The 198,339-nt window shown below is 71.6% G+C and carries 179 protein-coding genes, 4 tRNA genes, 1 rRNA gene, 2 pseudogenes and 1 riboswitch (1 of these 187 only partly in view); of the genes and pseudogenes, 72 read left to right on the top strand and 114 right to left on the bottom strand.

What is annotated here, in order from left to right:
- Positions 1–75 (bottom strand): 16S ribosomal RNA (locus tag ACGFIS_RS20635); the annotation flags it as partial.
- A gap of 674 nt (positions 76–749) precedes the next feature.
- On the opposite strand from ACGFIS_RS20635, the gene ACGFIS_RS20630 reads away from it, so the two are divergent.
- The 3 genes from ACGFIS_RS20630 to ACGFIS_RS20620 all read left to right on the top strand — a co-directional run bounded on the left by ACGFIS_RS20630 (position 750) and on the right by ACGFIS_RS20620 (position 2,528).
- The gene (locus ACGFIS_RS20630; RefSeq protein WP_392907630.1) at positions 750–1,034 is read left to right on the top strand and encodes a CD225/dispanin family protein; all 285 of its coding nucleotides are present in this window, start codon (positions 750–752) and stop codon (positions 1,032–1,034) included.
- 13 nt (positions 1,035–1,047) lie between these two features.
- Positions 1,048–1,533, top strand: coding sequence for a DUF2752 domain-containing protein (locus ACGFIS_RS20625; RefSeq protein WP_392907632.1), 486 nt, complete (start codon positions 1,048–1,050; stop codon positions 1,531–1,533).
- A 137-nt stretch (positions 1,534–1,670) separates the two neighbouring features.
- Positions 1,671–2,528 carry a patatin-like phospholipase family protein gene (locus ACGFIS_RS20620; protein WP_392907634.1) on the top strand — a complete coding sequence of 286 codons (858 nt, stop codon included), beginning with the start codon at positions 1,671–1,673 and terminating at the stop codon, positions 2,526–2,528.
- 24 nt (positions 2,529–2,552) lie between these two features.
- Here ACGFIS_RS20620 and ACGFIS_RS20615 read toward each other — a convergent pair whose 3' ends face one another.
- From ACGFIS_RS20615 to ACGFIS_RS20575, 9 genes are all read right to left on the bottom strand, one after another.
- Positions 2,553–3,386: a crotonase/enoyl-CoA hydratase family protein gene (locus tag ACGFIS_RS20615; protein ID WP_392907636.1), complete on the bottom strand. Its 834-nt coding sequence runs from the start codon at positions 3,384–3,386 to the stop codon at positions 2,553–2,555.
- Between the two features lie 214 nt (positions 3,387–3,600).
- The gene (locus ACGFIS_RS20610) at positions 3,601–4,083 is read right to left on the bottom strand and encodes a metallophosphoesterase family protein (RefSeq protein ID WP_392972139.1); all 483 of its coding nucleotides are present in this window, start codon (positions 4,081–4,083) and stop codon (positions 3,601–3,603) included.
- Between the two features lie 5 nt (positions 4,084–4,088).
- Entirely contained in the window at positions 4,089–5,069 is a 981-nt protein-coding gene (locus ACGFIS_RS20605; RefSeq protein ID WP_392972137.1) for an NAD-dependent epimerase/dehydratase family protein, read from the bottom strand.
- A gap of 393 nt (positions 5,070–5,462) precedes the next feature.
- Positions 5,463–6,170 (bottom strand): hypothetical protein, encoded by a 708-nt coding sequence (locus ACGFIS_RS20600; protein ID WP_392972135.1) that lies wholly within the window; start codon positions 6,168–6,170, stop codon positions 5,463–5,465.
- A 284-nt stretch (positions 6,171–6,454) separates the two neighbouring features.
- The gene (locus ACGFIS_RS20595; RefSeq protein ID WP_392907647.1) at positions 6,455–6,979 is read right to left on the bottom strand and encodes an NADPH-dependent FMN reductase; all 525 of its coding nucleotides are present in this window, start codon (positions 6,977–6,979) and stop codon (positions 6,455–6,457) included.
- Positions 6,976–7,368, bottom strand: coding sequence for a rhodanese-like domain-containing protein (locus ACGFIS_RS20590; protein ID WP_392907649.1), 393 nt, complete (start codon positions 7,366–7,368; stop codon positions 6,976–6,978). The genes ACGFIS_RS20595 and ACGFIS_RS20590 overlap by 4 nt, the downstream gene beginning before the upstream one ends.
- A 20-nt stretch (positions 7,369–7,388) precedes the next feature.
- Positions 7,389–8,276 (bottom strand): Gfo/Idh/MocA family protein, encoded by an 888-nt coding sequence (locus ACGFIS_RS20585; protein ID WP_392972133.1) that lies wholly within the window; start codon positions 8,274–8,276, stop codon positions 7,389–7,391.
- A gap of 150 nt (positions 8,277–8,426) precedes the next feature.
- Positions 8,427–8,867 carry a DUF732 domain-containing protein gene (locus ACGFIS_RS20580; protein WP_392907653.1) on the bottom strand — a complete coding sequence of 147 codons (441 nt, stop codon included), beginning with the start codon at positions 8,865–8,867 and terminating at the stop codon, positions 8,427–8,429.
- Between the two features lie 164 nt (positions 8,868–9,031).
- Positions 9,032–9,421, bottom strand: a complete 390-nt coding sequence (locus ACGFIS_RS20575; RefSeq protein WP_392907655.1) for a hypothetical protein — start codon at positions 9,419–9,421, stop codon at positions 9,032–9,034.
- Positions 9,422–9,575: 154 nt separating this feature from the next.
- Between ACGFIS_RS20575 and ACGFIS_RS20570 the strand changes: the two genes are divergently transcribed.
- The gene (locus ACGFIS_RS20570; RefSeq protein WP_392907657.1) at positions 9,576–10,013 is read left to right on the top strand and encodes a pyridoxamine 5'-phosphate oxidase family protein; all 438 of its coding nucleotides are present in this window, start codon (positions 9,576–9,578) and stop codon (positions 10,011–10,013) included.
- On the opposite strand, the gene ACGFIS_RS20565 is transcribed toward ACGFIS_RS20570, so the two are convergent.
- The 6 genes from ACGFIS_RS20565 to ACGFIS_RS20540 form a co-directional block, all read right to left on the bottom strand.
- Entirely contained in the window at positions 10,010–11,026 is a 1,017-nt protein-coding gene (locus ACGFIS_RS20565; protein WP_392972131.1) for an Acg family FMN-binding oxidoreductase, read from the bottom strand. The genes ACGFIS_RS20570 and ACGFIS_RS20565 overlap by 4 nt on opposite strands.
- 100 nt (positions 11,027–11,126) lie before the next feature.
- Positions 11,127–11,900, bottom strand: a complete 774-nt coding sequence (narI, locus tag ACGFIS_RS20560) for a respiratory nitrate reductase subunit gamma (protein WP_392907662.1) — start codon at positions 11,898–11,900, stop codon at positions 11,127–11,129.
- On the bottom strand, positions 11,897–12,613 hold the full coding sequence (narJ, locus tag ACGFIS_RS20555) for a nitrate reductase molybdenum cofactor assembly chaperone (protein ID WP_392907664.1): 717 nt from the start codon (positions 12,611–12,613) through the stop codon (positions 11,897–11,899). The genes narI (ACGFIS_RS20560) and narJ (ACGFIS_RS20555) overlap by 4 nt, the downstream gene beginning before the upstream one ends.
- Positions 12,610–14,346, bottom strand: coding sequence for a nitrate reductase subunit beta (gene narH, locus ACGFIS_RS20550; RefSeq protein ID WP_392908262.1), 1,737 nt, complete (start codon positions 14,344–14,346; stop codon positions 12,610–12,612). The genes narJ (ACGFIS_RS20555) and narH (ACGFIS_RS20550) overlap by 4 nt, the downstream gene beginning before the upstream one ends.
- A gap of 9 nt (positions 14,347–14,355) precedes the next feature.
- Positions 14,356–18,057 (bottom strand): nitrate reductase subunit alpha, encoded by a 3,702-nt coding sequence (locus ACGFIS_RS20545; RefSeq protein ID WP_392907667.1) that lies wholly within the window; start codon positions 18,055–18,057, stop codon positions 14,356–14,358.
- 84 nt (positions 18,058–18,141) lie between these two features.
- Entirely contained in the window at positions 18,142–19,383 is a 1,242-nt protein-coding gene (locus ACGFIS_RS20540; RefSeq protein ID WP_392972129.1) for an MFS transporter, read from the bottom strand.
- Positions 19,384–19,693: 310 nt separating this feature from the next.
- Here ACGFIS_RS20540 and ACGFIS_RS20535 point away from each other — a divergent pair, with 310 nt between their 5' ends.
- Positions 19,694–22,549: an FAD-binding and (Fe-S)-binding domain-containing protein gene (locus tag ACGFIS_RS20535; protein WP_392972127.1), complete on the top strand. Its 2,856-nt coding sequence runs from the start codon at positions 19,694–19,696 to the stop codon at positions 22,547–22,549.
- Here ACGFIS_RS20535 and ACGFIS_RS20530 read toward each other — a convergent pair.
- Positions 22,546–23,298, bottom strand: coding sequence for an IclR family transcriptional regulator (locus ACGFIS_RS20530; protein ID WP_392907675.1), 753 nt, complete (start codon positions 23,296–23,298; stop codon positions 22,546–22,548). The two genes, ACGFIS_RS20535 and ACGFIS_RS20530, sit on opposite strands and share 4 nt — an antisense overlap.
- Before the next feature lie 120 nt (positions 23,299–23,418).
- Between ACGFIS_RS20530 and ACGFIS_RS20525 the strand changes: the two genes are divergently transcribed.
- From ACGFIS_RS20525 to dmpG, 3 genes are read left to right on the top strand one after another with little or no spacing between them, the layout of a single operon-like run.
- Positions 23,419–24,216 carry a 2-keto-4-pentenoate hydratase gene (locus ACGFIS_RS20525; RefSeq protein ID WP_392907678.1) on the top strand — a complete coding sequence of 266 codons (798 nt, stop codon included), beginning with the start codon at positions 23,419–23,421 and terminating at the stop codon, positions 24,214–24,216.
- A gap of 50 nt (positions 24,217–24,266) precedes the next feature.
- A complete protein-coding gene (locus ACGFIS_RS20520) occupies positions 24,267–25,163 on the top strand; it encodes an acetaldehyde dehydrogenase (acetylating) (protein ID WP_392907681.1) in 897 nt (298 codons plus the stop codon).
- On the top strand, positions 25,160–26,188 hold the full coding sequence (gene dmpG, locus ACGFIS_RS20515) for a 4-hydroxy-2-oxovalerate aldolase (RefSeq protein WP_392907683.1): 1,029 nt from the start codon (positions 25,160–25,162) through the stop codon (positions 26,186–26,188). The genes ACGFIS_RS20520 and dmpG overlap by 4 nt, the downstream gene beginning before the upstream one ends.
- Before the next feature lie 49 nt (positions 26,189–26,237).
- Here dmpG and ACGFIS_RS20510 read toward each other — a convergent pair whose 3' ends face one another.
- Positions 26,238–26,366 carry a hypothetical protein gene (locus ACGFIS_RS20510; protein WP_392907686.1) on the bottom strand — a complete coding sequence of 43 codons (129 nt, stop codon included), beginning with the start codon at positions 26,364–26,366 and terminating at the stop codon, positions 26,238–26,240.
- Positions 26,367–26,387: 21 nt separating this feature from the next.
- On the opposite strand from ACGFIS_RS20510, the gene ACGFIS_RS20505 reads away from it, so the two are divergent.
- Positions 26,388–26,978, top strand: a complete 591-nt coding sequence (locus tag ACGFIS_RS20505) for a TetR/AcrR family transcriptional regulator (RefSeq protein ID WP_392907688.1) — start codon at positions 26,388–26,390, stop codon at positions 26,976–26,978.
- 33 nt (positions 26,979–27,011) lie between these two features.
- Here the strand turns inward: ACGFIS_RS20505 and ACGFIS_RS20500 are convergent, their stop codons facing one another.
- Complete coding sequence (locus ACGFIS_RS20500; protein ID WP_392907691.1) at positions 27,012–27,923, bottom strand: universal stress protein; 912 nt, start codon at positions 27,921–27,923, stop codon at positions 27,012–27,014.
- A gap of 184 nt (positions 27,924–28,107) precedes the next feature.
- On the opposite strand from ACGFIS_RS20500, the gene ACGFIS_RS20495 reads away from it, so the two are divergent.
- Positions 28,108–28,851 (top strand): MIP/aquaporin family protein, encoded by a 744-nt coding sequence (locus tag ACGFIS_RS20495; RefSeq protein ID WP_392907694.1) that lies wholly within the window; start codon positions 28,108–28,110, stop codon positions 28,849–28,851.
- 21 nt (positions 28,852–28,872) lie between these two features.
- Here the strand turns inward: ACGFIS_RS20495 and ACGFIS_RS20490 are convergent, their stop codons facing one another.
- Entirely contained in the window at positions 28,873–29,787 is a 915-nt protein-coding gene (locus ACGFIS_RS20490; protein ID WP_392907697.1) for a PaaX family transcriptional regulator C-terminal domain-containing protein, read from the bottom strand.
- A gap of 45 nt (positions 29,788–29,832) precedes the next feature.
- Positions 29,833–30,801 carry a PaaX family transcriptional regulator C-terminal domain-containing protein gene (locus ACGFIS_RS20485; RefSeq protein WP_392907699.1) on the bottom strand — a complete coding sequence of 323 codons (969 nt, stop codon included), beginning with the start codon at positions 30,799–30,801 and terminating at the stop codon, positions 29,833–29,835.
- A gap of 226 nt (positions 30,802–31,027) precedes the next feature.
- Here ACGFIS_RS20485 and ACGFIS_RS20480 point away from each other — a divergent pair, with 226 nt between their 5' ends.
- Both ACGFIS_RS20480 and ACGFIS_RS20475 read left to right on the top strand, forming a co-directional pair.
- Complete coding sequence (locus ACGFIS_RS20480) at positions 31,028–31,384, top strand: hypothetical protein (protein WP_392907701.1); 357 nt, start codon at positions 31,028–31,030, stop codon at positions 31,382–31,384.
- A gap of 45 nt (positions 31,385–31,429) precedes the next feature.
- On the top strand, positions 31,430–31,987 hold the full coding sequence (locus tag ACGFIS_RS20475; protein WP_392907703.1) for a hypothetical protein: 558 nt from the start codon (positions 31,430–31,432) through the stop codon (positions 31,985–31,987).
- A 4-nt stretch (positions 31,988–31,991) separates the two neighbouring features.
- On the opposite strand, the gene ACGFIS_RS20470 is transcribed toward ACGFIS_RS20475, so the two are convergent.
- From ACGFIS_RS20470 to ACGFIS_RS20450, 5 genes are read right to left on the bottom strand one after another with little or no spacing between them, the layout of a single operon-like run.
- Entirely contained in the window at positions 31,992–33,599 is a 1,608-nt protein-coding gene (locus ACGFIS_RS20470) for an AMP-binding protein (RefSeq protein WP_392972124.1), read from the bottom strand.
- A 13-nt stretch (positions 33,600–33,612) separates the two neighbouring features.
- Positions 33,613–34,860, bottom strand: a complete 1,248-nt coding sequence (locus ACGFIS_RS20465) for an ABC transporter substrate-binding protein (protein WP_392907708.1) — start codon at positions 34,858–34,860, stop codon at positions 33,613–33,615.
- Entirely contained in the window at positions 34,857–36,011 is a 1,155-nt protein-coding gene (locus ACGFIS_RS20460) for a branched-chain amino acid ABC transporter permease (protein WP_392907710.1), read from the bottom strand. The genes ACGFIS_RS20465 and ACGFIS_RS20460 overlap by 4 nt, the downstream gene beginning before the upstream one ends.
- A complete protein-coding gene (locus ACGFIS_RS20455) occupies positions 36,004–36,894 on the bottom strand; it encodes a branched-chain amino acid ABC transporter permease (protein ID WP_392907712.1) in 891 nt (296 codons plus the stop codon). Before ACGFIS_RS20455 ends, ACGFIS_RS20460 begins: the two co-directional genes overlap by 8 nt.
- A complete protein-coding gene (locus ACGFIS_RS20450; RefSeq protein ID WP_392907714.1) occupies positions 36,891–38,573 on the bottom strand; it encodes an ATP-binding cassette domain-containing protein in 1,683 nt (560 codons plus the stop codon). The genes ACGFIS_RS20455 and ACGFIS_RS20450 overlap by 4 nt, the downstream gene beginning before the upstream one ends.
- 193 nt (positions 38,574–38,766) lie before the next feature.
- Here ACGFIS_RS20450 and dacB point away from each other — a divergent pair, with 193 nt between their 5' ends.
- Positions 38,767–40,290, top strand: a complete 1,524-nt coding sequence (gene dacB, locus ACGFIS_RS20445) for a D-alanyl-D-alanine carboxypeptidase/D-alanyl-D-alanine-endopeptidase (protein WP_392907717.1) — start codon at positions 38,767–38,769, stop codon at positions 40,288–40,290.
- Between the two features lies 1 nt (position 40,291).
- On the opposite strand, the gene ACGFIS_RS20440 is transcribed toward dacB, so the two are convergent.
- The 11 genes and pseudogenes from ACGFIS_RS20440 to ACGFIS_RS20390 all read right to left on the bottom strand — a co-directional run bounded on the left by ACGFIS_RS20440 (position 40,292) and on the right by ACGFIS_RS20390 (position 52,676).
- The gene (locus ACGFIS_RS20440) at positions 40,292–41,278 is read right to left on the bottom strand and encodes a hypothetical protein (RefSeq protein WP_392907720.1); all 987 of its coding nucleotides are present in this window, start codon (positions 41,276–41,278) and stop codon (positions 40,292–40,294) included.
- Positions 41,275–43,722: an AAA family ATPase gene (locus ACGFIS_RS20435; protein ID WP_392907722.1), complete on the bottom strand. Its 2,448-nt coding sequence runs from the start codon at positions 43,720–43,722 to the stop codon at positions 41,275–41,277. The genes ACGFIS_RS20440 and ACGFIS_RS20435 overlap by 4 nt, the downstream gene beginning before the upstream one ends.
- Entirely contained in the window at positions 43,722–44,897 is a 1,176-nt protein-coding gene (locus ACGFIS_RS20430; RefSeq protein WP_392907724.1) for an exonuclease SbcCD subunit D, read from the bottom strand. The genes ACGFIS_RS20435 and ACGFIS_RS20430 overlap by 1 nt, the downstream gene beginning before the upstream one ends.
- 16 nt (positions 44,898–44,913) lie before the next feature.
- Positions 44,914–46,650, bottom strand: coding sequence for an ATP-binding protein (locus ACGFIS_RS20425; protein ID WP_392907727.1), 1,737 nt, complete (start codon positions 46,648–46,650; stop codon positions 44,914–44,916).
- Between the two features lie 105 nt (positions 46,651–46,755).
- Positions 46,756–47,769, bottom strand: a complete 1,014-nt coding sequence (locus tag ACGFIS_RS20420; RefSeq protein WP_392907729.1) for an oxidoreductase family protein — start codon at positions 47,767–47,769, stop codon at positions 46,756–46,758.
- Positions 47,766–48,842, bottom strand: coding sequence for a TIGR03857 family LLM class F420-dependent oxidoreductase (locus tag ACGFIS_RS20415; protein ID WP_392907733.1), 1,077 nt, complete (start codon positions 48,840–48,842; stop codon positions 47,766–47,768). The genes ACGFIS_RS20420 and ACGFIS_RS20415 overlap by 4 nt, the downstream gene beginning before the upstream one ends.
- A 78-nt stretch (positions 48,843–48,920) precedes the next feature.
- Positions 48,921–49,046 carry a hypothetical protein gene (locus tag ACGFIS_RS20410; RefSeq protein ID WP_392907735.1) on the bottom strand — a complete coding sequence of 42 codons (126 nt, stop codon included), beginning with the start codon at positions 49,044–49,046 and terminating at the stop codon, positions 48,921–48,923.
- 39 nt (positions 49,047–49,085) lie between these two features.
- Positions 49,086–51,236: a hypothetical protein gene (locus tag ACGFIS_RS20405; RefSeq protein WP_392907738.1), complete on the bottom strand. Its 2,151-nt coding sequence runs from the start codon at positions 51,234–51,236 to the stop codon at positions 49,086–49,088.
- Between the two features lie 55 nt (positions 51,237–51,291).
- Positions 51,292–51,852 (bottom strand): annotated as a pseudogene (locus tag ACGFIS_RS20400) (GNAT family N-acetyltransferase).
- Positions 51,853–51,939: 87 nt separating this feature from the next.
- A complete protein-coding gene (locus ACGFIS_RS20395; protein ID WP_392972122.1) occupies positions 51,940–52,212 on the bottom strand; it encodes a VOC family protein in 273 nt (90 codons plus the stop codon).
- A gap of 5 nt (positions 52,213–52,217) precedes the next feature.
- On the bottom strand, positions 52,218–52,676 hold the full coding sequence (locus tag ACGFIS_RS20390) for a helix-turn-helix transcriptional regulator (protein ID WP_392907746.1): 459 nt from the start codon (positions 52,674–52,676) through the stop codon (positions 52,218–52,220).
- A 99-nt stretch (positions 52,677–52,775) separates the two neighbouring features.
- Between ACGFIS_RS20390 and ACGFIS_RS20385 the strand changes: the two genes are divergently transcribed.
- Together ACGFIS_RS20385 and ACGFIS_RS20380 are read left to right on the top strand one after the other, a co-directional pair.
- On the top strand, positions 52,776–52,928 hold the full coding sequence (locus ACGFIS_RS20385; protein ID WP_392972120.1) for a VOC family protein: 153 nt from the start codon (positions 52,776–52,778) through the stop codon (positions 52,926–52,928).
- 78 nt (positions 52,929–53,006) lie between these two features.
- Positions 53,007–53,456, top strand: coding sequence for an SRPBCC domain-containing protein (locus ACGFIS_RS20380; protein ID WP_392972118.1), 450 nt, complete (start codon positions 53,007–53,009; stop codon positions 53,454–53,456).
- A 446-nt stretch (positions 53,457–53,902) separates the two neighbouring features.
- On the opposite strand, the gene ACGFIS_RS20375 is transcribed toward ACGFIS_RS20380, so the two are convergent.
- Positions 53,903–54,517: a dihydrofolate reductase family protein gene (locus tag ACGFIS_RS20375; RefSeq protein ID WP_392907753.1), complete on the bottom strand. Its 615-nt coding sequence runs from the start codon at positions 54,515–54,517 to the stop codon at positions 53,903–53,905.
- A 101-nt stretch (positions 54,518–54,618) separates the two neighbouring features.
- Between ACGFIS_RS20375 and ACGFIS_RS20370 the strand changes: the two genes are divergently transcribed.
- Positions 54,619–55,188, top strand: coding sequence for a TetR/AcrR family transcriptional regulator (locus tag ACGFIS_RS20370; protein WP_392907756.1), 570 nt, complete (start codon positions 54,619–54,621; stop codon positions 55,186–55,188).
- Positions 55,189–55,287: 99 nt separating this feature from the next.
- Here the strand turns inward: ACGFIS_RS20370 and ACGFIS_RS20365 are convergent, their stop codons facing one another.
- Positions 55,288–55,497: a DUF397 domain-containing protein gene (locus ACGFIS_RS20365; protein ID WP_392907758.1), complete on the bottom strand. Its 210-nt coding sequence runs from the start codon at positions 55,495–55,497 to the stop codon at positions 55,288–55,290.
- Between the two features lie 2 nt (positions 55,498–55,499).
- Entirely contained in the window at positions 55,500–56,267 is a 768-nt protein-coding gene (locus tag ACGFIS_RS20360) for a helix-turn-helix transcriptional regulator (protein ID WP_392972116.1), read from the bottom strand.
- 626 nt (positions 56,268–56,893) lie between these two features.
- Between ACGFIS_RS20360 and ACGFIS_RS20355 the strand changes: the two genes are divergently transcribed.
- On the top strand, positions 56,894–57,304 hold the full coding sequence (locus ACGFIS_RS20355) for a hypothetical protein (protein ID WP_392972114.1): 411 nt from the start codon (positions 56,894–56,896) through the stop codon (positions 57,302–57,304).
- 171 nt (positions 57,305–57,475) lie between these two features.
- On the opposite strand, the gene ACGFIS_RS20350 is transcribed toward ACGFIS_RS20355, so the two are convergent.
- From ACGFIS_RS20350 to ACGFIS_RS20315, 8 genes and pseudogenes are all read right to left on the bottom strand, one after another.
- Entirely contained in the window at positions 57,476–58,213 is a 738-nt protein-coding gene (locus tag ACGFIS_RS20350) for an alpha/beta hydrolase (protein ID WP_392972112.1), read from the bottom strand.
- A gap of 213 nt (positions 58,214–58,426) precedes the next feature.
- Positions 58,427–58,660: pseudogene (locus tag ACGFIS_RS20345) on the bottom strand (dihydrofolate reductase family protein); the annotation flags it as partial.
- A gap of 115 nt (positions 58,661–58,775) precedes the next feature.
- Complete coding sequence (locus tag ACGFIS_RS20340) at positions 58,776–59,843, bottom strand: tellurite resistance/C4-dicarboxylate transporter family protein (protein WP_392907766.1); 1,068 nt, start codon at positions 59,841–59,843, stop codon at positions 58,776–58,778.
- Position 59,844: 1 nt separating this feature from the next.
- On the bottom strand, positions 59,845–60,585 hold the full coding sequence (narI, locus tag ACGFIS_RS20335) for a respiratory nitrate reductase subunit gamma (RefSeq protein ID WP_392907768.1): 741 nt from the start codon (positions 60,583–60,585) through the stop codon (positions 59,845–59,847).
- Entirely contained in the window at positions 60,582–61,208 is a 627-nt protein-coding gene (gene narJ, locus ACGFIS_RS20330) for a nitrate reductase molybdenum cofactor assembly chaperone (protein ID WP_392907770.1), read from the bottom strand. Before narJ (ACGFIS_RS20330) ends, narI (ACGFIS_RS20335) begins: the two co-directional genes overlap by 4 nt.
- Positions 61,205–62,839, bottom strand: coding sequence for a nitrate reductase subunit beta (narH, locus tag ACGFIS_RS20325; RefSeq protein ID WP_392972110.1), 1,635 nt, complete (start codon positions 62,837–62,839; stop codon positions 61,205–61,207). The genes narJ (ACGFIS_RS20330) and narH (ACGFIS_RS20325) overlap by 4 nt, the downstream gene beginning before the upstream one ends.
- Positions 62,839–66,519 carry a nitrate reductase subunit alpha gene (locus tag ACGFIS_RS20320; RefSeq protein WP_392972149.1) on the bottom strand — a complete coding sequence of 1,227 codons (3,681 nt, stop codon included), beginning with the start codon at positions 66,517–66,519 and terminating at the stop codon, positions 62,839–62,841. The genes narH (ACGFIS_RS20325) and ACGFIS_RS20320 overlap by 1 nt, the downstream gene beginning before the upstream one ends.
- Positions 66,520–66,714: 195 nt before the next feature.
- On the bottom strand, positions 66,715–67,566 hold the full coding sequence (locus ACGFIS_RS20315; RefSeq protein ID WP_392907776.1) for a universal stress protein: 852 nt from the start codon (positions 67,564–67,566) through the stop codon (positions 66,715–66,717).
- A 178-nt stretch (positions 67,567–67,744) separates the two neighbouring features.
- On the opposite strand from ACGFIS_RS20315, the gene ACGFIS_RS20310 reads away from it, so the two are divergent.
- Genes ACGFIS_RS20310 through ACGFIS_RS20300 form a run of 3 tightly spaced genes read left to right on the top strand, consistent with a single transcriptional unit; the run spans position 67,745 to position 68,975 of the window.
- The gene (locus tag ACGFIS_RS20310) at positions 67,745–68,161 is read left to right on the top strand and encodes a hypothetical protein (protein WP_392972108.1); all 417 of its coding nucleotides are present in this window, start codon (positions 67,745–67,747) and stop codon (positions 68,159–68,161) included.
- The gene (locus tag ACGFIS_RS20305; protein ID WP_392907780.1) at positions 68,154–68,366 is read left to right on the top strand and encodes a hypothetical protein; all 213 of its coding nucleotides are present in this window, start codon (positions 68,154–68,156) and stop codon (positions 68,364–68,366) included. Before ACGFIS_RS20310 ends, ACGFIS_RS20305 begins: the two co-directional genes overlap by 8 nt.
- 39 nt (positions 68,367–68,405) lie before the next feature.
- The gene (locus ACGFIS_RS20300; protein ID WP_392907783.1) at positions 68,406–68,975 is read left to right on the top strand and encodes a hypothetical protein; all 570 of its coding nucleotides are present in this window, start codon (positions 68,406–68,408) and stop codon (positions 68,973–68,975) included.
- 290 nt (positions 68,976–69,265) lie between these two features.
- Here the strand turns inward: ACGFIS_RS20300 and fdxA are convergent, their stop codons facing one another.
- Positions 69,266–69,622: a ferredoxin gene (fdxA, locus tag ACGFIS_RS20295; RefSeq protein ID WP_392907785.1), complete on the bottom strand. Its 357-nt coding sequence runs from the start codon at positions 69,620–69,622 to the stop codon at positions 69,266–69,268.
- A gap of 98 nt (positions 69,623–69,720) precedes the next feature.
- Between fdxA and ACGFIS_RS20290 the strand changes: the two genes are divergently transcribed.
- Positions 69,721–70,236 (top strand): DUF2249 domain-containing protein, encoded by a 516-nt coding sequence (locus ACGFIS_RS20290; protein WP_392907788.1) that lies wholly within the window; start codon positions 69,721–69,723, stop codon positions 70,234–70,236.
- A 79-nt stretch (positions 70,237–70,315) separates the two neighbouring features.
- On the opposite strand, the gene ACGFIS_RS20285 is transcribed toward ACGFIS_RS20290, so the two are convergent.
- On the bottom strand, positions 70,316–70,786 hold the full coding sequence (locus tag ACGFIS_RS20285) for a hypothetical protein (protein ID WP_392907790.1): 471 nt from the start codon (positions 70,784–70,786) through the stop codon (positions 70,316–70,318).
- A 106-nt stretch (positions 70,787–70,892) separates the two neighbouring features.
- Positions 70,893–71,363, bottom strand: coding sequence for a hemerythrin domain-containing protein (locus ACGFIS_RS20280; protein ID WP_392907792.1), 471 nt, complete (start codon positions 71,361–71,363; stop codon positions 70,893–70,895).
- An 87-nt stretch (positions 71,364–71,450) separates the two neighbouring features.
- Between ACGFIS_RS20280 and ACGFIS_RS20275 the strand changes: the two genes are divergently transcribed.
- From ACGFIS_RS20275 to mftR, 3 genes are all read left to right on the top strand, one after another.
- Entirely contained in the window at positions 71,451–72,194 is a 744-nt protein-coding gene (locus ACGFIS_RS20275; RefSeq protein ID WP_392907794.1) for a helix-turn-helix transcriptional regulator, read from the top strand.
- Positions 72,187–72,552 carry a metal-sulfur cluster assembly factor gene (locus ACGFIS_RS20270; RefSeq protein ID WP_392907797.1) on the top strand — a complete coding sequence of 122 codons (366 nt, stop codon included), beginning with the start codon at positions 72,187–72,189 and terminating at the stop codon, positions 72,550–72,552. Before ACGFIS_RS20275 ends, ACGFIS_RS20270 begins: the two co-directional genes overlap by 8 nt.
- Positions 72,553–72,660: 108 nt before the next feature.
- Positions 72,661–73,296: a mycofactocin system transcriptional regulator gene (gene mftR, locus ACGFIS_RS20265; protein WP_392972105.1), complete on the top strand. Its 636-nt coding sequence runs from the start codon at positions 72,661–72,663 to the stop codon at positions 73,294–73,296.
- Positions 73,297–73,332: 36 nt separating this feature from the next.
- On the opposite strand, the gene mftG is transcribed toward mftR, so the two are convergent.
- Entirely contained in the window at positions 73,333–74,871 is a 1,539-nt protein-coding gene (gene mftG / locus ACGFIS_RS20260) for a mycofactocin system GMC family oxidoreductase MftG (protein WP_392972103.1), read from the bottom strand.
- 67 nt (positions 74,872–74,938) lie between these two features.
- Between mftG and mftA the strand changes: the two genes are divergently transcribed.
- From mftA to ACGFIS_RS20225, 7 genes are all read left to right on the top strand, one after another.
- Complete coding sequence (mftA, locus tag ACGFIS_RS20255; RefSeq protein ID WP_392907804.1) at positions 74,939–75,061, top strand: mycofactocin precursor MftA; 123 nt, start codon at positions 74,939–74,941, stop codon at positions 75,059–75,061.
- A 6-nt stretch (positions 75,062–75,067) separates the two neighbouring features.
- Positions 75,068–75,346 (top strand): mycofactocin biosynthesis chaperone MftB, encoded by a 279-nt coding sequence (gene mftB, locus ACGFIS_RS20250; protein WP_392907807.1) that lies wholly within the window; start codon positions 75,068–75,070, stop codon positions 75,344–75,346.
- Entirely contained in the window at positions 75,343–76,629 is a 1,287-nt protein-coding gene (gene mftC, locus ACGFIS_RS20245) for a mycofactocin radical SAM maturase (RefSeq protein ID WP_392972101.1), read from the top strand. Before mftB ends, mftC begins: the two co-directional genes overlap by 4 nt.
- 103 nt (positions 76,630–76,732) lie before the next feature.
- On the top strand, positions 76,733–77,920 hold the full coding sequence (gene mftD, locus ACGFIS_RS20240; protein ID WP_392907814.1) for a pre-mycofactocin synthase MftD: 1,188 nt from the start codon (positions 76,733–76,735) through the stop codon (positions 77,918–77,920).
- A 1-nt stretch (position 77,921) separates the two neighbouring features.
- Complete coding sequence (gene mftE, locus ACGFIS_RS20235; RefSeq protein WP_392972099.1) at positions 77,922–78,743, top strand: mycofactocin biosynthesis peptidyl-dipeptidase MftE; 822 nt, start codon at positions 77,922–77,924, stop codon at positions 78,741–78,743.
- Positions 78,740–80,197, top strand: a complete 1,458-nt coding sequence (mftF, locus tag ACGFIS_RS20230; protein ID WP_392972097.1) for a mycofactocin biosynthesis glycosyltransferase MftF — start codon at positions 78,740–78,742, stop codon at positions 80,195–80,197. Before mftE ends, mftF begins: the two co-directional genes overlap by 4 nt.
- A gap of 45 nt (positions 80,198–80,242) precedes the next feature.
- A complete protein-coding gene (locus tag ACGFIS_RS20225) occupies positions 80,243–81,007 on the top strand; it encodes a crotonase/enoyl-CoA hydratase family protein (protein ID WP_392907823.1) in 765 nt (254 codons plus the stop codon).
- Between the two features lie 39 nt (positions 81,008–81,046).
- On the opposite strand, the gene ACGFIS_RS20220 is transcribed toward ACGFIS_RS20225, so the two are convergent.
- From ACGFIS_RS20220 to ACGFIS_RS20205, 4 genes are all read right to left on the bottom strand, one after another.
- Positions 81,047–81,592, bottom strand: coding sequence for a DUF488 family protein (locus ACGFIS_RS20220; RefSeq protein WP_392907825.1), 546 nt, complete (start codon positions 81,590–81,592; stop codon positions 81,047–81,049).
- Between the two features lie 57 nt (positions 81,593–81,649).
- A complete protein-coding gene (locus ACGFIS_RS20215) occupies positions 81,650–83,296 on the bottom strand; it encodes an ABC transporter permease (RefSeq protein WP_392972095.1) in 1,647 nt (548 codons plus the stop codon).
- The gene (locus ACGFIS_RS20210; RefSeq protein WP_392972093.1) at positions 83,296–84,261 is read right to left on the bottom strand and encodes an ATP-binding cassette domain-containing protein; all 966 of its coding nucleotides are present in this window, start codon (positions 84,259–84,261) and stop codon (positions 83,296–83,298) included. The genes ACGFIS_RS20215 and ACGFIS_RS20210 overlap by 1 nt, the downstream gene beginning before the upstream one ends.
- Positions 84,262–84,416: 155 nt before the next feature.
- Positions 84,417–85,145 (bottom strand): TetR/AcrR family transcriptional regulator, encoded by a 729-nt coding sequence (locus ACGFIS_RS20205; RefSeq protein ID WP_392907832.1) that lies wholly within the window; start codon positions 85,143–85,145, stop codon positions 84,417–84,419.
- 215 nt (positions 85,146–85,360) lie between these two features.
- Here ACGFIS_RS20205 and ACGFIS_RS20200 point away from each other — a divergent pair, with 215 nt between their 5' ends.
- Genes ACGFIS_RS20200 through ACGFIS_RS20160 form a run of 9 tightly spaced genes read left to right on the top strand, consistent with a single transcriptional unit; the run spans position 85,361 to position 92,734 of the window.
- Entirely contained in the window at positions 85,361–85,879 is a 519-nt protein-coding gene (locus ACGFIS_RS20200) for a Na+/H+ antiporter subunit E (RefSeq protein WP_392907835.1), read from the top strand.
- Positions 85,879–86,160, top strand: coding sequence for a monovalent cation/H+ antiporter complex subunit F (locus ACGFIS_RS20195; RefSeq protein WP_392907837.1), 282 nt, complete (start codon positions 85,879–85,881; stop codon positions 86,158–86,160). The genes ACGFIS_RS20200 and ACGFIS_RS20195 overlap by 1 nt, the downstream gene beginning before the upstream one ends.
- Complete coding sequence (gene mnhG, locus ACGFIS_RS20190) at positions 86,157–86,480, top strand: monovalent cation/H(+) antiporter subunit G (protein ID WP_392907839.1); 324 nt, start codon at positions 86,157–86,159, stop codon at positions 86,478–86,480. Before ACGFIS_RS20195 ends, mnhG begins: the two co-directional genes overlap by 4 nt.
- Positions 86,480–87,481 (top strand): DUF4040 domain-containing protein, encoded by a 1,002-nt coding sequence (locus ACGFIS_RS20185; RefSeq protein WP_392907842.1) that lies wholly within the window; start codon positions 86,480–86,482, stop codon positions 87,479–87,481. The genes mnhG and ACGFIS_RS20185 overlap by 1 nt, the downstream gene beginning before the upstream one ends.
- Positions 87,478–87,843, top strand: coding sequence for a cation:proton antiporter subunit C (locus ACGFIS_RS20180; RefSeq protein ID WP_392972091.1), 366 nt, complete (start codon positions 87,478–87,480; stop codon positions 87,841–87,843). The genes ACGFIS_RS20185 and ACGFIS_RS20180 overlap by 4 nt, the downstream gene beginning before the upstream one ends.
- Entirely contained in the window at positions 87,840–89,315 is a 1,476-nt protein-coding gene (locus tag ACGFIS_RS20175) for a monovalent cation/H+ antiporter subunit D family protein (RefSeq protein WP_392972089.1), read from the top strand. The genes ACGFIS_RS20180 and ACGFIS_RS20175 overlap by 4 nt, the downstream gene beginning before the upstream one ends.
- Entirely contained in the window at positions 89,312–90,793 is a 1,482-nt protein-coding gene (locus ACGFIS_RS20170) for a proton-conducting transporter membrane subunit (RefSeq protein WP_392972087.1), read from the top strand. The genes ACGFIS_RS20175 and ACGFIS_RS20170 overlap by 4 nt, the downstream gene beginning before the upstream one ends.
- Positions 90,790–91,059, top strand: coding sequence for a hypothetical protein (locus ACGFIS_RS20165; RefSeq protein ID WP_392972085.1), 270 nt, complete (start codon positions 90,790–90,792; stop codon positions 91,057–91,059). The genes ACGFIS_RS20170 and ACGFIS_RS20165 overlap by 4 nt, the downstream gene beginning before the upstream one ends.
- The gene (locus tag ACGFIS_RS20160; RefSeq protein WP_392972083.1) at positions 91,049–92,734 is read left to right on the top strand and encodes a Na(+)/H(+) antiporter subunit D; all 1,686 of its coding nucleotides are present in this window, start codon (positions 91,049–91,051) and stop codon (positions 92,732–92,734) included. Before ACGFIS_RS20165 ends, ACGFIS_RS20160 begins: the two co-directional genes overlap by 11 nt.
- A gap of 16 nt (positions 92,735–92,750) precedes the next feature.
- Here the strand turns inward: ACGFIS_RS20160 and ACGFIS_RS20155 are convergent, their stop codons facing one another.
- The 4 genes from ACGFIS_RS20155 to ACGFIS_RS20140 form a co-directional block, all read right to left on the bottom strand.
- Complete coding sequence (locus ACGFIS_RS20155; protein WP_392972081.1) at positions 92,751–93,602, bottom strand: hypothetical protein; 852 nt, start codon at positions 93,600–93,602, stop codon at positions 92,751–92,753.
- 14 nt (positions 93,603–93,616) lie between these two features.
- Positions 93,617–94,864 (bottom strand): AAA family ATPase, encoded by a 1,248-nt coding sequence (locus tag ACGFIS_RS20150; RefSeq protein ID WP_392972079.1) that lies wholly within the window; start codon positions 94,862–94,864, stop codon positions 93,617–93,619.
- 89 nt (positions 94,865–94,953) lie between these two features.
- A complete protein-coding gene (locus ACGFIS_RS20145) occupies positions 94,954–96,357 on the bottom strand; it encodes a serine/threonine-protein kinase (protein ID WP_392972077.1) in 1,404 nt (467 codons plus the stop codon).
- A 14-nt stretch (positions 96,358–96,371) separates the two neighbouring features.
- Positions 96,372–98,501 (bottom strand): PQQ-binding-like beta-propeller repeat protein, encoded by a 2,130-nt coding sequence (locus tag ACGFIS_RS20140; protein ID WP_392972075.1) that lies wholly within the window; start codon positions 98,499–98,501, stop codon positions 96,372–96,374.
- A 283-nt stretch (positions 98,502–98,784) separates the two neighbouring features.
- Positions 98,785–98,970: riboswitch (cyclic di-AMP (ydaO/yuaA leader) on the top strand.
- A 6-nt stretch (positions 98,971–98,976) separates the two neighbouring features.
- On the opposite strand from ACGFIS_RS20140, the gene ACGFIS_RS20135 reads away from it, so the two are divergent.
- The gene (locus ACGFIS_RS20135; RefSeq protein WP_392907867.1) at positions 98,977–99,630 is read left to right on the top strand and encodes a D-alanyl-D-alanine carboxypeptidase family protein; all 654 of its coding nucleotides are present in this window, start codon (positions 98,977–98,979) and stop codon (positions 99,628–99,630) included.
- On the opposite strand, the gene ACGFIS_RS20130 is transcribed toward ACGFIS_RS20135, so the two are convergent.
- From ACGFIS_RS20130 to ACGFIS_RS20110, 5 genes are all read right to left on the bottom strand, one after another.
- Positions 99,573–100,121, bottom strand: a complete 549-nt coding sequence (locus tag ACGFIS_RS20130) for a MerR family transcriptional regulator (protein WP_392907870.1) — start codon at positions 100,119–100,121, stop codon at positions 99,573–99,575. The genes ACGFIS_RS20135 and ACGFIS_RS20130 overlap by 58 nt on opposite strands.
- Complete coding sequence (locus tag ACGFIS_RS20125; protein ID WP_392972073.1) at positions 100,118–100,489, bottom strand: hypothetical protein; 372 nt, start codon at positions 100,487–100,489, stop codon at positions 100,118–100,120. The genes ACGFIS_RS20130 and ACGFIS_RS20125 overlap by 4 nt, the downstream gene beginning before the upstream one ends.
- A gap of 46 nt (positions 100,490–100,535) precedes the next feature.
- Complete coding sequence (locus ACGFIS_RS20120; protein WP_392907874.1) at positions 100,536–100,952, bottom strand: VOC family protein; 417 nt, start codon at positions 100,950–100,952, stop codon at positions 100,536–100,538.
- Between the two features lie 307 nt (positions 100,953–101,259).
- Positions 101,260–102,459, bottom strand: coding sequence for a cytochrome P450 (locus tag ACGFIS_RS20115; protein ID WP_392907877.1), 1,200 nt, complete (start codon positions 102,457–102,459; stop codon positions 101,260–101,262).
- Positions 102,459–103,241, bottom strand: coding sequence for an SAM-dependent methyltransferase (locus ACGFIS_RS20110; RefSeq protein WP_392972147.1), 783 nt, complete (start codon positions 103,239–103,241; stop codon positions 102,459–102,461). The genes ACGFIS_RS20115 and ACGFIS_RS20110 overlap by 1 nt, the downstream gene beginning before the upstream one ends.
- Positions 103,242–103,404: 163 nt before the next feature.
- Here ACGFIS_RS20110 and ACGFIS_RS20105 point away from each other — a divergent pair, with 163 nt between their 5' ends.
- Complete coding sequence (locus ACGFIS_RS20105; protein WP_392907882.1) at positions 103,405–103,845, top strand: SRPBCC family protein; 441 nt, start codon at positions 103,405–103,407, stop codon at positions 103,843–103,845.
- 54 nt (positions 103,846–103,899) lie between these two features.
- Here the strand turns inward: ACGFIS_RS20105 and ACGFIS_RS20100 are convergent, their stop codons facing one another.
- On the bottom strand, positions 103,900–104,196 hold the full coding sequence (locus tag ACGFIS_RS20100; protein ID WP_392907885.1) for a hypothetical protein: 297 nt from the start codon (positions 104,194–104,196) through the stop codon (positions 103,900–103,902).
- Positions 104,197–104,285: 89 nt separating this feature from the next.
- On the opposite strand from ACGFIS_RS20100, the gene ACGFIS_RS20095 reads away from it, so the two are divergent.
- Positions 104,286–104,681, top strand: a complete 396-nt coding sequence (locus ACGFIS_RS20095; protein WP_392907887.1) for a VOC family protein — start codon at positions 104,286–104,288, stop codon at positions 104,679–104,681.
- 58 nt (positions 104,682–104,739) lie between these two features.
- Here ACGFIS_RS20095 and ACGFIS_RS20090 read toward each other — a convergent pair whose 3' ends face one another.
- A complete protein-coding gene (locus ACGFIS_RS20090; RefSeq protein WP_392908266.1) occupies positions 104,740–105,321 on the bottom strand; it encodes a TetR/AcrR family transcriptional regulator in 582 nt (193 codons plus the stop codon).
- Between the two features lie 116 nt (positions 105,322–105,437).
- On the opposite strand from ACGFIS_RS20090, the gene ACGFIS_RS20085 reads away from it, so the two are divergent.
- The gene (locus tag ACGFIS_RS20085; RefSeq protein WP_392907890.1) at positions 105,438–106,337 is read left to right on the top strand and encodes an alpha/beta hydrolase family protein; all 900 of its coding nucleotides are present in this window, start codon (positions 105,438–105,440) and stop codon (positions 106,335–106,337) included.
- A 397-nt stretch (positions 106,338–106,734) separates the two neighbouring features.
- On the opposite strand, the gene ACGFIS_RS20080 is transcribed toward ACGFIS_RS20085, so the two are convergent.
- Both ACGFIS_RS20080 and ACGFIS_RS20075 read right to left on the bottom strand, forming a co-directional pair.
- Positions 106,735–108,384 (bottom strand): hypothetical protein, encoded by a 1,650-nt coding sequence (locus tag ACGFIS_RS20080; protein ID WP_392972071.1) that lies wholly within the window; start codon positions 108,382–108,384, stop codon positions 106,735–106,737.
- A complete protein-coding gene (locus tag ACGFIS_RS20075; RefSeq protein WP_392972069.1) occupies positions 108,381–109,265 on the bottom strand; it encodes an ATP-binding cassette domain-containing protein in 885 nt (294 codons plus the stop codon). The genes ACGFIS_RS20080 and ACGFIS_RS20075 overlap by 4 nt, the downstream gene beginning before the upstream one ends.
- A 179-nt stretch (positions 109,266–109,444) precedes the next feature.
- On the opposite strand from ACGFIS_RS20075, the gene ACGFIS_RS20070 reads away from it, so the two are divergent.
- Positions 109,445–109,984 carry a flavodoxin domain-containing protein gene (locus ACGFIS_RS20070; protein ID WP_392972067.1) on the top strand — a complete coding sequence of 180 codons (540 nt, stop codon included), beginning with the start codon at positions 109,445–109,447 and terminating at the stop codon, positions 109,982–109,984.
- 87 nt (positions 109,985–110,071) lie between these two features.
- Here ACGFIS_RS20070 and ACGFIS_RS20065 read toward each other — a convergent pair whose 3' ends face one another.
- Both ACGFIS_RS20065 and ACGFIS_RS20060 read right to left on the bottom strand, forming a co-directional pair.
- On the bottom strand, positions 110,072–110,926 hold the full coding sequence (locus tag ACGFIS_RS20065; protein WP_392972065.1) for a universal stress protein: 855 nt from the start codon (positions 110,924–110,926) through the stop codon (positions 110,072–110,074).
- A gap of 82 nt (positions 110,927–111,008) precedes the next feature.
- Positions 111,009–111,572 (bottom strand): hypothetical protein, encoded by a 564-nt coding sequence (locus ACGFIS_RS20060; RefSeq protein ID WP_392907901.1) that lies wholly within the window; start codon positions 111,570–111,572, stop codon positions 111,009–111,011.
- 286 nt (positions 111,573–111,858) lie between these two features.
- On the opposite strand from ACGFIS_RS20060, the gene ACGFIS_RS20055 reads away from it, so the two are divergent.
- Together ACGFIS_RS20055 and ACGFIS_RS20050 are read left to right on the top strand one after the other, a co-directional pair.
- Positions 111,859–112,155, top strand: a complete 297-nt coding sequence (locus ACGFIS_RS20055) for an SHOCT domain-containing protein (protein WP_392907903.1) — start codon at positions 111,859–111,861, stop codon at positions 112,153–112,155.
- Between the two features lie 165 nt (positions 112,156–112,320).
- A complete protein-coding gene (locus tag ACGFIS_RS20050; protein ID WP_392907905.1) occupies positions 112,321–112,713 on the top strand; it encodes an STAS domain-containing protein in 393 nt (130 codons plus the stop codon).
- Positions 112,714–112,764: 51 nt separating this feature from the next.
- On the opposite strand, the gene ACGFIS_RS20045 is transcribed toward ACGFIS_RS20050, so the two are convergent.
- The 4 genes from ACGFIS_RS20045 to ACGFIS_RS20030 form a co-directional block, all read right to left on the bottom strand.
- On the bottom strand, positions 112,765–115,455 hold the full coding sequence (locus tag ACGFIS_RS20045) for a cation-translocating P-type ATPase (protein WP_392972063.1): 2,691 nt from the start codon (positions 115,453–115,455) through the stop codon (positions 112,765–112,767).
- Between the two features lie 11 nt (positions 115,456–115,466).
- Positions 115,467–118,178, bottom strand: a complete 2,712-nt coding sequence (gene ppdK, locus ACGFIS_RS20040) for a pyruvate, phosphate dikinase (RefSeq protein ID WP_392972061.1) — start codon at positions 118,176–118,178, stop codon at positions 115,467–115,469.
- A 194-nt stretch (positions 118,179–118,372) separates the two neighbouring features.
- Positions 118,373–119,422, bottom strand: a complete 1,050-nt coding sequence (locus tag ACGFIS_RS20035; protein ID WP_392972059.1) for a class I fructose-bisphosphate aldolase — start codon at positions 119,420–119,422, stop codon at positions 118,373–118,375.
- Between the two features lie 78 nt (positions 119,423–119,500).
- The gene (locus tag ACGFIS_RS20030; RefSeq protein ID WP_392972057.1) at positions 119,501–120,382 is read right to left on the bottom strand and encodes a universal stress protein; all 882 of its coding nucleotides are present in this window, start codon (positions 120,380–120,382) and stop codon (positions 119,501–119,503) included.
- A gap of 295 nt (positions 120,383–120,677) precedes the next feature.
- Between ACGFIS_RS20030 and ACGFIS_RS20025 the strand changes: the two genes are divergently transcribed.
- Entirely contained in the window at positions 120,678–121,094 is a 417-nt protein-coding gene (locus ACGFIS_RS20025; protein WP_392907912.1) for an Hsp20/alpha crystallin family protein, read from the top strand.
- 144 nt (positions 121,095–121,238) lie between these two features.
- Here ACGFIS_RS20025 and ACGFIS_RS20020 read toward each other — a convergent pair whose 3' ends face one another.
- The 3 genes from ACGFIS_RS20020 to ACGFIS_RS20010 form a co-directional block, all read right to left on the bottom strand.
- On the bottom strand, positions 121,239–122,105 hold the full coding sequence (locus ACGFIS_RS20020; RefSeq protein WP_392907915.1) for a universal stress protein: 867 nt from the start codon (positions 122,103–122,105) through the stop codon (positions 121,239–121,241).
- A 20-nt stretch (positions 122,106–122,125) separates the two neighbouring features.
- Positions 122,126–122,956 (bottom strand): universal stress protein, encoded by an 831-nt coding sequence (locus ACGFIS_RS20015; RefSeq protein ID WP_392972055.1) that lies wholly within the window; start codon positions 122,954–122,956, stop codon positions 122,126–122,128.
- A 211-nt stretch (positions 122,957–123,167) separates the two neighbouring features.
- Positions 123,168–123,878 (bottom strand): DUF4389 domain-containing protein, encoded by a 711-nt coding sequence (locus tag ACGFIS_RS20010; RefSeq protein WP_392907920.1) that lies wholly within the window; start codon positions 123,876–123,878, stop codon positions 123,168–123,170.
- Between the two features lie 257 nt (positions 123,879–124,135).
- Between ACGFIS_RS20010 and ACGFIS_RS20005 the strand changes: the two genes are divergently transcribed.
- The 4 genes from ACGFIS_RS20005 to ACGFIS_RS19990 all read left to right on the top strand — a co-directional run bounded on the left by ACGFIS_RS20005 (position 124,136) and on the right by ACGFIS_RS19990 (position 127,277).
- Positions 124,136–124,984, top strand: a complete 849-nt coding sequence (locus ACGFIS_RS20005) for a universal stress protein (RefSeq protein ID WP_392907922.1) — start codon at positions 124,136–124,138, stop codon at positions 124,982–124,984.
- Between the two features lie 268 nt (positions 124,985–125,252).
- Positions 125,253–125,783 (top strand): PH domain-containing protein, encoded by a 531-nt coding sequence (locus ACGFIS_RS20000; RefSeq protein ID WP_392907925.1) that lies wholly within the window; start codon positions 125,253–125,255, stop codon positions 125,781–125,783.
- A 227-nt stretch (positions 125,784–126,010) separates the two neighbouring features.
- Positions 126,011–126,502: a DUF3592 domain-containing protein gene (locus ACGFIS_RS19995; protein WP_392972053.1), complete on the top strand. Its 492-nt coding sequence runs from the start codon at positions 126,011–126,013 to the stop codon at positions 126,500–126,502.
- A gap of 409 nt (positions 126,503–126,911) precedes the next feature.
- Positions 126,912–127,277, top strand: a complete 366-nt coding sequence (locus ACGFIS_RS19990; RefSeq protein WP_392972051.1) for a trehalase-like domain-containing protein — start codon at positions 126,912–126,914, stop codon at positions 127,275–127,277.
- Here ACGFIS_RS19990 and ACGFIS_RS19985 read toward each other — a convergent pair.
- Positions 127,160–127,489, bottom strand: coding sequence for a hypothetical protein (locus ACGFIS_RS19985; RefSeq protein WP_392972151.1), 330 nt, complete (start codon positions 127,487–127,489; stop codon positions 127,160–127,162). The two genes, ACGFIS_RS19990 and ACGFIS_RS19985, sit on opposite strands and share 118 nt — an antisense overlap.
- A 198-nt stretch (positions 127,490–127,687) precedes the next feature.
- Here ACGFIS_RS19985 and ACGFIS_RS19980 point away from each other — a divergent pair, with 198 nt between their 5' ends.
- Genes ACGFIS_RS19980 through ACGFIS_RS19970 form a run of 3 tightly spaced genes read left to right on the top strand, consistent with a single transcriptional unit; the run spans position 127,688 to position 131,576 of the window.
- Positions 127,688–128,422: an NUDIX domain-containing protein gene (locus ACGFIS_RS19980; RefSeq protein ID WP_392972049.1), complete on the top strand. Its 735-nt coding sequence runs from the start codon at positions 127,688–127,690 to the stop codon at positions 128,420–128,422.
- Positions 128,419–129,567 (top strand): 5'-methylthioadenosine/S-adenosylhomocysteine nucleosidase, encoded by a 1,149-nt coding sequence (locus ACGFIS_RS19975; RefSeq protein WP_392972047.1) that lies wholly within the window; start codon positions 128,419–128,421, stop codon positions 129,565–129,567. Before ACGFIS_RS19980 ends, ACGFIS_RS19975 begins: the two co-directional genes overlap by 4 nt.
- The gene (locus tag ACGFIS_RS19970; RefSeq protein ID WP_392907937.1) at positions 129,564–131,576 is read left to right on the top strand and encodes a hypothetical protein; all 2,013 of its coding nucleotides are present in this window, start codon (positions 129,564–129,566) and stop codon (positions 131,574–131,576) included. Before ACGFIS_RS19975 ends, ACGFIS_RS19970 begins: the two co-directional genes overlap by 4 nt.
- Positions 131,577–131,856: 280 nt before the next feature.
- On the opposite strand, the gene ACGFIS_RS19965 is transcribed toward ACGFIS_RS19970, so the two are convergent.
- The 7 genes from ACGFIS_RS19965 to ACGFIS_RS19935 all read right to left on the bottom strand — a co-directional run bounded on the left by ACGFIS_RS19965 (position 131,857) and on the right by ACGFIS_RS19935 (position 147,067).
- The gene (locus ACGFIS_RS19965; protein WP_392907939.1) at positions 131,857–135,552 is read right to left on the bottom strand and encodes an AAA domain-containing protein; all 3,696 of its coding nucleotides are present in this window, start codon (positions 135,550–135,552) and stop codon (positions 131,857–131,859) included.
- A complete protein-coding gene (locus tag ACGFIS_RS19960) occupies positions 135,549–135,938 on the bottom strand; it encodes a hypothetical protein (RefSeq protein WP_392907941.1) in 390 nt (129 codons plus the stop codon). The genes ACGFIS_RS19965 and ACGFIS_RS19960 overlap by 4 nt, the downstream gene beginning before the upstream one ends.
- 253 nt (positions 135,939–136,191) lie before the next feature.
- Positions 136,192–138,285, bottom strand: coding sequence for a DEAD/DEAH box helicase (locus ACGFIS_RS19955; RefSeq protein WP_392907944.1), 2,094 nt, complete (start codon positions 138,283–138,285; stop codon positions 136,192–136,194).
- On the bottom strand, positions 138,282–139,628 hold the full coding sequence (brxD, locus tag ACGFIS_RS19950; RefSeq protein WP_392907946.1) for a BREX system ATP-binding protein BrxD: 1,347 nt from the start codon (positions 139,626–139,628) through the stop codon (positions 138,282–138,284). The genes ACGFIS_RS19955 and brxD overlap by 4 nt, the downstream gene beginning before the upstream one ends.
- Positions 139,625–142,435: a BREX-2 system phosphatase PglZ gene (gene pglZ, locus ACGFIS_RS19945; protein WP_392972045.1), complete on the bottom strand. Its 2,811-nt coding sequence runs from the start codon at positions 142,433–142,435 to the stop codon at positions 139,625–139,627. The genes brxD and pglZ overlap by 4 nt, the downstream gene beginning before the upstream one ends.
- Positions 142,432–146,280: a PglY protein gene (locus ACGFIS_RS19940; RefSeq protein WP_392972043.1), complete on the bottom strand. Its 3,849-nt coding sequence runs from the start codon at positions 146,278–146,280 to the stop codon at positions 142,432–142,434. The genes pglZ and ACGFIS_RS19940 overlap by 4 nt, the downstream gene beginning before the upstream one ends.
- 211 nt (positions 146,281–146,491) lie before the next feature.
- Positions 146,492–147,067, bottom strand: a complete 576-nt coding sequence (locus ACGFIS_RS19935) for a recombinase family protein (RefSeq protein ID WP_392972041.1) — start codon at positions 147,065–147,067, stop codon at positions 146,492–146,494.
- Between the two features lie 444 nt (positions 147,068–147,511).
- Here ACGFIS_RS19935 and ACGFIS_RS19930 point away from each other — a divergent pair, with 444 nt between their 5' ends.
- Positions 147,512–148,213, top strand: a complete 702-nt coding sequence (locus ACGFIS_RS19930) for an Imm1 family immunity protein (RefSeq protein WP_392972039.1) — start codon at positions 147,512–147,514, stop codon at positions 148,211–148,213.
- A gap of 55 nt (positions 148,214–148,268) precedes the next feature.
- Here the strand turns inward: ACGFIS_RS19930 and ACGFIS_RS19925 are convergent, their stop codons facing one another.
- Together ACGFIS_RS19925 and ACGFIS_RS19920 are read right to left on the bottom strand one after the other, a co-directional pair.
- Positions 148,269–149,234, bottom strand: coding sequence for a tyrosine-type recombinase/integrase (locus ACGFIS_RS19925; protein WP_392972037.1), 966 nt, complete (start codon positions 149,232–149,234; stop codon positions 148,269–148,271).
- Complete coding sequence (locus ACGFIS_RS19920) at positions 149,231–150,157, bottom strand: hypothetical protein (protein WP_392972035.1); 927 nt, start codon at positions 150,155–150,157, stop codon at positions 149,231–149,233. The genes ACGFIS_RS19925 and ACGFIS_RS19920 overlap by 4 nt, the downstream gene beginning before the upstream one ends.
- Before the next feature lie 295 nt (positions 150,158–150,452).
- On the opposite strand from ACGFIS_RS19920, the gene ACGFIS_RS19915 reads away from it, so the two are divergent.
- Positions 150,453–151,895 carry a hypothetical protein gene (locus ACGFIS_RS19915; protein ID WP_392972033.1) on the top strand — a complete coding sequence of 481 codons (1,443 nt, stop codon included), beginning with the start codon at positions 150,453–150,455 and terminating at the stop codon, positions 151,893–151,895.
- A 191-nt stretch (positions 151,896–152,086) separates the two neighbouring features.
- On the opposite strand, the gene ACGFIS_RS19910 is transcribed toward ACGFIS_RS19915, so the two are convergent.
- Genes ACGFIS_RS19910 through ACGFIS_RS19900 form a run of 3 tightly spaced genes read right to left on the bottom strand, consistent with a single transcriptional unit; the run spans position 152,087 to position 155,924 of the window.
- The gene (locus tag ACGFIS_RS19910; protein WP_392972031.1) at positions 152,087–153,340 is read right to left on the bottom strand and encodes a TniQ family protein; all 1,254 of its coding nucleotides are present in this window, start codon (positions 153,338–153,340) and stop codon (positions 152,087–152,089) included.
- Positions 153,337–154,248, bottom strand: a complete 912-nt coding sequence (locus tag ACGFIS_RS19905; protein WP_392972145.1) for a TniB family NTP-binding protein — start codon at positions 154,246–154,248, stop codon at positions 153,337–153,339. The genes ACGFIS_RS19910 and ACGFIS_RS19905 overlap by 4 nt, the downstream gene beginning before the upstream one ends.
- 2 nt (positions 154,249–154,250) lie before the next feature.
- The gene (locus ACGFIS_RS19900) at positions 154,251–155,924 is read right to left on the bottom strand and encodes a Mu transposase C-terminal domain-containing protein (protein ID WP_392972029.1); all 1,674 of its coding nucleotides are present in this window, start codon (positions 155,922–155,924) and stop codon (positions 154,251–154,253) included.
- Positions 155,925–156,318: 394 nt separating this feature from the next.
- Between ACGFIS_RS19900 and ACGFIS_RS19895 the strand changes: the two genes are divergently transcribed.
- The 5 genes from ACGFIS_RS19895 to ACGFIS_RS19875 all read left to right on the top strand — a co-directional run bounded on the left by ACGFIS_RS19895 (position 156,319) and on the right by ACGFIS_RS19875 (position 161,907).
- On the top strand, positions 156,319–156,771 hold the full coding sequence (locus ACGFIS_RS19895) for a hypothetical protein (RefSeq protein WP_392972027.1): 453 nt from the start codon (positions 156,319–156,321) through the stop codon (positions 156,769–156,771).
- 49 nt (positions 156,772–156,820) lie between these two features.
- Complete coding sequence (locus tag ACGFIS_RS19890; protein WP_392972025.1) at positions 156,821–157,846, top strand: hypothetical protein; 1,026 nt, start codon at positions 156,821–156,823, stop codon at positions 157,844–157,846.
- Between the two features lie 616 nt (positions 157,847–158,462).
- A complete protein-coding gene (locus ACGFIS_RS19885; protein ID WP_392972023.1) occupies positions 158,463–159,902 on the top strand; it encodes a hypothetical protein in 1,440 nt (479 codons plus the stop codon).
- Positions 159,899–160,927 (top strand): hypothetical protein, encoded by a 1,029-nt coding sequence (locus ACGFIS_RS19880; RefSeq protein WP_392972021.1) that lies wholly within the window; start codon positions 159,899–159,901, stop codon positions 160,925–160,927. The genes ACGFIS_RS19885 and ACGFIS_RS19880 overlap by 4 nt, the downstream gene beginning before the upstream one ends.
- Entirely contained in the window at positions 160,924–161,907 is a 984-nt protein-coding gene (locus ACGFIS_RS19875; protein ID WP_392972019.1) for a phosphotransferase family protein, read from the top strand. The genes ACGFIS_RS19880 and ACGFIS_RS19875 overlap by 4 nt, the downstream gene beginning before the upstream one ends.
- Before the next feature lie 289 nt (positions 161,908–162,196).
- Here the strand turns inward: ACGFIS_RS19875 and ACGFIS_RS19870 are convergent, their stop codons facing one another.
- Both ACGFIS_RS19870 and ACGFIS_RS19865 read right to left on the bottom strand, forming a co-directional pair.
- On the bottom strand, positions 162,197–162,391 hold the full coding sequence (locus tag ACGFIS_RS19870; protein ID WP_392972017.1) for a DUF397 domain-containing protein: 195 nt from the start codon (positions 162,389–162,391) through the stop codon (positions 162,197–162,199).
- Positions 162,392–162,552: 161 nt separating this feature from the next.
- A complete protein-coding gene (locus tag ACGFIS_RS19865) occupies positions 162,553–163,380 on the bottom strand; it encodes a Scr1 family TA system antitoxin-like transcriptional regulator (protein ID WP_392972143.1) in 828 nt (275 codons plus the stop codon).
- 151 nt (positions 163,381–163,531) lie between these two features.
- Between ACGFIS_RS19865 and ACGFIS_RS19860 the strand changes: the two genes are divergently transcribed.
- Positions 163,532–163,789: a hypothetical protein gene (locus ACGFIS_RS19860; RefSeq protein WP_392972015.1), complete on the top strand. Its 258-nt coding sequence runs from the start codon at positions 163,532–163,534 to the stop codon at positions 163,787–163,789.
- Positions 163,783–164,358 (top strand): hypothetical protein, encoded by a 576-nt coding sequence (locus ACGFIS_RS19855; protein ID WP_392972013.1) that lies wholly within the window; start codon positions 163,783–163,785, stop codon positions 164,356–164,358. Before ACGFIS_RS19860 ends, ACGFIS_RS19855 begins: the two co-directional genes overlap by 7 nt.
- A gap of 71 nt (positions 164,359–164,429) precedes the next feature.
- Here the strand turns inward: ACGFIS_RS19855 and pglX are convergent, their stop codons facing one another.
- The gene (gene pglX, locus ACGFIS_RS19850; RefSeq protein WP_392972011.1) at positions 164,430–168,086 is read right to left on the bottom strand and encodes a BREX-2 system adenine-specific DNA-methyltransferase PglX; all 3,657 of its coding nucleotides are present in this window, start codon (positions 168,084–168,086) and stop codon (positions 164,430–164,432) included.
- Between the two features lie 60 nt (positions 168,087–168,146).
- Complete coding sequence (gene pglW / locus ACGFIS_RS19845; protein ID WP_392972009.1) at positions 168,147–172,574, bottom strand: BREX system serine/threonine kinase PglW; 4,428 nt, start codon at positions 172,572–172,574, stop codon at positions 168,147–168,149.
- A gap of 1,124 nt (positions 172,575–173,698) precedes the next feature.
- Here pglW and ACGFIS_RS19840 point away from each other — a divergent pair.
- Positions 173,699–174,556 (top strand): hypothetical protein, encoded by an 858-nt coding sequence (locus tag ACGFIS_RS19840; protein WP_392972007.1) that lies wholly within the window; start codon positions 173,699–173,701, stop codon positions 174,554–174,556.
- A gap of 185 nt (positions 174,557–174,741) precedes the next feature.
- Here the strand turns inward: ACGFIS_RS19840 and ACGFIS_RS19835 are convergent.
- Both ACGFIS_RS19835 and ACGFIS_RS19830 read right to left on the bottom strand, forming a co-directional pair.
- A tRNA-Val gene (locus tag ACGFIS_RS19835) sits at positions 174,742–174,813 on the bottom strand.
- 61 nt (positions 174,814–174,874) lie between these two features.
- Positions 174,875–175,300 carry a TIGR02611 family protein gene (locus ACGFIS_RS19830; RefSeq protein ID WP_392972005.1) on the bottom strand — a complete coding sequence of 142 codons (426 nt, stop codon included), beginning with the start codon at positions 175,298–175,300 and terminating at the stop codon, positions 174,875–174,877.
- A gap of 273 nt (positions 175,301–175,573) precedes the next feature.
- On the opposite strand from ACGFIS_RS19830, the gene ACGFIS_RS19825 reads away from it, so the two are divergent.
- Entirely contained in the window at positions 175,574–175,987 is a 414-nt protein-coding gene (locus ACGFIS_RS19825) for an SsgA family sporulation/cell division regulator (protein WP_392907983.1), read from the top strand.
- 1 nt (position 175,988) lies between these two features.
- Here the strand turns inward: ACGFIS_RS19825 and sthA are convergent, their stop codons facing one another.
- Complete coding sequence (gene sthA / locus ACGFIS_RS19820; protein WP_392907986.1) at positions 175,989–177,392, bottom strand: Si-specific NAD(P)(+) transhydrogenase; 1,404 nt, start codon at positions 177,390–177,392, stop codon at positions 175,989–175,991.
- A gap of 185 nt (positions 177,393–177,577) precedes the next feature.
- On the opposite strand from sthA, the gene ACGFIS_RS19815 reads away from it, so the two are divergent.
- Positions 177,578–177,787, top strand: a complete 210-nt coding sequence (locus ACGFIS_RS19815) for a DMT family transporter (protein WP_392907988.1) — start codon at positions 177,578–177,580, stop codon at positions 177,785–177,787.
- Positions 177,788–177,863: 76 nt separating this feature from the next.
- Positions 177,864–178,637, top strand: coding sequence for a polyphosphate--glucose phosphotransferase (gene ppgK / locus ACGFIS_RS19810; protein WP_392972003.1), 774 nt, complete (start codon positions 177,864–177,866; stop codon positions 178,635–178,637).
- 5 nt (positions 178,638–178,642) lie between these two features.
- Here ppgK and ACGFIS_RS19805 read toward each other — a convergent pair whose 3' ends face one another.
- The 9 genes from ACGFIS_RS19805 to ACGFIS_RS19765 all read right to left on the bottom strand — a co-directional run bounded on the left by ACGFIS_RS19805 (position 178,643) and on the right by ACGFIS_RS19765 (position 189,490).
- Positions 178,643–181,423: an alpha-mannosidase gene (locus tag ACGFIS_RS19805; protein WP_392972001.1), complete on the bottom strand. Its 2,781-nt coding sequence runs from the start codon at positions 181,421–181,423 to the stop codon at positions 178,643–178,645.
- On the bottom strand, positions 181,414–182,610 hold the full coding sequence (locus ACGFIS_RS19800) for a CehA/McbA family metallohydrolase (protein WP_392907995.1): 1,197 nt from the start codon (positions 182,608–182,610) through the stop codon (positions 181,414–181,416). Before ACGFIS_RS19800 ends, ACGFIS_RS19805 begins: the two co-directional genes overlap by 10 nt.
- Positions 182,607–183,722: an ABC transporter ATP-binding protein gene (locus ACGFIS_RS19795; RefSeq protein ID WP_392907998.1), complete on the bottom strand. Its 1,116-nt coding sequence runs from the start codon at positions 183,720–183,722 to the stop codon at positions 182,607–182,609. The genes ACGFIS_RS19800 and ACGFIS_RS19795 overlap by 4 nt, the downstream gene beginning before the upstream one ends.
- Positions 183,722–184,549 carry a carbohydrate ABC transporter permease gene (locus ACGFIS_RS19790; protein ID WP_392908001.1) on the bottom strand — a complete coding sequence of 276 codons (828 nt, stop codon included), beginning with the start codon at positions 184,547–184,549 and terminating at the stop codon, positions 183,722–183,724. Before ACGFIS_RS19790 ends, ACGFIS_RS19795 begins: the two co-directional genes overlap by 1 nt.
- Positions 184,546–185,508: a carbohydrate ABC transporter permease gene (locus tag ACGFIS_RS19785; RefSeq protein WP_392908003.1), complete on the bottom strand. Its 963-nt coding sequence runs from the start codon at positions 185,506–185,508 to the stop codon at positions 184,546–184,548. Before ACGFIS_RS19785 ends, ACGFIS_RS19790 begins: the two co-directional genes overlap by 4 nt.
- A complete protein-coding gene (locus ACGFIS_RS19780; RefSeq protein WP_392908006.1) occupies positions 185,480–186,907 on the bottom strand; it encodes an extracellular solute-binding protein in 1,428 nt (475 codons plus the stop codon). Before ACGFIS_RS19780 ends, ACGFIS_RS19785 begins: the two co-directional genes overlap by 29 nt.
- Positions 186,908–186,985: 78 nt before the next feature.
- Positions 186,986–187,765 (bottom strand): aminotransferase class IV, encoded by a 780-nt coding sequence (locus ACGFIS_RS19775; protein ID WP_392908271.1) that lies wholly within the window; start codon positions 187,763–187,765, stop codon positions 186,986–186,988.
- 7 nt (positions 187,766–187,772) lie between these two features.
- Entirely contained in the window at positions 187,773–188,789 is a 1,017-nt protein-coding gene (locus ACGFIS_RS19770) for a chorismate-binding protein (RefSeq protein WP_392908008.1), read from the bottom strand.
- Positions 188,786–189,490: an ArsR/SmtB family transcription factor gene (locus ACGFIS_RS19765; protein WP_392908011.1), complete on the bottom strand. Its 705-nt coding sequence runs from the start codon at positions 189,488–189,490 to the stop codon at positions 188,786–188,788. The genes ACGFIS_RS19770 and ACGFIS_RS19765 overlap by 4 nt, the downstream gene beginning before the upstream one ends.
- 124 nt (positions 189,491–189,614) lie before the next feature.
- Here ACGFIS_RS19765 and ACGFIS_RS19760 point away from each other — a divergent pair.
- The 3 genes from ACGFIS_RS19760 (at position 189,615) to ACGFIS_RS19750 (ending at position 189,903) form a co-directional block, all read left to right on the top strand.
- A tRNA-Gly gene (locus ACGFIS_RS19760) sits at positions 189,615–189,686 on the top strand.
- Between the two features lie 40 nt (positions 189,687–189,726).
- Positions 189,727–189,797: transfer RNA gene (locus ACGFIS_RS19755), tRNA-Cys, on the top strand.
- Positions 189,798–189,828: 31 nt separating this feature from the next.
- Positions 189,829–189,903, top strand: a tRNA-Val gene (locus ACGFIS_RS19750).
- A 21-nt stretch (positions 189,904–189,924) separates the two neighbouring features.
- Here the strand turns inward: ACGFIS_RS19750 and ACGFIS_RS19745 are convergent.
- The 6 genes from ACGFIS_RS19745 to ACGFIS_RS19720 all read right to left on the bottom strand — a co-directional run bounded on the left by ACGFIS_RS19745 (position 189,925) and on the right by ACGFIS_RS19720 (position 197,220).
- Entirely contained in the window at positions 189,925–190,485 is a 561-nt protein-coding gene (locus ACGFIS_RS19745) for a hypothetical protein (RefSeq protein ID WP_392908013.1), read from the bottom strand.
- Positions 190,482–191,909, bottom strand: coding sequence for a glycosyltransferase (locus ACGFIS_RS19740; protein ID WP_392908016.1), 1,428 nt, complete (start codon positions 191,907–191,909; stop codon positions 190,482–190,484). Before ACGFIS_RS19740 ends, ACGFIS_RS19745 begins: the two co-directional genes overlap by 4 nt.
- A 5-nt stretch (positions 191,910–191,914) precedes the next feature.
- Entirely contained in the window at positions 191,915–193,645 is a 1,731-nt protein-coding gene (locus ACGFIS_RS19735; RefSeq protein WP_392971999.1) for a glycosyltransferase, read from the bottom strand.
- The gene (locus ACGFIS_RS19730) at positions 193,645–194,943 is read right to left on the bottom strand and encodes a nucleotide sugar dehydrogenase (RefSeq protein ID WP_392971997.1); all 1,299 of its coding nucleotides are present in this window, start codon (positions 194,941–194,943) and stop codon (positions 193,645–193,647) included. Before ACGFIS_RS19730 ends, ACGFIS_RS19735 begins: the two co-directional genes overlap by 1 nt.
- Positions 194,944–195,070: 127 nt before the next feature.
- The gene (locus ACGFIS_RS19725) at positions 195,071–196,117 is read right to left on the bottom strand and encodes a Gfo/Idh/MocA family protein (RefSeq protein WP_392908022.1); all 1,047 of its coding nucleotides are present in this window, start codon (positions 196,115–196,117) and stop codon (positions 195,071–195,073) included.
- A complete protein-coding gene (locus ACGFIS_RS19720) occupies positions 196,114–197,220 on the bottom strand; it encodes a DegT/DnrJ/EryC1/StrS family aminotransferase (protein ID WP_392971995.1) in 1,107 nt (368 codons plus the stop codon). The genes ACGFIS_RS19725 and ACGFIS_RS19720 overlap by 4 nt, the downstream gene beginning before the upstream one ends.
- Positions 197,221–197,479: 259 nt before the next feature.
- On the opposite strand from ACGFIS_RS19720, the gene ACGFIS_RS19715 reads away from it, so the two are divergent.
- Positions 197,480–198,061 carry a DUF4303 domain-containing protein gene (locus ACGFIS_RS19715; protein WP_392908026.1) on the top strand — a complete coding sequence of 194 codons (582 nt, stop codon included), beginning with the start codon at positions 197,480–197,482 and terminating at the stop codon, positions 198,059–198,061.
- Between the two features lie 52 nt (positions 198,062–198,113).
- On the opposite strand, the gene ACGFIS_RS19710 is transcribed toward ACGFIS_RS19715, so the two are convergent.
- Positions 198,114–198,339, bottom strand: the 3' portion of a protein-coding gene (locus ACGFIS_RS19710; RefSeq protein WP_392908028.1) for an AraC family transcriptional regulator. The gene runs 482 nt beyond the window's last position; only the last 226 of its 708 coding nucleotides appear in the window; its start codon lies off the right edge, out of view — the gene reads right to left on this strand; its stop codon occupies positions 198,114–198,116.

Raw genomic sequence — 198,339 nt, 5'->3', positions numbered from 1 at the left:
GCCTTTCCGCTCGACTTGCATGTGTTAAGCACGCCGCCAGCGTTCGTCCTGAGCCAGGATCAAACTCTCCATTAAGGCCACACGACCAACCAGAACAGAGGACGAACCCCCAACCCGGCCGGCCAAACCCTGGAAAACAATCCCAGCAATAAACCCCTCCAAAAGAAGGGTTCCTTGCCTCAAAGAAATCCCCACCACCCCCAACACGAGGGCGGCCACGGGGCGGCCCAGCCAAATAATGACCGAACCGATAAAGGCACTGGCTTTTAACACGCTGTTGAGTTCTCAAGAAACGGACACCCACCGCGCCGGACCCGCTTCCGCGGGCCCCAGCCTCGGGGCGACTCGTCTTACTTTACCGGATCCGGGCGGACTGTCAATTTCAGCCCTTTTCCGATAACGCCCTTCCACTGCCGCTTGCGCGGCACCTTCCAGGCGGTGAAGCTATTTCATCAGATCCGGCCCGATTGTCAAAACCGACCTTTTCCGACCCATCACAGCTCGCCGGGCACGGCGAAGCCGTGTCGGCTGGTTCGTGATGGTTTCCCCGGTGTCGGCCGGCCGCCGTGCGGGCGTCCTGCATTCGTGTGGGGACGAGGGGTTAACCTACGGGTTCAGGGCGGCCACGTCAACTCGGAGGGCCGTGGGCTCCACATCGAGACGAACGGTCGGTCTAGGCGGGAACCCACCGGGCCTGGTAACCATCTATCTTCTTGGATTACCCAGCCCATATGCACGGAGGTACGACCATGGCTTACCCGCCCGCTCCCCCGCCGCCGAACGCCTACGGCGCCGGCGGCCCGCCCCCCAACCACCTGGTGTGGGCGATCCTCTCGACGATCTTCTGCTGCCTGCCCGCGGGGGTCGTGTCCATCGTCTTCGCCGCGCAGGTCAACTCCAAGTGGCAGTCCGGTGACCAGGCCGGCGCCATGAAGGCGTCCGGCAACGCGAAGACCTGGGCCATCGTGGCCGCGGTCGTCGGTGTCATCGGCGGCATCATCTCCTTCGTCATCCAGTTGTCCCTCGCGAGTTGACGGCTCCCGAGTCATGACGAGTGAGCGCCGGTCCGCCCTGGTTCTGCCGGGCGGGCCACCCACCGGGCGGCGGAGCGGCCACCGCGGCCGTTCCGCGGCCGCGGTGGCGGTCCGGCTGCTCCGGCCGGGCGGTGTCCTGGTCCTCACCGCCGTGGTCGTCTCCTACATCGGCGCGGTCGATCCGAATGAGGAAGGTCACTATCCGACCTGCCCGTTCCTGTCGCTGACCGGCTTGCAGTGCCCGGGCTGCGGCGCGATGCGGACCATCCACGCCCTCGCGCACGGTCGCGTCGATGACGCGCTGGGGCTGAACGTCTTCGCTGTGACGATGGTCCCGGTACTGGCGTTCTTCTGGTTCCGGTGGGCGAGGGCCCTGGTCCAGGACCGCCCCACCCGCACGAAGGCGGCTCACCCGGCGTTCATCTGGGCGTTCTTCGGAGCGGTCCTCCTCTTCTGGCTGGTGCGGAACCTGCCGTTCGGTTCCTTCCTCGCAGCCTGACCCCGGCCGACGGGGACCGAACCAGGCCCCTTTACGCTCTCCCGGGTGAAACGCGGAATCTTCCTGGTGACACTCCCGCACCTTGTGCGCATCCACGTCGTCCCGCCTGTGGGCGGGTACTCGCCCGGAGGTCGCCGGTGAACGGACGTGCCCTGGTTCTCGGCGGTGGCGGTGTCGCGGGCATCGCGTGGCTGACCGGCGTCATCGCCGGGCTCGCCCAGGAGGGGACGGACGTGACCGAGGCCGATCTGCTGGTCGGCACATCGGCCGGCGCAGCGGTGGGCGCGCAGCTCGGGAGCGGCCTGCCGATCGGGGAGCTGCTCGCGCGGCAGGCGGACCCGGCGTTGCAGAACCGCGAGCTGGTTCCGTCCGGCGGCGTGTCCGTCGCCGAGGTCGCGGAGATCTGGATGCGGCTCGCCGAGGAGAACGACGATCCCGCCTTGGTCAGGCGGGCGCTCGGTGCGCGGGCGCTGGCCGCCGGCACCGTCGCGGAGGCCGAGCGGCGGGCGGTGATCGAGGGGCGGCTGCCCAGTCACGAGTGGCCGTCCCGGGCCCTGAAGGTGACGGCGGTGAACGCCCTGACGGGTGATCTGCGGGTCTTCGACCGCGACTCGGGCGTCGGGCTCGTGGACGCGGTCGCGGCGAGCTGCGCCGTCCCGATGATCTGGCCGCCGGTGACGATCGACGCCGTCCGGTACGTGGACGGCGGCGTGCGGTCGGTGAACAACGCCGACCTCGCCGCCGGCCACGAACGTGTGCTGGTCATCGCTCCGATGGGCGACCCGGGGCTGGACGCGGACATCGCCGTGGTGAACGACCGGGGCGGGCGCGTCGAGGTGATCAATCCGGACGGCGCGTCGCTGGAGGCGTTCGGCACCGACCCGCTGTCCCCGTCCACCCGTACACCGGCGGCGGACGCCGGGGTCAAGCAGGGCCTGGCGCTGGCCGCGGGCATCGCCCGGTTCTGGGGCCCGGACGTACCGGACGGCTCGTAGCCGTCACATCGCCGGCAGGCGGAGTCAGGCCGGGTCGGTGTAGGCCGGCGGGCGCTTCTCGAAGTAGGCGCGGACGGCCTCGACCTGGTTGGGGGTGCCGCGCAGTTCGCCGAGCGTCCGTGACTCTTCGAGGTACTGGCCGGCCAGGTCGTCGTCCGACGCGCGGTTGAGCAGGCGTTTCGCGCCGCGGACGGCGTCGGGGCTGTGGCCGGCGATCTCCCGGGCGAGCTCGGTGGCGGCGGCGTGCGGGTCGGCGGCGGTGCGAGTGGCGAGGCCGATGCGGGCGGCCTCCTCGCCGCTGATCATGCGGCCGGTGAAGGTGAGTTCCTTCGCGACGTCCTCACCGATGAGACGGATCAGGGCGGCGGTTCCCGTCATGTCGGGCACCAGGCCCCAGCGGATCTCCAGGACCGACAGTTTCGCGTCGGGGGCGACGATGCGGATGTCGGCGCCGAGCGCGATCTGCAGGCCGCCGCCGAGGGCGTGGCCGTGGACGGCGGCGATGACGGGCTGCGGCATCTCCCGCCAGGTGTGCACGGCCTGCTGGCCGAGGTTGGTGATGCGTCCCGGTTCGCGGGCGGTGATGTCGCGCGCCAGCCGCCGGAACCGGGCGCTGCCCTCGCCGGCGGCGGAGTCACCGGCCATGGCGGCGAAGTTGGCGAAGTCGAGCCCGGCGCAGAACGCGCGGCCCTCGCCGGACAGGACCACGGCCCGGACGGCCGGGTCCGCGCCGACCGTCTCCCCGGCCTCGGCGAGCGCCTCGAACGTGGCGATGTCGAGGGCGTTCAGCTTGTCGGGGCGGTTGAGCCGCACGTCGGCGACTCCGTCGTGGACGTGCACGGTCACGCGGTCGGTCATGCCGGGGTCCTCATCTGTCGGCGATCTTCTCAGGGTGACGATTCCATGCGCCGCCGCAGCCAGTCGAGGGCCGCGTCACCTCGGGTTCTCTGGAAGGCGCGCAGGGCGGGCCCGGGAGCGGCGGTGGGCGCGTCGATGGGCGCCGGAGTGATGGCGGACGCGAGTTCGGCGCATTCGGTGCAGCGTCCATTCACGCATTCTCGCGGGACTGCGGTCAGGTGACGGGAACGATTCTCGCGTCGGCGAGCCGGCCGGCCTGGATGTCGAGGAGGCCGAGGGTGCCGTGGGGCTGGCGGCGCCGGTCGGTGGGCGATCCCGGGTTGAAGATGCGGACTCCGTCGCCGGTCTCGTCCAGCGGGATGTGCGAATGCCCGAAGACGACGAGTTCGGCGCCGGGGAACCAGCGGCGCATCCGTGCGGTCCGGCCGCGGGCCTGGCCGCTGTCGTGGACCATGGCGACCGCGAGGCCGCCGAGGTCGAGTTCGAGGCGTTCGGGGGCGCCCCACGCGGCGACGTCCGGTCCGTCGTTGTTGCCGAGGACGGCGTGGACGGGCGCGTATTCGGCCAGCTCGTCGAGGACGGAGGCGACGCACACGTCGCCGGCGTGCAGGATCACGTCGGCGTCCCGCAGGTGCGCGGCCACCTGCGGCGGGCACGCCTTCCAGCGCCGGGGCGCGTGGGTGTCGGAGATGGCCACCGCTTTCACACCTCCCATCGTCCCGTACACGTCGGTCGGGCCGGAGACGGGCGGGCGGGGTCGGCGCCCGTCCGTTCGCGGCCCGGCTGGAAGCCGTCCGCCCAGGACGCGTGCCGGGGGCGCCAGTCGAGGCGGAGCCGGGCTCGGGAGTTGCGGGCTCCGCGCAGCTCGTTCATGTACGCGACGCCCCAGCCGCCGACGGCGAGCCGGGCGCGGGCGGCGGGGACGCGTCCGGGCGCGGGGGCGTCGAGTGTGCGGGCGAATGCGGGCAGGAACTCGGCCATGGTGACGGGTGTGTCGTCCACGACGTTCAGGACGCCGGTCAGGTCCTTGTCGAGCGCGGCGACGAGGGCTGTCGCGGCGTCGTCGGCGTGGGTGAACGACAGGGTGGAGGTCCCGCCGCCGACCACGGGCAGCTTGCCGGCGCGGACCCGGGCCGTGAACGCCCCGTCCCCGGCGAAGGCGGAGCCCGGCCCGTACAGGTGGCCGAACCGCAGGACCAGTCCCCCGGCCTCGGCGGTCAGCCGTTCGAGTTCGATGAGGGCGGCGAGGACGGGGGTGAACTGCCGGGGCGTCCGGCCGGTCCAGAGGGGGGCGTCCTCGTCGGCCAGGCCGTCCCCCGGCTGGTAGGCGTAGGCGAGGCCCTCCGCGAGGACGCGGGTGACGCCGGCCTGCGCGGCCGCGGCGTACAGGTTGCGGGCGCCTTCGGTGCGGAGCCGGTTGGTGGCCGCGAAGTCGCGGGCCAGGCGCCTCGGGTCGGGCGCGGCGGGGATCGCGGTGAGCAGGTTGACGACCGCGTCCGGCGCGGCGTCCGCGACGGCGCCGGTCAGCGCGTCCCGGTCGAGCGCGTCGGCGGTCACGGTGCGTCCGGCGGTGGCCGGGCGGCGGGTGCGGGACAGGCCGGTCACCTCGTGCCCGACGGCCTCCAGCAGCGGGACGAGCCGGCGCCCGATGACCCCGGTGGACCCGGCGACGAGAACTCGCATGACGACCTCCCCTGATCCGTCCCGGCGGCGTCGCCGGGAAACGACGGTTCGGCATCAGGACGGGTCAGGGGCGCCGGTCGTGACGTACCGGGACGTGATTCAGGCCACATCAACGTCGCGAGGCGAGTGATTTTGCCACGCGGGGATTCGGACACCGGTGGGAAACAACTGTAAGCATGCTGTCATTACCGTGCGCTGAGCTGCGGAGTTACGCACGATTCCCTCGCGTTCGTCCAGAAGGATTCCGGCCGTACGCCCCCGGTCGTTCCGACACGGCGACCCAGCATCGCGGGGGAAGAGGGGGCGGCCGGGCCCCGAGGAGGATGATCACTCCCTTGCACCGGCCCCGGGGCCCGGCCGCCTTTCCCTTTTCTCCGCGGGGTGGCCGGGGCGTTACGGGGTCAGGTAGAGCTTGCGGTCGAAGACGCCGGAGCCGGGGGTGCTCTCACCGCGGGCGATGGCGGCGCCGCTGCCGGTGCCGTTGGACGGGCAGAGGAAACTGCTGCCCGACTGCCGGACGAGCGTGATGTCGTCCGCCGCACCCTGCGCGTCGTCGAGACCGGGAAGTGGCCGGTTCGGGTTGTCGCGGTTGTAGACGTCGAAGGCGAGCCCGGGGGCGTCGCCGGTCTGGAAGCCGTAGTAGCAGGTGACGGTGAAGCCGAGGATCTTGCCTTCGATCTTGAAGTTGAGGCCGGCGTTGATGGTCAGCGTGCCGTCGCGTCCGCCGTCGACCGGGTCGTGGGCGACCTGGCCGCTCTTGTCGGGCACTTCGCTCAGGTCGAGGTCGGTCGCGGGCGAGCTGAGCCCGTTGGAGGTCTCGCAGGCGCCGATCGACGCCGCGGTCAGCTCGCCGGCGCCGGTGGGCACGACGGTGCCCTGCAGCGTCGCACTCTCACACGACCCGGTCACCTCCGAACCCATGAAGTCGACGGAGAAGTTGAGCGGTCCGACCGTGGAGACCTGCCAGTTTCCGGAGTAGGGCGCTCCGGCGGCGGTCTCCTCGCGGACGGTGGTGGTGGCGGCGGACGCGGTGCCCGCCGCCAGGGCCAGCGCGGCGGACGCGGCCACCACCGGAGCGGCGAGTCTGATGGGAGCTTTCACGGGGTCTCCTCCTCGGGAGAGGCCTTTGTGCTTCCGTGTGCGGCAGGCCCGCACACGGCCCCCTTTTTCGCGCGGTGAGCGGGGAGACATGACCGCGCGGAATACAACCTGTTTGTACCCGAGTGATCCGGAGAAACAAAGACCCGATCAGAAATTGATTCACGTCTTATAATATTTCGCCAAAGTGGCGGAGGAAATCACTAAACCGAACGTGAACTCACTCTGTGAAATCGACCGAACGCACTAGGAGAAAAGCCCAGGAAATGGCGGGCCCTCGCGGCCGGTCAGGTGATGGCGGACCTGTTCGCGAGGAAGCCGGCCACCTGCGGGGCGACGCGGTCGGCCCAGGCCCCGATGATGTCCTCGGCGTCGGCGAGCTGCGATTCGAGCAGCGCCAGGCCGGGGGTCGGGACGTTCGCGCCCAGTTCGACGAGGAGCGGCCGCAGATGCGTCTCCACGGCGAGGTGGTGCCTGGGGTCGCCCATCACCATGAGGGGGAGGGCGGCCGCGGACGCCAGCGAGCCTGCGCCGAAACGGTCGAGGAACACCTTCAGCAGGCCGGTGTAGGTGGCCTTGTAGGTCGGGCTCGCGACGATGAGGACGTCCGCGCCGCCGACGGTGTCCAGGGCGTGCTGCACGCCGGGCGGCGGGACGGCGCTCAGCAGGTCGGGCGCCAGCACCGACAGGTCGACGGTCGCGGCGTCGGTGGTGACCCCGATCCGCTCGTCGACCGCCTCGGCGGCCTGGAGCGCCGCCCCGAGGGTGCGCGACTTCGGCCGCGGGTTGCCCGCCAGCACGACGGTGCTCATGCGCCCGATCCCCCGGTCGTCGGCAGGCCCGCGGCCCGCCACGCCCGGAACCCGCCGACGACGTCGGTGGCGCGGGTGAGGCCGAGGTCGTGCAGGGACGCGGCGGCGAGGCTGGAGGTGTAGCCCTCCGAGCAGAGCACGATGACGCGCAGGTCGTGGCCGGTCGCCACGGGGAGGCGGGCGGCGGACACCGGGTCGAGGCGCCATTCGAGGACGTTGCGTTCCACGATCAGCGCGCCGGGCACCTCGCCCTCGTCCGCGCGCTGGGCCGCGGGCCGGATGTCGACCAGCAGCGCGCCGTCCCGCGTCTCGGCGTGGGCCTGACCGGGGTCAAGGCGTTCCAGCCGGACGCGCGCGTCGGCGAGGATCTCATCGATCGTACGAGCCATGGCATCCAGCATGGCAGACGTCATCGCGCCGCGAGCTGCGCCTCGGCGGAGGCGAGGATCTCCTGGATCCGCAGGCCGTGCGCGGCGTCGAGGGTGCCGCCGGGCTCGCCGGGCTCGCCACGCACCGCACCGGCGAACTCCGTGACCATGGTCGCGAACGCGTCGTCGCCGAGTTCGGACCAGTCGAGCCGGGCGTGTCCCTCCCGCCCGTACACCTCGACGTGGGCGGGCGGCAGCTCCCCCGTCCCCGCCATCGAGACCGAGGCCTGGCTGACCGCGCCGCCCTCGTGCTCCAGCGTCAGGCCCAGCCAGCCGAGGGGGTCGCCGTGCGCGCGGACGCCGGCGACCCGGCCGAGCGAGGCGTCCAGCAGGTCGACGATGTGGGGGCCGAGGTCGAGCAGCGCGCCCTTCTCCAGCCGCCACGGAGTGGCGAACGGCCCGCCGCTCAGCACCGAGGAGACGAACGAGCCGTAGCCGCCGAACGGGTCGAGGTCGCGGACCCGGCCGAGGAAGGCTCGGGCGGCGCGCGAGTAGCGCAGGGTGAAGACCATCTGGGAGACGACGCCCGCCTCGGCGATGGCGCCGGCCACCCGGCGGGCGCCGTCGAGGTCCATGGCGAGGGGCTTTTCCAGCAGGACGGCCTTGCCCGCGCGGGCGGCCCGCGCGGCGAGGTCGGCCTGGACGTCCGGCGGGACGGAGAACGCCACGGCCTCGCAGGCGTCGAACAGGTCCTCGATCCGCTCGAACGAGGGCGCGCCGTGCCTGCCGGCCAGTTCGGCGGACGCCTCCGGCCGCCGGGCCCACACCCCGGCGAGCCGGGTGGACGGCCCCGCCGCCAGCGTCGGTGCGTGCACCATCCCGGCCCAGGGGCCCGCCCCGACCAGCCCCACCGCAACAGAATCGCTCATGGGGCAAACCTAGACGATCTACCCGTCGGTCAGTTCACGGAAGAAGTCCCTGATGTCGGCAGGCCGGGCTGCTCCAGGGCGGCGAAGTGGCCGCCGCGCGGTCGAACTCCGTCCACCGGACGATCTCGTCGGGCCGGGCCGCGGCCGGCGTCAGCAGCCGCCGTGCGTGATCATCCAGTCGTCGAGGAACACCTGGACGTGGTGGTCGTAGAGACCGCCGTCGGTCAGGTAGCCGCGCGCGGACGCGTAGTCCAGGCCGCAGGTCGCCCGCCCCGCCTCGATCGCCCAGCCGTCCGGGGCCGTGATGCCGTCGGCGGCGATCAGCGCCAGGAAGTTCGCGTCGGCGGAGCCGTGGTCGGGCTGCGCCGGGGCCGGGTTCCGGGGTTCGGTGACGGTGACGGTGGGCCGCGTCTCGGGCGGCGCCCGCCTCTGCTCCGGTTCCTGAGCGGGCGGCGCCGACGTCCGGGTCTCGCCGACCCGTCCGGCGTCGCGCGTCTCCCCCGGGTTCAGCTCCATGAACGCGACCGCGCCGGCGATCGCCAGGACCGCGGCGATCAGCGCGGCGGCCGCGACGATGATGATCTGCCTCATGTCGTCCCCCCGATGGGCGGCTGCGAGGGAGAGCCGGGCAAGGTCTCGCCCATCCCTCGCCGCTGGGCGGGGCCAACGACACCAGTATGCGCGTGGCCGCGCCATCACCGGCAGGGACGAAAGTCCCGGACATTACGGGATACTTTGGGGCAAACCGGGTGCACTCAGCCGAGTTGGACGCCGAAGAACAGGGCGGCCAGGGCACCCACCGCGCCGAGTGCCCCCCAGACGGCCAGGCCCGCCTTGGAACCGGCGCGGGTGTGCAGGAACGCCGCCACTCCCGACAGGAGGACGAAGACGAGCTTCACCTCCAGCGTGCGCTGCGCCGCGTCGCCCATGTCGCCCGCGGTGATGTTCCAGACACCGGTGAGGACCAGGACGGCGAACGCGGGCCAGGCGACCATGTTGTACCGGCGGGCGGCGACCTTGGTGACGCCCTCGAAGCCGCGCAGCGCCGGGACGAGCGCGCCGAGCGTGATCTGCCCGCCGACCCAGATCGTCGCGGCGAGCACGTGAAGGAAGAGCCGCACATCGGCGGTGGTGACCTCGAGCACGGAGTGCCTCCCTGGACGGACCGGACGTTGATCGGGATCGGTTCACCGGGACGCTACCGCCTGCCCCGGCCGGATCGCGCACCACCCCGCGGGTTGCCCGGAAAGGGACCTTGGTCCCTAACGCTTCCGCCCGCCGGTGCCCCAGGCTGGACGAATGAAGCTCGACCAGAGCGGCCTCGAGATCCTCGACGAGGACGAGTGCCGTGACCTACTAGCCCGGGCCGCGATCGGGCGGATCGTCTTCACCCATCAGGCGCTTCCGGCCATCCAGCCGGTCAACTTCGCGTTCAGCGACGGCGACATCGTGATCAGGACGTCGCGCAAGTCGAGGCTGGCCACCGCCGCCACCGACACCGTCGTCGCGTTCGAGATCGACGAGTTCGACACCGGTGCGAGGACGGGCTGGTCGGTGGTCGCCGTCGGGCGCGCCCGGCACGTCGCCGATCCCGCCGCCGTCGCCGGGCTGGAGGCCCTGCCGCTGCACACGTGGGCACCGGGCGAACGCGACCACTTCATCCGCATCCGCCCCGAGCTCATCACCGGCCGCCGGGTCGGCGGCGCCGCCGGTAGTGACGCCGCCGGTGCCGGCTAGCCCGGTTCGCCGGTCAGGACCTCCTCGACGGGACGGCGGACGCTGGACCGCCCCTCGCCTTCCACGGCCCCGAGCCGCAGCAGCAGTTGCGGGTCGGCGTCGGCGTCGGCGCAGAACTGGGTGCGGATGAACGCCCGCAGGTCCGGAATCTGGAGCGCCTGGGTGTGATAGGCGGCCGACAGGCCGTGCTCGGCGGCGCGCAGCAGGACGCGCTGGAGCGCCTGGCCGGACTTCAGCCAGTGGGCGGGCGTGTCGCCGCCGGAGACCAGCAGCACGACGAGCCCGCTCCGCGCCGTCCCGTCGTCGGGGTCGGGCTCGGTGCCCCAGCCCTGGCCGCGCGCGAAGTCGCGGGCGGGGAAGTACGGCGCGGTCTGCGGGGTCCGCTGCGGGTAGGCGCCCTCCTGGACGCCGTCCCTGCGGGACGTCCCGGGCGCGGGCGCCCACCGGGCGATCTCGGTGGCGTAGGCGGGCGAACGGCGCTGGATGTGCTCGGCGGCGTCGGTCAGGGCGGCCAGCGCGCCCTTGACGTTGGCGTCGACCGCCTGGACGAGCCTGGCCCCCTCCCGCTCGGCGGCGTGCCGCAGCAGGCTCTGCACCCCGGCGGGGACGGGATCGGGCAGGAACCCGCCCCGGTGGCTGTGCCGCCGCCGGATCTGCGCGTGCTCCAGCTCGACGGCGGCGTCCGCGGGCTCCCCGGGCCGCAGGTCGACGTCGGCGAGCAGGTGCGGCCGGTCCGGGTCGGGCAGCAGGTGGACCACCGGGTCGTACCCCAGCATGCGCAGCGACAGCCGCAGCGTGTAGAGCGCGGCGCCGCAGCTGATCAGCATCTCCCGGCCCATCGGATCGGCGACGCCCAGCCGGCGGTCGGGGTCGGCGCGCAAGGTGATCCGGGCGCCGCGCACCCCGAACCGCCACGGCTGGGTGTTGTGCACGGAGGGCGCCCAGATCGCGTCCTCGACGGCGCGCCGGACGTCGGCCGCGACACGCTCGGATTCCATCGGTGTGGTTCGCATGATCACTCCTTCCCGGTCTGCGCTTCCAGCCTTCCCCGGGCGAACCGCCCGGAACAGGGCCGAAAGTCCGCTTCCGGGCAGGACCATTCGGCTACAGGGTTCAGCCGATCCGCTCCCAGCCGCGGCGCGGCCGGTGCATGCCCAGCTGCTCGTCGCGGCTGCGGTACACGATGTAGGGGCGGGTCAGGTAACCGAGCGGTGCGGTGAGCATGTGCACGAGCCGCGTGAACGGCCAGATGCCGAACAGCACCAGCGCACTCAGCGCGTGCAGCTGGAACAGGATCGGCACGCCGGTCATCAGGTCCGGGTCCGGCCGCAGGTAGAAGACCGACCGGAACCACGGCGACACCGTCTCCCGGTAGTTGTAGCCGCCGCCGACGATGTTGGCGGCCACGGTCGCGGCCAGCCCGAGCAGGATGGTCAGCGCCAGCACCGCGTACATCATCTTGTCGTTGCGGGTCGTCGCGGCGAACACGGGGCCGACGGTCCGGCGCCGGTAGATGAGGATCGCAAGGCCCGCCAGGGTGCAGAACCCGGCGATGGTTCCGAGGACGACGGCGACGATGTGGTACATGTGCTCGGTGACGCCGACGGCCTCCGTCCAGCCGTCGGGAATCACCAGCCCGCCGACGTGGCCGAGCGCCACGACGAGGATCCCGAAATGGAACAGCGGGCTCCCGATGCGCAGCAGCCGCCGCTCGTACAGCTGCGACGAACGGGTCGTCCAGCCGAACTTGTCGTAGCGGTACCGCCAGATGTGCCCCAGGACGAACACCGCGATGGTGACGTACGGCAGGGCCACCCACAGCAGGATGCCGGCGACGCCCGGTTCGCCGCCGTTCTCCGCGGCGAGGACGGGCAGCTGACTGGTCATGAACGGGCCTCCAGGACCGGATCGGGCAGGAAGACGGGACCGGAGGCTGTCGCGTCGCTTCCGTAGGGCGCGAGGCCGACCTCCTCCTCGGGCGGCCCCTCGGCGACGAGGCGGGCGACGGCGTCCTCGGTGCGGCCGGTCAGCGGCGGCAGCGTCGCCGAGACCGCGTCCAGGATCGCCAGCCACGGCGACCCGGCCTCGGTGAGCGCGAGACGCAGCAGCTCCAGGCCGGCGCGGTGCTCCAGCAGCAGCCGCCGCCCCTCCCGGAAGTCTCCCGTCGCGGCGAACTCCAGCACCACGGCCAGATGGTCGGGCAGTTCCCCGTCCTCCAGGACGAGCCCGGCCGCCTCGTACGCCTGCTTGAACCGCAGCAGGGCCATGCCCCGCTTGCGGGTGTCGCCGTAGGCGTAGTAGCTCAGGTAGAGGCAGCAGCGCCTGCGGTGGTCGAACGTGGCGACGTAGTCGGCCTCCAGGTCCGGCAGCGGTGTCGCGTCCAGATGGTCGAGGAAGCCGGCGAGCGGCGCCCCGGCGGACTCGGGCAGCCCCTCGGCGGCCCGGCGCAGCAGCGGGCGCCGCTCCAGCAGCTCGGCGTCGGGGTAGCCGAGCAGCAGCGACGCGACCTGCCAGGCCGTGGCCGCCTCGGTCTCGCTGAGCCCCGGCCTGCGCCCCGGTTTGAGACCGGCCGGTTTGAGCTTGGCTGAGTTGAGTCTCACGGCTTGGGCTCCGTTTCGGCGTCGCCGGAGTCGGCGGGCGGGTTGGTGCCGTCCGGCCCCGGTCCCTCCGCCCCGTCCTTGGACTTGGGGAACAGCCCTGCCGGGGCGCCCTTGCCGTCCCAGTTGAGCAGGTTGACGCGCTGGCTCTTGTTCTCCGGGTCGACGGGGTTGTCGGCGGTCTGGCGCTGCTGGAGCATCTGGAAGTTCTCCACGGCGACCGGGTTGGGGCCGCCGGACCCCTCACCGAACGGGCCCGAGCCGCCGCCCATGCCGGAGCCGCCCATGCCGGGTCCGCCCTCGTAGTTCAGGCTGCAGTCGGTGGCGAGCTCCTCCAGGCCGTGCGCCTGCTCGGCGTGCGCCGTCGGGATCACGTACCGCTCGTCGTACTTGGCGAGCGCCAGCAGCCGGTACATGTCGTACATGTCCTCGCCGGTCATCCCGACGCTCTCGGGGATGGAGTCGTCGGCGTCGCGGCCCAGATTGAGGTCGCGCATGTAGGACCGCATCGCGGCCAGCCGGCGCAGGACGGCGTCGACCGGGGCGGTGTCCCCGGCGGTGAACAGCTCCGCCAGGTACTCGACGGGGATGCGCAGCGCGTCGATCGCCGCGAACAGGTTCCCGGGGTCCTCGGCGTCGTGGCCGGTGTCGCGGACGACGTCCACGACCGGCGACAGCGGCGGGATGTACCAGACCATCGGCATCGTCCGGTACTCCGGGTGCAGCGGCAGCGCCACCTTGTAGGTGTTGATCAGCGCGTGGATCGGGGACCGCTGCGCGGCCTCGATCCAGTCGGTGGGGATGCCGTCCCGCTCGGCCGCCGCGATGACCTGCGGGTCGTTCGGGTCGAGGAACACGCTGCGCTGCGCCTCGTACAGGTCGGTGTCCTCGGGCGTCGACGCGGCCTCCAGCACCTTGTCGGCGTCGTAGAGGACCAGGCCGATGTAGCGGAGCCGCCCCACGCACGTCTCCGCGCACACGGTGGGGAGGCCGACCTCGATGCGCGGGAAGCAGAACGTGCACTTCTCGGCCTTGCCGGTCCGGTGGTTGAAGTACATCTTCTTGTACGGGCAGCCCGACACGCACATCCGCCAGCCGCGGCATTTGTCCTGGTCGACGAGGACGATGCCGTCCTCGGTCCGCTTGTAGATCGCGCCGGACGGGCAGGACGCGGCGCAGCTCGGGTTGAGGCAGTGCTCGCAGATCCGCGGCAGGTAGAACATGAAGGTCTGGTCGAACTCCATCTTCACCTTGTCGGAGATGTCCTTGAGCAGGACGTCCTTGTCTCCGTGCTCGATCGACCCGCCGAGGTCGTCGTCCCAGTTCGCCGACCACGTGATCTGCATGTCCTTGCCGGACAGCAGCGACTTCGGCCGCGCCACCGGGGTGTGCTCCTGGAGCGGGGCGTTGGTCAGGTTCTCGTAGTCGTAGGTCCAGGGCTCGTAGTAGTCGCTGATGCCGGGCAGCTTCGGGTTCGCGAAGATCGTCAGCAGCTTGCGGAACCGGCCGCCGCCCTTGAGCGTGAGGCGGCCGGCCCGGTTGAGCGTCCAGCCGCCCTTCCAGCGCTCCTGGTCCTCGTACTGGCGGGGGTAGCCCTGCCCGGGACGGGTCTCGACGTTGTTGAACCACACGTACTCGACACCGCTGCGGTTGGTCCACGCCTGCTTGCAGGTGACCGAGCAGGTGTGGCAGCCGATGCACTTGTCGAGGTTCATCACCATCGACATCTGGGCCATGACGCGCACCTAGTAGGTCACCTCCTGGGAACGGCGGCGGATCACGGTGACCTCGTCGCGCTGGTTGCCGGTCGGGCCGAGATAGTTGAACGCGAACGACAGTTGCGCGTACCCGCCGATGAGATGGCTCGGCTTGATCAGCAGCCGGGTCAGGGAGTTGTGGATGCCGCCGCGGCGGCCGGACGTCTCCGAGCGCGGGACGTCGATCAGCCGGTCCTGCGCGTGGTACATGTACACCGTGCCCTCCGGCATCCGGTGGGACACGATCGCGCGGGCGACGACGACGCCGTTGCGGTTGACGGCCTCGATCCAGTCGTTGTCGCGGACGCCGATCTTCTCCGCGTCCACGCCGCTCATCCAGATCACCGGGCCGCCGCGCGACAGCGACAGCATGAACAGGTTGTCCTGGTACTCGGAGTGGATCGACCACTTGTTGTGCGGAGTGAGGTACCGGACGGCCAGCCCCAGCTCGCCCGTCTCCCCCACCTGCGGCTCGCCGAACAGCGCGGTCATGTTGAGCGGCGGCCGGAACGTCGGCATCTGCTCGCCGATCTCCTCCATCCAGTCGTGGTCGAGGTAGAAGTGCTGCCGGCCGGTGAGCGTGTGCCACGGCTTGAGGCGCTCGACGTTGATGGTGAACGGGGAGTAGCGGCGCCCGCCGCTCTCCGACCCCGACCACTCCGGTGAGGTGATGACCGGGACGGGACGGGCCTGGGTGTCGGCGAACGTGATCTGCTTGCCCTCGTGCTCGGCGGCGAGGTCGGCGAGCCGGGTGCCGGTGCGTTTCTCCACGGCCCGGAAACCCTGCGTGGCCAGATGCCCGTTCGTCGTGCCGGACAGCGCGAGGATCGTCTCGCAGGCCTCCACGTCGCGTTTCAGCGAAGGCCGGCCGTCCGCCGGGCCGCCCCGCACGACGCCGTTCTTCTGCCGCAGGTACTCGACCTCGCGTCCGAAGTCGAACGTGACGCCCTTGGTGGTCCCGCCGAGCCGCTCTGCGAGCGGGCCGAGCGCCATCATCTTCGCGGCGACCGCGGCGTAGTCGCGCTCCACCGTCACGAGCTTCGGCAGCGTCACGCCGGGCACCGGCTCGCACTCGCCCTTCGCCCAGTCGGCGACGCGCCCGTGCGGCGTGGCCATCTCGTCCGGGGTGTCGTGCAGCAGCGGCACCGCGACGAGGTCCTTGCGGACGCCCAGGTGCCGCCCGGCGAGCCGGCTGAACGCGACCGCGATGTCCTGGAACGCCCGCCAGTCGCTGCGGGTCTGCCACGGCGGCGAGATCGCCGGGTTGAACGAGTGCACGAACGGGTGCATGTCGGTGGTGTTGAGGTCGTGCTTCTCGTACCAGGTCGCCGCCGGCAGGACGACGTCGGAATAGATCGTGGTGCTGGTCATCCGGAAGTCCAGCGACAGCAGCATGTCGAGCTTGCCGGCCGGGGCCTCGTCGTGCCAGACGACCTCCTTGGGACGGTCCTCCGGTGCGGTCTCGGCCGCGCGGACGGCGTTGTCGGTGCCGAGCAGGTGCTTGAGGAAGTACTCGTTGCCCTTGGCGGACGAGCCGAGCAGGTTGGCCCGCCAGACCGTCAGGACGCGGGGGAAGTTCTCCGGGGCGTCGGGGTCCTGGCAGGCGAACTTCAGCCGTCCCGCCTTCAGCTCGTCGACGACGTGGTCGCCGGCCTGCTTGCCGGCCGCCTCCGCCTCGTCGGCCAGGTCCAGGGGGTTGCGGTCGAACGTGGGGTAGGACGGCATCCAGCCCAGCCGCGCCGCCTGCGCGATGGTGTCGGCGGTGGTCCGCCCGGCCAGCTGCCCGCCGCCCGTCGCCGCGGACAGGGTGTCGGCGCCGAACTGGTCGTAGCGGAACTGGTCGGTGTGCAGGTACCAGTACGCGGTGCCGATCATCTGGCGCGGCGGCCGCCCCCAGTCGAGCGCGCCCGCGAGCTGCGCCCACCCGGTGATCGGGCGGACCTTCTCCTGCCCGACGTAGTGCGCCCAGCCGCCGCCGTTCACGCCCTGGCAGCCGGTCAGCGTCGTCAGCGCGAGGAAGGCCCGGTAGATCGTGTCGGAGTGGAACCAGTGGTTGGTGCCCGCCCCCATGATGATCATCGAGCGGCCGCGGGACTCCTCGGCGTTCGCGGCGAACTCGCGTCCGATGCGCTCGGCGGCCTGCGCCGGAACGCCCGTGATGCCCTCCTGCCACGCCGGGGTGCACGGCTCCGACGCGTCGTCGTACCCGGACGGCCACGAGCCGGGCAGCCCGTCGCGTCCCACCCCGTACTGGGCGAGCAGCAGGTCGAAGACGGTCGTGACCAGGTGGCCGCCCACGTTCCGGACGGGTACGCCCCGCCGCAGCGTCCCCGGCGAGCCGTCGGGGGCGTCGAAGCGGGCCAGCTCGACCTCCACGGCCTCGCCGCCCTCGCCGCCGTCGAGGGACAGCATCGGGTCGGCGTCGCCGAGGTCGAGGTTCCACTTGCCCTCGCCCGACTCGCCGTACCGGAAGCCGAGCGACCCGTTCGGGACGAGCGGATGCCCGGTGTTCGCGTCCAGGATCACGGTCTTGAACGCGGCGTTCTCGGAGCCGGCCTCGGCGCCCGGCAGGTCGGCCGCGGTGAGGAACTTGGACGGCACGTACCCGTCGCCGCGCTTCTCCACGCGCACCAGGAACGGCAGGTCGCTGTAGCGCTTGACGTAGTCGGTGAAGTACGGGACCTGCCGGTCGACGAAGAACTCCTTGAGGACGACGTGCCCCATCGCCATCGCGAGGGCGCCGTCCGTGCCGGGCTGAGCGGCGAGCCACTCGTCGGCGAACTTGACGTTGTCGGCGTAGTCCGGGGAGACCGCCACGACCTTCTGGCCCCGGTAGCGGGCCTCGGTCATCCAGTGCGCGTCGGGGGTGCGCGTCACCGGCACGTTGGATCCCCACATGATCAGGTATCCGGCGTCCCACCAGTCCCCCGACTCGGGGACGTCGGTCTGGTCGCCGAACACCTGCGGGGACGCGACGGGCAGGTCGGCGTACCAGTCGTAGAACGACAGCATCGTCCCGCCGATCAGCGACATGAACCGCGAACCGGACGCGTGCGACACCATCGACATCGCGGGGATCGGGGAGAACCCGGCGATGCGGTCCGGCCCGTGCTCGGCGATCGTGTGCACGTGGGCGGCGGCGACCATCTCCGTCGCCTCGTCCCACGTCGCCCGCACCAGCCCGCCGCGGCCGCGCGCCGCCTTGTACGTGCGGGCCTTCTCCGGGTCGGAGACGATCTCCCGCCACGCCTCCACGGGGTCGCCCGTCCGGGCCTTGGCCTCCCGGTACATCTCCAGCAGGACGCCGCGGACGTACGGGTACCGAACCCGGGTGGGCGAGTAGGTGTACCAGGAGAACGAGGCGCCGCGCGGGCAGCCGCGCGGCTCGTACTCCGGCCGGTCCGGGCCCACCGACGGGTAGTCGGTCTGCTGCGCCTCCCAGGTGATGATGCCGTCCTTGACATACACCTTCCACGAGCAGGACCCGGTGCAGTTCACCCCGTGCGTGGAACGCACCACCTTGTCGTGCGACCAGCGGTCCCGGTAGAAGGCGTCGGCCTCCCGCCCGCCCGCCTTGGTCATCGTGCGCAGGTCGGGCGATACGCGGGCGCGGGTGAAGAACCTGCGGGTCCCCACCAGCGCCTCTTCCAGCGGCCCGTCCAAGCCTGGCCGCCCCTTGGTCGAACTCACGCTCGAATCCCTTTCTTCCACATCATTGGGGACAAACCACTGCGAGGCGCATCATTCCGTCCACCTCCGACGGAAGGTGCCATTTCAGGTGTCCTGGCGCGTCGCCACCTCGCGCCGGACGACCGTCGCGGTGAACAGCCCGGCCGACGCCGCCACGATCGCGAGCAGCAGCAGGCCGATCCGGTAGGACCCGAGGCTGCCCCAGAGGGCCCCCATCACCAGCGGCGGAACGAATCCTCCCAGACCGCCCGCGGCGCCGACCACCCCGGTGACCGCACCGACCTTGTTCGCCGGGGCGAGCTGCCCGACCAGCGCGAACGTCGCACCGGTACCGGCGCCGAGAGCGGCGGCCATGGACAGGAAGGCGATCGTGCCGAGCGGCATCAGCGCCGGAGCGAACGACTGGAGCACCGCGCCCGCCGCGGTCAGGCCCAGGGAGCCGATCATCACCGTGACCGCGCCGACCCGGTCCGACAGCCAGCCGCCGAGGGGGCGCATCAGCACCGCCAGCACCACGAACCCGCCCATCCGGGCCGCCGCGTCCGCCTGTGATAGCCCGTACTCCGCCTTCAGGTACGTGGGCAGGTACACCGAGAACGCCACGTATCCGCCGAACACCACCGCGTACAGCGCCGCCATCTGCCATGTGACGCCGAGCCGTGCCGTCGCCGCCAGCCGCTTGGCCAGCGACCCCGCCGGCGCCGTGCGCCCCGGCGCCTCCCGCAGGACGAACCACGCCACCACCGCGTACACCGCGAGCAGCGCGGCCGTCAGCAGGAACGGGGTCGCGGCGCCGCCCGCGTCCGCGAGTTGCACGGTGGTCAGCGCGCTGATGGCGGTGCCGCCCATCCCGGCGCCGAAGATCCCGAGCGCCAGCCCGCGCCGCTCGGGGGGGAACCACCCGTTGACGTACGGGATCCCGACGGCGAACACGGTGCCGCCGATGCCGAGGAAGAACCCGCCCACGAGGAGCGACGACAGTGCCGACTGCCCGGCCAGCCCCAGATACAGGACGGGGACGATCGTGATGAGGGACAGCACCGGGAACATCACCCGGCCGCCGAACCTGTCGGTCAGCGCCCCCACCGGGATCCGCCCCAGCGATCCCACCACCACGGGCACGGCCACGAGCAGCGACTGCTGGAACGACGTCAGCGCCAGCTCTTCGAGGAAACGGGGGGCGAGGGGGCTGAGCAGCGCCCACGCCCAGAAGTTCACCGCGAACCCGAGGGTGGCCACCGCCAGCATGACCATCGGCCGGCCGCCGTCTCCGCCGCGTCCCGGCCCGGCCGGACCTCGCCCGGCGTCCCGGCGCGTCTCCGTCACGTCACGCACCACTTCCGTCATAGCAGCCCAATTTCCGTTGCATCTTCCCCGAGGCCGACCACGTAACCATGATCGGCTTCCGTCGGTTATCACCCTGGCCGACGCTCACATCCCCAGATAGGGACCTTCGTCCCGGAAAACGGAAGGAGGTTTCGATGCCCGGCCCCCACCCGCCGGATGAGCTCCGCGGAACGACATGCGGGCACGGCCGCCGCATGGCTCGCGCGGCCATGACCTACCGTTATCACCGTCCATCATGAGGCGATCGCGGGGTCCCGGCGGCACGGCCCCAGGAGACGGAGGCGGCGGCTTGAGCGGTCATCGCGAACTGGTGGGGGCGCTGCGGCGGGCCGGGGTGAGCGGGGTCGACGATTCGGCGCTCGCGCGGTCGATGTACTCGTCGGACGCCTCGCTGTACCGGGTGCCGCCGCAGGTCGTGGTGACGCCGCGGGAGGCGGGCGAGCTGCCGGCGGTGCTCGGGGTGTGCCGGGAGTTCGGGGTGCCGCTGACGATGCGCGGCGGCGGGACGTCCATCGCGGGCAACGCGGTCGGGGCCGGTGTGGTGGCGGACGTGAGCCGGCACCTGAACCGGGTGCTGGAGATCGACCCGGACGCGGGGACGGCGCTGGTCGAGCCGGGGATCGTGCAGGCGCGGCTGCATCAGGTGGCGGCGCGGCACGGGCTGCGGTTCGGGCCCGATCCGTCCACGCGGACGCGGGCCACGCTCGGCGGCATGATCGGCAACAACGCCTGCGGGTCGCGGGCGCTCGGATACGGGCGGACGAGCGACAACGTGCTCGGCCTGGACGTCGTCACCGGTTCCGGCGAGCGGCTGAGGCTCGGGGACGTGCCCGGCGGCGGTGGAGGGTCCGCGCTGCTCGAGCGGCTGCGGGGGCTGGTCGGCGACGACCTCGCCCTGGTCCGGACGGAGTTCGGGCGGTTCGGCCGGCAGGTCTCCGGCTACTCCCTTGAGCATCTGCTTCCGGAGAAGGGCTTCGACGTCGCGCGGGCCCTGGTCGGCAGCGAGGGGACGCTCGCGCTGACGCTGGCGGCGCGGGTCCGGATGGTGCGCGAGCCCGAACGCCGGCTGCTGGCCGTCCTCGGGTTCGGGTCGATGGCGGAGGCCGCCGACGCCGTCCCGGCGATCCTGCCGCACGGGCCGGTGGCGTGCGAGGGGCTCGATTCGCGGATCACCGGCGTCGTGCGGGAGCGGCGGGGAGCCGACGCCGTGCCGCCGCTGCCGCGCGGGTCGGGGTGGCTGCTCGTGGAACTCGCCGGGGCCGAGGCGAGGGCGTTGCGGAGTGCGGCTCAGAAGGTCGCCGGCGAGTCCGGGTGCGTCGATTCGATGCTGGTCGAGGACATGGCGCTCGCCGACGCGCTGTGGCGGATCCGCGAGGACGGGTCGGGACTCGTGGCGCGGACGCCCGAGGGCGAGCAGGCCCATGCCGGGTGGGAGGACGCCGCGGTGCCGCCGGAGCGGCTGGGCGTGTACCTGCGCGAGTTCGAGGCGCTGCTGGGCGAGTACGGGCTCTTCGGCGTCCCGTACGGGCATTTCGGGGACGGCTGCATCCACGTCCGCATCGACTTCCCGTTCGGGCGCACCGATGGGCGGGCGGTCTTCCGCGATTTCCTGGGCGAGGCGGCGGCGCTGGCGGCCCGGCACGGCGGCACCATGTCCGGGGAGCACGGCGACGGGCGGGCCCGCAGTGAGCTGCTGCCGCACATGTACTCGGCCGAGGCGCTGGCGCTGTGCTCGGCCGTCAAGGACGTCTTCGATCCCGATGACGTGCTCAATCCGGGCATCATCGTCCGTCCGGCGCCCGTGGACGCCGATCTGCGCGCGGTGCAGGCCGTCCCGCTGACGCGCGGCCTGGGGCTCGCCCACCGCGACGACCGCGGCGACCTGTCGCGGGCCGTCCACCGGTGCACGGGGGTGGGCAAGTGCCGCGCCGACAACACCGCGTCGGGCGGCGTCATGTGCCCGTCGTATCTGGCGACCAGGGAGGAGAAGGACTCCACGCGCGGGCGGTCCCGGGTGCTGCAGGAGGTCGTCAGCGGGAAGCTCGGCCCGGACGGCTGGAAGTCCGACGCCCTGCACGATGTGCTCGACCTGTGTCTTTCCTGCAAGGGGTGCGCGTCCGACTGCCCGACCGGCATCGACATGGCGTCCTACAAGGCGGAGGCGCTGCACCGCAGGTACCGGCGGAGGGTCCGGCCGCGCGCCCACTATGCGCTGGGGTGGCTGCCCCGCTGGACGCGGCTGCTCGGCCGCGCCCCCGCGATGATCAAGGTCGCGAGCGCCGGGATGCGGGCGCCGCTGCTCAGGCCGCTGGTCGCCTGGAGCGCGGGCATCGACCGGCGGCGCACGCTGCCCGCCTTCGCCCCCGTGACGTTCCGGCGCTGGTTCGCGTCGCGTCCGAGCGCCGTGCCCCATCGCGAAGAGCAGGGACGCCACGGTGACGTCGTCCTGTTCGTGGACAGCTTCACCGACGCGTTCTCACCGGACGTCGGCAAGGCCACGGTGAAGGTGCTGGAGCACGCCGGATACCGGGTCACCGTCACCGAACGTCCCGTGTGCTGCGGGATCACGTGGATCTCGACCGGGCAGCTGGACGGCGCCCGCGCGCAGGTCCGCCGCACCGTGCACGCGCTGCTCCCCCACGTCCGGCGCGGCGCGAAGGTCGTCGGGATGGAGCCGTCCTGCACGGGTGTGCTCAGGTCCGACGCGGAGGAGCTGCTGAGGGGCGTGGACGCCGCCGCGGCGCGCGAGGTGGCGGCCGCGACGCGCACCCTCGCCGAGCTGCTCGCCGAGACCGGCGACTGGACGCCGCCCGACTTGTCGGAAGTCACCGGGATCGCGCAGCCGCACTGCCACCACCACGCCGTCATGGGCTGGACGAAGGACGCCGCGCTGCTCGAGCGGGCGGGCGCCGACGTCGGCAGGCTCGGGAACTGCTGCGGGCTCGCGGGCAACTTCGGCGTCGAGAAGGGCCATCACGACGTGTCCGTCGCCGTCGCCGAGTACCAGCTGCTCCCGGCGGTGCGGAGGACCGGGGAGGACGAGGTCGTCCTCGCCGACGGCTTCAGCTGCCGCACCCAGCTCCGCGAGCTGGCCGGACGCGACGGCGAGCACCTCGCGCAACTGCTGGCCCGCCACCTGCCCTAGCCGCCGCGCTGCCGCTGGCCGAGGGTGCGGGACAGGGTGAGGGCGGCGGTGTGGACGGCGGGGGCGACCGCGGCCAGGCGCATCCGGCTCGACCACCCCGACACCGACAGGGCGCCGAGGACCAGGCCGTCGGGGCCGAGGACGGGGCTGGCCGCGCAGACGATGCCGTGGCCGGACTCCTCCCGGTCGTAGGCGACGCCCTCGCGGTGGATCGTCTCCAGTTCCCTCACCAGCAGCCCCGGCGCGACGACGCTGCGTTCGCTGGTCTTGACCAGACCCGCGTCCAGGACGGCCTTCACCACCTCCGGCGGCGAGAACGCCAGGATCGCCTTGCCGACGCCGGTGACGTGCGCGGGCAGGCGGCCGCCCACCTGGGACGGCAGCCGGGGCCCGCCGGACGAGCCGAGGATCTCCACGTAGACGACCTCTCCGCCCTCCAGTACCGCGAGGTGGACGGTCTGCCGGGTCGCCTCCCGCAGGTCCGACATGTAGGGGACGGCCGCGTCCCGCAGGACCCGCTGGCGCGGCACCCGCTGCCCGATCTCGAACAGCTTCAGGCCGAGCCGGACCCGCGTGCCCTGCCGTTCCAGCAGGCCGGCCTCGACGAGGTCGGCGGCGATGCGGTGCGCCGTCGACCGGGGCAGGCCGCTGCGGCGGGCGAGCTCGGCTGCGCCGAGGCCGTCGTCGTCCGCACGGAAGGCGGTCAGCACCGCGACGGCGCGGCGCAGGAAGGTGTCGTCGGACGACATGGCCCCAATGTAGAAGAGCCGTCCCACCACGCGGGACGGCGGCGTTGCCCGCAGGGCCCCCGGCGGGGGAGGCTCGGGCCTGCGCAGGCGACGACCTGCGCGGACGGTGAAAGGACAGCCATGGACCCGGGCTCGGTGGAGAAGGGCGCGGCGGCGCTGCTCGACGCGTACGCGACCGGCACCCCCATCCCGCCGCTGACGGCGAACCATCCGGACATGTCGGTCTCCGACGCGTACGCGGTCCAGCTCGCGCAGGTGCAGGCGTGGACGGGTGCGGGCGCTCGGATCAAGGGCCACAAGGTCGGGCTGACCTCGGCGGCGATGCAGCGGCAGATGGGGGTGAACCAGCCGGACTTCGGCGTGCTGCTGGACTCGATGTTCTTCCAGGACAGCGCACCCATCGACACCGGCCGGTTCCTGCAGCCCCGGATCGAGCCGGAGATCGCGTTCGTGCTGGGCCGTCCGCTGGCCGGTCCCGGCGCGACGGCGGCCGACGCGGTCGGCGCCGTCGAGTACGTGCTGCCGGCGCTGGAGGTCATCGACTCCCGGATCGCCGACTGGAAGATCACGCTCCCGGACACCATCGCCGACAACGCCTCCAGCGGCGGTGTCGTGCTCGGCACCCGCCCCGTCCGGCTGGACGGCCTGGACCTGTCGCTGATGGGCTGCCTGCTGCGCCGCGACGGCGATCTGATCGACACCGGCGCGGGCGGCGCGGTGCTGGGCTCGCCGATCAACGCGCTGGTCTGGCTGGCCAACGTCCTCGGCGAACGCGGCGTGACGCTGGAGGCGGGCCATGTGGTGCTGCCCGGCTCCATCACCGCCGCGGTGCCGGTCGCATCCGGTGAGACCCTCACCGCCACGTTCGCCGGGATCGGTTCCGTTACTGCCCGGTTCGGAAAGGAGGCATCGCAATGAGCGAAGCGACCCGGGGGGCGCGGGGGGTCGTCCCCCCGCAAGGAGCAGGCATGGGCAAGCTGAGCGCCGCGATCGTCGGTCCCGGCAACATCGGCACCGACCTGCTGGTCAAGCTGATGCGCAGTGAGCTGATCGACGTCCACTCGGTGGTGGGGGTGATCCCGGGGTCGGACGGCCTGGAGCGCGCCCGCAAGCTGGGCGTCCCGGCGTCGGCGGAGGGCGTGGACTGGCTGCTGTCGCAGCCGACCCTCCCGGACATCGTGTTCGAGGCGACGTCCGCGAAGGCGCATCTGGCCAACGCCCCGCGCTACGAGGAGGCGGGGATCACCGCGGTCGACCTGACGCCCGCGGCGACGGGGCCGCTGGTGTGCCCGCCGGTGAACCTGGAGACGCTGTCGGACGCCCCGAACCTCAACATGATCACATGCGGCGGGCAGGCGACGATCCCGATCGTGCACGCCGTCTCGTCGGTGGTGCCGGTGCCGTACGCGGAGATCGTCGCGTCGATCGCGTCGCGCTCGGCGGGGCCCGGCACCCGCGCCAACATCGATGAGTTCACCGTGACCACGGCCGACGCGATCGAGCGGGTCGGCGGCGCCGGCCGCGGCAAGGCGATCATCATCCTGAACCCGGTGGACCCGCCGATGATCATGCGGGACACGGTGTTCTGCGCGATCCCGGCGGACGCCGACACCAAGGCGATCACCGCGTCGGTCGAGAAGATGGTCTCCGAGGTCGCCGCCTACGTGCCCGGCTACACGCTGCGCGCCGAGCCGCAGTTCGACGAGCCCCGCGAGATCTGGAACGGGATGGCCCGCGTCGCGGTCTTCCTGGAGGTCCGCGGCAACGGCGACCATCTGCCGCCCTGGGCCGGCAACCTCGACATCATGACCGCGGCCGCCGCCCGCGTCGGTGAGCAGCTCGCGCGCAGGAAGGCCACCTCATGAGCGACAAGCAGAAGATCAGGATCACCGACTCGACGCTTCGGGACGGCAGCCACGCGATGGCGCACCGCTTCACCGAGGAGCAGGTCCGCGGGGTCGTGCACGCCCTCGACGGCGCCGGGGTGGAGGTCATCGAGGTCACGCACGGCGACGGCCTCGGCGGCTCGTCGTTCAACTACGGCTTCTCGCTGGAGGACGACGTCAAGCTCGTCGCCGCCGCCGTGGACGAGGCGACCCGCGCCAGGATCGCCGTGCTGATGCTGCCGGGCGTCGGCACGGTCGAGGACCTGAAGCTGGCGCACGACGCCGGGGCGGCCGTCGCCCGGATCGCGACGCACTGCACCGAGGCGGACGTGTCGCTCCAGCACTTCGCCGCCGCCCGCGACCTCGGCATGGAGACCGTCGGGTTCCTGATGATGGCGCACCGGGTCGAGCCGGAGGAACTGGCGAAGCAGGCCCGGATCATGGTGGACGGCGGCGCGCAGTGCGTCTACGTCGTCGACTCCGCGGGCGCCCTCGTCCTCGGCGAGGCGCAGGAGCGGATCAGCGCGCTCGTCAAGGAGATCGGGGAAGAGGCGCAGGTCGGGTTCCACGGCCACCAGAACCTGTCGCTGGGCGTCGCGAACTCGGTGCTGGCGCAGCAGAACGGCGCCCTCCAGATCGACGGGGCGCTGTGCGCGCTGGGCGCGGGGGCGGGCAACTCCCCCACCGAGGTGCTCGTCCCGACGTTCGAGCGGCTCGGCGTCCCGACCGGCGTGGACGTGCAGGGCGTGATGGCCGCCGCCGACGACGTGGTGAAGCCGTTCCTGCACCGGCTGCCGTTCGCGGACCGGGGCGCGATCACGCAGGGGTACGCGGGCGTGTACTCCAGCTTCCTGCTGCACGCCGAGCGCGCCGCCGAACGCTACGGCGTCCCGGCGCACGAGATCCTGCAGAAGGTCGGCGAGGCCGGCTACGTCGGCGGCCAGGAAGACATGATCATCGACGTGGCGTTGCAGCTCGCCGCCGAACGCGAGCGCGCCTCGTAGCCGGCGCCGGACGGGAGCCAGCTCGGGTGCGGGGGCTCCCGTCCGGCCCTCACAGGCGCCGGTCGTGGAGTTCGCGGATGGCGTCCTGGACGGTGGGGCGGGTCTCCAGGACGGCACGCCCCGGGAATCCCGCGCAGGCGCCGGGGTAGTGCGCGCTGATGATCTTTGCACGATGCAACCGTTGGGATAGCTTGGCGGGATGACCCACGAGGACCATCGCGCGTCGACTCCTCGCGGGCGGGCGCGCCGGGAACAGCTCGTGCGGATCGGCCTCGATCTGCTCGCCGAGGGCGGCTGGGCGGCGATCACGGCCCGGGCCGTCGCGGACCGCGCCCGCACCCGTCCGGGCCTGCTCCACCACTACTTCAACGGGCTTCCGGGGCTGCACGTCGCCGTCGCGCAGCGGGCCAGCGAAATGATCATCGATCCGGTGGTGGACGCGCTGCTGGCGGCACCGGACACCCCGGCCGCGGTGCGGGCGCTGCGTGACCTCGTCCCGGACATGGTGGCGGGCGAACGCAACCTCAGGCTGGCCGCCGAACTGCTCGTCAGGGCCCTGCGCGACCCGCGGATGGGGGCCGAGCGCCGGGACTGGTCGCGCGCCCTGCGCGGCCGGATCGCCGAGCGGCTCGCGCAGCTGTGCCCGGACTGGCCGGCGGAACGCCGCGAGGGCACCGCCATGCTGCTCACCGCCGTCCTGGACGGACTGCTGCTCCAGCTGATCCTCGATCCCGACCTGCCGACCGACCCGGCGCTGGACGCGACCGCCGCGCTGGTCGCGAAACCATGATCGTTCTTCGCCGGGCCGGAGGCCGACGTGCCCTCAGCCGCCGGCCGCGGCGGGTGCCGCGTCCGGGTCGGAGCCGTGGGCCCGGTCGTCCCGGGAGCTTCGGCCGGGGACGACCGCGACGGGGCACCGCGCCTCGCGGAGCATCCCGGAACTGGTCGCGCCCAGCGGCCCGGGGCCGGTTCCACGGTCGCCCAGGACGAGGAGCCCGGCGTCGTCCGCCGCGTCCCGCAGCGCCTCGGACGGACGTTCCAGCAGCAGCGAGACCCTCACGTCGGTAGCGGGGTGGCGCCTCCGCCACGGCGCGACGGCGTCCTCCAGTTCGGCGGCGCGCGTCTTCTCCAGGAGGTCCCGGTCGTTGAACAGCGCCAGTTCCTGTTCGCTCACCGCCGCCGGCTCCCAGCATCCGTAGACGACGTGCAGGGCCCAGCCGCGCAGGGCCGCCTCCCCGAAGGCGAAGCCGAGCGCCGGGTCGCAGCCCGCCGTCCGGTCCGTGCCCACCACGACCAGCCGGGGCCGGGGCCGGCCGCCGGACACGACGATCACCGGCCGTTCCGACCGCGCGGGCAGCTCCAGTGCCGCCGCCCCGTCGTCCAGCCGATCGTGGGAGCCGATCACGAGAAGTTCCGCCGCGCCGGACGCGCGCAGCAGCGCCTCGATCGCCGGCCCGCGCATCAGGCGCCGGCGCACCGTGTCCGGCGCGCCGAGCCTCCGCGCGCGGCGGACGCCCCGCTCCAGCAGGTTCTCCCCCGCCCGCTTCATGATCGCCTCAACGCCCGGGTCCTGGTGGCCGCTCGCATAGGGCCAGTGCCAGCAGTGGCACATCACCAGGTCGAGTCCGCGCAGCCGGGCCTCCTCGACGGCCCAGCGCAACGCGTCGTCGTTCTCCGCCGACCCGTCGTAGCCGAACAGGACGTGCGGTCTTCGCATCCCCTCTGAGCCGTCCATGTACCTGCCCTCCTCCGTCCAGTCTGCGCGCATCCGGCGCGCTCCAGAAGAGGCGGAGGTCCCGGCACCGGCGCGGAGGGTCAACCGGAGGCAAAATCTCCGGCAGAAATGATCATTCGGGGCTGATCCTCCGCGCCGCCCGGGGATAGGGCGGAGGGAACCGGCACATCGAAAAGGGGGACGCGTGGTCAGAAGAGTCGCGGCGGAACTCGTGGGCACCCTGCTCCTCGTCTACTTCGCGGTGGGGGTGGCGACCCTGTCGTTCGGGTTCGGCGTGGCCGGCGGCAGCCCCTCCGCGGGCGTGGTGGCGACGGCGCTGGCGTTCGGGCTGGTGCTGCTCGTGCTGGTCTATGCGATCGGCCCGATCTCGGGCTGCCACATCAATCCCGCCGTCACGCTGGGCGTGCTGCTCGCCCGCCGGATCACGCCCGGGGACGCGGGCCGCTACTGGATCGCCCAGTTCGTCGGCGGGATCCTGGGCGCCCTCCTGCTCTGGCTCACCTTCTCCGGCTCGGCGATCTACAGCCGGTCCACGACCGGCCTGGGCGCCAACGGATGGGGTGAGGACAGCCTCATCCAGATCAACGCGGGCGGCGCGTTCCTCGCCGAAGCGATCCTGACCGCGCTGTTCGTGTTCATCGTCCTGTCCATGACGAGCACGGCCGCGATCCCCGCCGTCAGCGGCGTCTCCATCGGGCTGGCGCTCACCACCGTCCACCTGATCGGGATCCCGATGACGGGGACCTCGGTCAACCCGGCGCGCAGCCTCGGCCCGGCGCTGGTCAGCGGCGGCTCGGCCCTGGAGGGGGTGTGGCTGTTCATCGTGGCCCCGGCGGCGGGGGCCGTCCTCGCCGCGGCGGCCCACAACTACCTGCAGCCGCCGACCAAGGAGACCCCGCTGCCGCCGACGGAACCCGGCGCACGCTAGCGTCCGGGACCGCCCGGCACGTCAGGCGGGCGGGTAGTCCGCCGAGACGTAGGCGCGGACGTCGGCCACCCGCTCGCCGATGTACTCCTTCAGCAGGCTCCGCAGGCGCAGCTCCGCCAGCGGCCCGAGCGCGTCGTAGGTCTCCAGGAACAGGCCGCGGGCGGCGCCGAGCGGCCAGTCGTCCGGGAGCAGCGCCGTCGGCAGGCAAGGGTCGGCGTCCGGGAACACGCGCCAGGCGTCCATGATCTCGGTGCGCACCACCAGGGCCTCGGCAAGCCCGACGGCCCCCTCGCGCACGCGCTCCAGGAGCGGCGAATAGCGCTCGACGAACCCCTCGTAGCCTGCCCGGAGGCCGTCGACGTCGAACGCGGAGACCGGGTCGCGGCCCCCCGCCGGCGCCGACGCGAACCCCGCCACCATGAGTGACGCGGCCGGGCCGATGGACAGCTCGTCCAGAACGCGCGCGGCGTCCTCACGGCGGTCGCCCGGCATCACCCAGACCCCGTCGAACAGGGACGCCATGCCGATCTCCTGGAGCCGCGTGCGCAGGACGCGGCGCAGGTCGCGCTGGGACTCCGGCAGCGAGAACACCACGACCGTCCACTCGCCGGTGTCGGGGACCGGCGCTGCACCGAACGTCAGGAAATGCCGGAGCCGCCGGCCGTGGGTCTCCTTCGCCGCGTCGGCCATCCGGTAGGAGGTGCGGCGGCCGTCGCGCACCGGCAGGATCAGCCCGCGCTTGGCGAGCCTGCTCAGCGTGTTGCGCGCGCTCACGGCGGAGATGCCGAACTCGGCGAGCAGGCGCACGATCGCCGCGGACGGGACGGGGTTGCGCTCGGCGAAGTCGTAGTCGCCGAACAGCGTCGCCAGCAGATGCTGCGGATGGGCGCCCGCCTGCAGGCGGGGCATGTTCACCGCCCGGGTCCTCTCGCTCACCGGCGGAGTATACGGGCTCCGGCGCACCACCTCGCGCCCGACACGTTAGACACTATCCGTTGCGATCGGCAGGCGAGCACGATCGAGCACTGAACCGGTGGTGTGATGCCGGACCAGCGCCCCCAGTTCGTCCGAGAAACGCGTCACGATCTGCCGTACGCGGATCTCGGCGAGTGGCCCGAGGTTGTCGTACAACCGGGCGAACATGTCGTGGGCGCGCTGCAGCGGCCAATCCTCGGGCAGCAGTTCCGCGGGCAGTTCGGGATCGAGATTGGGGAACTGCCGCCAGGTGTCCATGACGTCGGTGCGCGCCAGCAGCGCCTCGGACGTGCTGACCGCCCCGTCCCTGGCGCGGCGGAGCAGGTCCTCGCGCTCGCTCACGAACCGCTCGTATCCGTCCCGGAGTTCGGCCAGGTCCCAGGCGTCGAGAGGGTCCTGGCCCTGCGGGACGCCCACCGGGGCCTGCGCGGCCATCACGCTGTAGCTGCGCACGCCGAGACCCGCCAAGGCGGCGGCCGCGTCCGCGGCGACGTCGTTGGGGGAGATCCAGACCCCGTCGTACAGCGGCGCGAAGCCCAGCCAGCGCAGCCGGGCGCGGGCTGAGTGGCGCAGGTCCCGCTGCTCCTCGGGCACCGAGAAGATCGCGATCCGCCACGACCCGTCCCAGGGCCGGGCGGTCATCCCGAACGACATGATCCGCTGGACGCCGCCGCTCAGCACCCGCGTCGCGCGCCCGGTCAGCGCGTAGTAGGTGCGGCGCCCCTGCTTGGAGACCTCCAGCAGGCCCCGCCGCGCCAGCCGGCTCAGCGCCGCGCGGGCGGCGACCTGGGAGATGCCGAACTCGCCGAGCAGCGCCACGAGCGCCGCCGACGGCAGATGCTCGGTCCGCGCGTACCAGTAGTCGCCGAGCAGCGTGATCAGCAGATGCTGCGGTTGCGGCCCCTGCTGCATCCGGGGGAGCCGGATCTCCCGATCCAGATCCGCACCGGCTTCAAGGACCTTGTCGACGGTCATGACGTCCATTCTAGATTCGACACCGGCTGGAACGGCCGGAACGGCGTGTGCACAACGTTATCCGCCCCGGCCCGTGCCGGTTACCCGGGGGTTCCGCGACGTCCGGACGGAAAGCCGGCGAACGCCGGCCGGGGCGGCGGGCGGGCCGGCCACCCGGCCGCCGTCACCCGTTCCCCGTCCCGGCGTCCGGCGGGGCCGCCAGGTCGGCCGGCAGGGTCGCCGGCCCGTGGACCGGCCAGCGGAGCGGCTCGGGCTCGGCCGCCAGGCGGAACGAGGACGTGGCGGCGAGCAGCGCGGCGAGCCCGGTGCGCAGTTCCAGGCGCCCGGCCTGCTGGCGGGCTGGGCACTGCTGTTCGTCACCATCGCCGGGGACATCAGCGCCTGCGCCATCCTCGCGGGCACCGGCAACGAGGTCGTCGGCTTCCGCATCCTGGAGGTCTTCGCCAACGGCGACTACGCGATGCTCGGCTCGCTGTCGATCCTGCTGACGGTGGTCTCGATCACCGTCGTCCTCCCCGTGACCTGGTACGCGCGGCGCCGCCACCGATCCGGGCCGCCGGTCCCGCACGCCGGGCGGAGCTGACCCGTGCCCGCCCCCCACGACGCAAGGAAGGCCGACATGCGGTTGATGAGCAGGAGCACGACTGCCGGAGATGCGGCGGCCGCCGGGGGCGAGCCGGAGGCCGGCGCCGGCGTGGTCCGCCTGCGCGACCTGACCAAGCGGTACCGGCGGGCGGACGGGCGGATCGAGCAGCTCGGCACGCCGCGTGACGTCTACGTGCGCCCGGCGTCCCGCTACGTCGCGAACTTCGTCGGCCTCGCCAACGAGGTGCCCGGGACCGTCTCGAGCGTCGGCGGGGAGTACGCCGTACTGGACGGCCCGCTGGGCCGCGCCACCGGCGTCCCCGCCCAGGGGCTCGCGGCCGGGCAGGAGGCCGTGGCCGTCTGGCGGCCGGAGGACGCCCTGCTGAGCCCGGACGAGCCGCGCGCGGACAACCGCTGGCGGGCCGAGCCGGGGATCACCATGTTCGCCGGGCCGCACCGCGAGCACCGGCTCTCCGCCGGGGATCTGACCTGGCGGGTCTGGTCGTCCGGCGAGGCGGACTCCGGCGGCGTGCGGGACGGCGGGCGCGAGCCGGTCTGGGTCACCGCCCCGCCCGCCCGGACCCGCATCCTCCCGGCCTGACGTGTCAGCCCGCGTCCCCGCCCTCGTGCGCCGCCGCGGCCCGGCTGCGCAGCTCCGCGCGCCTGACCTTGGCCGAGGCGGTCAGCGGCAGCTCGTCGACGACGGTCCAGCGGCGGGGCACCTTGAACGGGCTGAGCCGCTCGCGGCAGTACGCGGTGACCGCGTCCGCGTCGAAGTCCGCCCCGGGCTCGGGGACGACGAACGCGACCACCAGCTCGCCCCAGCGGGTGTCCGGGGCGCCCACGACCGCCGCGCGCGCCACGCCGGGATGGCCGGTGACGACCTCCTCGACCTCCTCCGGCGCGACGTTCTCGCCACCGGTCTTGATCATGTCCTTGAGCCGCCCGGCGATGCGCAGGCGTCCGCGGGCGTCCATCACGGCGAGGTCGCCGGTGTGCAGCCAGCCGTCCGCGTCGATGGCGCGGGCGGTGGCCTCCGGGTCGTCGTGGTAACCCCGCGCCAGCCGTGCCCCGCGCAGGAAGAGTTCCCCCTCCCCCTCGATCGGGACGACCTCGCCGGAGGGGTCCACCACGCGGACGTCGGTGCCCTCGATGGGCGTGCCGACCGTGGTGCGCCGGACCTCGGCGTCGTCGGCCAGCGGTGCGGTCTGCAGGGCGCAGCCGCACGTCTCCGTCATGCCGAACGTGACCGACAGCGGCGCGCCGAAGCGCGCCTCGATCGTGTCGACCATCGCGGGCGTCAGGGTCATCCCGCCGGTGAACACGACCCGCAGGTCGCTCAGATCGGTGCCGGGGAAGTCCGGATGGTCCATCAGCAGGTGCAGCAGCGTCGGCGCGGCGGACAGCAGCGTCGCCCGCCGCGCGGCCATGGCCTCCAGCACGGCGGCGGGCTCGAATCGCAGTACGACGTGCTCGGCGCGCTGCCACAGTGCGCCCATCGTCCCGAGGACGTTGCCCGCGGTGTGGAACAGCGGCATCGGGTTCACCCACACACCCCCCGGTGGCAGGCCGATCCGCTGGGCGAACGCGTGGGAGGTGAGCACCATGCCCTGGTGGTGGATCCGTACGCCCTTGGGCCGTCCGCTGGTCCCTGAGGTGAACTGGATCTGCGCCGGCGAGTCCGGGGCGACCGGCGGGAGGACCGCGGCCGGTCCTCCCGCCCGAAGCTCCCGCCAGTCCCCGCCGAGGCGCACCACCGTGCCGGGCCGCGGCAGCCTCGCCACGGCCCGGCCGGCCACGTCCGAGTCCCCGTCGCGGACGTACAGGCGCGCGGCCTCCGACAGGCCGAGCGCGTGCGCCAGCTCGTCGGGCCGGGCCTTCGGGTTGACCGGAACCAGCACCATGCCGGCCAGCGCCACGCCGAACTGCAGCAGGACCGCCTCGGGCCCGTTGGCCAGGTACGTGGCGATCCGCGTGCCGGGCGGATGGCGGAGCAGCAGGGACCCCGCCACGGCGGTGGCGTCGGCCAGCAGCTCCGCCGCCGTCCAGCTCTCCGCCGCCCTGCCCTCGGGGCCCCGCCCGGCCGGGACGGTCAGGACGACGTCGTCCGGTCCCAGCCGGGCGGCCCGGCGCAGCACGTCGCCGACCACCGCCTCCTCAAGCCGCGGGCTCGGCGCGCCGTGCAGTTCCGACCGCCGGGGCACGTCCGTCATGGTGGCGGTCCGCTCAGTCGAACTTGTAGCTGACGGCGCTCGGGCCCTCGATGGTGTCCAGCACCTTCAGCCCGCCCGGCGCCTCCGGGTCGACCTTGGAGACGAACACCGTGCGAGACGGGGGCTTGCCCACCTCGGTGAAGTTCAGCTTCCCGGCGAACAGGCCCTGGGTGTCCAGGTCGGACGTCTTGCGCATCGCCTCGACGACGCCCTTGGGCGTGAGGTCACCGCTCTCGCACGCCGCCTCCAGCGCCTTGGCGAGCAGTTCCGCCTGCCCGTAGGCGAGCGGGACCTCCCAGCCCTTGGCGCCGTCCGGCGCGGCCTTCTCGAACATCGCGGTGGCCTTCTTCACCCCGGCGCCCTCACCGCTGTACGGCGCGACGCTGGTCACCGTGTAGAAGTTCTTGACCAGCCCTTCCCTGGCCGGGGTGTCCAGCAGCGCCGGGTTGAACGTGGGCGTGTTCCCGATGAGGGGGACGTTCACCCCGTTGGAGGCGAGCACGCTGGCCAGCGAGGACAGCTGCGACGGGGCGGCGCCGAGGATGACGCCCTTGACGTTCGCCCGCTCCAGCGCCGTCGCCTGGGCGGACATGTCCGAGTCCTGCGGGGTGATCTTGATCGGGTGGATCTTCAGCCCGCGCTCCTTGGCCGCGTGCTGGGCGCCGGCGAGGGAGTCGCCGCCGAAGTCCCCCTCGAAGTAGACGTGCCCGATCGTGCTGCCCTCGGGGACCTTCAGGGTGTCGACGAGGTAGTCGATGGCGTTGGCGCCCTCGATGCTGTAGGTGGTGCCGGGGATCTGCGCCACCTTGTGGTCGAGGGCGACGCTGGCCCAGCCCATGCCGCCGACGTAGAGGTCGTCCTTCTCCGCGAGCGGGAGGATGGCCGCGACGACGGGCGAGCCGAGCACCTGCTGGAGCGCCACGACGTCCGGCGACATGCTCCGGTAGAGCGACACGGCGCGCTGCGGGTTGTAGCCGTGGTCGCGCACGTCGACCGTGATCTTGCGGCCGCAGATGCCGCCCTCGGCGCTCTTGGCCGCCCAGTAGGCCTTCTTCTCCGCGACCTGGACGGCGGCGCCGGCCTTGAACGGCCCGGACAGGTCGGTGAGCACACCGATCTTGATCTCGGAGTCGGTGACGCCGTTGCCCGTGCGGACGCCCTTGCCGTCTTCGCCTCCGGATCCGGCGTTGGGGTCGGTGGTACTGCATGCCGTGATCGCCGCCAGGCACAGCGCCGCCGCGGCGAGAGGACGGAAGTTCATGGGGTGGTCTCCTTCAGGCTGGAACGATCGGCAGGACGTGTGGACCGGGCCGGCTCTCCGGTCCGTCCGGTGCGGGCCCCCACGCGGTGCAAGGCCCCGGAGAGCCCCCCGCGCAGGAAGATCAGGACGGCGATGATCGCGACGCCGTAGACGAACCGGCTGAGCGCGGCCGCGTCGAGGCCGCCGGAGCCGGGCGCGGACAGGAAGGGCAACTGCGAGCTGTACTGCACGAGCAGCAGCGGCAGCACCGAGACGAACACCGCCCCGGCGGAGGCGCCCGCGATCGAGCCCGCGCCGCCGAGCACGATCATCACCAGGTAGTCGATGGACACCATCAGCGCGAACGAGTCCGGCGCGATCCGGCCGAACGCCAGGGCCGTCAGCGCACCGGCGATCCCGGCGTAGACCGAGGAGACGGTGAACGCGGTGGCCTTCACCCTGGCGACCTGGATCCCGACGGACGCGGCGGCGGTCTCGCCGTCGCGGACGCCGGCCATCGCCCGGCCCGCCCGGCCGGCCTTGATGCCCCGGCCGAGGAACGCGGCCAGCAGCGCGATGACCAGGAACAGGTACCAGAGGCGGTGCAGCTCCCCGAACGGCGTCCCGAGCACCGCGAGGTACTCGGGGTTCTCGTCGCTGAAGCTGAAGCCGGGCACCGCGAACGCCTCGACGGTGCGGCCGTTGTACCCGCCGGTGACGTCGTCGGCGTTGAGCCAGACGTGCCGGCCGAGGAACACCAGCCCGAGGGAGGCGAGGCCGAGGTAGATGCCGCGCAGCCGTCCCGCGATGGGGCTGAACACGGCGCCCGCCGCGCCCGACACCACCGCGGCGGCGATGAGGGCCAGCACCGGCGGCAGCCCGAAGCCGGACATGTCGTCCTCCCGCCCGCCGGCGAGCAGGGTGTAGGTGTAGGCGCCGACGCCGAGGAAGAACGCGTGCCCGAGCGAGAGCTGGCCCGCGACACCGACCAGGAGGGTGAGGCCGATCGCCCCGACCACGGCGGCCATCGCGAACAGCCCGGCCTGGAGCCAGAAGTCGGTGAGCCAGAGCGGCCCGACGACGGCGGCGAGCAGCAGTGCGCCGCCGGCGGCCCGGGACGGCGCCACCCGGCGGAACCGGGCGAGCCCGAGTGCGTGCGGCCGATCAGACACGAATGGCCTCCTTCTGGCCGAACAGCCCGTGCGGGCGCAGCAGCAGGACGAGGACCATCACCGCGTAGGGGACGACCTCGCCGAAGCCGCTGCCGAGGAAGTGCAGGTCGGACTCGTAACCCACCGCGAGCGCCTGCGCGACCCCGATGACGAGGCCGCCGACGACGGCGCCGGGGACGGAGTCGAAACCGCCCAGCACCCAGGCGGGAATGGCGGCGAAGGCGATGACGGAGATGCCCGGCTCGACGCCGGGCGTCGGGTAGGAGGTGAGGAACACCCCGGCGACGGCCGCCAGCGCACCGGCGAGCCCCCACCCGATCGCGCTGGTACGGCTGAGCCGGATGCCCATCAGCGACGCGGTGTCGGGGTCGGCGGCGGCGGCGCGCATCGCGACACCCCAGTCGGTGCGGGCCGCCAGCACTCCGAGGGTCCCGAACAGCACCAGCGCCGCCCCGGCCGCGATCGCCCGGGACGCCGGCAGGCTGATCCCCGCCACGGTGACCACCGACGCGCCCCACGGCGCCCCGATGTTGAGGACGTCGTTGCCGATCTGCCTGGTCAGCTCGGTGAGCAGCAGGATGTCCACGCCGATCGTCAGGATCGCGAACACGCCGGGGTCGCGTTCGGCGACGTGCCGGACGAGCAGCGCGTTGATCAGCGCCGCGACCAGTGCCGCGCCCAGCACCCCGGCCGCGAGCGCGAGCCAGAACCCGAGCGGCCCATGCAGGCGGGCCACCAGGTAGGCGCCGAGCAGCAGCACCGAGCCGTGCGCGAAGTTCAGCACCCCGGTGGACTTGAACACCACGACGAAGCCGACGGCGATCAGCCCGAGGACCAGCCCGAGCGACACGCCGTTCACCAGCTGTGTGAGCAGATAACTCATGCGGCCTCCGATCCGAGGTAGGCCCGGAGCACTTCGGGGTCGCGCTGGACCTCGGCGGGCGTGCCGTCGGCGATGAGCCGGCCGAAGTCCAGGACGGTGACGCGCTCGGCCAGGCCCATCACGAACGGCATGTCGTGCTCGACGAGCAGGATGGAGATCCCGAGCTCGCGCTGGACCGCCATGATCGTCGCCGCCATCTCGACGGACTCGCCGTGGTTCATTCCGGCGACCGGCTCGTCCAGGAGGAGCAGGGTCGGTTCGGCGCACAGCGCGCGCCCCAGCTCGACCCGCTTGCGGTCGCCGTAGGAGAGGGTGTGGACGGCTCGGCCGAGCAGCCCGTCGATGCCGAGCAGTTCGGCGACGCGGCCGGCCTGGGCGCGGTGCTCGCGGTCCTCCCGGCGGGTGCGCGGCAGGCCGAGCGCGCCGCCGAGGACGCCGGACCGCATCAGGCGGTGCCGACCGGTGAGCAGGTTGTCGGCGACCGTGGCGTCCAGCGACAGCGAGATGTTCTGGAAGGTCCGCGCGACGCCGAGCCCGGCGATCTGGTCGGCCCGCAGCCCGGTGAGGACCCGGTCGCCGTAGCGGACGGTGCCCTCGGCGACCTTGTACGCGCCGCCGAGGACGTTGATGCAGGTCGACTTTCCGGCCCCGTTCGGGCCGATGAGGGCGTGCACCGTGCCGGGCGCGATCTCGAAGGACACGTCCATGAGGGCGGTGACGCCGCCGAACCGGACCGTCACCCCGTCCACGCGCAGCGCCTCCGCGCGCACGGCGCGGTCGCCCGCGCCGGCGTGCATGGCCTTGGCGAGGCCGGTCAGCCCGCCGTCCCGCGTGCCGGCGTCCGTTCCGGCGTCCGTTCCGGCGCCGGGCTCGGTCTCCGTTTCGGCGGCGGCGGCTTCGGTCGTGCCGCCGCCCAGGTAGCGGCTGCGGATCTCGTCGGTGCCGGCGAGCACCTCGGCGGGGCCGGACGCGGCGACCGCCCCCACCTCCAGCACGTAGGCGCTGCCCGCGACCCGCAGTCCCATGACGGCGTTCTGCTCGATCAGCAGCACCGCCGTGCCCTGCCGGTTGATCTCCGTGATGATCTCCCCGATCTGGGTGACCAGCTGCGGCGCGAGGCCGAGCGACGGCTCGTCCAGCAGGAGCAGCCGGGGCCGGCTCATCAGCCCGCGTCCGATGGCGAGCATCTGCTGCTGGCCCCCGGACAGCAGCCCCGCCCGCTGCCGGCGCCGGCCGGCCAGATCGGGGAACAGCTCGAAGACCCGGTCGAGGGCCTCGCGCTTGACGCGTTCCGCCGCGGTGAAACCGCCGGCGCGGAGGTTCTCCTCCACCGTGAGGTCGCGGAACACCCGCCGGCCCTCGGGGACCTGCGCCACGCCCGCCCGCACGATCTCCGCGGTCGGCAGGCCGCCGATGTCCCGTCCGTCGAGGCGGACGGTCCCCGCGGTGATGCCGCCGCCGACGGAGCCGAGCGATCCGGAGACGGCGCGCAGCAGGGTGGTCTTCCCGGCGCCGTTGCCGCCGAGCACGGCGACGACGCCGCCCCTCGGGACCTGCAGGGACACTCCGCGCAGGGCGCGCACCGCACCGTCGTAACTCACGTCGAGACCCTCGACCGTGAGCAGCGGATCGTCGGGGACGGTGACGGTGTCCCGAGCAGGTTCGGATCTGGTGGGCATGAGGCCTTCCCTCCACGCGGGGAAATCGGGACGCTTACCTCGACCGCGAGGAACGCTAGACAAAGTAGTGTCGCGCGTCAAGGGTTGTTTGTATATTAATGTGATTAAGATCACTCTGCCCCCACCTGTGCCGACGTCAGGAGGTCGCGGAGGTGCTTGGGGACCCGGCACCGCCTTCCTAGACTCGGATGTCATGATCAAGATCTTCGGGGCCGCCCTGCTGCTGGGCGGAAGCATGGTCCTGGGGGGCGCCGCCGCCGTCCCCGCCCACGCCGCCACCGCCGGAGGGCTGCCGGAGGATCTGGACGCCGTACTCCGCGACGGCCGCCTCCAGGGCGCGGCCGTCGACGTCGTCGTCCGTGACGCCGAGACGGGCGAGGTTCTCTACGACCGTAACGGGAACGGCCAGGTCACGCCCGCTTCGAACAACAAACTGCAGACCTCGGCGGCGGCGTTCGGCATCCTCGGCCCCGGATACCGGTTCCGCACGACGGTGAGCGTCAAGGGCGGAAACCTCTACCTCAGGGGCACCGGCGACACCACCATGCGGGCCGCCGAGTACGACCGCCTCGCCGCCGCCGTCGCGGCCCGGGGCATCACCGGGATCAAGGGCGACCTCGTCGCCGACGACACCTGGTTCGGCGCCAAGCGGACCCCGGACGACTGGGACCCCGCGGACCTCCAGTACGCCTATGCCGGGCAGACGTCCGCGCTCACCGTCTCGCCCAACGACGACTTCGACGCGGGCTCGATCAAGGTCTCCCTCACTCCCGCCGCCCGCGAAGGGCGGCCGGTCCGGGTCGGGCTGACCCCGGACACCGACGTCGTGAAGATCGACAACAGGGCCGTCACCGGGCCGCCCGGGTCGTCGTCCACCCTCGCGGTGAACCGGGGCAACGGCACCAACACCATCGTCGTCACCGGCTCCCACCCGGCGGGCGCGGCACCCGCCGGCGTCCTGCGGACCGTCGAGGGACCCACGCTGTACGCCGCGGACGTTTTCCGCAAGGCGCTCAAGGCGCACGGCGTCCAGGTGTCCGGCGCGACCGAGCGGGGCAGGACGCCGCCGGGCGCCAAGACGATCGCCACCCGCACCTCGATGCCGCTGTCGCGGCTCGCCACGCCGTTCCTGAAGCTCAGCAACAACGTCATGGCGGAGACCCTCGTCAAGGCGATCGGACGCGAGGTGCGGGGCGAAGGCACCTGGGCGGCGGGGCTGCCCGCCATCACCGCCCACCTCCGGCGCCTCGGCGTCGACACCTCCCAGGTGACCATGACGGACGGCTCGGGCCTGTCCCGCGGGAACCGCACGACGGCCGTGCAGCTCAGCACCCTGCTCAGGAACGTCCGGAAGCGGCCGTGGTTCCCTGCCTGGTACGCCGCTCTGCCCATCGCCGGGCGACCGGACCCGCTGGCCGGCGGGACGCTCGCGAACCGCATGAGGGGCACCGCGGCCGACGGCAACGTACACGCCAAGACCGGGACGCTGACCGGCGTCACCGCCCTGTCCGGCTATGTGAAGGACCCTGGCGGCCGGACGCTGATCTTCTCCAGCGTCTTCAACGGCTACTCCGGAGGGGCACCGAAGGACATCGAGGACAAGATCGCCGTGCGCCTCGCCACCGGCGGCGGCGACGCCCGCACCGCCCTGCGCCGCATGGCCCCGGCCGACGGCGGCGACCTCGAAAGCACCTGGACCGGCGGCATCCGGCCCTAGATCAGCCGCCCTGGGGCCGGGTGGCCGTCCGGAGCGCCCGGTAGAGCAGGCGGGGGTCGCCCAGCCGGTGCCGGAGGACCTTCTCCAGGCCGCCGATCGGGACGAGGTTCTGCGGGGCGCGCGGATCCTTGTAGCCGATCCCGGCCAGCCCCGGGATGATCGCCGCGCTGTGGTCGGCGAGTTCGACGACCGCGTCGCGGGTCAGGTCCGCGGCGGCCTCGCAGCGGGCGATGCCCGCCCAGGGCGCGGTGGACGGGGTCGGCAGCCGCAGGTACCACGAATGCCGCGCCCAGCTCGTCGTCATGAGGAAGACGGGCGTGCGCTGGCCCGGCCCCAGCGCCGTGAGGACGGCCGTCTGCGGGTCGGCCAGGTAGGCGGCATGGTGCGTCTTGACGTAGCCGATGGTGCGCGGCAGGTGGGCGCGGCCGCGCAGGGGGCCGTCCACGATGAGCAGGTCGTCGGGGCCGGACGCGGTCCGGTACCGGGTGGCGAGGGTCACCTCCAGGTCGCTGAGCTGCCCCTGGAGCGCGAGGGACAGCTGCTCGGCGGCGCCGCCGCGGGCCCGCGCCGCGACGTAGGTGCCCGCCCAGGTGGCCAGGTCGGCGGCGTGCGGGGACGGGGTGAACAGCGAGCGGCGCACCTCCACCTCGGCGAGTTCGGCGAGCCCGCCGGGCGCGCAGCGCACCAGGCCGGCGGCGCAGGACGCGGCGATGCCGGGGGCGGGCATCCCCCCGGACGGGTCGCCGACCCACACCCGGGCCTCGATGCGGCGGACGCCGTCCGCCACGATCAGCCCGCCGGGCGGCGGCCCCGCCGCGGGCGGCGAGACCGGGCGCCAGCGGTCCGGCGGCAGCTCCACGCCGAGGTCGAGCTTGACGGACGAGGGGTCCAGCTCGCCGATCGCCTCCGCGGTCAGCGACGTGGCGTACCCCGGGTCCCAGGGGTCGACGGTGATGGCGGCGGTCGCGGCCGCCGGTGCCGTGGTCACGTGCTCTTCTTCTCCAGATGCGAGCCGGTGTTGTCGCGGAACACGTCGAAGCGGACGGGGACGCGCTCGGCGAGCGCCGGAACGTGGGTCACGATGCCGACCATACGATCACCCCCTGACGTCAGCCGCTCGAGCGTCGTCGCGACCGTGTCGAGGGTGGAGGGGTCGAGCGTGCCGAAGCCCTCGTCCAGGAAGATCGAGTCCAGGCTCCGGGCCGCGCCGCCGCCGAACCGGGCGACCTGGTCCGACAGCGCCAGCGCGAGCGCGAGCGACGCCTGGAACGTCTCGCCGCCCGACAGCGTCCGGACGCTGCGCCGCAGCCCCGCCTCCGCGTAGTCGATCACCTCGATGGCGTTCCTGCCGTCGAGGACGAGTTCGAACTGGCCGTCCGACAGCTCCCGCAGCGTCCCGGACGCGGTGTCGACGAGCAGCGCCAGCGCCTCGCCGCACAGCCAGTTCTCGAAGTTGTTGGCCCGCAGGTGCCGCGCCAGCTCGCCCGCGACCCGGGCGTCCTGCCGGTGGCGGCTGATCTCCCCGGCCAGTTCGGCGGCCGTCCGGCGGTCCCGGCGGATGCGCTCCAGCCGGTTCTCCGCCTGGTTGCGGGCGGTCAGGACGGCTTCGCGGACCGTCTCGGGCTCGATGGACGCGGGCACGGCGATCTCGTGGGCGCCCAGTTCGGCGGCGAGCGCCTCGTGCCGTTCGTCCCGCCGGTGGCGCAGGTCGCGCAGGGCGTTCTCCAGCGCGCCGGCCGCCTGTTCGCGACGTCCTGACTCCCGGTCGCGCCAGTCGAGGAGGGTCGTCCAGGCGGCGTGCAGGTCGGCGCGGCCGACCGGTGGGGCACCGAGCGCGACCACGGTGTCGCGGGCGCCGTCCAGCTCGGCGAGCGCCCTCCCGGCCTCCTGGTTCAGTTCGGTGCGCTCTTCCTCGGCCTTGGCCAGTTCGGCTCGGGCGGTGAGCAGGGCCTGCCGTGCGCCGGCCGCTTCCCGGTCGGCCAGGTCGATGGCGTCGCGGCGCCGCCGCGCGTCGTCGAGGTCCGGGTGGGCGCGGATGCGCTCCGCCTCGGTGCCGAGCTGCCGCCCGAGAGCGGCGAGGCCCGCTTCGCGCCTGGACAGTTCGCGCTCGAGTTCCTGGAGTCTCGCCTGTGCGGCGTCGAGTTCCCGTTTGCGGGCCTGGACGTTCCGGTCCGCCGCGCCGAGGGCGGGCGGGGCATGGTGCTCGGGCAGGTCGGTGACGTCCCGCAGGCAGACCGGGCAGGGTTCGCCGGCGGACAGCCGCCGTGCGAGGTCGGCGGCCGTGTCGGCGTCGCGGACGCGCTGCCGTTCGGCCTCGGCCCGTTCGAGGTTCGTGCGGGCGGCGGCGAGGTCGGCGGCGGCGGCGTCCGCCTCCCGGCGGGCCTCGTCCGCCCCGGTCCGGGCGTCCTCGATCTCGCCGGTGAGGCGGGCGTGGTCGCGGTGCGCCGTGATCGCCTGGTCGAGGACGGTCCTGTCGCCGAGGTCCGCGCCCCGGTCACGGGCCGCCGACTCCGCCTCCTCGTGCCGGGCGACCTCCCGGGTGAGGCGCTCGGCCTCGTCGGCGGCGGCCTTGAGGTCGTCCGCGAGGGTCGGCACGTCGCCGGGCATGGCGAGCGCGGACAGCGCGGCGAGGGCACGCTCCGCCTCGGTGGCCTCCGTCGTCCTGTCCCGGATTTCGCCGTCGGTCCGCTGAAGCTCGTCGAGCGCCTCGCGGACGCTCTCGCCGAGGGCCCGCATGCCCTCCAGCCGCCGCGCGGCCTCGTTCTCGGCGGCCTCGCCGGCGTCGGTGAGCTTGGCCCGCTGCGCCTCGGCGGCCTGCGCGCGGACCTCGGCGGCCTTCGCCTCCTCCCCCGCCCGCTGCTTGATCAGCTCGAAGGTCTTCGCGTCGAGGAGCTGGACGAGAAGGTCCTGCCGCTTGCTCGGTTCGGCTTGCAGGAAGTCCGCGAACCGTCCCTGCGGGAGGACGACGCACTGCATGAAGAACCTGTACTCGAGCCCGGTGATGCGCTGGACGGCGGCCGTCACCCCGTCGCCGTCGGCGATCGTCCGGACCTGCGCCGCCAGCAGTTCCTCGATGCCCCCGGCGGGGTCGACGGACGGGTCCAGCTCGTCCAGCCGCGCCTCCTTCGTGGTCACCGCGCCCCGGGGGCTGCGGGCCAGCGCCCGGACGACGCCGTAGCGGCGGCCCGCCGACTCGAAGACGAGCGCGACCTTCCCGGAGTTGGCGGACGGCGCCAGCGCCAGCCGGATCACGTTCTCCTTCCCCCAGCGGGGAACCGACCCGTACAGCGCGAAGCAGATCGCGTCGATGACGGTGCTCTTGCCCGATCCGGTGGGTCCGACGAGGACGAAATAGTCCACGTCGTGCAGGCCGACCGAGGTCGGTGTGCGGTAGCTGCAGAAACCGTCCATGTGGACGCACAGCGGACGCATCAGTCCTCCTCTCCCCCGTGCCCGTCGAGTTCGTCGTAGAGCCGGTCGAACAGCGCCTCGACCCGCTCGTCCTCGTGGCCGAGCTGTTCGAGGTAGGTGCGGAACAACCCGCGCGGCGTGGGGGCGTTTCGCCCGGTGACGGCCGCTGGCCGCGGCGCGGAGGTGGGCCGGAACGCCTCGTCGATGTCGACGGTCAGCGCGTTCGGCAGGATCTCCCGCACGTCGTCGGCGAGCCCGGCGCGCGGCTTCTCCGCGACGACGACGCGCAGCCACGCGTCCCCGAGGTCGTCCGCCATCGCCTCCAGCGCGCCGAGCGGGCCGGTGACCGTGCGCAGGACGCGGGCGCCCGTCAGCGTCACCTCCCGCACGTCGGCGGGACGCCCCGGCGCGACGTCGACGACCAGCGCGCCGGGCGTGTTCTGCTCCTCCCCGAAGTCGACGGCGATCGGGGAGCCGCTGTACCAGATGGGGCAGGGGCCGGGCATCCGCTGCCGCCGGTGCAGGTGGCCGAGCGCGGCGTAGTGGGCGGCCGGCGGGAACGCCGACGACTCGAAGTAGTAGGAGAAGATCGTCTGCGCTTCGCGTTCGCCGCCGCCGAGCCTGCCGCCCGGCAGCGTGCCGTGCGCCGCGACCAGGTTGACGGTGTCGGCGGTGAACCCTGCCGTGAGCGCCTCGGCGAGCCGCCCGAAGCGGTGGGCGTAGTCGCGGTTGTGCTGGTCGGGCGTGTCGGTCAGCGCCTCCAGGGCCCGGACGACGTACCGCTGCGACAGGAACGGCATGGCGGCGAGCCTGACCGGCTCCCCGGTCCGGGCCGTCCACGACAGCAGCCCGCCCGCGTCCGGGCGCCGGAACCTCCCGACGACCCGGATGCCGAGCTGCCGCAGCACCGGCCGGTACACGTCGTCCAGCAGGCGCGGATCGTCGTGGTTGCCGGCGAGGACGACGACCTCCCGGCCGCCCTCCTGGAGCGCCAGCAGCGTCTTCATCACCAGAGCCTGCGACGGCGGCGTCGGGACCGCGCCGTCGAAGACGTCCCCCGCGACGATGACCGCGTCGACGTCCTCCTTCCGCGCGACGGCGACCAGCTCGCCCAGCACCTTCGCGTGCTCGTCGAACCGCGACCGGCCCCGGAGCACCTTGCCGACGTGCCAGTCGGCGGTGTGCAGGAACTTCATGTTCGCTCCCGGTGGATCAGAAGGGGGGTACCTCGTCGTCGGCCTCGCCGAGACCGTCGAACGGGTCGCGGGCCGGCCCGGAACGCGCCGCCGCGCGCGGGGATGCCTCGGCGGGACGCGTGGCCCAGGCGGGGAACGGGAACTCCACGGCCAGCGGCACCGGCAGCTCCGGCTGCCCGACGAACATCGTCCCGGGCTTGGCGATCGTGGCCCGCGCCCGCGCCGCCGGCGGCAGCCAGCCGTACTCGCCCCGGGACGCCTCCGCCGCGTCCAGCCGCCCCGCCACCCGCACCGCGCAGTTCGCGACGATGCGGCGCTCGACCTCCGACGCCGTCTGCTGCGCCCCGATGAGGATCACCCCGAGCGACCGGCCCCGTTCCGCGACGTCCAGCAGGATCTCCTTGATCGGTGAGTCGCCCTCGCGCGGCGCGTACTTGTTCAGCTCGTCCAGCACCACGAACAGCAGCGGCCGCGCGCTGCCCGTGCTCTCCTTGCGCGCGAACTCGCCGCGCAGCACCACCCCGACGACGAACCGCTGCGCCCGCTCGGGCAGGTTGTGCAGATCCACCACGGTGACCTGCGCGTCGGTGTCGATCGACCTGCCGCTCCTCGCGGGCAGGTCGCCCCGCACGATCGGCGACAGCGGACGCACCGACGAACGGAGCCGCCGCAGGAACGCGTTGACGGTGCCGAGCCCCATCAGCTGCGCGCCCCAGGCGCGGCGGGTGTCCTCGTCCGTCAGGGTCTCCTCGATGAACCTCACCAGGTCCTCGTAGGTGCGGCAGACCTGCCCGCCGTCCCCCAGGCGTACCGCCCCGCCGCCTCCGACGGGCTCGGCGTCACGGGCGAGCCTCGCCGCGACCTGCCCGACCAGAATCGTGTACTGCGCCCGCTCGTCCTCGGTGTCGGCGAACACGTAGCGCAGCAGTTCCTCTCGGCAGAACTCGGCGAGCGTCCAGTAGAACGGGCTGACGTCCTGGGTGCGGGCCGTCACGTGCGGCGTCCCGTTCGGGTCACCGGGCCGGGGCGGCGCGAACACGTGGACGCTCTCGAACGGCCCCGGCCGCAGACCGAGCCGCCGGTACGCCGCCCGCGCGTTCTCGTCCAGCCGGTTGTTGGCGTGGTCGAGGAAGAGCAGATCCTCGCCCTTCACCGAGAAGATCAGCGCCTTCGTGTTGTGCGCCTCCGCGCCCAGCGCCCCCGAGTTGAAGATCGAGTACAGCAGGAACGTGGCGAACGACGTCTTGGTCGCCACCCCGGAGATCCCGGAGATGGAGACGTGTGCGCCGCGCGTCCCGTCCAGGAACTCCAGGTTGACGTGGATGGGCTCCCCGTCGCGTCCGAGCCCGACCGGTACCCGCCGCTCCATCACGTCGAAGTACAGCGCCCGCTCCCGGTCCAGCGCGCCCGCCCGGCGCGCCTGCGTGCCGGGCAGCGGCGGCACGTACACCTCGGGCTCGACCCGCGTCACCGTGACCTCGGCCGACTCGACCACCGCCGCGGGCAGCACCCCCTGCGCGATGAGGAACACGTCCGAGTCGTAGGCGGCGCCCTCATGCCGGGCCTCCACGTTCGTGACGACCCCGGCGATCAGCACCTCGCCCCGGCCGGGCACCTCCCGCCGCGCGGCGATCACCTCGTCCAGCTGGACGACCGTCCCGGGCTCCAGCCCCACCCAGAACGACAGCGGCGTCGCCGACTGCGTCCCCAGCACCCGCCCGACGACCGGCCCGCGCTCAGCGGTCTCACCCATACACCCCACCCAGGCCACACGAATCCCACCAGCTCACCGCAGGCTATACACACCCTCCGACCACCGGAGGACCTTCTCCGAAGACCACAATCCGCCAGGCTGGTTCTAGGGGGTGAGGTCGCGGATCGTGGTGCAGGCCCGGGTGGCCATGGTGAGGAACATGGCGTCGCCGCGTTCGGTCTGGGTGCCGTAGGCGCAGCCCAGGACGGTGATGAGGGGGGCCTGCAGGAGGGCGAAGCGGTAGTCGTCCCAGCAGAGGTCCAGGGGGTAGTCGGTGACGCCGTGGGCCAGGAGGGCGTCGTGGTAGCGGGCGACGAGGTCGCGTTCGTGGGCGCGGCGGTCTTCGGTGGTGAGGCTGGTGGCCAGGAAGTAGGACAGGTCGCGGGCGGGGAGGCCGATGGTGAGGGTCTGCCAGTCGACGGTGGTCGCGGTGGTGCCGTCCGGGGGGAAGAGCAGGTTGTCCAGGCGGTAGTCGCCGTGGACGAGGCCGAAGCGTTCGGGGCGGGCCAGCAGCCAGGGGCCGATGGTCTCGGTGGTCCGGCGGAGGGTGTCCTGGTCGGCGGGGTGGAGGCGGTCGGCGAAGCGGCCGATGAACGTTTCGACGGCGGGGGCGTAGACCTCGGCGAGGGTGGAGGCGTCGGTCTCGGTGTTGTGGTGCAGGCCGTCGACGGCCAGGAGTGTTTCGTCGCACCAGCGGGGGCCGTGGAGGCCGGCCAGGGCGCGCATGCAGTCGTGGGCCCGGCCGGGTGAGCAGCCGGCCAGCTGGTCGCCCTGGGCCGCCGGGGAGAGGTCCTCCAGGAGGAGGACGAAGTCGAACGTTTCCGGGTCGATCGCGGCGTGGTGGCAGTGCGGGGTGCGGATCGTGACGGTTTCGGCGATCTCGCGGTAGAAGAGCAGTTCGGTGCGGTAGGCGCCGCCGAGGAGGGCGCGGGCGGCGGGGTCGGCGGCGGGGAGTTTCGCGATCAGGCGGGTGGGGGCCTCGCCGGTCAGGGTCAGTCGGAAGCAGGAGCCGATCTGGCCGGTGCCTATGGGCTCCACATCGACCTCGTCGATCCTGGTGTTCAGGACTTCGGTGAGCCGGGCGGGGGTCAGGTCCTCCCGCGCGGCGATGATCTTCATGAGCGGCCCGGGTTGCGGGGGTGGGCGGCGCGGCCGGGTGGGCGGACGCGGCGGTAGGCGTCGAGGATCGGGGCGAGTTCGGCGGGGGTCGCGCCGTGCAGGATGACGCCGTCGGCGCCCGCGGTGAACTGGTCGAGGACGCGGGCCGCGCACTGGCCGGGGGTTCCGGTGGCGGAGGCGGCGAGCCATTCGTCCGGGATCAGGCCGGCCACGTGGTGCAGGTCGCCGGCCGTTCCGATCGCGTCGAACGCACCGGGGTAGCCGGTGACGAGGTCGTCGGCGCGGAAGCGGGCCAGGACGGCGGGGTCCCAGCCGTTGACGCGTACCAGGAGGTCGCCGTACCCCTGCAGGTAGGTGGCGAGGCGGCCGACGAGTTTGCGCAGCCGCAGTTCCTCGTCGAGGTGGTCGCCGACCGTGGCCAGGACGGACCAGACGCGGACGGACGCGGGGTCGCGGCCCGCTTCGAGCGCCCCGCGGCGGATGGTCGCGACGGCCTTGGCGAGGGTCTCGTCGGTGAAGAAGGTGTGCAGGACGACGCCGTCGGCGACGCGGCCGGCGAACTCCAGGGTCCGCTCGCCCATCGCGGTCAGGATGATCGGGATGTCCTCGTCGAACGACGGGTCCTGGACGAGGTAGGGGAAGTTCCCGGCGGGGCCGTCGTGGCCGGCCACCGCCTCGCCGCGCCAGAGGCGCCGCAGGACGCCGGTGACGTCGTCGAGCTGCGCGGTGGTGACGCGGGGCAGGCCCATGACGTCGAAGAGCATGTCGAAGCCGCGGCCGAGGCCGAGCGCGAAGCGGCCGCCGGAGAGGCGGTGCATGGTCGTCGCGAAGGTGGCGGTCAGCAGGGGGTGCCGGGTGTTGTGGTTGGTGGCGGCGGTCGCGATGCCGATCCGTTCGCTGACGGCGGCGGCGGCGCCGGAGAGGGTGGCCGCCTCCTTGGTCGCGAACCGTTCGGACAGGAAGACCGAGCCGAGGCCCAGGCGTTCGCCCTCGGCGACCTCGGCGAGCAGGTCGCGGGGTGTGGCCGAATGGCCGGCCAGACCATAGAAGCCCAGTTCCGGAAGGTCGTCCATGGGCTGTTCCTCGGTTCAGGGGGCGTCGGCCCGGCCGCTTCGCGAATAAGCGGACTTTAGTCTGGACAGTTGTCCAGATCAAGGTGGGGGCGGGAGCGTGCCGTAGACCGTCAGCCAGATCGAGCGGGCCAGGGTGCGGGCGATCCGGTCGTCGCCGGGGCCCTCGTCGTGGTGGCAGTGCGCCTGGATGGTCCGTTCCACCATCCAGATCAGGCCGGGCGGGCCGGCCCAACCTGTTCGACATCATCTGAGCCGGGACGGTTCGTCCGGCCCAGGCCGCGGTGAAGCGGGTGCCGCCGGGGCGTTCGCGGCGACGGCGATGCTCAAGGCGAGCAGGGGCAGCAGCGTGATCAGGCCGAAGGTGATCAGGCGGATGCCGTAGTCGTTCACCACCGCGCCGACCCCGCAAGTGGTCAGGGCCGCTATCAGAATGGGACGCAGCGTCGGCCATTCTCGTTGGGCCGCGTCGAGGTAGGGCGGCGAGAAGCGGTGCGGCCATGCCAAGGCCAGGATCAGGAGGATCAGGACGGCCGCCGTTCCCCAGGCCAGGGGGCCGCCCGACAGGGAACTCAGGGCGTAGCCGGCTTTGCGTTCGATGAGCTGCCACGCCTGCCCTTCGAGGATTTCCTGGATGAAGCGTCCGGCGTGGGTGCGGGAGTCGGGAGGGCGCGTCCAGTCGGCGACTCCCACGGCGGCGACCACCGCCACGGCCGCGGCGGCGACGGCGAGGAGGCGCAGCGGGGTCAGCCGTATCCCGGCGACGGCGAAGGCCAGGACGGCGACTCCGGGGATCAGGGCGAGGCCGCCGCCGACGTCGGCTCCCCAGGCGGGCCAGGTGTCGACGGCCACCGCCACGGCGCCGACGGCGACCACGGAGGCGGTGGCGGCGCGGTGGCGTCCGCGGGAGGTCAACTCGGCCGCCGTCGTCCCGGCCAGCACGAGGGCGGCGACGGCGAAGACGGCGAAGGTCGAGTTGCCGAAACCGTAGTAGCGCCCGCCGTACAGGGCGGACGGGCCGAACGGGCTGGCGCGGTGCAGGAGCGTGCCGCTCGCGGCGTCCACCACGAGGACGGTGAAGGTCAGGAGACTGACGGCCAGAGGCACCCGCCAGAGCGGACGTGCGGGCAGCAGCCGGATCGGGACCGTCGCCACGGCTGCGGTGGCCGCCAGGGCGAGCAGGAGGGTCGCGTCGGGGAACGGGCCGTGCCACCACCGCGTCAGCGACACCAGGTACATCGACACCGGCAGCACCGAGAACACGAGCGCCGCGCGGAGGAATCGGCGCCTCCACGCACTCGGGCGGCGCCACGCGTCCGGGCGGCGCCACGCGATCCCGGCCGCGATGTAGAGGGCGAGTTGTGCGCCTGCGACGACGAGCAGGAGTGTCCCGGCCCAGCGCCGCAGCGTCTGGTCGGTGGTGGTGACGGCGCCCAGTTCGTGGACGGTCCTGTTCGAGTCGGTGGGGCGTGTCCGGCCGAGGGAGATCGGGGCGCCGCTGAACTCGGCGGGTTCGGGCGCGCCGACCGCGTCCAGGAGGGTGCTGGGGACGTCGAGGAGGCGCACCACCCCGCCCCAGCGGGTCGAGGCGACGGTGAGCAGAGCCGGGCGGGGCGCCGTCGCGGGGCCGCTGACCATGCTGACCGCGAGATGCGGGGTGCCGCCCGGTGGTTCGGTGACGCCCTGCACCACGACGGTGCCGCCGGCGGGGACGCGTTCCAGGACGCGGCCCGCGTACGCGTCGACCTTCGCCAGGGAGTCGAGCCGGCCGGAGCCGGATTCGACGACCTGCCCGGCGTCGACGACGGTGACGGGGCAGTCGAGTGCGGCGGAGCCGACGGCGGGGCTGTAGCGTTCGACGGTTCCGTCCGGGCGGGCCAGCGCGATGGCGGCGCCGGGGCCGACGGCGGTTTCGCATCCGTCGTGTTCCGACAGTGCCCTGCCGAGTTCTCCCGGGCGCGGTGAGAACTCGGAGCGGCGCTGGGCGTCGACGAGCCGGTCCCACCGGTCGACGCGTGCTCCGCCGCCGGTGTCCCGCACGGGTGGGAGCGGGACGCATTCGTGGTCGTCGGTGCGGGGTCCCGCGGCGGCCTGTCCCGCCGACAGCGACAGCCAGCCGTCGGACGCGCAGGCGGGGCCGCCGGTGGTGCGGACCGTCGCGGCGCCGGCGGCGGCGCCGCCGGTGAGGAGGTGCCACAGGTGCGGGGTCTGGTCCGCGCGGATGTCGCCCCACGCCAGCCCGGCGACGCCGATGACGACGACCGGCGCGCGGACGGGACGGACGCCGGTGTCCGGGCGTTCCGCGATCTGCAGGGCGGCCGAGCCGATGACGAGGCTGAGGAGCACGGCACACCATGCCACCGCGATGCCGCTGCGCCCTCGAAAGCTGTCGGTCATGTCGGCCCGGGATCGGTCACCGGCGTCCGGACCGGCGGCCCGGGGAAGATCTGCCTCAAGCCGACCCCTCGCTGTCGGGCGCGGCGGTCGTGCGCCAGAGGACGTGGCGTTTCAGCCGGTGGCCGTCGCCGACGCGAGGATGGTCGAAGTCACCGGCGGGATCGTGAGTCATGCCGATGCGTTTCATGACGGCCTGTGATCTGAGATTGGTGGTGCTGGTGAAGGAGACCACCTCGTCCAGGTGGAAGTCGTCGAACGCGGCGCGAAGGGCGCGGCGGGCGGCCTCGGCGGCGTAGCCGCGGCCCCAGGCGGAGCGGGCGAGCCGCCAGCCGATCTCCACGGCGGGGACGAAGGGCGCCCGGAAACGCACGACGGCCAGGCCCGTCATCCCGATGAACCGGCCCGTGCCGGCGACTTCCAGAGCTCAGAAGCCGAAGCCCTCTTCGTCGAATCGGGTCTCGATCCGGTCGATGAGGGCGTCGCTTTCACGGCGGGTCAAAGGGGCCGGGAAATGCTCCATGACCTCGGGGTCGGCATTGAGCGCGGCGAAAGGCTCCCGGTCGCCGTCCTCCCAGCGACGCAGAACCAGCCGGCCCGTCCTTAGAGTTCGAGGCACCCGCCGATCTTACGTCCCGTGTCCATTGCGCCTCCATCCATTCCAGGCAGCCGCTTGCAACGGTTATGGCAGCCGTCACCGGACGGATCAGCGCTGCTGTTCCTGGATGCGGATCAGGTTGCCGGCCGGGTCGCGGACGGCGCAGTCGCGGACGCCGTACGGCTGATCGGTCGGCTCCTGGACGATCTCCGCCCCGCCGGCCCGCAGCCGCTCGAAGGCGCCGTCCAGGTCGGCGGTGGCCAGATTCCCGCCATGACCGACGTCGCCGCGGACCTCGAAGCCGAGGACGTCGCGGTAGAAGGCCAGGGAGGCGTCCGGGTCGTCGAGCGGGAGAAAGCTCGAATGAATGGTGAGTTCCATGGCCGTCACGCTAGGCGGGGGCCACCGGCCGGCGCTTCTCGATTCCTGATCGGCCGGGTCACCTGTTTCGCGACGCACGGCGGCATCCCCGCCGTCGCTTGAGCGCCCTCGGCCCGGAAGACGCTCGGCGGCACACCGACCAGTTCGGTGAAGCGCGTGCTGAACGTGCCCAGCGACTGGCAGCCGACCTCGAAGCAGACGTCGGTGACGCTGAGGTCGCCGCGGCGCAGCAGCGCCATCGCCCGCTCGATGCGCCGCGTCATCAGGTAGGAGTACGGCGACTCGCCGTAGGCCTGGCGGAACCGGCGGCTGAGGTGCCCGGACGACATGTTCACGCCGCGGGCGAGGGCCTCCACGTCCAGCGGCCGCGCGTACTCGCGGTCGATCCGGTCGCGGACGCGGCGCAGCCGCGCGAGGTCGCTCAACTGCGGCGCCGAGGCGGATCTGCTGGTCACATCCCACATCGTACGTCGCACCGGCGCCGCCCCCGCGCCCGTCGCGGATCACCCACTGCGCGCTGTGCTGGTGAGGAGGTGGCGGAGGGCGGTGGGGGTTCGCCCCAGGTGGGCGCGGACGGTACGGGTCAGGTGGGCCTGGTCGGCGAAGCCGAGGTCGGGGCGCTGGGGGCGTCCAGACCCGAGTTCCAGCCCGGCGGGGGCGAGTGGACGGTCCTCACCGACCCCGAGGGGCATCCCCTCTGCATCGCCGAAGGCTGACGGTCCACGCCGGGCACCGATGAGTTCGCGCGTCCGGCCGGGTCGTATTCGGCGGACACCCAGCGGCAGGAGGATGCCATGAGCGATCACCGGCGGCCCACGGAGGGCGGGCGTGCCGGGCACGCACTCGACGTCGCCCGCGTCATCGACGCCCCACCGGACGCGATCTTCTACGCGTTCATCGCGCTGTACGACAGCAGGCGGCCGGAGTGGGTGACCGACTCCCGGCTCGATCTGCGGTGCGGCGGACGCTGGTCGGTGGCGTTCCAGGTGCCGGACGGCCCGGCGTTCAGCGAGGAGCGCGTGATCACGGCGCTGGAGTGCCCCCACCGGCTCGCCTACGACATGGCGGCGGTGTTCGACGACGAGCCCGGCTTCGACACCACGGTCGAGGTCACGATCGAGGCCGCGGAGGACGGCCATCGGATCCGCCTGATGCAGCGCGGGTTTCCCACGGCGGCCACCCGCGACGAGTTCGCGGCGGCCTGGCCGGACGTGCTCGGCGAACTGGCCCGCCGGCTTTCGTGACCGGCCGCGGCGTACTCGACCCTCGGCGTTAGTCGAGCGCCTCGGCCGGTGCGTGTGTCGAGTCTGTTCCGGTGTCGCAGGACGTCTACGACGCTGACCGCCACCACACACTGCGGAGGACGCCATGGCGAACGCTCCCCACGACCCGGCCACCGCGCCGGTCGCCCGCCCGCCCGTCGTCGACCCGGCCACCTGGCAGCCCGGAACGAGCTCCTGGTCCGCGAAAAGGCCCACACCCGCGAGGGCGACGCTCTCGCCGCCGCCCGTGCCGGTTGCCGATGGTGGTGTTCGACGGGACGGCCGAGGTCGTCGGACCCGTCTCGTTCGCCGTCCTGACCACGGGCCCGTGGGACGAGGTGGCCCCCTTCGTCGAGTTCATGGGCTGCACCCAGCCCGGTACTCGGTGCGCGACGTGGACGCGCCGGTCGGCGGGGACATGGGGTACCTCACCTGCCGGTGTCGCCGGGGTTGGCGGGCCGGTCGTAGGTGAGGAACGCGGCGCCGCTGCCGAGCACGGTGTGGTCGGTCAGCTCCCAGGTGCGCGGGTCGAACGCGGCCGTGCGGGAGAACAGCGGGATCCCGGTGCCGATGGTCAGCGGGCCCACCTTGAGGATGAGCCGGTCGATCTCGCCGTACAGGGCGCCGGCGAGTTCTCCGCCGCCGACCAGCCAGACGTCCTTGCCGTGCTCCCGCTTGAGTTCCCGCACCTTCTCGGCCGGATCGGTGGAGACGACCTCAACGGCGGGGTCGGGGCTCTCGGCGAGGGTCCGGGAGAAGACCAGGTGCCGCAGGTGGGGGTATGCGTCGGTGAGCCCGGCCTTCAGGCCGATCTCGTAGCAGCGGCGCCCTTCCACGACGGTGTCGAAGCACGTGCCCTCGGCGGTGACCGACAGGGCCGCGCGGGCCGGGCCGGGGAGGGTCTCGGGGTAGTTGGCCACGAGGTGCTCGATGTAGTCGGCGGGGATGGGCCAGAAGCCGTCCGGGCCGGTGGGGTCGGCGCCGTCCGGGCCGGCGATGAAGCCGTCGAGGGTGGTGGCGATGTAGTACACGAGCTTTCGCATGAAGACGTCTCCTAATGACTGCAACCGTAGTACTCTGCTCGAAGTGTTTTGAACATAGTACTGCACTTGCAGTGGTGTCAACGTTCCTCGTGGAGGCTCCCATGCGGCAGAACCCGGCCCGGCGCACCGCCCTCCTCGACGCCGCCATCGACGTCCTGGCCGGCGAGGGCTCACGCGGCCTGACGCTGCGCGCCATCGACAAGCGGGCGGGCGTGCCGACCGGCACCGCCTCCAACTACTTCGCCAACCGCGACGATCTGCTCACCCAGGTGATGCGCCGCACCCGCGAGCGCCTCACCCCCGACCCCGAGGCGCTCGCCGAGACCATGAAGCAGGCGCCGTCCCACGAGCTGGTCGCGGAACTCATGCGCCAGCTGCTGACCCGGATGCGCGGCGACCGCGCCGGCAACCTCGCCATGCTGGAACTGCGCCTGGAGGCCACCCGCCGCGCCGACCTGGACGCCGAGCTCAGCGGCTTCCTCACCGAGGAGAACCGGGAGATCGTCGACTACCACGTGAACGCCGGACTGCCCGGCGACCGCACCGGCGTCGCCCTGCTCTACTTCGCCATGTCCGGACTGATCCTGGACGACCTCACCGCTCCCGCCCTCCTGGAGTCCTCCTCGACCGACGACCTCATCGAGCAGATGGTGAACCGCCTCCTCCGCTGAACCCTTGCGGAAGAAGTGTCCGACGTGGCGCCGGGGGGCGCGGGACGCGAAAGCCCCCGGCCCGTGCGGTTCACGGTTCGGGGGCTCTGCTCGGTCCGTTCAGGCCAGGTCCAGGGCGCCGTCCTTCACGCGGCCCGTGAACGCCTCCCAAGCACCGGCTCCGAACATCAACTTCGGCCCGTCCGGGTCCTTCGAGTCCCGCACCGCCACCGAGGCCGCCGCCCTCAAGTCCGCCACCTCGACGCAGGCGCCACCGGACGAGTCACTGCGACTGCTCTTGCGCCATCGGATGACGTTGGTGTTCCCCATGGTCACAACTCCTCTATCACCGATCTGATGATGCGCACGGACTCTTCGGCCGAGTACGCCGTCGCCCTCACTTGATCAAAGAGTACGACAAGCTCATCAAGATCACGTGGGGCCTCGATCAGCCTGCCATGACCTCCCGCCGCGTCAACGAAGCCGACGTCGGGTCGATCGTCCAAGCTCATGAGGACAATCCCTCCGGCCTGAAAAACCGGCGCGTCAGCAGGGAAGATCTGCAGCGTGACGTGTTGCAGATCTGCAAGATCAAGCAGGTACTGGAGTTGTCCGCGCATCACCTCGGCACCCGCAGCCACGCTTCTGACTGCGGTCTCACCCAGGACGATCAGCAACCACGGAGGATGCTCCTTCTCAAAGATCACCTTCCGCGCCATCCTCGCCGCGAGGAGCTCGTCGATCTTCTCCTGACGATGGCCGACATTGAGTACCTTCCGGGCATACTCCTCCGTCTGGAGCAGGCCAGGGATGAGGAGAGGTTCGAAGAGCCTCATGTAGGTCGCGTCTGGCTCGACCTCGATGAACGGGCGGAACCCAGGCGGCAGGACGTGTATGTGATCAAGCTGCTGGTTCCAGGTCCAAAGGCGATGGAACGTCCCATTCGTCTCGAAGAAGGAGTCGCAATCCTTGGCGAAGTCCTCGGATGGCGCGCTCTTACCTGACTCGATCTGCCCGATCCACTGTGGCGTGTACCCGAGCCTCTCGGCCGCCTGTGGCCGAGACAAACCGGACGCTTCACGATAACGACGCAATTCCACACCGAAGTACTCGGCGGGCGAGGACGGAACGCCTGGATCGCGGGGGCGACGAGGCACAGGGACCTCCAAGGAATCGAAAGCGGGGGTGACTTTCTGACGACGCAAGAGCCCTTTCCTATGCGTGGGCTTCTCGCTCTTCCCGAAGATATCCGATCACAGCAAGATGGGAAGCGATAACGGAGAGAAATCGACCTGAAGGCTCGGACTCATCATGGACACGCCCGTCAACCCCGCTGACCAGGCGTTGGATCAGCTCCGCCAGGACTTCAAAGGACATCGGATCTGGCGCGCGACACGCTACGACGGCAAGCTCGGCGACTGGGTCGCCACTCTGCACGATCCAAAGGCCGGCGTAGAACCAACCGTTGTACGCAACAGCGCAGAAGAACTTCGCAGGGCGCTAACCCTCGAACTCGATCGCGTAACCAATCGACCCACGAGCCAGCCCAGTAGGTGGGACCGATGGTAATGCGATGGAACCAGCCCCAAGGCCGCTCTACCTCGGAACCCACTTCCTCTGTGACAACCCATCTCGACAGGCTCTCAACCGAAGTCACCCGGGAAGGTTGGCAGGCACTCCCCCGCTACGACAGGCCGCGTCCACTTCTCCGCGTGTTCGATCCGACGTGCCCCATTTCAGCGAAAGCATCGACCTCGTCCGGGAATCGACGTCCCGCACATGGTGGTACCAGTCGAGCACGGGCGAGAACCTGGCCCCGCACCACCGGCCAGAACTCGCCGCCGCACGGATCACCCGCATCCTCACCCCGTTCGTCACCGCCGCCCTCGCCGCACGGACCCACCAGGAAACGGCGATCGACGCGACCTGCCCCGACATCCCCTCCATGGCGGACCCCTCTCACGCAGTGACCATCGCCGAACTGCAACAGCGGTTCCACGGCGTCGTCTGCTGGTGGGGCATCTCCACCAAGGAGTGGTGGGCACTCATCCCCGGCGGGACGCAATGGAAGATCGTCAACGCACCCGACCCTGACGACCTCATCCAGGCCGTCCTCAAGGCGCGGCGGAACGGGTGACGCACAAGCCGCCGCGCGGCCGGGAGGTGCCCCTCGACTCCCCGCCGCGCGGCTCCCACTCGCCCAGGTGACATCATCCGATAGATCGAGGAGGGCCGGGGCCTGCCCTTGATGAGCGGCGTCCAGGCCGGCACCGCCTACCGCCCGCCGGACGGCGGCGGTGGTCGGTGGCTACCTCAGATGCCGGGTGAGGAACCGGGCCGCGGCGTCCCCCGCGAACTGCGGGACGCCGGTGTGCCCGCCCATGTTGGCGTTCAGCGTCTTCTCCTTGGCGCCGAAGGCGTCGAACAGGTCCAGAGCGGCCTGCCGGTCGTTTCCTTCGTCGTCCCACTGCAGCAGGACGTGCAGCGGAATGGTGACCTGCCGGGCCTCCTCGAACATGATGCGGGGCACGAAGCTCCCGGCGTACAGAACGGCGGCCGAGATGCGCGGCTCGACCACCGCCAGCCGGACGCCAATGGAGATCACTCCCCCCGAGTACCCGACCGGGCCGCCGATCTCGGGCAGCGACAGGAGGGCGTCCAGGGCGGCCCGCCATTCCGGGACCGCCTTCTCGACCAGCGGCAGGACGAGCCGGTCGACGATCTCCTCGCCGACCGGCTCGCCGGTCTCCATCGCCCGGCGCAGGTCGGCGCGGGCTTGTTCGGCGGCGGCCCATCGGGGCCGGTCACCGCCTCCGGGGAGTTCGATCGTGGCCGCGGCGAAGCCGTGCTCCGCCGTGTCCCGGGCCCGCGCCACCAGCCGGGGGCGCATCTTGTTCAGTCCGCCGGGGTGGCCGACCAGGATCAGCGGCGCCGGTGCGGATGCGGAGGCGGATGCGGGCGTCCACAGGATGCCGGGGATCTCGCCGAGGGTGAAGTCGCGTTCGAGGACACCGTCGTCGAGGCGCTGCTCGGAGGTGAACTGCATGGTCGTGCCTTTCGGGAGTGCACTTGAACGGCGCTCCCGGACGACGACCTATCGCCCGACCGTGACCCCGGAGGGGAGCACCCATGTCGAAACGTTCACGGGTACCACCTCCTCGGTTGCCGGCACGGCCTCCGGCAAGGTAGCAGTGGCCGCCATGGTCCGCCAACGGTTTTTTGCGCATCACGTCCGCCGTCTGCGGTCGCCGTCGTGCGCCTACCGCTCCCGGACGGTGTAGGTCAGGTGCGTCACCCTCGGGGAGGGCTCCGCGCGGACCTGCTCCAGGGCCACGCGGCCCGCGTCCACGCCCTCGAACAGGCGGATTCCGGAGCCGAACAGCACCGGTGAGAGCGCGATCGAGAACTCGTCGATCAGGCCGGCGTTCACATACTGCAGGATCGTCGCGCCGCCGCCCGCGATGCGGACGTCGCGGTCACCGGCGGCCTCGCGTGCCTGGTCGAGCGCGAACTGGTCAGTTGAGGATCGCGCCCCTGGTCAGGGGCCGGTTGCAGAACTTCGCGCAGAGTCCTGGACGCAGCGCGAAGAACGCGAACGTGACGCGCGGTCAGCCGGAGGCGGGGCGTGGGCGTCCCAGGGTGTCGGCCAGGTGGACGAGCATCGCGGCGAACGTCACCGTCCAGACGGTGAGGGCCACCCAGATCTCCGTCTCGCCGATGACGCGGACGATGGGAAGGTTGTCGGCGGTGCCGAGGTAGTGGCCGGCGAGGCCGTACATGCCGAGGGGGAACACCACGCTCCACAGCGTCGCGTCGTAGCGCAGCGGGACCCGGTGGGTGATGTGGCGCCACCAGCCGGCGGCGACCAGCGGCGGGATCAGCCAGGTGCCGAACGCCCACACCACGACGGACGTGCCGGCGATCAGGCCGCGGGTGGCGGTGACCATCGGAGTGTCGGCCATCTGCACGATCCGGGCGCCGGCGAGGACGGTGATCGCGGTGGCGCCCATCGCCACCCAGTACGGCGGGGTGAGGTCGGCCGGGCGCAGCGGGTACAGGAGCATGCGGGCGGCGACGAACACGCCGACCCCCGCGTAGAGGAACATCCCGACCGACCAGGACCCCACCGCCAGCACGGACAGCTCGTGGCGGCCGAAACCGACCACCGGTTCCAGGACGGACGCGAGCACCGCGACGGACTGGCTGGCCACCACCCAGATGAACCAGGTTCCGTTCGCCCCCGCCACGACCGGGCGTTCGGCGTGCCCGAGCACCGCCGTCCACGGGACCACGTAGCCGAGGACGACCCAGGCCAGGAAGCCGACGACGAGCAGCGCGAACGCGGTCGTCTCGTGGTCGGCGGCGACGAGGCGGGTGCCGAGGACGTTCGTGGCGGCGACGAACGTGAAGAACCCGAAACCGCGTCTCGGGTCGGTGAACTCCGTCTTCAGCTCGGCGCGGAAGGCGACGGCCCGCCAGGCGGTCAGGACGACCAGGACGGCGTAGCCCGCCGCGGCGAGCCACAGCAGCACGGTGGAGAGAGTGGTGAGGCCGTGGGTGGAGACCCCGATCGACAGGATCCCGGTGCCCATGACGAACGCGAAATAGCCCGGGTTGAGCGTGGCCACCGCCTGTTTCGCCGCGTCGAAATGGGCACCGGCGCGGCTGAGAATCACCTCAGTACCGTACTCCGATCTTCCGCCACTTCCGTCCCCCGGTTCCTGGTTCCGGGGGCGGCGTCGCCCGCTTGGAGCGGTAGACGACGAACGGCCGCCACAGGTACCACACCGGGTAGCTCCACGCATGCACGAGCCGCGTGAACGGCCACACCAGGAACAACGCCCAGGCCGCGACGGCGTGGACCTGGAAGATGAGTGGCGCCTGCAGCGCGACGGCGACATCGGGGTCGCCGGTGAACAGGTCCCGGAACCAGATCGAGATCGTCTCGCGGTACTCGTGGTCGAGCGGCACGTTGAACGCCGTCGTGGCGATGCCGAGCGCGACCATGATGCCGAGGAGGACGAGCGCCACCCAGTCGACGGGGCTCGTCGTGGCGCGGACGCGCGGGGCGAACAGGCGGCGGGACGCGAGGATTCCCATGCCGATGAGCACCAGGACCGCGGCGATCAGACCCGCGACGGCGGAGAACAGGTGGTAGGTGTGCGAGGAGACGCCGACGGCCGCCGTCCACTCCCGGGGGACCAGGATGCCGAGGACATGGCCGCCGATCGCCGCGAACGTCCCGTAGTGGAACAGCGGCGCGCCCCATTTCAGCCAGCCGCGTTCCTGGAGTTCGGTCGAGTAGCTCGTCCATCCGTACTGGTCGTAGCGCCAGCGCCAGATGTGGCCGACGATGAACACCACCATCGCGATGTAGGGCAGGATGACCCACCAGAAGTACGACCAGGCGGTGATCACGGGCGTGTCCTTTGTCCGGTGAGGTACTCGGGTGGGGCGAACGGCTCCAGGCCGACGTCCTCGGCGGGCGGTCCCTTCTCCCATGCCTGGCGGATGAGGGTGAGGTCCCGGCGGCCCGGCTTGGGGAGGCGTGCGCGTACCGCGTCCACGACGTGGGCGTAGGGGGTGCCCGCCTCGTCCAGTGCGCGGTGCAGGAGTTCGACGTCGGCTCGGTGGCCGCGCAGGAGCTTCTCGCCGCGGGGGGTGAGCGCGGCGAAGTCGAGGACGAGCGGCAGGTAGTCGGGTAGCTCTTCCTCGGATGGGGCGAATCCGGCGGACCGGTAGGCCGTTTTGAACGTGAGCATCGCCATGCCGCGCTTGCGGGTGTCGCCGTAGCGGTAGTAGGTGAGGTAGAGCGCGCAGCGGCGGCGCAGGTCGAACGTTTCCACGTAGTGCTGCGCGACCTCGGTGGGCGGGGTCGCGCGCAGCCAGGCCAGGAAGCTCGCGAACGCCTCGGCCGACGGTTTGGGAGATGTCGCGGCCGCGGCCGCGTCCAGGTGGCCGAGGCCCTGGAAGAGGGACGTCGTCGGGTACTGGAGCAGGAGCGAGGCCAGCTTGTACGGGTTGACGGCGTCCCGGGTCATGACTCGTCCGCTTCCGGGAACAGGCCCGGGGCGCTGCCCCGTCCGTCCCAGCCGAGCAGGTTGAAGCGTGTGCTGCCGTCGCCGGCGCGGAACCGGTGGCTGCCGCCGGGCTCGCCCGCGGGATGGAACGACTCGACCGAACCGGGCGGCGGGCCCGTGCCGCCCATGCCGGGGCCGCCCTCGCCGTCGAGGCTGCAGAAGAGCTGCTCGTGCTGGGCCTGGAGGCGTCCGGCGTCCTCGGCGTGCGCCATCGGGATGACGTAGCGGTCGTCGTACTTGGCGATGGCGAGGAGGCGGTAGAGGTCGTCCAGCTCGTCCAGGTCGGAGCCGACCGACGCCGGCAGGTCGTCGGCCACGTCGAGGCCGAGCTGACCCGCGCGCATGACGGCCCGGACGGCGGCGAGCTTGCGCAGGACCGTCCGGACGGTCTCCGCCTTGCCCGCGGTGAACAGGTTCGCGAGGTACTCGACGGGGATGCGGAGAGCGTCGATGGTGGCGAAGACCCGGTCGGGGTCGGTCTCGTCGTAGCCGGCGGCGTGGACGACGTCCGCGACCGGTGACAGCGGCGGGATGTACCAGACCATCGGCAGCGTCCGGTACTCCGGATGCAGCGGCAGCGCCACCCGGTGCCGCACCGCGAGGGAGTAGACCGGGGACCGCTTGGCGGCGTCGATCCAGTCGGCGGGGATGCCCGCGCGGGCCGCTTCTACCTGGACGTCCGGGTCGTGCGGGTCGAGGAAGACGCCGAGCTGTGCCTCGTAGAGGTCTTGTTCGTCGGGGGTCGCGGCAGCTTCCGTGACCTTGTCGGCGTCGTAGAGGACCAGGCCGAGGTAGCGGAGGCGGCCCACGCACGTCTCCGAGCAGATCGTCGGCTGGCCCGCCTCGATGCGCGGATAGCAGTGGGTGCACTTCTCGGCCTTGCCGGTGCGGTGATTGAAGTACACCTTCTTGTAGGGGCAGCCCGACACGCAGTACCGCCAGCCCCGGCAGCGGTCCTGGTCGACCAGGACGATGCCGTCCTCCTCCCGCTTGTACATCGCGCCCGACGGGCAGGACGCCACACACGACGGGTTGAGGCAGTGCTCGCAGATGCGCGGCAGGTAGAACATGAACACCTGCTCGAACTCCATCTTGACGCGGTCTTCGAGTCCCGCGAGGTCCGGGTCGGTGGCGGCGTGCTCACCGGAGCCGGCGAGGTCGTCGTCCCAGTTGCTGCCCCAGCTCATGTCCATCTTGCGGCCGGTGAGGGCGGAGATCGAGTGCGCGCTGGGGTTCTCCGTGCCGAGCGGGGCGTTGATCACCGTCTGGTAGTCGTAGGTCCACGGGTCGCCGTAGTCGTCGATCGGCGGGAGATCCGGGTTGTAGAAGATGGACAGGAGCTTGCGGAGGCGTCCGCCGGCCCTGAGCTGGAGGCGGCCCTTGCCGTCGAGTTTCCAGCCGCCCTTCCACTGTTCCTGGTCCTCGTAGCGTCTCGGGTAGCCGAGGCCCGGTTTCGTTTCGACGTTGTTGAAATAGATGTATTCGGTGCCCGGCCGGTTGGTCCACGTCTGCTTGCAGGTGACCGAGCAGGTGTGGCAGCCGATGCACTTGTCGAGGTTCATCACCATCGCCGTCTGGGCCATCACCCGCATCAGAACCGCACCTCCTGGGGCCGCTTGCGGATCACGGTGATCTCGTCCCGCTGGTTGCCGGTCGGCCCGTGATAGTTGAACGCGAACGTCAGCTGGCCGTATCCGCCGATCATGTGGGTCGGCTTGATCACCAGCCGGGTGAGGGAGTTGTCCGAGCCGCCGTGCCAGCCGGAGATCTCCGAACGCGGCGTCATCAGGTGCCGGTCCTTGGCGTGGTACATGAACACCGTGCCCTGTGGCATCCGGTGCGTGACGACCGCCCGGCAGACGACCACGCCGTTGCGGTTGTACGCCTCGATCCACTCGTTGTCGCGGACGCCGATCCGCTCGGCGTCCAGGGGGCTCATCCAGATCACCGGGCCGCCGCGGAACAGCCGCAGCATGTGCAGGTTGTCCTGGTACTCCGAATGGATCGACCATTTCGAGTGGGGCGTGAGGTAGCGGACGGTGATCTCCGGGCGGCCGTCCTCGCGGAGGCCCTGCTCACCGAAATGGCGGACGTAGTCGAGCGGCGGGCGGTAGGTGGGGAGCGCCTCTCCGTATTCGTGTATCCAGTCGTGGTCGAGGAAGAAATGCATCCGGCCTGTGAGGGTGTGCCACGGCTTCTTGCGTTCGACGTTCACGACGAACGGGGAGTAGCGGCGCCCGCCCGTTTCGCTGCCCGACCATTCCGGGCTCGTGATGACCGACCGCGGCTGTATCTGGGTGTCGCGGAAGGAGATGCGCTCGCCGGCGCGTTCTTCGGCGAGGTCGGCCAGGGTGGTGCCCGTTCGCCGTTCCAGGGCCTTCCAGCCTTGGAGGGCGACCTGCCCGTTCGTGCTGCCCGACAGCGCCAGGATCGCCTCGGCCAGGTGCACGTCGCGTTCCAGGGACGGGCGGCCGTCGGCGACGCCGCCGCGTACCGCGCCGTTCGCCCGGCGCAGGTGGTCGACGGCGCCGGAGGGGACCACGGTGACGCCCTTGGTGGTGGTGCCCAGGGTGTCGACCAGCGGGCCCAGCGCGGCCATCTTCGCCGCCACCGCCGTGAAGTCGCGTTCGATGGTGACGAGCTTCGGCATGTTCTGGCCCGGCACCGGCTCGCCGTCGCCCGCGGCCCAGTCGCGTACCCGGCCGCCCGGCTGCGCCGTCTCGTCCGGGGTGTCGTGCGTCAGCGGGGCGGCGAGCACGTCGGTGCGGGTGCCGAGATGGGTTCCGGCCAGCCTGGAGAACTCCTCGGCGATGAGGCGGAACGCGTCGAAGTCGGTGCGGGCCTCCCACGGCGGCGCGATGGCCGGGTTGAACGAGTGCACGAACGGGTGCATGTCCGTGGTGGAGATGTCGTGCTTCTCGTACCAGGTCGCCGCCGGCAGGACTATGTCGGCGTACGTGCATGAGCTGGTCATGCGGAAGTCGATGGTGGTGAGCAGGTCGAGCTTGCCCCGCGGCGCCTCGTCCCGCCACGTCACCTCCGCCGGGCGGAGTCCGGGCGGCGACTCGTCCGCGCGGACGGCGTCGTCGGTTCCCAGAAGGTGGCGCATGAAGTACTCCATGCCCTTGCCCGAGGAGCCGAGGACGTTCGCGCGCCAGATCGTCATCACCCGCGGCCAGTTCTCCGGGGCGTCGGGGTCCTCGCCGGCGAAGCGCAGACGGCCCTGTTTCAGTTCGTCGACCACGTGGTCGGCGACCGTCCGTCCCGCGCGGGCGGCATCATCGGCGAGGTCGAGGGGGTTGCGGTCGAACGCCGGATGCGACGGCGTCCAGCCGAGGCGGGACGCCTGCGCCATGCAGTCGGCGAAACCGCGGCCCTCGAACAGGCCCCGGCCGAGCGGGCTCGACAGCTCCCCCGCGCCGAAGCTCTCATACCGCCACTGGTCGGTGTGCAGGTAGAAGAACGAGGTGCCGGTCATGTGCCGGGTGGGACGCTGCCAGTCCAGCGCGAACGCCGTCGTCTGCCAGCCCGTCAGCGGGCGGACCTTCTCCTGCCCGACGTAGTGCGCCCAGCCGCCTCCGTTCACGCCCTGGCAGCCGCACAGCATCGTGAGCGTGAAGAACGTCCGGTAGATCTGGTCGGAGTGGTACCAGTGGTTCGTCCCGGCGCCCATGCAGATCATCGACCGGCCCCGGGACAGCTCGGCGTTGCGGGCGAACTCGCGGGCGACGCGGGTCGCGGCGGCGGCCGGGACCGAGGTGATCCTCTCCTGCCAGGCGGGCGTGTAGGGCCGGCCGGCATCGTCGTAGCCCGTGGGCCACTCGCCGGGCAGGCCGTCGCGGTGGACGGCGTACTGGGCCATGAGGAGGTCGAAGACGGTCGTCACGAGGCGTCCGGCCATCCGGGTCGCGGGGACGCCGCGCCGGACCGCGCCGCCGCCTTCCGTGTCGCCGATGTCGAAGCGCGGCAGGTCCACCGGGACGGCGTCGTCGTGGCGGCCGTAGAGGGAGAGGGCGGGGTCGGTCTCGCCGAGGTCGAGGTTCCAGCGGCCTTCGCCGGAAGGGGTGAAGCGGTGGCCCAGCGTCCCGTTCGGGGCGACGGGTTCGCCGGTCCGGGCGTCGAGGAGGACGGGTTTGTGAGGGGCGCCTTCGTTCTCGTCGCCCAGGTCGGCGGCGGTCAGGAAACCGTCCGGTACGTAGGCGTCGCCGTGTCGCTTGAGCGTTACCAGGAACGGCAGGTCCGTGTAGGTCTTGACGTACTCGGTGAAGTACGGCACCTGGCGGTCGCGGAAGAACTCCGTCAGGACGACGTGGCCCATCGCCATGGCGAGAGCCCCGTCCGTGCCGGGCCGCGCGGCCAGCCAGTCGTCGGCGAACTTGGTGTGGTCGGAGAAGTCCGGGGAGACGACCACGACCTTCTGGCCCTTGTAGCGCGCCTCCACCATGAAATGCGCGTCCGGCGTGCGGGTGATCGGCAGGTTCGTGCCCCAGATCATCAGGTAGGACGAGTTCCACCAGTCGCCGGATTCGGGGACGTCGGTCTGGTCACCGAACACCTGCGGTGACGCGATCGGCATATCCGCGTACCAGTCGTAGAACGACAGGATCGTCCCGCCGATCATCGACAGGAACCGGGTGCCCGCCGAGTACGACACCTGCGACATCGCCGGAATCGGGGAGAACCCGACCACCCGGTCGGGGCCGTACGTTTTGACCGTGTGCACGTGCGCGGCGGCGATCAGCTCGGAGACCTCCGGCCACGTCGAGCGGACGAAGCCGCCCTTGCCCCGCGCCTTCTTGTAGCGGCCGGCGCGCTCCGGATCGGCGGTGAGCTCCGCCCACGCGTCCACCGGGTCCCGGAGCCGGTCCCGTGCCTCCCGCCACATCTCCAGCAGCGGGCCCCGCACATACGGGTAGCGGACCCGGGACGGCGAGTAGGTGTACCAGGAGAAGGACGCGCCGCGCGGGCAGCCCCGCGGCTCGTACTCGGGCGAGTCCGGGCCGACCGACGGATAGTCCGTCTGCTGGGTCTCCCACGTGATGATCCCGTCCTTGACGAAGACCTTCCACGAACACGACCCGGTGCAGTTCACCCCGTGGGTGGACCGCACCTCCTTGTCATGGCGCCAGCGCTCCCGGTAGAACTCCTCCGCACCTCGCCCGTCGCTCCGGTGCACCTCGCGGTGATCCTCCGAGGGCGTGCCCGGAACGAAGAACTGCGCCCGGCGCAGCAGCTTCTCCACCGGCTCACCGCCGGGCAGCAGCGGCGCCAGCAACTCTCGCCCGCCCGCCTTCCGGTCACCGCCGTCCGTCTCCTGCACTCTCGACTCGGCCACGGGTGCCCTATGCCCGGCCGTCCCCGTTGAACTCGGCGGCGCAGGACGGCATGGGAAGGACGTTACGAATGCCCGGCCGGCATTACCCGGCCTCTGCGCCGCGGTTACCGTCTCCGACGGCGTGGACGGGGGTCAGCGGGGCGGGACCATGGCGACCGGGCACTGCGCGTGGTGGATGACCCCGTGGCCGGTGGACCCGAGCCGCGGCGCGTTCCAGCGGCGTTCGTGGGCGCCCGCCACGATCAGGCGGGCGTCGCGCGATGGGCCGGTCAGCGCGGTCACCGGATGCTTCAGGACGACCTCGTCGGCGACCTCCACCTGCGGATGCCCGCGCCGGTGCGGGTCGCAGGCCGCGGCCATCCGCTCCCGCAGTTCCCGGCCGGCCCCCTCCTCTTCCTCGGCCGTGTAGCCGGCGTCGATGAGCGTCGTGGGCATCTGCCACGCGTGCACGATCCGCAGCCGCGCGCCCCGGACCGCCGCGGCGTCGAAGGCGTAGTCGAGGACCGCGTCCGTGCCCCGCCGCAGGTCGACGCCCGCGACGACCTCGCCGCGATCGGTGACGTCCCCGCGCACGATCACGACCGGGACGGTGGAGCGGGAGGCGACCCACAGGCTCGTCGACCCCAGCAGCAGGCTGGCGAACCCGCCCCGGCCGCGGCTGCCCAGCACCAGTTCGAACGCGTCCTCCGACTGCTGCCGCAGGGCGTCCGGCGTCTCCTCGGCGAGCAGCGCGGTCGACGTCTCCAGGTCCGGCCACCGCTCGCGGACGCGCGCCGCCGCCTCCTCCAGGAGCGCGTTCCCCACGCGGGCCAGGCGCTCGGCCTTCTCGGGCGGCGCGAACAATGGCACCTTGAACGGCCAGCTCTCCACGGCGTGCACGATGCGCAGTGGACGCCGGCGCAGGACGGCTTCGGCGGCGGCCCACTCCACGGCACGGTCCGACTCACCGGACCCGTCGGTGCCGACGACGATCGGTTCGGACATCGCGCCCTCCTTCTCGTAGACCCCTCAATGCGACAGTCCCCATCCGGGCGGCTCTAACTCACGCCGGCGCAAGAGAGGCCGTCCGGCTCGGCGTGGAGTGACCAAGGTCCCTAATGGGACGTGCGCTGATCGCCCACGCTGGATGGTGGCAGGACATCCCGGTCGAAGGAGGCCCACGTTGCCTGGCACCGCCCCGGAGCAGCTCGACATCCAGTTCACCACCATCAACGACGTGGCGCCGGACGACGTGGAACGCGCCCGCGAAGCCGTCGCCCGCGCGCTCGCCCACACGCGGCTCCCGGTCCTGTACGCGAAGGTCACGCTCAACGTGCTGCGGGACCCCGCCGTGCCGCGTCCCAACCTGGTCTCGGTCCGGGTCGACCTCAACGGCCGGCCGGTCAACGCCTACGCCGCCGCCACCACGATGCCCGAGGCCGTCGGCCTCGCCGGCGCCCGGCTGCGCGCACGCGTCGACCACATGGCCGGGTACTGGGAGGCGCGCCGCAGGCCGCACCGCCGCACCACCACGACCGGGGGCACCGCCACCGTGCCCGCCGCGCGGCACGACGAGTCGAAGGAACTCCACGATGCCTAGGCAGATCACCACCGCGTCCGCGGGACTTTCCGTCCCGGTACTGGAGCACCGCATCGCGGTACTGGAACGGCGTGTCGCGCTGCTGACCGACGCGATCCGCACGCTGGCCGCCGCCCTGGAGGGCAATCCGCTCGACCCGCCGGACGGCGGCGGCACGACGCGGGCGGCGCGGGAGGCCCACGAGCTGCTCCTGCTCGGCGACTGACACCGGAGCGAGGCACCGAGCGTGAGAGAGGAGGAGCCCATGAAGATGCCGACGCGCGCGGACCGCTGGCGCCGCACCTTCGGCTTCGACGCCAACGACATGCGCCGGGACGTGGACCGGACCCAATGGAGGTTCGGCCTCTTCCTGCTGGCGCTCTTCCTCGTCGTCACCCCGCCTCTCAGCGTCCACACCGCGCAGGCCGTCCACGACTCCGGCAAGCGGAACGAACGGCATGAGTCGGACGTCTGGCACCGGGTGTACGCCACCGTCGTGAAGGCCGAACAGCTGCGGGGCGGCCGGCAGGTCACCGTGACCTGGACCGAGCCGGACGGGACGCGGCGTACCGGCGACCTCACCACCTGGAGCCGCGTCCGCGCCGGAGACCGGGTCCGGGCCTGGGTGGGGCCCGGCCGCGTCTCGTTCATGCCGCCCAACTCGCACACGCAGACGGTCCTCAACACGGTGGCGGCGGGCACCGGCGTCGTCCTGGCGACGGGGCTGCCGCTGTTCGGCCTGTACGGGCTCGTGCGGCGGCGGTGCGACCGGCGCCGCGACCGGCTCTGGGACGCCGCGTGGGCCCGTCTCGACAACCACCGCATCGGCCCCTGAACGCGGGCCGCGGCTTGACCGCCGGCCTGCGCGGGTGAGGGCTGCGGGACGATCGCGACTTGGCACAGCACGAGATCCAGCCCGCGCAAGAAGAAAGGTGAAGGAAGTCCTGCGTCGCTTAGGCGACGTCACAAGGTGCACGGTGCGTGGTGCGTGGTGCCACTTCTCCGTGCCGTTCGACGGGCTTCCTTCACCCACTGACAGTGAACCTCGGAAACTCCGGCCACCCAAGGGACGAACGTCCCTTTTCCACAAGATTTACCCGGTTACCGGGGGTCGGGGCGTCGTGTTCACGGCCGGGACGCCTCTTCGGGCTTCGGGTGGGCGGCGACCAGCTCGGTGTCGACGCCGAGGTGCCCGATCTTGGTCGCGCCGCCGGGCGTGCCGAGCGGCGCGTCCAGGCCGGGCAGCGTGTCGGTGAAGAACCGGGCGTTGTCGTCCCGGTACGGCTCCAGCGACGCGGGCAGATCGTCCTCGTAATAGATCGCCTCCACCGGGCAGACCGGCTCGCACGCACCGCAGTCGACGCACTCGTCGGGGTGGATGTACAGCGCGCGCTCCCCCTCGTAGATGCAGTCGACCGGGCACTCGTCCACGCAGGCGCGGTCCATCACGTCGATGCACGGTTCACCGATCACGTACGTCACGGCAGTCTCCTCGGTCGGCCCGTTGTCTCGTCCTCCATTTTGCACTACTCTCCTTGTATAAACAATCGACGGTTGTGTTTATTAGTGGGAGTGGGTCGATGACCGAGACGGCACAGGGAGACCGCGGCGCCTCCGCCGTGCCCCCGCTGACCCGCCTGCTCGCCCGCGCACTGCGCGCTCTCGGGCAGGCCGGACACGCCGAGGACGCCAGCCGCCTGGCCGCCGACGGCTGGGTCGCGCTCCGCGGAGCGCACCCCGCCGAGGCCGAGCGGCTGAACGGCGTCCTGCACTACCTGGCCCGCCTGCCCAATGCCCCCGCAGGGCAGGCGGGCCGGCCGGCCGACCATGCGAAGGAGATCACCATGCCCAGCGAGGACCGCCAGCTCGACGTCCGCACCGAGGTGCCCAGGCGCCGCCACGACCTCATCTTCGAGACCTACTCCGCACTCGGCGCCGGAGAGGGCTTCGTGCTCGTCAACGACCACGACCCGAAGCCGCTCTACTACCAGTTCGCCGCCGAGCACGAAGGCGAGTTCAGCTGGGACTACCTGGAGCAGGGCCCCGAGACCTGGCGGGTACGCATCGGCCGCCCCGTGCAGAACGCCGCCGGCTGAGGCGGACCGCAATGGGGCCGGTCATCTGATCGGACGTGGCGGCGGGCGGATCCGGATCCGCCCGCCGCCGCGTTCGCGGTCAGGCCGCCAGGACGACCCCGAGGGCCAGCAGCGCGAGGGTCAGGGCGCCGATGAACGCGCGCAGCACACCGGCGCCGCGGGCTCCCCGGCGCACACGGGCGGCCTGCCGGGCGTCATCGGGGTCGGCCAGCGCGCTGCGGCGCAGGCGGGTCATCCGCCGCGCCTGGACGACACCGACCGCGAGGGTGGCCACGAGAGCGGCGGCCACCACGGCGGCGGCGGTGAGCACACCGTCCCACGCCCGGTCGGAGACCAGGACCGCTCCGCTGCCCAGGGCGAGCGCCAGCGCGGCGACGCCCACCACCACGTAGGCGCGGCCGAGGGCGCGGAAGAACGCGACCCGCTCGGCGGGGCCGAGCGTCCGGGCGGCGACCCGCGCCACGACGGCGATCGCGACGAACCCGCCGGTCCACACGGACGTGGCGAGAATGAGGACGCCTGCGAGGGCGACCTCGACCTCATCGGACATTCCTGCCTCCGCATCGTTTGTTCAGTTCCGCATCCCCGTTTTGTTTTTACAAGAAGTACTGTGAAAAAACAAGACGGCGCCGCGCCCACCTGACGCGGGCGGCGGGTCAGGCCTCCATCTGCCGGCACACCCAGCCGTCGGGAAGCCGGCCCGACGCGAGGAATTCCCGGAGACGGCCGGTCGCCTCGGGTGTCAGCACCGAGTCGGCCTGCGGGTAGAGGATCGGCTCCTCCTTGGAGTTGTGCCGGTCCAACCGCTCCAGCAGCTCGGTGCACAGCTCCCGCACCCGGCGGTCCGCCAGGTTGCGGGCGACCGCGGCGTCCAGGGCGTCCATCGTCCGCCAGATCTCGCCGTGCTCGCGGAGCATGACGAAGACCGGTGCCATCAGGCCCGCCGCCCGCAACGGCGGGAACAGGAACTCCTCTTCGAGGTAGATGTGGCGGCGCAGCCCCTCCATCGCGCGCTTCAGCGGCGTCGTGTCCGCCCTGCCCTCCGCCATGGCGGCGAAGGACTCGATTCCCTCGTCGATCTCGCGGTGCTCGCGCTCCAGCGCCGCGGACAGTGCCTCACTCCCCATGTGTCCCCTCCTTGTCGCACCACCACGATACGGCTTTTAAACAGGCAGCTCTTGTTTTTATAAGAACTCTCGGTGAAAATGTAAAGCGTGCGGACCAACCAGCCAGCGCGCCGAACGACCGCCGCCGACCCGGACGGCCGCCGCGCGGTGCTGGGCGGGGTCAGCCGCGGCGCGGTGCTGGACGCCCTGCGGTCCGCGCGGGTCCCGCTCCCCGTGGCCGACGTGGCCGCCCGGGTCGGGCTGCACCGCAACACCGTCCGATGGCATCTCGACCAGCTGACCGAGGCGGGCCAGGTCACGCGCACCACAGAGATCAGGCACCGCCCCGGCAGGCCCCGGCTGCTCTACACGGCGCGGCCCGACGCCCCCGTCCCCCCGCAGGGCGGCGGCGAACCCGGGGGCGGATACCGGCTGCTCGCCGACATCCTCGCCGGCCACCTCGCCGACGCCAGCCCCGACCCCGCGGACGCCGCCGGACGGGCCGGCCGCGCCTGGGGCGGCTACCTGATCGGCAGACCGGCGCCCTTCACCCGGCTCACCCCGCAGCAGGCGGCCGGACGGGTCACGGCGCTGCTCGCCGACCTCGGCTTCGCCCCCGAACCGGACCCCGCGGGCACCGGGATCACACTGCGCGCCTGCCCGTTCCGCGAGGTCGCCGAGCACCACCCGGACGTGACCTGCGCGGTGCACCTCGGGCTCATGCAGGGCGCCCTCGCCGAACTCGGGGCGCCCGAGAGCGCGGCGCGGCTGGAGCCGTTCGTCACCCCCCACACCTGCCGGGCCCACATCGAACCGGAGCCCGCCGAAGGAAGGACATGCACCCATGACTGAGCGCGGCACCGCAGACCCGGCGGCGGAAAGCCCGCCGGTGGCGTCCTGGCTCGGCGGCGACGCCGACGCGCAACTGCTCCGCGAGATGCTGTACGAGGTCATCGACCCGGAACTCGGCGTCAACATCGTCGACCTCGGCCTCGTCTACGGCGTGGAGGTGACCGACCGGGTGGCGCGGGTGCGGATGACCATGACCACCCCCGCCTGCCCGCTCAGCGGCTACTTCGAGGACACCATCCGCTCCGCCCTCTGGGGCACCCCGGGCGTGGACGACGTCGACACAGAGTTCGTGTGGGAACCGGTCTGGGAGCCGGACATGATGACCGACGCCGCCAAGCACGCCCTCGGCTGGCGCTGACCCGGGCGCGCGGCGCCCTCCCGGCCCGGCGGCGGCGCGCGATCCCGGCGCGAGGGCGGCGCGCGGTCCCGGCGCGGGGGCGGCGCGGATCGTGGGAGCCTGGTGCGCGTGACCTTGGATGCCGGTGGCCGCCGGGCGATGGGCAGGCCGCGCGCGACCTCGCCGGCCGCCCTGGAGCGGCTGGCCTTCGAACTGTTCGCCCGGCAGGGGTTCGACAAGACCACGGTGGACGACATCGCGGCCGCGGCGGGAATCGCGCGGCGGACGTTCTTCCGCTACTTCTCGTCCAAGAACGACCTGGTGTGGGGCGATTTCGAGGGTCAGCTGCGCAGGCTGCGCGGACTGCTGGACGACGCCGATCCGGACGCGCCGATGATGGACGCGGTGCGCCGCGCCGTCGTCGAGTTCAACCGGTTCGACCCGCAGGAGGTGCCCTGGCACCGGCAGCGCATGGAACTGATCCTCCGGGTGCCGACCCTCCAGGCGGACGCCACCCTGCGGTACGCGTCCTGGCGGACGGTCATCACCGAGTTCGTGGCGGAGCGCACCGGCGTCCCGGCGTCGGCGCCGGTCCCCCGCCTCACCGGCCACCTCGTCCTCGCCGCCGCCGTCTCCGCCTACGAGCACTGGCTGGCGTGCGAGGGGCGGACGGCGCTGTCCGGCCTGCTGGACGAGGCCATCCGCCACCTGGGCACCGGCCTGGCCGCGGTGCTGGACGACGGCGGGGCCCCGCCCTCGTCCTGACTCGGCGCGGGTCCTGACTCGGCGCGGGTCCTGACTTCAGCGCTCGCTGCGGATGGCCTGGGCGATGACCTCGCCGATGAGGACGGCCGTGGCGGCCGGGCCGCGCAGCGGGGCCGTCGGGAGGATCGAGGTGTCGGCGACGCGGAGTCCGTCCAGCCCGTGGACCCTGCCGTGGCCGTCGACGGCGGCGGCCGGTCCCATCGGGACGGTGCCGCAGGTGTGCTGGGACGTGCCGAGCCGGGCGCGTATCCAGCGGTCCAGCTCGCGGTCGTCGTCCAGAGTCCCGGCGGCGGGCTCGGCCAGGCTCCGGGAGACCTCGCCGAAGGCGTCCGTCGCCGCCACGGCCGCGGCCGCGCGCACCGCCTCGCGCATCCGGCGCCGGTCGGCGCCCGTCTCCAGGTACCCGTACTCGATGTGCGGCGGGACGCCGGGGTCGGCCGAGACCGTGCGCAGCCCGCCGGCGGTGCGCGGGGCCAGCACCGACACGAGGAAGGGCAGCGGCGCGCCGGGGACCGTGGTCGTCCCGGTGACCAGCCCGCTGACGGGCACGAGGGACTGGAGGATCTCCAGGTCGCCCGCCTCGGCGCCGCCGGTGGACCGAAGGTGCAGGGCGCCGCCGAGCCATGAGCCGGACGGCTCGGGCATCGGCCGCCTGGGAACCCACTCCACGGCGACCTGCGGGTGGTCGCTGAGCGCCGCGCCCACGGCGGGGAGGTCGTGGACGACCGGGATGCCGGCGCGCGCGAGGTCGCCGGCGGGGCCGATGCCCGACAGGTGCAGCAGGTGCGGTGAGGCGAGGGCGCCCGCGCACAGCACGATCTCGCCCGCCTCCAGGACCGTCCGGCGGCCGCCGTGCTCGGCCACGACGCCGGTCGCCCTGCCCCGGCCGACGACCACGGACAGCGCGGTGCAGTCGCCGAGGACGGTGAGGTTGGGGCGGTGCGCCGCCGCGCCGAGGAGGTAGGCGATCCCGGTGTTGACGCGCCGGCCGTCCACCGTGTTCGACGGCACCGGGCCGAAGCCGGGCGCGCCCTGGGCGTTCTTGTCGGGCTCGTCCGGATGCCGGAGTTCGCGGGCCGCGGCCTGGAACGCCGCGGCGGCGGGATGCCGCAGTCCGGTCCGGCGGACGGGGATCGGGCCGCGGTCGCCGTGCGGCGGGGCGGCGCCGTGGTCGAGGTCGCTCTCCAGTGCGCGCAGCAGGGGCAGCACCCGGTCATAGGACCAGAGGTCGTCGGCGGCCGCGGCGGACCAGCGGTCGAAGTCGGCGCGCCGCGCCCGGATGAAGTAGCCGCCGTTCACGGTGGTCGAACCGCCGAGGAAGCGCCCCCGCGCCGCCATGTAGGGCAGGCCGGACGTGAGGAGGGCCGGGACCGTCCGGACGGCGGGGCTTCCCGGCCGGGCGCCCGGGACGAGGCGGGCGTCCAGCAGGTCCGCCGGGAACTCCGGCAGGGCGCGCGGGACCGGCCCGGCCTCCGCGACCAGGACGTCGCGGCCGGGGTCTTCGCTGAGCCTGGCCGCCAGGGCGGCGCCGCTGCCTCCCGCCCCGATCACGAGCACGTCGGCATGCCGGATCATGGTCGGACCCTATCTTTTTGGCACTCGATGCATTTAGTATCCGACCAAGCCCGGCAAAGGAGGACACATGGACACCACAGCCCCGGAGACGCAGGTCACGGACCAGGCCGACGACGCGGCCGAGGAGTTCGACGTCGCCGAGTCCCTCATCGAGGAGGTCTCGATCGACGGCATGTGCGGCGTCTACTAGACCGGCATGCCAGGCATCGACCTCGACCGCGCCTGGGACCTGCACCCGCAGGTCTCGGTGCGGCCCGAGCCCTTCGGCGCGCTCCTCTACCACTTCGGCACCCGCAAGCTGTCGTTCCTCAAGGACCGCCGCCTGCTGGACGTCGTGCGCTCCCTCGAGGACGCGCCCACGGCCCGGGACGCCTGCACGGCCGCCGGCGTCCCGGACTCCGACCTGGCCCGGTACCGCGCGGCCCTCGGCGCGCTCGTCCGGTCCTCGATGCTCGTCGAAAGGACCGCCTCTTGACCGCCACCACGAGATCCGCAACCACGGGGCCCGCCACCACGGCGTCAGCCACCACGGCGTCAGCCACCACGGGGCCCGGGACGCGGCTGGTCGACCTGTTCGAGTACGGGCTCGACTCGCCGATCTGCCTGACCTGGGAACTCACCTACGCCTGCAACCTGTCCTGCGCGCACTGCCTGTCCAGCTCGGGACGCCGCGACCCGCGCGAGCTGAGCACCGCCGAGGCCAAGGCCGTCATCGACGAGCTGGAGGCCATGCAGGTCTTCTACGTCAACATCGGCGGCGGTGAGCCGACCGTCCGGCCCGACTTCTGGGAGCTGCTGGACTACGCCACCGCGCACCACGTCGGCGTGAAGTTCTCCACCAACGGCGTCCGGATCACCCCGGAGGTCGCGCGGCGGCTCGCGGCCAACGACTACGTGGACGTCCAGATCTCCCTCGACGGCGCGACCGCCGACGTCAACGACGCGCTGCGCGGCCCCGGCTCCTACGACACCGCCCTGCGCGCGATGCGCAACCTCGCGGACGCGGGCATGAAGAACTTCAAGCTCTCCGTCGTGTGCACCCGGCACAACATCCCGCAGATGGACGCGTTCAAGGCGATCGCCGACGAGCACGGCGCCCAGCTCCGGCTGACCCGGCTGCGCCCGTCCGGCCGCGGCGCCGACGTGTGGGACGAGCTGCACCCCACGAGCGGGCAGCAGCGCGAGCTGTACGACTGGCTCGTCGCGCACGGCGACAGCGTCCTGACCGGCGACTCCTTCTTCCACCTGTCCGCCTACGGGCAGGCGCTCCCGGGGCTCAACCTGTGCGGCGCCGGACGGGTGGTGTGCCTGATCGACCCGGTCGGCGACGTGTACGCGTGCCCCTTCGCGATCCACGACGAGTTCCTCGCGGGCAACATCCGGCGGCCGGGCGGCTTCACCGGCGTCTGGCGCGAGTCGGAGCTGTTCCGCGATCTGCGCGAGCCGCAGAACGGCGGCGCGTGCACCTCCTGCGCCTTCTACGACACGTGCAAGGGCGGATGCATGGCCGCCAAGTTCTTCACCGGCCTCCCGCTGGACGGCCCCGACCCCGAATGCGTCCAGGGGCACGGCGAGAAGCTGCTGGCCGGGCGTCCCGAGGACCGGTCGGGCATCCCCAGGCCGGGCGCCGACCATTCGCACCGCACCGCGCCGCCCCGCCGGAGGCCGGTCCCGGTGACGCTGTCGAGCCGCCCCCCGGACCGCCCGCCGGTGAGCGCCTGCGAGGAGAACCCCCTGGCCGACCTGCGCATCCCCTGACCGGTCACCGGCGGCGCCCTGCCCACGCCACCTGCGGCGCGTCGCCCTTGTGGGGCCGCCGACAAGGGCGACTCGCCCCAGATCAACGAAATCCAGGAGCACGATGTTCAGGAACCCGTGGTTCGAGACCGTGGCCGAGGCGCAGCGCCGGGCCAAGAGGCGGCTGCCCTACATGGTCTACGGGGCGCTGGTCGCCGGGTCGGAGCGCGGCCGGACGGTCGGCGACAACACCCGCGCCTTCGGCGAGCTCGGCTTCGCGCCGCGCGTCGTCGGGCACAAGGCCGAGCGCGACCTGTCGACCACCGTCATGGGGGTGGAGTCGTCGTTCCCCGTGCTCATCTCCCCCACCGGCGTCCAGGCCGTCCATCCCGACGGTGAGGTCGCCGTGGCGCGGGCCGCCGCCAACCGGGGCGTCATCATGGGCCTCAGCTCGTTCGCGAGCAAACCCGTGGAGGACGTCGCGGAGGCCAACCCCAACGTCTTCTTCCAGATGTACTGGAGCGGCGACCGCGACGCGATGCTCCAGCGCATGGAACGCGCGAAGAACGCCGGGGCCAAGGCGCTGATCGCCACGCTCGACTGGTCGTTCTCCCACGGCCGGGACTGGGGCAGCCCCATGATCCCGGAGAAGATCGACGTCAGGACCATGGCGAAGCTGGCGCCGGGCGTCCTGCCCCACCCGGGCTGGCTGTGGAAGTTCGCCAGGACGGGCCGCCTGCCCGACCTCACCACGCCGAACCTCAAGCCGCCGCAGGGAACCGCCCCCACCTTCTTCGGCGCCTACGGCGAGTGGATGCAGACACCGCCCCCCACCTGGGAGGACGTGGCGTGGCTGCGCAAGGAGTGGGGCGGCCCGTTCATGCTCAAGGGCGTCACCCGCGTGGACGACGCCAGGAAGGCCGTCGACGCCGGCGTCACCGCCCTGTCGGTGTCCAACCACGGCGGCAACAACCTGGACACCACGCCCGCCACGATCCGCGTCCTGCCGTCCATCGCGAACGCCGTCGGCGACCAGGTCGAGGTGCTGCTGGACGGTGGCGTGCGGCGCGGCGGAGACGTCGCCAAGGCGCTCGCGCTGGGCGCACGGGCCGTGCTGATCGGCCGCGCGTACCTGTGGGGCCTGGCCGCCAACGGGCAGGCCGGGGTGGAGAACGTTTTGGACATCCTGCGCAGCGGCCTCGACTCCGCCGTCCTCGGCCTGGGCCACGCCGGCGTCCACGAGCTGTCCCCCGACGACCTCGTCGTCCCGCCGGGCTTCCGCCTGACGCTGGGCGGCGACACGGCGGACTGACGTGACGGGAACCGGGGGCGGTGATCTTGCGGAGGCGGCCTGGCCGGACGCCGGGGCGGCGCCCCTGGTCCTGGTGCCGCTCGGGTCGACCGAGCAGCACGGGCCGCATCTGCCGCTGTCCACCGACACGGTGATCGCCCGGGCCGTCGCCGAGCGGGCGGCCGATGCGCTGCGCGCGGAGCCGGCCCGGCCGGTGGCGGACGGGCCGGTGGTGGACGGGCCGGTGGTGGACGGGCCGGTGGTGGACGGGCCGGTGGTGGACGGGCCGGTGTTCGTCGCGCCGGCGATCGCCTATGGCGCCAGCGGCGAGCACGCCGGGTTCCCCGGCACGATCTCCATCGGGCATGAGGCGCTGCACGCCGTGATCGTGGAGACCGTGCGCTCACTCGCGGCGTGGGCCGGGCGCGTCGTCCTCGTCAACGGGCACGGCGGCAACGTCGCCACGCTCGACACGGCCGTGGCGCGGTTGCGCCGCGAGGGGCACGACGCCGCCTGGGCCGGCTGCGGCGTTCCCGGCGGCGACGCGCACGCCGGGGTCACCGAGACGTCCGTGATGCTCTACCTGGCTCCCGGCCTGGTGCGGCCCTTCGGCGGCGTCACCGGCGACACCCGTCCGATCACCGAGATCATGCCCGAGCTGGTCGCGCGGGGAGTGCGGGCCGTGTCGCCGTCCGGTGTGCTCGGTGACCCGGCGGGGGCGTCCGGGGAGCGGGGCCGCGAAATCGTGGACGCCGTCGTGGCGTCCGTCGTGCGCCGGATCGGCGCCGGGCGCGTGGACGGCCGCGGCCTCCTCCTCGACCCCGGCGGGAAGGCGCGGGCATGAGGCTCCCGGCCGATTTCGCCGTCGCGCTGGACCGGGAGACGTCGTTCTGGTCGGGCGGGCGCGTCGCCACCGGCGGGTCCCCTTGGAAGGTGGTGCGCCTGGCCGACGCCGCCCGCCCGCACCTGGCGGCGCTGCGCCGGGCCGGGACGCGCGGCCTGGCCGACGCCACGCCCACCGGGCGGGCGGTGGCCCGCCGCCTCCTCGACCTCGGCATGGCCCACCCCGTCCCGGCACCGCGTCCCGGCCCGCACGGCGTGACGGTCGTCATCCCCGCGTACGGGCGCGCCGCCGAGCTGGAGCGGTGCCTGGCGGCCATCGCGGACGTGCCGGTGATCGTCGTGGACGACGGGTCACCGGACCCCGAGCCGCTGCGCCGCGCGGCCGCCGCGCACGGCGCGCGGCTGGTCCGGCACCCCCGCAACCGGGGCCCCGCCGCCGCGCGCAACACCGGACTGCGGCTCGTCGGGACACCGCTCGCCGCGTTCGTGGACTCCGACTGCCGGCCCGGCGCCGGCTGGCTGGACGCCCTTGTCCCGCACTTCGACGACCCCCGCGTCGCCGCCGTCGCCCCGCGGGTGCTGCCCGGCGGCGGCCACGGCTCCCCGCTGCTGGCCCGCTACGAGGCCGCCCGGTCCGCCCTGGACATGGGGGCACGGCCCGCGCTCGTCCGGCCGGGGGGCAGGCTCGGCTTCGTGCCCACCGCGACGCTGCTGGTGCGCGTGGCGGCGGTGGAGGGCGACGCGTTCGACGAGGACCTGCGGCTGGGCGAGGACGTCGACTTCGTCTGGCGGCTGTCCGACCTCGGGTGGAACGTCCGCTACGAGCCCGCCGCCCACGTCACCCACACGGGACGGCTGCGTCCGGCGGACTGGGCACGGCGGCGCCACGAGTACGGCACGTCCGCCGCCGACCTGGCCCTGCGTCACCCCGGCAGGCTCGCCCCCGCCCGCCCGTCCCCGTGGAACCTCGCCGTCCTCGGGCTGCTCGCGCGGGGACGGCCCGGCGCCGCCGCCGCGTGCGGGGGCGTCTCGGCGGCGCTGCTGGCCAGGCGCCTGGCGCCGCTGCCCGCCGACTGGAGCCTCGCCGTCGCGCTCGTCGGCAAGGGCGTCGTCGCCGACGCCGCCGGTCTCGGGCACGCGCTGCGCCGCGAATGGTGGCCCGCCGGGCTGCTCGCGCTGGCCGCGTCCCCGCGCAGCCGGCTCGCCCGCACCGCCGCCGTGGCCATGCTCACACCCATCGCGCTGGAATGGCTTCGGCAGCGTCCCTCCATCGACCCCGTCCGCTACGCCGTCCTGCGGCTCACCGAGGACGTCGCCTACGGGACCGGGGTCACCGCCGCGGCCGCCCGCGCGCGTTCGGCCGCTCCGCTGCTCCCGGACGTCCGTCTTCCGTCGGCGCTCCGCCTCGGCCGTGCGGTCCGGGACGCCGTCCGGCGCGGCCGCCGGCCGGGGTGAGACCGCATCACCGGCCGGGAACGGGCGATCGTTAACATGGGCGGCATGTCAGACGAGGTGCTGGTCGAGCACGCGGACGGGGTCACCGTCATCACCATCAACCGGCCCGAGGCCCGCAACGCCGTGAACCGCGCGGTCAGCGACGGCGTCGCCGCCGCACTGGACGAGTTCGAGTCGCGCAAGGACCTCACCGTCGCCGTCATCACCGGCGCCGGCGGGACCTTCTGCTCCGGCATGGACCTCAAGGCGTTCGTCGCCGGCGAGAACGTCAGCATCCCGGGGCGCGGCCTCGCCGGGCTCACGCAGCGTCCCCCGCGCAAGCCGGTGATCGCGGCGGTCGAGGGCTACGCGCTGGCGGGCGGCTGCGAGGTCGCCCTCGCCTGCGACCTGATCATCGCGGCGGAGGACGCCAAGTTCGGCATCCCCGAGGTCAAGCGCGGTCTCGTCGCCGGGGCGGGCGGGCTGATCCGGCTGCCCCAGCGCGTCCCCTACGCCGTCGCGATGAAGCTCGCCCTCACCGGCGAGTTCATGACCGCCGCCGACGCCGAGAAGCACGGACTGGTCGTCGAGGTCACCCCGTCCGGCAAGGCCCTGGACGCCGCGCGCGACCTGGCCGCCCGCATCGCCGCGAACGCCCCGCTCGCCGTCGCCACCACCAAGGAGATCATCGTCGCGTCCGCCGACTGGTCCGCCGGCGAGGCGTTCACCCGGCAGGAGGAGCTGATCCGCCCGATCTTCACCTCCCACGACGCCCGCGAGGGCGCCACCGCCTTCGCCGAGAAGCGCCCGCCCGTCTGGCGCGGCGAGTAAGGCGCGAACCGGGCGGCACGGGCGCGGCGGGCGGGCTCGTCACTCCCCGTCATAGACGAGCAGCCCGTCGCCGCGCAGCCGCGCCCCGGGCGTGGGCGGATGCTCGGTCAGACGGCCGTCATGGGCGAGGTGCAGGACGGGCCTGCCGCGTGCCAGCACCGCGAAGTCGGCGATGAGCCTGCGGTGGCAGCGCCACCACACCGACTCGCTGCACATGACGGCCGTGCGGGCCCCGCTCGCCTTGTCCCCCAGTTCGTCCAGCAGCTCGTCCATGGCGGCCACGAAGCCGGGGTCGCGGGTGTGCGCGGCGTATCCGCGGAAGGAATCGTTGCGCCAGAACGTGTCGGGAGAGTCGGGCTCGGCCCGGCGGAAGCCGCCGAGCCGCTTCTCCCACCGGTAGCCGATCCCCTCGGCGGGCAGCCACTCCTCCAAGGCGGTGCGCTGCACGTCGGGGTTGCGCCGGCTGCCGGGCGCGGTGCGCACGTCCACCACGGCCGGCACCCCGGCGCCGCGCAGCAGGCGGGCCAGCTCCTCCCGCCCGGCGGTGCCATGACCGAACGTCACCAGCGGTTCCACCTCGTCCACACTTCCCCGGATCCGCGGACCCTCCCCTGATCGTGGGGAGGGTCACAGCGGACGCCTTCAGCGCAGGGTCAGGTCGCGGCGGCGGAACGCGGCCAGGCCCACCGCGATGAGCGCGGCGGTGATCGCCGTGAGGATCAGCAGCGGCGGCCAGCTCATCTGGGCGCCGGGGAGCCGCGGCACGTGCCCGAACGGGGACAGGTCGTTCATCCAGCCGGGGAACCGCAGCAGACCGCCGAACATGGTGACGACGACGGCGTACACCACCACCGCCCACGCCAGCCCGACGGCCCGGGGCGCCAGCCCGAACAGGGCCGCGGCCGCGCCCGCCGTGACCCACACGGCCGGCACGTACGCCAGGGCGGCTCCCGGCATCGCGTACAGCAGCCCGGCGTCGCCGGCCGAGACCGCGGCGGTGACGCCGACGCCCAGCCCGCTGAGCAGCAGGACGACGACGCTGCCGGCCAGCGCGACGACCAGGTGGGCGGCGAGCCAGCGCGTCCGGGACACCGCGGCGGCCAGCACCGGCTCGGCCCGGCCCGCGGTCTCCTCGCCGCGCGGCTTCTGCAGCGCCAGGACGGCGTAGACGCCGCAGACCGTCGCCAGCATGGCCGTGATCACGCCGAGGAACCGCTCGGTGATGCCGGAGCCGGGGACGGTCCGCATCCACTCCTGGATGGTCTCGTTGCCGCCGACCGCGTCCTGCACGTCGCCGGCGAACGCCCCGTACATGGCCCCGAGCGCGGCCATCGACACGCTCCACCAGAGGAGGCTCGCGCGTTGCAGCCGGAGCGCGGACCCGAGCGGGGTGCTCAGGAACGGTGAAGCCGTGCGCGGTCCGGGCCTCGGCGGCATCAGTCCGGCGCCCACGTCGCGCCGCGTGGTCGCCGCGAACGCCACGGCCAGCAGTGCGGCGGCCCCCACCACGGCGATGGCCGGCGGCCACCACCGGTCATCGACGTAGACCCTGGTGGCCTGCGCCCACCCGATCGGCGACAGCCACGACAGCACGCCGTCGCCGATGTCGCCGACGGCCCGCAGCACGTACGCGACGCCGATCGCCGCGCCCGCCATGCCGGCGGCGCCGCGGCCGTACTCGGTCACCTGCGCGGTGAACGCCGCGACGGCGGTGAAGAACAGCCCCACGGCGGTCAGCGACGCGCCGAACAGCAGCGAACCCGGCCACGTCACGGTCTCGATGCCGCTGCCGCCCAGGGCGAGCGCCATGAGCGCGCCCAGGACGACGTTGGCGCCGCCGACCACGATCAGCGCGGCGGTGATGGGCGCGTGCCGTCCGACGACGCCGGCCCGGACCAGCTCGGCGCGCCCGGCCTCCTCCTCGGTCCTGGTGTGGCGTGTGAACAGCAGCACGCTCATCAGCGCCACGAAGATCGCGACGAAGCCGAGGACCTCGTTGGCCAGCATCGCGCCGTAGGTGTAGTCGTCCAGGCCGTATCCGGGGCCGCTGAAGGCGATGCCCGCCGGACCGTCCACCAGCGCGGCGCGGGACCGGCGGCCCTCCGCCGTGGCGTAGGTGGTCCGCAGGTTCGACGCCGTCATCAGCGTGCTCAGGGTCAGTGCGAGGATCCACACCGGAATGCGGATCCTGTCGCGGCGCAGCATGAACCGGACCAGCGTCCCCGTGCCGGTCAGGGTGCCGTCGCCGCGGGGGGCCGCCGTGGCGGGAGCCTCGGTGACGGCGGCCATCACCTCTCGCTCCCGTCCCGCGCGGCGCCGACGTCCGCCGCCCGCTCGAAGGGCAGGCCGTGGTCGGCCGGTTCCTCACCGTAGTGGCGCAGGAACAGCTGCTCCAGCGTGGGCGGCCGGCTGACCAGGCCGCGGATGCCGAACTCCGCCAGCCGCTGGACGGCCGCGCCCAGGTGCTCGCCGTCCACGTCGAACCGCACCCGCCCGTCCTCGCCGCGGACGTCGTGGACGCCGGGCAGCCCGTCCAGCCCGGCGGGCGGCCGCGCGGTCTCGGCCTCGATCGTCGTGCGGGTCAGGTGCCGCATCCGGCCGAGCGCCCCGCTCTCGACGACCCTGCCGAGGCGGATGATGCTCACCCGGTCGCACAGCGTCTCGACCTGGGCGAGGATGTGGCTGGACAGCAGCACCGTGCGCCCGGCCGCCTTCGCCTCGAGGATGCACTGCTGGAAGACCGCCTCCATCAGCGGGTCCAGGCCCGCGGTGGGCTCGTCCAGGATCAGCAGCTCGGCGTCGGAGGCCAGCGCGGACACCAGGGCGACCTTCTGCCGGTTGCCCTTGGAGTAGGTCCGCCCCTTCTTGGAGGTGTCCAGGTCGAACCGGTCGCACAGGTCGTCTCGGAGCGCCCGGTCGAGCCCGCCGCGCAGCCGGGCCAGCAGGTCGATGGCCTGCCCGCCGGTGAGGTTGGGCCACAGGTCGACGTCGCCGGGCACGTAGGCGATGCGGCGGTGCAGCCGCACCGCGTCCTTCCAGGGGTCGCCGCCCAGCAGCCGGGCCGTGCCCGCGTCGGCCCGCAGCAGGCCCAGCAGGATACGGATGGCGGTGGACTTGCCCGCGCCGTTCGGGCCGAGGAACCCGTGCACCTCCCCGGCGCGGACGCTCAGGTCGAGCCCGTCCAGCGCGCGGGTCCGGCCGAACGTCTTGACGAGGCCGGACACCTCGATGGGATACGTGGTCTGTTCGGACATGGCTACGCCTTGTGAGGGTGTGAGGGAATGGGAGCGGCCGCCCTGTGCCGTGGCGGCATGAGGGCGTGCGAAGGGAATGCGAAGGGAAGAGGTGCCGTGCGGCGGCCGCGCGGGCCGCGCAGTCGGACGACTCGTCGCGGAGCGGGCCGGCGGGATCAGGCGGGCGGGTCCGAATCGGTCTTGCGGGCGGCGGCGTCCGAGGTCGGGATGCGCAGCTCCCGGTCGGCGGCCGCGCCGTCCGGCGCGGGGGGGCGCATCCGCTCGATCGCGGCACGGCTCTGCGCCAGCAGTTCCGGGCTCATCACGTCGTCGCTCAGGATGTCCAGCATGGCCAGCGACATGCGCGGCTGGCCGTCCGGGGTGAGCGGATCGGCGCCCAGGTTCCGCGCCAGATGCTCGTGCAGGACGGTCACCCCGAAGATCATCGCGGTCAGGACCGTCGCGTACGCGCGGGGATCCGAGGTCTCCGCCGGGGACACGCCGGGTGCGCCGAGCACGACCATGCCCTCGGAGAACTCCACCGCCTGGTCGAACAGTTCCGCCGCCGCCGGCGACCCGTCCACCAGGGCCCGCGCCAGGTAGCGCTGGACCGGCAGGCCCACGGCCTGCGCCTTCGGCATGAAGCCGGGGGTGGCGAAGCCGCCCTTGAGCGCGTCCCACTTCATGCTGGTCAGGACGTCGATGGCGTACTCGTCGCACGCGCGGCGCAGCGCCTCCTTCGACCCGAAGTGGTGCTGCACCAGCCCGGCCGACACCCCGGCGGCCTCGGCGATCCCGCGGATCGTCGCGCCGCTCACACCGCGCTCGGCGAACACCCTCAGTGCCGCCTCGCGGATCCGTGCGCGGGCGGTCAGATCCTCGTCCGCTCGTGACCGGCCTTCCACGCCTCCCAGCATGCAATACAAACGTTCAATCTGCAATACGTTCGTATGGTCCACGGCCCCGCCGGGACGGATCCGGGCGGCGAACCGGCCGGCCATGTGGCAGCGCACACATGGGGCCCGTGTGGTCATCCGGGCTGAATCCCGTTAGTGTCGTGAACTGGTGTGCCGGGAAGCCTGGTCGGCAAGTCCTGCCCGAACTCTCTCGGAGTGCACCGATGACGCGCTTGCCCGCCGCTCCCAAGGCCCGTCACGACGGGCGCCGCGCCGCGGCGCTCAAGCTGCTGCCGCTGCTCGCGGCCTTCTGGCTGGTGATATCCGGGCACTACACACCACTGCTGCTGACGCTCGGAGCAACGTCCGTGGTCCTGGTGGTCTGGGTGGTCTGGCGGATGCGGATCGTCGATCAGGAAAGCCTTCCGCTGCGGCTCGTGCCGCGCCTCCCGCGCTATCTGCTGTGGCTGGGCGGGCAGATCGTGCTGTCGGCGCTGACGGTGCTGCGGCTGGTGTGGTCGCCGCGGAGCAGGATCCGTCCCGCCGTAGGCACGGTGCCGGCGGCCGACCTGCCGGACCTGTCGAAGGTCGTCTACGCGAACTCGATCACCCTGACGCCGGGGACGCTCTCGGTCTCCTTCCGCGATGACGACATCGAGGTGCACAGCATCCAGCGGGAGGGCATCTCCGACCTGCGCGACGGTGCGATGCGGGCCCGGGTCGAGGGCCTGGGGACGGGCTGATGCTGATCGCGGCCGTCGTCGCCCTCCTCGTCGCCATGTCCCTGGCGCTCATCCGGGCGTTCCTGGGACCGAGGCTGTACAACCGGGTTCTGGCGATCAACGTGTTCGGGACGAAGACCGTCCTGTTCATCGCGGTGGTCGGCGCCATCTCGGGGCGGCCGTACATCTTCGAGATCGCGCTGCTCTACGCGCTGGTCAACTTCGTGACCACCATCGCCGTGCTGCGGCTGGCCCACATCGACGAACTGCTGCCCGGACCGGACGAGGGGAACGCGCGGTGAGCGCCTCTCTGCTCCTCGACGTCGCGAGCGGCGTGCTGGTGCTGGCCGGCTGCGTGTTCGTGGTCTCCGGGGGCGTCGGCCTGCTGCGCTTCCCGGACTTCTACACCCGCACGCACGCCGGCAGCCTCACCGACACCGCCGGAGCGGCCCTGCTGATCGCGGGCCTGCTCCTGCAGGCGGAGAACTGGGAGAGCGCGGTCCGGCTGGTGCTGATCCTGCTGTTCATGATGCTGACGGGCCCGACCGCCGCGCACGCGCTCGCCCAGGCGGCGCGGCGGGACGGCGAGCGGCTCCCGGCCGAAGGCGAGGACCGGCACTGATGGACCTGCTGGTGCTGATGAACGTCTCGCTGTTCGCCCTGCTGCTGGCGACGGCGCTCGCGGTCACCCGGCTGCGCGCGCTGTACGAGGCGACCATGCTGACCGCCCTGGCGGGCCTGCTGTCGGCGAGCCTCTTCGTGTCCCTGGACGCGCTGGACGTGGCCATCACCGAGGCGGCCGTCGGGACCGGGATCACCACGGTGCTGTTCCTCGGCGCCCTGGCGCTGACCCGCTCCCGGGAGGCGGTCACCCCCCGCCGCAAACTCTGGTCGGGCGGCGCGGTGGCCGTCCTGCTGGGCGCCACGCTGCTGTACGCGGCCCAGGACCTGCCCACGTTCGCCGATCCGGACACGCCCGTCCAGACCCATCCGGTGGGCCACACCTATCTCCACGAATCGCAGGACGACATCGGCATCCCGAACACGGTCGCGGCCGTGCTGGCGTCCTACCGCGGCTACGACACGCTGGGCGAACTGGTCGTGATCTTCACCGCGGGCATCACCGTCCCGCTGCTGCTGATGCGGACGCGGCGGCGCGGCGAGAACGACGAGCACGACGAGGCGCGCGCGGTCGTGATGAGCGAGTACCGCATCCTGCGGGTGGCGAGCAAGATATTGATGCCCTTCATATTTATCTTCGCGTGCTACGTCCTTTTCCACGGGGACTATGGGCCGGGCGGAGGGTTCCAGGGCGGTGTGATCTTCGCGGCGGGCTTCGTGCTCTACGGCCTGGTGTTCGGCATCCGGAGCGTCGAACGCGTCCTGCCGTGGCCGGTGATGCTGGGGCTGATACCGGTCGGCGTCCTGCTCTACGCCGGTCTCGGCATCGCGAACATGCTGCTGGGCGGCTCGTTCCTCGACTACGGCACCCTGACACCCGATCATCCGGCGGAGGGCCGGCACCTCGGCATCCTGATCATCGAGACCGGGGTGGGGATCACGGTGGCGGCCGTGCTGATCGCGGTGTTCTACAGCTTCACCGCACGCGGGGCGCGCCGATGACCGGGGGCCACTACATCTACTGGTTCGTGTTCATCCTGATGGTCATCGGGCTGTACACGGTGATCAGCCACGGCAACCTGGTGAAGAAGCTGATCGGCCTGAACCTCTTCCAGATCGGCGTGTTCATGTTCTACATCGCCCTCGGCAAGGTCGAGGGCGGCTCCGCGCCGATCATCGAGGAGGGCGTCGAGACCTACTCCCACCCGCTGCCGCACGTGCTGATCCTCACCGCGATCGTCGTCGGCGTCGCCACCACGTCCCTGGGCCTCGCGCTCGCGATACGGATCTACGAGGCCTACGGCACCATCGAGGAGGACGAGGTCATCAAGCGGGACGACGTCGACGACGGGCCGGCCTCGTGACGGCCCATCTGCCTGCGCTGCAGGTCGTGATCCCGCTGCTGTGCGCCCCGCTGTGCGTGCTGCTGCGCTCCCGGACGGCCGCCTGGCTGCTGTTCCTGACCGCCGCGGCGGCATCCCTGGCCTGCGCGTCCGTGATGGCCTGGCACGTCGCCAGGGGCGAGGTGCTCCGCTACGCCATGGGCGGATGGCGGCCGCCGGCGGGCATCGAGTACGTGATCGACAAGGCCAACGTCCCGGTGCTGATCCTGGTGTCGGCGATCGGCCTCGCCGCCGCCGTCTACAGCCGGCGGAGCGTCGCGTCGGAGATCGAGGACGCCAAGGCCCCGCTGTTCTACGCCTGCCTCTGCCTGAACCTCACGGGCCTGCTCGGCATCACCGCCACCGGCGACGCCTTCAACGCCTTCGTCTTCCTGGAGATCACCTCGCTGTCGTCGTACGCGCTGGTCGCCATGGGACGCCGCAGACGCGCCCTCCTGGCCGCGCTCCAGTACCTCATCGTGGGGACGATCGGCGCCACGTTCGTGCTGATCGGCATCGGGCTGGCCTACGCCGTGACCGGCACGCTCAACATGGCCGACCTGGCGGCGCGGCTGCCGGAGATCTACGGCAACCGCGCCCTGGCCGCCGCCGTCATCTTCGTGTTCGTGGGGCTGGCCATCAAGATGGCGCTCTTCCCCCTGCACGCCTGGCTGCCGGACGCCTACGCCGAATCGCCGTCGGTCGTCGCCGCGTTCGTGTCGGCGACCAACACCAAGGTCGCGATCTACCTGCTGCTGCGCCTCGCGTTCGGCGTCTTCGGGGCGGCGCTGGTCTTCGGCAGGATGCCGGTCACCGAGGTCGGGCTGCTGCTGGCGTGCCTGGCGATGCTGGTCGCGTCCGCCGTCGCGTGCTTCCAGTCGGACTTCAAGTACCTGCTGGCCTGGTCGAGCATCGCCCAGGTGGGGTACATCGCCGCCGGTTTCAGCCTCGCGACCGCCGACGGCGTGAGCGCCGCGTACCTGCACATCATCAACCACGCGCTCATCAAGGGCGCGCTGTTCGCCGCGGCGGGCATCGTGGTGCTGCGGCTCGGCACGGCGCGGCTGGCGGCGATGGCGGGGCTCGGCCGGGCCATGCCGTGGACGTTCGCCGCGATCGTGCTGGCCGGGCTCGGACTCATCGGGCTGCCGCCGACGGCCGGGTTCGTCAGCAAATGGGTGCTCGCGGAGGCCCTCATCGACGACGGACGCTGGGCGGTCCTCGCGGCGGTCCTCGTCAGTTCCCTGCTTTCGGTGGTCTACGTGGGGCGGGTCATCGAGGTCGGCTGGTTCCGCCGGCCCGCCGAGCCCGTGACCATCGCGAAGCCGCCGCCGTCCATGGCCGCCGCGACCTGGTCCCTCGTCCTGCTGTCCCTGGTGTTCGGGTTCGCGCCCGACTGGCCGATGAGCCTGGCCGAAGGCGCCGCCGCCGTCCTGGTGGGGGGCGCGGAATGACCGCCCAGTCAGCGGGCTGGACGTCCCCCGACGCCGCGCTCGCCCTCCCGGCCGCGGTGGCGGTGCCGCTGCTGGGCGGCGTCGCGGTGATGGCCCTCCGGCGCCGGCCGAACCTGCGCGAGGCGGCCTCGCTCATCGCCGCGGTCGCGACGGCGGCGATGGTCCTGTCACTGTGGCCGGCGGTCGCCGACGGGCTGCGCCTGCGCCTGTGGGAGTGGCTGCCGGGCATCTCGCTGGTGTTCACCCTGGAACCGCTCGGCCTGCTGTTCGCGTCCGTCGCCGGGGTGCTGTGGCCGGTGACGACCCTGTACGCGATCGGCTACATGCGCGGCAACCTCCAGCGCAACCAGACGCGCTTCTACTTCTTCTTCGCCCTGTCCATCGCGGCGACCTTGTGGATCGCGTTCTCCGGGAACCTGGCCACGCTGTTCATCGGGTACGAGGTCCTGACGCTGTCGACGTGGCCGCTGGTCATCCACTCGGGCAACGAACAGGCCAAACGCGCCGGACGCGTCTACCTGGGGCTGCTGCTGACCACGTCGATCGGCCTGCTGCTCCCGGCCATCGTCTGGACGGCCGTCCTCGCCGGAACCACGGACTTCGTGCCCGGCGGGATCCTGGGCGGCAAGGCCGGGACGGCCACCCTGACCGTGCTGTTCGCGCTCTACCTGTTCGGCATCGGGAAGGCCGCGCTGTTCCCCTTCCACCGATGGCTCCCCGGGGCCATGGTGGCGCCCACACCGGTGTCGGCGCTGCTGCACGCGGTCGCGGTGGTCAAGGCGGGCGTGTTCACCGTCCTCAAGGTGTCGATCTACGTCTTCGGCATCGACACGCTCGACGTCACCGGCGCCGCGGAGCCGATGATGTGGGTCGCGGCCGTCACGCTGCTGGGCGCGGGCCTGATCGCGGTCACGCGCGACGACCTCAAGGAACGGCTGGCGTACTCGACGGTGAGCCAGCTCGCCTACATCGTCCTCGCCGCAACGCTGGCCGACGACATCGCCGCCGCGGGCGGCGCGCTGCACATCGCCAACCACGCCGCCGCCAAGATCACGCTGTTCTTCTGCGCGGGCGCGATCTACACCGCGACGAACCGGACCAGGGTCAGCGAACTCGACGGGCTCGGCCGCACCATGCCCTGGACGTTCGGCGCCTTCCTGGTCGCCGCGGTGTCCATCGTCGGGCTGCCCCCGCTGGGCGGCGTGTGGAGCAAATGGCTGCTGCTGCTGGGCGCGGCCGACGCCGGGCAGACGGTGATGTTCGGGGTCCTGCTGGCGGGGTCGCTGCTGTCGCTGGCGTACCTGATGCCGATCCCGGCGCGGGCGTTCTTCCGCCCGCCGACCGGCCGCCCGGGCGACGGGGAGGCCCGGTGGACGCTGGTGCTCCCCCTCGTCCTCACCGCCGTGGCCTGCGCGGCCCTGTTCATCGGAGTCGATGCGGTCATCGCCCCCCTCAACGAGGTCCTGGAGTCACCGTGAACGACGATCATCGTTGGCTGGACGAGCCCCGCAACGTGGACCGCGTCGTCCGCGGCCTCTACATCCTGTGCGCCCTGGTGTTCCTCGCCGACCTGCTCTACACCAAGCACCCGTTCTTCGACTTCGAGAACCTCTTCGGCTTCTACGCCCTCTACGGGTTCGCCGGCAGCGTGATGCTGGTGCTGGCCGCCAAGCAGCTGCGCCGGGTGCTGATGCGCCGCGAGGACTACTACGAGCGGCCGGAGCGGACCGACGATGACGATTAACCCGGCGCTGCTGCTCATCGCCGGCGCGCTGCCCATTCCGCTGCTGGCCGGCCGGGTGCGCGCGGTCTGGATGATGCTGCTCCCGGCCGCCGCGATGGCGGCGCTGTGGACGCTGCCCGAGGGCGTCCACGGCGGCTTCGGGATGCTCGGCCTCCGGCTGGAGCCGCTGCGGGTGGATGCGCTCGCGCGGGTCTTCGCGACGGCGTTCCTCGTCGCGGCGTTCATCTCGATGATCTACGCCCTGCATCTGCGGGACCGGATGCAGCAGGCCGTGATCCCCGTCTACGCCTCGTCCGCGGTCGGCGGGGCGCTCGCCGGCGACCTGATCACGATGTTCGTGTTCTGGGAGCTGGCCGGGCTGTCCTCGGTGTTCCTGATCTGGGCGCGGCGCACCGAACGCGCCTACCGGGCCGGGATGCGCTACCTCGTCGCGCAGGTCGCCTCCGGGCTGCTGATGCTGGGCGGGATCGTCCTGCACGTGCAGTCCGGGGCCGGCCTGGAGTTCGGCTTCATCGGCGCGACCGAACCCGGCGGCCTGCTGATCCTGCTCGCGGTCGGGATCAAGTGCGCCTTCCCCGTCCTGCACGCCTGGCTGCAGGACACCTACCCGGAGGCCACCGTCGTCGGCACCGTGGCGCTGTCGGCGTTCACCACCAAGTTCGCCGTCTACGTCCTGGCTCGCGGCTTCCCCGGCACCGGGGCGCTGGTGTGGGTCGGCGTCGTGATGGCGTGCTTCCCGATCTTCTACGCCGTGATCGAGAACGATCTGCGCCGGGTGCTGGCGTACAGCATGATCAACCAGCTCGGTTTCATGGTCGCCGCGGTCGGGATCGGCGGCACGCTCGGCGTCAACGGCGCCGCCGCGCACGCCTTCGCCGACATCCTGTTCAAGGGCCTGCTGTTCATGAGCATGGGCGCGGTCCTGCTGCGCACCGGGACGACCAAGGGCTCGGAACTGGGCGGGCTCTACAAATCGATGCCGCAGACCATGGTGCTGTGCGTCATCGGAGCCGCGTCCATCTCGGCCTTCCCGCTGTTCTCCGGGTTCGCCACCAAGTCGATCATCATGGAGGCGGTCGCGGAGGAGCACCGCACGGCCGTCTGGCTCCTGCTGCTGTTCGCCTCGGCCGGAGTGTTCCACCATGCCGGGATCAAGATCCCGTTCTTCGCCTTCTTCGCTCACGACCAGGGGCACCGGGTCGACGAGGCGCCGCTGAACATGCGTCTCGCCATGGGCCTGGCGGCGGCGGGCTCCATCGCCATCGGGGTGGCGCCGAACCTGCTGTACGGCCTGCTCCCGTACGACATGGACTACTCCGCCTACACCACTCCGCACGTCGTCAACCAGGTGCAACTGCTGCTGCTCGCCTCGCTGGCCTTCACGGTGCTGATGCGGACCGGTCTCTACCCGGCCGAGCTGCCCTCGGTGAACCTGGACGCCGACGTCATCTACCGCCGCCTGCTCCCGCGCGCCTGGCGCATGGGACTGCACGGCGTGACGCGCATGCGGAACGAGGTCACCAAGCCCCTCCAGCGGCACGGGGGCCGTGTCTCCACCGCCGCCTCCCGCCCCTTCCGGGCGCGGGGGTGGCTGGGAGTGCCGTGGTCGACCGACGTCATGGTCCTGTGGGTCGCCCTGGTCCTCGGCCTCATCCTCCTGATCTCCCTGCTCTGACGCCGTCGGCCGATCGTCACGAAGACCGCAGCAGCCCCAGGCTGGTGAACGTCTCCCGGCACCACCCCAGCGCGGCGTCCGCGGTCGCCCATTGCGGGTCCGCCGGCGACAGATACGGCAGGACGTACGGATCCTCGACGCCCTCGGGAAGGTCCTCCGGAAGGCAGGCGTACGACGCGTGCCCGTAGTTCTCATCGCACATGCGGCGTGCCGCGCGCCGCGGGCCGCCGTCCCAGACCGCGAACCAGAGGCGGCGCAGCATGGCCGGATGCGCCATCACGAACATCAGCCGCCCCATGTCCAGCGGCTCCGCCGCCGAGACCACCCGCGCCACCCCGGCGAACCGCTCCGTCACGCTGACGTAGGAGCAGAAGCCGGACCAGACCTCGACGCTGTGCCCCGCGGAGATGATCGACGAGCACAACGCGGCCAGCGCCACCCCCCGGTGGCGCACGGCCGAGTGCGGGGTGGTGTTGACGTACCCGGCCGGAACCAGGAACGTCACCACCCGGCCCCGGGCCGACATCCGCTGCGGCACCGCGTCCACCATGCACTCCGGCTCGCCGCTCAAGTACGCGCCGACGTCCACCTCGCTGCCGGTCACGTCCCAGGTGGGCGCCAGGGCCGTCGTCAGCACATCGGCCGCGGCCCGCTCACGCAGCTCGGCCACCTCCGCGTCCACCCCGGGCAGCACCGTCGTCCACCCGTCCTCGGCCAGCCGCAGCGCCTCCTCCCACGACGCGCCCGACCACGCGCCCTCATCGTGCCGCCCGCTCCCGTCGGGGATGCTGTCCGGCGCGCGGGCCCGGTCCACGAACTCCTGCCAGGACCACATGGGGTCCAGCGCGTGGGCGGTGTCCCCCGGCACCGGCCTCCTTGCGCTCATGTCCCGCCCTCGGCGATGCCCAGGGCCGAACGGTGGGCCGCCGACATGCCCCGCACCACCCGCCACGTGACGGCCTGCTCCACGCTCGCGCCTCCCTGGAGCAACTTGGCCGCGTCGATGCTGGCCCGGGGCGAGAACATCACCGGCAGCCGCTTCTCGGCCGCCGTGGCGCGCAGTCGCCGCACCTCCCCGATCACCTGCCGGGCCTCGTCGGGCCGGTCGGGCGCGTGCGCGAGCGCGATGCGCTCCTCCAGTTCCTCATCGACCGGCACGTCGATGACGATGAAGCGGTCGAGCGTCGCCGCGTCCAGCGCCTGGCGGCCCACGTAACGCCGGTCACCGCCGGTTCCGTAGGTGTTCGCGGTGGCGATCAGGTGGAAGTCCGGGTGCGCGGCGACCATGCCGTCGGCGAACGCGCAGGACCCGATGGACAGGGCCTGGTTCAGCTCCGCCAGCAGGCCGGGGTGGCCGCTGTCCAGCTCGTCGAGCAGCATCAGCCCGCCGTCCTCGAAGGCGCGGCGGAACGGCGTCGCGTGGTAGCGGCCATGCGCGTCGTAGTAGCCGAAGATCTTGCTCATCGGCGTCGTCGGCCCGAGGGACAGGGCGTGGAACTCCTGCCCGAACGCCTCCGCCGCCTGCTGCGCCATCATCGACTTCCCGGTGCCGGCCGGTCCGACGAGCAGCACGTGGCAGCCGGCGCCGAGCGCGAGCACCACGTCCGGGAACACCGCGTGGGTGTGGCCGCCGACGCGGACCGGGCCGGGGGCGCCCGCCACCCTGACCTCCACGACGGGCGGCACCGTCTCGGCGACGGTCTCGGCGACCGCGCGGACGGCCTCGTCGCGGGCGAACCGCGCGGCGGACCGCGTCACCTCCTCCCGCGCCTCCTCCAGCGCCTCCCACGCGTCCTTCAGTTCCTCCTCCACCGCCTCGTGCGCCTTCTTCAGCGTCCTGGCCTCCGCCTCCGCCGCGAGCGCCGAGGCCGTCTTCCCGGCGACCTTCCGCGCGGCGCGGACCGCCGTGTCCCCGGCCGCCGTCGCGGCGGCCCGGACGACCTCGTCGGCCTGAACGACGCGCTCGTCGGCGATCGCGCCGGCGACCTCGGTGGCCACGCGGCGCGCCGTCGTCTCCATGGTCTGCTCGGCGTGCGGCGATCTGGCGAGGGCGTCGCCGTAGCGCATCACGGTCTCGAACGCGATGGCGCCCGCGATCTGGTGGACTTCCGTCCTGAGTCTCTCCCGCATGGCGGCAATCCTGGTGCAGGCCGCGCGGGACCCCTCCCGGACGGGCTGGGCCTGCGGGAGGGGTCCCGGCGCCCGTGTGGCGATTCGCGTCAGAACAGGCCTTCGGCGGCCATGTCGCTGCCCGCGCTGCCCCGGCCGGCGATGATCACGTTCCCGTCCACGGCGACCGTGTGGGAGGCCCCGCCCGCCGGTGCGCGGTACGTCAGCTTCCACGAGATCCGCGGCGGCCATTCGGGCATCGGGACCGTCTTCCGCCACGGCAGCTTGACCTTCTCCAGCTTCGTGGACTTCCCGTTCACCATGTAGGTCAGCGAGCCGATCCTGCCGTCGCCCTCGATGGAGAAGGTGATCTCGGCCCGCGTCGCCGTCGAGGTGGGCGACGCCGACGGCGAGGCGGGCGCGGCCGACGCGGTGGACGCGGGGGCGGCCGACGCGCCGCCGTCCCCGCGGAACGCGTACCAGCCGGCGACCGGGAGCACGACGGCGGCGAGGAGGACGGCCGCGCCCGCCGCGCCGAGCACCGGACCGCGGCGGCGCAGGTCAGGTCCGGAGGGCGGCGGGACGGGCTGCGGGGCCGGGGCGGGCTGCGGCGGCGGGGCGGGCGGCGGGTTCTCCGCCTCGGTCCGGCGCCTGTCGATCTCGGCCACGACGGCGGACGGCAGGGGGACGCCGCCCTCCCCCCGGCCCGACAGGTTCTCCACCAGGCGTCGGGCGGTGGGGCGGCGCTCCGGGTCGAGTTCCATGCACGACTCGATCAGCGAGCGGAGGCCGTCGTCGGCGATCCCGTCCAGCCGCGGCGGCTCGGACTGGATGCGGAGCATCTTCGCGTGCCACGGGCCTTCACCGAACGGCTCCCGGCCCGTGCAGGCGAACGCCAGCGTCGACCCGAACGAGAAGATGTCGCCGGACGGCCCGGCCGTCACCCCCGCCACCTGCTCCGGCGACATGAACCCCGGGGAGCCCGCCTGCTCGCCCGGGCGTGAGATGGACGAGGAGTCCACCGCGCGGGCGATGCCGAAGTCGATCACGCGGGGGCCGTCCGCGGTCAGCAGGACGTTCGCGGGTTTCAGGTCGCGGTGCACGACGCCGGCGCCGTGGATCGACACGAGCGCCTCCGCCACGCCCGCCGCCAGCGCCCACACCGCGTCCGCCGCGAGCGGACCGGACGTGTGGACGGCGTCGCGCAGCGACACCGACGGCAGGAACTCGGTCACCAGCCACGGGACCTCCGCGCCCGGATCGGCGTCGATCACCGCGGCGGTGAAGCCGCCGCCGACCGACCGCGCGACCTTCGCCTCGCGTTCGAACCGGGCCCGGAAGTCGTGGTCGGCGGCGAACTCGGGATGCACCATCTTGATCGCCACGGTCCGCCCGGCGGCGGAGCGGCCGAGATACACCACGCCCATCCCGCCGGACCCGATGCGCGCCAGGACGCGGTACCGCCGTCCCATGGTCTCGACCGAGCGTGGGTCGTCCGGCTCAAGGGGTCGCACGTGGTCCCTTCCCTTCAGCTTGGTGCGGCGACGGCGCGGACGCTGCCGTCCCCGGCGCCGATGAAGACCAGCCCGTTCGCGCTCACGGGCTGGACGCGGATGGCTTTCTCGGTTCCGTAGGTCCACCGGACGCGGCCGTCGGCCGTGTCCAGCGCGTAGAGGTTTCCGTCGGCGCAGATGACGTAGAGGGTGGTGCCGGACAGGCGGTAGGCCGTCGCCTGGCGGCGCGGATCGTCCTTCAGCCGCGTCAGCGTGCGCGACCAGATCTGCCGCCCGGTGGTGCTCTCCAGGGCGAGCACGACGCCGTCGTGTCCCTCGGCGTAGAAGCGTCCGCCGCCCACCTGGCTCCCCCAGCCGCCGACGTTCCGCCGCCGCCAGACGAGAGCGCCGTCGCCGGCGCGTATCGCGTGCAGCGTGCCGAACCGGTCGCAGGCGAAGACCATGCCGTCGCCGGTGATCTGGGAGTCGCCGTAGTCCAGCGGATACGTCCAGCGGGTCTTCCCGGTCCGGGCGTCCAGGCCCGCCAGGGCCTCCGGCGACAGGGCCAGCACGAGCCCGTCCGCCGCGGAGAGCCCGGACCGGGCGGACGCCCCGGACGTCCAGCGCCGCCCGCCGCCGGCCACGTCCAGCGCGGTGATCTCCTCGCGGCCGAAGACGACCACCTGGCCGGCGGCCGCCAGTTCGCCGGTCGGGAGCCTGTCGAAGTCGACCTGATGCGTCCACAGCACCTCGCCCGTCCTGGAGCGGACTGCGCTGATCTCCCTGCCCTCGTTCAGGGTCAGGTACGTCACGCCGCCGTCGCCCGCGGCGGAGAAGCCGCCGTCGCGTTTCCACAGCACCTCGCCCGTGCGCGCATCCAGCGCGTGGACGATCCCGGTGCTGTCGTCCCCGTCCTTCTCGATCCCGTCCGCCAGCAGCACCCCGTCGGCGGCGGCCAGGGCCAGGGAGTCATCGCTGACGCGGCGCGTCCACCGGGAGCGTCCCTCGGGTGGCGGCCCCTGCGGCGCGCGGGAGCCCCGCCCCTCCGGCGGCCGCGAGCCGCCGCCCTGCCGGTCCCGGGTCCGGCGCCAGAGGAACGTCCCGAGGCCGCCCGCCGTCATGACGCCCGCGCCCACCCCGGCCAGGACCGTCCGCCGGGTGACGCCCTGCGGCGGGGGCGCCGTGCCCTGGACGGAATCGTCCGGGTCCTCCGTCGGCGCCTGACCGACCGCGGGGTCCGCGTCCGGCGGGTCGCCCGGCGGGGGGCGCGTCAGCGTCTCGGCCTCGGCGGTCCGGCGGTCGATCTCCTCCGCGATCGCCGGCGGCAGCCACCGGGCGCCCAGCAGGGACGGCCCCTCCGCATCCGGTGGTCCCAGCCGTTCCAGCACCCCGGCGGCGGACGGGCGCAGCCCGGGGTCGGCGTGCAGGCATGCCCCGATCAGGCCGCGCAGCCAGGGTTCGGTGATCGCGTCCAGGTCCGCCCGCGTGGTCAGCGCCCGCAGGTCGCGCGACCGCGCCGGCCCGGACCCGAACGGCTCCGCCCCGGTCGCCGCGTACGCCAGCGTCGCGCCCAGCGAGAACACGTCGGCCGCCGGCCCGGTCTTCTCCCCGCGGACCTGCTCGGGCGCCATGAACCCGGGGGTGCCGATGGGCGTGCCCACGCGCGTGACGGCCGTCGCGTCCTCCGGCCGGGCGATCCCGAAGTCGATCACGCGGGGGCCGCCCGCGGTCAGCATCACGTTGCCCGGCTTGAGGTCGCGGTGCACCACGCCCGCGCGGTGGATGTCCGCGAGCGCCTCGGCCAGCCCGGCCGCCAGCGGGCGGACGGCGTCCGGCGGCAGCGGGCCGAAGCCGCCGACGGCCTCCCGCAGCGACAGCCCCGGCAGGTAGGCGGTGACCAGCCAGGGCGGCGCCGCGTCCGGGTCGGCGTCCAGCACCGGCGCGGTGAACACCCCCGACACCTGGCGGGCGGCCTCCACCTCGCGGCGGAACCGGGCCGCGTACCGGGGCTCCCCCGCCTTCGACCGCCGGACGATCTTGACCGCGATCGGCCGGCCGGCCCCCGACCGCGCCAGGTAGACGACCCCCATCCCGCCCTCGCCGAGCCTGCCGAGGAGCCGGTAGGGACCCACCCGGTGCGGATCACCACGCCGAAGCGGCTCCACCGCCGTCCCCCTCCCGCCGCCGGACTCACTGGACCATGGTCGGGGGTCATCCACCGGGACCGGTCCCGGCGTGACGGAAGTGTAATCACGGCGTGAGATCCGGTGATCACGGTCGGTCGGACGGAGACGCGGTCTTCACCGGCTCTGACCTGGAATGCCGTCGGTTTGTGGCATGTTTGCATTCTCTTGAGCTTTTGATACCTTCTGTCCGAATTCGGCGCCCGCCAGGCGCCGTGGCCATCGACCAGTGAGCCGCCACATCCTCAGCCCACGGCCCAGGGTGGGGGCGGCCGCGCCGAGTCCGCTATCTGCGGAGCCGGGGAACCAGCGCGAGTGACGTCCAGGCCGACCTGCCTGTGCCGCCTCGCAGGGGTGAATCGACGCCTTCCCTCCATGTTCGAGGAGCGTCGTAGGGCGACTTCCACGTCCGAATCCGTCAGCTAACCCGGTAGGCGGTATGGAAGGAGCAGATGCCGTGACAGGTCGGCACGTCAGGAACGCCAAGTACCCCGCGCCGCTGATGGGCGCCGTCCTCGCCGGTGCCCTGGCCGGCACCCTCGCGCTGATGCCGCTGGACGGAGGTTCGGGCGACTCCGGCGTCCCCGCCTCTGCGAAGGTCTCGGCGAAGGACCCGGCGGACCGTGCCGAACGAACGGGTTCCCAGCGAGCCGAGGAAGCGCCGAGCGAACCGCCGGACGACTGCAAGCCGTCAGAGGCCACCGAGCACGGCTACCCCAACGGCCGGATTCCGGTCGGCGAACTCTGCCCGCTGCCCCAGCGGGACGAGCACCTGCGGGCCGACGCCGCGGTGGCGTTCTACAAGCTCAACGCCGCCTACCAGGAGCACTTCGGCGACGAGATGTGCGTGCGGAGCTCCTACCGCGGCTACGAGAAGCAGGAGGAGCTGTACCGGACCATGCCGGCGGGCTACGCCGCGCGCCCGGGCAACAGCAAGCACGGGATCGGCATCTCCGTCGACTTGTGCGACGGCGTTCAGGACGGCGGTTCACCCCAGTTCAAGTGGCTGGAGGACAACTCTGAGAAGTACGGCTGGATCCACCCGGCCTGGGCCTACAGCAACCCGTACGAACCGTGGCACTGGGAGTTCGACGTCGGCCAGGACGACTGACCGTGCCGCCCTGAGAGGCTCGTGCCCATGGCACCGGGGCCGGCGGCCAGGTCGGCGAACGGCAGCGGGCAGCCCCGTTCCCCGGCGCACGTGACAAGGTCGTCGCACCCGGCGTCCAGGGCTCGGCGCAGCGTGTCGGCGATGGTGCGCAGATCGGTGATCTTGGCTTCGACCTCGGCGAGCTTGGCGCTCGCCCGCGCCTGCAACCCGGCGTCGGCGCGGCGGTGCCGGTGGGTCCCGGCGTCCAGCAGTTCGGCGACCTCCTCCAGGGTGAACCCGAGCCGCTGCGCGGTCTTGATCACCCGCAGCAGCGTCACCGCCTCCGCCGGATACAGCCGGTGCCCGCCCGGCGTCCGCTCGGGCTCGGCGAGCAGGCCCCGCCGCTCGTAGTACCGCAGCGTCTGCAGGTTCACGCCGGCCGCCTCGGCGACCTGCCCGCTGCGCAACCCTCCGGACGCGCCGGGCCCGCCGGTGACGGCGGGCCCGGTCATCGCCGGCTCCCCGGGCCCGCCAGCTCGGCCGCCCGGACGGCCAGCGCGTCCAGCACCTCGGCGTGCCGGCCCGCGACGCTCACATCCAGCGTCAGCGCGCCGCCGGCCGCGGTCAGGGTGAAGGTGAAGAACGAGCAGCAGCCGGTCTCACGCGCCGCCAGCTCGGCCGCCCGTCCCGCCACGTCCGGCTCGGACCGCAGCACCAGCCGGACGCGTCCCGGCCCCGCGGGCCGCACCTCGGTCACCGCCTCGCCGAACAGCGCGTCGAACTCGGCCTCCCGCAGCGGCCGCTCGGCCGTCGGCAGGGTGCACGCCTGCGGCGCCCACCCGGCCTCGCCCGGCCCGGGTCGTACCTGTTCCAGTTCCATACACCGACGATAAACCTGTACCCCGGTACCGGATGCAACCCCTCAGTCAGCCCGCGGACGCCTGCTCGGCGGGCAGGGGGCAGTACAGGTCGATGCCGTTGCCGTCGGGGTCGAGCACGGTGGCGTACCGCATGCCCCAGAAGGCGTCCCACGGTTCCTGAACGGCGGCGAAGCCGGCACCGGTGAGCTCGGCGTACTTGGCGTCGACATCGGCCGGAGTGCCGAACTCGAAGGCCAGGAAATTGCGCGGATCGCCCGAGGGGCGGCTCCAGCCGGAGGTCTGCGCGGAGGCGCGGAACTTCTCGGTGTCGAGCATCAGGTGAAGTCCGCCCGGCAGGTCGCAGGCGGCGTGGTCGGGGTAGGCCTCGTCGATGGTGAACGTCAGGCCGAGCCGGGCGTAGAAGGCGATCGTGGCCTGAATGTCGGACACCACGATGTCGATGGTGTTGAGGGTCGGGTTCATGGCCCGCTCCTTACGGTGGTGGACGGTTCCGCTCTTCACCAGCAAGACGAACGGCGGAGGGCCCGACCGGACACCGGCGCCCACCGATTTCCGGCGACCGCCGGAGGCGGTGGTCCGCCCGCCACGGGCGGCCCGCAGCGCGGCGGGGCGGCCGTTCAGTGATCCGTGACGAAGGGCTCGTAGAACTCGAACCGGGAGCGCAGGTCGTCCTCGTCCAGGCCGAAATCCGCGGCGGCGTCGGCATCACCGCCGCGTCACCCGGCCGATCGCGGCCGAACCGGCCGGAACCCGGCCGCCGACGGCACGTTCACGGCCGAGAAGCCGACACCCGCACGGGAAGGGAGATCAGTCCGCGGACGATCGAACCGGTGCGGTGATGGCGCAACTCGGCGGCCGGCACGGCCAGGTCGAGACCGGGAAAACGCTCCAGCAGCCCGCCGATGGCGATCTGGCCCTCCAGCCGGGCCAGCGGCGCGCCGAGGCAGAAGTGCAGGCCATGCCCGAAGGCGACGTGCCGTTTGGGGGCGCGGGTCACGTCCAGCCGGTCGGGGGCGTCGAACACCGCGGGATCACGGTCCGCGGCGCCCAGCGAGACGTGCACCCAGGCGCCCTTGGGAATGGGCGTCCCGGCGATCTCCATGTCCTCCACCGCGATGCGGTGGCTCGCCCGTTCCAGCGGGCCGTCGTACCGCAGCAGCTCCTCGATCGCGGACGGCAGCAGCTCGGGCCGCGACCGGAGCAGCTCCAGCTGGGCGGGCGCCTGGAGCAGGGCGAACACCCCGTTGCCGATGAGGTTGACCGTCGTCTCGTGCCCGGCGATGAGCAGCAGCGCGATGCCGTTGACCAGCTCGGCCCCCGTGAGGGCGGCGTCCCCGTCGCGGGCGGTGATCAGGCCGCTGATCAGGTCGTCCCCGGGGGCGGCCCGCCGTTCGGCGATGGCCCCGGTCAAATAGTCGTTGAACTCCCGCGCGACGTCGCGGCGCCGTGTGCGGGCCTCGGCGGTCAGCGCCGGCACCGTCAGCACCGCCGTCCACGCCCGGAACCGGGCCCGGTCGGACGCCGGGACGCCGAGCAGCTCGCAGATCACCTGGATCGGCAGCGGGACGGCGAACTCCTCGATCAGGTCGGCCCCGCCCCGGGCCGCGATGCCGTCCAGCAGCCCGTCGGCGATCTCCTGGACGCGGGGCCGCAGCTTCTCGACCCGCCGGCCGGTGAACGCCTTGGCCATCAGCGCCCGCAGCCGGGTGTGGTCGGGCGGGTCCATGGCGAGCATCGTCCCGCCGAAGAACTGCTCGCCGTTCACGGGCAGGGAACTGTGCGCGGTGTCCTTGGACAGGCGCGGATCGCTCAGGGCCGCGCGGCCGTGCTCGTGGTCGACCACCAGGAAGGCGGTGGCCCCGCGGGGAAAGTCGATCGGGTGGACCGGCCCCGACGCCCGCAGCTCCGCGTAGGCGGCGTACGGGTCTTCGCTGAACGTCCGGCTGAACAGGAACTCCAGCGGCAGCATCAGCCGACTCTCCCCACACCGGCGAGGAAGCCGGGCCGGGACATGTCGGACTCGAACGGCTCGGCGTCCTCCCGCCAGTCGGCCACCTGGACGATGCCGGGCCCGACCAGCTCGGTGCCCTCGAAGAACGTCGTCACCTCGTCGACCCCGCGCGGGATGAGGTCACCGGCGCCCGTCCTGCCGTACGCGGACCGCACCTGCTCCTCGACCTCCCGGCTGACCGCGCCCCGGTGGCCGTGCGAGATGACCAGGTAACTGCCCGGGACGAGCGGCGCCCGCAGCTTCGCCACGATCTCGGCCGGACGCTCCTCGTCCGGCACGAAATGCAGGATGGCCAGCAGCAGCAGGCCCACCGGCCGGTCGAAGTCGATCCGGGCCTTGACCTCGGGATGTTCCAGGACGCTCCCCGGTTCGCGCAGGTCCGCCTGCACGACCGTGGTCTGCGGGTTGTCGGCCAGCAGCGCCCGCGCATGCGTGAGCACGATCGGGTCGTTGTCGACGTAGATGACGCGGGAGTCGGGGGCGGCGCGCTGAGCCACCTGGTGCACGTTCTCCTGCGTCGGCAGCCCGGATCCGATGTCGAGGAACTGCCGCACGCCCCGTCCGGCCATCATCGTCACGGCCCGGGAGAGCAGCCTGCGGTTGGCGCGGGTGAACTCCAGCACGTTCGGCATCGCCGCCACCACCTGATCGGCGGCCTTCCGGTCCGAGGCGAAGTTGTCCTTTCCGCCGAGGTAGTAGTCGTACATCCGGGCCACGCTTGGGGTTTCCGGGTCTATCACCCACTCCGGATGATGTTCACTACTCACGGACAGACCTCCCGCCTGGGTACCGATCGCCCGATTGTAGGACCAGGACCCCGGCGATCTCCGCCAATCGGCAACTCCCGGGCACGACTCCGGGCAGAAGTCCTGGGGAGGAGCGGGCCATGGAAGGATGACCGGCATGGGACAAGTCGTGGTCACCGCAGAAAGAACGCTGAACGCGAACCCGGAACGGGTGTTCGAAGCACTCGGCGACTACACGGGCGTCCGGTCCCGCATGCTGACCGAGCATTTCAGCGAGTACGAAGTGCGAGAAGGCGGCCAGGGCGACGGCACGGTGGTGCACTGGAAGCTGGCGGCCACCAGCAGACGCGTACGCGACTGCCTCTTCACCGCCCGCACACCCGGCAAGGACCGGCTGGTGGAGCAGGACGCCAACTCCTCCATGGTCACCACGTGGACGGTCTCCCCCGCGGCCGAGGGCGCACGCGTCCAGGTCCAGACCACCTGGGACGGAGCGGGCGGCATCGGAGGCTTCTTCGAACGGACCTTCGCCCCCAAGGGCCTCCAGCGGATCTACGACGCGCAACTCACGAAACTGAACTCCGAACTCGACACATGAGCCCGTCGAGCAGCCGGTCCGGGTAGGGCCGCACCTCGCCGCCGGCCGCGCAGGTCAGCAGGCTCCGGAGCCCGGCACCTGACCACCGGGGCGGCGGGCGGCGAACTCCCCCTCCCAGAACAGCGCGGCCTCACGGTCGGCCTCATCGCACCCGCACTCGCGCGCATGCCGGGTGGCGGACGCGGCGCGGCGCGCCAGAGCGGACGCCCGCACCGCCGCGCAGCCGCAGTGATGCGCGATCGCCGCACCCGTCGTCCGGCTGTACGCGGGCCCCCGCTGCGCGCAATCGCACAGGGGCGACCCCCGCATTTCGAACTCGTCCGCGATCATCGCCCGCCGCGCGTCCACCATGCCCCATTCCTTCCCACAGTTCCGAACTTCAGGCGAACGAGCGGTTCGTTCCCCGGCGAGGCCATCGGGCAGGCCATACGCTCGCGAAGATGCGACTCGACCTGATCACGATCGTCGTGGACGACTATGACCGAGCGATCGAGTACTTCACCGGCGCTCTGGGGTTCGACCTGGTTGAAGACTCGCCTTCACGCACCAACGACGGCCGCCCCAAACGGTGGGTCGTCGTCCGTCCGCCGGGCGCTCAGACCGGCATTCTGCTCGCCCGCGCGGACGGCCAACACCAAACCGCCGCGATCGGAAACCAGGTCGCCGGCCGTGTGGGGTTCTTTCTACGTGTGGACGACTTCGACGCCGCCCGCGAACGCATGACGGCCGGCGGCGTCGAGTTCGTCACTCCGCCCCGCACCGAGCCGTACGGGCGGGTCGCCGTCTTTCTCGACATCGCCGGCAACCGATGGGACCTGCTCGGTCCTGCCGGCTGACGGAGCGAGCGATGACGCCCACCCGGTCATGGAGGAAGATTCGCCCCGGAGCGGAACCCTAGCGCCGCCGGAGGCCGGCGATCACGAGCCCGACCATGCGGCGCGCGTCGTAGGCAGGGTTGCCGGCGCCGATGCAGAGATTGCCGATGCCGTGCATCAGGACGAGGGCGTCCATGTCGGGGATGATCTCACCCGCTGCCTCGGCGGCGGCGAGCAACTGGGCGCAGACGGGGACGAGGCGGTCGAGGAAGTAGGCGTGCAGCGTCTGGAAGGCGGCATCGTCGGACTGCATCGCCTCGGCCAGGCCGTGCTTGGTAACCAGGAAGTCGACGAAGAGGTCGACCCAGCCCGCCAGGGCGGCGTGCGGTGTGGCGCTCTCGGCCAGCAGCGCCGGACCGGCCGCGGCACACGCCTCGACCTGATGCCGGTAGACCGCGACGATGAGCTCGGCACGTGTCGGAAAGTGGCGGTAGATGGTGCCGACGCCGACACCGGCCTTGGCGGCGATGTCGCGCACGGGTGCATCGACCCCGGAGGCGACGAACACCGCGGCGGCCGCCTCCAGCAGCGCCTTCTCGTTGCGCCTGGCATCAGCCCGCCGCTTGCGCGGGGAACCCGGCTCGCCGTCCTTGCCGGCCATCATCGCCGTCACCCCCTTGAAAAGCGGAACCATGTTCCGTATATTTACCGGAACCAAGTTCCGCCTTGACAGGATTCCAGAACGGCAGGCCAATGCCAAGTAACGAAGGACCGGCCATGCACGCAATGCCAGACCCCACGCCCGTCGTCTCGGTGCACCCCATCACGCTGCCGGCCCCAGATCGAGGCGACGATCTGCAGGTTCGGGTCTCCGCGCCCACGACCGGCCGCGAACTGCCGGTCATCGTCTTCTCGCACGGCTTCGGCCAGTCGGCGACCGGCTACGACCCGCTCGCCGGCTTCTGGGCCTCCCACGGCTTCGTCGTCATCCAGCCCACCCACCTCGACTCGCGGACGTTGAACCTCCCATCCGACGATCCCCGCACGCCGCTGATCTGGCGGTCCCGGGTCGAGGACCTCAAACGCGCCCTCGATCATCTCGACCTGCTGGAGTCGTCCGTCCCCGGCCTGGCCGAACGCCTTGACCGCAGCCGTATCGCCGCAGCGGGGCACTCCTGGGGCGCCCAGACCGCGAGCACGCTGCTGGGGGCGCGAGTCCTGGACGCCGACGGCGACCCGGGAGAGGACATGTCCGACCCGCGGGTCCAGGCGGGCGTCCTGCTGGCCGTGACCGGCCTGGGCGGAGCCGACCTCTCTCCGTTCGCGGCCGAGCACTTCCCCTTCATGAGCCCGCGCTTCGCGGACATGACCACCCCGGCCCTCGTCGTCGCGGGCGACCGGGACGACTCCCCGATGTCCGTCCGGGGGCCGGACTGGTTCACCGACGCGTACCGCCTGAGCCCGGGCGGCAAGAGCCTGCTCACACTGTTCGGCGCGGAGCACTCGCTCGGCGGCATCACCGGCCACGAATCCAAGGAGACGACGGACGAGAGCCCCGAGCGGGTCGCACTGATCCAGCGAGTCACGTGGGCCTACCTTCGCGACGCCCTCGACCTCAAGGACTCCACCTGGCCGGCACCGGTGGACGACACCCTGGGCCGCCTCGAATCCACGTAGGGACAAGCGGCCTCCACGCGCGCCGGCACCGCACCCGGACGGGCGCCATCGCGGAACGCGCGGAGGCCGTACCGCCTCAGCCAAAGGCCCGGCGCTCAAGCCCTGCACGTGGCCCGGCGTACGCTCCGGCTCGAACTAGCGTCTGAGCCGTGAGGGGATCGGGCTTCAGCTCGTAGCCAGGAACGTCATCCATCAGGACGGGGTCATCGACCTGAGTTACCCAGGACATCGGGTCCACGTCCAATTCAGATCGGAAGCCCTTGCCGTCGGGCGCCAAGGTCTCGGCCAAACCGTGGTCGGGACCTTTGGCCTGACACCAGGTCATCACGGCGGAATGCTTAGACCACTATCAACCTTTATGTCACTATCGGCGGCCGCGGCCGTCATCGGCGGCCACTCAGTCGCCGGTGAGGTCCCGGCGTTCGAAGAGCAGGTTCCCGGCCATGGTGAGCAGCGCCGCCAGAACGATCATGCTGGCGGCGGCGACGGTTTCGAACGGTTCCGCCGGGACCTTCGCGAGGTGGTGGAACGGGGAGACGGCGAGAACCGGGTCCGGCCAGTTCAGCGCGGGCCCGATCGTCTCGATCAGGTAGGCGATGACGGCCGCCGCCACCGAGCCGGGGACGGTCAGCCGGGGCCGGGCGCCGAACAGGAGCACCGCCAGCCCCATGGCCAGAGCGGCGACCGGGAGCGGGTTGAGGGTGGCGGCGAGCGTATCGGAGAGTTTCACGCCGGCGCCCGTCGCGGCGGCGCCGGCCCACATCGCGAGCGCGGCGGCCAGCGCGAGCAGCAGCGCCGACGCCAGAGCCGGCAGAACGTGACCGCCGAGCCAGCGGCGGCGTGTGACGGGCCGGGTGAGGACGTGGTCGAGCCGTCCGGCGGCTTCCTCGGCACGGGCCGCACCGATGCGCCAGCACGCGTACAGGGCGCTGAGCAGGCCGATGAGGATGCCCATGATGCCGACGAAACCGTCGGAGACGTCGCCGGCGTCCCAGCCGAGCGACTCCAGGACCCGCTGGTAGGTCGGGTCGTCGGCGACGAGGTCGAGGACGGTCGCGATCAGCGCGCCGGCCACGAACGCGTATCCGGCGATGCCGAGCAGCCAGCCGGCCAGCATCCCGCGGGTACTGCGCCATGCGAACGCCGCGGGGCCGCCGAGCGACCGGAGCCGCGACCGGGCGCGGTCGGGTTCGCTGATCAGCGCGCCCCCGGCGTCGCGGCGGGTCCGCAGCACGACGGCGGCGCCGCCGAGGACGACGGGGACCGTCAGTGAGACGGCGAGCGCCGCAAGGTTCGGGTCCCCGTACGGGTGAAGGTCGTCGAGCCACCCGAACGGGGTGAGCCAGCGCAGCCACCCGCGTGAGTCGGCGCTGTTGGCGGCCATCCTGACCAGGAAGAGGGCCCCGAAGACGGCGGCCGAAGCGGCGGTCACCCGGCGCCGCACCTGGAAGATCTGCGCGAGCACCGCCGTGACCGCCGCGAACGTCGCGGCGAAGCCGGCGAGCCCGAGTCCGAACAGGGCCGAGCCCGCCGCACCGGTCCCCATCAAGGCCAGGGGAACGGCCGCCGCGGCACCCGCCACGACCGCCGCACCCGCGAGGACGCCCACCTGCACCAGCACCACACGGGACGGACGTATCGGCGCCACCAGGAGGAGTTCGGCGCGGCCGGACTCCTCCTCTCCGCGCAGCAGGCGACCCGCGGTCAGCAGTGCCCAGATGCCGACGACCGCGGCCAGCATCCAGCCGGCGTCCCAGACGACGAAACCGCCGGTCGTCTCGACGGCGTGCGGGACGCCCTGCAGCATCCGCACGGCGGGATCCTCCGACAGCACCGCGAGCTTCTGCCGCGCGGCGGTGTCGGGATACGTCTGCTCGTAGGTGACGACCTCGACCGTGACGTAGACGGCGACGGCGAGGGCGAGCCAGCCCACCCCGCGCCGGATCAGCCGGACCGTCAACCACGCGAGCCGTGCGTCCACCCGGTGGCGGCGCACTTCCGGACGCGGTCGCGCCGTGGCCCGGCGCAGCGGCACGGTCCTGCTCATCTCTCCGCCTCGTAATAGCTCAGGAAGACCTCTTCGAGGGTCGGCTCGTGACTGCGGAGCCGGACCAGGGGGCAGGCGCTCAACCGGGACAGTGCGGGGGACGGCGATCCGGTGATCGACACCCGCACACCGCCGTCGATGGGCTCCACTCCGGTCACCCCCGGCACCCCGGCGAGATCGGGCGGCGGGCCCTCCAGGATCGCCTCCAGCACCGTGCCGCCCAGCCCGCGCAGGTCGTCCAGTGCGGCGACCTCCACCAGCCGCCCTTCCCGAAGGATCGCCACCCGGTGGCAGACGTCCTGGACCTGGTCCAGGATGTGGGAGGAGAGGAAGACCGTCTGCCCGCGGCCGGCGGCCTCCCTGACCAGCGCCTGGAACTCGGCCTCCATCAGCGGGTCCAGTCCCGAGGTCGGCTCGTCCAGCAGCAGCACGTCCGGCCGGGTCATCAGCGCCGCGATCAGGGCGAGCTTCTGCCGGTTGCCCTTGGAATAGGAACGGGCCCGCAACCCGGGATCGAACCGCAGCCGCTCGACGAGCTCGTCGCGGAACGGCACGTCGACACGCCCGGAAAGGTTCCCCAGATAGGTCAGCGTCTCCAGTCCGGTCAGCTGCGGCCACACCGCCACATCCCCGGCGACGTAGCCGACGTGGCGGTGAGCGCGCTCGACGTCCCCGACGGGCACTTCCGTGATCCACGCCCTGCCGGACGTCGGCCGGGCGAGGCCGAGCAGCAGCCGGATCGTCGTCGACTTTCCCGCTCCGTTCGGCCCGAGGAAACCGAAGATCTCTCCACGGCCGACCTCCAGGTCCAGGCCGTCCACGGCGAGTACCCGGCCGAAACGCTTGGTCAGGCTCTCGGTCCGGATCGCCGACCCCGCCATCGCGCACCTCCTCACAGGTCCGCTCCTGACGCCAGGCAGGAGCCCGGACTTCATCTTCGAGCGTGAGGGGGCCGGTTCTCAGGGCCGGAGGTCCTTATCCATAGAGGGCCGACGACCGGGGCGGATCCGGGTGTCCCCGGCCGATCCTGGTGGTGAGAACCGCGACCGGAGGTGAGGACATGACCATCCTGGTCGGATACGCGACCACGCACGGGTCCACCCGCAGCATCGCCGAGCGGATCGGCGCGGCGCTGGCCGAACGCGGCATCGGCGCCGACGTCCGCCCCATGGACGAGGTGGAGGACGCCGGCGGATACGAGGGATTCGTGCTCGGCAGCGCCGTCCACAACCGCGCGTGGCTTCCCGAGGCACGCGACTTCGTCACACGCCATCACCACGTTCTGGCCGGTCGCCCGGTGTGGCTGTTCAGCGTCGGGATGCCCGCCGCGCTCCGCGGCCCCTGGCGCGGTTACGGGCCCAAGGAGGAGGCCCTGCTGACGGACGAGCTCCATGCGAGGGTCGGCGCCCGCCAGCACCGGCTCTTCTCGGGCGTCTTCCTGCGCGAGCACATGTCCTTCGCCGGACACCTGGCCTGCAAGGCCCTGGGAGTGCGCTACGGCGACTACCGGAACTGGCCGGAGATCGAGGACTGGGCGTCGGCCGTCGCCGGCGAACTCGCGTCCGGTGGGCCGGCATCCGCGGCGAAGCCGGCCGTCTGAGTCATCGCGCCGCTCCGGCGCGGCGAACCCGACGAGGAGTCGATGGTCCGGGCAACCGGGCCACCGGCCCCGACGCGCTCATGCCTTTCAGAATCCGGCCGGGTTCGGCACGACGGCGACCGTGCACGGGGCGTGCGTCAGCAGCGCATCGCTCGTCGCCCCCAGGGTCAGCCTCTCGACCACGCCGGTACCGCGGGCTCCCACCACCATCAAGGTGGCGTCCTGCGCGGCCTCGAACAGCGCCTCCCGCGGCGACTTCAGCACCAGCGACGTCGTGGCCTGGACGTGTGGGTACTTCACCAGCCACGGCGCGACCGCCCGCTCCAGCACGGCCCCGCACACATGGCGCAGCCTGTCCTCGTCACCGAACAGGGAAAGGTCCCCGCCGGGAGCCGCTCCAGGCTCCCAGCAGCCGTACACCGCCCGCAGCCGCCAGCCGCGCAGCGCCGCCTCCTCGAAGGCGAAGGCCAGCGCCGCGTCGGAGCCCGCCGAACCGTCCACGCCCACCGCGACGAGACCGTCCCGCGTGGCGGCCGACCGGACGACCACGACCGGACGATCCGCCCGGGCCGGCACCCGGAGCGCCGCCGACCCCACGGGCATCTCGTCGGGGGCATGGGAGCCGACCACGATCATGTCGGCGTCCCGTCCCAGGTGCACCAGCGCGGCGTAGACGCTGCCCTTCTCCAGCCGCTTGCGCACCCGCAGACCGGGGGCCAGGTCGCCGGCGAGCGCCACACCCTGATCGAGCAGGTGACCGCCCATCCTGCGGACGATGGCCACGCCCTCGTGGTCGATGTGGCTGATGGGGAACGGCCACCGCCAGACATGGCAGACCGTCAGCGGCAGCCGCCGCAGCCGGGCCTCCTGGGCCGCCCACCGCAGAGCCCGTTCACTCTCGCTCGTTCCGTCGTAACCGACGACCACGTCCACGTCGCTCATGACGTCCTCCTGTCCTGCTCTGCCGGCCCTCCGGTCACGGGCGCCCACCGGCCGATGGGCGCCCTTCCGCGGTCGCGGTCGGTCACTTGAGAACGGGGAGCCGCTTGACCAGGCGGGTCTCGCCCCACCAGCGGCCCAGGCCCAGGGTGTCACCGGCGCTGACCAGGGCCAGCCCGACGATGACGATCGCGTAGATCAGGTGGTCGTCCATGAACGGGTTGTTCGCCGGGGGCAGGACCGCCGTCCACATCATCACCAGCAGCGCCGTGCCGGCCACCGCGGCCAGCCGCATCCCGATGCCCAGGATGAGCGCGGCGCCGATGCCGGCCAGGCCCAGCATGAACAGCCAGTCCGCCCACACCGCCCCCGCGATGTCGTTGTAGAACCCCGCGAACGGGCCCTCAGGGCTGTTGGCCAGGAACCCCTCGGTGGGACTGCCGCCGTCGACCCACGCCTTGGCGGCGGGGGTCTCGTGGCCCAGACCGAACATCTTGTCCAGGAACGCCCACGCGAACACCCAGCCCAGCGCCAGCCGCGCAGCCGCCCACACATACCGCGCCGCAGGCGACTCGGTCAGCGGCCTGGGCCGCACCACCCGGACGAAAGTGTCCCGCCCGATGTGGGTCTTGTGCTCGGAGAGTGCCATCGCCTCTCACCTTCCATCGCATCGTTGATCGCTTCACCTACGACTCAACTACGCCGCCCACCTGCGCAGTAGGTCCGCTCGGCACACGATCAACGGGACCAAGGTCCCCACGTCCGGCGAGATGACGACCTCAAAAGGGCCACGAGCCTTGCCACTCCCCTGGCTTTCGAGCCTCGCCGCCCGCCGGCACGGCGTTCAGGGGCTTGGGTCCGCCGACCTGCGGGACCTTCGACCCTGGAGGCGCGCGGACGGAGTTCGCAGGCTGAGGGTGACAGGAGGTGTGGCCATGAACATCGGATACGCCCTGGTGGTCGCCGCTCCCGGCGACGGCTGGGGACACATGGGCAACGGCGGCTGGTCCGGCTGGATGTGGCTGTGGGCGGCCGCGATGGTACTCACCTGGGTCCTCGTGATCGGCATGGCGGCGTGGCTGGTCGCCGGGGCCACGGAGCGAAATCGCCGGCAGGCGGCACGTCCCGCGGAAACCGGTCTCGACCATGCCCGCGCGACCCTCGCCGAGCGGTACGCGCGCGGCGAGATCGAGACCGAGGAGTACGACGAGCGCCTGGCCAAACTTCGATGACAACGGATCCTCGCCCTACCGCAGAACCGCCGCCGAGGTCGTGCGCGACCTCGGCGGCGACACGTCGCACGGATTGACACCCGCGTTGGGACGTTGGTCCCTGGCGACGCGGTGGACGACGGCAGAGCCTGGTGTCACCAGCAAGGCCCACGGGGAGGAACCGCCATGCGCGTCATTGCCGTCCGGGAGCGCGCGTCCGCTCAGCTCACGACTTCGGTCAAGAACGAGGGGACCGGTCTGACACGTGTGGCGGCCGCCGGGGAGCTCGACATCGCGACCGCCGCCGATTTCGGGATCGAACTGGCCCGCGTGATCGACGAACGCGGACCGGACGTCCTGATCGACGCGTCCGCCCTGACCTTCTGCGACGCGCGAGGATTGGCCGCGATCGTCGCCGCCGACACTCTGGCGCGGCGCCGTGGCGGTGCCGTGACACTGACCGGTGCCCGTCCGCAGATCGCGAGGCTCCTGCGCCTCACCGGGCTCGACAAGAGGTTCATGCGCCCCGCGCGGCCACCGTTCCCGGCTGGGAGAACGCGGTCGGCTTTCGCCCGGTGAGCGGCGAACCCACACGCTTAGAAGTCCGGGTCCCGGCCACGCAGCCGCTCGTCACGGCCCGTTGACCTGACCGTGGGAACGAGTGCGGCGCCGGCTCCAGCGGCGGAGTTCGTCGGTGCCCCAGACGATGACCGGAAATGCGGCGATGATGGCCAGGACGTCCCAGGGCAGGGCGGCCGTGCCGAACAGGTTCTGCAGAGGCGGCAGGTAGATCAGGGCGGCGGCGAAGAGGAGTTCGAAGGCGATGCCGGCGAGCAGGAGGGGGTTGCTGGTCAGGCCGACTTGGCGGAGGGAGGCGTGGTCGGTGCGGGCGGCCATCGCGGTGCCGATCTGGCAGGTGACCAGCCCGGCGAAGGTGGCGGTGGTCGCGGTCAGGTAAGCCTGGTGCAGCGCGGAGCCGCTCCCGGTGGGGTCGCCCGGGTGCCAGCCGGCGCGCCACAGAACGTAGAAGAACACCGACAGGGACAGGACGGCGGACACCAGCCCGAGGTAGCCCCAGGCTCGGATCAGCATGTCGCGGGAGATGACCCCCTGGGAGGACGGGCGTGGCGGGCGCTTCATGGCGCCGGGTTCGGCGGGTTCGCGGCCGAGCGCGAGGGCGGGGAGGGTCTCGGTGCCGAGGTCGATCGCGAGGATCTGCAGCACGGTGAGCGGCAGCGGGATGAGGCCGCCGCTGAGCGCGAACACCAGGAACGGGACGATCTCCGGGACGGCGTGGGCGAAGATGTACAGGATGAACTTGCGGACGTTGTCGTAGACGCGGCGCCCCGACTCGATCGCGGTGACGATCGTGGCGAAGTTGTCGTCGGTCAGCACCATCGTGGACGCCTCGCGGGCCACGTCGGTGCCCGAACGTCCCATCGCCACGCCGATGTGGGCTTGATGCAGGGCGGGCGCGTCGTTGGCGCCGTCCCCGGTCATCGCCACCACCTGACCGTGGGCCCGCAGCGCGTCGGCGACCTTGAGCTTGGTCTCCGGGGACGAGCGGGCGAAGACGATCTCAGCGTCGCCGGTCAGCAGCTCGTCCAGTTCGTGGTCGTGAATGCGCTCCGATTCGGCGACCACGTGCATGCGGGGAACACCGATGCCCACCTCCGCTGCGACGGCGGCGGCCGTGGCACCGTTGTCCCCGGTCACGATGTGAATGCGCAATCCTGCGTCGTGGCAGCGGCGGACCGCGTCGGCGACCTGCGGACGCGGCGGGTCGTACAGGCCGACCAGCCCGACAAGGCGGAGCCCGGCCTCGGCGTCCTCCCGGCGCCTCGGCACGTCGGCGCCGGAGGGCAGGTCGCGGATGGCGACGGCGAGAACCCGCAGCCCCCGGTGCGCGAGTGCGGCGACGACGGCCAGGACGGCGTCGTGGTCACCGCCGGACGTGCGGGCCAGCACGGCCTCGGGTGCGCCTTTGACGTAGACGGAGAGGCGGTCATCGTGCTGGGCGACGACGGACATCAGCCGCAGCCGCGCGTCGAACCGGAAGATCGCGCGGCGCCGGTCGTCCCGGGCCGCCAGCCGCACCGCGACGTCCGGCCCGGCCCCCTCGACCAGCGCGATCTCCGTGGGGTCGCCCTGCAGCCCGCCGTCCTCGCCATGGGACACGGTCGTGCATTCGGTCATCGCCCGCGCGAGCTCGGCGGGCGGTGCCGCATCGGAGACGGCCCCGGACCGCGGGGTCCAGTGGGCCTGGAGGCGCATCCGGTTCTGGGTCAGCGTGCCGGTCTTGTCGGTGCAGATGACGTTGGTGGAGCCCAGCGTTTCGACGGCGCTGAGCCGTTTGACCACCGCGCCTTGGCGGGCCAGGACGCGTACGCCGGCCGCCAGGGCGAGCGTGATGGTGGGCAGGAGGCCTTCGGGGACGTTGGCGACCAGCAGCCCGATCGCGAACATCAACGCGTCCCGCAGCGGCAGCCCGACGAGCGCGCCGATCAGCAGGAACACCGCGCCCATGCCGACAGCGACCGCAGCGATCAGCCAGGCGACCTTCTTGACCTGGACCTCCAGCGGGCTGTCCCCGCGTGGCGCGCGCTGGCTGAGCGCGGCGATGCGGCCGAGTTCGGTGTGCCCGCCGGTCGCGAACACGATCGCCCGCGCCTCGCCGCCGGTACACGTCGTCCCGGAGAACACCAGGTTCGGTTCGCGCAGAAGCGGAGCGTCCTGCTCCGCCGGGGCCGCCGTCCGCTCGATCGGGGCCGACTCACCGGTCAGCATCGACAGGTCGATCTCCACCGCCCCGTCCGTCAGCCGAGCGTCCGCGGGAACCTTGTCGCCCTCGGCCAGCACGATGAGGTCGCCCGGGACGAGCCCGGCGGCCTCCACCGCCTGCTCGCGTCCGTCCCGGATGACGTGGGCCCGCTCGGGCAGATAGGCCGCCAGCGCCTCCACCGCCCGCTCCGCCTGATGCTCCTGTAGCAGCGCGAACACGGCGTTGACCAGGATGACGGCGAGGATCGCCCATCCCAGCACAGGCACTCCGGCGACGAACGCCAGCGCGCCCGCACCCCACAGCAGCAGTGCCAGCGGATGCGCGAGCTGGGCGGTCAGCAGGCGCGCGAGCGAACGTCTCTCGCGCCGCCGGACCTGGTTCGGCCCGTAGACGGCAAGCCGCCGGGCCGCCTCACGTCCCGACAGGCCCCGGTCGCCGGTGCCCAGTTCCTTGCGGAGCAGCGGGAGCGGCTCTCGCGGATCGGCGCCCGTCTCGGCCGCGCCGGTCGCGGTGCGGGTGTGATGCCGTCTGGTCGACATGGCTCAGCGCCTCAGCGCGTATCACCGTCCGTGCTCTGCTCGGCGGCCCCCAGGACGGCGGCTCGGCCGGCCTCCAGGCGGGCGATCGGCACCCGGAACGGCGAGCAGGAGACGTAGTCCAGTCCCACCCGGTGGAAGTACCGCACCGAGGCCGGGTCTCCGGCGTGCTCCCCGCAGACGCCCAGTTCGAGGCCGGGCCGCCGGGCCCGGCCCTCCGCCGCGGCGATCTCGATCAGGCGGCCGACGCCATCGCGGTCCAGGGTCTCGAACGGAGAGGTGCCGAAAACGCCCTTGTCCAGGTAGACGGTGAAGAACCCGCCTTCGACGTCGTCCCGGGAGAAGCCCCAGGTGGTCTGGGTGAGGTCGTTGGTGCCGAAGGAGAAGAACTGCGCCGCCTCGGCGATCCGCCCCGCGGTGAGCGCGGCCCGGGGCAACTCGATCATGGTGCCGATCGGCACGTCGAACACGACGCCGGTCCGTTCGGCCACCTCGGCGAGCACCCGTTCGGCGTCCGCGCGGACGATCTCCAGTTCCCGCGCCGCGCCGACCAGCGGGACCATGATCTGTCCGCGCGGGTCGCCGCCGGCCCCGGCGCGTTCGGCGGCGGCCTCGGCGAAGGCCCGCACCTGCATGGCGAACAGTCCTGGGACGACCAGACCGAGCCGGACGCCGCGCAGGCCCAGCATCGGGTTCTGCTCGTGCAGGCGCCGCACGGCCGCCAGCAGCCGCCGGTCGTGCTCGACGGGCTCGCCCCGGGCCTCGGCGACCGCCACGCGCACCGAGAGTTCGGTCAGGTCGGGCAGGAACTCGTGCAGGGGCGGGTCGAGCAGCCGCATCGTGACCGGCAGGCCGTCCATCTCCGCCAGGATCGCGGCGAAGTCCGCGCGCTGCAGCGGCAGCAGCGCCTCCAGAGCGCTTTCCCGTTCGGCACCGGTGCCGGCGAGGATCACCCGTTCGACGAGCGGGCGCCGTTCCCCGAGGAACATGTGCTCGGTGCGGCACAGGCCGATGCCTTGCGCCCCGAAGCGCCGCGCCCGCGCGGCGTCCTCCGCTGTGTCGGCATTGGCCCGGACCTCCAGCCGCCGGACGGCGTCGGCGTGGCCCAGGATCCGGTGCACCGCCGCCACCAGCTCGTCCGACTCAGGGCCTCGCGGGTCGAGCTCGCCCTCGAAGTACCGGACGACCGGGGACTGCACGACCGGCAGCTCCCCCAGGTACACCGCACCGCTGGAACCGTCGACGGAGATGATGTCGCCTTCGGCCACGACCGCTCCCCCGGGACCGGTGAACCGGCGGCCGGCGGTGTCGACGTCGAGTTCCTCCACCCCGCACACGCAGGCGGTGCCCATGCCCCGGGCGACGACGGCGGCGTGCGAGGTCTTGCCGCCGCGACTGGTCACGATGCCCGTGGCGGCGATCATGCCGCCCAGATCGTCGGGGTTGGTCTCGCGGCGGACCAGCACGACGGGCTCACCGCCGCGCGCCCTCTCCACGGCGGTCTGCGAGTCGAACACGGCACGGCCGACCGCGGCGCCGGGCGAGGCCGCGATCCCGGCGGCGATCGGCCGGGCGTCCGGGCCCGCCGCGAAGCGGGGGAACGCCAGCCGGCCCAGCTGGTCACCGCCGACCCGGCCGACGGCCTCGTCCATGCTGATGAGACCCTCGTCGGCGAGCTCGACGGCGATCCGGAACGCGGCCTCGGCCGTGCGCTTGCCGACGCGGGTCTGCAGCATCCACAGCCTGCCGCGCTCGATGGTGAACTCGATGTCGCACAGGTCCCGGTAGTGGTTCTCCAGCGTCCGCATGATCTGCAGGAGCCGGCCGTAGGAGCGCTTGTCGATGCGCTCCAGCTCTTGGAGCGGCACGGTGTTGCGGGTTCCGGACACCACGTCCTCGCCCTGGGCGTTCTGCAGGTAGTCGCCGTAGACGCCGGCGTGCCCCGTGCCCGGGTCGCGGGTGAACGCCACGCCGGTGCCCGAGTCCGCGCCCAGGTTCCCGAACACCATGGCCATGACGTTGACCGCTGTGCCGAGCCCGTCCGGGATGTGCTCCCGCCTGCGGTACAGCTTGGCCCGCTCCCCGTTCCAGGAGTCGAAGACGGCGCGGATCGCCATGTCGAGCTGGATGCGAAGGTCCTGTGGGAAAGGCCGTCCCGTGGCGGCGAGGACGATGCCTTTGAACGTCCCGACCAGGATCTCCAGCTCCTGGACGCCGAGGTCCGCGTCGGCGGCGACGCCCTTGTGCCGTTTGGCCTTGTCCAGCGCGTCCTCGAACGGCTCCCCCGGCACACCGAGAACGGTCTTGCCGAACATCTGGATGAGGCGCCGGTAGGAATCCCAGGCGAACCGGGCATCGCCCGTCCGCGCGGCAAGCCCCGCGAGTGTCACGTCGTTGAGCCCGACGTTCAGGACGGTGTCCATCATTCCCGGCATGGAGAATTTCGCACCAGAACGCACCGACACCAGCAGCGGATCGCCGGGCTCGCCCAGAGCCCGCCCCGCCTTCGCCTCCAATGCGGCCAGGTGCGCGCTCACGGCCTCCCGCAACCCGGCGGGTTCACGGCCTGCGGCGAGATAGGCCCGGTATGCCTCCGTCGTGATCGTGAAGCCCGGCGGAACCGGCAGGCCGAGGCCCGCCATCTCCGCGAGGTTCGCGCCCTTCCCGCCCAGCAGGTCGTTCAGGTCCTTGCGGCCTTCGGTGAAGTCATAGACGAGCTTCGGCACGGGTGTCTCCTCCGGTTCGTCGCCGGTCCGGCGAGATCGGCGGTCCGAGTCCGACTCTGCCTGAGGCGTCCTCCGGATCCACGGGGCGAAGGTCCCGCCGGGCCCCTGCGAAGGGCCCGCGCGACCGGCGCGCCCCACAGCCTCAGCGTGGGTGTGGCATCCTGGACGCCGCGGGATCGCGGAGGCACGCTCGCTCAGGCGACGGTGACGGTGTCGTCGAGGTAGACGTCCTGGATCGCGTTGATCAGCGCGACTCCCTCGTCCCTGGGCCGCTGGAAGGACTTGCGCCCGACGATCAGGCCCATGCCGCCCGCCCGCTTGTTGATCAGCGCGGTGCGGACCGCCTTGGCCAGGTCCCCGCCGCCCGCTGAGGCGCCGCCGGAGTTGATCAGCCCGACCCGTCCCAGGTAGCAGTTGGCGACCTGCCAGCGGGTGAGGTCGATGGGATGGTCGGTGGTGAGCTCGTCGTACACGCGGTCGTCGGTCTTGCCGAAGCCCAGGGCGCGGAACCCGCCGTTGTTCTCGGGCTGCTTCTGCTTGACGATGTCGGCCTCGACCGTGGCGGCGAGATGGTTGGCCTGCCCGGTGAGATCGGCGCTGACGTGGTAGTCCGTCCCGTCGCGCTTGAACTCGGGGTTGCGCAGGTAGGCCCACAGGACGGTGAACATGCCCAGCTCGTGGGCGTGCGCGAACGCCTCCCGCACCTCCTGCAGCTGCCGCATGCTCTCGGGGGCGCCGAAGTAGACGGTGGCGCCGACGGCGACCGCGCCGAGGTCGAACGCCTGCTTGACGGAGGCGAACATGACCTGGTCGTAGGAGTTCGGGTACGTCAGCAGTTGATTGTGGTTGAGCTTGGCGATGAACGGGATCCGGTGGGCGTACCGGCGCGACGTCATGCCCAGCACACCGACCGTGCTCGCGATGGCGTTGCAGCCGGCCTCGACTGCCAGCTCGCACAGGTTCACCGGGTCGAAGTAGGCCGGATTGGGCGCGAACGACGCGGCCGCCGAATGCTCCACGCCCTGATCGACGGGAAGGATCGACAGGTACCCGGTGCCGGCGAGACGGCCGGTACCGAACACATGCTGCAGGTTGCGCAGGACGGCCGGCGGGCGGTCGCTCGCGGCGACGACCCGGTCGACGAAGTCCGGGCCGGGCAGCTGGAGCCGGTCACGTGAGATCGTCCGGCACTCGTGCGTGAGAAGGGACGGCGCCTCGTCGCCCAGCAGTTCTTTGAGTTCCATACCGTCAGCCTCCATATCCGGGGTGGCGCCATCCAGGGCCGAAGGTCCCGCCGGCGAGGTGCTCGGAAACGTTTCGGATCATGTCGGCTTCACGTCCGCGTAGCGCTCATGGACCACCGCGACCGGGCTCGGCGCCTCATGCAGCACCGACCTGGTCACCGCGCCGAGCAGGGTTCTGGGTGACGACCCGATCCCGCGGTCGCCGACCACGAGCAACATCGCGTCCCGGGCGTTGTCGGCCAGGACGCGCTGCGCGCGTTCCCTGACGAACCTGCGCTCCACCGCGACATCGGGATAGTCGGCCAGGCCCGGGGTGACAGCGGCGGCGAACCGCGCCTTGGCCTGCTCCTTGATCGCCTCTGGGTCGGTGAACGGCAGCCGGTCGGGGCTGGGGAGCGCGGCGGGATCCCACCACGCGCACACCATCGTGACCGTGGCGTCCCGGAGCCTGGCCTCCTGCAGGGCGAACCGCAGCGCGGCCTCGCTCGCCGGAGAGCCATCGATGCCCACGACTATCCGCTTCGGTCCGTGCGCCGGCTCATGGGCGGGGACGACGACCACGGGACGGTCGGCGTGCGCCGGGACATGCACGGCCGTGGAGCCGAGCGGCAGCTTGTCGAAACCGCCCGCCCCCCGAGCGCCGATCACGATCAGCGCCGCGTCCGCCGAGGCGTCCAGCAGCGCACCGGGTGGTGTGCCCTTCGCCAGCAGCGGCCGGACGTCCAAGCCGGGGACCGCCTCCCGCGCGAGCCGGACGCCGTCGTCCAGCGCCAGAGCCGCCATGCTGCGAACGATTTTCAGTGCATCCTCGTCCTGCGAGCTCAGCGGATAAGGCCAGGTCCAGGCGTGACAGATGTGCAAGGGCACGCCGCGCAGGGCCGCCTCGGCGGCCGCCCAGCGCAGTGCCCTTTCGGCGGCCGGTGAAGCGTCGAAACCCACCAGGACAGGTCGTCGGTCCATCGAGGTCACCTCCTGACTTACGAGCCTCACCGATTGCGGCCACGGTATGCAGAGGCGTGGGTCCGCCGATCCGGTGGACCTTCGGCCCTGGGAGCCCGCTCCGGCACGGCGGGACGACGCCGGGCGCCTGACCCGGCCGGCTCGGATGGACTTTGGTCCCGGCCGGGTGTGACTCATGGCCGTGGGAGCCGCTCTCCCCCGGAGGCAGCATGAACGTGGGCACCCCGCCGGCGATGAAGGGGAACCGATGGCTCCCCGCCGGCGGATACCTCCGGCCCAAGCCGAGGGAGGCATCATGAGCGCACTGGAGCGGCGCGAGACACGCGGCATCTTCCCGGAACTGTTCGACTGGATCGAGTCCCCGTTCACCATGTTCCGCGCCGGGGTCGGCCAGACCATGCGGGTCGAGAACTACCTCGACGACGACGCCCACGTCATCCGCGCGGAGCTGCCGGGGATCGACCCCGACAAGGACGTGGAGATCACCGTCACCGGAGGCGTCCTGCGCATCCACGCCGAACGCCACGAGGAGAAGAGGGAGGCCCACCGGTCGGAGTTCCACTACGGCTCCTTCACCCGGTCCTTCACCCTCCCGTCCGACACCGACATCGACGACATCAAGGCGTCCTACGACAAGGGCATCCTCACCGTCCGCGTGCCGATGCCCAAGGCCACCAAGGCCGAGGCCAAGCGGATCACCGTCGAGAAGTAACCGCACCAGAAAAAAGGGCACCGAATCGAGCAATCGATCCGGTGCCCTTTGTTGTGTCCGCGCCAGAAGAAGGGTCACGAAGAAGGGTCACGAGATCACGAGGAGGGAGGCCCGGCGGGCCGGGCCTCCTTCGCGCTTCTGCGGTCACCGCTCCTGCGCGGGCGTGACGGGGACGACCGCGACAGGGCAGTGCGCATGGTGGATGAGTGCGTGCGTCACCGCGTGGCTGCGCGGCACCGGCGACCTCTCAAGGGGATGTGAGCCCGCGATCACCAGGTCGGCGTCGCGTGACGCGGCGACGAGGGCGGCGGCGGGGTTGTCCTGGACGATGTCCTCCACGACGTCCACGCCGGGGAAGCGTTTGCGCATCGGCGCGTGCGCCTCGATGACGCGCCACCGGGCCCGCTCCTGGATGCGCCGCAGGTCGGTTCCCGCTCCGGGGCCGTCCAGCGCCTCCGGGAACGGCCAGGCGTGCACGACCCGAAGCCTGGCGTTCCGCACCGACGCGGCCCGGAACGCGTACTCCAGGGTCGCGGAATCGTCCTCCAGGCCGGCGCCCACGGCGATCTCGGCCCGCTCGGCCGCCGGCTCGCCGCGTACCAGCACCACCGGGCGAGCGGCGTTCCGGACGACCCCGAGCCCGACCGACCCCAGCAGGAGCCCGGCGAAACCGCCGAGGCCGCGATGCCCCACCACCAGCTCGAATGCCCTCCCGGAGTGTTCGGCCAGGGCCCGGACGGTGCGCCCGGACACCAACTCGGTACTCACCGGCACCTCGGGACGGCGGGCGTGCGCGATCCGCTCGGCGCCCGCCAGCACCTCACCTCCCGCCCGGGACACCGAGCCGACCTCCCCGGGCGCGGTGTTCAGCGGGACGTCGAACGGCCATCTCTCCACCGCGTGCACGATCATCAGGTCGCGCCCGTATCGAGCCGCCTCATCGGCCGCCCACGCCACGGCGCGTTCCGACGGCGCCGAGCCATCGGCACCGACAACGATCGGATCGGACATGGTCAACTCCTCTCGGTCCTTCAACTGCCGGGCACGACGACCACGGGGCAACGCGCGTGGTGCAGCACTGTGTGGTTGACCCGGCCCAGCGCCATGCCGGCCAGCGGACCGCGCCGCCGGCGGGCACCGACCACGACCAGCGCCGAGTTCTCGGACGCCTCCACCAGCGCCTGGGCCGCGGTCCGGTCCGAGACCAGCCGGTCGACCTGGACGTCGGGATACCGCTCCTGATATCCGGCCAGGGCCTCCGACAACTCCAGGTCCTCGATCACGCGGCGGCGCGGGGAGAACTCCCCGCCCACCGCGTGCAGCGCGAGGACCCTGGAGCCCCGCGAGGCGGCCTCGGCGAACGCCCACTCGATGAAGGCCCGCTCGTCGTCCTGGCCCTCGATCCCGACCACGATCTGCGCCGACGCGTCGGTCGGGTACGGCGCCGAATGCGACACCACCAGCACCGGGCAGCGGGCATGCGCGGCGGTGTACAGGCCGACGGAGCCGAACAGCAGCCCCTCGAATCCGCCCTGGCCACGCGAACCCACCGTCACCAGGTCCGCGCGTTCGCTCTCCTCCACCAGCGCCCGGCCCGGATCGGCCGGCACCAGCCGCGTCTGGACATCGAGGCCCGGCTGGATCTTCAACGCGTACTGGCGGGCCTCGACGAGCAGGTCCTCGCGTTCGGCGACCAGCCGGTGCAGCGCATCCTGCGGAATCGTCCCCTCGTCCACCAGGGCACGGGAACCGTGCACCAGCAACACCGGGAGACTGTGCCGGCCGGCACGGTCGGCCGCCCAGTCCAGCGCCCGCCAGGCATGCGCGGAACCGTCAATTCCCACCACGATCGGACCCGACATCGGTCGCCCCTCCCTGGGCCGTCCATCAGTTCACTCCCGACGCTACGGCGCGGCCCCGCGTCCGTCCGCGGCCAAAGGTCCCGCCCTCCGAGGACGACGGTCACCGTCCCGCCCGCCCGGCGGACGGACCCGTGTACGCCGGCGGAGGCCGCAGCCCCGCGGGGGGCTGCGGCCTCACGGCTCCTTCACCGGTTCGGCTCGCACACGGGGCCTAACGTCCCCGCCCGGTCACCGCGGTGCCCTCCGGCTCCGGCTCCGGCTCCGAAACCGGCTCCGGCACCGGCTCCGCGCCGCCCATGTCCAGCCGGAACGGCGGATACCGGTCGGTCATCAGGAAGACGTAACCGGCCACCCGCAGCACCCAGCGGTTCATGCCCATCACGAAAGCGAAGATGCCGCGCAGGTAACGCGTGGTGAACAGCAGCGCGACGGCGGCGACGAGCACCAGCAGACCGACCAGCCCGGGCGCGTTCCAGCCCCGGTCGTCTCCGCTGATGCCGCCGCCCATGAACAGCGACACCACCAGAAGGTGCGGGATCGCCAGCAGCCACCACTTCACCAGCACCAGCCCCCGCGACAACTCCTCGGGGTAGTCGATGTCCAGGCGAGCGGGATGGCCGGGGACGTCCTTGAGCGTGAACGGCGGGTACTGGTCGGTCGCCAGCGCGGCGTACCCGTAGAAGGCCACCCGCCACGCCCAGCGCAGCACCCCGAGGTTGAACTCGAAGATCGGCCGGGGGTAGCGGCCCGTGACCAGGATCGCGAAGAACGCGACCACGGTGAGCACCGCGAACGCGATCCCGAGGAAGAACAGCGCGATGTAATGCGGGATCAGCAGCAGCCATTTCACCAGCCACAGCCACCGCGACAGGGGCTCGTCCAGCCGGCCGTCCACCCGGACCGGCATCTGCCGACCGTCCATGTCAGCCTCCCAGCGATCGATCGCCCCGGCGGCCCGAGTGGCGGCGGGGCATCACCTCCACCCACCGTCACCGTCACGGACCGCCGGGGTGTAGAGGGATACGTCCGCACCCCCCGGGACCTACGTCCCGCCACTTCGCAGGAAGGGACGTTGGTCCCCGGCCCGGCCGGACCAACGGGGATGGAGACAGGTCCCGGCGGCGGAGACATTGGAGTCGGAGGACATCCGTCCAGCAGAACCGGAACGGCGGACACGCGATGAGAGCGGACCATGACACCAGACCCTGGAACGAGCCCGGCCTGCTCGTCGGCTACGACGACTCCGACGACGCCCGTTTCGCGCTCGGCTGGGCGCTCGCCGAGGCCCGGCTGCGGCACTGCCCCGTCACCGTCTGCCACGTGTGGAGCCCCCCATGGGACGCGGGCATCGACGAGCTGACCGCCGACCTGTTCCACAGCCGGGCGAACCGCATGCTCCGGGACGCCGTCGCCGTGGCCCGCCGCCGGCACCACGGAGTCCCGGTGCGCACTCTGCTCATCCGGGGATTCCCGGTGACCGAGCTGAGACACGCGAGCGCACAGGCGGACCTGCTCGTCGCCGGCTCACGCGGGCTCGGCACGATCGGGCACCTGCTGGGCTCGGTGAGCGCCGGTGTCGCCGCGCACGCGCTGTCCCCGGTCGTGATCGCACGACCTCCCCTCGCACACCGGCCGGCGAGACCCATCGTGGCCGGGTTCGACGGATCCGATCTGGCGCACGAGGCGCTCAGGGTCGCCTACCTGGAGGCCGAACTGCACGGCGCCCCGCTCATCGTCCTACGCGCCCTCGCACCGGACGCCGGCCCGGACGACGCGCAAGCATCCCGGCTCGACCGGGAGACCGGCCGGCTCGGCGCCGCTCACCCTTCGGTCCGGTGCCGGGTGGAGACGAGTTTCGACAAACCCCGCGGCGCACTGCTGAACGCCGCCCAGGACGCCGGCATTCTGGTCGTCGGGTCGCGCGGCGCAGGCGGTGTCCGCGGCCTGGTGCTGGGCTCCGTCAGCCAGTACCTCGTCCGCCATGCGCCCTGCACAACGATCATCGCCCACCGCACCGGCGCGCACTAGCGGCGCGGCTCGGCTCTCTTCCCCGCATCCCACACCCGTTGATGTACGACTCCACCTACGGCAGGCTCGGCCGGTCGGTGGAGCACGACGAAGCGGCAGCAGCGATTCAACGGCGACGTCGACAAGCTCACCGCCGACTCCGACACGGCTGTGGTCCGGGTTCGCCGCCATCGCCGCGGATAGTGAGCGGAGCGGCAGGCCGCCCGCTTGCGGACGATTCAAGGGATGCGCGTATACCTGAACGGAGCGATGTGCCAGGATGCGCGGCATGAGCTTTGCTGACCGGTATCTGGCCGAGGACGAGTCCCTGGTCCATGCCACGCGCCAGCACTGGACCGAGCTGATCGGCGAGTTCGTGATCCTCTGCCTGGTCTGGATCGTCGCCGGCGCGCTGCTGTGGGTCGTCCCGTCCGGTGAGGATTGGGGACGGATCGCCGACTACGTGGTCCTGGGCGTCGCCGCGATCCTGTCGCTGTGGTTCTGGCTGATCCCGCTGCTGCGGTGGCGCGGCACCATCTACATCGTCACCACAAGGCGCATCTACAAGCGCAGCGGGTTCTTGACCAAGACCGGGCACAGCATCCCCCTGATCCGCGTCAACGACGTGTCGTTCCGGGTGACGTTGTGGGAGCGGATCTGGCGGTACGGGACGCTTGACATCCAGTCCGCCTCCGAGCACGGCATGCTCCGGCTCAAGCGCGTCCCCGACCCCGAGGGCCTGAAGTCCAAGATCTACCGGGCCGTGGACGAAGAGCAGCGCCGCCATCAGACGGGCTCGGGCGCCGCCGACCATGGATGACCACGTCCGACAGGAGTCCGACGCCGCTGCGTGGTCCGCAGGTCGGCCATCCAGCCGGGGGCGGTCCTGCCGACGACCAGCAACCCGGCGGCGGTCAGCGGCGCCGCGGAGACCCCCGCCAAGCCCGGGACCGGCCTTGCCGTCTCCGAACAGCCGGCCGAGCACCGTGCCCAAGGCCACGCGCCGCCACCACGCGGAAACCGATGGCGGCCGGTAGCGCCGGATCGGTGACCGAGGACGGCCATCGGAACAAGAGGTCGTGCGCGGCCACTGCGCGTCCAAGACGCATGAACAAGTCACGGACCCAGGCCGTCGGCTGCATGTTCGCTGCCGTCTTCTTCGGCTTCATCGCACTGGGCTTCCTCATCGCCGAGATCGACCGCATGCGTGCAGGCGAGGAGACATCCGCGCAGGTCGTCAAGGTATATGAGGGCTACAAAAGCGGCTACCTGGTGGTGAGGTTCACCACCGCCGACGGCCAGAGCGTTCAGGTCAGGATCGACCAGAACGATTGGGGGAAGCTGCCGGAACCGGGGGACAGGGTCAAGGTCCGGTACATCCCAGGCGACCACGACAACGCTGCGAAAGCCGACCGGAACGTCGTCGATCGATTCTGGAAGCCGGTCATGCTCGGCACGTTCGCACTCGGGTTCACCTATCTCAGTGTCTGCCGCCTGACCGGCCACACCAACAAGGTGATCCGTTTCCTGCTCCCATAGGGGCCCGGTCCAACTTTTGCGCGCGTCAAACGACACACCTCCGCACGCTGGGCGGGTCATTGCAATGGTCGCGGAAGATACAGCGGGCATTCTTCGCCGCGGGGTTAGCGGAAGGGGGCAGGTCAGGCGGGACCCAGGGTCGGCGATACCGCGACGGCGGTGGTGTCAGGAAGAGCGCCATCGGGTTCTTGACCGAAGCCGGTCAAGGCGCGCGGGCGGTCCAGGGCCGGCTCAGCGCGGCGCGGGCGGTTGCACGATCTCGCCGGCCGCCCGGCTCCGAGGGGCCGGAGTTCCCCGCCGGTGGAGTCATATGGAAAGGGCAGGGCACGTAACGGAACGTGACCGAGTGGGAGCATGGGTGCGTCGAAGCCACCGGCCTCGCCGGTGACGGCTCGGGCGGTCCGGACGCATGACGGTCTTCCGGAGCGACGGCTACGTCCGGCTGCGCGACTACGCGGTGATCGGGGACGGGCGGAGCGCCGCGCTGGTCTCCGCCGACGGGTCGGTGGAATGGCTGGGAACGCCGGATCTGGACTCCCCGGCGGTGTTCGCCGCCGTCCTGGACCCGGCCCGGGGCGGCTGCTTCCTGCTGGAGCCGGCGGAGCCCTTCACGGTCGCGCGCCGGTACCTGCCGGGCACGAACGTAGTACCGACCCATCAGGCAGCATGCCGAAGCCGAGGGAAGCGCCGTTCCCACAGGGCTCGAACCGGACGCGCAGGAAGAATCTCGTCCCAGTGCTCCACCAGCAGCCGACCGTTGATCAGGCGCCGCTGATGCTCCGCACCGCCCTCCTCCAACACGATCTTGTAAACGGCCGACCGATCGTAGTCGTCATCGAGGTCGAACTCGGTTCGCCCACCCCAAGCCAGTTCCAGCGGAAGCACCACGACGCCATGCTCCGGCCCTTGCAGCTCACTCAGTGACCCGGCCACCTCGTACGGCCTGGTCTCGGTGTAACTGAACGGCGCTCCACTGTGCCCCTCCATACACACCAGTGTGCCCTCTCGACCACACGGAGGACCTTCTTCGTGGGAGGTGCGGGCCCAGGAGCAGACCAGCCACGGCCGAAGCGCAAGTGAGGCCGGTCTGCGGCCAACGGTCTTGCCAACCGGTGACAAGGCGATGGCCAGGACGGCATCCTGAAACTACTTTTTGTCAGACTGACAAAAAGCTAGGGTCAGCACATGGCCGAGGACCGCTGGACTCCACCCGAAGTCATGCTCGCCGTCGATCTGGTGATCTTGACGCTGCGTGAGTCTCTCCTTCATGTGCTGCTGATCGAACGCGGCATCGAGCCCTATAAGGGCGCTTTGGCGCTTCCCGGCGGCTTCCTGCAGCACGCCGAGGAGGACATCACCGCCGCTGCCCACCGCGAGCTGGCGGAGGAGGCCGACATGGACGTCGAGACGCTGCACCTTGAACACCTGGGCGTCTACGGTGCCCCTGGCCGGGACCCGCGCGGACGTGTGGTGTCGGTCGCCTTTCTGGCGATCGCACCGCGGCTCCCGGAACCGGCTGCCGGAACGGACGCCGCCGGGGCCCGGTGGCAGCGAGCGGATCAGGTGCTGTCCGGCGACCTGGAGCTCGCCTTCGACCACCGGCGGATCGTCGAGGACGGCGTCGAGAACGCCCGCGTGAAGCTCGAGCACTCCGCGCTCGCCACGGCGTTCTGCGGCCCGACGTTCACGATCACCGACCTCCAGCGCGTCTACGAGGCGGTATGGGGGATCTCTCTCGACCCCCGCAATTTCTATCGCAAGGTCCAGAAGACCAGCGGATTCATCGTCACGGCCGGCCCGGAACGCAAGGGCACGACCGGGCGGCCCGCCCGGCTGTTCAGGGCGGGTCCGCAGAAGGCCCTGAATCCGCCGATGGTCCGGCCGGCCGAACCGTCGATCATGAAGGGATCGGGACAATGAGCGGCAATCCGATCGTCGTTCTCACGGCGCTGGACGTGGAGTACGAGTCCGTCCGCGCGAAGCTGGACAGGCCGCGCCTGTATCGCCACCCGCAGGGCACCCGATTCGAGGTCGGCCGACTGGCGCACGGCCGGGCGCGCATCGCGCTGGGCCTCGTCGGGAAGGGCAACCAGTCCGCGGCGGTACTGGCCGAACGCGCCATCAACGAGTTCTCCCCGGCGGCGCTGCTGTTCGCAGGGGTCGCCGGGGCCCTGCACTCCGACATCGCCCTCGGGGACGTGGTGGTGGCAACCCACATTTACGCCTTCCACGGCGGGACGAGCGAGGACGACGGGTTCAAGAGCCGCCCCCGTCTCTGGGAGGTGTCGCACGGCGCCGACCAGATCGCCCGGCATGTGGCTCGCAACCGCGCGTGGGCGGACGATCTCGATGGCGAGGAGCCCAAGGTGCATTTCGGGCCGATCGCAGCCGGCGAAGTCGTACTGAACTCGACGACTTCGGCGCACGCGCACTGGATCCGACAGCACTACAACGACGCACGCGCCATAGAGATGGAAGGCGCCGGCGTGGCCCAGGCCGCGCACCTCAACAGGTCCCTGCCTGTGGTCGTGATCCGAGGTGTCAGCGACCACGCCGACGGCACCAAGGAGACCACCGACCGCGAGCACTGGCAGGCACGGGCGGTGGCGAACGCTGCGGCGTTCACCACCGCACTGGCCGAAACCCTGTCCGCCGAGGAACCGCAACAACGCGAACCGGCCGATCCGAAAGGGACACCGATGATGAGCGACACCATCCGCAACGTCGCCAAGGACAACGCACGGGTGGTCGTGCAGGCGGGGCACGTGCACGGAGGCATCCGGGTGTCCGGTGAGCACGGAACCCCCACCGATCCCGCCGCGGCGATCACCGAACTCGCCGTCCGGCTTCGGCAGGCGCGGACGGCGGGACACTTGGATGAGGACACCTACCGCGCGGCCGAGGCGGAACTCGCCGCCGCCCGCGAGACGCTGCAGACGACCGATCCGCAGGACGTCGGTGCGGTGACGCTGGCCCTGAAGAAGGTGCGCGGGCTGGTCGGAGACGTGGCCGCCCTTTCCGCGGAAGTGGCGAGCGTCATCGCCCTGGTCCAAGGCCTGTCATGACCGCGCAGGACACCACCGCTGCACCGAATGGCACCACGACGAACTACGCCGGAGATTCCGCCTACGTCGGGGTTCAGGCGGGAGTCGTGCACGGCGACGTATACGTCTACGAGACCCCCGCAGGCGCATCGCCTGCGGAGATGCTCGAAATCGGCGTCCGGCTGCTCGCCGGCGGAATACCGGGTAAAGCACGTGAGCTCATCGGCCGAGCCGTGGACGGCGGTCTCACCGGCAGCCGGGTCTGCTTCCACTGGCAGCTCGCCCTCGTCAGCGGCCGGACACGGCACGAGATGCCGCAGGAGCACCTCACAATGCTGCATCGGGCACCGGGAACCTGCAACGCCACCGGTGACGACGCATGGGCGGACGGAGTGCGGACCCTATGCCGGCTGCTGGAGTCCGCGCAGCAACCCGACGAGGACCTACGTCCCCTGCTCAAGGACCTCGACGGGCTTGCCGACCCGCAGCGCTCCATGATCCTTCGGCACCTGCAGCTGTTCCTGGACGGGCCACTCGAGAACCAGATGTGGCGCCGCGCCCTGGACAGCGCCCAGCAGAAACAGACGGCGAACGGCAGAGCCGACCGTGTCTGGAAGTTCTTCGAACCGAAACCAGCCCGGCCGCGGGTCCGTGAGCCGCGACCACCGGACCTCCCAACCGGCACCTGGGTTCAAGCCTTGGTGTCGACCGCTGTTCTGACCGCGGCGGCGATCCACATCGCTTACCTTCTGGTGCGAGAACTTCAGGCGGTCGCTCTGCTTGCGTACCTGCTGAGCGTCGGTGGCGGCTACTGCGCCGCACGGGGCGGCGTGGAGTGGCGCTTCCGCATCGAGCGGCGCCGGGCGAAGGATGCGCAATACGCGCCGTGGGCACGTACGCGAAGCGCCCCCTCCGGCGGCTTCGCCGACAAGGTGGGTCGGCGCTTGGACCACTACTTCGCCAGGTACGTTCCACGTGACACCGGCAGGTCCGTGTGGCTGGCCGAGACGGCGGGGATCCGCAGGTGCCTGCGCGAAGAAATCGTGGAGGTCTACCGGGAGCAGCGGATCGGCGTCGAAAGGATCTCCTGGCTGATCCGGTACCGGGTCAGCGACGTCAGGACACGGTGGGAGAACGGCACCCTGTGGAACTACCGGCAGGAACTCGCCACTCCCCCGGTGTCCATGCTGCTGACGGTCCTCGGTGTCGCCCTCCTCGTCCCCGGGGTCACGTGGACGCTGAAGGTCGCGGTACAGATCGACCCGCTGAGCGCGGTCCGCACGGCCGCCTTCGCACTGCCAGCCGGATTGATCGCCGCCCACGCCTGGCTGCGCATCGTCCTGGAACACAGACGATATGCGGCCGACCTCGCCGAGAAGGCACGGACGCTGAAGGACTGCGAAGCGGCCTTCGAGCGCTGGAAGGCGAAGCTGGCCGACAAACCCGACGACCGCCAGATGGCAGCCTGGCTGGACTGCGACCGGAGGATGCTCCTGGACGAGGCACTACGCCACTACCGGTTGACGATGAGCGGCCTGATCTCCCACGCGTTCATCGAGACGCGCGCCTTCCCCGGCAGAAGCGCACGCGTACGCAAAGGCCCCTGGCGCTACGAGCGCTACAAGCTGCTCCTCTTCCTCCTCACCACGGACGGAGTACGGCAACTCAACGCCGAACTCGACTTTGCGAAGGGCACCTTCCACGAGCGGCACCGCACCAACTACCGCTACGAGGCGGTCGCCGCCGTACGGGTACGCCAGACCGACGACGATGAACACGACTTCAGGCTCACCCTCGTCAACGGTGAGGAGATCCACGTCGAGGCAATGGCCCCGGAAGCAGAGAAACTCCAGGACGAGCCGAGTGGCGTCGTGTCAGAAGTGACGCAGGACGCCGCCAACCTCCGCCACACCCTGACCGTCATGGAAGGAATCGCCGCGGAAGGCAAACGCTGGATCCTGCGTGAACGCCAGCGACTGGGCGACTGGGCAGAGCCCGGTCCTCACCCGGCGCAGTCCAAGCGGTGGTGAAAAGGGTGGCGAGGGCGGGCGGCCACCACGGTGGCGACAGTGGGCTACGGGCATCTGCACCCCAGTCACGCCGGGCGGCCAGGCGGTCGCGCGGGCGCGGTGTTCACGGCCGCGACCGCTCTGCTGGGCGTGGTGACCGCGACGTCGGCATCCTTGTTCGTAGGCAAGTCCAACGAGGCCCAGGAAAGTGCCGCGGCCACGCACAAGCAGGTCGCCGACCTCAGAGAGGAGGTGCGCTCCCGCGAGCCGAATTGGCCACCGGAGAGCGCTCGGCCGAAGTTCAGGCGTCGTAGAGGTTCCATACGGGAATGCGTCGAGCAGTGACGTTCTCGGCAGGGTCGAGTAAATCGCGACGCCGCAGCATGAGGCGAAGATGCCGGGCAGCGTCGGTGCCTTTTGGTGGACTGGAATCCAGGATGACAGGGACCTCCTCGCCGGATGTCCGGATCATCGCATCGGCCGGGTGACCGTTGACCACGGCACCGAGTTCCACTTCGGAGCCTGGGTTCCGGCTCGAAAGGAATCTGAAGAGCCGCGCCTGAAGATCTTCCGAGTGCGGCTGGCTCTCGGCTGTGAACGCGCCGGAGGCCGCGGCTCGCAGGTCCGCCGCCAAGCCGCGCTGCCGTTCCCAGAGTTGCCCGTCGCCGACCACGATCAAGTGCGACCGGGCCCGGGTGATCGCGACGTTCCACAGGTTGAGCTGCCGCTGGATCCAGCGGATCGTTCCCGGACGCATGCCGTCTCCGGCCACCAGCGAGAAGATCATGACGTCACGTTCCCCGCCCTGGAACGTGTGCACCGTGCCGACACGAACGCGCCCGTCAGCGGTTCCCAGGCGCCGTTGCACCATCTCGGCCTGGGCCTTGAACGGCGTGACGACCCCGACGGTGGCGTCGGCGGGCAGCTTCTCCAGTAGGTAGCGGACCGAGGCGAGAACCTTGTCGATCTCTGCCGGATTAATCCAAGATCGGCCGGAGGCTTGCGCCTCCCCCTGAACATCTGACCAGAGCATCGCGGGGCGTCCGGGCAGGGTGGGGCGACCGCGGACGTCGGTCAGGACGTTCAGGTCACCTTCATAGAAGCGTTCGTTGACGAATGCGGCGATCTGAGGGTGACACCGGAAGTGCTCGTCGAGGAGGAGAGCGCCTCCAGAAGCCCCGTCGGCGGCGTGGAAGGCGGAGTGGCGCCGGAAGCCGAGGCGGTATTTCTCCAGCCACTCGGGGCGCAGGCCGTGCTCGCGCCGGAGAGCGGCGTCGCGTTCGGCGTTGAGCCGCGATACGTGCGCCAGCTGCATGACGTCGCCGATCACCAGTGCCCGGCGGGCGCGGAACAGGAGCGGCAGGACGTGCGGGATCGCGCACTGGCTCGCCTCGTCGATGATCACGAGGTCGAAGAGTGCGGGTTCGGGCGGGAAGCGCCGTGCGGACAGGCTGGTCACCGCCCAGCCGCGTACGGCCGCGAGCGCGTTCTTCAGCACGCCCCAGTCGCTGCCCGCGGTGCTTTGGGCCCGTATCAGTTCGGTGATGAGATGGCGGTGCCGCCTGGCGGTCGAACGCACCGTACTTTCCAGCAGCGCGGTCGCGGTCTCCCCGACCTCGCGTTCAGCGGTGGCGAGCCGTGTGGCGAGCGCGTCATCGTCCGGACCGTCCATAGCCTGGGGCAGCACGGCCTGCCAGGCGGCGTCGGCATGCTCGAACCGGGCGAGCGCACGGCACGTGCCGGCCGTTCCAGAGGAGTTGACCCCAACACCCAGACGGCGGAGCAGCCGCTTGCGGCGCCATTCGCCGAGCACCTTGGCCCCGGCGGCACGTTCAGCCCTGCGTGCCACGGTGTCCGGTGCGCCGTGGTCTCGAAGGAGTCCGAGAAGTTCGGCCACGGATGATCGGAGTTCAGCGGCATGCTCATCGCGGGCCTCCCCGGCCTCGCAGAGGGCCCGCTCCAGCGACGCGACCCGGTCGAGTTCCAGCCGGGCCGCACGCAGTCGATCGCGGGCGGCGTCGAGCCGGGCCTGGGCGGTCTGTGGGTTGGACGCGGGTGCCTGCACCGTTCTCAAGGCTTCGAGTGCGGCGGCCTCTGCTTCCCGGTAACGACGCGAACCCGTACGGACGATACTGCCCGGCACCAGCCGCTCACAGCGCCCGCACACCTCGTCCACCGCCTGGTTGTTGGTGGAGGCGACCAGGACATTCTCCCCGGCGGCTACGGCGGTGGCGACAAGGTTGGCGACGAGTTGACTCTTTCCCGTGCCGGGCGGGCCGGTCGCGACGGTGAGGCGCTGGGACATCGCCGAGCGCAGGATCTGCGACTGCGGCTCATTGGCCGGCAGAGGGGTGACCAGACGCACGTCCTGCGGTCGACGATCTGGTGCGGGCCGGGCCCGCTCCGCCGGTTCCGGAGAGAGCGCCGCAAGCGCCGTGACCCTGATCTCCCCGGATCTCCGCTCGATGTGCTCAAGGTCCTTGAGGAGCTTGGCCGTGGCGCCGAGATTCTGGGGAACGGCGTAGAGCACGGCGGTGTTGCGCGCCCCGTCCACCGGAGTGTCGACTTCGATCCGGTCGGTGAGCCGGTCGGGCACGATCTCCTGGACGGCGGGCAACGCGTATTCCTCGCGCAGCAGATGGGCGATGTCGACCACCATCCGGTCGTGCTGCCCTGCATGCCACGTCGGCTGGTAGGTCGCCACGAGGTCGGCGGCCTCCTCGCCGAGCCGTTCGGCGGCCAGCCCCGGGTGCGGCACTACAGGACCGCACGGCCGCAGCCGTATCTCCCCGTCCACGTGGACGGGCTCGACCGCGCGCACGAGCAGCGGCGTGAAACCGGCGCTCCTGCCGTTCCGTTCCCCCTGCGTCACCACCGCCGGATAGCCCGCCCACAGTTCGTTTTCCTGCTCGATGGCCTGCTGGACGAGCTTCGCCGCATGTGGGGGCATAGCGATGCAGTGGTCGTCGTCGAGGTCTCCGGAGAGGAGACGTTCGGTGCCAGGCAGGCAGACGTACACTTCTCCGTGGTCATCGACGGACATGGCTTCAGGGACGCTCTCGTCCGCCATGACGCAGTCTCGGTAGTAAGCCAGCAGGCCGGCCCAGGTGGGTTGTGCCGCGGCCTTGTGGCGCACCGGGTGCCCGGCCTCGATACCCGACAATGGTGTCGCCGTTTCCGCAAGAGGCCCGCGGGACAGCGGTACCAGCTGCGGTGCCGGCCCTTGCGGGCAATTGGCGATGATGATGCGGTCATCGACGCCGAGGGACGATGCCACGGGGATCTGATTCGGCCCGTCGGCCCTCATCCGCCGGTTGACGTGGTGAAAGAGGTCCACGATCGAGACCTCTCCGCTGCCGTCCTTCCCGGCCCTTCCCGTGCGTAGCGCCTCGACGATCTGCCCGGTGAAAATCGAGGGGATGGCGTCATCGCCGTCCCCTATCGGTGCGTAGGAATCCTGGCCCGCCCTGGACGATGACAGCACGTACACACCACGGCTGGTGAGGAGTGCCTCCTCGCCGGATTTGGCCGCACCGGGCCGCGGCCCGTCACTGGTGCGCAGGCCCACCGCGAAGCCACCGCTGCGACAACAGTCGATCATGACGACCTTCTGCGGGGCGACGCACAGTTCAAGCAACTCGTTGACGAATCCCGCGCTCACCGCCGTCTCGGCGATGTGACTGACATCGGTGTCCTTGGCGATGAAATGGAACTCACCGGACGACTGGGCGAGCCGCATGCCGTGTCCGGAGACGTACAGCAGCGCAAGTTCGTCGTCGCCGCAGTCGTCAAGGAACTCGGCGATCTCGTGGCGCATGTCGTCGGCGGTGAGATCGGCGACTGATCGCACCGGCTGGAACGCTCCGATGCTGCGGTGCTCAAGAACCTGCTGAAGTTGCCAGAGGTCGGCACGAACGGACGGAAGCGGAGCGAACCTCCCGTCGTCGTACGTCCCATTACCGATCAGCAGCGCTCTGCGGCGTTTCCATCGGCTCATTGCGCACGGTCCCCACCGTCAACCCTGTCGAGAAATTCGCCGACGAGCCGTTCCTGCGCTTGATCTGGACGGCCAGTAATGGTGATAGAGTCATCACCGTAAGAGATCTCGATCTTCCGATGACGCTCCCGCGAACTCCATTCTCGGATCAACGTGACCAGCACTTTCGTCGTCTGCGCACTTGACGCGGCGACCGTCGCCCATAGCACCAGTTCACCTGTGAGCCCGCCTTTGCTGCCGGGGAGACCCGAAGAAGGCCGATCGGCGTATCCGACATCGATTCCGTCGACTTCCAGCAGATCACTGTACAGCTCACGGGTAAGCCGTTCCTGTTGGAGCACGTCATCGCCCGCCAGTACCTTCAGGCGCCACTCCTGCTGATCCATCCAGTGCGCTCCCCTGTGCTGCTCAAACCCATCCGATCAAGGCCACCCTTCCGCAACAGCTTCTTTACATATGCGCACTTCACAACATTGACAGTGGCCACATTCGGTCAGCGCTCACTGGATGGGCAACAGGCGCAGATACGCGTCCATGACCGGTCTGTCAGCTCCCCGAATCCCGCATCGGCGATCAGATTGTCGTAAGAACAATTCTGCGGACGGACACCCGCCGGATGCGTCGTCAGTGCCCCCTCGGTCATCCTGGCTCGGCGGTGAAGCGGACGGGGTCGGTGAGGGCGGTCAGGGCGGCGTCCAGGTCGGCGAGGCGGGCGGCGAGGGTGGCGGTGGCGAGGCGGGTGGGGAGGGCCTCGTTGAACTTGAGGCCGCGCAGGGCGCGTTCGTCGATGTCGGGGAGGCAGAGCCGGTCGGCGGCGTCGGCGGTTCCGGCTTTCCACATGTCGCGGGTGAGGTCGGGGCGCAGGCGTACCCACTCGTCCTCGAACCGCTGCTTCTCGTCGGTCAGGCCGGAGAGGGTGGCGACCAGGACGGCGTTGGCCTTGTAGCCGGCCCAGTTCCACCAGCGGACGTCGTCGCCGTCGCGGGTGATGACGGTGCCGCCGGGGTGCACGGTGGAGGTGGCGGCGTCGCGGGTCTTGGCGAGGTAGCGGACGGCCCGTTCGGTCATGGTGACGGGCGGGTCGGCGCCGAGGAGGACGTCCCGGCAGGCGCGGGTGAGGGCGAAGCTGGACCCGCTGAACGCAGTGCCGTACCAGCGGGCCTTTCCGGGGCGGTCGGACGGTTCGACGTAGCAGCGGCGGCGTTTCCAGTCGACCCAGGTGACCTGCCAGCTGCGCCCGGCCAGGAGCAGGACGCGGGGTCCCTCGACGCGCTCGGTGAGGAGCATCGGGTCGGTCCGGCCGATCTCCTGGCGGCCGGACAGGACGGTGAACTCCGGCGGCGCGGTGAAGACGGCGGTCATGTCCATGAAGTGGCGGCGGCCGAACTTCTCCTCGGCGGCGGGGCCGATGAACAGGTACTCGCCGTCCTGCTCGACGTATCCGTGTTGGACGAGGTGGCGGACGATCGGTTCGGCGCTGCGGTCGAACGGCGCCAGGCCGTTCCAGTGTTCGGCCCACAGGCGGTTCCCGACCTTGTGCTCTTGCAGGCAGAGGGCGAGGAACTGCTGGGCGACGATGTGACGCGGTTCCGGGGGCGCCTGGACCGGTTCGACGTATCCGCGGCTCCACAGCAGCGTCAGGGCGGCCGCGGACAGGAGGGAGTCCTGGTCGAGGGTCAGGAAGAGGCAGTTGCGCGTGGTGCCCGGTCGTCGTCCGGTCCGGCCGAGGCGTTGCAGGAACGCGGCGACCGTGGGCGGGGCGTTGATCTGGATGACGCGGTCGAGGTCGCCGACGTCGATGCCGAGTTCGAGGGTGCTGGTCGAGACGATGACGCAGTCGCGGGCGTCGGCGAACGCCTCCTCGGCGCGGCGCCGCTCGTCGAGTGAGAGGGAGGCGTGCGACAGGAAGGTGGTGACGCCGCGGGCGTGCAGTGCGGCGCCGAGTTCCTCGACGAGCTGGCGGGAGTCGCAGAAGACGAGGCGTTTCTCGCCCCGGTGGAGGGAGGCGATGACGGTGGCGGCGTTCGGGACGGAGCCGACATAGTCCAGTTCGACGGCATTGTCCTGGACGGTCGGCGTTTCGGGTGCGACGACGCGTGCCGGTCCGCGGTTGGTGCCCTGAAGCCAGGCCAGAAGCTCGTCCGGGTTGCCGACCGTGGCCGACAGCCCGATGCGCTGGATGGGACGCCCCGCCAGGCGCGTCAGGCGTTCGAGGACGGCGAGGAGGTGCCATCCGCGGTCGTCTCCGGCGAAGGCGTGGACCTCGTCGACGACGATCGCGCGAAGGTCGGCGAAGAGCCGGTGCTGGTCGACCTTCACGCTGAGCAGCATCGCCTCCAGCGATTCGGGGGTGGTGAGCAGGATGTCCGGGGGGTCGGTGAGAATGCGGCGGCGGGCCGTCGCGGGGACGTCTCCGTGCCAGAGGGCGGCGCGGCGGCCGACCCAGCCCGCGTAGGTCTCCAGGCGCGGCAGCAGGTTGTTGAGCAGGGCCTTCAACGGGCACACGTACAGCACCGAAAGGCCGGTCCAGCCGCCTCCGTCCATCGCCGACAGCAGCGGGAACGCCGCGGCCTCGGTCTTGCCGCCCGCGGTGGGGGCGAGCAGGACGGCGTCGTCGCCGTCGAGCACCGGCCCGATGGCGCGTTCCTGCAACGGCCGCAGCGACCGCCAGCCGAGGGTGTTGACGATGTGGTGCACAAGCACCGGCGAGAGCCGGTCGGCGGGCGCGGTCACGGCAGGTCCAGGGGCACGTCCCCGGCGGCGTTGCGTTCGGTCTCGGTCAGTTCCGCCGCAGAGAGCGTGAGGGCGTAGTCGCGGCGCGGGTCGAAGTCGGGGAACTCCGCGACGCGGTCGAGGACGTCGGCGACGAGCTTGCGCAGGAAGACGCGGGGCGCCACGCCGACCTTGCCGCCGAGGCCGCCGGTGACGGCGGCGGCGAGGTCGGCGATGTAGGCGTCGTCGACGCGGGCGGTGATCTCGGTGCTCCCGGCGGCGTACAGGTCACGGACGCCGCGCCCCAGTTCCTCCAGCTTGGGCAGGTCGAAGCCGGTAAGGCGGAGCTGCACGGCACGAGGCGAGTCGAACCGGGCGTCGGTGGTGAAGTCGGTGGCGAGACGCTGGGCGAGCGGCGCGAGCCGCTGGACGCCCTGGCGGCCGTCGAAGAACGCCGGGGTGCCGGTGATGACGAGGAACAGTCCGGGGAACCGGCCGCCGTCGATCTCGTCCAGCAGTTGCCGCAGCGCGTTCAGCCCCTTCTCACGGACGTCGCTCCGCACACGCTGCAACGTCTCGATCTCGTCGAGGACGACCAGCAGCCCGGGGTGGCCGCAGTCGCGCAGCACGGTGAGAAGCCCTTGGAGGAAGCCGAGCGCGCCGTAGTGGTCGAGGTCGCCGCGGACGCCGGCGACGTGCCGCACAGCCGCGGCGGCCACCGATTTCTGCCCGCCGAGCCAGGCGATCAGCGCCTCGGCGGTGGCGGTGTCGCCGGTTTCGGACGCCTTGCGGTAGCCGCGCAACGCGGCGGCGAACGCGGGGGTGGTGCGGGCGACGGCGGCGAGGCGCTGCTCCATCAGCACGTCGACGGCGCGGGCGAGCCCTTCGGCGTCGTCCTCTGCGGCCTGACCGGCGTCGAGAACTTCCTCTTCGAGGGTGTAGAACCACAGGTCGATGACCGGACGCAGCGCCCCGGCGGGGTGGCTGGCGGTGGTGAGCCGCTCGGTGAGGCGCCGGTAGACGGTTTCGAGCCGGTGCAGCGGCGTCTCGGTCTCGGAGATCTGGATCTCGGCGACGGCCAGCCCCGCGCGTTTGGCGCGCTCCCCCAGCCAGCGGGCGAAGAACGTCTTGCCGGAGCCGTACTCGCCGCGGATGGCGCGGAACGCCGAGCCGCCCTTGCCGACGGCGGCGATGTCCTCGTCCAGCGCGCCCGCGAACCGGTCCAGGCCGACGGCGAACAGGTCGAGCCCGGCGCGCGGGACGGTGCCGCGCCGCAGGGCGTCGATGACCTCCCGGCGGCGGACGGCGCTGACCTGCGCCCGTGTGTCAGGTGCCCGTGCGTCCGTTGCCCGTGCGTCCGTCACTCGTCCACCCCGAACTGTTCGCGCAGCAGTGCCGTCTCCAGTGTGACGGTGGCGCCGGAGTCGATCAGCCCGAGGACTGGGTAGCCCTCAACGTTGAGCAGGCGTTGCAGGGCGGTGATGAACAGGTCGGCGTTGCGCGGGGCCCGTCCCCCGGCCGCGGCCGCGGCGGCCCCGACGGCGGCGGACGACAGGCGGCCCCCGGCGTCGGCGAGGGCGTCGATGATTGCGGCGACCTGCCGGCCGTCGGGGGCCTTGCGCAAGTACTTGCGCTGCCCCGCGTACACGGGTGAGCGGGTGACGCGGGTTCCGAGGGTGTCGGGCGCGGCGGGGGCCGCCGGGGCGGTAGCGGCCTCCCCCACCGTGAAGAGCGCCTCCTTCTGCGTCGGCGCGGTCCGCGTCCCCGGCCGTGGGACGGCCCGCGCGGGAGGCTCGGGCGCCGCGGTCTCGGGCTCGTCCCGCCCCGTCCACCACCGGGGGACGGTCTGCTCCGGCGGCAGGATCGACCAGCCCTTGGGCACCAGGTCGGCGGACGGGATGAAGACGAGCACGGGAACGGTCATCTCGGCGAGGCTCGCGCCGCCGTGGTAGCCGGCCTTGCGCGGGGTGTACCGGATGTCCTCGCGCCAGGGGACGACGACCCGGCCGCCGCCCTCCAGCACCCGGGGCCCGGCCAGTTCGATCTCGCCGTCGCCCGGCTCGCCGGTCCGCCAGCGCGCCGACCCGGCATCGGGCGCCGGTGCCGGTTCCCTTCCGCCGCGTTCGAGGACGTGCCCGTGGTCGGAGACGAGCACGACGGGACGCTTGTAGTCGCGGGCGGCGTTCAGCAGGTCGGTCAGGAAGGTGATGTCGGACGTCCGCCACCCCGTCCGGTCGCCTTCCCGGTCGTGGTCGAGGGCGTCGTCGATGGTGTTGAGGACGGCGCCGACGACGGCGTCGCCCGCCAGCGCGTCGAGCAGCGGCTGGGCGAGCCGCTGTCCGGGCCCGCCCGCGATGGCGGCCTTGTGGAACAGCGCGGCCTCCCTGCGGCGGCGTTTCCAGAAGTCGGCGAAGCCCGCGCTCTCGGAGGTCTGCCCACCGGACGTCGCGGCCCCGCAGAGCAGGGACGCGCGACTCACCCGCGTCACCGAGGGGATCATCGAGACGGCGCCGCGCCGCGCGCCGGGCACGGCGGTGATCTCCAGCCATCGCCCGCCGCGGGCGAGTTCCTCGCCGAGTTGCGCGGCGACGGAGGCGCTCATGCCGTCGAGGACGAGCACGAGCGGCGCCGCCTCGCGGGCCAGCGGCAGCACGATCTCCTCCAGCACCGATTCCGCGAGGAGCGCCCCGCCGGGGGCTTCGGCGGCCGCGGCGGCTGCCCAGTCTTCGAGCCGGGCGGCGAACGCCTCGTCGAGCGACGCCCGGCGCCGCACCGCGCTCTCGTAGGTGTCCCGGTAGGCGCGGCCGAGTACGGGATCGTTGCCCGGGTCGCCGCCCCACAGCACGGTGAGCGCCCGGTCGACCCATCCCCCGTCGCGCATCTGCCCGGCCACACCGCCGGCCACGGAGCCGACGACTGAAGGGCCGACGCCGGAGGAGCCGGGCGCGTCGAGCCACCGGCGCAGGCGGGCGGCCATCACCGCGACGCCGCAGCGGTCGGCGAACAGTTCGGCCAGCCGGTGGTCCAGGACGGCGTTCAGCGCCTCGCCCGCGGCCCGCGGCGATTCGGTGAGCGCGGAGGCGAAGGCGCGCAGCCGCCCGTCCAGTCCGGACGGCAGGAAGGGATGCTCCGCCGCGGCCTGCCCGAGTCCCGCGGCGCGGGCGAGGTCGTCGGCGCGGTCGAGCACCGCCATGACCCGCTCGCGCGCGGTCTCGTGCCCGCGCCGTTCGGACCCGGCTTCGCCGATCCAGCGGGCGAGGGTGCCCTGGACGGCGGACGCGAACGCCCGCAGGTCGGCGGTGTCGTGGGTGACGCCGGCGAAGAGGCCGCCGATCGCGAGCGCCGCGTCGGGCGTCCGCGCCGCGTCGGTGAGTACGGAGGCCACGACGCCGAGGGCCATCGCGTCCTCGCCCTTGCCCGACTCGACGAGCGCGAGCAGGACGGCGGCGGCGTCCCCGACGTATCGCCGCAGCCACGCAGTGATGCCCGCCCGCTCGTCGGCCGCCAGTTCGGCGAAGCGCAGGGCCGCACCCGGAACGCGGGACCAGGCGAGCAGCGAGTCGACGTCCAGGTCGCGGTACCCGGAGGCGTCCCCGCCGCCGGGCAGCGCACCGGACGGCTCAAGCCGCGCCCCGACCAGTGCGCGGACGGCGGTGTCCCGGGTCAGCACCGATCCCCCGCTGCGCCGCCATGGCTCCCCCGCGGGGTGGACGCGCCAGCCGTCGGCAGGTTCGGCGTCCAGCAGCGCGTCGATCAGCCAGGGTTCCTGGCGGATGCGCGGGTCGAGGTCGGCGGCGCCGAACCGCTGCTTGACGATCTCCGCGCGGTCGACGCTGAGCGCCCGGCGGCCGAGTGCGTGGGCCCGCAGGTCGGCGCCGAGCTGATGGTCGTCGACCCCGGTGGTGATGACGAGGATGGCGTCGGAGCCGTCGCCCGTCCCGGCCGTGTGGCGCTCCCACGCGTCGACGATGCCGAGGACGGACGTCTGGTCGCTCACCCGGACGCGGCGCTGCCGCTCCCCGAACCGGATGCCGAACTCGGCGGGCGCGCCGTCCCGGTACCGGCCGTGGACGACGACGAGCCGGGCGGTGTCTCCGGCGCCGCGCCTGGGCAGTTCGATGTCGAGCAGCGCCTCCAGCACCCGCCGGTCGATCAGGGGGGGCGTGCTCATTCGCCGGTCCCCGCGCCGGTGCCGTCGGCGGGCCGCCAGGCGATGTCGACGGGCACGCCCGGGTTGGCCTCGGCGAACGCCCGGATCTCAGCGGCGATGCCCGCGACGGCCTGTTCGAGGGTCTGTTCGAGCCGGGCCGGTTCGATGCGGCGGCGTCCGTGGTCGCGGACGCCGGCATCGGATCCGGACGAGACGGCCGGGTCGCCGTGGTCGGTCAGGCTGACCTGGCCCGCACCCCCGCCTGCGCCCGCGCCCTCGCCTGCGCCCGCACCCGGCTCGCCCGTCGGACCGGGCGGCTGGGGATCGACGATCGGCCGGCGGGTCGCCTCGGTGAGCAGTGCGACGGCCTGTTCGCTCGCCGCCTCCAGCACGGGCGGGAGGCTCTGGACGAACTCGTCGGCCCGCGCGGCCCCGGCGAGGTCCCGGACGAGCCGTTCGGCCCGCCCGCTGATGGAGTCGCCGCCTCCGGCGAATCCGGCGACGCCTTCCAGCACGTTCCACTGGACCGCGTCGAGGGCGCGGAGCACGGCCGGGGCGGAGACCAGCGCGGATCCGAGCACCTGGTCGGTGACGTCGTAGTCGGCGTCCGCGAGCGCCTGGACGAGGGGGGTGTTCTGGTCGCGGACGGCCGACAGCCGGGCCAGCAGGTCGGCGGCGTGCCGGGCGGTGCGGCGCCGCGGCGTGCCAGGGTCCGGGATGCCGAGGACCGTGGCGTGGGCCTCCAGGGCCCTGCGCACGTCGTTGACGGGCGCCTCCAGGTCCCGCGTCTGCTCCCGGATCTGCTCGGCCAGGTTGCGGACGTTGCGCCCGGACAGGGTCTCGGGGACGTGGACGCCGAAGACGGCGGCGGCACGCGACCGCGCCGCGGCGTACTGCTGCTCGGACGGTTTGGGCTGGTCCCGCAGGGCCCAGCCGCTCCCGACCGCCTCCAGGCCGGGGAACTGCTCGGGCCTGCCCCCGTTGAGCACCCAGTCGCGGTCGGCGAGGAGCGCGTAGACGGCGATGATGAGGTTGGAGACGGGCTTGTCGAGGCCGGTCCAGCCGTACTCGGCGATCCACTGGCGGATCTCCTCGACGGGGTAGTCGCCGCCGGCCCGGCCGTTGCGGACGGCGAGCTGGTCGATCCGCCGCCGCCATTCGAAGGACACGTTCAGCGGCCCGTCGTGGACCTCGCCGAGTTCCAGGGGGTGCACGATCCGCTTGAGCAGGCCGAGCTTGTCGCGGTCGACGACCGTCCGGCCGGAGCGGTCCTCCATCGCCCTGGTGATCCAGGACAGGACGGTCTTCAGCTCCCCGATGGTGACGGCCTTGCGCGTGTGCGTCAGGTCGAGGTCGGGGTGCTTGGGGTAGATGCGCGAGTACAGGCCGTCGGCCAGCGCCAGCATGTTGTACTCGAACCCGGCGCCGCCCTGGAGCCGCGGCCGGTCGTGGCCGGGCCGCACCGACAGGATGTGCTGCCCGTCGTGGACCTCGGCGGCCACGTTGCCGTCGTCGCCGCCGGAGATGCCGTAGAGCTGCTGCAGCAGGGCGGTGAGCTGCGAGGCGAGGTTGTCGGCCTGGGCCTGCAACTGGTGGCGGACGCGGATGCGCTGGTCGGAGGCCAGGTGCGAGGCGTAGTCGTCGAGCCGGTCGCGTTCCAGCAGGTACCGAATCTTCAGCAGCCGCCCGAGCTGGGCGGCCTTCTGCGTGGACAGGTGGTCGGGCAGCCAGACGAGCGTGTCGGCCTCGAAGCCGCCCCGGCGCAGCTCGTCGACCCGCCCGGCGTCGTCGCTCGGGTACTTGCCGGGCACGTCGAAGGGGTAGTCCACGACGAACCGGATGCGTCCCTCCACCGACGGCCTGAACTGGTCGTCGGGAAGGGCGGCCGGGTCGCGGACGTTCTCGAAGACGAACTCGACCGTGCGCCTGCTGCCCCGCCACACGATGTCGCGTTCGGAGACGAACGCGCCGGTGTCGGCGACGCCGAGCAGCTCCCACAGCCGGTTCTTCACCCAGATGCGGCGGGCGCCCAGGTTGTCCTGCTCGCCGACCTGCTCCAGCAGCGGCTCGACGTCCAGGTCGGACAGGTGCAGGGTGAACACCGGGTCGCGGTCGCCGTCGGCGCGGATCTCGCCGAACCCGGCGGCGATCAGTTCGCGGAGCCGGTTGCCGACGACGCTGCCGGGCGTGCTCAGCCGCGACTGGATGGAGCCCTGGTTGAGGGCGGCGAGCCGCGCTCCGGTGAGGCGGCTGAGCGCGGACACGTCGGGCGCCAGCGCGGACAGGATCAGCGTCTTGACGATCCTTTCGTCGGCGCGGAAGTCCTTGTGGTCCTCGGAGCCGTACTTCTCCCGCAGGTGCGCGCGGACCTTGGCGTGGAAGTGCCGGGCGGTGTCGGCCTCCTGCTTGAGGTGGTCGGTGAACGCCTCGCCGACGTCGTGGCCGAGGACGTCCCACAGGTCGCCGAGCGGGATGAGGTCGCCGAGCCGCAGGTCGTCGCGCCGCCGCGACAGCATCGTGTTGAGCAGTTTCAGGCCGGTGCGTTCCCGCTGCAGCGCCCCCGACAGGGCGACGAGCACGTTCAGCAGCGCCGGCGACAGGGGGTAGACGTCGCGGAAGTCGTTCCAGTCGGCCTGGGTGGCGCCGTGCGCGTCCAGCAGCGCGTCCTTGACGGCCGCGTTGTAGGACTCGACCTTCGCGAACGCCTCGTCCAGGGCGGTCTCCATGCCCGCCTTCGGACGCAGGATCCGCTTCTTGATGATCTCGGGGAGGTTGCGGTCCTCCAGGTTGACGACCTTGAACCGCCCGGCGAGGTACTGCACCGCCGCCTCGAGGTTCTTGACGTCGGCGCCGACGACGTCCTCGCCGACGAGCTGGGACAGGTTCCGCTGCCGGGAGATGAACGACACGATCGGCACCGGGCGGTCGCTGTCGCCGGACTCGATCAGCTTGACCAGCTTGCTGACCTCGTTGTTCACCTTCTCCTGGTTGGACATGTGGGCCTGCAGCCACAGGATCAGCTCGTCCAGGAAGAGGATCAGCCCGGTGTAGCCGTGCTGGCGGGCGTGCCGGCTCATCACCGCCAGGCCGTTCTCCAGCGGCAGGTAGGTCTCGGCCGCACCGCGCGCGCCGTAGGCGTAGGTGGAGAACGGGCCGTCGAGCAGCGCCGACTCCAGGGCGGTGCGCAGCGGGTCGCCGGGCGGCGCGTCGAACGCGCGGTCGAGGTCGCCGCTGCTCCATGAGGGACCGGACGCGCCGCCCAGGTCGAGGTTGGGCAGGTCGTCGTCGGGGTCCGCCGGGGCGGGCGCGGAGCCGCCGAGCCATTGGGCGAACCTGGCGTCGTCGGCGAGGAAGCCGCGCTGCCTGCGCGCGTCCCGCAGCATGGCGTCGGACCGGTGGACGGGCGGGCTGGGCAGGCCGAGCCGCCGCGCCTCAGCCGCGTAGCCGCCGAGGAGCGCCGAGTCCAGGTCGGTGACGCCCACCAGGTGGAACGGCACCATCATGAACTTCTGGTCGCGCAGCCAGTCGTCGTGCTCGGCGACGAGCTCCTGGAACTCCGCCTTGCGCCGCGCCGCCGGATGGCTCTCCAGCAGCGCGTGCAGCACGGTCATGAAGTGGCTCTTGCCGGAGCCGAACGACCCGTGCAGGTAGGCGGCGTTCGACGTGCCGGACCGCACCGACGCCTTCACCAGGTTCAGCGACTCGCCGAACGCCTGCCTGAGCTGCTCGGTGACGACGTACTCGTCGATGCGCTGCTGGGCCTCGTCGAACCCGCCGGTCAGCTCGACCTTGTAGTCACCGGCGAGAACCTCTTCGGGGATGTCCAGGACGTCCCGCAGGTACAGTTCCGCCGCCCGCTCCGCCACCCGTCGACTCCCCTCGCCACACCTGCGCGCACACCCCTGCCGCGGCCCCAAAGATAGTCCCGCGCGGGGCCCGGAGGCGCCGCCTCCACCGCATTCGCGCTTTCGCACCACTTCGCCGTCCCCATGCTCGGCGTTCCCCATGACAAGGAACACGGCGACCGCCGAGAACAGCCCGCCCGGGGGAACCACGGCCACACCGGGACCTTCGTGATCAGCGCCGTCGCTGTTCCCGTTCGGCTTCGGTCAGGGTCTTGTGAACGACGCCGACCGACACCCTGACCCCCGCCGCGATGGTGCGTATGGATTCACCACGTCGGCGGCGGGCCAGGATCATGGCCCGCATGTCGTCGTCGACCACCGGAGGCCGCCCGCCGAGTCGGCCGCGCCGGCGGGCCACCTCCAGGCCGTCACTGGTCTTGCGGACGATGTCGCGGCGTCGGTCCTCCGACAAGGCGAAGGCGAGTTCCAGGATCAGAGAACGCTCGGTGTGCTCGCCGGCGGCCATGCCCTCCAGCACCTTGACGGCGATACCTCGCTGGAACAGGTCGTTGAAGACGATCAACCCTTCGAGGAGGTTGCGGCCGAGGCGGTCGACCTCCTGGACGGTCAGCATGTCGCCGTCGCGGATGTGGGACAGCGCGTCCAGCAACGCTGGCCGGTCCTCGGCGGCGAGCTTCCCGTTGGCCTGCTCCTCGAACACCTTCAGGCAGATCGGGTCGAGGGCGCTGCGCTGCCTCTGGGTCTTCTGCTTATCGGTGCCGACTCGGACGAGACCGATGAGCGCCACAGCGACCGCCTTCTCTTTCGTACGTGAGGTGCAGGGAAGGCGAACGATAGCGGAAAATGAACGACAAAATGAACACCCGAAGCGGACACGACTACATCACCAGCGTCCACCTCACATGTGTTCACCAAAGACCCGTTAGACGAACGCCCGAATGCTTGGCGAACCACCCGACTGACCTGCTCATCGTCCTCTCGACTCAGCCAACCGGAACCAGTGTTGTCGGTTTCCGAAGTCGATTGCACAGATTTCCGAAGTGCTCTGCACCAGCACGGCGCCATCGCCCAGAACGTCGTGAGGTTCCCAGGCTCGCCTCCAGCGCCGCAGCACCGGGAACGTCGTCGATCAGGATTAGAGTGCTCGCATGAACCTGGCGGGTCCTGGTGCGTTGCACCGTGCGGGGGAACCGGTTCGAGACCCGGCGGATCGCTCGAAGATGAACAGGTCGTGTTGATCCTCAACGCCTCCCTGCGGCAGTCATGCTCCTTCGGCCTGTCGTGGCCGCAGGCCGAACGGCTGCTCGACGAGGTGGCCGAGAACCGGCCGGATATCGGGCGTCCCGCACCGGAGCCGGTCGGCGACGGCCGCGTGCCCGCCCACCTCCTGGCCGCGACCATGAGCCTCACCGCGGCGACCCTGCCCTACGGCGGTACCCAGGCGTCCTTCATGCTGAGCGCCCCGCACCGGGTTCCGCATCGGGACCGGTGGGACAGCAGCCTGGACGTCACGATCAACGCGCGCACCGGCTACGGCGCTCTGCGGTGGATGGTCTCCGCCGACACCGTGGTGCCGGTCGATCCTGAGGTCGCCGATCACCTGTGGCTGTCGGATAACCCTGATCCGCCGCGCACCGATCCCAGCGTCTTCGCCGACCCGTGGCTGCCCAGCTACCACTACCCCAACAGCACCCTGCCGGTCGCCCAGATCCGCGCCGCCGTCGAGGAGTTCTGCCGCACTCGCACCGGCCAGCGTCCCACCTGCATCGACTGGACCCCAGGTGAATGGGCTGGCCACCGCCTGGATATGCCCCGGCTCGTGCACAAGACCACTGACCGTGACCCCAGCGACGGCGAGGACCCCTGGAGCGGCTGCAAAGACCCATGGGCTGCACAACCCGAACCCGAGGCTCCATCCCCGCCCACCGGATAGCTCTCTTCGCCTCTTCAACCGTTCTCAGAAACGCTCGATTGCGAGACGGCGCTGGTCAGTGTGTGCGGCGGGGCGGTGCGAGGAAGCCGGTGACTTCTGCGACGGCTTCGCCGCCGGGGCGGGTGTAGCGCATGGCGGTGCGCGGGTTTTTGTGGCGGGTCTTGGCCATGATGAGCTGGAGCGGGACCTTCTGTTCGCCGAGGTGGGTGGCGGCCGAGTGTCGGAGCTGTTGGGGGTCGAGGCCGATCTGTTGGTCCATGAGGACGCGGACGCGGTCGTAGCCGAGGCGGGGCCGTCCGGTGTGCGGGCAGATGTGTTCGGGCCCGGGTCGGCGTGCGGGGACGGGCTTGCGGTCGGCGAGGAACAGCGGTCCTCGAGTACGGACGGGCCCGTCGGAATGACCGTCGGGCAGGCGAAGCAGGCGGGGTAGGAGCCGGGCGGTGCCGGCGTCCCAGTAGACCCATTCGGTGTCGCCGCCCTTAGAACGCAGAGGGGCGCGCCGGTTCTCCAGGTCCAGGTCTTCGACGTTGAGGGACAGGATCTCGGCGGCGCGGGCGGCGGTCTCATACAGCATCCGGTAGAGCGTCTTGTCGCGCAGCGGAAGGTCGCGGCGTGACAGCAGCCGTTCCAGGCGGGTCTTGGCGACGGCCTTGGTGTGGTCGACGTTCTCACGGCGGCGTTCGGCGTCGGCCGGCACCGACGGGGCAGTCCATCTCTTCTTGCTGGTGCACCAGGTGAGCCAGGAGGCGACCGCGGCGCGGTTGCGATTCCAGGTCGCCGGCGCGCAGCTGCCCCACAGAGTGGTGAGCGCGTCGCCGATCTCGGTGTCGGTGACGTCGGCCAGGAGCCGGTCGCGGCCGCCGACCGTGGCGATGGTGCGGTCGATCGCCGAGGCGTAGGCGCGGTGGGTGTTGGGGTTGGCGACCCGGTGCGTGCCGAGGAACTCATCCGCCGCGCTGGCGAGAGTGATATCGCTGCCCCGCAGCGCCGTGATCTTCGAATGGGAGTCCGCGCCGGTCACGATGGATCAGGTTCTCTCGATTCGGCGGTCTCTTCCGGTGTGAACCCGCACGTCGTGGGTCCGCAGTCGGCCTTGTGGTCGCGGCCCCACAGATAGGTGTCGCGCGAGGTGGCTCGGGCGAGGTGGAGAAGCCGTCGCTGCTTGCGCCGCGCGAGGGTGGAGGGCAGCGCGGTGAAGGTCTCGGGGAGAACGGCGAGCATGCTGGTGACCTGCGCTCCGTCGGACATCTGGAGCAGGGCGGTGCATTGCCACCAGCCGATCTTGCCGCCTGCGCCGTCTGAGTTGCCGGGCCAGTAGTAACTCGCCGGATCAGGGACGAGGTAGTGGGGACCGTCCTTGGCCAGGTGTGCGCGAAGCCAGGGCCCACCCGTACCAAGACCGAGCCTGAGCTGGCTGGCCTCGGCGAACAGATCCAGGACCGCCTCGCTGTCCAACTCCTTCAGGACGTGCGCTTGCCGAGGCAGGGGGGGCAGGCCGTCCGGCGGCTGAACCGGCCACCGGCCAGGCAGCGCGAGACGCTGGCTCCACGTGAGCGCCGGCGGACTCGTGGGTGCGGTAGGCAGGGGTGGTGGAGGTGTCCAGGGACGGTCGGCGCTATCGAGCCGTGCGGTGATCCAGGCGCGCCCTTCCGGGCCGGCGGTGTTCCAGGTGTAGCTCATGGGGCGTTCGAGCATCGCCCGCTCCCGAGCCTTCAGCGGTGCGTTCCGCCGTGACGGCCGGTGAACCGGAGGCTGCGTCACCCGCGGCAGGTTGTGCACGAGGTTGGCGAGGAACCGGATGCGGTCCAGGTCCTCCTCCGGTGTCGCCTCTCCGGTCTCGCGGCGCGCGGACCCGGCCAGATGCCGGATCTCCACCAGCGCCATGGACAGGAGCAGGACGGCGGCCTCGTGGTCGTCGTCTGCGGAGGTGCCGTTCGCGCTCACGCCTCGCCGCCCGACGAGACCGGTGGAGCGGCCGGGCCCGCCGCAGCCGGATCGATGATGTACCGGATAACGTGTCCGAGTCGCGCATCGGCCGGCGGCGTGGATTCCCAGCTCGCCGGGGATCGTTCAGCGCTCATGTACGTGATAATAGTCCATTATCGCGTACATCAGATCTCCCTCGACTGCGCCGGGCTTGGACGCGCCGCCAATAGGTCTTCGGCGGCAAAAGTTGCAATGAGAAGCAAAGGTGTCGATTTCTGCGGCCGGTTCGGCATGTCTGCGTCAGACTCGTCGGATGGCAGGTGAAGCGGACCTGGTGAAGCTGCGGCGAGATCTCCAAGGGCCCGCAGAGGCGTACGTGACGGGCCACACGCACGAGTATCTCGATGAAGCGTGCGAGCGCCTCGGGCTGCCGGTGCTGGCACGCGAAGAAGGCGCTACGAAACGCAAGCGGTTCGAGCAGTGCTTCGCAGCCCTGCCGAACGAGCGCCTGCCAGCCGTCGCTGAACAGATCCTCGGCCTGGAAGACCACCCGCTGGACGCGAAGACCCGCAACGCCATCCAGGACGGGCTGTGGGCGGGGCAGCAGATTCCAGAGACTCCTCTGCGCACCCGGCGGGAGATCGCACAAGCCCTGGAACCGCGGCTGCAGGACCTCATCGAGCAGGGCGACCGGTTCCGGATGCTGCTGGACCGCTTCTGGGTCCTCGATACCGCGCCTTTGAGCTTCCTGTTCAACGACGACACGAGCCTGCGGGCACAGATCGACCAGCACGTGTTCCGCAACCCCGGTGACTGGAGCGTTGTGGAGCTGTTCGAGCGGCTGGGAGCGCTGAAGGCTCCTCACCCGAGGTTCGCCCGGTTCCTGGTCGCGCTGGTCTCCGCGGACGTCACCCCCGAGGTGCACTCGCAACGACGCCTGGTCGAGATCCTCAACCCCCCGCTGGGAGACGTGGGAGCCGAGCTGCGCGAGACCGGGAACGCTGAGGGCTACCCGGTGTTCACCCTGGTGGGAACGTGCGCGAGGCGCAGCCGACCGCCACGGGCCCTGATCTTCGCCTCACTGTCCAAGCCCGACATCCGCATCGGAGACGCGCTGGACCTGGACATCGAGATCCTCAACTCGCGCGACGCTGTGCTGTTCTACGACCGACCGATCGACGGGGACGGGCTCCGCTGGCGCGACCTGCACGCCTGGTGGAAGGACACCCGCCAGATCACCGACGACACCCAGGCGAAGAAGGCGCTGTACCAGCGACTCAAGGATTGCCTGCCGGCGCGCCTAGTCGATGGGAAGAAGAAGCGGTACCCAGCGCAAGAGAACCTCTTCGATCTCTACCACGACCTGCACGCCCGGGACATCCCCGACCTGCCCGCCCTTCTGCCCGAAGCCTGGGTGCACTGGGATCCCAAGACGATCCAGTCTCGCGGCGACGCGGCGATGACGCACCACCGCATGGACTTTCTGCTCCTGCTACCCGGCGGGCACCGCGTGGTCCTGGAAGTCGACGGCATCCAGCACTACAGCTCCGCCCAGACCGCCGACGGCTGGAGAAACGCCAGAGCAGACCGCAAGGAGTACGCGCGGACGGTGCGCGGCGACCGCGACCTCAAGCTCTCCGGGTATGAGGTCTTCCGCTTCGGCAACGTGGAGCTGGACCATCGCGACGCCGCACGGGAAGTTCTCCAGGCCTTCTTCGCCGACCTCTTCCGGGAGTTCAAGGTCGCTCCGCAGTAAAACAGCGGAAGTTCGGCTTGCCAGTCGGGCAGCGGTGCAAGCAGGCCAGGGTGACGTCAGGCCATCAACCCCTGACGCGGGGCCAATGAAAGGCACAACCACGAACACCTGCACCGAAGACAGCCCGCTACGACCAAGATCCGTTCCGATCCTCACGGACCTCCCTGGACGGGGGTGGGGGTTGCCGCCTGTCACAGGGGCCCGAAGGGGCCGGGTCGGCTGAAATCCCATTCGTGGGCTTCGGGGAGGAACTTCGCCGGTATGCCACACACGTTGATCAGTTCCTCGCGTTCGCGTTCGAAGGATTTAGGGCTGCGGAGCCGCCAGGTGAGGCACTGCAGGATCCACTGCGCGGTGGCTTGGTCGGTTTTGGCGGCTTCGAAGACATCGTTGAGGGCTGCCTCCATGTCGACCTGCGGGGTGCTCGGCTGCTGGTGGAGGTCGCGGGCGGGTTGGTGGGGCGGGGTGCCGGCGTCGACCGGCTGGTAGGGCAGGGAGGTCAGCAGCGGGCCGAGCGTGCCTCGCGCGAGGATCGTCCCGGTCTGGATGAGGTTCAGCGCGCAGGCAGTGGCTTCGAGCATGGCTTCCTGGCGTTCGGGATCGAGTTTCTCGTAGGGCCGCCAGACCTTCAGGCCCGCGCGCGGAGGGAGCCCTGCGGTGGTCCAGATCAAATCGAGCGCGGCGACCGAGTGCTGGCGGACCCGGGAGGTGGAGATGCTGATCTCATCCAGCAGGGTACGCAGCAACCGGAGCCACACCCCGAGGTGCACGGTCCGGCGGGGCAGCGTGACCGTGCCGGTGGCCAGTCCCTCTTGGGTGAGGCGGTCCAGGTCGAGGACATGTTCGGGCGCCGTCCGATGCGGAAGCGGCCGGTCCAGCGCCGGGGCGAGGGCCACCGTGCTGCCGTCCTCCAGGCGGCAGCGGTGTTCTGGGCAGCTGAGCATCAGCGGGAGCGTGGCCGTCAGCGGAGTGCCGCGCGAAGGGTCGGTCGTGCAGACCGGGCAGAGGCGGCCAACGGTGCGGCGGCCGCGGTGCACCGGGATCCAGGGCCGCCACCGGTCGACGACGTTGATGCCGGCCTCGCCTTGCCGCAACAGGACCGAGTCCTGCCGGGCGTAGGTGTGGAAGGCCTCGGGGCCGTAGTCGGGGTCGAGGGTGTCGGCCAGCCAGGGCACCCAACCGGCGATGGTCATCATCCGCAGGTCACCCAAGGCCGTGCCGGTCCGTTCGGCCAGGGCGTGCAAGAGCTCGGCGGGCGGATCCCAGTCGAGGTCGTCGTCGAACGCTCTGCGCGCCAGGGCCGAGGCCGGACCGGCGGTGTTCTCCAGCAGCTGCACGACCGACATGCTGTAGAGCGCGGCGAGCCGGGACAGCCACGACGACAGCGACTCGCCCACGCCGGGCTGCGGGTGCAGCGGCCACCGGCGGCCCGGGGCGCCTGTCACAGGAGTTCGCGTTCGAACATGCGCCGGCGCTCGGTCGGTCCGGCGTAGGCCGCCATGAGCAGGGTCCGCTGGTTGATGGCTTCTTCGCCGGACTCGATCGCCGCGATCGCGGTCTCGGTCAGCAGCGAGGCGAGCTCCCCGATCGTGCCCTCGGTCCGGGTCAGCAGGTACTCGGCCATGTCGGCGGTCGCGATCGGCGACGGCCGCCGCAGCGGGTACGAGGCGGCGAAGCTGGCCAGCAGCGAGCACGCCTCCTCATCGGCCTGCCAGCGCGGCAGCACGAACGGGGCGAACCGGTTCTCCAGCTGGTCGTCGGAGCGGACCGCCAGGTAGGCCTCGCGGGTGCCGACTCCGACCAGAGGGATCTTCAGCTCGTTGCCCAGGAACCGCAGCAGGTTGAGGAACTCGCGCCGCACATCGCCCCGCCCGGCCAGGACGTTGTGGAGTTCGTCGATCACCAGAGTGCGCACCCCTGCCTCGCGGAGCAGCCGCAGCGCCAGCTGCTCCAGCACCGGCAGCTTCATCCCCGCCCGCAGCGGAGCACCCAGCGCGGTCAGCAGCGCGGTGTAGAAACGGGCGACCTGCGGGTCGGACGGCATCTGCACCACCAGCACCGGGATCTCCTCCCGATCGGCATGGGATACCACCGGGTGGGATCGCCGGAACTTCTCGATGATCATCGACTTGCCGTTGTTCGTCGACCCGATCAGCAGCAGGTTCGGCATCCGCTGCCGCTCCGGCCACGTGAACAGCTCCTCCAGCTCGGCCAAGGCCTGGGCGGCGCGGGTATAACCGATCCACCGGTCCGCCCGCACATACCTCAGCCGCTCGGGCGACGGCAGCCGCGCCACCCGCCGTGCGACCTGGTGCAGGTGCGACAGGTCCTCGGGGTCGGCGACCTCTGCCACCGTCACCACTGCTCGATCACCTCGAAGGGCACCGCCGGCACCACGGTCCCACTGTCGTGAGCGGGCGGCGGAGTCAGGGTCGGCGGCGTCGTCCGGGCCGGGATCGCCGACCGGCGCTCCACGGCGCGGCGGGACCTGCGCGAGGCGCGGGTCTTTCCGGCAGCGTCCTCGGTGATCTGCCGCATCTGCTCCACCATCGCAAACAGCGCGTTCTCATCCACCTGGTCCCGGCCCAGCTCCCGCAGCCGGGCGACCGCCGCCTTCTGCTCCCACAGGCTGATCGGCGGCCGCGACAACGTCCGGTAGGGCACCTGCAGATAGGAGGTGCCGTCGGGGTCCAGCGCCCAGATCCGCGAGATGTCGCGCGGGTCGCGCCGCAGGACGAACTTCTCCAGCTCCCCGCGGCGGGCGATCCACGGCTTGAGCGCGTCGCTGAAGTACTGGACGTGATCAAGGGTGAAGCCTGTGCGGGTCAGCGTCCGGCGCTCCACCGGCAGGAAGTCGACCAGGAACGCCGTCTCGTTCGCGACCGTCGCCGGACGCCCCGCCTCGGCGACGCCCTGCTCCCACCGTCCCGCCGGGGTCTGCTTCAGCGTGCTGTGCACCTCGCCGTGGTAGACCATTACCGCCAGCGCCAGCCACTTGTTCAGCTCCGCCAACGTCAGCACCGCGGCCGCCTGGCTGTCATAGTCGCCGCGCTCTGCGGGATGGGAGAACGTGGTGCCCGGCAGGTCATGCACCATTTCCATCATCGTCCCGATGAGCCGCTCGATGATCCCGCCGAAATGCGGCTGCCCCGGCGGCCGGTAGGACTGCTTGATCCCGTGCTGGTCGCAGCCCCGCTGCAGCGCCTCGCTCTTGAACTCGGCGGCGTTGTCGGTGAACACCTCGCGCGGCTTACCCGACATCGGCCAGGCGCCGCTCACCCCGAGCCGTTCCAACCACGGCCGCTTGTCACAAGCCATGTGCGCCAGGCACAACCCCACCGACAACGCCGACGGCGCCTCCAGCGTCACCACCAGGCCCACCACGCAACGGGACGCCACGTCGATCGCGGCCGTGACGTACGGGCGGCCGATCGGCAGCCGATGCCGCTCGTCCACGATCTCCAGATCCACGACCGTGTGGTCGACCTGCACCTGCTCCAGCAGACCCTCGATCAGCGGCGGCTCCCCGCCCGCCGACCTGAGCGTCCGTGCCGCATCCGCGCCGTGGCGGACCGTCACCGACACCACCGGATCCAACTGTCCGATCCGCCGCTCCAACGTCCCCCGCGACGGCACCTGCAGCCCCCGGGCCCGGCACTGCCGCACGACCTCCTTGTAGACCGCGCTCACCGTCCGACGCTGCCGGGACAGGTACCGGGACCGGATCACCTCCAGCAGCAGCGCCTCAACCTCCGCCGGCAGCCGCCCCCGGCCCCGCCCGCCGCTCGACCGGCGCGCAAGCAGGTCCGACGCCACCCCCGAACCCGACCGCCACCGTTTCACCAGGACATACACCTGACGCCGACCAATCCCGAGCTCGGCAGCCGCCTCATCCGCAACGGCCACCGGGATCCGCGGCTCCCGCGCCAAACGGCCGATCACCTCGGCTCGGCGGACCGCCACCGCCCAGTCCTCCGCAGAAGCCGTCAGCACACCCCGCTCAGCGACACCCGCTGATTCATCGACCACGCCGACCTCACCGCCAGTGCACAGGAGTACGAACGAAGATCGACAGTAGTGCACAGGAGTACGGGAATCAGGACTACTCGAAGTCCGCTGCAATCAGCCACAAAACCCCACGAAGCCAGTGCACACGACTACGGGAATCGACAAGTGTGACGCATATCTCCCAAGAAAGCAAAATGTGCGATCTTGCGATGGAACATCCCTTGGGAGACATTCATTCGAGCAGCATGGAGAGCCCTCGAAGGGTGATTTGGCGATAACGCTATGCAGGGCCACGGGTCCTACGTGCATCGCCTCATCTGTCCCCGCTCTCATGTAGCGATGTCAAGTATGCGTTCACCCGCATATCCCCGATCGAAGGGAGTGGAGTCGCTTGCTTCGTCCATGGATCAAGAACATGACCCGACTGACGTCCGTGGCAGTGGCTTCTGCGGCGGGCTTCACGGCCTTAGCGTCACTGGCGACTCCGGCGGAAGCTACCGGCTGGAATGTCACAGCCGGCTCTGGCGCGCAATGCAAGGGAGGAGGGACCTACTGCATCTTCTACAGCCCCAACGCATGGTTCGGAAGCAACAATGCGGTGTGGAGCTTTAACTACAGAGCACCCAACCTCGGTCAATGGACCTTCGCCCACTGCTCGCAAGGTGGGGACGGCAGTTGCGCCGGGTGGAACACCTACATCCGCAACAACGCAGCGTCGATGGCCGCCATCGACTGCAAGGGCATGACAGTCTGGGTCTACCCGAACTACACGGGCAACTTCACCTGGGTCAGCGGAGGCTCATGGGGGAACCTCAACGGCTACCTCAGGAACAACGAGGCGTCCACGTCGAGAGGCAACCTGTGCTGACAGGCCACCGCCGCCGAGCCCCATCCCCTGCGACAACAAAGGAGAAGCCTTGCCGAACATGATGTCGCGACGTGCAGTTCTGATCGCCGGAGGCGGCACCGCGGCCGCGACCGCACTAGCGGCCGCTTTCGTCGTGGCAGGGGCGGATACCCCCGCCTCAGCAGGCTCCTCCGAGCAGCCCACCACCACCACGGTCTACACACCGTCGGTCCGCAGCAGCGCGATGCCGCTGGACGTCTATCACCTCAGTGGAGCCCAGCAGGCACAGCTCCACAACCAGCGGAACATCATGAACCGCAACTGCATGAAGGCGTTCGGGCTTTCCTATCTTCCGCACTACACTGACCGGGCGGAGGTCATCGCCGCGTCGTTCGCCGTCAACAACAGCCGCCGCTACGGAATCAGCGACCCGGTCGCCGCGAGCAGATTCGGCTACCATCTGCCCCCGCAGCCGACCACAGGGTCCGCTGACAGCGGTGACGAGTCCGACAGCTCACCAATGGCGATGTCGCCGGACAAGTACCGGGTGTTCACCGGAACCCGGAAGCCGTCGGCCTCGGCTTCCGTGGGAAAGACGCCCGATACGCAGGCGCAGAAGGACTCACCCGGCGACTACCACGGCAAAGCGATTCCGCCTGGGGGATGCGCTGGCCAGACCGATCGCAAGCTGCTGTTCACCTCCCAGACACGGCAGGTGGCGAAGGCCAATCAGATCGCAGCAGAGCTGAACCAGAAGGCTTTCCTTAAGACCGTTCAGGATTCCAGGGCACTCAAGGCGAACGACGCATGGCGGCAGTGCATGACCGACAAGGGCCATGACCGCTACACCAGTCCGCTGAAGGCCGCTGCCGCCTTCGATCTCAATCAGCCCGTAGCGAAAGCAGAGATCGAGACAGCAGTCGCCGACGTCGCCTGCCAGAAACACGTGGAGTACGTTCCCACCTTGACCGCTATCGAGAAGGGCTACCAGAAGGCCGCGATTGCGAAGCACACCGCTACCCTCGCCCCCTTGAAAAAACAGGTGGCCAAGCGGACCGCGGCACTCGCGGAAGCGACCCAGACCAGCGGCGGATAACCGAGTCGCAATGACAGCGGGCTGCGGGCCCGCACCCAAACCCTCGATCTTTCGCAAGGACGGTCGGGTAGCGACGCACCCGACCGTCCTTGGTCATCGCCGCGGCGGGCGGCAGCGGCACCTCGCCGCCAGGTCGTTCCACGCCAACTCGGTGATCCGGTCCGGGAACTCCGACGGATCAACCGCACCGACCGGGCGCCCGACGACGCCGAGCGCGCTCAGGTAACGCGCCTGGATCGACTCCACTGATCCCTGGACGGCGGCGGCTACCTCACCGCTACCTCAAAGGCTGGTGGCCCTGACCTGCGGCTGACGCAACCGGGGGACGGCTCCCCCGGCCCCGGCGGGAACGGCGGGGCGCGAGAACCAGGGCCGACCAAGGGGGGACGCGAGGAATCGCCAGATGGGGCGCTCCGGGGCCGCGAACGCCCTCGATCGGTGTGCTCGTCCGTGGGCGCGACCAAAGTCCACCCCCTCGGGCGTCCTGCGGAACGCATCGACCACGCTCGCGCCATGCACTGTCCGCCGGGCCCCGTTATGGTCGGTGCGGAACTCGTTGCCGTCCAGAGCGCGGCGGATGGGAAGAAACCACCGGTACCCCTCGGGAGAGACGTTCATGCCCCTCGAACCTCGTTTCCGGCGGGTGGCCGCGCTGCACCGTCCGTTTGTGGACAGGGAGGCGGTGATAGCCGCGTTCGCCGAGCTCTTAGGAACCCGGCTGGGCTCACCGTGCGTGTTCAACGTGGTCGGGGTCGGCGGCATCGGCAAGTCCCGCCTCTTGCAGGAACTCAAGCAACGCAGCGCCGAGACGCACCGGACCGCGACGATCGACCTGCAGGTGCCCGCGATGCGGCAGCAGGAGGACGCCCTGGCGGTCCTGCGCGTCGAACTCGGCCGCCAGGGGGTGCGTTTCGACCGTTTCGACATCGCCTACGCCGTCCTGTGGCAGCGCCTCCATCCGCACCTGCGGCTGTCCAGCAAGGAACTCCCGTTCGTGGACGAGAGCGAAGCACTTTCCCAGATCCTCGACGGCGCGGCCGGCGTCCCCGTGTTCGGCACCGGCGTGGGGCTGCTGCGCCTGCTCGGCAAGGCCACGAGCGGGAGGCGGCAGCGGCAGCGGATCAAGTCCGACGACACGCTCAGGCAGCTGGACGACCTCACCAACGCCGAACTCGCCGACGCCGTCACCTACCTTTTCGCCGAGGACCTGCGGGACGGCTCCGACCGGCCCTACATCATCTTCGTGGACGCCTATGAGGCGCTCGTCCCCGCCCCGGCGCCGTCGGGCCACGCGTTGACCCAGGACGTCTGGCTCCGCGACCTTATCGCCCAGCTCGATAGGGGCTTGGTCGTCATGGCCAGCCGCGAACCACTCTCCTGGGCGGCGCACGACCCCGCCTGGAACGAGGCGATCCACCACCAGCGCGTGGACGGCCTGCCGATGCCGGCCCGGCTGGAGCTGCTGGCGGACGGCGGCATCACCGACCACGTCGCACGCCAGGCGATCGCGACCGCCAGCCAGGGCGTGCCCTTCTACCTTCACCTGGCCGTGGACACCCGCACGACGGCCAGGCAGGCGGCGGCGGTCTCCTCCGAGGAGATCCTGCAACGCTTCCTGGCCCACGTAGCCCCCGACGAGATCCGCACGCTCGAACTGCTGAGCGTCGCCCGGATCTTCGACTATGAGATCTTCCAGGCCGTGGCGGACGCCTTCGACCTGCCCCGGCACCGGGTGGCCTGGGAGTCGCTGACCGCCTACTCGTTCGTCTACCCGGCCGGCGCCCATGGCCGCCGACTTCACCAGCTCATGCGCGCCGCACTGCATGCCAGGCTGTCCCGGGACACCGTCCGGGACGTCCATGCCTCGCTCCGGCACGTCTGGGACTCCCGCGCCGACGGCGACCACACGGCCGAGGACGGCGTCGCCACCCGCGCCCGGGCCGTCCGCGAGGCCGCCTACTGCGGTCTGCACGCGGGCGACCTCGACGGCGCGGGCATCATGGCGTATGCGGACCAGGCCATGTCACACGGCGCCAGCAAGGCGTCGACGGGGTGACACAGGACCTGCGCGACTTCATGGACGCGGGTTCCGGCGACCCGGACCTCGCCCAGACGGCACTCTGCCTGGAGGCCGAGTCGGCCGTCCTTCTCGGGGACGCAGAGGCCGCCATACGGCTCACCCCGTCCATCGACTGGCCGCTGGACGGCACGCCGGGCGCACGCCTCGCCCTGGCGGGCGCGCACGGCCGCCGCATCGCCGGTGCGACCGGTGAAGCGCAGCGCCTCTTCCGTCAGGTGTGGGATCACCACTCCGGTCCTGTCCGCCTGCGGGCGGGTTTCTGCATGGCGGACCTCGACATGTGCCAGGGCCGGTTCGGGGACGCGCTGTCCATCACCCAGCAGATACTCGCCGACGCCCCGGACGACGACCTGGTGCTGCGCGGCGACGTGGTCCGCCTCCAGCATCTCGGATACCGGTTCGGGTTCGACCTCGACGCGTCCGCCCGGTCCCTGGAGGCGGCCGCCGAGCTCTACGCGCGGGCGGGCGCCATCATCGGCCAGGCCGACATCAAGACCAACCGGGCCGAGCTGCTCGCCTGGACCGACCCGTCCCGCGCTCTCGATGCCGCCGCCGACGCCATCGACGCGCAGACCGAACTCGGCGCCCACCACGAGATAGGCAAGGCGTTCACCGCTCTGGCCATCGCGCAACTCCGGCTCGGGCAGCACGTCCCGGCGGCCGTGTCCTTCCAGGCAGCCGTCGAGGCCCTGGAACGGGCGCACTACCGGTCCGGCCGGGCCCGCGCGGAACTGTTCCGCGCCTTCCTCCACGCCCGCACAGGTGACACCGCCGGCGCCGTGGCGTCCGCCCGCTGGGCCATCGCCGAGCTGGTCGCGGCGGAGGTCTACCCCACCCTGCTCATGGTCGCCGGGCACCTGCTGGACGTCCTCGGCGCGGCCGACGAGCACACCGCGACGGTCACCGACCGGGCCCGCGCCCAGATCAGCCCGCCTAACCTGCTGCGGCACCTGGACGAGCAGGCGCACGCGCTCGTAACGGCCATGCTGGAGGACGGGTGAACTGGCGGGACCTGTACGAGCGCGCACGGGCGCACGGCGACTCCGCGGCCGGGTACTACAACGACAACATCCGGGTCGACACCCCCGAGGGGCCGGTCATCGTCCGGATACCGATCCACGGCGCCGACACGATGGACCTGCGGCCATGGCGCGAAGACCGCGTCCTCGCCGCCATCGCCCCGCACGTGCGGGCCGCCCCGCGGCTGCTCCACACCTCCGCCGACCCGCCTTTCCAGGTCCACGAGTTCATCGCGGGTGACGTCCTCAACGACGTGGCGCCGCGCGGCGTCCCCGTCCCACCCCACGTCCTGGACGACGTCGTGGGGCTGTTCACCCAGCTCACTCGCGTTCCCCGGCTCCCGGACATGCCCGCCTCCTGGCCGGCCGACCAGGACACCACCGCCTTCGCGCGACGCCTGTCCGACCTGACGCAGCGCGTCTACGACACCTTCAGCACCGACTACGCCGACCTGTTCACCGCCCTGGCGATCCCCACCGACCCGCTCGCACCGGTGGACGACCTGTGGCGCGGCCTCACCCCGCGCCCCTTCACCTGCGTCCACGCCGACGTCCACCGCCGCAACATGATCGTCGGCGACGGCACGACCACGTTCCTCGACTGGGAACTCGCCCTCTGGGGCGACCCCGTCTACGACCTGGCCGTCCACATCCACAAGATGGGCTACCTGCCGGAGGAGACGGACGCACTCATCACCCGCTGGCAGGCGGCCATGCCGTCCGACCACACCACCAGCTGGCGGCGGGACCTGGCCGCCTACCTGACCCACGAACGCATCAAGTCGGCGATCGTCGACTCCGTTCGCTACTTCCAGCTCTTCGCCCGCAACGGCCCCTACCCCTACCCGGAACACCAGCTCGTCGAGTCGCTGGCCGCCAAACTGAACGCGGCCCGCCCCTACTGGCACATCCCCGAACCCATCGACGACCGCACCGTCGAAAAGGCCCTGCGCCCCCGATGAACGTTGGTCGGGGCCACGGGAAGGAATCGCGCACCGGTCAGTGTCTCCGTCCCAGGCCGCTGACGGTGAGGGGACCGCTCCGCACAGGCCCGGGTTTGTCGTGGGCGGACGGTGACTCGCCCAGGAGTAGCCATCATTCGACGTCTCGGGCCGCCGAGGCTCCCCGTCAGGCCCTGATAGACCATGTCAGCAGCGCGCCACGGGCGGCTCCAGGTTCCGCGGCCTGACATGAGCGCGGAGAGCCCCGGCCATCAACATGGACGGCCGAGGACTCTCGATTGCTTCGGTCTCAGCTCAAGTCGAGTTGCCCGCCCTTGACGCGGCCCGCGAACGCCTGCCACGCATCGGGCCCGAAGACCAGCTTCGGCCCGTCCGGGTCCTTCGAATCCCGCACCGCCACCGCCGCCACCAAGTCCGCCACCTCGACGCACGCACCACCGGTGTCCGTGCTACGACGACTCTTGCGCCACTCCGCCTCAGACATGGGGACCACGGACGCTACCTTCGCGCACCGATCACCTGTGTCACCACTATGACTAAACCTGCGCCCCTGCGATGACACCGAGCCGAGTTCGATCCAGGCGCCTCCTGGAGATTCACTGCGGCTGTCCTCTCGCCATTGCACAGCGGACGCGTGCTGCGTGTTCATAGGTTCTCCAAGATCGTCCGGAGCAGGTCCAGGGAGTCGTCAGCAGACATCGCTGCGCCCCTAATCAAATCGAAACGTACCGCATACTTCCGGACAGCGTCAGGATGATCGATGAGCTGAGCACCTATGTGCCCTTCCACGTGGACGACATCCAACTCCTCCCGGAACTTCAGAACCATGAACGCCCCAGGCAGCCCTGCGTAAGCACCCTTGGGAGTTGGAACGATTTGGAGTGTGACGTGATGTAGACCAGCCAAGTCGATGAGGTGTTGGACCTGCCCCCTCAGCACATCGGGGTTTCCGATCGGACGACGAATCGCGCCCTCGTCAAAGATCGCAACCACGTGCGGCGGGCTCTCTCGCTTGAGGATGTCCTGTCGCTCCATCCGGGTAGCGACGAGTTGGTCCACTGCTTCAGCGCTTTTGTCTGACTTGAGCACCTCGTAGGCATACTCCGGGGTCTGGAACAGGCCAGTGATTACCATACTTTCGAAGATGTGCACCACCTCGGCCTCTCGCTCGCGCTCAATGAAGTCGGGGAAGCCCGGTGGGAGGACCGAGAGCCGCCCGAAGCGCTGGATCCACCTCCAGAGACGGTAGAACGTCCCGTTCGTCTTGAAGCACGTGTCGCAATCCCTGGCGAAATCCTCCGAAGGTCCATACTTGCCCGATTCAACCTGACCTATCCACTGGGGGGTGTACCCGAGCCTCTCAGCGAGCTGAGGACGGGACATACCGACTGCTTCCCGATATGCACGCAATTCGACACCGAAGTACTCGACCGGCGATGACGGAACGTCAGGATCGCGAGGACGACGGGGCACGGGAGCCTCCAAGATCCGAAAGCGGAGCGGTTTTCTAACCGCACGCGGGGGGTTTCTTTCCTTGGGCTTCTTACTCTTCCAGAAGATAACGCGATTACAGGAAGCTGGGAAGCGGTAACGGAGAGAAATCAACTGGAGGCGCAGACTGATCATGGACACGCCCGTCAACCCCGCTGACCAGGCGTTGGCGCAGCTCCGCCAGGACTTCCAAGGACATCGCATCTGGCGTGCGACGCGCTACGACGGAAAGCTCGGCGACTGGGTCGCCACTCTGCACGACCCCAAGGCCGGCGTAGAGCCGACCGTTATACGCAACAGCGCAGAAGAGCTACGTAAGGCGCTGACCATCGAACTCAGTCGCGTAACCAAGCGCACTACGGGGCAGCGCAGTAGGTGGGACCGATGGTAAAGCGATGGAACGGATCGCAAAGCCATACTGGGTCGTCCCCCACTTCTTCTGTAACGACCCATCTCGACAGGCTCTCAACGGAAGTCATCCGCGAAGGCTGGCAAACGCTTCGCCGCTACGACGGGCCGCACCCGCTTCTTCGGGTATTCGATCCCGCTGTGCCCCATTTCGGGGAAAGCGTCAGCCTCGTCCACGAATCAGCGTCCCGCACGTGGTGGTACCAGTCGAGCACGGGCGAGAACCTCGCCCCGTACCACCGGCCGGGGATGGCCGCCGCGAGGATAACCCGAATCCTCATCCCGTTCGTCACGGCCATCCTCGCCGCCCGCACTCACCAGACGAAGGCGATCGACGCGACATGCCCCGACATCCCGAGCGCTCCGGACCCGGCTCAGGCGGTGACCGTTGCCAAGCTGCAAGAGCGTTTCGCTGGCGTCATCTGCTGGTGGGGTCTCTCCACCAAGGAGTGGTGGGCACTGATCCCCGGCGGGACGCAATGGCAGATCGTCAACGCAGCCGACCCTGACGACCTCGTCCAGGCCGTCCTCAAGGCCCGCCCGGAAAGGTGACCGCAAGCCGCCGCGCGGCCGGGAGACGCCCCCGGCTCCCCGCCGCGCGGCTTCCACCCATCACGGACGCCTCATGCCTTCTTACGTCCTCGCGCCTTCGCGGCCGGACGCCACTTGTTGAGATCCTGCTCCGACAGTTCGTATCGAGCGAGCTGCTCGTTGAGGAACGCCTCGAACTCCTCGGCCGGAACGCCGCCCCACTCGGGGTCCTCCTCACCGTGCCACTGCTTCACCCACGGCAGCACCTCAAGCAACCCGGCCAGCAACGGCGTGAGCTTCTCCACACCCCAGGCCCCAACCTCGGCCCGGTCGTTGACGAGATTGGCGAGGGCCTGTGCCTGGTCCTTGTGATCCCAGCCTGCCCACCCGAGGAGCAAGGTGTCATCCGCGTCCGGGCTCGCCCCCGGATACGAGATAAACCGCTCCTTCGGCACGTCCAACCGACCTCGCTGCGACCAGTAAGAGAAGGTTTGAAAGTCTCCGGTGACGTACTTCGGCGGTGTTGGAATCTCGAGGCGCTTCCCGATCTCGTCTTCCTGCCGCTGCTTCTTCCAGACCTGCTCCCACTCCGCTCGCTTCCGCAAGCCAGGGGCCTTGTACCGCAGGACAGCAAGATACGGAACGTGCTCCTCCGCAATAATCTCGGCCAGCACCTTCGCCAAAGGAAGATCACGCATCTTCAAGTGGTCGGACGCGTACAAGGCTGCCACACCCTGCATGTCCGCATCGCCCTTGAACTGATCCGCAAGCTGGCTCACCGTCAACGTGCGCGGCTGCCTGAATCCGTCGCGCAGCCCAAACCAAATATCACCACGCTCACACCGATCGAGAATCCAGCTACAAAGGGCGGCCTTCTCCTTCTTCTCCCAAGGCTCGGTCGCCCACCGCCGCTTGTACTCTGGCCGCTCGATCAACCCTACACCCTTGGGCAGTTTCTCGATAAGGTCAATTCGTGCCCGGACGACGCGCTTATATGCTTCAGGCCAGTGCTTGGGAATCTCAGTCACCGGCCGCGCCCCATTGCGCGAGAACCAAACGGTATCTGTCTTTCCGGCTAGAACTTGACGTGCGAGAACGATTTCAAATGCCCGCTCACCAGGACGCACGTCTGGTACCGACGAATTATCGTCCGCACATACTGCTGCAGCGATAGCCTCATCAAGGAGGCCATAAAGAGCATAGACCTGCCAATCAAGCTCCTCCTGAATAGCGACCATACGTCCACGAATGCCTGCCCATTTAAGCAGTGCAGCGTCGAGTGCATCTCGAAATGGTATAGAGGAACCAACGATAGCGCTTGGCTCTAGGGCAGCGACTTGATTAGCCAACCCCTGCAGGTGGCGGCCAAGCTCTAGGGGACTTACAGGGGGAATAGGGAATTTCTGAAGAATTTTTGCAGTAAATTCATAAAATCGCTCCCACTCGTCATGCATGAATCCACCCGTGCCCGACTGACTTCCTTTGTCATGACACACCTGCTTCAACCAGAAGCAAGCAGTGGACGAGTTGAGTAGCCCGAGGAGGGCATAATGATCTTCCTCAGTGGAGCCCTTCGGGAGCTTGATCACGGGTGCAGTACGATTAAACAAGTGTCCCGACGTATCCAGCGTGAAATGGTTATGGGTGGCCACAAAGGCAAACGCAATACCAAGATCGACTTCCAACTTGCTTGAGTAGTTCTCGAGGTGCACGAACCAAGGGAAATTGTTTTCCTGGAGCGTCTTACCGAAGATCACACGCTTGCTCAGTATTGTACGCAGTGGCCACAGGCTCTTACGAATCAGAGCATGATCCTCAGTTATGACTTCCCTATTAAGCCGATCACCATAAGGGTTCCGCACCCAAACGGTTGAAGTAAACCTGAAATCTCGGACGGCTTCGCCGACAATAAGCTCCCGAGTCTGCCGCAGTTCCCCTAGACGATCGACTGTCCGCCGATTAGGGAGGAAATAGGCATCGTCTGCCCCTGTTGCCGTCGTGCGTCCGATGCTAGTGACCTGCGCACCCAGTCGACCGCAATCCTTCTCAATAAGGGCGGATAGTTCTGCCGTTCCTCCCCCGCTCATTGACCACGGGTGCGTTGCAAGTGCCGAGCGGTTGAGCTCCGCCACACTGACCCACTCCGACTCGCTTCCCGGCTGGTCGTGTTGCTCAACTATCGCTGTCCAAACAAACCCATCCGCGGGTTCTTGGGGCTGCGAGGGCTCACCACGCACACCCAGAATGGCCCGGATGGATGTCTCTTTGTAGGCTGTCCGATTGCGCCCAATCAAGATTACCGTCGGCGTACCATGACCTGGAATATAGGCTCCCGATGTGTCGATTACGTGAGAGATATCCACGTTCTCATGAAACCAAGGTATAAGCTTCCGACCAAACTCCCGCTTCATGAACGAATTTGCAGTTATCTGGCCGGTGAATCCGGCTGTACGATTGGATCCACCTGTCCGGACAGCCAACTCGAAAATCCGCTGTGCAAAGGGTACAGAAAGAGCATACTGGCCGGAGGTAGCTTCGTAAGCGCGATAGTTCTCGTTCTCCTTATTATCCTTCACCGTGATGTAAGGCGGGTTGGCAACGACCACATGATAAGAGTTCACACCGAGCAGGTCGCAGCGTTCGGCGAACGCTCGCACGTCTTCCGTTGCATACATAAATTGTTTAAATCCGAATAGTCCTTCGGTAGGTGTCCGCGCGCCTCGGCCATGGAGGAGGGAGTCGCCTACCGCCACGTTGATCGGGAAAGCGGGGGCGGTGTCGAGGCGGGTTTCGCCTGCGGCGTGGAGGGCGGCGACCAGGAGCCGGAACCGGGCGATCTCGGCGGCGAAGGGGTTCTTGTCGCAGCCGTGCACGGACTCCAGAACCCGGCGGATGCGCGTCCAGCGGTCGAGGCCCGGGGCGTGGGCCTCCCACTTGTCCAGGAGGCGCCGGAAGATACCGAGAAGGAAGTGGCCGGAGCCGCAGGCCGGGTCGATGGTGCGGAGACCGTGAACCACCGGCTCGTCGCCGGGCCATCCGGCGGGCTTGTGCTTCCAGGGCGGTTCGAGACCGAACTCCTCGACCGCCGGTTCGAGGGTGAGGTCGAGGATGAACTCCTCAACGAACTCGGGGGTCTGGAGCAGCGCGTACGTCTTCTTCGCGTGGTCGGAGAGGTCCTGGTAAAGGTCGCCTAGGAAGCGGGTGTCCAGGTTCTCTTTATCCGTGAAGTCGTGGACGATCCGGCCGTCCGGGTCGAGGCGGCGCCAGAACTTCAACAGCTCGGCAGCCTGCTCGTAGGACGGCTCCATCTCCCACAGCGGGTTGTGGTCGCGGTCGAACAGGCCCGCGACGGTCTCGTTCGTGGCGGCGAGGTGGTCGAAGGCGGCGATGAGCCAGTCCCGGTCGTTCTTGTCCGGGTGTTCGCGGAAGAACTGCTGGTGACGCTCATCGGCCTCGGCGAGGCGGTCGCCGGGGCCGGCGATCCACGGCTCGGCGATGAGGTCGTTGTCCTCGCAGAACCGCACGAACACGGTCGCGAGGATCCAGGCGACGGCGGCCTGGGTGACGCGGTCGTCCCGCCACTGACCGAACCCCAGCGCGGTGCGCTGGGCGTCGCGGGCACGGTCGTACTCGCCCTTGAGCTTGGCGTGGAACCGCTGCCCCGGCTCGGTGTAGGCGCGCAGGTCGTCCTCAAGTGCGGTGACCTGCTTGCGGAGGTCCTTTAGCAGGGCCGCCTTGTCCACGCTCACTCGTTACCGTCCCCTTCGCTCGGTCGTGCGGTCTTGTGTACGGGTCGTGCTGTCGGCCGGTCAAGCGGCCTGGCCGCCGCGCAGGCGGGCGAGAAAAGCCTTGTCCAGAACGGTCCACTCGTTGGCGCCGATCGCCTCGACCGTCCGGCCGTCGAGGTTCGGGGTGGTGCGCGGTGCCTCCGACGGGCACAGCAGCCACAGGCCGTGCGGGACGTCCGACGCGCGGCGCGCCGCGTTCTGCAGGCCCGTCAGCAGGTCGTGCCCGCCGATGTCGTAGTACCGGGCGAGCAGGCCCGCGTTGTGGACGAACAGCACCGTGCGGGGCGGGGCGGCGCGGTCGAGGAGCCGCTGCCCGGTGCGGTCCAGGACGCGGACGACGAACGAGCGGAGCCCGCCCGGCACCTGTCCGGTGCGGGTGAAACGCTCGTCCGCGCGGAGCACCTGCCCCCAGTCGGCGCCGTGCTCCTCGGCCAGCGCGCGGAACTCGGCGAGGAACACGTCCGCGAAGTTCACCGCAACGACCGGGTACGCGGCGGCGATCGCGTCCGCGACGCCCGCGGCCCGCTTCAGGTGGACCGTCAGCGCGAGGAACCCGCCCTGGCGGGCGGCCTCGGCGAGCCTGGCGTCCGCGATGTCGGCCGGGCCCTCGCCGGGGGCGCCGAGCCCGGCGCCGAGGCGGGTCGCGGTGGTGCTGCTGGACGGCGTCCGGGGCCGCACCGGCGCCGGAGGGAAGAACCGCTCGGCGGCCTGGTCGTACACCAGCGGGAACCCCGCCTCCGCCAGCGCGTCCTCAACGTCCACGTACGTGGGCGGGGGCGTGTAGGCGTCCAGGTCGGGGAACCGGGCGCTGACCTTCGTCATCAGGTCGCGCAGCGCGACGCCCTGCGGGTGGCGGACGCCCGCGCCGGCCTGCGACAGCCGCAGCGCCCGCGCCAGGTCCAGGCCGCGCGGGTAGAGCTGGAGCGTCGGGGAGGCCAGCGCGTCCTCGGCGACACCGGAGGCGAGGCGGACCAGGCGGGTGTCCGACAGCGGCGCCATGCCGTCCGGCGGGTCGACGTCGCGCAGGGCGCGGATCACCTCGGCGCCGCCGGGCAGCGGGTCCTGCCGCGCCAGCTCGTCCGCGCGGGCGCCGAGCACGGCGGCGTAGTCGGACAGCTCGGCGGGCGTCGGGTCCTCGGTGCCCGGCAGCGACTCCAGCGCGACCAGGACGTGCCGCCCCCGCCGGACCCGGTCCAGGCGGGGTTCGCGGCCGTCGTCGCCGTCCCCGCCGGTGAACGCCTCCGCCTCCACGGCGGCGCGGACGACGGCCAGTGACCGGGCCGCGGTCACCTCCGGCGGCGCTTCCGCCGCACCGTGCCGGACGCGCAGCAGGTCCGCCAGCTCGGCGGCGGTCGCGACGCCGCCGAGGTTGCGCACCAGGTTCACCACCTCGTCGCGGACGGGCGCCAGCCGCTCGGCCGCCGCCCACCGCTCGATGGCCTCCTTGTGGTGCCGCGACACCGTCGCCTGCGTGATGCCCGCCGCCTTCGCGACGGTGCTCTGCGTCGGCCACGGCTCGTCCGGGACGGAACCGTCCGCGCCGGGGAGGCCGAGCAGCAGCCGCAGCGTCTCCCCCTTGCGGGAGCCGCGGCGCTCGTCGGCGGGGACGAGCATCGCCGCGAGGTCGTCCACGCGCGTCCCGGCGCGCTGCTCCCCCGCCGGTGCCGCGGCCGACGGGCCGGCGACCGCCTCGTCCCCCGGTTCCCGCCCCGGACGGGAGTGCGGGCGCAGCGCGGCGGTCCATTGCCGGTGCCGCCGGTTCAGCTCCTTCTTCGCGATCGCGCCCGCGCCGCGCGCCTTGGCGATCTGGTACTGCGGGACGTCCAGGAGCTGCCCGACCGTCGTGGCGTTGAAGCCCGCCGCGACCGCCACCGCGCGCGGCGACAGCCCCGCCGCGATCAGCGGGGTCTCGGTGGTCGCCGCGTCCGCCGCGATGTCCCGGGCGGCCTTCAGCTCCTCCGGCCCGAGCCCCGGCTCGACGTCGCCGCCGGCGAGGGTCTCCTGCGTCGTCGCCGGGGCCGTCGCGTCCGCCCTGCGGAAGACGTCCTGCCAGGCGGCCTCCATCTGCGCGAACGTGTCGAACCGCTCCGACACGTCCCGGTGCAGGGCGCGCCGGAAGAACGCGGTGAGCCCGTCGCGCAGCGCCGGCTCGAACAGCTCCGCCGACAGGTACGGGTACGGGTCGTCGCCCGTGCGGGGGTCGGAGCGCTCGTCGCCCCACCTCGGCCGCTCCCCCGACGCCATCTCGTGCAGCGTCACCGCCGCCGCGTACCGCTCGGCGTGGTCGTCGAAGTCGGGGCGGCTCGGCGTGCCGAGGAACGGGTCGAGGTAGCCGCGGGTACCCGCCGTCGGGTCGCGGTCCGACACGTCGGTGAGGGAGAAGTCGAGCAGCTTCAGCTCCCACGTGCGGTCCGCGCGCCGCAGCACCCCGAAGTTCTCCGGCTTCAGGTCGCGGTGCCGCACCCCCTTGGCGACGAGCTGGTCCAGCGCGCGGAACAGATCCCGGCCGAAGCGTTCGAGCTGGTGGTAGGTGAGCTTGCCGTCGTCGTGCAGGACGGCGGCCAGGGTGCGGTCACCGGCGAACTCCAGGTCCAGGACGGTGCGTCCGGCGAGCTGCCGGGGGCCGCCCAGCAGCCGGACGATCGCGCCGCCGCCGACCTTGGCGAGGGCCTCCGCCTCCGCGGCCAGCCGGCCCGCCTTCGCCTCGTCCAGGGCCACCTTGAGGACCCGCTCCGGGGCCTGGCCGTGACCGTTCTGGGCGCCGTCCTCGTCGTCGGTGTCGCGGCGCACCAGCAGCGCCCGTGACGTCGCGCCGGAGCCGAGGACCCGCTCGGCGCGCCACAGCCCCTCGGGGTCACCGTCCACGATCTGGCCCGGCATCGCGGTCAGCGGGTCGGTGCCCTCCCAGCCGCCGGTGAGGGCGTCCTCGGGGACCGCGGCGTCCTGCTCGGCGGCGTCCAGCTCCGCCAGGAAGCGGTCCGCCGACTCCAGCCGGTTCGCCGGGACGCCCTGCGTGGCCTCGAAGACGAGGCGGTCGAGCCGGTCGCCGAGACCGTCCGCGACCCCGTACGGATGCATCCCGCCCGCGTCGCGGAGCGAATCGATCAGGGTGGCGCGGTCGGGGGCGGGCGGCCGCCCGGTGAGGATCAGGTAGGCGATGGCGCCGACGCCGAATACGTCCAGGTCCACCGGGTCGGGGTAGGGCTGGTCGAACTCGGGCGCCAGGTAGACCAGCGCCGCCTCGTCGACCAGTTCGGCGTCCAGGGTGGACTGGCCGATCGTCATCGGGGTGGCGGTGTCGAAGTCGCGCGCCGCCGTCTGCCAGTCGATGATGCGCAGCACCGGGCGGGACCCGTCGTCGCGCGCCGACACGTACACCGACCGCGCCGACAGCGCCCGGTGGTACAGCGACCGGTTGTGCGCGTACCGGACCGCCTCGGCGAGCTGCCGCACCAGCGCCAGCCGCGTCTCCGGCGTGAGCGACGCCCCGTGCACGTCCAGATAGGAGTCCAGGCGCAGGTCGCGATGGTCGTGGCGGAACAGGATCGCCGAGCCGCCCTGGTGCTCTCGGATCTGCACGGCCTGCGCGATGCCCGGATGGTTGATGCCCTGCAGCACCTGGTACTCGCGGCGCGCCGCCCGGTCGACCGTCCGTCGCGCCTCGTCGGTCGCCTGCCGGTTCACCAGGTAGATCCGGACGCGGCCCTCCTCGTGCACCATGTCGTGCCGCTCGGCCAGCCGGTCCTCCCACCTCGGCCCGGCCTCCAGCACGCTCGGCTGCATGCGCCACTCGTCCCCGAACCGCAGATGCGCCGTGGAGTGGGTGATGCCGATCCGGTCCAGCATCTGCGGCAGCCGCTTGGAGAAGTCCTCGGCGACCCTCCGGTGCTCCCGCTCCGGCGGGCGTCCCAGCAGGTCGGTCCAGATGCGGGCGAGGCCCGTCTCCCGGTCGTCGCGTCCGTACACCCGCGTGCGCTGGACCTCGTCGAGCTCCGACACGAGGTCGGGGGCGGACAGGAACACCGCGGGCTCGATCCGCGGGACCCGGACGCTGAAGAACCCCAGGTCCTTGGCGGCCCAGATCAGCCGCTCCTTCAGCTCCTTGGACTTCCAGTCGGTCAGCGGGAGCGGGTTGCGGAGCGTCCTCGGCCGGTCGGGGCCCTGGAACCTCCACGTCGCCCCGTTGTTGGCGACACGTCCCGGATGCCCCTTCAGCTCGACGAGGTACAGCCCGCCGGGCGCCGCCACGAACAGGTCGCACTCGTGCACCCGGCCCGACGGGGCGACGAACGAGAACAGCGCCCACGCCCGGTACGGCTCCACGTTCGGCAACAGCGCCTTGACGTGGTCGAGCCCCTCCTGCTCCCAGGCGTAGTCGGAGGGCCGCTCCTGGAACCACCGCTGGACGGGCCTCGGCGGCCTCGGAACCGGCCTGGAGGACCCCGCCATCACCCCTCCGTTCCCCGCACTGCCCACGCCCGCCCGCCGTGCCTGGGCGAGCCTAGATCCTACCGACGCCCCACCCCTGCCCTGGGGCGTTTTCGGCCCGCGCCCGTGTCAGATACCGGCCACCCACGCCCCGTAATCCCCCACGCGCCCCCAGACGTCCGCCTGCACCGGAGCCTTGGACCGACACCGGACCGGCGCGGAACCCTGAGTCGACCAGCCATTCAGTCAAGGGCATTCGGGCGGCGCCGGGCTAGAGTTCGCTGTCTTTGAGCACACCTGGCCAGCGCAGATCACCCGCCGCTGCGACCGAAAGAGCGAGGCTGGATTCACGGGTTAGCTGTTTCCTGACTCGGAGTCTCTGCCCGACAGCGTGGCGAGCCGACCGCCGGTACCGCACTGGTTCTGAGCGCAGGGCAAGAAATGGGAATCCTAAGGATTTCGTCGCAGCAACAATGCGGTCGCGGTCAGAAGCCGGATCGGGCGCGATCCAGAATCCGGGGGCGTAGTGCCCGATGCAGCAGCGGTGGCGCGGGATGCCTTGGCGGGCAGTGTCACGCCCCAGCCCGGCTTCCGGCCCACGAGCGGTTCCAGTCCGACCGGCAGGCGACTCGGGTCCGCAGGTAACCTCCTCGACCGGGCGGCACCGCCCCCGTCTCGTGCCCGTGAGAGCAGTTGTTCCCCGTCGCCGTGCAGGCCCACGGGGCACCCCCTGTTGGACGGCGCCGTCCGCCGCCGCGGCGGACGGTCGTCCACATGGCCGCACGCTCCGTCCGCACCGGCGCGGACCGTCCACGCAGCGGACGTGGCGCAGGGTAGTCCCGCCTTTCCGGCCACATCGGTGCCAGATGTCGAAAGCATGCGGCCTCTCGGACGTCGGCGCTCCAAGGTCCACCATGCCGCCGTCCGATCCGCCGAGGCCGTCCGCCACATAGCCGGTCCTTGAGGCGGCAGGCGGCACATGTATCGGAGGCATCGCTGGGCAAGGTCGTCAAACTCTCGTGAAAGGGCGCTGTCCGGCCCACGAAGAGAGCTGAACGGGCGAGCCTGCATGGCGGTGCGTCCGGCGGCACGTTGACGAGGCGAGGTATGCCCTTGCGAAACGCAACAAGTGGCGGGTCCGGTAGGTGCGGCCGGACGGGAGCACCGCGTCGCAGTCGGGCTTCGACACCAAGCAGGCCGCCCTGCACTGGGGAGAAGAACAGGAAGCCGGTATCCGGCGACATAGGTGGAACGATCCCCGTGATGGAGCGGCGTTACTGGCCGACTGGGTCGAGTTGTGGTGGGCCGGGCAGGACCTGGAGGCCACCACTGAAGCCAAGTACCGGTACCTGATCGACCACCACATCGTCCCCGCCTTCGGTAACCGGCCCGTCAGCACCTTCACCAGCCCCGAGGAGATCGTCGCCTGGGAGAAGCGCACCCGGCGGACCATCGCTCTGCGCGGGCCGGAGAAGGTGTGGGCCACGTCCCTGCAGACACTGCTGCTCGCCGAGCGGTGCGCGTTGCTGTCGGGGCGCGATGACGACGTCGTCATGATCGTCCTCACCGCCTACACCGGCATGCGATGGGGCGAGGTCCATGGGCTGGAGCGGCCTGCGTGCCGACTGGACCGCATCCAGATCGACTGGCAGTTGCGCGAGCTGGCCGGGCGGCTGGAGATGGTGTCGCCCAAGGACGACTCTCACCGGCCCGTTGACCTGCCGCCTTTCCTGGCGGCCCTGGTGTCCGACCAGAGCACGCGGACACGAGGCCGCTGCGCCTGTCCGGGACGGACACCCGAGTGCGGGGGTCGCCGGGGCGTGTACTCCCACGTCTCCGACACCATGCGGGACGAACTCAAGACCAAGCTCCAGCGGCGGTGGGAGGAATCGCTGGCGCAGCGGCTCCACTTCGGAGCGGCCTCGCCGGTGCCGTTACTGAACCGGCTACTGGAAGCCGCCCGGACGAAGGGCACTGCCCGCGGGCACCTCGCCAGCGCATAGAAGGGAAGCATCGACACGGGGGTGGGCGTCGCCGTCCATCCCCGTCCGCGACTACGGACTGTAATGACGAACGGGAGGCTTTCTGGTGACCTCGTTCGGGTGGGAGGGAGATGATCTCCCAGAAACCTCCCAGTTGATCACTCAGGCCCTGCCGCCGATGTGCGGGAGGGCCTGTGGTGTAAGGGTGGGCGATACTGGGTTCGAACCAGTGGCCTCTTCGGTGTGAACGAAGCGCTCTCCCACTGAGCTAATCGCCCTTGCGGACCTGGGTCCGACGTCGGAAACTCTAGCGCATGTTGGGGCCGCCTCGCGCAGGCCTCAGGTCCAGAAGGTGGGGTCCTCGATGTTCCAGGGGAGCTCGAGGCCGTAGAGGGCGAGGTAGGCGCCCAGGCCTGCGGCCACGAGGATGGTGGTCGCGGCGCCGAGGATGACGTTGCGGCGGCGCTTGCGGGGGTCGAAGGCCTTTTCCTTGGCGCGGTCGGCGGCGGTCTTGGCGCGGTGGAGGGCCCGCTGGGCCCAGGCGAACTCGGTGGCGAGGATGGCGAGGCCGACGACGATGCCGACCAGGCCGGGGCCGGGGGTGACCATCATGATCAGGCCGCCGATGAGGACGGTCGAGCCGATGGCGAAGACGCCCGCCCGCCAGGCGGTGTTCAGGAGCGGGTTGCGCCGGACGCGCTCGCGGAAGCGGTGGCGACGGCCCGGCCCCTCCGGACGGGCTTCTGTTTCCTGTTTGATCGTCACGGTTTTACCCCAAGCCAGTAGATCGGCCGCCCGAGACGGTAGATTACCGCGCCGATCCCCCCACATGGGGGGCACTGGGGCCCGATAGATCCGCTTTTGCGCAGGTCAGACGCTCGTTTTGCTACGGTGAGATGGATCACAAACGCCGGGGACGCCGGAATGTTCGGCCGAGATCAGGCAGTTAGGCGTCATAGATCGCGGGGATGTCCGGGTAGAGGGAACCACTCACCGGCCGCCCGCGAGCCAGCGGGACCGACGTTAGAGGGAATGGCCATGAACAGCAGCACCACCGTCTCAGCAGAGCTGGGCCTTCGTCTCGTCGTCCCCGACCGCACGACCGTGCCCCTGCTCGCCGGGCTGGAGTACGCGGCCGACGACCCGTACGCGATCCGGATGGCGTTCTATGTGGGCGACGACGAGCCGGTGGAGTGGATCTTCGCTCGTGAGCTCCTGACGGTCGGCATCGTGCGCAAGGTCGGGGACGGGGACGTGGAGGTCTGGCCGGGCGCCGACGACGGCACTCTCCACATCTCGCTGTCGTCCCCGTTCGGTGACGCGCTGTTCGAGGTGCCGCTGTCGCCGCTGGCCGACTTCCTGCACCGCACCTACCAGGCGGTGCCCGCGGGTGAGGAGAGCGAGTTCATCGACATCGACGCGGAGCTCGAGAATCTTCTCTGGCCGTCGTAGGTCATTCGGAGAGGCGGGCGATGTGGCGCATCTTGTTCATCGCGTCCAGGGCGGCGACCTTGTAGGACTCGGCCAGCGTGGGGTAGTTGAAGACCGCGTTGACCAGGTAGTCGACGGTGCCGCCGCAGCCCATGACGGTCTGGCCGATGTGGACGAGTTCGGTGGCGCCGGTGCCGAAGACGTGGACGCCGAGAAGGCGGCGGTCGTCGGGGGAGACTAGGAGTTTCAGCATCCCGTAGGAGTCGCCGATGATCTGGCCGCGGGCCAGTTCGCGGTACCGGGACACTCCCACTTCGAAGGGGACCTTGGCCTCGGTGAGGGCGTCCTCGGTGCGGCCGACGAAGCTGATCTCGGGGATCGTGTAGATGCCGATGGGCTGGGTCTCGTGGATCTCGGAGACGGGCTCGCCGCAGGCGTCGTGGGCGGCCAGCCGGCCCTGTTCCATGGACGTGGCGGCGAGGGACGGGAAGCCGATCACGTCGCCGACGGCGTAGATGTGCGGGACCTCGGTGCGGTAGGCGTCATCCACCTTGATGCGGCCGCGGTTGTCGGCGGACAGGCCGGCGGCGTCCAGGCAGAGGTCGTCGGTCATGCCGTACCGGCCGGCGGAGTACATGACGGTGTCGGCGGGGATGCGCTTGCCGCTCTCCAGGACGGTGATCGCGCCGTTCTGCATCCGCTCGACGGACGCGACGGTCTCGCGGAACCGGAACGTGACGGCCAGGTCGCGCAGGTGGTATTTGAGCGCCTCGATGATCTCCAGGTCGCAGAAGTCCAGCATCCGCTCGCGGCGTTCGACGACGGTGACCTTGGTGCCGAGGGCGGCGAACATCGAGGCGTACTCGATGCCGATGACGCCGGCGCCGACGACGACCATGGTCTCGGGAATGCGGTCCATGTTGATGATGCCGTCGGAGTCGATGATCGTCCGGTCGTCGAAGTCGACGGTGTCGGGGCGCGCGGGGCGGGTGCCGGTCGCGATCACGATGCGGTCGGCGGTGACCTTCTGCTCGCGGTCGCCGACGCTGGAGATCCCGATGGTGTTGGGCTCCAGGAACCGGCCTCTGCCGGGCAGCACGGTGACGCGGTTGCGGGCGAGCTGGCTGCGGACGACGTCGGTTTCGCGGCCGATGACGTGCCGAGTCCGCATGCCGAGGTCGGTGACCGTGATGTCGTCCTTGACCCGGTAGCTCTGGCCGTACAGCTCGCGCTGGTTGAGGCCGGTGAGGTAGAGGACGGCCTCGCGGAGCGTCTTGGACGGGATCGTCCCGGTGTTGATGCAGACGCCGCCGATCATGTCGCGGCGGTCCACGATGGCGACCTTGCGGCCCAGCTTGGCGGCGGCGATGGCCGCGCGCTGCCCACCGGGGCCGGAGCCGAGGACGAGAAGATCGTAGTCAGTCACGTCCCCCAGTCTGACGGCACGGCCGTGGTCGGGATAAGGGATTCAGCTGGATGAATCACTATTCATCCGGGCGGACGGATGAGCAGGCCTTCGGTGAGCGTGTCCGGGCCCGCACATCTGGCGGGCCCCGGCGGCGCCTTCGTGACCGGTGCGTCGATCGCGATGGACGGGGGGTACACGGCGTGATGGCCTGGGTGTTCCTGCTGATCGCCTCGATGATGGAGCTGGTGTGGGCGGTCGCGCTCAAGCAGCCGGACGGGTTCACGAGATTCTGGCCCACCTTCATCGGCCTGTCGGTGGCGCTGTTCTTCAACGAGGGCACGTCGCCGGCCCGGCTGCTCTGCCTGGCGCTCATCGTCATCGGCGTGATCGGCCTGCAGGCCGTGGAGAGCTGACGCGAGGAGAGCCGGCACGAGGAGGGACGGCCGAGGGTGGCGTCTGAGGGCCGCCGGGTTGGGGCAGAGTGGGGTCATGACCAAGGAGATGCTGGGGATCGACATCGGCGGCTCGGGGATCAAGGGGGCGCCGGTCGACCTTTCGGACGGTTCGTTCACCCGCGACCGGTTCCGGGTCGGCACGCCGCGGCCGTCGAAGCCGAAGGCGGTCGCGAAGGTCGTCGCCGAGGTCGTGGAGCACTTCGGCTGGGACGGCCCGGTCGGCGTCACCTACCCCGGTGTGGTCATCGACGGCGTGGCCATGTCGGCGGCGAACGTGTCCAAGCGCTGGCTCGGGACGGACGCGGCGTCCCTGCTCGCGGACGTGACCGGACGGGAGATCACGCTGCTCAACGACGCCGACGCCGCGGGGGTCGCGGAGATGCGGCTCGGCGCGGGACGCGGCCGCCGCGGCACCGTCGTCCTGCTCACGCTGGGGACGGGCATCGGCAGCGCCCTGTTCACCGACGGGGTCCTCGTCCCGAACACCGAGTTCGGGCACATCCAGATCGGCGGCAAGGACGCCGAGGTGCGGGCGTCGGCGAAGGCGCGCGACGAGGAGGGGCTCAGCTGGGAGAAGTGGGCCAGGCGGCTCAGCGAGTACATGGCGCACCTGGAGGCGCTGATCTCCCCGTCGCTGATCATCGTGGGCGGCGGGGTGAGCAAGCGGTCCGAGCACTTCGTCCCGCTGATCAAGGGGGTGCGGGCGGAGATCGTCCCGGCGCGGCTGGTGAACAACGCGGGCATCGTGGGCGCGGCGATGGCGGCGGCCGGCGCGCATCCGGTGGAGACCGCCGAGGCCGCGCGCTGACGGGTTCAGGACCTTCTGAGCCGGACGGTCGCGATCTCCCCGGGTCGTAGCGCCAGCGTGGCCGTCCCGTCGTGGACGTCCAGGGGTATGCCTGGACGTCCGCGCAGGTCGACGCGGGTGGCCTCGGTGAACGGGCCGTGCAGGACGGCCGTGGCCGGTTCGGCGCACTGGGCGGCCATCCGGGTCTCGATCCAGCCGTCGCGGGTGCGCAGCGAGGTCATGGCCACGCCGTCGCCCGTGATCGCGACGCCCTCCCGGGACGGCGGGGCGGGCACGGTGGCGTGACCGTATCCGGCGCCGGTGAGGAAGTCGTGCCGGTACGCCTCGGCGGCCTGCAGGACGTCGGTGCCGGGACGCCCGCCGTCACAGGGCATGACCGCCAGTTCGGCGGTCCGCTCGCCGCGGCACTGGGCCTGCGGGGTCGGGATCTGCGGCCCGGCGGGCTGGTCGCGGTAGGCGTTGCGGTCCCGCGACAGGTAGCCGATGGAGCGCAGCAGGGTGAGCGCCATCTCCCGCCCGCCGTCGACGATCTCGTACTCGGTGACGTGGTCGAGCAGGACGGCGAGCCCGCCGGCGGCGACGAACCCGGACGCGGGGAACGTGGGGACGGGGCGCTCCCCGAATCCGCCCTCGGCCGTCAGGCCCCGCTCGGTGACCGCGAACTGCCCTTCGGCGAACGACGCGCCGGCCCGGCGCGGCAGCGGCATGTGCAGCCGGACGCGGTGGTCCTCGCAGCGGTTGTCGAACGTGACGCGCAACCGCAGGAACGGCTCGCCCGCGCGCAGTTCGGCGCGGGTGGTGACGGTCACGTCCTCCTCGGCGGCCGAGCGGGCGTCGCCGGGCACGTCTCCCGAGGCGGGCCACCGGTACGTCCGGACGATGTCGTAGGCGGCGAGGAGCGGCCCCCTCCAGACGGGTTCGACGTCCACGGACAGGGGGTCCCCGACGAGCCGGTCGGCGGCGGGCGGGGCGTGGTTGTAGGAGTCGCCGAGGTCGCCGCCGTCGACGATCCGGCCGACGCCCTCGACGACGTGGCCGGACGGTGTGCGCAGCCCGAGCGTGCCGTCGTCGTGCACCTGCGCGCGCAGCAGGCCGTTGTCGAGGACGTTCCCCTCGGCCCTGACCGGGGCGGAGTCCGGTGCACCGCCGGGCGCCTGCACGGGCTGGACGGTGGTCAGGCCCAGTGCGGGCACGTCCACGAGCGCGGCGACGGTGCGGCGCGGGTCGGCCAGGATGCGGACGCGCCAGTCCCCGTCCGCATCGCGCAGGGCCTCCCGCACGTCGCCGATGTCGAACGGGACGCCGGCGCGGGACGTCACGTGGAAGGTGAGCGTGCGGTCCTCCCGCGACACCGACCAGTCGCGGATCTCCTGCCCGAACAGGACCCGGCCGTACACCCGCTCCAGCACGATCGGGAGCCGGGAGGCCGGGTGGACGGCGTCGTCCAGGACGGTCGGCGCGATCTCCAGGGTCTGGGCGGGCACCGGCCGCCCGTCGCCCGTCACCAGGCCGGGTTCGCCGTCGGACGGGACGTCCAGCGTGACCAGGCCGGTGCGGGGCGCCGGGGTCGGGTTGAACACCAGGTGGGAGCCGAGCGGCACGGAGGCGGCGCGTTCGGCGGTGACGAGGTCGCAGACGGCGCGGCCGAGCTGCTCGGCCTCCGCCATGCGCGCCGCGACCTGCTCGGCGGTCTCGTCGCTGCCGCAGCCGGTGACCGAGTCGTGGCAGCTCACCTCGATCAGCCGCCGCCACGCAAGGTCGAGGAACATCTGCGCGTCGCCCGCGTACCACAGGGCGGTCAGCGGCTCGGCGTACCGTTCGACGAGCCGCTCGGCGCGTCCCATCATCTGCTTGAGCCGGACGCGGGCGGAGAGCACGCCGGGCAGGATGTTGGCGCGGGCGTGCGACCGCAGCTCGCCGCGGACGCGCGGCAGGCCGTCCACGGACGGGTCCTGTTCCGCGAAGTAGCCGGCGAGGGTGTCCAGGCGCATGCCGAGCCCGGCTTCGGCGACCCGGTCGGCGAGGTCGGGGGCGGGCGCGGTGTGGTCGGCGCCGTACATGGCCAGCAGCGGGCCGCCGCGCGGATACCAGCGGCCCATCGACTCGGCGAACCCGGCGGCGCGGCCCGGCAGCAGCGACGCGCCGTCCGCGAACTCCTCGAACATCGACGCCGCGTTGCCGTAGCCGCCCTCGGGAAGGTACTGCGTGCGGATCGCCGTCCCGTCCGGCGCCTCCCACGCGAACGCACTGGCGCGGACCTCGCCGGGGACGCCGCGCCATACGCACGCGTGCTCGATCCCCGCGAGCTTCAGGATCTGCGGCGTCTGCGCGCAATGCCCGAACTGGTCGGGCAGGTAGCCGACCATCATCGTGGCGCCCAGCTCCTCGGCGCGCCGCATCCCGAGCTCCAGGTTCCGGACGATGTTCTCCCCCGAGCACAGGAACTCGTCGTGGAGGATCTGCCAGGGCCCGACGGCGAGGCGGCCCTCCCGGACGAGCGCGGCGACCCGTTCGCGCCGTTCGGGCCGGATCTCCAGATAGTCGTCGACGGCGGCCATCTGCCCGTCCAGCGTGAAGTGCCAGCGCGGGTCGGCCTCCATGCCGCCGATGACGCCGTCGAGCAGCGACACCAGCCGGAGCCGGAAACGCTGGAACGGCAGGTACCACTCACGGTCCCAGTGGGTGTGGGGGACGACGACGATCCGGCCGGGCTCCTCCGCCCGGCCCGTGTTCCCCCGGCCCGTGTTCACCCGGCCCGTGTTCCCCCGGCCCGTGTTCACCCGCACAGTGCGATCACCTCGTTCTCGTGGGTCTCCAGGCGGTGCATTCCCGTACCGTCCGCCGCCATCCGGACATGGTCCCCCCGGACGGCGGTGCGTCTCCCGCCGGGGCGGACGAGAACGGCTCCGTCCGCGCCGATCGCGATCAGCTCGTCCCCGGCGCGGAGCAGGACGGGCGCGCCGGGGGCGGCGGAGACCGATGTCCGGCCTGCCGCGAGCGCGCCGAGCACGTCGTCCCCCTCCGCGAGGACCCAGGTGACGGGCTCGCCGAGGCCCCGGTGCTGCGCCGGGTCGTGGAAGTCGCTGCCGCCGAGCGGGACGACGCCGCCGGGCCGCCACAGGTCCGCCCAGGCCAGCGGGGCACCCCAGCGCCGGTCCCACCAGGACGGATGCCAGATCTCGGCGAACCGGGGCCGGTGCACTTCCGGCAGGGGGTGGCGCCAGGCGCAGTCGCCGCTCAGCGGATGGTTGATCGACATCAGCCCGCCGCGGGCGCCGGCGAACGCGGCCCAGTCGGCGCTCGGACGCCGGAAGTCGACCCAGCCGGTGTCGCCGAACACGTTGGCGTGCCCGAGGTCGGTGGTGACCTCCTGGCCGGGCAGCAGGACGACCCCGGCGTGCGCGGCGGCGGCGGGGAGTTCGGGGTGGTGGCTGACGGTGTTGTGATCGGTCACGGCGAGGAAGTCCAGCCCGGACGACGCGGCGAGGCACGCCAGTTCGTGAACGGTGAGCGTCCCGTCGCTGTGGACGGTGTGGGAGTGCAGGTCGCCGGCGAGCCACCGCATCCCGTCCGGGGCGGGGAGGTCCCGGCGCGGCGGGCGTTCCGGGCGGGGTGGGAGCGGGCCGGCGGGAGGGGCCGCGGGCGTTCCCGACGTGGTGACCGTCACCTCGTACGGGACGCCGTCCGGTGGTATCCGGTGCAGGCCGAGCCAGACGTGCCAGGTGCCCGGTTCGAGTTCCCCCGGCAGGTACCCGGGCGTCGCCCACTCGGCGCTCACCGTGTACCGGCTGCGCGCCCCTCCGGACCAGCCGCGGAACCCGTCCGGGCCGTGGCAGCCCAGGTCGATGACACCTCCGTCGTAGGCCAGTTCCACCGTGACCGACGCCGTTCCGGGCGGGACGTCGAAGGGCAGTTCGCGGAGCCCCTGTTCCAGGCGGTCCTCCAGGCTCCACCGGCCCCGATGCACCGTCATGCGGGTTCCCCGTCCTTGGTCAGCGGCGCGCTCGTCCGCTCCGATCCCGTCACCAGCTCGCCGTCACGGTAGAGGAGTACCCGTTCAGGACGGGGCAGCGCCCATCCCTCGGCGCCGTGCGGGACGTCGAAGTCCTCCCCCACCACGACGGACACCGGCTCCCCTTCCACGTCCAGCGTCACCAGCGACGACCCGCCCAGGTGCTCCACGACCGACACGGTCCCGCGGAACGCCCCGTCCACCGGTTCCTGCCCATAGTTCATGTACTCGGGGCGCACGCCGCACACGACGGGCTCGCCATCGGCGACCCGGCCCCGCGCCTCCTCCGGGACGGGCAGTTCGGCCCCCGCGACCGCGACGCACCCGCCCTGGACGGTCCCGGGCAGGAGGTTCATCGGCGTCGAGCCGATGAACGACGCCACGAACAGGTTCGCCGGACGCCGGAACACCTCGACCGGCGTGCCGATCTGGCGGATGCGCCCGTCCTCCATGACCGCGATCCGGTCGGCCAGGGCGAGCGCCTCCGCTTGGTCGTGAGTGACGAACACCGTGGTGACGCCTAGACGGAACTGGAACCGTTTGAGGAACGTCCGGGCCTCCAGCCTGAGCCGCGCGTCGAGATTGGACAGCGGCTCGTCCAGCAGAAGGATCTCCGGCCCGGCAAGCAGGGCGCGGGCCAGGGCGACACGCTGCTGCTGCCCGCCCGACAGCTCCCCCGGGCGGCGCCGCTCCAGCCCTTCGAGCCCCAACTGCCGGGCGGCCTCGGATGCGTCCCGGTTCCTGAAGGCGCGGGGCCGCCTCTTGATGCGCAGCGGGTAGGCGATGTTGTCCAGGACGGTCATGTGCGGGAAGAGCGCGTAGTCCTGGAAGACCATGCCGACGTCGCGCCGCCCCGGCGCAAGGCGCGTCACGTCCCTGCGTCCGAGACCGATCGTGCCGCCGGTCGCCGTCTCCAGGCCCGCGACGGTGCGCAGCAGCGTCGTCTTCCCGCAGCCGGACGGGCCGAGCAGCGCGAAGAACTCGCCGTCCGCCACGTCGAGGTCGAGGGCGTCCAGGGCGCGCACACCGCCCGGATAGACCTTCGTCAGCTCCCGGATCGTGATGGCCGCCATCAGCGCTTGATCCCTCCGTGGAAGCGGAAGCCGTACCGGCGGCTCACGAACAGGTACATGAGCACGACCGGCAGGGCGTACAGCAGCGAGAACGTGGAGATCAGGGCCAGGTCCGGCTGGCCGCCCTCGGTGTAGAACGTGTACATGATCACCGAGGCGGGGGCCTTGTCCGGGTCGCGCAGCAGGAGGAACGGCATCAGGAAGTCGCCCCACACCTGCGCGACCGTCCACACCGTGACGGTGGCGAGGCCCGGCCGGATGACGGGGACGACGACGTGCCGCAGGATCTGCAGCGGCGACGCCCCGAACACCCGCGCCGCCTCCTCGTAGGACGTGGGCGTGGCGTCGGTGAAGTCCTTCAGCAGGAAGATCGCCGCCGGGAGCAGCCCGCCGGTCAGCACCAGGATCACGCCGAGCCGCGAGTCGATCAGGTTCAGGTTGAAGGCCAGCAGGAAGATCGGCACCATCGCGGCCGTCCCGGTGATGATGGACGACAGCAGGAGCAGGACGTAGAGGAGCGCGTCCCGTCCGGGCACGCGGACGCGGCTCAGCGCGTACGCCGCGAGCGCCGCGGCCGTCACCACGAACGCGGCCGTCCCGGCGGCGAGCAGCACCGAGTTGCGGAGCGACGCGAGCGCGTACGGGTTGTCCATCAGGACCCTGAAGTTGTCCAGGGTGAACTCGGGCAGCGACGCCGAGATGCCCGGGTTCGCGTCGAACGGCGCGAAGGCCAGCCAGAGCAGCGGCAGCGCGAAGAAGCCGAGGACGGCCGAGACGAACGTGGCCAGCCCGATCCTGCGCAGCACCTCCCGCACGGTCTCGTTCACGCGGCCGCCTCCTCGGGCGGGCGGTTGCGGGCGCGCAGCGCGCGCAGGTAGAGCAGCGCGATCGCCAGGTTGATCAGGATCATGATCAGGGAGATCGCGGCGCCGAACCCGAGCCGGCCGTCGCCGAGCGCCGCCCGGTACACGTACACCGACATGATCTCCGAGCGTCCGTCCGGGCCGCCCGCCGTGATCAGGAACGGGGTGAAGTCGTTGAACGTCCACAGGCTGATCAGCAGGAGGCTCGTCAGGACATGCCCGCGGATGCGCGGGAACACCGCGTCCCGCAGCGTCTGCAACGTCGAGGCGCCGGCGAGGCGCGCGGTCTCCAGATGGGACGGTGGAACGTTTCCGAGCGCGGCGCCGTAGAGCATCATCGAGAACGCCGTCCCGCGCCAGACGTTGAACACGATGATGCACGCCATGGGATGGTCGAGCAGCCATGCCGTGCCGGGCGTGCCGAGGAGCGCGTTGAGCGTGCCGCCGTCACGGTCGAGCAGGGCGATCCACAGGAACGCGATGACCGAGGACGGCAGGATCCACGCGAGCAGGACCAGCCCCTCGACCAGGCGCCGCACCGGCCCCGACCGGTCGCGCAGCACCCACGCGATCGTGAACCCCAGGACGGTCTGCCCGATCACCGCCGACCCGACGACGAACTGCAGCGTCAGCCACAGCGACCGGTGGAAGTCCTCGTCGGTGAGCACGCCGGCGTAGTTGTCCACGCCGACGAACCGCGGATCGCTCGCCGCGATGCCCGTGAGCCGGTAGTCGGTCGCGCCCAGGTACAGCGTCCAGAGCGCGGGGAACACGAGGAACACCGCGACGAGCACCAGCGCCGGCGCGACGAACGCGGCGGCACGCCCCCGTCCCAGCCCTGCCGCGTCGTCCGGGGCGGACGGCGTGGACGGGCCGGCGCGGCGTGGCGGGACGTCAGCGCGGGGCGACGTTGGCGGCGCCACCGACGACCCCTTCGAGCTTCCCCGTGTACTCGGCGGCGGCCTCCGCCGGTCTCCTGCCCGACACCACGGCGGCCGTGGCCTCCTGCAGCGCCGTCGACACCTGCGGATACACCGCGAGGCCCGGACGGTAGGACGTGACGGGCAGCACCTTCTCCGACACGAACGTCAGGAACGGGTCGCCGGCGAGGATCTCCTTGTTCACGTCCGCGCGGGACGTGATCTCGGGCGTCCCGGCCGTCCGCGCCTTGATCATCTCAGGGGAGTTCATGAAGGCCAGCAGCTCGAACGCCTGCTGCGGATAGTCGGTGTTCGGGTTCAGCACGGTCACCGAGCCGCCCGACATGCTCACGAACGACTGCCCGCGCACGCCCCTGCCCGGGGCGATCGCGGGAATCAGCGCGTAGCCGACGTCCTGGTCGCGGGTCTTCATCTTCGCGACGCCGGTCTCGGGATTGATGACGTCGCGCCAGAAGTAGTCGCCCTCCGCCAGGATCCCGATCTTCCCGGCGGCGAACTCCTCGAACGACTTGTCGCGCCCCTTGGCCTCCTGCTGGAGCTTCGGGTCGCCGAGGCCGTCGCCGCCGTAGATCTGCGCGTACAGGTCGAGGACCTTCGTGAGGGCCGGGCCGCCGCCCGTCCACTTGCCGTCCGCGTAGATCTCGGCGCCCGCGCCGGCCAGCATCGGCAGCACGCCCTGCATGGTGGTCGCCTCGCCCATCGCGGTGCCCGCGTTCAGCTGGATCGGCGTCACGCCCGGGAGCCTCTTGAGCGCCTGCGCCGCCGCGATGATGTTCGGCCAGCTCTCGGGCTGCCAGTCGGCGGGGAGACCGGCCCGCTCGAACAGCCTCTTGTTGTAGAACAGGAGCCGGCCGTCGGTCGCGGGCGGGATCCCGTACCGCCGGTCCTCGAACGTCGCCAGCTTCTGGACCGCTCCAGGAATCTGCGTCCAGCCGTCCCAGGCGGTGGCCGGGGAGCCCACGACCTCCGGCAGCGGCCTGATGTAGCCGGCCTGCGCGAACTCGCCGACCCAGATGCCGTCGACGTCCATGATGTCGGCGCCCGACTTCGACTTCAGGTCGAGCGCCAGCTTCGTCTTGTACGCCTCGTCGTCCACGCCCTGGCCGCGGAACGTCACCTTCGCGGTGACGCCCTTCGCCTTCTGCGCGGCGACGAACCCCGGGATCACCGTCTTGGTGATCCACTCCGCCTCTTCGGTGTTCTTGCCGCCCTCGATCGCGTTCCGGGTGATCGTCAGGGAGAAGCTCTCGGCGTCCTTGTTCCGGTCGGGATCCGCCGGGGACCCGCCGCCGCCGCACCCGGCGAGCATCGCGCCCGCCGACACGAGCGCGACGGCCGCGCCGATCCGCCTCCTGGAGAAGTCCCTACTGGATGAGCCCATGGGGTGACCTCCTACAAGCGTCACCCTCAACGTGAACGAAGAATTCGATCACGTAAAGACCCCGGAGATCATTTTCTGTCAGGGGTCCATCAGCTCGGCGGAACGGGCCGCGAACGCCTCCATCGCCTTCGCCGTGATCGGGCCCGGCGCGGCCGGGAGGACCGTCCCGTCCACGGCGCGGATCGGCTGGACGTCCCGCGTCGTGGACGTCAGGAACGCCTCGTCCGCCCGGTACAGGTCGTCCAGCGCGAGGTCCTCCTCCTCGCCGCCGCACCACTCCAGCGTCAGCGCGCGCGTCACCCCGGCCAGGCAGCCGGACGACAGCGGCGGCGTGACGAGCCGGCCGCCCAGGACGACGAAGATGTTGCTCCCCGTCCCCTCGCACAGGTTCCCGGCGGTGTTGCCGAAGACGGCCTCGCCGCCGCCGCGCTCCTTGGCGTAGGCGAGGGCGAGGGCGTTCTCCGCGTACGACGTGGTCTTGAGGCCGGACAGCGCGCCCCGCTCGTTGCGCGGCCACGGCACGACCGTCACGTCCGCCGTCGCCGGGAACGGGTCCTGCGGCCCCACGATGATCGACACGGTCGGCCCGGCGTCGCCGCGGGCCGAGCCGAGCGGGCCAGGGCCGCTGGTGTAGGTGATGCGGATGCGCGCCAGCGGCCACTTCGGCGCCGCGGCCAGCACCTCCAGCGTCCCCTGGGCGAGGACGTCGTGATCGGGTTCGGGCAGGCCGAGACCCGCCGCCGAGCGGGCCAGCCGCCGCAGATGGCGGGTCAGCGCGAACGGCTCCCCGTTCGCCGCCTTCACCGTCTCGAAGATCCCGTCACCGACGAGCATGCCGTGGTCGAAGACCGACACCATCGCCCGCTCAGGGTCGAGCAGTTCCCCGTTCAGCCAGATCCTGGCCTGCTCCGTCACCGGAAGCCACCTCCAAAAGCCGAGCCGCCTTCAGCTCGGTCTCACGCCACTCGCGGAGCGGATCGGACGCCCAGGTGATGCCTGCGCCGGTGCCGAACCGGAGCAGGCCGCCCTCCGCCCAGAAACTCCGGATGCCCACCGCGAGGGAGCCGCGCCGGGAGTCCGCGTCCACCCAGCCGATGGCCCCACAGTACGGCCCCCGGGGGACGGGTTCGAGTTCTTCCAGCAGCTTCAGCGCACTCGACTTCGGGGCGCCGGTGACCGAACCGGGAGGAAACGTCGCGGTGAGCAACTCGGGCCACCCTCCCCGGCCGACCCGCGCCCGGACGGTCGACACCAGGTGGACGAGCCCGGGATGCTCCTCCACCTCGCACAGGCCCGGTACCTCCACCGACCCGACCTGGGCGACCCGCCCCAGATCGTTCCGCACGAGGTCGACGATCATCACGTTCTCGGCCTCGTCCTTGGGCAGCAGGTCGGCCGCCGTCCGCCCGGTCCCCTTGATCGGACGCGACTCGACCACGTCCCCGTCCCGGGCCAGGTACAGCTCGGGCGAGGCGCACGCGACCTCCAGCCCGGGAAGTCGGATCGTCATCGCATACGGCGCGGGATTCCCCGTGGCGAGCCTTTCACCCAAGCCGGCGATGCTCGCGCCGCCGGGAAGCCTCGCCGACAAGATCCTGCACAGGTTGGCCTGGTAGACGACACCGTCCGCGATCTCGCTCCGGATCCGCTCCACACCGGCCACATAGGCGGCCTCGTCCAGCGACGTGCTCCACTCCCCTGTCCCGGCCCACACACCCCCCGGATGCGGTGCCGGTCTCACACTCTCGAACCGGGCACACGTGACCTTCCCCTCATAGGTCACCACCACGGCCCACCAGCCCCGTGAATCCAGCGCCCCCGGGTCACTGGTCACGTCCAGGAGACCGGTGGCCAGCAGACCACCGGCGTATGCGAAGTTCACGCCAGCACGCATCCGAACGAATCCGCGAGGCCCGCGTACCCCGCCTCGGTCACCAGGAGGGCCCGCCGCGTCGTCCCCCGCTCGAACCAGCCCAGTTCGATCATCCGATCCGTCAGCGCCGCCGCGAGCGCACCGTTCAGATGCGGGCGCCGCTCCGTCCAGTCGAGGCACTGCCAGGCGAACCGGCGCCGCGCCCTCCGCAGGTCCGCGACATCCAGGCCGAGCGCCTCCAGCCGCTCCTCACCCTTCGCGGTCACCTCGTAGGCGTCCTGCCCGCCGGACTCGATGAGCCCCCCGCCGACCAGCGCCGCGAACAGGGCCACCCCGGCCTCGCCGGCCAGATGGTCGTAACACGTCCGCGCCTCGTGCAGCCGGCGGGCGTCCCTCGACTGCCTCAGGCTGCGCACCTCGACCGGCGGGCTGATCCGCGACAACGCCTCGATGACCTGCGCGATCTCACTCCCCCGCAGGCGGTAGTACCGGTGCCGCCCCTGCTTGACGACCGTGACGAGGCCGCCGTCCAGGAGCCGGCCCAGATGCGCGCTCGCCGTCTGCGCGCTCACGCCCGCCGTCCGCGCCAGCTCCCCCGCCGCGAGCGGCCGCCCGTCCAGCAGCGCGGTCAGCATCGCCGCCCGCGCCCGATCCGCCAGCAGCGCCGCGACCGGTACAAAGTCCACATCCAGGACATACTCCGCGCCCATGCACCCGACTCTAAGCGCCCCGCACTTCGACCGCCGCCGAAGCGTCCCGCCGCGCCGCCGCGGAAACCCGGTTTGGGTAACCGCCCCGGACGCGCTAAGGTTTCCCCGTCGCCGCAGGGCGCACGCGGAAGTGGCTCAGGGGTAGAGCATCACCTTGCCAAGGTGAGGGTCGCGGGTTCAAATCCCGTCTTCCGCTCTGAGGGGCCTTTCGGCTATGACCCAGAAGGTCTCCTTCTGGTGGAGTGGCCGAGAGGCGAGGCAACGGCCTGCAAAGCCGTGTACACGGGTTCAAATCCCGTCTCCACCTCAACACCGCACCTCCCCCGGAGGCCGCGGACGGGCGATTAGCTCAGTGGGAGAGCGCTACCTTGACACGGTAGAGGCCACTGGTTCAATCCCAGTATCGCCCACCACATGACCTCGGGTCAGGCCGGTCAGGGCTTGGCGTCCAGGCTCCTGTCCTGCCGCGTCGTCACGACGAGGCCGGGATTCCGGCGGGCCAGCCACCGGGCGAACGGCACCGAGGTCCGGTCCATCACGACGACGCGGGTGAGCCTGGCCGGGTCGATGTCGCGCAGGACGCGCCGCCGCGCGATACGGGCCAGCAGGAGCGGCCGGACATGCCGGTAGAACGGCACGAAGAGCCACCGGTGGACGCGGCGGGAGGCCGTGGTCCGCGCGCGGTCCAGCCGCGCGACCGGCCGCACGACGATCCGCGGCATCCTCACGACCAGTGCGTGCTCCAGCCAGGGCAGCGGATGCCTGGCCTCGGCGCGGTCGAGCCGGTGCAGGCGGACCCGGTCGTCCAGCTCGTCCCAGTCGTCCGATCCGGCGGTCAGCAGCTCGACCCGCGCTCCCTCCTCGGCCGCGAAGTGCCCGGCCAGCCCGATGATCCGCCGGTACTGGCGGAGGGGCTTCACGTTCGGCTTGGGGTCCATGGTCAGGCCGGGGTCCATCGCCACGACCAGCACCCGCGGGGCCTGCGCACCGTTCACGTCGTCTCCCGGCGTGAGCAGCCGTCCGCGGAGCGCCCGCGATCGGCCAGTTCGGCCAGCCGCCGCACCAGCGGCTCCAGCGTGCGGTTCCGTTCGAAGCGGTCCGCGTAGGCGCGGGCCTCCCCGACCTGCCGTTCGGTCAGGCCGGCCGCGGCCTTCGCGGCCTCGACCATCGAGACGGCGATGTCCGCGGGGTCGAGCCCGCCCGGGTTGAACCACAGCGGATGGTCCCGCAGCAGCTCCTCGGCCGCCGACCCGGGCGCGTGGACCGACACGATGGGCCGTCCCGCCGCCATGTACTCGAAGATCTTCCCGGACGTGACGTAGCGGCCACCGCCGTTCAGGAACACCAGGACGTCGGAGTCCCGGTAGACGTCGACGAGGTCGGTCTTCGACACCGGCCCGCGATAGCGCACCCCGGGAGCGAGCACCCGGCCATCGCCGTCCCCGGTTCCGGTTCCGGTTCCGGTTCCGGGTCCGGGTCCGGGTCCGGCGGCGAAACGTCGCCGGAGCACGGTCTCGGCGCCCTTGAAGAACCCGAAGTATCCGTGGAAGCCGAGTTCGGCACGCACCAGGTCGGAGTGCTCGCGGGCGCGGGCGAACCCCTCGACCAGCTCCTCGATGGGCTGCTGGTCGGTGATCGTGCCGACGAAGGAGAACCGGGGCGCGTGCCCGCCCGTCCCCGCGCGGGCGGCCGGCGGCGGCTCGGTGGTCTCGGGGAGGGTGTCGGCGTCCCACCCGTTCAGGACCGTCATCATGCGGCCGGCCGCCCGCGGGTAGCGATCGGCGTGCCAGGACCGCTGGGCGTCGTTGACGAAAAGCGCGTTCGCCGCGGACTCCAGCACGCGGCGCTCCCAGCGCCAGGCGGGATGCCCGTCCTCGAACCTCGGCTCCTCGCTGAACTGGTCGAGAGTCCAGGAGTCCCGGTAGTCGAGGACGTAGGGGGTGCGGGTCAGCTTGTGGAAGAGCCACGCGGCGGCGAACGAGGCGAACGGGTTCCCCGTCGCGAGGACCACGTCGAACTTGCTTCGCGCCTGCATCCGCACCGCCCGCCGGACTGCGGCACGCGCCCAGGACGCGTACTGCTCGGGGAAGACGTGCTTCTGCCCCCACGTGTACAGCGATTGGGCGAGCTGCGGGAACGCCGCCCGGAACGGGCTGTACTCGCGCAGATCCGTCTGCCAGACGAACCGGTTCAGGTGGGGCCGCACCAGGGTGATCCGCGGGTCGATCGTCTCCATCAGCTTGTCGTCGACCGAGCCGAGCGTGCCGTACAGGAACGGCAGCGGCGCCGCGAAGACCGTGACGTCCCAGCCCAGTTCGGCCAGCCGGTTGGCGGTCGCCCGGGGACGGAACACCCCGCTGGCGCGGGACGGCGGAAAGTAGAAGGCGAGGTACAGCAGGCGCGGGCGGCGCTCGGTCATCAGGATCATCCTCCGGTGTGGCCGGCCGGTGCGGGCAGCAGGCGGCTGTAGACACCGTCCAGAACCTCGGCCTGCGCCTCCCACGACCACTCGCGCAGCAGGTCGGGCCGGTCGTCGTACACGGCGCGGTAGCGCTGCGGGTCGCCCCGCACCGCCTCGACCGCCCGCACGTAGTCGTCGAGGTCCTCCGCGCGGAAGACCTCGCCCTGCCCGGTGGCCTTCACCATGGCGCCCATCGCCTGCACGTCGCTGACGACGATCGGCAGCCGCGCGTGCGAGTACTCGAAGAACTTGGTGATCAGCGCGATCTCGTGGTTGGGCCAGTGGTGGATCGGGATGACGCCGATGTCGGCCGCCGCCAGGAAGGGGACGACCTGGTTGTACGGCACGTACGGCAGCATGTGGACCCGGTCGGCGACGCCGAGTTCGATCGCGCGGGCGCGCAGGCCACGCAGGTACTCGGACCGGACCGTGGAGACGACGAGGGCGACGTGCAGCCGAGGCAGCCGCGGAAGCGCCTCGATCATGACGTCCAGGCCGCGCTGCACGGAGGCCCTGCCGCTGTAGACGGCGATCTGCGCGTCCGGGCCGGCCTCGCACAGCTCCCGCAGGTCCGGGACGGGTTCGGTGCGGCCCGTCCCGCCCCTCGTGAGCGGGGCGTTGAGCACGACGGCCGGCCGGCGCCGCAGGCCGTGGCGCTCGACGAGCCGGTCGGCGAGGGCGTCCGAGACGGTCACCACCGCGTCGGCCGCGCCGGCGTACTCGCGCTCGTGCGCGCACATGGCGGGCAGCCAGCCCGGCCCGGCGCCGCCCCACGGCATGATCCCCGGCAGGAATTCGTGCACGTCCCACACGAGTTTCGTCTCCCGCCCCCGGGCGTGCGCCCGCCGCGCGGCGCGCGCCCCGACCCCGAGCATCCGGAAGTCGTTGGCGTGGATGATGTCGGGCTCGAGCTCGTCGACGACGTGCCGGTACGCGCCGTCCCAGTCCCACAGGTTGCGGTCGAGGACGCGCCAGGCGCGGTCGCCGAGGAGCGCCTGCCAGAACCTGATCGCGCACCGCTCCAGGGGCGAGAGCGGGTCGTTGCGGGCCGCCGCGAGCGACTCCGTCCGGTGCACGCGCACCGCGACCCAGCGGACCTGGACCCTCGCCGCGGCCCGGCGCGCCAGCAGCCACGCCTTGCGCACCGGGCCGCCCCCGGGCGCGATCCGGCTCGCGGCGAGGTCGGACCGCCTGGACTGGACGAGCCGGCGCCGGTAGGCCGCCACGCTCGGGTGCGCGTACGCGAGCGGACGGCGCAGTGTGGCGCGGACGATGCCGTGCCTGTTCCGGCGGAGCGTGTGCCGCAGCGGAAGGAGACGCACACGGGCACCGCTCAGCATCCAGGATCGGCCCCTCCTGGCCAGGACGCAGCCGAGGAGGTGCACCTCCCAGCCGGCGGCGGCTGCGGACGCCGCCGCCTTCTGCACCCGGGAGTCGCGCTCGACGTCGTTGTCGACGAGCATGACGATGCGGCCGCGCGACCCGACGGGGACCGGCTCCCCGTCGGCCGGCTTGCCTTCGGTGCGCTTGCCTTCGGTCGGCTTGCCTTCGGTCAGCATGCGGCCCTCCGGTCGTGGTCGGCCGGGACCGCCCGCGTCCCGGACGTGGAATGCGCGGCCGACCGCGGCGCTGCGGCCGTCCGGCCCGAGTGGATCAGCGGGGTGCGGGCGCCGCTCATCCGGATGTGCGGTCATCACCCCTCCCCGTCCGGGGCGCCGATGACGACGTGTTCCACGCCGGTCCAGCGGGCCGGGTCGGTGATGCGGCGGCCGTCGACGAGGGCCTTGACGCCGGGCAGGTCGTCGGGTGCCAGGTCGCGGTAGGCGGCGTGGTCGGCTTGGACGATCGCGGCGGTCACCGGTTCGCCCCGGTGTGGCGGCAGGCCGAGGGCTTCCAGTTCCTGCGCGGTGTACATCGGGTCGGAGACGTAGGGGACGGCTCCGCGTGCGCGCAGCGCTTGGACGGTGGGGAAGACGCCGGAGAAGGCGGTCTCCTTGACGCCGCCCCGGTAGGCCGCGCCCAGGATGAGCACGGGTGCGCCCGTGAGGTCGCCGTAGGCGCCGGTGAGGAGGCCGACGGCGTAGTCGGGCATCGCGGTGTTGGCGTCGCGGGCGGCGCGGACGACGGTCGCGTCCGGGTCGTTCCACAGGTACATCCGCGGATACACCGGGATGCAGTGTCCGCCGACGGCGATGCCGGGCCGGTGGATGTGGCTGTAGGGCTGGGTGTTGCACGCCTCGATCACCTTGGTGACGTCCACTCCGACGGTGTCGGCGTAGCGGGCGAACTGGTTGGCCAGGCCGATGTTGACGTCGCGGTAGGTGGTCTCGGCGAGCTTGGCGAGTTCGGCGGCCTCCGCGGAGCCGAGGTCCCAGACGCCGTTGGGCCGGTCCAGGTCCGGGCGGTCGTCGAAGTCGAGGACCTGTTCGTAGAACTCCACGCCGCGCGCGGCGGACGCGTCGTCGATGCCGCCGACGAGCTTGGGGTAGCGGCGCAGGTCGGCGAACACCCGGCCGGTCAGCACCCGTTCGGGGCTGAACACCAGGTGGAAGCCGGTGCCGGCGGTCAGGCCGGAGCCCTCCGCCAGCATCGGGGCCCAGCGGTCGCGGGTGGTGCCGACCGGGAGTGTCGTCTCGTAGCTGACCAGCGTCCCGGGGCGCAGTCCCGCCGCGATCGACCGGGTGGCGGCGTCCATCCAGCCGAAGTCGGGTGTGCCGTCCCCGTCCACGAACAGCGGGACGACCACGACGACGGCGTCGGACTCGGCGACGGCCGCCGCCGTGTCGGTCGTGGCCGTCAGCAGCCCCGCGCGGACCGCCTCGCCGAGGTGGAGGCCGAGGTCGGCCTCGCCGGGGAACGGCTCGCGGGCGGCGTTGACGTCGGCGACGACGCGTTCGTCCACGTCGGCGCCGATCACGCGGTGGCCCTTGCGGGCGAACTGGACCGCCAGCGGAAGACCGATCTTCCCGAGCGCGACCACGCAGATCCGCATGTGCTACTTACCTCCAAGGGACGTCGCGCGCCGGACCCGCTGGACGACGGCCCGGCCCGGACGCACCGGACGTGTCTCGATCACCGGCGGCACTCCTCCGCGGAGCCGCCGGCAGGACGGTTCGCGGTCAGCCGGCACTCAGCACCTCCCCGTCCTGCAGCGAGACCGTCCCGCCGACCTTCGCCGACTCCAGTACGGCCGCCGAAACCTGCACGGTGCGCAGCCCCTGCCGCAGTGTCACGATGTCCCCGGCGGGACCGCCCGCGATGCCGCCCGCCGCTCCGGTGCCCGCGCGGACGGCGTCCCTGAACCGCTCGTGCTCGGTCAGCAGCGGCTCCGGCTTCGGGATCGCGTACCGGATCATGTCGCCCTGCGAGACGCCGACGAACGTCCGCAGCGCCTCCCACTGGGTGCCGAACTCGCCGTTCGCGTAGAACGTCAGGTCGGCGGTGAGGGTGTCGGCCACGCAGCAGCCGCGCTCCCCGGTGACGACCGTGGTGCGCTCCTTGAGCGGGCTCAGCCAGTTCACCAGGTGGCTCACCATCGAGTCGTCCGCGAGACGGCCGACGGCGGCGACCATGTCCTCGTGCGGGCGCCCACTGCGCGCCACCGTGTGCGCGGAGATCGACACGTAGTCCTGGCCGGTGACCCACGCGGTCAGGTCGATGTCGTGCGTGGCGAGATCCTTGACGACCCCGACGTCGGCGATCCGGTGCGGGAACGGGCCCTGCCGGCGCGTGACCACCTGGAAAACCTCGCCCAGCTCCCCCGCCTCCAGCCGGGCCCGCAGGCTCTGCAACGCCGGGTTGTACCGCTCGATGTGCCCGACGCCCGCGACCAGGCCCCGCGATTCGAACGCCGTCGTCAGCCGCTCCGCCGCCGCCACCGAGTCCGCCAGCGGCTTCTCGATCAGCGCGGCCACACCGGCCTCGGCCAGCCGCAGCCCGACCTCCTGGTGCGACGCCGTCGGGCACGCCACCACCGCGTAGTCGATGCCGAGCGCGAGCAGCTCGTCCAGCGAGCCCAGCAGCGGCACCCCGTGCGGGGCGAACTCCGGCCGCCCGGCCGGGTCCGTGACCCCGGCCAGCTCCACGCCGTCCAGCTCGGACAGCACCCGGGCGTGGTTGCGGCCCATCGCCCCCAGCCCGACCAGGCCCGCGCGCAGCGCGGTCACGGAACCGCTCCGCACTCGTTCACCGCGTCCACCACCCGGATCAGCTCCTGCCCGGTGAGGCCGGGATGCACCGGCAGCGACAGCACCTCCGCCGCCGCGCGATCGGTCTCGGGCAGGTCCCAGCGCGGATCCGGCCGCCCGTCCCGCAGGAACGGCGCGAGCCGGTGAACGGGCGCCGGATAGTAGACGGCGGTGCCCACACCCCGCTCGTCCAGATGCCGCCGCACCCCGTCCCGGCCGCTTACCCGGACCGTGTACTGGTGGTAGATGTGCCGCGTACCGGCCGCGACCGGCGGCGGCACCGCACCGGTGATCTTCGCGTCCAGGAACGCGGCGTTGGCGCGCCGCCGCTCCGTCCAATCCGCGAGCCGCTTCAACTGCTCGCGTCCGACGGCCGCGGCCACGTCCGTCAGCCGGGCGTTCAGGCCGACGACCTCGTTCGCGTACCGCTGCTCCATGCCCTGGTTGCGCAGCAGCCGCACCTTCCGCGCGGTCTCCGCGTCCGCCGTGGTGACCATGCCGCCCTCCAGGGCGTGCATGTTCTTGGTCGGGTAGAAGCTGAAGCAGCCGGCCGTGCCCAGGGCGCCCGCCGGGGTGCCGTGCAGCGCGGCGGCATGCGCCTGCGCCGCGTCCTCCACGACCGCGAGACCGTGCCTGCCGGCGAGGGGGACGAGCCGGTCCATCGCCGCCGGATGCCCGTACAGATGGACGGGCATGATCGCCGCCGTACGCGGCCCTACCGCCGCCGCGGCGGCGTCCGGATCGAGGCAGAACGAACCCGCCTCGATGTCGGCGAACACGGGCTCGGCGCCCACCAGCCGCACGACGTTGGCGGTGGCCGCGAACGTGAACGACGGCACGATCACCTCGTCCCCCGGGCCGACGCCCAGCGCCAGCAGCGCCAGATGCAGCGCGGACGTCCCCGAGTTGACCGCTACGCAGTGCCGCCCGGCGACCAGCCCGGCGAACTCCTCCTCGAACGCGGCGACCTCCGGCCCCTGCACGACCCGTCCGCCGCGCAGCACGCGCACCGCCGCCTCGATCTCCGCATCGCCGATCACGGGACTCGCCGCGGGGATCGGCTCTTCGGCTTCCACGGGCATGAGCAGACTCCTATCGGCCGCGACCGTGCACGACGTCCCTGCACATCCGGCAGACCGCGCGTCCGCACACAGCGGACCCGACCTCGCACCACATCGACACGGTCACCGAACGTCGCCGGGGGCATACCCTCTGCATACGCATTAATCCTCACGCCCCGACCGCACCGCCCCGGCGAGACGGCTCCGGCGGGACGGCTCCGGTGACGCGCGCCGCGACCGGCCCGCGTCCACGCACCGGCGGTGTGGTTGGCTTGCCCGGGTGGGCGATGATCGCGTGTCCGGCCTTTCGGCGCTGCAGGAGCGGATCTCGCTCTCCATCGTCTCCGCCCTCGACCCGATGCTCGGGGCCAGAGCGGCCGAGCGGCTCTACGTCGTCGCTCTCACCACCGACGGCGACGTGATGACCGTCCGCCTCACCGCCCACACCGAGGAAGCCCTGGCCGTTCTGCTCGCCGACTCCGGCGAAGGGGACGACCTCGACTGGACCGAGTACTGCCGGTGGTGGCCGGACGAGTGGCGGACCGGCGACGGCGGCGTCCCGGCGGGCGATGCCGGTTCGCTGGTCACGCGCAGCCGGGAACTGGCGGACGCCAAGGACGCCGCGCACGACCATGCGCAGTGGAGGACGCACGCACGCGCCATGCTCGTCCGCGCCCTGGGAGACGTTCGGGTCGCCGCCGCCATCACCGCGATCAACCCCGGGTGGCGGCCCGTGCTGTTCGTCACCGACACCGACGGCGACATGCGGCCCACCGTGCACAGCATCGACGTGCTCAACGCCGGCCATGCGAGCCCGGCCCTTGTCACGGCGGCACGGGCGTTCTTCTCCGGCCAGGACTGACCACGCCTCGCGGACGCCCGCCGGTGGAGCCGGGCTGCGCCGGCCTGTGCGTTCAGTCGAAGTAGTGGCCCGGCGTGGTGCCGACGGTGCGGCGGAAGGCGGCGACGAAGGCCGAGGGTGTGGAGTAGCCGACCTCGGACGCGACCTGGTGGATCGGTGCTCCCGCGGCCAGGCGGGACAGGGAGGCGGCGATGCGCAGATGGGTGCGCCACGTCGCGAACGTCATGTCGGTGTCGTGCTTGAAGGCGCGGGCGAGGGTACGGCCGCTCGCCCCGACC

The sequence above is a fragment of the Spirillospora sp. NPDC048824 genome (assembly GCF_043198455.1).
Taxonomy (GTDB): Bacteria; Actinomycetota; Actinomycetes; order Streptosporangiales; family Streptosporangiaceae; genus Spirillospora.
This window is presented reverse-complemented; position numbering and strand designations above follow the sequence as displayed.

Bases quoted from the DNA above. Each gene is read 5' to 3' on its own strand.
- ACGFIS_RS20630 (WP_392907630.1), top strand. From the start codon at position 750: ATGGCTTACCCGCCCGCTCCCCCGCCGCCGAACGCCTACGGCGCCGGC.
- ACGFIS_RS20625 (WP_392907632.1), top strand. From the start codon at position 1,048: ATGACGAGTGAGCGCCGGTCCGCCCTGGTTCTGCCGGGCGGGCCACCC.
- ACGFIS_RS20615 (WP_392907636.1), bottom strand. From the start codon at position 3,386: ATGACCGACCGCGTGACCGTGCACGTCCACGACGGAGTCGCCGACGTG.
- ACGFIS_RS20605 (WP_392972137.1), bottom strand. From the start codon at position 5,069: ATGCGAGTTCTCGTCGCCGGGTCCACCGGGGTCATCGGGCGCCGGCTC.
- ACGFIS_RS20595 (WP_392907647.1), bottom strand. From the start codon at position 6,979: ATGAGCACCGTCGTGCTGGCGGGCAACCCGCGGCCGAAGTCGCGCACC.
- ACGFIS_RS20590 (WP_392907649.1), bottom strand. From the start codon at position 7,368: ATGGCTCGTACGATCGATGAGATCCTCGCCGACGCGCGCGTCCGGCTG.
- ACGFIS_RS20585 (WP_392972133.1), bottom strand. From the start codon at position 8,276: ATGAGCGATTCTGTTGCGGTGGGGCTGGTCGGGGCGGGCCCCTGGGCC.
- ACGFIS_RS20580 (WP_392907653.1), bottom strand. From the start codon at position 8,867: ATGAGGCAGATCATCATCGTCGCGGCCGCCGCGCTGATCGCCGCGGTC.
- ACGFIS_RS20570 (WP_392907657.1), top strand. From the start codon at position 9,576: ATGAAGCTCGACCAGAGCGGCCTCGAGATCCTCGACGAGGACGAGTGC.
- ACGFIS_RS20565 (WP_392972131.1), bottom strand. From the start codon at position 11,026: ATGCGAACCACACCGATGGAATCCGAGCGTGTCGCGGCCGACGTCCGG.
- narI (WP_392907662.1), bottom strand. From the start codon at position 11,900: ATGACCAGTCAGCTGCCCGTCCTCGCCGCGGAGAACGGCGGCGAACCG.
- narH (WP_392908262.1), bottom strand. From the start codon at position 14,346: ATGGCCCAGATGTCGATGGTGATGAACCTCGACAAGTGCATCGGCTGC.
- ACGFIS_RS20530 (WP_392907675.1), bottom strand. From the start codon at position 23,298: ATGTCGTCCGACGACACCTTCCTGCGCCGCGCCGTCGCGGTGCTGACC.
- ACGFIS_RS20525 (WP_392907678.1), top strand. From the start codon at position 23,419: ATGGACCCGGGCTCGGTGGAGAAGGGCGCGGCGGCGCTGCTCGACGCG.
- ACGFIS_RS20520 (WP_392907681.1), top strand. From the start codon at position 24,267: ATGGGCAAGCTGAGCGCCGCGATCGTCGGTCCCGGCAACATCGGCACC.
- dmpG (WP_392907683.1), top strand. From the start codon at position 25,160: ATGAGCGACAAGCAGAAGATCAGGATCACCGACTCGACGCTTCGGGAC.
- ACGFIS_RS20505 (WP_392907688.1), top strand. From the start codon at position 26,388: ATGACCCACGAGGACCATCGCGCGTCGACTCCTCGCGGGCGGGCGCGC.
- ACGFIS_RS20500 (WP_392907691.1), bottom strand. From the start codon at position 27,923: ATGGACGGCTCAGAGGGGATGCGAAGACCGCACGTCCTGTTCGGCTAC.
- ACGFIS_RS20485 (WP_392907699.1), bottom strand. From the start codon at position 30,801: ATGACCGTCGACAAGGTCCTTGAAGCCGGTGCGGATCTGGATCGGGAG.
- ACGFIS_RS20475 (WP_392907703.1), top strand. From the start codon at position 31,430: ATGAGCAGGAGCACGACTGCCGGAGATGCGGCGGCCGCCGGGGGCGAG.
- ACGFIS_RS20470 (WP_392972124.1), bottom strand. From the start codon at position 33,599: ATGACGGACGTGCCCCGGCGGTCGGAACTGCACGGCGCGCCGAGCCCG.
- ACGFIS_RS20465 (WP_392907708.1), bottom strand. From the start codon at position 34,860: ATGAACTTCCGTCCTCTCGCCGCGGCGGCGCTGTGCCTGGCGGCGATC.
- ACGFIS_RS20455 (WP_392907712.1), bottom strand. From the start codon at position 36,894: ATGAGTTATCTGCTCACACAGCTGGTGAACGGCGTGTCGCTCGGGCTG.
- ACGFIS_RS20450 (WP_392907714.1), bottom strand. From the start codon at position 38,573: ATGCCCACCAGATCCGAACCTGCTCGGGACACCGTCACCGTCCCCGAC.
- dacB (WP_392907717.1), top strand. From the start codon at position 38,767: ATGATCAAGATCTTCGGGGCCGCCCTGCTGCTGGGCGGAAGCATGGTC.
- ACGFIS_RS20435 (WP_392907722.1), bottom strand. From the start codon at position 43,722: ATGCGTCCGCTGTGCGTCCACATGGACGGTTTCTGCAGCTACCGCACA.
- ACGFIS_RS20430 (WP_392907724.1), bottom strand. From the start codon at position 44,897: ATGAAGTTCCTGCACACCGCCGACTGGCACGTCGGCAAGGTGCTCCGG.
- ACGFIS_RS20425 (WP_392907727.1), bottom strand. From the start codon at position 46,650: ATGGGTGAGACCGCTGAGCGCGGGCCGGTCGTCGGGCGGGTGCTGGGG.
- ACGFIS_RS20420 (WP_392907729.1), bottom strand. From the start codon at position 47,769: ATGAAGATCATCGCCGCGCGGGAGGACCTGACCCCCGCCCGGCTCACC.
- ACGFIS_RS20415 (WP_392907733.1), bottom strand. From the start codon at position 48,842: ATGGACGACCTTCCGGAACTGGGCTTCTATGGTCTGGCCGGCCATTCG.
- ACGFIS_RS20410 (WP_392907735.1), bottom strand. From the start codon at position 49,046: ATGGTGGAACGGACCATCCAGGCGCACTGCCACCACGACGAGGGCCCC.
- ACGFIS_RS20405 (WP_392907738.1), bottom strand. From the start codon at position 51,236: ATGACCGACAGCTTTCGAGGGCGCAGCGGCATCGCGGTGGCATGGTGT.
- ACGFIS_RS20395 (WP_392972122.1), bottom strand. From the start codon at position 52,212: ATGGAACTCACCATTCATTCGAGCTTTCTCCCGCTCGACGACCCGGAC.
- ACGFIS_RS20390 (WP_392907746.1), bottom strand. From the start codon at position 52,676: ATGTGGGATGTGACCAGCAGATCCGCCTCGGCGCCGCAGTTGAGCGAC.
- ACGFIS_RS20380 (WP_392972118.1), top strand. From the start codon at position 53,007: ATGAGCGATCACCGGCGGCCCACGGAGGGCGGGCGTGCCGGGCACGCA.
- ACGFIS_RS20375 (WP_392907753.1), bottom strand. From the start codon at position 54,517: ATGCGAAAGCTCGTGTACTACATCGCCACCACCCTCGACGGCTTCATC.
- ACGFIS_RS20370 (WP_392907756.1), top strand. From the start codon at position 54,619: ATGCGGCAGAACCCGGCCCGGCGCACCGCCCTCCTCGACGCCGCCATC.
- ACGFIS_RS20365 (WP_392907758.1), bottom strand. From the start codon at position 55,497: ATGGGGAACACCAACGTCATCCGATGGCGCAAGAGCAGTCGCAGTGAC.
- ACGFIS_RS20350 (WP_392972112.1), bottom strand. From the start codon at position 58,213: ATGCAGTTCACCTCCGAGCAGCGCCTCGACGACGGTGTCCTCGAACGC.
- narJ (WP_392907770.1), bottom strand. From the start codon at position 61,208: ATGACCCGGGACGCCGTCAACCCGTACAAGCTGGCCTCGCTCCTGCTC.
- narH (WP_392972110.1), bottom strand. From the start codon at position 62,839: ATGCGGGTGATGGCCCAGACGGCGATGGTGATGAACCTCGACAAGTGC.
- ACGFIS_RS20315 (WP_392907776.1), bottom strand. From the start codon at position 67,566: ATGTCCGAACCGATCGTCGTCGGCACCGACGGGTCCGGTGAGTCGGAC.
- ACGFIS_RS20305 (WP_392907780.1), top strand. From the start codon at position 68,154: ATGCCTAGGCAGATCACCACCGCGTCCGCGGGACTTTCCGTCCCGGTA.
- ACGFIS_RS20300 (WP_392907783.1), top strand. From the start codon at position 68,406: ATGAAGATGCCGACGCGCGCGGACCGCTGGCGCCGCACCTTCGGCTTC.
- ACGFIS_RS20290 (WP_392907788.1), top strand. From the start codon at position 69,721: ATGACCGAGACGGCACAGGGAGACCGCGGCGCCTCCGCCGTGCCCCCG.
- ACGFIS_RS20285 (WP_392907790.1), bottom strand. From the start codon at position 70,786: ATGTCCGATGAGGTCGAGGTCGCCCTCGCAGGCGTCCTCATTCTCGCC.
- ACGFIS_RS20280 (WP_392907792.1), bottom strand. From the start codon at position 71,363: ATGGGGAGTGAGGCACTGTCCGCGGCGCTGGAGCGCGAGCACCGCGAG.
- ACGFIS_RS20270 (WP_392907797.1), top strand. From the start codon at position 72,187: ATGACTGAGCGCGGCACCGCAGACCCGGCGGCGGAAAGCCCGCCGGTG.
- mftG (WP_392972103.1), bottom strand. From the start codon at position 74,871: ATGATCCGGCATGCCGACGTGCTCGTGATCGGGGCGGGAGGCAGCGGC.
- mftA (WP_392907804.1), top strand. From the start codon at position 74,939: ATGGACACCACAGCCCCGGAGACGCAGGTCACGGACCAGGCCGACGAC.
- mftB (WP_392907807.1), top strand. From the start codon at position 75,068: ATGCCAGGCATCGACCTCGACCGCGCCTGGGACCTGCACCCGCAGGTC.
- mftD (WP_392907814.1), top strand. From the start codon at position 76,733: ATGTTCAGGAACCCGTGGTTCGAGACCGTGGCCGAGGCGCAGCGCCGG.
- mftF (WP_392972097.1), top strand. From the start codon at position 78,740: ATGAGGCTCCCGGCCGATTTCGCCGTCGCGCTGGACCGGGAGACGTCG.
- ACGFIS_RS20225 (WP_392907823.1), top strand. From the start codon at position 80,243: ATGTCAGACGAGGTGCTGGTCGAGCACGCGGACGGGGTCACCGTCATC.
- ACGFIS_RS20215 (WP_392972095.1), bottom strand. From the start codon at position 83,296: ATGGCCGCCGTCACCGAGGCTCCCGCCACGGCGGCCCCCCGCGGCGAC.
- ACGFIS_RS20210 (WP_392972093.1), bottom strand. From the start codon at position 84,261: ATGTCCGAACAGACCACGTATCCCATCGAGGTGTCCGGCCTCGTCAAG.
- ACGFIS_RS20200 (WP_392907835.1), top strand. From the start codon at position 85,361: ATGACGCGCTTGCCCGCCGCTCCCAAGGCCCGTCACGACGGGCGCCGC.
- ACGFIS_RS20195 (WP_392907837.1), top strand. From the start codon at position 85,879: ATGCTGATCGCGGCCGTCGTCGCCCTCCTCGTCGCCATGTCCCTGGCG.
- ACGFIS_RS20185 (WP_392907842.1), top strand. From the start codon at position 86,480: ATGGACCTGCTGGTGCTGATGAACGTCTCGCTGTTCGCCCTGCTGCTG.
- ACGFIS_RS20180 (WP_392972091.1), top strand. From the start codon at position 87,478: ATGACCGGGGGCCACTACATCTACTGGTTCGTGTTCATCCTGATGGTC.
- ACGFIS_RS20170 (WP_392972087.1), top strand. From the start codon at position 89,312: ATGACCGCCCAGTCAGCGGGCTGGACGTCCCCCGACGCCGCGCTCGCC.
- ACGFIS_RS20160 (WP_392972083.1), top strand. From the start codon at position 91,049: ATGACGATTAACCCGGCGCTGCTGCTCATCGCCGGCGCGCTGCCCATT.
- ACGFIS_RS20150 (WP_392972079.1), bottom strand. From the start codon at position 94,864: ATGCGGGAGAGACTCAGGACGGAAGTCCACCAGATCGCGGGCGCCATC.
- ACGFIS_RS20130 (WP_392907870.1), bottom strand. From the start codon at position 100,121: ATGACCGGGCCCGCCGTCACCGGCGGGCCCGGCGCGTCCGGAGGGTTG.
- ACGFIS_RS20125 (WP_392972073.1), bottom strand. From the start codon at position 100,489: ATGGAACTGGAACAGGTACGACCCGGGCCGGGCGAGGCCGGGTGGGCG.
- ACGFIS_RS20120 (WP_392907874.1), bottom strand. From the start codon at position 100,952: ATGAACCCGACCCTCAACACCATCGACATCGTGGTGTCCGACATTCAG.
- ACGFIS_RS20115 (WP_392907877.1), bottom strand. From the start codon at position 102,459: ATGCTGCCGCTGGAGTTCCTGTTCAGCCGGACGTTCAGCGAAGACCCG.
- ACGFIS_RS20105 (WP_392907882.1), top strand. From the start codon at position 103,405: ATGGGACAAGTCGTGGTCACCGCAGAAAGAACGCTGAACGCGAACCCG.
- ACGFIS_RS20100 (WP_392907885.1), bottom strand. From the start codon at position 104,196: ATGGTGGACGCGCGGCGGGCGATGATCGCGGACGAGTTCGAAATGCGG.
- ACGFIS_RS20095 (WP_392907887.1), top strand. From the start codon at position 104,286: ATGCGACTCGACCTGATCACGATCGTCGTGGACGACTATGACCGAGCG.
- ACGFIS_RS20090 (WP_392908266.1), bottom strand. From the start codon at position 105,321: ATGGCCGGCAAGGACGGCGAGCCGGGTTCCCCGCGCAAGCGGCGGGCT.
- ACGFIS_RS20085 (WP_392907890.1), top strand. From the start codon at position 105,438: ATGCACGCAATGCCAGACCCCACGCCCGTCGTCTCGGTGCACCCCATC.
- ACGFIS_RS20080 (WP_392972071.1), bottom strand. From the start codon at position 108,384: ATGAGCAGGACCGTGCCGCTGCGCCGGGCCACGGCGCGACCGCGTCCG.
- ACGFIS_RS20075 (WP_392972069.1), bottom strand. From the start codon at position 109,265: ATGGCGGGGTCGGCGATCCGGACCGAGAGCCTGACCAAGCGTTTCGGC.
- ACGFIS_RS20070 (WP_392972067.1), top strand. From the start codon at position 109,445: ATGACCATCCTGGTCGGATACGCGACCACGCACGGGTCCACCCGCAGC.
- ACGFIS_RS20065 (WP_392972065.1), bottom strand. From the start codon at position 110,926: ATGAGCGACGTGGACGTGGTCGTCGGTTACGACGGAACGAGCGAGAGT.
- ACGFIS_RS20060 (WP_392907901.1), bottom strand. From the start codon at position 111,572: ATGGCACTCTCCGAGCACAAGACCCACATCGGGCGGGACACTTTCGTC.
- ACGFIS_RS20055 (WP_392907903.1), top strand. From the start codon at position 111,859: ATGAACATCGGATACGCCCTGGTGGTCGCCGCTCCCGGCGACGGCTGG.
- ACGFIS_RS20050 (WP_392907905.1), top strand. From the start codon at position 112,321: ATGCGCGTCATTGCCGTCCGGGAGCGCGCGTCCGCTCAGCTCACGACT.
- ACGFIS_RS20045 (WP_392972063.1), bottom strand. From the start codon at position 115,455: ATGTCGACCAGACGGCATCACACCCGCACCGCGACCGGCGCGGCCGAG.
- ACGFIS_RS20035 (WP_392972059.1), bottom strand. From the start codon at position 119,422: ATGGAACTCAAAGAACTGCTGGGCGACGAGGCGCCGTCCCTTCTCACG.
- ACGFIS_RS20030 (WP_392972057.1), bottom strand. From the start codon at position 120,382: ATGGACCGACGACCTGTCCTGGTGGGTTTCGACGCTTCACCGGCCGCC.
- ACGFIS_RS20025 (WP_392907912.1), top strand. From the start codon at position 120,678: ATGAGCGCACTGGAGCGGCGCGAGACACGCGGCATCTTCCCGGAACTG.
- ACGFIS_RS20020 (WP_392907915.1), bottom strand. From the start codon at position 122,105: ATGTCCGATCCGATCGTTGTCGGTGCCGATGGCTCGGCGCCGTCGGAA.
- ACGFIS_RS20015 (WP_392972055.1), bottom strand. From the start codon at position 122,956: ATGTCGGGTCCGATCGTGGTGGGAATTGACGGTTCCGCGCATGCCTGG.
- ACGFIS_RS20010 (WP_392907920.1), bottom strand. From the start codon at position 123,878: ATGGACGGTCGGCAGATGCCGGTCCGGGTGGACGGCCGGCTGGACGAG.
- ACGFIS_RS20005 (WP_392907922.1), top strand. From the start codon at position 124,136: ATGAGAGCGGACCATGACACCAGACCCTGGAACGAGCCCGGCCTGCTC.
- ACGFIS_RS20000 (WP_392907925.1), top strand. From the start codon at position 125,253: ATGAGCTTTGCTGACCGGTATCTGGCCGAGGACGAGTCCCTGGTCCAT.
- ACGFIS_RS19990 (WP_392972051.1), top strand. From the start codon at position 126,912: ATGACGGTCTTCCGGAGCGACGGCTACGTCCGGCTGCGCGACTACGCG.
- ACGFIS_RS19985 (WP_392972151.1), bottom strand. From the start codon at position 127,489: ATGGAGGGGCACAGTGGAGCGCCGTTCAGTTACACCGAGACCAGGCCG.
- ACGFIS_RS19980 (WP_392972049.1), top strand. From the start codon at position 127,688: ATGGCCGAGGACCGCTGGACTCCACCCGAAGTCATGCTCGCCGTCGAT.
- ACGFIS_RS19975 (WP_392972047.1), top strand. From the start codon at position 128,419: ATGAGCGGCAATCCGATCGTCGTTCTCACGGCGCTGGACGTGGAGTAC.
- ACGFIS_RS19970 (WP_392907937.1), top strand. From the start codon at position 129,564: ATGACCGCGCAGGACACCACCGCTGCACCGAATGGCACCACGACGAAC.
- ACGFIS_RS19965 (WP_392907939.1), bottom strand. From the start codon at position 135,552: ATGAGCCGATGGAAACGCCGCAGAGCGCTGCTGATCGGTAATGGGACG.
- ACGFIS_RS19960 (WP_392907941.1), bottom strand. From the start codon at position 135,938: ATGGATCAGCAGGAGTGGCGCCTGAAGGTACTGGCGGGCGATGACGTG.
- pglZ (WP_392972045.1), bottom strand. From the start codon at position 142,435: ATGAGCACGCCCCCCCTGATCGACCGGCGGGTGCTGGAGGCGCTGCTC.
- ACGFIS_RS19915 (WP_392972033.1), top strand. From the start codon at position 150,453: ATGGCAGGTGAAGCGGACCTGGTGAAGCTGCGGCGAGATCTCCAAGGG.
- ACGFIS_RS19895 (WP_392972027.1), top strand. From the start codon at position 156,319: ATGACCCGACTGACGTCCGTGGCAGTGGCTTCTGCGGCGGGCTTCACG.
- ACGFIS_RS19885 (WP_392972023.1), top strand. From the start codon at position 158,463: ATGCCCCTCGAACCTCGTTTCCGGCGGGTGGCCGCGCTGCACCGTCCG.
- ACGFIS_RS19870 (WP_392972017.1), bottom strand. From the start codon at position 162,391: ATGTCTGAGGCGGAGTGGCGCAAGAGTCGTCGTAGCACGGACACCGGT.
- ACGFIS_RS19860 (WP_392972015.1), top strand. From the start codon at position 163,532: ATGGACACGCCCGTCAACCCCGCTGACCAGGCGTTGGCGCAGCTCCGC.
- ACGFIS_RS19855 (WP_392972013.1), top strand. From the start codon at position 163,783: ATGGTAAAGCGATGGAACGGATCGCAAAGCCATACTGGGTCGTCCCCC.
- pglW (WP_392972009.1), bottom strand. From the start codon at position 172,574: ATGGCGGGGTCCTCCAGGCCGGTTCCGAGGCCGCCGAGGCCCGTCCAG.
- ACGFIS_RS19825 (WP_392907983.1), top strand. From the start codon at position 175,574: ATGAACAGCAGCACCACCGTCTCAGCAGAGCTGGGCCTTCGTCTCGTC.
- ACGFIS_RS19815 (WP_392907988.1), top strand. From the start codon at position 177,578: ATGGCCTGGGTGTTCCTGCTGATCGCCTCGATGATGGAGCTGGTGTGG.
- ppgK (WP_392972003.1), top strand. From the start codon at position 177,864: ATGACCAAGGAGATGCTGGGGATCGACATCGGCGGCTCGGGGATCAAG.
- ACGFIS_RS19800 (WP_392907995.1), bottom strand. From the start codon at position 182,610: ATGACGGTGCATCGGGGCCGGTGGAGCCTGGAGGACCGCCTGGAACAG.
- ACGFIS_RS19795 (WP_392907998.1), bottom strand. From the start codon at position 183,722: ATGGCGGCCATCACGATCCGGGAGCTGACGAAGGTCTATCCGGGCGGT.
- ACGFIS_RS19780 (WP_392908006.1), bottom strand. From the start codon at position 186,907: ATGGGCTCATCCAGTAGGGACTTCTCCAGGAGGCGGATCGGCGCGGCC.
- ACGFIS_RS19775 (WP_392908271.1), bottom strand. From the start codon at position 187,765: ATGGTGTCGGTCTTCGACCACGGCATGCTCGTCGGTGACGGGATCTTC.
- ACGFIS_RS19765 (WP_392908011.1), bottom strand. From the start codon at position 189,490: ATGGGCGCGGAGTATGTCCTGGATGTGGACTTTGTACCGGTCGCGGCG.
- ACGFIS_RS19740 (WP_392908016.1), bottom strand. From the start codon at position 191,909: ATGACCGAGCGCCGCCCGCGCCTGCTGTACCTCGCCTTCTACTTTCCG.
- ACGFIS_RS19735 (WP_392971999.1), bottom strand. From the start codon at position 193,645: ATGACCGCACATCCGGATGAGCGGCGCCCGCACCCCGCTGATCCACTC.
- ACGFIS_RS19730 (WP_392971997.1), bottom strand. From the start codon at position 194,943: ATGCGGATCTGCGTGGTCGCGCTCGGGAAGATCGGTCTTCCGCTGGCG.
- ACGFIS_RS19720 (WP_392971995.1), bottom strand. From the start codon at position 197,220: ATGCCCGTGGAAGCCGAAGAGCCGATCCCCGCGGCGAGTCCCGTGATC.